Source organism: Rhizobacter koreensis, assembly GCF_013366375.1.
Classification (GTDB): Bacteria; Pseudomonadota; Gammaproteobacteria; order Burkholderiales; family Burkholderiaceae_C; genus Schlegelella_A; species Schlegelella_A koreensis.
This window is the reverse complement of record NZ_JABWMJ010000001.1, coordinates 452,226-681,599: the sequence shown is the minus strand read 5'-3', so window position 1 is coordinate 681,599 and position 229,374 is coordinate 452,226. Positions and strand designations below refer to the sequence as shown.

The window sequence follows — 229,374 nt, the reverse complement described above, 5'->3', positions numbered from 1 at the left end:
GCGACGCTCTTGGCGCCGGGCCGCTCCGGGCGCGGCTCGAACTCGAACACGACCTTGCCTTCCTTGCTGTCGTAGGCGAGGCGCGCCTTGAACTTGCGACGCGTCTTGTTGGAGACGAAGCCTTCGAGCAGGTCGGTGCGGCCGGTGGTCAGCAGCTTCGTCATCTGCTCGCGCGAGACCGGCTGCTGCAGGATGATCTTGCCGCTCTTGAAGTCGCAGGTGACGTGCTGGCCGACCGCATGCTCGCAGACGTAGCTGCCGCCGTGTTCGTACACGTGGCCTTGCGTCTTCGGACACGGCCCGAGGCTCTGCTGGTCGGAGAAGTCGACCGGCTCGCCGTCGCTCGCCTCGCCGGCGTCGGCGCCGAAGTCGAACTCGAGCTTCCAGTTGCTTATCTCGTCGTCGTAGACGAGCTTGATCTCGGCGGTGAACGGCCAGCCCGCCTTGGAGCGGAACCCCTCGAGCGGCCCGAGCTTCTTCTCGGCGAGGAAGCGCTCGACCTCGTGCAGCTCGAACGCCCGCCCGCCGGGGATCTTGCTGATCGAGAAGCCGCAGCCTTCGGGCGTGGGGTGCGCCGACGGCGGCAGCGTGGCGAGCACATGGTCACCGCCGCCCGAACCGGCGCCCGCGGTGCTGAGCTCGCGCGGCGCCTCGGCCGGCGCCGCCGCGCCCGCGCCGGAACCCGGCCGGCCGATGCACGCGAAGCGACGGTAGTTCTCGCGCACCACGCCGCCGCAGTTGGGGCAGGGCGTCTTCAGCGTCGCGTAGTCGCCCGGGATGGTGTCGCGGTCGTACTCCTTGGCCTTCCTCACGATGCGCTCGGCCATCTCGGCGATGTTGCGCATGAACGCCTCGCGCTCGAGGCGGCCCTTTTCCATCTCGGCGAGCTGGTGCTCCCAGTTGCCGGTGAGCTCGGGCTTGGTGAGGTCCTCGACGCCGAGGCCGCGCAGCAGCGTCATGAGCTGGAACGCCTTCGCGCCGGGCACCAGCTCGCGCCCCTCGCGGTGGATGTACTTCTCGTAGATGAGGCCCTCGATGATCGCGGCACGCGTGGCCGGCGTGCCGAGTCCCTTCTCGGCCATCGCCTCGCGCAGCTCGTCGTCGTCGATCAGCTTGCCGGCGCCTTCCATCGCCGAGAGCAAGGTCGCCTCGGTGTAGCGCGCCGGCGGCTTGGTCTTCAGCGCCTTGAGGTCGACGCTCTCGGTACGCGCCATCTCGCCGGGCCGCACCGCGACCAGGTTGGCGTCGTCCTCTTGCGCCTCGCGCCCGTAGACCGCGAGCCAGCCCGGCTTGACCATCACCTTGCCGCTGGTCTGGAAGCGGTACTCCCTCCCGGCCTTGGCGACCGTCGAGACGCGCGTCGTCACCATGAACTCGGCCGACGGGAAGAACACCGCCAGAAAGCGCTTGGCCACCATGTCGTAGAGCTTGGCCTCGATATCCGAGAGGCTCTTGGGCGCCATCAGCGTCGGGATGATCGCGAAATGGTCCGACACTTTCGAGTTGTCGAACACGCGCTTGTTCGGCTTGGCCGGGTTCATGTAGCCCGCCTTCAGCGCGGTGCGCGCATGGGGCGCGAGCGCGCGCAGCGGCCCCGGCATGTCCTCGCCCGCGATCATCTCGACCGTCTGGCGCGCGACCGCGACGTAGTCCTCGGGCAGCGCCTTGCTGTCGGTTCGCGGATACGTGAGCACCTTGTGCTTCTCGTAGAGCGCCTGGGCGAGCGAGAGCGTGGTGCGCGCCGAGAAGCCGAACCGCGAGTTCGCCTCGCGCTGCAGGCTCGTCAGGTCGTAGAGCTGGGGCGGCGCCTGCGTGCTCGGCTTGGCTTCCTCGCTGACGGTGGCCGGCTCGCCCTCCACCGCCTGGGCGATGGCACGCGCGTCGGCCTCGTTCCAGATGCGATCGCTGCGCAGGTCGGCGTCGTCGGGGTTCTTCTTCCACGCAGGATCGAACCACTTGCCTTCGTAGGTGCCGGCATCGACCGCGAAGCTCGCGCGCACCTCCCAGTAGTCGCGCGCGACGTGGCGGCGGATCTGCTCCTCGCGCTCGACCATGATCGCGAGCGTGGGCGTCTGTACGCGGCCGACGGTGGTGAGGAAGAAGCCGCCCTCGCGCGAGTTGAACGCCGTCATCGCGCGCGTGCCGTTGATGCCGACCAGCCAGTCGGCCTCGGAGCGCGAGCGCGCCGCGTCGGCGAGCGGCAGCATCTGCTCGTCGCTGCGCAGCTGCTCGAAGCCCTCGCGGATCGCCTCCGGCGTCATGCTCTGCAGCCAGAGGCGCTTGACCGGCTGCCGGCTCTTGGCGTGCTGCTGGATCAGGCGAAAGATCAGCTCGCCCTCGCGCCCCGCGTCGCAGGCGTTGATGAGCTCGGTGACGTCCTTCCTCTTGACGAGCTTCATGATCGCGTTGAGGCGCGACTTGCTCTTGTCGATCGGGTTCAGCTCGAAGCGAGGCGGGATCACCGGCAGGTTGGCGAAACTCCACTTGCCGCGCTTCACGTCGTATTCGTCGGGCGCCTTGATCTCGAGCAGGTGGCCGACTGCCGACGTCACGAGATACCGCTCGTTCTCGAAGTATTCGTCGTGCTTGTCGAACTTGCCTGCCACCGGCGTGAGTGCGCGCACGATGTCCTGCGCCACCGACGGCTTCTCGGCAATGATCAAAGACTTGGTCATGGGTCTGGGTCGAATCTCCGGCGGCATGTTTCGGCCGCGTCCATACAATGCGGGCTCTCTCGCGCGCACACGTGCACGCGCGCGCACCCCATTTCAATGTACATAAAGACGCCGATGAGCGACGACGGCCCGACGGCTGCCCCCGAAAGCCCCTCCGCGTCGAAGGCCGCCGGCCGGCGCATCCAGGTGAGGCGCTCGGGCATTCACGGCAAGGGGGTGTTCGCGCTGCGGCCGATTCCGCAAGGCGAGCGCATCATCGAATACAAGGGCGAGGTCATCACGTGGAAGGAGGCGCTGCGCCGCCACCCTCACGACCCTTCCGACCCCAACCACACGTTCTACTTCCACATCGACGACAAGCACGTCATCGACGGCAACGTCGACGGCAACGCGTCGAAGTGGATCAACCATGCGTGCGACCCGAACTGCGAGGCCGACCAGGACGGCCAGCGCATCTTCATCCGCGCGCTGCGCGACATCGAGCCGGGCGAGGAACTCAACTTCGACTACGGGCTGGTGCTCGAGGGGCGCCACACCAAGAAGGTGAAGAAGGAATTCGAGTGTCGCTGCGGGTCGCCCGACTGCCGCGGCACCATGCTTGCGCCCAAGCGCTGAGCGCGCACGCCCTGACCCGATGGCGCCCGACTCCGCCTGGCCGGCCAGCGAAGCCCTCGAGCACGAGCTCGACGCACTGCTGCCCGGGATCGAGGTCGAGCGCGTCGTCGAGACCGGCTCGACCAGCACCGACCTTCTCGAGCGCGCACGCATGACGTCGCTGCGCGACGACGCGGGCGCCGGCATCCAGCTGCGCCGCAGCGTCGAGGCCGCCGCGTTCGGCCGGCGCGCGCCCGAGCCGTTCCGGCCGTGCCTGCGCATCGCCGAGCGCCAGACCGCCGGCCGCGGCCGCCATGGGCGCAACTGGCACGCGGCGCCCGGTGCATCGCTCACCTTCTCGCTCGCGCTGTCGCTCGAGCGCGCCGACTGGTCGGGGCTCTCGCTCGCCGTCGGCGTCGCGCTGGCCGACGCGCTCGACCCGCCGGGCGGCGCGCCGCGCGTCGGCCTCAAGTGGCCGAACGACCTCTGGCTCGTCGACGCAAGCGGCGGCCGCAAGCTCGGCGGCGTGCTGATCGAGTCGGTCGCGCGCGGCGCCGAGCGCATCGCCGTCGTCGGCTGCGGCCTCAACGTCGCGGCGCAGGCGGTCGCCGACGCATCGACCGGCGTTGCGAGCTGGAACGAGATCGAGCCCGCCGCGAGTGCCGGCCGTGCGCTGATGCGGGTCGCGCGGCCGCTCGCGGAAGCGCTGCGCCGCTTCGAGCGCGACGGCTTCGCGGCGTTCGCCGCGGGCTTCGCGACGCGCGACGTGCTGCGCGGGCGCGCCGTGCGCAGCGTTGCCGGCGCGCCGCTCGACGGCGTCGCCGAAGGCATCGCGCCGGATGGTGCGCTGCTCGTGCGCGCGCCGGACGGCACGCTGCGCCGCGTCGAGAGCGGCGAGGTCAGCGTGCGGCCGGTCGGCCCGGCAGTCGCATCGATGGACCGGCACTGATGCTGCGCCTGGCCGCCGTCGCGCTGGTCGTTGCCAACGTGGCGTTCTTCGCCTGGTCCGAAGGTGCGCTCGAGGGCATCGTGCCGCTGCGCGCCCAGGGCGACCGCGAGCCGGAGCGGCTGGCGCGCCAGCTGCGCCCCGAGGCCGTGACGGTGCTGCCGGCGGCGGCGGCACTGGCGCCGCGCTGCGTCGACGTCGGGCCGGTCGGACTCGGCGACGCCCCGGCGCTCGAGGGCGCGTTCGCGACGAGCGTGCCCGAGCTCGCGTGGCGCGAAGTGAGCGGCTCCGCCGTCACCCGCACCTATCGCTTCGCGGCGGTCCCGCCAGCGGCGATCGAGCGCCTGCGCACGCTCGGCAGCGGTGCGCCGCTACCGGTGACGGCCTGTCCGCGCGCCGCGGGCGGCTGAAGCCTCCGCCAGCCGGCAGGGCCACACCGAGACTGGCGCGCGCCGACCGCAGCCGGCGCGCTCGCAACTCAGCGCCCGCCGCGCCGCCGCCGCAGCGCCCCGAGCCCCGCAACGCCGAGCCCGAGCAGCCCGAGCGAGCCGGCGCCGAGGCTGCCGCCGCCACCACCACCGCCGCCGTCGTCGGCGCCGTCATCGCCGCCCGGGACGTCGCCGCCCGAACCTTCGCCGACGGTCACCGTAAGGATGTCGGAGGACGACTGGCCCTGATCGTCGGTGGTGGTCAGGCGCACGCTGAAGGTGCCGGGGCCGGTCGGGGTGAGCGAGACCGTCGGGCCGTCGGTCGCGCCGACGAAGCCGCTCACGATGCCGCCGCTGCTGTCGATCTCCCAGCGGTAGCTGACGATCGAGCGCCCGCTCGGCACCACCGAGCCGGCCGCGCTCAGCGTGACCGGCTGGCCGGCAACCGGGCTCTGCGTGGCGAGGCTGACGCGCGCCTGCACGCTCGCCACGCCGCCGACCGCCGCCACCGCCGCGCGCGTGTCGAGCATGCCGGCGCCGCAGGTCGAGGTGGTGCAGTAGCACTGCAGCTGGTCGGTGTTGCCCGGCGCACGGCAGGCGGTCGGCGCCGGCTCGCCCGGGCTGTTCTCCGCGCCGGTGGTCGGGAACGGCCGCGCGGTGCTCTGCAGCGCCGTGCGCACCTGCGCCGGGGTGATGGTGGGGCTCACCGACTTCATGAGGCCGACCGTGCCGGCCACGAGCGGCGCCGAGAAGCTGGTGCCGACCGAATAGCCGAAGGCATCGCTGAACGCCGACCCGGCCGCGCCGGCCACCGGCTGGATCGTCCCCGAGTTGCTCGTCGTCATGATCGGGTACAGGCAAGGCGCCGCGCTTGCCGTGTTGACGCAGTTGCCGCCCGGGGCGGAGATGGCGATCTCGGGCCCGAGGTCCGAAAAGCCCACCTTGGTGCCGACGTGGCGCAGCCCGCCGACGGCGATGATGTTCGGGCAGTTGGCCGGGTCGCTCACGGCTCGGCCGGCGCTGTTGCCGGCGGCCGCCACGACCACCGTGCCGACCGCGTTGATCTCGGCCATCGCCTGCGAGTAGACGGTGCCGCACGAGCCGGCCCCGCCGAGGCTGAGATTGATCACGTGGGCGCGGTTCGGGTTGGCCGGCACGCCCGGCACGTTGAGGCCGGCGGCCCAGCGCATCGCGGCGACGATGTCGGAGTCGAAGCCGCCGCACTTGCCGAGCACGCGCACCGGCAGCACGCGCACGTTGCGGCCGACGCTGGCGATGCCGACGCCGTTGTCGGTGAGCGCGCCGATCAGGCCGGCGGTCTGCGTGCCGTGCCACGAGCTCGGCCCGACGTCGGTGCTGCTGCAGCCGGGGATGCTGTTGGCCTCGGCCTGCGTCACGCCGTCGCCGGGGTCGCTGGCGTCGGCGTCGCGCCCGGGCTGGCCGTCGGCCGCGGTGCGGTCGTCGGCGACCATGTCGTAGCCCGGCAGCAGGTTGCCGCCGTTGGCCACAGTTCGAAAGTCGCTGTGGTCGAAGCGGATGCCGGTGTCGAGCACCGCGACGACGATGTTCGGGTTGCCGGTGGTGAGGTCCCACGCCCCCTCGGCGTTGATCGCCGACGGCGCGGTGTTGGCGGCGGTGCCAGCCGGCCCCGGGGGCTTCAGGTACCACTGGCCGACCAGCGGCCCGCCCGTGGTGCTGCTCGCGTAGGCCCGCGAGGCGTAGAGCGGGTCGTTCGGCACCGAGACGCGGCGCTTCATGCGGTCGGGCACCGCGTACTCGACGTCGGCGTCGGCCGCCAGGCGCGTGGCCAGCTGCTCGGACGTGAGCCCCTCGGCGTGCACGACGGTCGTCTGATCGCTGATGTCGAGCCCTGCGCGCAGCGCGACGCCGACCTTGGTCGAGAGTGCGGCAACTCGATTGGCGCGCACCGCCTCGGGAGAGGCGTTGGTGCCGACCGCCTGGGCGACCTTCTTCAGCAGTGCCGAGTCGGCACGGTACTTGACGATGACGCGCGCGCTGACCGCCGCCGACGAGGCGCCGACGTCCTGCGCGAGCGGGGTGTGCCGCGCCAGCGGCACGAGCAGCGTGCTGCCCAGGACGATCGACGTCAGCAGCGTACGGGGAAAACGCATGGGAACTCCAGGGACGAGCGAGTGCGAAGTATCCGCGTTCGGCGCAAGCGTCGCTCCGCCCGCCGGCCGCGGCAGCCGGCTCGCGCCGCAGCTGCCCCGGGTGGCTCGGGTGGCAAGTTCCGTACCGCGCGGCGCATCGTCGCGGCGCGGGAGGACTCAGTAGCCGAGCTGCTTGTCGACGACGTTGAGCAGCGTCTCGCCGCGCACCCAGCGGCCGAGGTTCTCGAGCAGCAGGCGCTGGTAGCGCTCGAACGAGCGCGGCGTCTGACCCGACGAATGCGCGGTGACGATGACGTTGGGCTCGCGCCAGAGCGGCGAATCGGCCGGCAGCGGCTCGGGCTCCGTCACGTCGAGCCCGGCGCCGGCGATGCGGCCGCTGCGCAGCGCGGCGAGCAGCGCGTCCTGATCGACGGTGCCGCCGCGCCCCACGTTGTAGAAGTACGCGCCCGGCTTGCAGCGCGCGAAGCGCGCGGCGTCGAACAGGCGCCGTGTCGCCTCGGTGAGCGGCAGCGTCACCGCGACGTGGTCGGCGCGCGCCAGGGCGGCATCCAGGCCGTCGGCCCCGTGCAGCTGCTCGTCGACGCCGGCCATCGGCCGGGCGTCGGCCGGCGCGCTGCGGCGCACGCCGATCACGCGCATGCCGAGTGCGGCAGCGCGCGTGGCGAGGGCGCCGCCGATCGCGCCGAGGCCGACGATGGCGAGCGTCTGCTCCGACAGCTCGAACAGCTGATCCGGGTGCGGCGTCTCCCAGCGCGCGGCCTGCTGGGCCCGCATGAGCGCAGGCAGGCCGCGCGCGAACGCCAGCATCAGCGCGAGCACGTGCTCGGCCATGTTGGGCGCGTGATTGCCGCTGCCGTTGGTCAGCACCACCCGGCTCGCGAGCAGGCGCGCGCGGTCGATGGCGTCGATGCCCGCGCCGCGCTGGTGCAGCCACTCGAGGCGCGGCGCGGCATCGAGGATGGCGCCGAAGTCCGGCCCGCCCCAGGCCACCGCCGCGCCGTCGGCCGTGTCGATGCCGGCCGGCATGCCGACGCTCTCGGGCACCAGGAAGTCGACGCCCGGGCGCTCGGCGCGAAAGCGCGCGAGCTGCTCGGGGCTCAAGGGATGCAGGAAGGCGAAGCGGCGCACGTCAGTTCCCGCCCCGCGCGGTGGAACGCACCGGCCGCATCATGGCGTGGGGCTCTGGCAGGTGAAGTTCTCCGCCGCTTCGGTGCTGCCGCTGCCCTTGTAGATCGCGATCTTCGGATACGGACAGAGCGGCCGCGTGCGCGTCCCGGCCGACGTGGTGCGCGACGCGACGATGGTGCTCTGGGGCGTCGTCGCGTCCGGCGCGATGCCGTTCTCGACCCAGCGCGAGAGCGCCGTCATCATCTCGAAGGTGCCGGTGCCGGCGCCGCCCGAGCAGTGGTCGACCCCGGGAATCATGTAGAGGCGGGCGAACTTGTCGACCTCGGCGGCGCCCATGCGGTTGCGGATCGCGTTCCAGTAGTCGACCGTGAGGTACGGGCTGATCAGCGAGTCCGACCAGCCGTGGTACATGAGCAGCTTGCCGCGGCGCGCGAACGGCGTGAGGTCGGTCTCGAACGCGTCGTAGGTCGGGCGCAGCTTGTCGCGCGCGAACTTCGGGTCGGTGTTCCAGTTGAACGTGGCGAAGTCGTACTGCGGGTTCACGAACACCGGATAGCGGAAGTAGTCGGCCCAGCTGCCCTGCGGCGCGGTCGGCGTGGTCGTGCTCGCCGGCCAGAAGCTGCCGGCTTCGACGCCGACCGGGTACGCGTAGGCGACGCGCTCGCCCGACGCGTTGACGTGCCCCTGGTAGGCGTCGCGCAGCGACGCGACCTGCGGCGCGGTGAGGCAGTTCGGCGCGTCGGCGCCGGTGCACTGCAGCTCGGCCGGGTCGAAGCTGCACTTGCGCGGGTCGTCGAGCACGCCGTCGGCCAGGTGGTCGATGCCCGGCTTGCCGTCGCACTTGCCGAGGATCGCCGCCGACACCACGCTGTACTTGGCGCGCGGAATCGCGCCGACGCCGCCGCTGCGGAACTGGGTCTGCGCGGCCCAGAACTGGGTCGCCATGTTGGTGGTCCAGTCGCTGGTGTGCGCGCCGGCGACCACGCCGTCGTAGTCGTCGGGGTAGCGCTGCACCTCCATCATCCCGTGGTGCCCGCTCTGCGAGCAGCCGTTGTAGTAGGCGTACTTCGCGCGCGTGCCGTAGAACGCGGACGTGAGCTCCTTGCCCACCACGGTGACGACGTGCTGGGCGCGGTACGCCCAGTCGACGATCTGCTCGTTCTTGAGCGTGCGGGTCGCCGGGTCGTAGGCCCAGGTCTGGTCGAAGCCGACGCTGACGTGGCCGTTGTCATGGCCCACGCTCGCGTAGTTCATGCGCATGTGCGTGGCGACCTGGCCGTAGCTGATGCTGCCGGCCGACCCGCCCGACGCGGTGCCGGCGAACTTGCCGTTCCACTTCTCCTTGAACGGCAGCCAGAGCTCGAACTTGATGTTTGACGCCGCGTTCGCCTTGGCGGTGCCCGTGACGCGGCAAAACGGCTCGGTGATGGTCGTCGTGGTGGTCGGCACCGTGAACGGCGCCGATGCCGATGCGGCGACCGGCGTCGCCGAGAGACTCTCGACCTGGAAGCTGCTGACGCGCTGCTGCGCGAGCGCGGTGCAGTCGGCGGCGGTGCCGCCGGTCACGGTGCCGTCGTCATCGTCGCCGCCGCCGCACGCCGCGAGCGCGGCGGTGGCGAGCAGCGACAGGAGCAAGGCGTGGCGGCGTGAGCTGGGTGTCATGGCAGATGCGGCAGATGAACGAGGGTCCGCGCGCGATCGCGAGCGGGGCGGCCTTCGAGGTATACAGCAACCTTTCGTGCGGCACGCGCGCCGCGAAGTCGCCGCCGCACCGGGCGTGGCTGGCGAGCGACACGCGGGCCTTCGTTTGGTCAGACCAGCACCACCATAGTGCGCGGGAGCGCGCAGCGCGGTCAGGTCTGCATGCCCCAGCGCCGCACCGTGCGGCTCTCGAGGGTACGGAACACCAGGCCCTCGACGACGAGGCCGATCACGATCACCGCGAACAGGCCGGCGAACACCACCGGGATGTCGAGCATGTTCTTGTTCTCGTAGATGAACCAGCCGAGGCCGCCCGAGCCGGAGGTGGTGCCGAACACCAGCTCGGCGGCGATCAGCGTGCGCCAGGCGAAGGCCCAGCCGATCTTGAGACCGGTGAGGATGCTCGCGAGCGCCGCCGGCACCAGGATCTTCGCGACGTACGCCGGCCCGCGCAGGCCGTAGTTGCGACCCACCATGCGCAGCGTGTTCGAGACGCCCATGAAGCCCGAGTGCGTGTTCAGCGCCACCGGCCACAGCACCGCGTGCACCAGCACGAACACGATGCTCGCGTTGCCGAGGCCGAACCAGATCAGCGCGAGCGGCAGCAGCGCGATCGCGGGCAGCGGGTTGAACATCGCGGTCAGCGTCTCGAGCAGGTCGTTGCCGAGGCGCGAGGCCATCGCGACGACGGTGAGCACCATCGCGAGGGCGAGGCCGATGCCGTAGCCCTGCAGCAGCACCTTGATCGAGACCCAGGCCTTGGCCGGCAGCTCGCCACTCAGCGTGCGGGTGACGAACGCCTTCACCGTCGCACCGAAGGTCGGCAGCAGCAGGTCGTTGTGCAGGACCATCGCGTAGGCCTGCCAGATCGCCGCGAGGATCGCGAGGATGAGCGCCTTGCGCAGCCAGCCGATGTTGTAGAGCCGCTCGAGCACGGTGAGCGGCTGCTCGACGACGCCGAAGTCGCGCTCGTCGATGCGCTCGCGCACGTACTCGGGGCGAGACCGGGGAGCGTCAGCCATGCGCCTCGCCTTCAGCGACTTCGATGGGATCGGCGAACAGCATGCCGTGGATGCGGTCCGAGAGGGTCACGCCGGTCGCCGGGTCGGGCCGGTCGTCGCCGTTGCTGTCGAGCTCGGCCTTGACCTGCCCCGGGTGCGGCGACAGCAGCAGGATGCGGTTGCCGATGCGCACCGCCTCGGGAATCGAGTGGGTGACGAACAGCACCGTGAAGCGCGTGTCTTCCCAGAGCTGCAGCAGCTCGTCCTGCATCTTGCGGCGGGTCAGCGCGTCGAGCGCGGCGAACGGCTCGTCCATCAGCAGGATGTCGGGCTCCATCGCCATGCCGCGCGCGATCGCCGCGCGCTGCTTCATGCCGCCCGAGAGGGTGTGCGGGTAGGCGTCGGCGAACTTGGTCAGACCGACCTTCTCGATGTACGCCATGCCGCGCTCGTCGGCGGGACGACCCGACAGGCGCCCCGACGACTCGAGCGCGAAGACGACGTTCTGGCGCACCGTCTTCCACGGCAGCAGCTGGTCGAACTCCTGGAACACCATCACGCGGTCGGGGCCCGGCTTCGAGACCTTGTGGCCCTTGAGCGCGATGGTTCCCTCGACCGGCGTCATGTAGCCGCCGACCGCCTTCAGCAGCGTCGACTTGCCGCAGCCCGACGGGCCGAGCAGCACGAATCGGTCGGACCGCAGCACGTCGAAGCTGACGCGGTAGGTCGCGGTGACCAGGTGCTCGCGCGTCTTGTACTGCAGCGTCACGCCGTCGACGCGCAGCAGCGGACCCGCCTCGCTCGTTGCCATCGGCTGCGTCCGGCCCGCGCCCGGCTCAGCTGCCCGGGAGGTCATGGATCTCGGGGAAGAAGAGATCCTTCCAGCTGTTCGGGTTGTTCTTCAGCGAGCCGACCTTGTTCATGAACTGGGCGTACGGGAGCAGGCGCTGCGGCGCCAGCGTGTACTCGACCTGCGGGTCGTTCATCATCTTGAGGATCTGGTCGACCGACTCCTTGCCGCCGCCCTCCTTCACGTACATCGCGGCAGCGCGCGGCTTGTCGGCGTTGATCGACGCGGTCGCTTCCTTGAGCGCATCGAGCACGGCCCGGAAGGTCTTCGGGTTGGCCTCGCGGAACTTGTTGGTCGCCCACACCATGAGGAAGGTGTTGGGGCCGCCCATCACGTCGTACGAGTTGAGCACCGTGCGCACGCCGGGGCTCGCGAGCGCGGTGTACTGGAACGGCGGCGAAGTGAAGAGCGACTTGATCTCGCCCGACCCGGAGAGCAGGGTCTGCAGCCCCTCGGGGTGCGGCAGGTTCACCATCAGCGGGTTGAGCTTCTTGTAGTTCTCGATCCCGAATTCCTTGGCCACCGCCATCTGCAGGTAGACCGTCTGCACCGACGAGCCGGCGCCGGCCATCGAGATGCGGTCCTTCTCGGTGAAGTCGCGTACCGTCTTGATGTTCGGGTCGCGCGTGACCAGCAGGTTCGGCATCGACGACAGCGCGCCGACGCCGCGCACATCGAGCGAGCTGCGCGTGCGGTCCCAGAGAATGAGCGCCGGCCCGGTGCCGCCCGACGCGAAGTGCAGCCCGCCGGCGAGCAGCGCGTCGTTCGCCGCGGCGCCCGCCGCGAGGCGCGACCAGGTCACCTTGGTGCTCGCCAGGCCCGCTTTCGCGAGATGCTTCTCGATCAGCTTGTCGACCTGCATCACGGTGAGCGGCAGGTAGCCGATGCCGTACTGCGAGGCGATCTTTACCTCGTCGACCTCGGCGGCACGTGCACCGCCTGCAAGCATGGCAAGGCCCGCGGCCACCGAAGCGAGGAAGGTTCTCTTGTTCATCGGGACTCTCCTTGTGCGAAGTTCATGCGGTCGGCCGCGCCGGTCGCAAGGGTGCCGCGTGACGGACCGTCGCGCATCAGGGCCGCACCCCGTAGCGGGCCTTCGGCCCGACCGTGGTCCGAAGTCGACCCTGCGCGGCGTCGATGAAACGACAGAGATAGGGCCGCGTCTCGCGCGGGTCGACGATCTCCTCGACGCCGAACGCCTCGGCGGTTCGGAACGGCGACGCGCGGCTGCGCAGCTCGGCCTCGATCTCCTGCTCGCGCGCCTTCGGATCGGCCGCGCTCGCGATGTCCTTGCGGAACGCCGCGGCGACGCCGCCCTCGATCGGCAGCGACCCCCACTCGGCGCTCGGCCACGCGATCTTGAGGTCGAGCCCGTTCTTGTCGGTCGCGCCCATGCCGGCCATGCCGTAGCACTTGCGGATCACCACCGTGTAGATCGGCACCGTCGCCTGCAGCCCGACGTAGACGCTGCGCATGCCCTCGCGCAGCGTCGCCGCCGCCTCGGCGTCGCGGCCGACCATGAAGCCCGGCACGTCGACCAGGAAGATCAGCGGGATGTGGAAGGTGTCGCAGAGCTCGACGAAGTGGGTCTGCTTGCGCGCGCCGCGCACGTCGACCGCGCCGCCGTAGATCATGGGGTTGTTGGCGACGATGCCGACCACCTTGCCGTTCATGCGCGCCAGGCACGTGATCACCGCCTTGCCGTAGCTCGGCTGGATCTCGAACACCGAGTCGCGATCGACCACCAGGCGGATCAGCCGCTTCATGTCGTAGGGCTTGCGCCGGCTCTCGGGGACGATGCGCAGCAGCTCGTCCTCGCAGCGGTCGACGGGGTCGCCGCAGGTCACCACCGGCGGCAGCTCCCACACGTTCTGCGGCATGTAGCTGAGGTAGCGCCGGATCAGCCCGAAGCACTCGCGCTCGTCGGCAGCGACGTTGTCGATCGTGCCGGCAGTGTCGACCGCAATGGTCGGACCGCCGAGCTCCTCCTTCGTGACCTTCTGGCCGAGCGACCGCTCGACGACCGGCGGGCCGGCGGCGAACACCTGGCTCGTGTTCCGCACCATCACCGACCAGTGCGAGAGGATCGCGCGCCCGGCCGGTCCGCCGGCGGCGGTGCCGAGCACCGCGCAGACCACCGGCACCTCGCCCATCAGCTGCACCGAGCGTTCGAAACCGTGCACGCCCGGGAACACCGAATGGCCCCGCTTGCTGATCGAGGTGACGCTGCCGCCCGCGCCATCGATCAGGTTGACGAGCGGGATGCGGTACTGGTGCGCCAGGTCTTCGACGAAGCCGCCCTGGCCGCCTTTCTTGCGGTCGCCGCTCCAGCTGGTGCCGCCGCGGACGGTGAAGTCCTCGCCGCCGATCGCGACCGGGCGGCCGTCGATCGATGCCAGGCCCATGACGTACGGCGCCGGCGTGACGCCCGCCAGCTTGTCGCCGTCGTAGCGGCCATGCCCGGTGAGCTTGCCGACCTCCTGGAACGAGCCGCCGTCGACCACGCCCTCGATGCGTTCGCGGATGGTGAGGCGGCCCTGCGCGTGGTGCTTGTCGACCGCCGCAGCGCCGCCGAGGCGCTCGGCCTCGGCACGCCGCAAGCGCAGCTCGGCGATCGCCGCTGCGGCGGCGTCGGGCGCCGCCTCGACGCGCGCACCGGCGAGCTCGGGCGTCGTCACGTCAGCTCTCGAGGACCGCGACCACCTGGCCCTCGCTGACCGCGGCGCCTTCGGCAACGCTCAGCTCGGCCAACGTGCCGGCCTCCTCGGCGAGCACCGGAATCTCCATCTTCATCGACTCGAGGATCATGATGGTGTCGCCCGCTTCGAGGCGGCTGCCGACCTCGGCGACGATCTTCCACACCGATCCGGTCACTTCGGCCTTCGCTTCGATCTTTTCCAACGCGTTCTTCCTCTCGTTCGGGTGGGTGCGCTAGGAGCGCGCGATCACTTCGGGCAGCAGCCCGGTGTGCACGTCGCCTGCGCGGAACTCGGGCGAATCGAGCAGCCGCAGCAGCGCCGGGATGTTGTGCTTGACGCCCTCGATGCGGAACTCGCCGAGCGCCGCCACGAGGCGTTCGATCGCGGCCTCGCGCGTGGGTGCGTGCGCGATCACCTTGGCGAGCATCGGGTCGTAGTGCGGCGTCACCGTGCCGCCTTCGGCATAGCCGGTCTCGACGCGCACGCCGGTCGGCGGCTGGAACACCGCAAGCGGCCCCGGCGACGGCAGGAAGCGCGTCGGGTCCTCGGCATAGACGCGCGCCTGGATCGCGTGGCCCGCGGGCTCGATGTGCGCCGGCAGGATGTCGGCGAGGCGCTCGCCCGCCGCCGCGCGGATCTGCGCCGCGACCAGGTCGATGCCGGTCACCTCTTCGGTCACGCCGTGCTCGACCTGCAGCCGCGTGTTCATCTCGAGGAAGCTGAACGTGCCGTCGGGCGCCATCAGCATCTCGACGGTGCCGATGTTGTCGTAGCCCATGTCCTGCAGCGTGGCGGCGATGCGGTCGGCGAGCGTGTCGACCCCGGCGCGATCGACGTCGGGCGCGGGCGATTCCTCGATCACCTTCTGGTGGCGCCGCTGCACCGAGCAGTCGCGCTCGAACAGGTGTCGCACGCTGCCGTGGCGGTCGCCGAGCACCTGGAACTCGACGTGACGCGGCCGCTCGACGAGACGCTCGAGATACACCTCGGCGTTGGCGAAGCCGCGCTGCGCCATCGAGGTCGCGCGATCGATCGCGGCCGGCAGTTCGGCCGCCGAGCGCGCCGGCAGCATGCCGATGCCGCCGCCGCCGGAGGCCGGCTTGACCAGCACCGGGTAGCCGATCGCCTCGGCCGCCGCGAGCATCGAAGCCGTGTCGCCGCTCAGCACGGTCGAGCCGCGCCCGACCGGCATGCCGTGCGCGGCGGCGAGCTCGCGAGCGCGCGTCTTGTGCCCCATCGCCTCGATCCAGCGCGGCGAGGGGCCGATGAAGCGCACGCCGGCGGCTTCGACGGCGCTTGCGAACGCGGCGTTCTCCGAGAGAAAACCATAGCCCGGGTGCAGCGCGTCGGCGCCGCTCGCGCGCGCGACGCCGAGCAGGGCGGCCACGTCGAGATAGCTCTCGCGCGCCGGCGCGGGCCCGATCCGATACGCCTCGTCGGCGAGCGCCAGGTACGGCGCGTTGGCGTCGGCGTCGGAAAACACGGCGACGGAGCCGATGCCCATCGCGCGCAGCGTGCGCAGCACGCGCGCGGCAACGGCTCCGCGGTTGGCGACGACGACCTTCGTGAACATCGCGCGGCCTAGAAGCTCGTCGGCCAGTTCGCGAGCCGGTGCGCGCCGATGCCGCCGCTGCGGCGCGAGCGGTGCACGTCGAGCATGCGGATCAGGTAGTCGCGCGTGGCGGCGGGCTCGATCACCGACTGCACCGCGTACATCGACGCGGCGTCCCAGATCGTGTTGCCGCGGTTCATCGCCTCGAGCGCCTCGTCGAAGCCGGCATCGCCGGGTTCGAGGCCGTGCACCACCTTCACCGCGAAGCGCGGCTCCATGAAGCTCACCTCGGCGGTGGGCCAGGCGGCGACCTCGTCCGAGTTCTTGCCGCCGCCCATGTTCAGGTAGGCCTGGCCGTAGCTCTTGCGCAGGATGACCGAGATCTTCGGCACCGTCATCAGCTGCAGCGCGTTCATCATGTTCATGATCTTCCCGGGCGCCCGCCGGCGCTCGGCGTCGGCGCCGATCACGAAGCCCGGGGTGTCGACGAACGTGACGACCGGAATGTTGAACGAGTCGCACAGCACCAGGAAGCTGGTGATCTTCTCGCACGCGTCGGTGTCGAGCGCGCCGCCCTTGACGATCGGGTTGTTGGCGACGATGCCGACCGTGCGGCCGTCGAGCCGCGCCAGGCCCGTGACCGCGACCTTGCCGAAACGCGCCTTCAGTTCGAAGAAGCTGCCGGCGTCGACCACCGTGCGCACGATGTGGCGCACGTCGTAGACCTGGGTGCGGCGCTCCGGCAGGTGCCGGACGATGGTCGCCATGTCGGCGCCCGAGCCCTCGGGGACCGGCCGCACCGGCGGCAGTTCGTTGTGGTGGCTCGGCAGGTACGAAAGGAACGTCCGGATCGCGTCGAGCGCCTGCTCGTCGGTGTCGACGACGAGGTCGGCGAAGCCGGTGATCTCGGCGTGCACGCGCCAGCCGCCGAGCGTCTCGGGGTCGACCTCCTCCTTGGTCGCCAGAGAGGTCAGGAGCGCGCTCGACACTGCGAGCACCGCGCCTTTCCTGATTACGCAGAAGTCGGACAGCACGCCGTACCACGACGACGAGCCGTACGAGTAGCCGAGCGTCGCCGACGCCCACGGCGTCTCGCGGGTGCGCTGGTACTGCGTGGCGTCGTTGCCGAGCAGCGCGCCCATGCCGCGCGAACCCATCGTGTCCGGCAGGCGCGCGCCCGACGATTCGCCGAGGAAGACGAGCGGCAGGCCGCGCCGCGTCGCCACCTCCTTCATGTGGCCGATCTTGCGGCCGTTGGTGGTGCTGCTCGACGCCCCCATCACGGTGAAGTCGTTCACCACCAGGCCGACGTCGCGCGCGTCGATGCGCCCGAAGCCGGCGATCTTGCCGTCGGCCGGCGTCTTGTCCTGGTCGGACCAATTGCTCGACGAGGTGCCGAACAGCCCCGACTCGATGAAGCTGCCGGCGTCGCACAGGTAGGCGATGCGCTCGCGGGCGTTGAGGACGCCCTTCTCCTTGCGGCGCGCGAGCTTGGCCGCGCCGCCCATCGCGAGCGCCGCAGCCTCGCGGCGCCGGTACTCGTCGAGTGCGGCGTCGTGGACGCTCGGGGGCGGCGCGGTGTCGGCCGATGTCATGCGGGTTGTTCTCCGGTTTGCCGGTCGTCGCAGGTCACCACGCCGGCGGCGGCGAGCGCGTCGATGCGTTCGTTCGAGAGTCCGAGCACGCCGGCGAGCACGCGCCGGGTGTCCTGGCCGACGCGGTGGCCGGCGTGCCGCACCGCGCCAGGCGTGGCCGAGAGGCGCGGCACCACGGTCGCCATCGCGACGCCGCCGAGCGCGTCGTCGGGCGCCTCGACGATGCTGCGGCGCGCGGCGAAATGCGGGTCGGCGAAGATGTCGGCGATCGTGTAGATGCGCGTCGCCGGCACGCCGGCGGCGGCGAGCACCGACTCGAGGTCCGCGAGGCGCCGCTCCGAGGTCCACTCGCCGATCAGCTCGTCGAGCACCTCGTGGTGTGCCGAGCGCGACACCCCGTCGGCAAAGCGCGGATCGCTCGCGAGCTCGGGCCGGCCCATGGTGCCGACGAGGCGCCGGAACACCGCATCGCCCATCGCCGTGATGTGGATGAAGCTGTCGTCGCCGGTCGGGTAGAGGTTGTTGGGCGTGCTTTCCGGCAGGCGCGAGCCGGTACGCGTGGCGACGTGGCCGAGCTTCTGGTACGCCGGGATCCAGGGCTCCATGAAGCTGAACGCCGACTCGTAGAGCGCCGCGTCGATGTACTGCCCGCGCCCGGTGCGCGCACGGGCGAGCAGCGCGAGCGCCGCGCCGAACGCCGCATAGAGGCCGGTGATGTAGTCGGTCATCGACACCGCGACCCGTGATGGTGGCCGGTCCGGATCGCCGGTGAGGTGGCGCAGCCCGCTCATCGCCTCGCCGACCACGCCGTAGCCGGCGCGCTGGCTGTACGGGCCGTCCTGGCCGAACCCGCTGATGCGCACCATCACGAGTCCGGGGTTGCGCGCCGAGAGGTCGGACCATCCCAGGCCCCACTTCTCGAGCCCACCCGGCTTGAAGTTCTCGACCACGACGTCCGACGCTGCCGTCAGATCGGCGGCGAGGCGCTGCCCTTCGGGCTGGCGCAGGTCGATCGAGACCAGCTGCTTGTTGCGGAAGATGCTCGCCGCATAGAGCGACTTGCCCTCGAAGCGCTTGCCCATCGTGCGCACCGGGTCGCCCTCCGCCGGCTCGATCTTGATGACCTCGGCGCCGAAGTCCGCGAGCAGGCGCCCGCAGAACGGCCCCGCGACCGTGGAGCCCATCTCGAGCACGCGCATGCCGGCGAGCGGGCCCTCGCCGGGCGTCGCGCCGGACGGCTGCCGGATGGTTGCGGCGTCGGGCATCACAGCACGTAAGCCTGGTAGCGCGCCAGGTACTGCTTGGCGCTGCGCATGTTGGCGCGGCGCAGGTTCTCGGCCGCCTCGGCGTCGCCCGCGCGCATCGCGGCGAGCACCGCCTGGTGCTCCTGCAGGCCGACGCTCGCCCGGCCCGGGAGGATCAGCGTGCGGCGGATCAGCACCTGGGTCTTCTCGTAGATGCTGTCGAGCATGCCGGCGAGCACCGGGTTGGCGGCGGCGGTCGTCATGCGGCGCCGGAACAGCTCGTAGCCGGCGATGAACGAGTCGAAGTCGGCGCGCGCGACGTGCTCGACCATCGGCCCGCCGAACAGCTCGACGAGGTCGGCCCACGACTCGGGCGCGGCGTTCTGCGTCGCCAGGCGCGCGCACAGGCCCTCGAGCACCTCGCGGGTGTCGTAGAGGTGGAACACCTGCGCCATGTCGACGCGCGAGACGATCGCGCCGCGGTTCGGGATGCGCTCAATGAGGCCGCGCTGCTCGAGTGCCGAGAAGGCTTCGCGGATGGTCGCGCGCGGGACGCCGAACTCCTCGGCGAGATCCTGCTCGAGCAGCTTCGAGCCCGGCGCGGCGTGCTGCTGGGCGATGCGCTGGCGCAGCGCGTCGACGATCTCCTGGATCCGGTTCGGCGCGGGCGTGCGCTCGCCTGGCGCGCGCACGGCCGTAGCGGGCGACGCGGCTGGCGAGCGGCTCATGCAAAGGCATCCATTGGCGCGATCTTTTGCGCAATCAACTTTGTCGACAACCTTGTAAATACCTAGGCATTGCGCTGCGGAGCGGCCCAGAATGGCCGCACCGCCGTCATGCCGATGCGTCCCTTTCCATGACCCTCGACCTGCCGGTGGCCTTGCAGATCGTCGGCGGCGCGCTGGTCGCCGGCTTTATCCAGGGCATGTCGGGGTTCGCGTTCGCGCTGATCGCGACCTCGCTCTGGGTCTGGACCATCGAGCCGCAGCTCGTGGTGCCGACGGTCATCTTCGGGTCGCTGCTCGGGCAGGCGATCTCGATTCATAGCGTGCGCAAGGACATCCGCGTCGAGCGCGCCGGCCCGTTCGTGATCGGTGGCGTGATCGGCGTGCCGCTCGGCGCCATGCTGCTGCCGCTGCTCGACGTGACGACGTTCCGCTTCGCGGTCGGCAGCGTGCTCGTCGTCTACTGTTCGATCGTGCTGCTCGGCCTGCGCCTGCCGGTGTTCCGCAACCCGGGGCGCCTCGCGGACGGCGCGGTGGGCCTCGGCTCCGGCGTCATGGGTGGCGCGAGCGCGATGTCGGGGCCGCCGCTCATCCTGTGGGTGTCGATGCGCGGCTGGAGCCGTAACGAGCAGCGTGCCACCTACCAGGCGTTCTTCATCACCACGCAGATCGTCACCATCGTGATGTACGTGCTCACCGGGGTGATCAACCGTCACTCGGTGCAGCTGTTCTGGCTGGTCGGGCCGCCGATCGTGCTGGCGTCGTGGGTCGGCTCGCGCTGGTACCGCGGGCTCTCGGACGCCCGCTTCACCCGCATCCTGTTCGTGCTGCTGCTGGCGTCGGGCGCGACCATGATCGGCACGTCGGCCTTGCAGGTGGTGCACGGGCTGGTGACGCGCTGAGGCGGCCGGGTCGCGGCGGCGTGCCGCGCGATTCGCATGCGAACACAGCCCGAGGGCGGCCTCTTGAAACGCCCCGCGTCAGCCGCAGCTTTCGCGTCGCAAGGTTGCTTCGGGTAAAGAACCTTTGCGCCAGCGCCACGCGGCCCCGCGATGTCATACAAAGACGCTCCCGCGCCTCGGCCACGCCCCGGCGCGCCCCTCCAAGGAGCCCGCATGAAAACCATCCTCGCCCTCGCAGCCACGGCGGCCCTCGCCGCCGCGCCGGGCGTCAGCCAGGCTGCGGTCTATGCCGACGTGATCTCGAGCGTGCCGGTCACCGGCGCGGTGTCGGTGCCGCGCGAGTCGTGCAACACGGTCGAGCAGATCGTGGAGCGCCCGTCGTCGGGCGCCGGCGCACTGCTCGGCGCCGTTGCCGGCGGCCTGCTCGGCAACACCATCGGCCACGGCTTCGGCCGCGCCGCCGCCACCGGTGCCGGCGTGGTCGCCGGTGCGGCGATCGGCGACCGCGTCGAAAGCGGCGGCCGCAGCGCCCAGGTGGTGCCGGTGGAACGCTGCCGCACCGTTCGCGCGACCGAGTCGCGCACCGTCGGCTACGACGTCACCTACGAGTACGCCGGCCAGCGCTACACCACCCGCCTGCCGTACGACCCCGGCCCGAGGCTCGCCCTCGACATCCGCCCTGCCGGCGCCGCCCCGCGCGCCGAGCCGGTGCGCCCGGCCGCGCCGCGCGACGACGGCTGGGATCGCATGGGCACGCCGGTGCCGCCGGCCTACAGCGACGTCGACCCCGCCGGCACCGTGCTCTATGACGACGACGAGCCGTACGAGGTGGTCGAGCGTGCGCCGCGGCGCATCGTCTACGCCGCCCCGGCGATCGCGGCCTACCCGGTCTACCCGGCGCCCTACTACGCTGCGCCGGCGCTGAGCGTGCGCATCGGCGGCGGCTGGGACCGCGGCTACCGCCACTACCGCGGGCGCGACCGTCACTGGCGCTGAGCCGCCGCCGGTCAGGCCCAAAACGAAGATCCCGCCGGGCGCGAGCCGCGGCGGGATCTTTTTTCTCGCGGGTAGCGGCGAAGAGGCCGCGGCGGCGACTTACCTGCCGATCACGCGCGCCATCTCGAGCACCTTGTTCGAGTAGCCCCACTCGTTGTCGTACCAGGCGACCACCTTGACGAAGGTGCCGTCGAGGGCAATGCCGGCGTCGGCGTCGAACACCGAGGTGCGCGCCTCGCCGCGGAAGTCGGTCGAGACGACCTTGTCCTCGGTGTAGCCGAGCACGCCCTTCATCGCGCCTTCGGCCTGCGCCTTCATCTCGGCGCAGATCTCGGCATAGGTCGCTTCCCGGTTCAGCTCGACCGTGAGGTCGACCACCGAGACGTCGGACGTCGGCACGCGGAACGACATGCCGGTGAGCTTCTTGTTGAGCGCGGGGATCACGACGCCGACGGCCTTGGCCGCGCCGGTCGACGACGGGATGATGTTCTCGAGGATGCCGCGACCGCCGCGCCAGTCCTTGCTGCTGGGGCCGTCGACGGTCTTCTGCGTCGCGGTGGTGGCGTGCACCGTGGTCATGAGGCCGCGCTTGATGCCCCACTTGTCGTTCAGCACCTTGGCGACCGGCGCCAGGCAATTGGTGGTGCACGACGCGTTCGAGATGATCGCCTCGCCCTTGTAGCTTTCGTGGTTGACGCCGTAGACGAACATCGGCGTGTCGTCCTTCGACGGCGCCGACATGACGACCTTGCGGGCGCCGGCATCGATGTGCTTCTGCGCGGTTTCCTTGGTGAGGAAGAGGCCGGTCGACTCGACCACGACCTCGGCGCCGACCGCGCCCCACTTCAGGTTGGCGGGGTCGCGCTCCTGGGTCAGGCGGATGTTCCTGCCGTTGACGATGAGGGTGTTGCCGTCGACCGCGATCTCGCCCTTGAAGCGGCCGTGCACCGAGTCGTACTGCAGCATGTACGCCAGGTAGTCGGGCTCGAGCAGGTCGTTGATGGCGACGACCTCGACGTCGTCGAAGTTCTGGAGCGCGGCGCGGAACACCATGCGCCCGATGCGGCCGAAGCCGTTGATGCCGATCTTGATGGTCATGACGAAGTGCCTCTGGAGGGTCGAAATGCTGGCTGCGTGAGGTCGCGGATCAGCGCTTGTTCAGCACGGCGCGTACCGTGGCGACGATGTTCTCGGGGGTGAAGCCGAAGTGCCTGAACAGCACCGGCGCGGGCGCCGACTCGCCGAAGGTGTCGATGCCGACCACGGCGGCGGGGCCGTACTTCCACCACAGGTCGCTCGCGCCCATCTCGACGACGACGCGCGGCACGCCGGGCGGCAGCACGCTTTCCTTGTAGCGCGCGTCCTGGCGGTCGAACACCGTGGTCGACGGCATCGAGACCACGCGCGCGGCGATGCGGCCGTTGGACGCCTCGGCGAGCTGCTGCTGCGCGTGCAGCGCGAGCGTCACTTCCGAGCCGGTCGCGACGATCACGACCTGCGCGCGCTTAGGCGTGCCCACTTCGGCCGGCTCGGCGAGCACGTAGGCGCCGCGCCCGATGTCGAGCAGCGAGCCCTTGGGCGCGTACGGCACGTTGTGGCGCGACAGCAGCAGCGCCGTCGGGCGGTCGCGGCTCTCGATCGCCGACGCCCACGCCACCGCGGTCTCGGCGGTGTCGCACGGGCGCCAGACGTCGAGGTTCGGGATCAGCCGCAGCGACGCGGCGTGCTCGATCGACTGGTGCGTCGGGCCGTCCTCGCCGAGGCCGATCGAGTCGTGCGTGAACACGTGGACGACGCGCGCCTTCATCAGCGCCGCCATCCGGATCGCGTTGCGGCTGTAGTCGCTGAAGGTGAGGAAGGTGCCGCCGTACGGGATGAAGCCGCCGTGCAGCGCGACGCCGTTCATGATCGCGGCCATGCCGAACTCGCGCACGCCGTAGTTGATGTGGCGGCCCGGCTTGCCGTTCTCACCGGCCGCGAACGAGCCGTCGTCCGCCACGCGCAGCGGCGGCGTCGACTTGGTGTTGGTGTAGTTCGATCCGGTGAGGTCGGCGCTGCCGCCGAGCAGCTCGGGCAGCGCGGCGGTGAACGCCTCGAGCACGACCTGGCTCGACTTGCGGGTGGCGAGCGTCTCGGCCTTGGCGTGCGCGACCGCGAGCGCCTCGGCGCAGACCTCGTTCCATTCGGCCGGCAGGTCGCCGCGCATGCGCCGCGTGTACTCGGCCGCGAGGTCGGGGTACTCGGCGGCGTAGGCGTCGAAGCGCGCGTTCCAGTCGGCCTCGGCGGCGGCGCCCGCTTCCTTGGCGTCCCACAGCGTGTAGGCGCCCTCGGGGATTTCGAACGGCTCGTGCTGCCAGGCGATGCCGGCGCGGACGAGCGCGATCTCCTCGGCGCCGAGCGCCTCGCCATGCGCCTTGGCGGTGCCGGCGCGATTGGGCGAGCCTTTGCCGATCGTCGTCCTGCAGCAGATGATGGTCGGCCGGTCGGATTGCTTGGCGCGCGCGATCGCAGCGTCGACCGCCTCGACATCGTGGCCGTCGACACCGGCGATCACGTTCCAGCCGTACGCCTCGAAGCGCTTGGGCGTGTCGTCGATGAACCAGGGCGCGACCGGGCCGTCGATCGAGATGCCGTTGTCGTCGTAGAGGCCGATCAGCTTGTCGAGGCGCCACGCGCCGGCGATCGCGCACGCCTCGTGGCTGATGCCTTCCATCAGGCAGCCGTCGCCGAAGAACACGTAGGTGTGGTGGTCGACGACCTCGTGGCCGCCGCGGTTGAACTCGGCGGCGAGCAGCTTCTCGGCGAGCGCCATGCCGACCGCGTTGGCGAGGCCCTGGCCGAGCGGGCCGGTGGTCGTCTCGACGCCCGGCGTGACGTGCACCTCGGGGTGGCCCGGCGTCTTGCTGTGGAGCTGGCGGAAGTTGCGCAGCTCCGCGACCGGCAGGTCGTAGCCGGTGAGGTGCAGCAGCGCGTACTGCAGCATCGAAGCGTGGCCGTTCGACAGCACGAAGCGGTCGCGCTCGCTCCACTGCGGGTTGACCGGGTTGTGGCGCAGGTGCCGGTCCCAGAGCGCCACCGCCATCTCGGCCATGCCCATCGGAGCGCCGGGATGGCCCGAGTTGGCCTGCTGCACCGCGTCCATCGCGAGCACGCGGACCGCGTTGGCCATCAGCACCGGTTCGGCAGCGGCCGGTGCGCGCTCGTCGGCTGCGGTCGACCCCGCGGTCTGCGCTGGCGCGCTCGGGTTGAGGTCGTCGATGGCTGCCATGCCGCTCCGTCAATGCGCGAAAAACCCGACATTTTAGCGACCCGGGGCATCCAGCACCCGTCCTGGGGTCGATCGCGGCGACCGGCGGCCGGAGCGTCGGCGCGGCGTGCCCGGCGGCGCGCCCGACGGTGCGAGCGACCTTGCGGGCGTGCGGTGCGGCGCGCCTCACCCCGCTCGCACTCGCCGCGCCGAGCCGCCCCGGTTCGATAATCGCCGGCGATGCACGGCCTCCATCTCACCGCCGACCTCGCCGGCTGCGCCGGCGCGCCGCTGCTGACCGATCCGGCGCTGCTGCGCCGTGTCTGCACGGATGCCGTCGCGGCGGCCGGCCTGCACGCGGTGGCCGAGCTGTTCCACGCGTTCGCTGCTGCGCCGCAGGCCGGCGCCGCCGGCGTCACCGGCGTCGTGCTGCTGGCAGAGTCGCACCTGGCGGTGCACACCTGGCCCGAGATCGGCGCGGCGACGCTCGACGTCTACGTCTGCAACGTCGGCGTCGACAACTCGGCGCGCGCGCGGGCGCTGCTCGAGGCCCTCATCGCCGCGTTCGCGCCGGATGCGGTCGAGCGCCACGCCATCGAGCGCGGCAGCGTCGGCGCGGCAGCCGATGCCCAGGCGACCGCAGCGGCGCCGGCCCCCGAACTCGCTGGCGCGCTCGGGCGCGTCGACACCACCCGCGCAGCCCCACCGTCGCTGCCCCGCGCCGCATGACGCTGAAGGCGATGATCCTCGCCGCCGGCCGGGGCGAGCGCATGCGACCGCTGACCGACCATGTGCCCAAGCCGCTGCTCGAGGTGCACGGCAGGCCGCTGATCGAGCATCACCTCGTGGCGCTCGCGGCGGCCGGCGTGCGCGACGTCGTCGTCAACACCGCATGGCTCGAACAGCAGATCGTCGATCGGCTCGGCGACGGCCGCCGCTTCGGCCTCGCGTCGATCGCGTACTCGATGGAAGGCCGCGACCACGGCGGCGCGCTCGAGACCGCCGGCGGCATCGCGACCGCCGGGCACCTGCTCGGCGAGGCGTTCTGGCTCGTCTCCGCCGACGTGTACGTGCCCGACTTCGGCTTCGACGCCGGGGCCGCGGCGCGCTTCGTCGCGAGCGACCGCCTCGCCCACCTCTGGCTGGTCCCGAACCCGTCGTTCCACCCGCGCGGCGACTTCGGGATCGACGCCGATGGCTTCGGCATCGCCGACGGCGCGGGGCCCGACGGCGAGCGCTGGACCTACGCCAACCTCGCCCTGATCCGCGGCGAGCTCTGCGCCGGCGTCGCGCCGGGCCAGCACGCCAAGCTCGGCCCGCTGCTCGCCGCGGCGATGCGCGACCGCCGCGTCAGCGTCGAGATCTACCGCGGTCGCTGGCACAACCTCGGCACGCCCGAGCAGCTGGCGGCGCTGAATGCACCGGCCGACGCCCGCTGACGCGCCGGCGCCGCCTCACGCCTTCGGCTTGCCGAGTTCGCGCCAGCTCTTCTCGTGCACGGTGACGCCGTGCTTCTTCGCGGCAGCCAGGATGCGCTTCCAGGCCGCGTCGCGCTCGGCGTCGCTCACGTCCTTGACCTGATCGAAGCGTGCGATCGCGTTGCGCACGTGGCTGGCGTTCTCCAGCGGCTCCTTGCGCTCCTTCGGGAACGCGAAGTCGCCTTCGGGCAAGGCGTCACGCGCCTTTTCATCGAGTCTGCTCATCGAAGCCACCTTGGACGAGGGGACGTCGAACGGCAGCAACCCGCGTACCCGGTCGCCGCCTCGCGCCCGCTACATTCGCCCGATGACGACCGAATACGCCGCGCGCCGCCAACGCATCGCCGCCGCCATGCAGGCGGCCGGCGGCGGCGTCGCCGTGATCGCAACCGCCCCCGAGCGGCCGCGCAACGGCGACTCCGACCACCCCTACCGCCACGACAGCAGCTTTCACTACCTCACGGGCTTCGACGAGCCCGGCGCCTGGCTCGTCGTCGATGCTGCCGGCCGCTCGACGCTGTTCTGCCGGCCGAAGGACCTCGAGCGCGAGATCTGGGACGGCTATCGGCTCGGGCCCGACGCCGCGCCGGCCGCTCTCGGCGTCGACGCCGCGTTCCCGACCGACGCACTCGACGCGCACCTGCCGGACCTGCTCGCCGATCGGCGCGCGGTGTGGGTGCCGGCGAGTCGCACCGACGTGCGCGCCCCGCTCGACGGCTGGCTGGCGACGCTCCGCTCGCGCGAGCGCATGGGCGTCGAGGCCCCGACGACGCTGCACGACCTCGACCCGCTGCTCGCCGAGATGCGGCTCGTCAAGGACGCCGGCGAGATCGCGACGATGCGGCGCGCGGCTGCCATCAGCGCCGGCGCACATGCGCGGGCGATGCGCTTCTGCGCCGCCCGCTTCGCCGCCGACCCGGGCGGCCGGGTGCGCGAGTACGAGATCGAGGCCGAGCTGCTGCACGAGTTCCGCCGCCACGGGGCGCAGGCACCGGCATACCCGTCGATCGTCGCCGCCGGCGCCAACGCCTGCGTGCTGCACTACGCCGCCGCACACGCCGAGCTGACCGCGGGCGAGCTCTGCCTCATCGACGCCGGCTGCGAGCTCGACGGCTACGCCAGCGACATCACGCGCACCTTCCCGGGTGGCGGGCGCTTCAGCGCGGCGCAGCGCGAGCTCTACGACGTCGTGCTCGCCGCGCAGGCCGCCGCGGTCGAGGCGACGCGCCCGGGTGCCCGCCAGCGCGACGCGCACCACGCGGCGGTGCGCGTGCTCGCCCAGGGCATGCTCGACACCGGCCTCCTCGACCGCGGCGCCGTCGGCGACCTCGACGCGGTGACCGAGAGCGCAGCCTATCGGCGCTTCTACATGCACGGCACCGGCCACTGGCTCGGCCGCGACGTCCACGACGTCGGCAATTACGCGGCGATGGACGAGGCGCCCGTCGAGCAGCCCGACGGTCTCGGCGGCCGCGTCACGAAGAAGCCGTCGCGCGTGCTCGAGCCGGGCATGGTGGTGACGATCGAGCCCGGTCTGTACGTGCGGCCGGCGCCCGACGTGCCGGAGCGCTTCTGGAACATCGGCATCCGCATCGAGGACGACGCAGTCGTCACCGCGGACGGCTGCGAGCTGATCACGCGCGGCGTTCCGGTCGAAGCGGACGCCATCGAGGCGCTGATGCGCGAGGCGGCCGACGCTGCCCGCGCGCGCCGGCGCTGACCCGCGCGGCGCACCGATTGCCCCGCCGCCCGCTGATCGTTCCCGCACGCCGTCGATGCCGACCTTCCTGATCTTCGCCGTCTGTGCGTTCGCGAGCGGGTTCGCGCTGCGCCTCACCGACCCGATCGTGCTGCCGATCGCGCATCACTTCGGCGTCGCCGCGACCGCCGCGGCGCTGCTCAACACCGCGTACGCGTTGCCCTATGCACTGGCGCAACCCTTCCTCGGGCCGCTCGGCGATCGCTTCGGCAAGGCGCGCTGCATCCAGGTCTGCGTCGCGGCGCTCGCCGCGATGCTGGCGCTCGGCGCCGTCGCACCCAGCTTTGCGCTGCTGCTCGCCACGCGCGTCGTCGCCGGCATCTGCGCCGGCGGCCTGATTCCCCTCGTGCTCGCAAGCATCGGCGACCGCTACGGCATGCACGAGCGGCAGGTGATGATCGGCCGCATGCTCCTCGCGATCATCTCGGGGCAGATGCTCGGCTCGGTGGTGTCGGGCATCGCCAACGAGGCGTTCGGCTGGCGCAGCCCGCTCTTCGTCGCGGCCGGCGTGGCGGTGGTGGCGGCCGGCTTCGCATGGCTCGCGATTCCGGCGTCGGCGCACCAGCGGCCGGCCGGCCACACCCCGGGCGCGTCGTTCCGCGCGCTCTACGGGCGCGTGTTCGAGAACCCCAAGGCGGTCTGGCTGTACGGCGCGGTGCTGGTCGAGGGACTGCTCTTCTTCGGCCTCTTCCCGTACGTCGGCAGCCTGCTGCTCGAGCACGCCGGCCCGGGCGGCGCCGTGCTGTCGAGCCAGACGGGCTTCGTGCTCGGCGCGTTCGGCATCGGCGGGCTCGCCTACGCGATCGCGGTGCCGCTGCTGATCCGCACCTTCGGCGTCGCCCGCATGTGCCTGATCGGTGCCATCGGCGCCGGGCTCTGCTACGCCGCGCTGGCGTTCCTGCCGCTCTGGTGGCTCGCCGCGCTCGCGATGCTGATCGCGGGCTTCTGCTACTACATGCTGCACAACTCGATGCAGACCGAGGCGACCGAGCTCGCGCCGTCGGCGCGCGGTTCGGCGGTGGCGCTGTTCGCTTGCGGCTTCTTCACCGGGCAGGCGCTGGGGCCCCTGCTGTTCGGTCCGCTGATGCACACGGTCGGCTTCGCGGCGACGCTGATCGGCACCGGCGTCGCGCTCGCGCTGCTCGGCGTGGTGTTCGTGCGCAGCGTCGTCGCCGGGCGCGAGCGCGTCGAGCCGCTCGCGGCCGAGGGCTGACCGGCCCGCCACCGCCTGCGTGACGCTTCGCACGCGCACGGCGCGTGCGCCGACGGCGGCGGCCGGGCTTTTCCCGAGCTCCCGCGGGCGGGCAGGGGCCGCTTCCTATAATCGGCCGCCCTCCAGAGCCCGCCCGCCGTGCCTTCGCCCATCGCCCCGGTCTGCATCTCGGCCTACACGGCCACCACTGCCCTCGGGATCGGCACCGCGGCCATGACGGCGGCGTTCGAGCAGCAGCGCAGCGGTCTCAGGCCCAACGACTTCAGCCATCGCCCGCTCGACACCTGGATCGGCCGCGTCGACGCCGTCGAGGCGAGCCCGCTGCCGAAGGCACTCGCGAGCTGGGAGTGCCGCAACAACCGGCTCGCCTGGCTCGGTCTGCAGGCCGACGGCTTCATCGACGCCGCCCACGCCGCGCGCGAGCGCTGGGGTGCCGGTCGCGTCGCGCTGATCCTCGGCACCTCGACGTCGAGCATCGGCGCCACCGAGGAGGCTTATCGCGAGCTCGACGGCGACGGCTGCTTCCCGGAGGCGCTGCGCAACGCGCGCATCCACTCGCCGCATTCGCTGGCCGACTTCGTGCATGCGGCGCTCGCCCTCGAAGGCCCCTGCGTGACGGTGTCGACCGCGTGCTCGTCGAGCGCCAAGGTGTTCGCGGCGGCCGAGCGGATGCTGCGCCTGGGCCTCGTCGATGCCGCGATCGTCGGCGGCGTCGACACCCTGTGCGGCAGCGTGCTGTTCGGCTTCAACGCGCTGCAGCTGGTCTCGCCCGACCCGTGCCGGCCATTCGACGCCGAGCGGCGCGGCATCAGCATCGGCGAAGGCGCCGGCTACGCGCTGCTCGAGCGCGCCGACGACGTGGATGCGGCCGGGCTCTACCTGCTCGGCTACGGCGAATCGAGCGACGCCCACCACATGTCGACGCCGCATCCCGAGGGCCTTGGCGCCGAGCGCGCGCTCGACGACGCGCTCGCGCGCGCCGGGCTCGAGAGCGGCGCCATCGACTACCTCAACCTGCACGGCACCGCCAGCCTCAAGAACGACGAGGTCGAGGCCGCGCTGGTCGCGCGGCGCTTTCCGGCCAGCACCCACGCCAGTTCGACCAAGGGCTTCGTCGGCCACACGCTGGGCGCCGCCGGCGTGGTCGAGGCGGTCGCCAGCGTGCTCGCGATCGAGACCGGCCTGATGCCGGGCACCGTCAACACGCGCACGCTCGACCCGCTGTGCGGCCCGCAGATCCGGCTCGAACCGGCGCGCGGCGACGTCCGCGTCGCGCTCAGCAACTCGTTCGGCTTCGGCGGCAACAACTGCGTGCTGGTGCTCGGCCGCGGAGACGCTCGATGAGCGCGCCGGGCCGCTCCCCAGCGCTCAGCGCGGAGGTCGCTCCGGTCCACGCGCGCAGGCTCTGCATCGACGGCGTGGCGCTCTGGGCGCCGACGCTGCCGGGCTGGGACGCCGCGCGTGCCGCGTTCCGCGGCGAAGGCGGGCTCGCCGACCCGCCCGCGAAGCGCCCGGCGCCCGAACTGCTGCACGCGGCCGAGCGGCGGCGCGCGCCCGACACGGTGTCGCTGGCACTCGAGGTCGCGACCGCGGCGGTGCGCATGTCGGGCCACCCGGCCGACGCCCTGCCGGCGGTCTTCGTCTCGGCGCACGGCGACCTCGCCGTCAACGACGCGATGTGCACCACGCTCGCGAGCGAGCCGACCCTGATCTCGCCCACCCGCTTCCACAACTCGGTGCACAACGCCGCCGCCGGCTACTGGACCATCGGCACCGGCTGCATGCAGGCGAGCACCGCGCTCACCGCGCACGAGAAGACGTTCGCCGCCGGCCTGCTCGAGGCGGCGACGCAGTGCGCCGCCGACGACGTGCCGGTGCTGCTCGCCGGCTTCGACATCGCGGCGGCCGGCGCGCTGCGCTCGGTGGTGCAGAGCGAGGGCCTGCTTGCGGTCGCCCTGGTGCTCGCGCCGCGGCGCGGCCCCGCGACGATCGCCACGCTCGACTGGTCGCTCGAGCCGGGCGACGCCGCCGACCCGCCGCTCCGTTCGGCGGCCGCCCGGTCGCTCGGCGGCAACGCGATGGCCGGCGCGCTGCCGATGTTCGAGGCGCTCGCCACGCAGTCGGGCGAGACCCTGCGGCTGCCGCTCTCGGCGCGCCTCGCGCTCAGGGCCCAGCTGACCTTCGCCGGATGAGCGGCGCGCCGCCCGCGCACGCCGACGCCGCGACGGGCGCGCCCGACGCCGAGTCGCACGCTGCGCACGAGCCGGCCGACGCCGCGCGTCACGACGTCGTCATCGTCGGTGGCGGCCTTGCCGGTCTGACGCTCGCGCTGCAGCTCAAGCGGCGCTTCGCCGACATCGACATCCTCGTGATCGAGCGGCGCGCGCACCCGGTGCCGGTTGCCGCGCACAAGGTCGGCGAATCGTCGGTCGAGATCGGCGCGCACTACTTCGCGAAGGTGCTCGGGCTCGAGGAGCACCTCAAGACCGCGCAGCTCAAGAAGTTCGGCTTCCGCTTCTTCTTCTCGGAAGGTCGGCGCGACATCGACCAGGTCACCGAGATCGGCGCGAGCCGCTACCTCGCGGTGCCGAGCTACCAGATCGACCGCGGCATCTTCGAGAACTTCCTCGGCGCCGAGTGCGCGCGGCGCGGCATCCGCTTCGTCGACGGCGCGCGGGTGCAGACGATCGACCTCGCGGCCGGCACGTCGGGCGAGCCGCACCGCACGCACTACCTGCGCGGCGGCCGCGAGCACCGCGTCGACTCGCGCTGGCTGGTCGACGCGGGCGGACGCGCAGGCCTCCTCAAGCGCAAGCTCGGTCTCGCGGAAGCCAACGGGCACGCCGCGCACGCGGTCTGGTTCCGCATCCAGGACCGCATCACGCTCGACGACTGGGTCGCCGACCCGATGTGGCGCGCGAGCTGCGAGCCGCCGGCGCGCTGGATGTCGACCAATCACCTGGTCGGCGCCGGCTACTGGGTCTGGCTGATCCCGCTCGCATCCGGCTCGCATTCGGTCGGCATCGTCGCCGACCCGGCGCTGCATCCGCTCGAGTCGATGGACACCTTCGACAAGGCGATGGAGTGGTTCCGCACGTACCAGCCGCGCCTCTACGACGAGCTCGACGGCAAGCGCGACAAGCTGCAGGACTTCGCGTTCTTCCGCCGCTTCTCCTACGGCTGCAAGCAGGTGTTCTCGGCCGACCGCTGGGCACTCACCGGCGAGGCCGGGCTCTTCCTCGACCCGTTCTACTCGCCGGGCAGCGACTTCATCGCGATCGGCAACACCTACATCACCGAGCTGATCGGGCGCGACCGCGCCGGGCAGCACCTGGGCGCGCATGCGCAGCTCTACGACCAGATCTACCACTCGTTCTACGCGAGCACGCTTGCGCTCTACGAAGGCCAGTACCCGATCTTCGGCGACCCCGGCGTGCTGCCGGTGAAGGTGATCTGGGACTACTCCTACTACTGGGGCGTGCTGTCGCAGCTGTTCTTCCACGGGCGCCTCGCCGACCTGGCTGCGCTCGGCGCGCTGCGCGGCGAGCTGATGGCGTGCCAGCAGCTCAACGTCGAAATGCAGCGCTTCCTGCGCGCGTGGTCCGCGGTCAGCGACAAGCGCAACCCGGCGGTCATGCTCGACCAGGCCGCGCTGCCCTGGTTCCGCCGCCTCAATGCGAGCCTCAACGACGAGCTCGACGATGCACAGTTCCGCGCCCGCATCCGCGCGTCGACGGCGCTGCTGCGCGAGCTCGCGGGCGAGATCGTTGACCGGGCGTGCGGCGCGCATCCCGGCCTCGACGCGAGCGCGTTGCGACGTGCGATCGAGGCGGCTGCGGCAGGGGGGCCGGCTTGCAGCGGCTTCGGCGACGGCCCGCTGCTGTTCGAGGTGCCCGACGCAGCACGGAACCGCAGCACGGCGCGAGCCGACTCCGCGGCACCCGATGCCGCCGCGTGCGCGAGCGACGCGGACTCGCTCGGCACCCGACTCGTCGCCTGAGTCGACGGCGCCTCGAGCCGACGCGCGACCTCGGCCGCTTGCCAAACCGTCGAGCGTGCGGCTCGCAGCCCTCGGCTGATGAGCCTGGCGGCGGGCGGGCGAACGTCGCCGCAGCGGCGCGGCGGCGTCGGCGTCAGGCCGGCCAGGCGTCCGCGCCGCCGCCCGTATCCGCCGACCTGCGGATAAACCGCTGTCGCGCGGGCGACCGCCAGTGCTTCAATCCGGGTGGTTGCGCCGGCATCGTCCAGCGGCCGCTGAGGCAGGAGAAAACGTGACCCGCCATCCGACATTTCGCAAGGAGCTGCTCCGGCTCGTCGCCCTGTGCCTGCTGTCGCTGTTCCTGGTGCCTGCGGGAACGCTCTGGTTCGCGCGCTACGCCAGCGCGGAGTTCGACGCGGCGATCGTGCAGGCGATCGAGGAACGCATCGACGGCGATCCCCGCGCGTCGCCCGAGCAGAAGGCAGCCGCGCGCGCGTACTACCGCAGCCATCCGCCGTCGGTGGCCTGCAACGACGCCGACCCGGAGGCCCAGGACTATCGCGAGGCCGTGTGCGCGCGCTACTCGCGGGCGTGGCAGTTCGGCGTCGCCGAACGCGTCGCCTACTGGACCCTGGTCGGCGGCGCGGCGCTGCTGGCCGCCGCGCTGGCGCTCGGTGCGCTCGCGTTCGCGAGCCGCGGGCTTCGCTACGCGAGCTTCGTCGCCGGCTGGCGACTCATGACGCTCGCCAGTGCCGTCGAGGTGGCGGCCCAGAGCGCCATGTGCGTGTGGCTGTCGTTCTGGGTGACGGCCGTGTTCTTCCAGAGCTATTTCGTCAAGCTGATCATCATCGCCGGGCTGTTCGCTGCGGCGGCCGTCTTCTTCGCCGTCTACACGCTGTTCAGGAAGTACCCCGGCGAGCACGCGGTCGAGGGCGAGCTGCTCGGCGAAGCCGATGCGCCGCGGCTCTGGGCGCGCGTTCGCGAGCTCGCGGGACGGCTCGGAACGGCGCCGCCGGACCACATCGTGGCGGGCATCGACGCCAACTTCTTCGTGACCGAGGCACCGGTGACGCTCGGCGAGCGTCGGCTCACCGGGCGCACGCTGTACCTGAGCATTCCGCTGCTTCGCGTGCTCGATTCGACGGAGGCCGAGGCGGTACTGGCGCACGAGCTCGCGCACCTGCAGGGTGGCGACGCGCGCAGCAGCGCCGCACTCGGCCCGATGCTGATCCGCTACGACATCTACACCGCGCAGATGCGCCAGGCCGGTCTCAGCATCGTCGCCCACTACCTGCTGCGCCTGTATCGCGTGATCTTCCAGTTCGCGCTCTCGCGCGACAGCCGCGAGCGCGAGCTGCGTGCCGACCGCAGCGCGGCCGCGGTGGCGACGCCGTCGGCCATCGCACAGTCGCTCGTCAAGATCGCGGCATACGCCAATTACCGGTCGAACGTCGAAGGGCGCCTGTTTGCGCACGACCAGCGCCACACCGGCGAGCTCGGCATCGCCGGTTTCGTGGCGTCGGGGCTGCTCCCGTACGCCGCCTCGGGCGAGTTCCTCGACGCGATGAAGACAGCCAACGTTCCGCACCCGTTCGACAGCCACCCGCCGCTCGGCGAGCGCATGCGCAACGTCGGCAGCCCGATCGACGAGGCGGCGTACGGCGAGGTCGTCAGCCGCCTGCCGCAATCGAGCTGGGCCGACGAGATCGTCGACGCCGCCGCGATCGAGCAGCGCCTCTGGCAGGCCTACGAGGAGCGCTTCTCGCAGAGCCACGAGCGCGCGCTGGCGTATCGCTACGAACCGGCCAACGACGACGAACGCGCGATCGTGCTCAAGTACTTTCCGCCGCTCAGCTTCGCGCTCGCTAAGGGAGCGATCGAGATCAGCCATGCCGGCATCCGCACCGACGCCGAGTTCATCCGCTGGGACTCGGTCAAGGCGCTCGCCTTCGCCAGCGGCAACCTGGGCGGCGACAGGCTCGTCGTCACGCACCCTGAGAAAGGGCTCGTCACCTGGCGACGCACCACGATCAAGCTGCGCGGCCTCGGCAAGCAGAGCGACGCATTCAGGGCGGTGGTCGGCCAGTACTGGCAGCGCCACCAGATCATGCGCGCGCAGCAGGCGGCGGCCGCCGCCGCCGACGCACACCGCAGCGGCGCGCCGGCGTAACGGGCGGCACGGCCGACCCGACAGCGGCCTCAATCGATCGAGACCTTGGCCTCCTTGACGAGGCGCGCGTAGCGCTCGGTGTCGTCCTTGATCTGACGCGCCATCTGCTCGGGCGTGTTGCCGATCGGCTCGGCGCCGATTCCTTCCATGCGCTTCTGGAAGTCGGGCGACCTGATGATCTTGACCATTTCGGTGCCGAGGCGCCCGACCACGTCCTTCGGCGTCGCGGCGGGCGCGAGCACGCCGAACCAGGTGCCGGCGTCGAAGCCCTTGAGGCCGGCCTCGTCGAGCGTGGGCACGTGGGGCAGCGCCGACGAGCGCCGGGCGGTCGTCACCGCGAGCGCGCGCAGCTTGCCGCTCTTGATGTGCGGCAGGACCGGCGTCACGGTGTCGAACGACATCTGGATCTGGCCCCCGAGCAGGTCCGTCGTGAGCGGGCCGCTGCCCTTGTACGGCACGTGCAGCAGCGGCATGCCGGTCAGCGACTCGAACTGCATGCCGATCAGGTGCTGTGCGGTGCCGTTGCCGTTCGAGCCGAACGAGAGCGGTTGCGGCGAGCTCTTGCCGAGCGCGACCAGGCTCTTCACGTCGGTGGTCGGCGTGTTCGCGTTGACGACCAGCACGTTGGGCACCAGTGCGACCGTGGTGATCGGCGCGAAGTCCTTCTGGAAGTCGTACGGCAGCTTCCGATAGACGCTGGTCGCGATGGTGTGGTGCACCGCCCCGACCAGCAGCGTGTAGCCGTCCGGCCGCGACTTGGCGACGTAGTCGGCACCGAGCGTCGAGCCGGCGCCCGGCTTGCTTTCGACGATGACGGTCTGGCCGAGCGCCGGGCCGAGCCTGTCGGCGAGCGCGCGTGCGAGCACGTCGGTGGTGCCGCCCGGCGGGAACGGTACGACCAGGGTCACCGGCTTGCTGGGATAGGTCTGCGCGACGGCAGCCAGCGGCAGCGCGCAGAGCGCCACGGCCGCAGCCAGGGCGGCGGGAAGATGTCGCATCGCTCGTCTCCGGATCGTTGTGGTCGAGGAAGGCTCAGGCGGCGAGCGCCTGCTGGGGCGCGCCGGCGAGGCGCTCGCAGATCGCGCGCGTGACGTCGACGGTGGTCGCCCGACCGCCGAGGTCGCGCGTGTGCAGCGCCGGGTCGGCGGTGACCTGCTCGATGGCGCTCATCAGCTCGCGGGCAGCGGCCGGCTCGCCAATGTGCTCGAGCAGCATCACCACCGACCAGAAGGTGCCGATCGGATTGGCCAGACCTTTGCCCATGATGTCGAACGCCGAGCCGTGAATCGGCTCGAACATCGACGGGTAGCGGCGCTCCGGGTCGATGTTGCCGGTCGGCGCGATGCCGAGGCTTCCGGCGAGCGCGGCCGCGAGGTCGCTCAGGATGTCGGCGTGCAGGTTGGTCGCGACGATGGTGTCGAGCGACGCCGGCCGGTTGACCATGCGCGCCGTCGCGGCGTCGACCAGCTCCTTGTCCCAGCCGACGTCGGGGAACTCGGCGGCGATCTCGCGCGCGATCTCGTCCCACATCACCATCGCGTGGCGCTGCGCGTTGCTCTTGGTCACGACGGTGAGCAGCTTGCGCGGGCGCGAGCGGGCGAGCCGAAACGCGAAGCGCATGATCCGCTCGACGCCGGCGCGGGTCATCATCGAGACGTCGGTCGCGACCTCGATCGGATGGCCCTGGTGCGCGCGGCCGCCGACGCCGGCGTACTCGCCTTCCGAGTTCTCGCGCACGATCACCCAGTCGAGGTCTTCGCGCCCGCAATTGCGCAGCGGCGTCTCGATGCCCGGCAGGATGCGCGTCGGCCGCACGTTGGCGTACTGGTCGAAACCTTGGCAGATCTTCAGGCGCAGACCCCACAGCGTGATGTGGTCGGGAATGTCGGGGTCGCCCGCCGAGCCGAACAGGATCGCGTCCTTGTCGCGCAGCGCGCCGAGGCCGTCCGGCGGCATCATCACGCCGTGGGCTCGGTGGTAGTCGCCGCCCCAGTCGAAGTCCTCGAACTCGAACGCACAGGTGCTGCTGCGCGCGGCGAGCGCCTCCAGCACCTCGCGCCCGGCCGGCACCACTTCCTTGCCGATGCCGTCGCCCGGAATGGTGGCGATGCGGTATGTCTTCACGGTTGCTCCCGATGCGGTCTCGAAGGCCGAGAATGTAGGCAGCGGCGAACCACGTGGCACGCGCCGAAAGTTGATCCGCCTTCAACCTGAAGTTGAGGAACGTTCGTGAGCGCAGGCATCCAGCCCGCCGAGCTCGGCTTCTTCGTGGCAATCGTGCGCAGCGGCAGCCTCAGCGGCGCGGCACGCGAACTCGGCATCAGCACCGCGGCGGTGAGCAAGCGCCTCGCGCAGCTCGAGGCCCGCCTCGGCATCGCCCTCATCCATCGCACCACGCGCGCATGAACCTCACGCCCGAGGGCGAAGTGCTGTACGAGCACGCGCGGCGCATCCTCGGCGACATCGACGACCTCGACCAGCTGCTCAGCAAGTCGAAGGGCACGCCGCGCGGCCTGCTGCGCATCAATGCCACGCTCGGCTTCGGCCGCATCCACGTCGCGCCGGTGGTCGGGCGCTATGCCGCGCTGCACCCCGACGTCGACGTGCAACTGCAGCTCTCGGCGCACCCGCCGCCGGTGAGCGCCGACGCGTTCGACGTGTGCGTGCAGTTCGGCGCGGCGCCGGACAGCCGCGTGATCGCGCGCCGCCTCGCGCCGAACCGGCGCCTGCTGTGCGCGTCGCCGAGATACATCGCGACGCACGGCATGCCGAAGACGCCGGCCGAGCTCGCCGCGCACGACTGCATCGGCATCCGCCAGGGCGACGACGCCTATGGCGTCTGGCGTCTCACCACCGGCCGGGGGGCCAAGGAGCGCACCGAGTCGGTGAAGGTGCGCGGCAACCTCACCACCAACGACGGCGAGATCGCCGTCAGCTGGGCCCTCGAGGGCCGCGGCATCGTCATGCGCGCCGAATGGGACGTGCAGCGCTACCTCGCCAGCGGCCGCCTCGTCGCCGTGCTGCCCCAGTACCGCACCCCCGAAGCCGACATCTACGCCGTCTACGCGCACCGCCACCAGCTGTCGCTGCGCGTGCGCAGCTTCGTCGACTTCCTGTCGGCGGCATTCACGAAATTCGAGGGGGGGGTGCGGTAGGAGCGGGCCCTGCCCGAGCCCGCGAGGGCAGGACTTACCCGGGTGCCCGTGAAGAATTCACGCCCGCGCGAGCCGCTCGCGAACGGCTGCGAAAGCCGCACCTACGATCCGCGACTCTCGGCGCGCGCGTGCGCGCTCGAAGCAGTGCAACACAACAACCCGCAGTCGAGGGCGCAGCGCATGGCGGTTGAAGGTCGGCTCTCGCCGAGTGGCGTGTGGATCGCGGACGACTTCAGGTCCAACCTGATCATCGATCGCTACGACCCGGTGTTCGCCGACATGCGCGCAAGCAAGCTCAAGCACCTGCGCAGCGCGAACAGCGAAGACGCGGTGACCTGGAATGTCTTTCGCTCGCTACGCCAGGTGGCGCCGGAGGTGTGGCTGCCGGAACTCTGGCGGCACGCCTTTCCCGGCACGAGCGCGCCAGAGCCCGGGCGCGCGACGGTCTCGCTCTGGAAGAGCGTCGCGCCGCCGCTCGGGCTCCTGGCGGGCGGCGACGAGGGCGAGTCCGAGATCGACGTCGTGATCGAGGCGCCGACCTGGGTATGGTTCATCGAAGCCAAGCTCGGCAGCGACATCTCGACCGGCACCACCACCCGAAGCGAGCGCGACCAGGTGCTGCGCAACATCGACGTCGGCACGCACTACGCGGGCGTGCGCGACTTCCAGTTCTCGTTGCTCATCCTCTCGGAGCCGCGCTCGCGCAAGGGTGCCGATCGCGTCGACCAGTACAGGACATTCGATATCGTGCGCAGCCTTCTGGCACTCCACCGACCCGACGGCCTGCCGAACCTCCAGCACGTCGGACTGCTGAAGTGGAGCAAGGTCGCGCAGGTGCTGTCGTACGCCGCCACCAACGCCCCACAGGCCGACGAACGCATCCACGCGGAACGCGCGGCGAGCTGGCTGCGACACAAGCTCCCCGAAGCAGACAACCTCCTACCAGACTCGAACCACCATGGATAACCTGGGCTTCACGGTGCTGCGCCAGATTCCGCTGGAACACCTGGCGAACATCGCGAGCGGCCTGTTCACGGTGCACGGTGGCGTGATTCGCGATCAGGGCGGCCGCATCGTTGCGCACCTGGCACTGCCCGCGCTGAGCGGGATCGCGAACACGCTCCCCGGCCTGAACGTCTTGGGCGGCCTGGTGCAGTCGTATCAGCTGCACGAGATCAGCGAGACCGTAAAGGAGGTGCTGGCGATTTCGCTGGCGAACACCGCACTCTCGGGCCTCGGCCTTGCCGTCTCGCTGGCCGGTTTTGCCTACGTGACGCATCGGCTGAACGGCATCGACCAGCGCATCGCCGAGGTCAAGGGCTGGCTAAAGTCGGCCACCGAAGGGCAGCTGAAAGCCGCCGTCGCCGACCTCGGGCATGCAGCGCGGTCCAGCGAGTCGCAGATCCGCCAGCAGCTGATGCTGTCGGCCAAGACCACCTTCACCAGTCTGGCGCACCACTACCGCCACCAGGCGGCCAGCGCCAAGGTGTTGTCCGAGATCGAGATCTGCGAGGACTACAGCGTGACCGCCATGCTCGGCGCGGTGATGTGCGCGAGCGACCTCGGCCTGCACGAGGCCGCGCGCGACGACATGCGCGCATTCCGGGCCGAGTGGGCCGGCATGGCTCGCGCGCAGATCAAGCGCCTGCTCGACCTCCACAACGCGCCGCAGCTGCTCGACGGCCGCTACGCCACCGTGCTGCCCGCTGCCGACCTGATCCGCGTGCTCGACTTCGCCGATGGCGAGGCTCGCGGGCTGCAGCGCATCGATGACCTTCGCAAGGGCTATAGCGGCGCCAAGGCGTTCGCGACCGGTTGGCGCACGATCGGCGACGACACCATCGCCTACGCCAGGAAGCTGCGCGCCCGCGACGACGTGCTGGCGAGCTACGACGAGCACTTTGGTTTGTTGGCCGCGCAGCGGATCGGGGCGTCCGACTTCGCACGGCTGGTCGCCCAGGTGACACAGGGCGGCGCCTTCCGCGTGCTGATGCTCGAACGACCGCGCCTTGCCGCGTAGACACGGCCGAAAACGAGCCGATCGGCCGCCAAATCTGGAGCAACGCTGGCTCGTCGATTGGGCGAAGTGCTGATCACGCCAGCAGAATGTCGCGCATGCGCTTCCCACTGCCATTTGCGGCGATCCGTCTTGCACTTGCCGCAGCGGCTGCCGTCATGACCACGCCCGGGCTCGCCGTTCAGGTCTGCGACCTCGATGGCCAGCACGTGAACCCGGCCAACGGCGCGACCACGCAGGGCAAGAGCGGGCTCATGCGCTGCCGCGAAGGCGAGTCGGGGCCGGTGGTCCGCGAGCAGGAGCTGCAGAACGGTCGCTTCGTGGGCATCGTTCGCTACTACCGCAACGGCGTGCTCGAGCGCGAGCACCGCGTCAACGAGAAGGGCAACCGCGATGGCCTCGCGCGCGAGTGGAACATCGGCGACAGCGGCGCTCCAGGCACGCTGGTGCGCGAGGAGACGCTGCGCAACGGCAGCACCGTGGGTCTGGCGCGCAGCTGGTATCCGACGGGGCCATTGCGCCGCGCGAGCTTCCACGCCGACGACGGCGCCGAGCAGGCGTATGCCGAGTTCACGCGCGAGGGGCAGCTGGCGCAGCTGCGCTGTGCGCCGCGGCCGCTGCTCGCGCCGGCCTTCGACGATCGCGCCGCATGCGGGCATGGGGGACGCTCGTCGACGGTGGTGCTGTACGGGGGCAAGGGCCAAGCGACCGGGCGCGTCGTTTACGAGCGCGGCGAGCGTCAGAGCTTCGAGACACTGTGGGAGAACGGCGCCGTCCGCGAACGGGTCGAGAAGACCACCGACGGCAGCATCGAGCGCCGCTTCGCTGCCGACGGCGTGCTGCGCCACGAGGCGCGCTGGGCAGCATTGCCCGGCGAGCGTGCCGGGCGCGTGAAGACGCTCGAGCAGGAGTACCACGAGTCCGGCAAGCTCGTGCTCGAGCGCCGCTGGCGCGACGGCACCCTCGTGAGCGAGGCGCGCTGGTACCTCAACGGCCAGCCGAAGGAGCGCATCGAGCACGTCGAAGGGCAGCGTCGCGAGCAACGCTTCCACGACGACGGCAGCAAGGCCTTCGAAGGCGCCTGGCTGGCGGGCGACCCGCGGCGGCGTGGCGTGGACCTGCCGACCGGCACGCATCGCCACTTCGACGTCGGCGGTCGGGTGCGCGCCGAGCTCGTCCACGACGAGCGGGGGCGGCTCACGCGCGAGCGCGAGTTCGACGCCAACGGCCAGCTGGTGCGCGACGACGAGGTGTTCGAGGACGGCTCGCGCAAGGCGGTGGGGCGCTGACGCTCCGCGCGCGAACGCCCGAACGGCGCCGCGAGGCCGCCGGTCACCCCGGCGTTGACCCTCTTCTTGCCGCCGCCCGACAATCGCCGGTCGCGCCGACGCGCCGCACCGGCTCACCGAATCGCATGAAGAAACCGCAGCTCAACCGAACCCCCGAGCTCAAGGATCAGACCCGCCTGGCGGCGATCCCGCTGGTGTTCACGCACGACGAATGCGCGCAGATCGTCGCCACCTACACACCGCAGCTGCAGCCGGCTCTGGTCGACACGCTCGACCTCGCGCAATCGGAGGGCATCCGCAAGTCGTCCGCCGTTTTCATCGGTCATACCAAGGACACGAACTGGATCTTCGAGCGCCTGAACAAGGTGATCCGCGACGTCAACAACACCATCTACGGCTTCAGCGTGGGCCAGTTCCGCGAAGGATTCCAGTTCACGCGCTACGAAGTCGGCGAGTACTACGGCCCGCACTTCGACATCGGCCCCGGGCTGCTGGCCGAGCGCAAGCTCAGCCTCACGGTCCAGCTGTCGCCGCCCGACAGCTACGCCGGCGGCGACCTCCTCATCTACCCCGAGTTCGTGGCGCCGCGCGATCAGGGAACCATGACCGTGTTCCCCTCGTTCATGTGCCACGACGTCCGCCCGGTGACGAGCGGCGTCCGCTTCTCGCTGGTGAGCTGGCTCGCCGGCCCCCCGTTCAAGTGAATCGTGGGGCCGCGGGCGACGAACGGCCCTAACGAGAGCGGATTGCAGGAGGCACCAGCCTCATCGAGCGACGGCCGGGAACGCCTGGGGTGCAGCGACCTGCATGTCGCGCCGGGCTCGTTCGGTGGGGCGTCGGCTCACGACCCACAGCGGCCGTCCGGGATCGCCGGAAGCTGCCGGACAACCCGGCCTCACGGCTCCGCGCTTCGCCCCCAGCAAGCGGACAGTCAGGTCCGCCAGGACTCGGCCATCAGCGGTCTTTCGCGACGCACTCGAAACTCGGCATCGAAATGCCGGGGAAGGTCGGCTTCCCGGCGACGAACCTGATGGCCGCTTAGGCTCGTGCCGGTCAACAGCGGCCCGTGGCCACTTCGGCTCAGCCGTCAGTCGGCGTCACAAAGGTCCACGTTGAGCAGTGCTTGAATCGGTAGGCCTGCGCTTCACACAGAACTGCAACGGGGCAGTGGGATTGGGAAAGCGCGCCCTCTACAACTGCGAAGCAGCGCAGACGTAGCTCGCCGCCAGCTTGACGTCCCCGCCCACATAGTGCGGATAGTTCGGGAAGCGGCACATCGGGCGCGACGCCTGCAGCGCAAACGGCGCCGTGGTGGCCTTCCGCGTTTGAGTCAATGCGTCGGCTGGCGGCTGGCCCGCGGTCACCCAGCGATCCAACGGGTCAAGTAGGTCCACCATCGTCGGCACGGCCGAACCGTCGGTGACGCTGGCCGCCGGGCCGCTGTGGTTGGACGCCGGCGAGATGTACAGCCGTGCCGACTGTTCCATCGTCCCCGTGCCTACCTTGGCCGCTACCGCGTTGAAGTAGTTGATGCCGGCCAGCGGACTCTGCGCCAGGTCGCCAATGTTCTCGCGCATGATCAGTTTGCCGCCGCGCGTGAAGAAGGCCGATAGGTTGGGGTCGCTGGCGTCGATGATCTCCGACACCTGCTGGACGCGGGCCTTGTAGTTGTTGGCATCGTAGGTGCGGGCATCGAAGGTCGGATCTCGGGTGATGAAATAGCGCACGAAGTTCGACCCGTACAGCCATTGCTGAGCATCGGTAATGGCATTGACGGCCACGGTGGGCGGCGCGGTGCCAGTAACCCAGCGCGTCATCGTGCTCAACGGCAGGCCGCCGACGCTGGAAACTCCGTTGAGCGTGTCGGGCGAGCTTTCGTTGCCCCACATCCATTGCGGATAGCTGGTGAGCCCGTTCGCAAGCGGGAACGAGTACGTATGCGGGGTGTGCACTGCCGTGACAGTGGCGATTTGCGGGTCCGACAGGCAAGCATCGCTCACGTCGACGCCCCCGGCGCAGCGGATGCCTTGAAGGTTGACGCGCGACGGGCAGGCGAGGTAGTTGTTGACCACGCCATCGGCCAATCCATCGAGGGTATCGCAGTTGTCGGAGACGAACTTCGCGAGCGTCCGCACCTTGCCCGCGTTCAGCCAGCCACCGTTGAACTGCGGCTGTGCATGCGGGATGTAGGAGGCGAACAGCATCGACAGCTGCACGACTGGCACGACGCTCACGATGCCGTCGTAGTCGTTGGGGAAGCGCTGGGCCATCGCCAGGCCTTCTCGGCCGCCTTCTGAGCCGCCGAAGTAGTACGTCTTTGAAGGGCCCTTGCCGTAGAAGACCTGCATCAGCGCGACGGCGACGTCCTTGACCTTCCTGTATGACGCGTAGCCATAGTTGACGAGCATCTCGTCGTTCAGGCCGAACTGGCCGATGGCATTTGCGGCGAAGGCAGACGCTTGGTGGCCCGAGTCGGTGCCCAAGGTCGCATAGCCTCGTGTGAGCGGCAGCGGGTCGTCGGGCGCGGCGTCGCGCAGCGCGGTCGTCGCCGTGACGAGCGTGCCGTTGAAGCCGCCGCCGCCGTATTGCACGACCTTGCCGTTCCAGGTCGTCGGGAGGTTGAGCTGGAAGTTGATCTTCTGCGCTGTCGGATCGACCGGGTCGATGGCGCCCAGCAGCCGGCAGTAGTCGGGCGACGCCGGAGTGGTCGCGGTGTTCGCCGCGACGAACACTGCAGTGTTTACGGTTGCGGTGCCGCTTGGTAGGCCAACGGCGGCCGCGGCCACCGTGCGACCAGCAAGGCCCGGGCATGCGGCCTGCAGTTCCGAAGGGGTGGGGACTGTCTAGACTGCGACTTCGTCATCGTCGTTGCATCCCGCCACAGCGGCCGCCACAGCGAGACAGGCGGCGATGGCCGGCAAGCGGCCGGGCAGGTTGGAAAAGGCAGCCGGCCGCCTCGTGGTTTCTCCGGCCAGGAAGCTTGAGTTCATGAGGTCTCCTTTGATGTCGTCTTCGGTTCAAGTGCTCATGCATGGCCACACGGCCGCCTTTGCTCGTGGTTCTGACTCCGCTGACCTGAAGCGGCGACCGTCAGTATCCGCTGAGTCGGTCGCGCGGCCCGCTCGGTTTGCATCCGCCCACACGCTGCGCGTTCGCAGCCGGAATTCACGCGGCAGTGAGGTGAAGCGCGAGAGCTCGACGACTTGCGGAGGCTGCAGCAGGTGCATGGCGTTGAGCGTCGCGAATCTCCCGGCGGCGCCGTCAGGCGGGGTCGCCGCGCCGTCAGTCGGCCTTGATATTGCCCTTGCGCACCACCTCGGACCACTTCGCATCCTCTTTCTTCAAGTAGTCTGCGAACTGCGCCGGCGTGGAACCGACAGGCTCTGCACCGAGCTCGGTGAAGCGCTTCTTCACCTCTTCGTCGTTGAGCGTGTCGACGACCGCCGCTTGCAGCCTGCGCGTCACGGCATCCGGTGTGCCGGCGGGGACGAACATGCCGTGCCACTCGTACACCTCGTAGCCGGGGATCACCGTCTCGGCAACCGTGGGCATGTCGGGAAGCTTGGGCGAGCGACGCGTCGAGGAGACCGCCAAGCCGCGCAGCTTGCCGGCAGCGATGTGCGGAGAAGAGGCCGCGACCGTGCTGAACATGAAGTCGACCTGGCCGCCCATCACGTCGGTGATCGCCGGTCCTCCGCTCTTGTACGGCACATGGACCATGTCGAGACCCAGTTGCTGGCGAAACAGCTCTGAAGCGAGGCGTTGCACGGTGCCACTGCCGCCCGACGCGAAGTTGACCTTGCCGGGCTCCGCCTTGGCCTTCGCAATCAACTGCTTCACGTCCTTGACCGGCGAGTCCGCCTTCACGATCAGGACATTGGGGATGCGCGCCACCAGCGACAGCGGTTTCAGCGCGTCGGCCGCAAAGGGCATCTTGGCGAACAGGTGCGGGTTGATCGAGTACGGCGTCGTGTCGTACAGCACTGTGTAGCCATCGGGCTGGGCCTTGGCCACGGACCCGGCGCCGATCGTGCCGCTCGCTCCGGCCTTGTTGTCGACGATCACGGTCGTGCCCAGCTTCTCCCCCATCTTCTGCGCCAGCTGGCGGGCCAGTGCATCGGCCGCACCGCCGGGCGCATACGGGACGACGATCGTGATCAGCCGTTCGGGGTAGGCAGCGTTCGCCAGGTTCACTGCAGCAAGCATGATCGCGGCGAGCGCCGCGCGGCGGAACATCGAGGTTTCGAAGAGCTTCATGGTCGTACGGTCGTCAGGTTGAGCAATGAGTCAGAGCGGGTGACCCTGGCGAAGGGCGCCGATCACATCGGTTCGGGATTGCAGCCGAGGCGCTTGAGCGTCGCGTCGATCCAGCTCGTATCGAGCTGGCCGGCAGCAATGTCGGCCATCATCTTCTTCTCGACTTCCATCTTCTTGTGCGTCGCGGCCAGCAGCTGCTGCGCGTCGTCGAAGGGCACGCAGAGCAGCCCGTCGGCGTCGCCGACGATCAGGTCGCCGGGGTGAATCACCATGCCGTCGATCGCGATCGGCACGTTGATTTCGCCCGGGCCGTCCTTGTACGGCCCGCGATGCGTGATGCCTGCGGCATAGAACGGGAAGTCGCCTTGTCCGATCGCCTCGCTGTCTCGCACGGCCCCATTGAGAACCACGCCCGCCACGCCGCTCTTCACCGCCCTGGCCACCATGATCTCGCCCATCAGCGCGTTCGTCAGGTCACCGCCCGCATCCACCACGATCACATCACCCGGTCGGGCCATCGTGAGCGCCTTGTGGATCATCAGGTTGTCACCGGGACGGCACCTCACCGTCAGCGCCGGGCCGGCCAAGGGACCGCCTTTGTGCATGGGGCGCAGGCGGGCGCCGCCAGCCGACATGCGCGCCATGCAGTCGCTGATGTTGGCGACCGGCAGACCACGAAACGCCTCGACGAGCGCATCCGGCACCTGGCGGCGGCGCTGAAGAACCTGGAATCCATTCATGGTGTTCGTCTCCGTTGATTTCGTTTGAAAAGAATGACCCGCTTCAAGACGCCTGAAGTGCCCGCAGCGCCTTGCGACGTCGCTCCTGGAACACGTCCCACACTTCGGGGTTGATCAGGTGGGGCGGGCGTTCTCCGCGCACGAGCTGCAGCACCTGTTGCGCGGCCATCCGGGTCACGTTGCGGCGACCCTCGTGAGACACGCCCGCCGTGTGGTAGGTGGCCACGACGTTGTCCGGGGCAAGCAGCGGATGGTCGAGCGGCGGCGGTTCCTGTTTCCACACGTCGAGACCGGCGCCGGCCAGATGCCCGGAAGTCAGCACTTCTGCCAGCGCGTGCTCGTCGTGGATGCCACCGCGGGCAGTCGTGACGAAGATGGCACCTTTCTTCATGCTTGCGAAGCGCTTCGCATCCAGCAGATTCAGCGTGTCCTTGTTGCGTGGGCAGTGCAGGGAGACGATGTCCGAGGAGCGGAGCAGCGTGTCCAGATCGACGGGCTCGGCACCTCGTCGGCGGATCTCCTCCGGCGCAAGAAGAGGGTCGAAGGCGAGCACGCGCATGCCGAAGGCCTTCGCGAGTTCGGCCGTTCGTGTGCCGGTGAATCCAATGCCAGCGATGCCGAGCACCTTGCCGCCGATGTCCGAGCCCATCAACGCCTCACGCGAGAAGCCGCGCTGCGTGCGCAGCTTGCGGTCGGACTCCGCGATGCGACGGCTGACGGCCAGCATCAGACCGATGGCCATCTCGGCCACGGCGTGCGCGTTGCCGCCGAGCTGGCTGACGACGGCAATGCCGGCGCGCGTGCACGCGTCGACGTCCACCGTGTCGTAGCCGGCGCCGACGGAGGACACCGCCAGCAGGTTCGGGCATCGGTCGATCAGTGCTTGCTGTGCATGGAACCCGACGAGTTCATCCTTGGCGGCCGTGATCTGGTAGATGTGCGCCCGCTGCAGAGCGGCCCATGCCGCTTCGGTGTCGTCCGTCGGGGCGATCTCCAGCGTGACCGAGTCATCGGCCGCCATCGATTCGTCGAAGATCGGATTCATCCAGACGGCGAAGCGGGTGATGTGCAGGCGCGGGGAGGTCATGTTGTCTCGTCGGGTCGTAGCGGAATAAATATGAAAGTTCGACGCGCGAGGCTTCAGTCCACCTTGGCGCCGGATTCCTTGACGACCTTGCCCCAGCGCACCATATCGTCGCGAATGAGCAGGGCGAAGGCTTCGGCGGTGCTGCCCATCACGTCGGCGCCTTGGTCTTCCAGCTTCTTCTTCAGCGCGGGGTCCTGCAGAGCCTTGTTGATGTCGGCGTTGAGCCTGCCGACGATGTCCTTCGGCAGGTTCGCCGGGCCCAGAACGCCGAACCAGGTGACGGCGTCGAAACCCTTGTAGCCCGACTCGTCGACCGTCGGCACCTGCGGCAGGTCGTCCAAGCGCTTGGCGGACGTGGCGGCGAGGGGGCGCATCTTGCCGCTCTTGATGTAGGGCAGCAGCGTGGGAATGGACGATACGTACAGCTGCACCTGCCCGCTCATCACGTCGGTAATGCCCTGCGACGCGCCCTTGTACGGGATGTGCGTGAGCTTGACCTGAGCCGCCTTCTGGAACAGCTCGGTTGCCAGGTGTGCCACGGTGCCGCTGCCGGAACTCGCGTAATTGATGGTGTCAGGCTTGTCTTTCGCAGCCTTCACCACGTCGGCCAGCGTCTTGTACGGCGCCGTGGTGCTGGTCACGATGACCAGCGGCGAGCGCGCGACGAGGCTGACCGGCGTGAAGTCCTTGACGGAGTCGTACGGGAGTTTGGAGTACAGCGATGGATTGATCGCGAGGTTGCTCGTCTGGCCCAGCACCAGCGTGTAGCCGTCGGCCGGAGCCTTGGCCGCGGCGTCGAGGCCGAGGCTGCCGCCCGAGCCCGGCTTGTTGTCGATGATGAAGTTGTAGCCGGAGCCCTGAAGCTTTGCGGCCAGGTCGCGTGCGATCAGGTCCGTGCCGCCGCCTGCCGGAAACGGCACGACCAGCCTGACAGGCTTGCTCGGCCAGTTCTGCGCAGAGACGGACGTCGCAAATGCGGCGAAAGCAATCAGTACCGCGCGGCGAGTCGTTTGCATAGATCTCTCCAGGCTCGAGTTCACGACAACCGGGTCCACTGCCCGTGCTTTGCCACCTCTTTCTCATCGAAACCGAAGCCCAACCCAGGCGACTGGTGCAACACCACGCGGCCTTCCTTGTGCTCGAGCTGGCGATCCAGCAAGCGCCGGAAATTCAGCACCTCGTCGTCCCAGAAGAATTCGACGTACCGGGCATTCGGGGTGGATGCGACCAGCGGCGCATGCACGTCGTGGAACCAGTGCGGGCACATCTGGACGCCGTAGCCGGCCGCCATGGCGGCAATGCGCCTCCACTCGGTAATGCCACCACACACGGCAGCATCTGTTTGCAGGATCGCAGCACCCCCCATGTCCAGGAGCTGCTTGTGATACCAGCGGCCGTAACCGATCTCCGCCGTCGCCACCGGAATCCGCGTCAGCTTCGCCAGGCGGGCGTGGCTTTCGATGTCGTCCGGGCTGAAGGGCTCCTCGATGAAGTACGGGTCGTATTCCTCGAAGCGGCGCAGGTATTGCATGGCCTGAACGGTGTCGATCCAGCCGTTGTTGCAATCGAGCATGAGCTCCACATCCGGACCGATGGCTTCACGAGCGGCCTTGACGCGGGACGCCTCGCCCTGCGGGGACCAGCGACCCGTCTTCATCTTGACGGCCTTGAACCCGAGCTCGAGGTAGCTGGCCATCTCCTCGCCGACGTTCGCCGCGGTCTTCCCGTCGACGTAGTAGCCCCCGCTGGCGTACGCGGGCACCGACTCCAGTTCGACCGCGCCCAGGTACTTGTGCAATGGCAGCCGGCTCGCACGCGCGTTCATGTCCCAGAGCGCGATGTCGAGCGCGCTGAGCGCCCGCATCACCGTGCCCATTCGTCCTTGCAACAGGGCTTCCTGGTACATGTCCCGCCACAGCCCCTCGACCGCAAGCGAGTCTTTGCCGATCAAGACCGGGCCGAGCAACTGTTCGACGGCGACACGAAAGATCTCTCCGGCGGCGTTGCCGACGTAGCAGAAGCCGATTCCCTCAACGCCGTCGCTGCTTCGGAGTTTCACGAGACCGTAGTGACGATCCACCACCGTCCGGTTGGACAGATACGTCACCTTGTTGAGCGGCACTCGCGCGACGCAGACTTCAATGGATTGAATGATGGGCATACGGGTTCCGGAACGTGGGCTGGCGACGGACAGACTTTGCAGCCGCTCGCTCGACTTGAAAACCGCTCTGCGACGGTTTCTAACGACGTAAAATGCGTGTTCATGGACACGCGGCATTTGGAGAACTTCGTCGCTGTGGTCGACGCGGGCTCGATTGCCGAGGCTGCACGGCAGCTCGATCTCGCGCCAACGACGCTGTCTCAGCAGCTGCGTGCGCTCGAGTCCGACCTCGGTGTCCCCCTGATCACCAGGGTAGGCCGCACGGTGAAGCCCACCGTTGCCGGGTCTCGGATCCTGGGGCAAGCCCGAAGTCTGGTGCGCGGCGCTTCGGAGTTGCGTTCGGCTGCCTCCAACGACAGCCTGCCCTCCGGGCCTTTGCGACTCGGAGCGACGCCCACCGCCCTGGCAGGGCTGTTGCCGCCGCTGATGCGCGCGTGGTCGCTGGCGTATCCGGGCATCCGGATCTATGTCGTCCCCGGGACGTCATCCACCCTGCTCGATCGCGTTTTGTCGGGTGACCTCGATGCAGCCCTGCTCGTGCATCCGTTGTTCGACTTGCCCAAGACATGCGCTTGGTGCTCGATCCGGGACGAGCCCTTGATTCTTCTCGCGCCGAGGCGCCTGCGCGTCGATGATCCGCTATTGGCGGCGGCACGGGAGCCCTTCATCCAGTACGACCGGGAGGTCGTCGGCGGCAGGCTTGCAGCCGACTACTTGAAAGGTCGCGGGGTCAGGCCGAAGGTGCAATTCGAGCTGGACGGCATCGAACAGATTTCCGTGTTGGTGTCCGAAGGTTTTGGGGTCGCTGTGCTGCCCGACTGGCCGGGGCGGCCAGACCGGCGTGTCAAGCGGTGGCCCCTGCCGGCGCCTTGCCCGTCGCGCCGGGTAGGCATGGTTTGGTTGAGGTCGTCCCCGCGGCTGCCTCTGGCCCAGGCGCTTTACTCGTTGGTTCGCGCCGAAATGGCTCGTGCACCGGAATCGACCTGAGCAGTACCGGCAGATCGCACTTTCGCCGAAGTTCAACAACTACTCTGAATCAGCCTGCCTGCAGTTCGGGCAGAGCTACGGCGCTCTGCTCTTGGAACGCGCCGCACACTTCCGGGGCCAGCATCCTTGGTGTCGAACAGCGCGGTTGCTGAGGTGTCCCGGTGCTGCCGCGCGCGAATAGCAGAACCTGTTCCACGGGCAACCGCGTCGCATCACACGAAGCAGGGCGAGCAGCCCTCGGCGACTGGCCGTGCGCCTAGCAGTCGCCTGAATGTCTGCTTTTGGCCGAGTCCAGCCGACCCGGACTGCCGGTGGACCTCCCGAAGCTGTCGGTGGAAGGCGTTGAGCGCCCAGACCTTCGTGCGCGATCCGAAGACCGCTGATGGCCGGCTCGAGCCGGTGACCAACGGCAGGTCTGGAGCGGTCCAAGGATGAAGGGCTGCTTGCCGGAAGGCCGTCGAGGCGCGCGGTCGTTAGCTCACGGCCCAAGAGCGACATTCAAGCGGCTAGACGGCCCCTCCCCAAGCGGCCGCTCACGCAGGCGTTGAGATGGGGATGACCTCTCCCGCTGACACCGGCTTCGAGCCTAGAACGCCGGCCGCCAGCGTGCGCGAGCAAGCGCGCCGACCTGAATTCCGCGGGCTGACCTCCGATCAGCCACTCCAGCTCGGAGCCCGGCCGTGGCGGCACGCAAGCTGCCGACGCTTGAAGCACATCGTTGCGGAGCGTCATGCAAGCGTTGGATGGAGCCGCTCGCCGGTGGCGTCTTGGTCGGGATCACCTTGTTGAACGTGGTCCTCACCGTCCTTTACGCGCGTGTCCGTCCTGGGCTCCTCGCGCCGCGCTCGCCTGGGCGGTCTGGCGCTGTTCCGCGTCCTGGCACGCGCAACGAAGCGCAGCGTCCTCGGCTATTGCGGCCCGGCGCAACCCGGCGGTTGGGGCTTGCGAGTACGTGAAGCTGCGCGCAGATCGGGACCGTGAAATCGAGGCGCCCGCTCGCGTTCTGCTTTTCGTTCGAATAGGTCGACCCCGCAGGCTCCAGCGACCGCCCACAGGTCGGCGGCCGGTGAGGCAGGTGCGTCGTCACTGGGTAGCGACGGCGCGACTGCGGGGGTCGGCGCCGCCGCCTCACCTGAGCCCGGCTGCCGCGCGCCAGCCTGCGAGCGGCGACGCGTGCCTTCGACGCTGCGTCGCCGCATAGACCGCGAACGCCGCGGCCATCAGCGCGGCCGTGCGCAGCGACGGGCGCGGGAGCCACTTCATGGCGTCGAGAACGACCGCGGGCGGTGCGTTTCGCTGCGGCGCCGATACCGCGCGGCCCGCTGCAGAGGCCGGCTGCTGCGAAGAACGTCCCGCGAAGTGGTCGATCAAGGCCTTGACGAACGGCACCATGTCCTGCGGCCCGCGGCTGGTGAGCCAGTTCGCGTCGTGGACGACCGGACGATCGAGCCAGGTTGCCCCGGCGTTGACCATGTCGTCGCGTACGCCCGGCCACGACGTCATGGTCCGGCCCTCGGTCAATCCGGCCGACGACAGCAGCCACGGCCCGTGGCACAGCGTCGCGATGGGCTTGCCGCTGGCGTCGAACTCACGGACGAACTGGCGCGCGGCCTCGGACTGGCGCAGCAGGTCAGGGTTGATGAAGCCGCCCGGAATGAGCAACGCGTCGTAGTCGGAGACGCGCGCCTGCGACAAGGTGAGGTCGACACTCACGCGTGCCGCGGGCTCGTGCAGGTTGACGCCGCGAATGCGTCCTGCGCGCAACGACACGATCTCGACCTCGGCACCTTCGGCGCGCAGCGCAGCAACCGGCACCGACAGCTCGACGCGCTCGAACCCGTCGGCCGCGAGCACCGCGACGCGCCGGCCCTTCAGTTGACGATGACTTGTCATGGTCTGACTCCTTGGTGATCCCGGCCTGCCCCATCGCAAGGCCTGGTCTGAGGGAGAGGCGAATGCACGCGGTGCGCTCGTGCCGGACTCGCCTCGAAAGGTCCCGCAACGATCCGGTGTGCCAGCGCCGCCCTGGCGGCTGGCGCGACGCTGCGCGGACTACGTGCGTCGCGAGCGCCTGAAGACGAGCAGGCCCACCACACAGACGCCGGTGATGGCGACGCCCTTGACGAGCCCCGCGCGGTTGTAGCGCCATTGCGCGGCCAGACCCAGTTCCTTGACGAGGTTGGGCACGTGCAGCCGCGCCAGGTCGTCAACGACGTCTTCGACGACGTTGACCCGGTCGGCGAGCAGCAGCATCAACCAGTGCGGCAGCTGCCCTTCGCTGAACCGGTAGGCCTGGTCGCGGATCAGACCGCTCAGCCCCTGCGGCGGGCACGAGGTGCCGAACACCGGCGTCAGCTTGCCGTGCTCGATCGACTTGTGGATCTTGACCTTGGGCACCTGCTGCTCGATCGGCGGGTAGAGCGTCTCGACGCCGATGTCAGGCGCCTTGTCGCGCGGCACGCCGGGCCGGTTCGCCGGATCGAGGTCGGAGCCCCAGCCGTCGATCTCGCCGGCGAGGTCGACCGACCGGCGTTGCTGCGTTGTCAGCGATCGGCCGCCCGGGATCGGTTCGGCCAGGATGTCTTCCGATGAAGAACGAACTCGTTGGTCCATGTCGGGCTCCTCAGTGTGCGGTGGACGGAATCACCATCGGCTTGATGCATTCATCAAGTTTGCTGGCGAAGATGTGATAACCCTCGCTGATGTCCTCGAGCGGGAAGCGATGGGTGATCACGTCCTTGGGATTGATGTGCCCGGCTTCGATGTGCTCGATGCAGCGCGGCAGATTGCGCTTGACGCTCGCCTGGTTGGTGCGGATCGTCAGGCCCTTGTTCATCGCGTCGCCGATCGCGACCAGGTTGAAGGGCGGCCCGTAGGCGCCGATGATCGACACGACACCTCCCTTGCGCACCGAGTCGATGGCCCAATTCAGCGCGTTGGCCGCGCCGGCCTGCAGCTTGAATGGCCGGATGCCAAGGAAGCGATGCAGCGTGTCCCCGCTCGCGTCGCACCCGACCGCGTCGATGGCCGCGTCCCAGCCCAGCCAGTCCGACTCCTTCTTGAGCGTCCAGACGGGGTCGCGGACGTCGCGGAAGTTGAGCGTCTCGCACTGCGCGAACCGCTTCGCGAACTCGAGCCGGTAGTCGTAGTGATCGACGATCATCACTCGCCCCGCACCCATGAACCAGGCGCATTTCGCCGCGAACAGACCGACCGGTCCGGCGCCGAACACGACCACCGAATCGCCGCGCTTGATCTCCGCCATCTCGGCGGCCTGATAGCCGGTGGGGTAGGCGTCCGTGCACAGCGCCGCGTTGTCGTCGTCGATCGTGTCCGGAATCTTCATCGGCCCGGCATCCGCGAACGGCACCCGCACGTATTCGGCCTGTCCGCCGTCGTAACCACCGGTGGTGTGCGAGTACCCGTAAATGCCACCGACCGCGGTTGCATTCGGATTGACGTTGTGGCAGTTGCTGAAGAGCTGCTTCTGGCAGAAGTAGCACTCCCCGCAGAAGATGTTGAACGGCACGATGACACGGTCGCCGACCTTCAGCATGCGGACGTCGGTCCCCACCTCCTCGACGACACCGACGAATTCGTGGCCGAAGGTCTGGCCGACGCGGGTGTCCGGCATCATGCCGTGATAGAGGTGCAAGTCCGAGCCGCAGATGCAGGCGCGGGTGACGCGAACGATCGCATCTCGTGGGTGCTCGATCCCTGGAATCGGCTTGTCGATCACGCGGATCCGGTACGGTCCGCGGTAGGTCATGGCTCGCATGGTGACTCCGGTCATTGACGGGGCGTTGGATTGGCAATGCCGGTGCCGTACGTAGGGGTCCTTAGTTCTCGACCGGATGGTCCGGCCGCAGACGGCCTGCCACGCTCTCCGGCAACCTGTGGCTCCAGATTGGGAGAACGTGATGAGAGCAGTCGTCTACAACGGCCCGCGCGACGTTTCGGTGCAGCAGGTGCCCGATGCGGGGATCGAGCGCGCGACCGACGTGCTGGTCCGCATGACCAGCACCAACATCTGCGGCTCCGACCTGCACATGTACGAGGGTCGGACCGACTTCCCGCAAGGCGGTGTGTTCGGACACGAGAACCTCGGTCAGGTCATCGAAGTCGGCAACGCGGTCGATCGCGTCAAGGTCGGCGACTGGGTGGCGATTCCGTTCAATATCGGCTGCGGCTTCTGCAAGAACTGCGAGCGCGGGTTGACCGCGTTCTGCCTGACCACGGCGGATCGAAGCGTGGTGCCGAACATGGCCGGCGCCGCCTACGGATTTGCCGACATGGGGCCGTATCGGGGCGGCCAGGCCGACCTTCTGCGCGTGCCGTACGGCGACTTCAATTGCCTGAAGCTGCCGCCCGACGCCCAGGAGCGGCAGAACGATTACGTGATGCTGGCCGACATCTTCCCGACCGGCTGGCACGTCACCGAGCTCGCCGGCGTGCGTCCCGGCGAGTCGGTCGTCATCTACGGCGCCGGTCCGGTCGGCCTCATGGCCGCGCACTCGGCGATGATCAAGGGTGCCTGCATGGTCATGGTCGTTGACCGGCATCCCGATCGGCTGCGGCTCGCCGAATCCATCGGTGCCGTGGTCATCGACGATTCCAAGGACTCGCCGGCGGATCAGGTAATGAGTCTCACGAACGGTATCGGCGCCGACCGCGGCTGCGAGTGCGTCGGCTACCAGGCGCATGACCCCGAGGGCCACGAGCACCCCAACATGGTCATGAACGACCTCGTGAAGTCGGTGAAGTTCACCGGCGGGATCGGCGTGGTCGGCGTCTACGTGCCGCAGGATCCGGCGCCCCAGGACCGGCTCTACAAGCAGGGCGAGATCGTTTTCGACTACGGCCTCTTCTGGTTCAAGGGCCAGACGATGGGAACCGGCCAGTGCAACGTGAAGGCGTACAACCGGCAGCTGCGCGACCTGATCTGGACCGGCCGCGCGAAGCCCTCCTTCATCGTCTCGCACGAGCTGCCGCTCGGGGAGGCGCCGAACGCCTACCAGCACTTCGACGCTCGCGACGACGGCTGGACCAAGGTGGTGCTCAAGCCCGCCGCGTGATCCTCGAGCCGGGCACGTGGCCGCGTGCTCGGCTTGCCTGCGCTCTTCCCGGACAGCCCGCACGCGAGGACGCGATGCCGATCTACGACTACGAGTGCCGGGGGTGCGGGCCGTTCATGGCACTGCGGCCGATGGCGCAGTTCCGCGACCTCTGTGCATGCCCGGAGTGCGGCGCCGACGCGGCGCGCATATTGGTCGGCGCACCGGCGATCGCGCGCGGCGGGCCGCATGGCCGCCGCGCCGGCGCGGCCAACGAGCCCGGTGCGACGGACCCGCGGCCTCAGGCGCCGGCGCACCCGGCGGGCTGCGGCTGTTGCGTCCGCCGAATGCCGCTGCCCGGCGCCTTGTCCGGGCGCGGCCGAATCTTCACGTCGAGCGGGCCGTTCCGGCGCGGCGAGCCGTGATGGCTGCAGCGCGACGCTGACGCGATCGAACACGTGCATCGCCCGCAGCGACGCGACCCGTGGCAGCGGGCGCGGCTAAGCCGGCCTGCCGTCCCGAGGGCTGGACTTCGTCAGCGGTGCGATTCCCGCCCCGAGCGCGATCTGCAGCAGATCGGCCAGGTTGTTCGCGTTCAGGCGACTCATGACCTGGGCACGGTGCAGCTCCACCGTGCGTGGGCTGATGCCGAGCTGCTGGCCCATCATCTTGTTGGTTTCGCCGCTGACCAGATGCCGGAGCACCTGGCGCTCGCGTGGTGTCAGCCGTGCCAGGCGAGCGGCGGCAGTCTCGTCGCTGGTCGTCGGCCGCGTCGTGCCGACACATTCGGACATCGCATTGGCGAGCATGGTGCGCAGGGACTCCTCGTCGGTGACATGAAGGTAGTCGGTCGCGCCCGCCTTCATCGCGGCGACGGCCGACGGCACGTCCGCAGCGGCCCCGTCGAGCACGATTGTCGGCAGCGCGATGGAGCGCGCCCTGAGCTCGCGCGGGACGGCGAGACCCTGGAGCCGCGACCCTCGCAGATCGACGAGAACGCACCCGGGCGACAGCACCGCGGCAACGTCGAGGAACGCGGAGGCACTCTCGAAGACCTGGGCGCGATACCCGGAGGCCCGAACCAGCGTCATCAGGCGCCGCGCCTCGGTCGCCCGGGTACTGACCACATAGACCTGCCGAGGGTCCTCCGGGGTGAGGTCCTCCGCGATCCCGCCGATCCGGCTCACCTCGCCCGCGTCGTCGAAAATCGGAAAGCTGGTGTCGCGGAGCCAGCGGATCGTGCCGTCGGCCGGACGGACGATGCGGTAGTTGTACTGCGCGACCTCGCCTGCCTGGACGGCCGCGAGCGCGCGTTCGACCTGCTTTCGGTCGTCGGGATGAACGACCTGCAGCCAACCTGCGAACGTCGTGGGCGCGCTCTTGAATGACGACCCCCAGATCCTCTCGAAGGCGGCACTGCGATAGGTGATGCTGCGCCCGGCCGAGTCGCCGATCCAGATCAGGTTGCTGCTGTGCTGGGCGAAGCTGCGGAACTGCGCCTCGCTGGCTCGGATGGCGGCTTCGGAGCGGCGCTGCGCCGTGACGTCGATGGCCGCACCGATGAAGTTCACAGCGCGGTCATCCTCGAACGTCGTACGGCCGGCAGTGGCGATGTGGCGCATCACGCCGTCGCGCCCCAGCACCCGATATTCGATCTTGTAGCGGCCGTCTCCCGCCGGATCGGCGCACGCAGCGATCGCATCGCGGACGCGGTTCCAATCGTCCGGATGGATTCCCGCCCGGTAGACCTCCATGTCGACCGGCGCGTCGGGCGCGAGGCCCCACATCGCGCGCACGCGTTCGTCCCAGTCGAGCGCGCCGGTGACCGGGTCCCAGGAATACACGCCCAGTCCGACCAGTTCGGTCGCGGCGCGCAGGCGCGCCTCGCTCTGCTTCAGCGCCTCGACGAACGCACGTTTCTTCGTCGTATTGCGCGACACGCCCACGACGAGCGGAATCGAGCCGTCGTCGGCACGCACTGGCCCCCACAGAAAGGCGAAGTAGGCGGCGTAGCCCGTCGGGCTGCGGTAGAAGACCTCGTCCTCGATGGTCACTCCGTCCTTGAAGACGCGGTCGATGTGCGCGTTGAGCCGGTCGGTCAGTTCGCCCGGGTAGCCCAGCTCCGCGAAGTTCCTGCCCAGCAACCCGCCGGCGGGATGGCCGAACAGCGCCAGCATCGCCTCGTTGGCATAGACGAACCTTTTCTGCCGATCGAATGCGTAGACGAAGTCGGGAATGGACGACAGCGTCGCCTCGAGAAACCGCAGCGGACTGGCGAGTTCCCGCAATTCGACGGCGATCCGTTCGCCTGCGCGCTTCGGATCGCTTGATCCACGGACGGCCCCTGGTGCGTCAGGCACCGCGGCACTCCCGCGCGCCGGCACCGCCATCGGATGCCACGTGCCGCAGGCCTGCCCGGCGACCGTGCGCACGTCCCGGCATACCGCACGTGCGTCGCAAGAGGTCGCGCATTTTCCTGGGAGGTCATTGAACAGCAAAGCGGGTGCGGCAAGAACAATGCCTGTTTGCGGCAGGTCATCGAATGCAGATGGCCGGCGCGGCAATCGGGTGCCGCGCTCTCGGCTTCTCGGGGGTTCCAAGTCCGGGGACACCCCCTAGGCATCAACCGGATACGCGCGCCGCATCGATGGGGTCAGCCTTGCGCGTGGCATCGGCACTCCCGATCGCCTCGTGAGGGTGCCGGGTCGTCGGGATCCGGCCGTGATCAGGAAGGGGTCGAGCATGGCAAGCGGCAACGTGGCCGGGCGACGAGGCGAGTCATCGCGCTCCGGCCGCCCTTCCCCCGACGCGTGGGCAAGCCGGTCGATGCGAGGCATCGGCTGGATCCCCATCGCGCTCGGCACCGCCGCGCTCGTGGCCGGGCTGGGAAGCCGCAAGAAGCGCGGCATGGCGCTCGCGCTCACCGCGGCTGCGGGCGTGGCGACGGCAGGAGCCGTGCGCGGCATGCAGCACGACCGCGCAAAAGCGGGCGCAAGCGGACAGCACGGCGCCTCCGGCGGCGAGCCGGAGGTGGCGCGCTCGATCACCATCGGCAAGGGGCCGGACGAGCTTCGCCGCTGCTGGCTCGACCCGACGACGCTGCCGCAGCTGATGGCCGGCTTCGCGACCGTGCGCGAGACCGGCGAGGGCCGCATGCACTGGAAGGTCAGCGGGCCGCTCGCCCCGGCCTTCGAGTGGGACTCCGAAACGGTGGACGACGGCCCCGACGGCAGCATCGGGTGGCGCTCGCTCGCCAGCGCGCCGGTCCCGAACGAAGGCTCGGTCCGCTTCCACCCTGCGCAGGGAGACCGCGGGACCGTCACGACCCTGCACGTCCGCTTCGCTCCGCCCGGTGGCTCGCTCAGCCATGCGGCCGTCAAGCTCCTCGGCACCACGCCGCTCGAGCTGATGGCGGATCGGGCGCTGCGGCGCTTCAAGAGCCTCGTCGAGGCCGGTGAGATCCCGACCACCGAGCGCCAGCCCGCTGCGCGCGCCGACACGCACTGAGGGAGACCAGATCATGCGAGCGCTCTACTGGAACGGCGTCAACGACCTGCGCGTCGGCACGGTGCGTGACCCCGAGATCGTCAACCCCCACGACGCCATCCTGCGCGTCAGCTTGTCGACCACCTGCGGCTCGGACCTCCACTTCATCGACGGCTATATCCCGACGATGAAGGCGGGCGACGTGATCGGCCACGAGTTCATGGGCGTGATCGAGGATGTCGGGTCCCGGGTGACGCGCATCCGGAAGGGCGACCGCGTGGTCGTCCCGTCGTTCATCGTCTGCGGTCAATGCTGGTATTGCCGGCACAACATGTACTCGTTGTGTGACAACACGCACCCCAAGCCCGAACTGCAGGAGCCGCTGCTCGGCGGGTATCACACGGCGGGCATCTACGGCTACACCCACGCGTTCGGCGGCTACGCCGGCGCGCACGCGCAATACGTGCGCATACCGTTCGCAGACAACGACTGCTTCAAGGTTCCCGAGGGAGTGGCCGACGAGACCGCGCTGTTTCTATCCGATGCGGCGCCCACCGGCTACATGGGCGCCGACTTCTGCGACATCCAGCCGGGCGACACCGTCGCCGTCTGGGGCTGCGGCGGGGTCGGCCTGATGGCGCAGCAGAGCGCACGGCTGATGGGGGCCGAGCGGGTGATCGCGATCGACCGGTTCCCCGAGCGACTGCAAATGGCGCGCGAACACGCCGGCTCCGAGACGATCGACTACACGCAGGTTGACAGCGTGTTGGAGACGCTGAAGGAGATGACGGGCGGACGCGGCCCCGACTCCTGCATCGACGCGGTCGGAATGGAGGCGCACGGGACCGGACCGCAATACGCCTATGACCGCGTCAAGCAGGCGCTGCGCCTGGAGACCGACCGCGGCCAGGCGCTGCGCGAGGCCATCATGGCCTGCCGCAAGGGCGGCACGCTGTCGGTGCTCGGCGTCTACGGGCTGATCGACAAGTTCCCGATGGGCGCGATCATGAACAAGGGGATGACGGTGCGCACCGCCCAGCAGCATGGGCAGGCCTACATGGACCGGCTGCTCGCACATGCCCAGAAGGGTGAGCTGAACCCCGCCTACCTTGCCACGCACCGCTTTTCACTCGAGGACGGGCCGCGCGGCTACGAGATGTTCAAGCACAAGACCGACGGCTGCGTCCGCGCGGTGTTCGCACCTTGACGGCGCTCCGTAGCCCCTCTCTCCACTGCCTCACGCATCGAGGATGCCATGCCGATCTACGACTATCAGTGCCTGGCGTGCGGGCCGTTCACGGCGATGCGGTCCATGGCGCAGTTCCGTGATCCATGCGCATGCCCGGGCTGCGGCAACGGGGCGGCGCGGAGGCTCGTCAGTGCGCCGGCCATCGCCGACATGGACCCGACCCGGCGCAGCGCCCTCGCCGCGAACGAGCGTCATGCGAGCAGCCGACGCCCTACGATGGCGGCCCATCCCGCCGGCTGCGGCTGTTGCGTGCGCCGGTGGCCCATGCCGAGCGCACTGTCTTCGAAGGGCGGCCATGTGTTCTCGTCGAGCGGGCCGCTGCGTCGAAGCGGACGCTGAGCGCGGTCCGGACCATAGCGGTGAGCAGGGGCTGCGGCGAGCAGGATCGGACGGTCGACGAGGCGGCCACAGGCGCATTCTGATCGTCGCGACAACACGAACCGAGCAACGGAGAGACCCAAGATGGCCACACAAGTCAGCAAAGCGCTTCTGGTACGCCTCGAAGCACTGCCCGGCAGGGAGGACGACGTCCGCGGCTTCTTGAACCAGGGGCTGTCGATCGTCGAGGGCGAGCCCAAGACCCTCAGGTGGTTCGGGATCCAGTTCGGACCCTCGTCGTTCGGCATCTTCGACGCCTTTCCGGACGAAGACGGGCGCCAGGCGCACCTGTCGGGGGATGTCGCGAAAGCGCTCGGTGAGAACACCGGGGTGCTCTTCGAGAAACCCACGATCGAGCAACTCGATGTCGTCGCGGAAAAGCAGCCCGCGTAGAGCAGGCGGTGCGCGCGCGGCCGCGTGGCTCCGCACGGGGTTGCGCGAAGCGGAAGCTCGCGTGGACGGCATGTCCGCGTCGCCGTCCGGACGCCGGCAGGCCGGGGGCAGACGGTCGGTTGGTTGAGGCGTTGGGGATTGACAAGGCAGAACTTGAAGCGACGGCTTGTCAGAGGAGAAGAAAAGAATGGCGAACGAGACTCTCGACGGCCTGAAGGTCGCGATCCTGGTGACGGACGGCTTCGAGCAGGTCGAGATGACCGAGCCGCGCAAGGCGCTCGACGAGGCAGGCGCCGAGACCCGGATCGTGTCGCCCAAGGATGGCCAGGTGAGGGCCTGGAATCTCACGAATTGGGGCGAGACATTTACGGTCGACATGCCTCTCGACGGCGCGCGCACCGAGGACTTCGACGCGCTCCTCCTTCCGGGCGGCGTCATCAATCCCGACAAGCTCCGGATGCTGCCCCAGGCGGTCGCGTTCGCGAAGGCTTTCTTCGACGCCGGCAAGCCCGTGGCATCGATCTGCCACGGCCCCTGGACTCTCGTCGAGGCGGGTGCCGCACGCGGACGGCGACTGACTTCCTGGCCATCGCTGAAGAGCGACCTCGAGAACGCCGGGGCGGAGTGGGTGGATCGGGAGGTCGTGGTCGATCAGGGCTTGGTCACGAGTCGCAAGCCCGACGACATCCCGGCCTTCAACCGGGAGGTCATCAAGCTATTCGCGACTCCAACCGGGCCATCGCGGCGAGGAGCGGCGGAGTGAGACCAGCAGCAGCAGCCGGCGCTGCGCAGCATGCGCCTTCTGCCGCAGGACCGAACAGCATGCAGCGGCGCCCATTTGGTACGGCGCCGCGCGAGGTTGCAGTGATCGGCCAGGGAACTTGGTACATCGACGACGCGCATCGGCCGACGGCGGTCGCTGCCCTGCGCCGCGGCCTCGATCTCGGCATGACCCACATCGACACCGCCGAGATGTACGGCGACGCCGAGGTCGTGGTCGGCGAAGCCATCACCGGTCGGCGCGACGAGGTTTTCCTGGTTTCCAAGGTTCTCCCCGGCAACGCCTCGCGTGCCGGGACCATGGCGGCGTGCGAGCGCTCGCTCGCGCGCCTGCGGACCGATAGGCTGGACTGCTACCTCCTGCACTGGCCCGGTTCGCACCCGCTCGACGACACGTTCGAGGGCTTCGAGCGACTCCGGCGCGACGGCAAGATCCTGTCGTGGGGCGTGAGCAATTTCGACGTGCCCGAGCTGGAGCTGGCCTGGAGCGCCGGGGGCGAAGGCCGTCTCGCCTGCAATCAGGTCCTCTACCACTTGGAAGAGCGCGCGATCGAGCACGCCGTACTGCCGTGGTGCGAAGCACGCGGCGTCGCGGTGGTCGCCTACAGCCCATTCGGCCATGGCAGCTTCCCGGGCCCGCGTACGCCGGGAGGCCGCGTCCTGGAGGACATCGCGGCAAGGCACGGTGCGACGGCGCGTCAGGTGGCGCTCCAATTTCTGGTACGGAGGCCGTCCTTGTTCGCGATCCCCAAGGCGTCCAGCCCGGAGCACGCCGCCGACAACGCGGGCGCCGGCGCCCTGCGGCTTACGGAAGCCGAACTCGCCCGCATCGACGGAGCGTTCCCGCTGGGCCAGTGGCCGGCCCGGCTTCCCATGCTGTAGCCCATGAGCAGACGTTCTGAAGGAACAATGGATGGCTCGACCTCCTGACTCAAAGACAAAAGGTGCCGAGCGCGGGCTCAGCCGCTTCGAGGGGTTCAGCGACGCGGTCTTCGCCATCGCGCTGACCCTGCTGATCGTGGAGATCAAGGTTCCGGGTTCACCGGAAGGTCCGAAGGGCTATACCGATCTGGCGAATGCCATGGCAGAACAGTGGCGCGAACATCTCGCGCTGGTGCTGTGCTATCTCGTGATCGGGGCCTACTGGCTGCAGCACCACTACTCGGGTCGCATCTATGACAGGAGCGATCACGGGTTCAGCGCCCTCAACCTCGTCTTCCTGTTGGCCATCGTGGTCATGCCGTATCCGATCCGCGTCTGGTGCTTCCACTTCGGCACGGGCTTCGAGGACCCGGCATCGGTGACCCTGGTCGCCGGCCTCGCTCTGACCGCCTGCACCTGGATGTTCAAGTGGTTCTACGGATTGTCGGGGGGCCGGCGAGTGATGGACGAACGGCTCGCGCCCGATTTCCTCACGCAGATGACGCGCCGCTACGGCGCCTCGACGGTGATCCAGATCACCGCGGTTCCGGTCGCCGTCGTCGCGCCGCGCGTGGGTGTCGCCATCGCATTGGCGTGCGTCGCCTTCTTCCTGGTGCCGCAGCCGAGGCCGCGCTACACGCCGGGAAAGGAGCCGAGTGCGGAAGAGACATCCAACGACTAGGTGTTGCGAGGCCTACCCAAAGCCTCCACCTCTTGACGAGGAGTGCTGGCCGCTTAGGTTCGTACACGTGCCACGCCAGGACGACGTAGCTTCGAGCCGGCGTCGCAACCGCACCCAAACTCCCACGAATGCTCGAACGAACCACATTCGTCGTGGACGCTCGTGATTGCCTGGGATGCAATCGAGCCGAGTTGCGCTGCTGAAGGATCCCGAGCAATTCGAGCCCGGACATCCCGAACCGACAGCGCGGCGGGCACGAGCCTTGCGCGACCCCAGGTATGTGTCTAAGCGCGTCCCCTGCGCCCGGGACGGGGTTGACTCCGCGCCACTTCCGAAGCGTTACGACGATTGCGCAGACGTGGGGGTGATGCCTCCAATGGCCGGCGATCGCGTTGGCCGGCGCGGAGATATTTGAAGTTGCGCGATCAGGGTTAAGCCGCGTCTGGCTTGCGCGAGAGCTGACGTTGGCGAAGGTCGGCTCGTGGCCGAAAGGGACGGTAGCGAACGGCAGCTTCAAGGCAGATTGCCAGGTGTCACCTGCCCAGCTCTGTTGCCGTCAGCACGCCCTCACGCTTCTGCACCCAACGCGCTCTTCATCGCTTGCCTCGATCGAGAGGGACGTCTCGCGCTGGCCTCGCTTCAGCGCGGTCAACGCCGTAGGTCTGCCGTGCGGGCCCTGCCTGCTCCCTCCTGAGCCGCATCTGCGTCTCCCCTACGAGCCGCTCAATTGACGCAGCCAGTTCGAGGTTTCGCGGCTCTGGCGAGGCGGCAAGCGCCCGCCCGATCTGCATCCGGGCGCTGAGGGCGTCGGCACGCGTCTGCCGTGCAGAGGCCGCGTTCGTGGCGCCTGCATCATGACGCGATGCGAACACTCGCCGAGCCTCGGTGCTGATCGATCGCGCGTGGTCCGCAAGAAGGGCCGTTTAGGAACCGCGTTCGTCGCTAGGCTGCTGCACGCCCTAGGGGAACACTTCCGTGATCCCGCGGATTGGACCCATGTGGTCGGCAGCAGTGAGCGGCCCTATTCAGCGGTAATCTTTTGCTTCTGGATCAACTGCGACCACCGGTCTGCGTCCTTCCGGATGAGAGCGCCGAACTCCTCTGGCGTGCTGTGGGCGGGAACCATGCCTTGCGTTTCGAACGCCGCACGCACTTCCGGCAGCGCCAGGATTTCCTTCAGCTGTGCATTCAGGCGATCCACGAAGGCCCTCGGCGTTCCTTTGGGCGCCAGCACGCCGTACCACATCTCCACCTCGAGATCGCCCAGCTTGAGCGTCTTCAGTGGCGGCACGTCCATCAGCAGCGGGTGCGGCTTGTCCGAGCTGATGCCGAGGGCGCGCAGGCTGCCTGCCTTCACGTGCTGCAGTGCCACATGGATGGGCAGGAACATCACGTCAATGGTGCCGCCCAGCAGGTCCGTGACGGCGGGGGCCGTACCTCGATACGGCACATGGGTGATGAAGGTTCCGGTCTGGTTCTTCACCAGTTCCATCGCCAGGTGGTGCGGGGTGCCTGCTCCTGGTGAGCCATAGTTCAGAGCGCCCGGCTTCGCCTTGGCGCGGTTGACCAGGTCACGCGCCGACGTGATACCCGACTTCGTGCTCGCTACCAGCAGCAACTGGCCCCAGCTGGTCAGGGTCACGGGATCGAGCTCCTTGACCGGGTCGAATCCCGCGTTGGGGTACAGCGCCCGATTCATCACCATGGTGTTCACGGTGACGAGCAGTGTGGAGCCATCCGGCGCGGCGCGTACGACCTCCTGCGTGCCGATGTTGCCCGAAGCTCCAGCCTTGTTGTCAACCACAACGGGGCGGCCAAGGCGTCGGGACAATTGCGGGCCGATCTGGCGTGCGATGAGATCGATCCCCGTGCCTGGGGTGAACGGCACGACCAGCCGGATAGGACCGTCGGAGCCCTGCGCCCGCGCGCCGGGAAGCGCCCCCGCAGCCGCTATGGCGAGGAGGGCCCGCCGCGAAATCAAAGAAGATGTTTGCATTGTCTGGTCGTGAGATGGTCAGGGAACGCGGCAGGTGTAGCTCGCGGCAGCGTTGACGTCACCCCCGCCGTTGTAGACCGCTTCCGTTGGATACGGGCAGTGCGGCCGCGTGCTGGTGACGCCGGAGACGGTCTTGCCGCCGTTGCCGACCATCTGGAACCGACCGTTCCATTCCCTCGGCAGATATACGGCGAAGTTGACGTTGCCCTTGATGGTGCCGCGCACGTCGCAGTACGCTGGCACCGTGGCGGTCGCTGCAACCTGGAGCGCGCTCGTGAGCTGCAGGTCCCGCATGGAGGACTTCAATGCAGTGGGCAGGTCCGCGCAAGGAACGTTGTGCTGGGCGGCAGCGACGGGCGGAGTCACGGGCGCATCGTCAGCATCGCCGCCTCCGCCGCCGCACGCGGCCAACAGCGATGCGGTGAAGGCGGGGGCCAGCCTTCGGTATGGCCTGAACATGGTTGTCTCCTTGCGTTCTTGATGTACTTGCTGGGGGCTTCGACCGTCAGCCCCTTGCCAGCAAGAGGACTTCTCGCTCCTGCCCGGGGCGGAGCGATGCATCACCGCTTGCCCATGTGACGAACTGGTCCGGCCTTATCAGGATCAGACGGGAGGCATAGCGGGCGGTCTCACGTGGCTGCGTCTCGGTGACGACCCGCAGGGGAAGCGTCAGTTCGGCAGCGGCCTGCTCGAACGCATGCACCGCCTCGGGGGTGGCGCCGAGCGCGAGCAGCGTATAGCCCGTGCCGAGCTCCTCGAAAACGTTTCGGCCGGAGGTCAAGGAGGCGGGCGCGAGGTGATGGCCGGGCCGGGCATCGAACCTGTGAGTGCCGACCGCACTGCACTGTCCGTCGGTGCCAGCGCCGGGCCAGACCACCGGCGAGCCTTCGTAATGCGGCTCGAAGGATTGCACCTCACCCACGGCGCCTGCGGCGCGGGCGCGCCAAGCCTCCTGGAAGGCCTCGCGATCATGCTCGGGGCTGTAGGTGTCCAGGAACACACGATCGGTATCGATGGCCTTGGCGATGAAATCGTGCATCGTCGACGCGAACACAGGGCGCCGCTCCGCTTCATAGGAATCGAGCAGCTTTGCACCACCCCAGCCTTGAAGGGTGGCAGCAAGCTTCCAGCCGAGGTTGCGGGCATCCTCCAGCCCGGAGTTCACGCCATATCCGCCGTACGGCGGGTGGCTATGCGCGGCGTCGCCGGCGATGAAGATGCGTCCCGCCCGGTAGCGGTCCGCCAGCATGAAGCGCAGGTCCCAAAAGCCGATGTGCTCGAACTCGATGTCGAAGCTGGCCCCCACGGCCTCCTGCAGGTAGGCGCGGAAGTCGTAGTTGTCCGCCGTGGTGCCAACCGGAACCGGAGCATGGAAGAACCATGTGCTGCCCAGGTCCACGCGGCCGAGGAATTTCCAGTAGCCTTTCAGTTCAGGATGCAAGACGTTGTAGTAGGACTTGCCTGGAAAGCACTCCAGCAGCGTGTGCAGCTCACGCGAGCGGAACACCAGCAACACCATCAGCCGGTCGTGGTCGGTACGTGTCTGCGGCAGGCCAGCCGCCTCACGCACGCGGGAGCGGCTGCCGTCGCAGCCGACGACGTACTGTGCGCGCAACGTGCTCCGTACGCCGCTGGTGCGGTCCACCACGGTCACGTCAGCACCCTCGGTGTCCTGCACCACGCTGTCGGCGTCGAAGCCGTAGAGCGCCTGCACCGATGGCAGTTCGCTCACTCGCTCGCGCAGCACGGCCTCCGTCGCGTACTGCGGCAGCCTTTCGTTCTCGGTGAAGTAGTAGGGCTGTACCAGGTCGCGCTGCAGCCAGTCGTACGAGTAGGGTCCCAGCAGCGTGCCGTATGCGGTCAGCCCGCCGATGCCGTACTCGCGCGGGATCGTGCGCGCCGCGCGCAGCCGCTGCTCCGCCCCCCAGAAGTGGAAGTGCTCGAGCGTACGCTGCGTGAGGTTCTGTCCCTTGGGGATTGGCTGCGGCTTGACATACCGCTCCACGATCACGCAACGAATCCCGCGTTGTCCCAGCTCGACCGCCAGCCCCATGCCGACGGGTCCGCCGCCGACGATGACCACCTCGACGGCCGAGAGGGAAACTTCAGTTCTTTCGGTACTCATTGCGCAGAATTAGAGTTCGGCCCTTGATTCGAATCAACCAGCAGTTCCTGATGAACTCGTCACGGAGATTGATCAATGTGACCAGCCGCCAGCTGCTGGCGTTCGTGGAGATCACACGCCTGCAGAGCTTCACAAAGGCGGCGGAGCAGATCCCCATGTCCCCGTCTGGCATCAGCATGCTGGTGAAGGAACTCGAGGACCAGGTCGGTGCTCGGCTGTTCGAACGCACGACACGCTCGGTGACGCCCACCGACGCCGGCCGGCGTCTTCAACCGGTGGCGGAGCGCATCCTCTCGGAGCTGCGCAACGTCGGCGACGTGATCGGCGGCACTCAGGACGCCGTGCGCTCGCGCCTGGACGTCGCCGCGACGCCGATGGTGTCGGCCAGCCTGCTACCCGACGTCGTCGGCGCATTCACCCGAAGTCATCCGCAGGTTCGCGTCCACCTTGCGGACGTGGACGTGAGCGTCGTCCGCAGCCGCGTGCTGGAAGGCCAGGCAGACATCGGGCTGGGATTCTTCGTCAAGCCGGCGGTAGGGCTGAACCGGGAGCCGCTGTGCAAGTTCCGCCTCATGCGCGTGAGCCCGCCCGGGCACGGCGTGCTCGGGCTTGGCGCCAGCCAGCCCTGGCGCAGCCTGGCGAGCCTGCCGCTCGTCAGCCTCCCGCCCGACAACCCGATTCAGGCACTTATCGAAAAGCACCTGGCTGGCATCGGCCGTGGGTACGAGGAGCGCCGGGAGCTCAACCTGATCGGCACGATCATGAGCATGGTACGCGCCGGGCACGGTCACGCCGTCTTGCCGTCCTTCGCGCTGCGCGAATGCCTGCGACAGGGACTCTGCATGTCGATGTTGCGCGAGCCTGTGGTGCACCTCGACCTTTTCCTGATTTCGCGCCGCGGAACTCAGCTCATGCCGGCCGCACTCGACTTCGCTGGATACCTGAGGGAGGCGGCGGGAAGATTGGCCGGCTGATGCGGTGCCGATTGCCAAGCGCATTTAGGAACGGTCGGCGACCATGCGCGCCTGGTGGCGAGCCAGTGACCTTCGCGGTCCTGAACGGATTGCTGCGAAGCTGCCGGTCGGATCAGTACCTTGGCGTGGCGCAGCGCCGCCACGCTTCGATCCTCTCCGGAAGCGAGTGTCCGTCGATCCCGTCGATCGCGCGCAGCGATCGCATCGTCGATCGCTGCTAGGCTGCGCGCCTCACCGCGTTTCTTCCAGAGGTGTGCCATGTCCCTCCGTCACGTTGTCTCCGTCGCAGTCGTCGCTTGTGCGTTCGCCGCACCTGGTCACGCGCAGGACGCGGTCAAGGGCCTGCTGGACAAGGCGTCGGACAGCGCCCTCGACAAGCTCTCGAAGCCCGGCGCGTTCTCGGCCGACGCTGCCATCCGCATCGCGATGCCGGGCGTCGGCAAGAACCTCGGTGGCCTGATGAAGCTGACCGACAAGGCCGGCCTCACGAACGACATCTCGGCCAGCCTCAACCGTGCGGCCGAGCAGGCCGCTGCCGAAGCGAAGCCGATCTTCCGCTCCGCGATCGACAAGATGTCGCTGCAGGACCTGGGCCAGATCGCGACCGGCGGCAAGACCGCGGCGACCGAGTACCTGAAGAAGTCGTCGAGCGGCGACATCATCAGGAAGCTCACGCCGCTGGTGCACTCCGCGCTCGAGAAATCGGGCGTCTTCAAGCAGACGCAGACGCTGTCGTCGGTCGGCTACGACGAGAAGAAGATCACCGACTACGTGAGCCAGAAAACGTCGGACGGCATTTTTACGTACATGGGCCGCGAGGAGGAGAAGGCGCGCGGCAATCCGCTCGGGACAGGAAAGGCCATCCTGAAGGGGCTCGGCGGCTGACCAACGCATCTACAAGCGGATGTGTCACCGGAGGGCAAGAGTCACCAACGCGCGCCTTGATCGGCGGCGATCCCTGGCCTTCGCGAGAGCCGCAAACGGTCAGCAGCCCTCCGAATCGCGACTCGTTCCCACCCGAGCACCGCGCGCGTTCGACGGCATGAACGACGAGCCCCGCACACCTGCGGGAGCCCGTCACCCGCGCCGGGTCAGTACGCCAGCCGCACGACGCCGTTGCTCACCCCGTTCACCTTGCCGTCACGCAGGAACTGGATGGTGGCGTCGTACACGTACGCGCGGTTCTTCTCCCACATCGCGTTGTGCGACGAGCACGCCAGATCGACGAGGACCTTGTTCTCGCTGCCGAGGTCCTGGAACAGCTCGCGAACGCGTGCCGGGGGCACCTGCACGTCGTGCTCGCCGGTGATCATCAGATAAGGCACCTTGAACGCCGAGACGGTGACCTGGTTGAAGCCCCAGGTCGGAACGTTCGGCGCGCGCCGCGCGCCTTCACCCCACTTGGCGCCGACCGGATCGGACTCGAGCATCTCGTCGAAGATCTTCGTCGCTGCAGCCGGGTCGTACTGGTTGGGGCAGCCGACCTGGCGGTCCCAGTTGGCGATGAAGTCCTTGCGCGACTGCACCGACATCACGCCGTCGTTGAGCGTGGGCAGCGGATTGGGCTCGGCGGTGGCGCCGGTGCGGCTGTAGGCGGGAGCCAGCACGACGATGCGATTGACCTTCGTCGGCTGCAAGTTCGCGTAGCCGGTGACGCGCGGCCCGCCCTGCGACCAGGCCACGAGCGAGACGCGATCGACGCCGCGCAGGCGCCGCACGTAGTCGACCACCGCGCCGACGTCGTTCCAGTCCGACGTCATGGTGGTGAGCGGCGAGCGGTACGTCGGCTCGCACGGTGCCGGCACGTAGCCCGCCTGCTGTGCCCGCGCGATGTTGCAGGGGTTGCTCATCGGCGCCGGCCGCGTCGAGCCGCCGTAGCCGGTCATGCTGACGGAGAACACGTCGAAGCCGGCGCGCGCCACTTCGCGCATCCAGCTGTAGTCGTCCATCCTGGAGTCGAACGAGACCTCGGCCGGGGTTCCCGATCCGTGAACGAACACGACGGCCGGCGGGGTCGCGGAGCTGTTCTCCGGCCTGATCTCGCGCACGTAGAGCTGGGCAGTCTGTCCCATCATCGAAGGCGCAGTCGAGGTGACCGGAACGCTGTGCTCCGATCTCTGCAAGTCGTCTGAGTCCGATGAGCCCCCGCCGCAGCCGGCGAGGACCGCGGACGAAATGGTGGCGAGCAGTGAAAGTCGACGCATGTTGTCTCCTCGGTTAAGGGCGTCCGTGAATGCACCGGCACAGCATCGACCGCTCTGAGTGGCGCCTGTGTATGCATTGCCGGTCAGCGCGACCATACACCTTGTGCTGCCGGCGTGTCGCACGCGATCGATGACGCGGCGCCGCACCCGATCGACCCCGCCCATTCCCGGCGCCACAAACGAAAAACGCCCGATGCACAGCATCGGGCGTTCAAGACCGGTCGACCCCGGCCGGTCTCAGCCGTCCCGAGCGCTCGCGCGGCTCAGGACGGATGAAAGCGCGATCAGCAGCGCGTGCCTGCCGGAAGCAGACGCGAGATGACCGAGATGTCGCGCACGTCGACCACGCCGTTCTGGTCGAGGTCGGCGCCGGGCAGGAAGCCGGGCTGACCCGCACGGCGGCCCATCGAAGCGGTCGCGGCCGACAGGTCGGCGCACGACAGCGCGGCGTCACCGTTGGCGTCACCGGGCACGTAGGCCGCGGCGTCGTACGCATACAGCTTCACGTTGGTGCCTTCCTGCGGGCCTGCAGCCTGCGCCGCCACGAACCCGCCGGTGGCTGCCTGACGCTGGCTGATCGCGTTGCCCGTGTCACGGTTCGGCGTGTTGCCGTCGGTCACTTCCTTCAGCACGTAATGCTGGTTGGTGGCGCCGCGGCCGGTGTACAGGAACATCTTCAGCGCGCCGGTGTTCTGGTCGATCGGCGTGTTGAACCACACCGCCTGATCCAGCGCACGGTCGGCGATCTGCGTACCCTCCTGGCCGTTGGTCTGCCGCGTGATCAGCGAGTTTTGGCCGTTCACGATCGTGCCGGTGGCTCCGTTGCCGCGGAACAGCGTGTGCGGGTACACGTTGGTGCCGTGGATGAAGCTGATCATCGTGTGGCCTTCCTGGGCGGCGTAAGGACCTGCGGCCGGGCTGCGTTGCTCGTCGAAGACGAACTTGTGGTTGTCCTGTCCGAAGGCCGGCTCGCTCGCGGGAGCGTTCGAGTTGCGCAGCGGCAGCAGCGTGTCGCCACGCAGCACCACCGGCGTACGCGACAGCGACTCGGGCGAGGCACTCGTCGCCGGCTTGCTCCGGTTGGTCAGGGCGTAGCCCACGGTCTCGCCGTTCTGCTGGGTCACCGAATCCGCCGACACGACCATGTAGGTGCGGTTCGGCTCGATCCGCTTGGTCAGGCGCCAGGCCTTCTCCGTGCTCGCGTCCTTGTTGAGACGCAGGCCGAGGGGGTTGACGATCAGGTCGGTTGGCTTGAGGACGAGCGTGCTGCGGCCATGCTTGGGCACCGGCCTGGTTTCGCTCGCACCGGTCGCACGGGCCAGGCCATCGGCGGCGTAGTACGTCTTGTACTGCTTGAGGTTGGTCACGCCGTCGCTGAAACGAACCTCGGCATACGAGAGCGGCGCTTCCAGCGAGTTGCTCGCGTCGAACCACGACACCGACATCTGCCCGAACGACAGCACGTAGGTGGCGGTGTTCTCCACGCCGACGGCCTTGTACGCAGGCGCCGGATCCGGACCGCGCGCGGTGACCGTCACATGGCACGGCTTGCCCGGGATCACCGCGCAATCGGGCGGGTTGAACTTCATGCTCTCGACCGCGAAGCCGGCCGGCAGGCTGACGTTCGCGGCGCTGAAGCTGACGTTCTTCGTCGTGGCCGGCACGTTGATGTCGAACGACGCCGCCGCGTTCTTGCCACCCCAGGTGCGGGCGGTGAACGTCTCGCCGTTGTAGCGGAACGTCGCGGTCACGCCTTCGGGCGGCAGACCGGCGTCGATGAGGTACTGGCCCGGGTTGACCGCCGCCCAGTAGGCCTCCTTGGGCTGGCCGACCGCCGACCACGGGTAGCCGTTGGTGTGATAGCCGGGGTCGGTCATGCCCCACCACGTGACGCGGTGAACCCCACCCTTGAACTCGGGGTGACGGCCGCCAGGACCCATGGCGTACTCGCGCATCAGGTTGAACAGCTTGGCGTACTGGACCCCCTGCACGAGGAAGAGCTCGTTCATCTCGGGGCCGTTCTGGATCCGCTGGCCCTTGTCGAGACCGAGGACGGGGGCCAGATCCAGTTCGGTCAGGTCGACATTCACGCCGGTGGCGAGGTAGGTCCTGATCACGCGCTCGAAGGCGTCGAGGTTGAGCCGCATGTCCCAGTGGCCCTGGGTGCCGATCACGTCGACCAGCGGCCGCGGATTGCCCTTGGCATCCAGCAGGACGCGGCCACGGCCCGCCGCCGACTCGGCCGCGTAGCGCTCGTTGAACTCCTTGACCATCGCGGCGACGGCGCCGGCCTTGGCGTCGCGCTCGTTGTCGTTGAAGTCGTTGTAGTTCAGGATCGCGGTGGTGTTCTGACGCGCGTTGAAGAACGCGTCATACATGTAGTCCCAGCTCTTGCCGCCCTTCGAGTAGGCCTGCGCCCAGCGCGAGGGCCGCTCTTCCGGGCTGTAGCCGGTGCGCAGGGCATTGCGCCAGTCCGCGGGGTTCTCGAAGTTGTCCTTGAACGCCTCGTTGACGACGTCCCAGGCGTAGACCTTTTGCGGCTCCTTGTCGAAGTGACCGGCAACCGTCCGGATGTAGTACTCGAGATTCGCCCGAGCCGTCGCGAAGTCCCACGGCGTTTCCCATCCGCCGTTGGGCGTCAGGACATTGGCCTGCGGCCACCCACTGGACTGGTTGTGCCAGACCAGCGTATGTCCCGTGACCCTGAATCCGCGGGCGTTGGCCGCGCGTATATCGTTGTTGATGCCCGTGGTGAGGTTGGTCAGGAACGAGGGGGCCGTATTGCCGATGCCGCCGCTCCAGAGGGAGTCGGGCTTCATCGCGTTGTCGGGCGTCACATTGTTGAAATGCTTCAGCGTCATCGCCGCGACCGAATTCTCGCCCGGCACGACATTGGCAGCGAAGTTGTTCGCGTTGAGATTGGTGGCGCCGATCATGGAAAAGTCTTTGTAGACATCTTTCATACCCGGCCATTCGGCGGGATTGGTCGGCCGCTCGGCCGCCAGCGCGAAGCTCGCCGCCGCCAATGCGGTCGGCAACGCGACGAAGAGAGGTTTGAATCGATAGTTCTTGAACACTTGTCTCATCCTTTTGTGAATCGGCCGATACGGGGCCCCGGTGCCCCACTCGACCGCGTGCCAGGGTCGACGACTCAGGCGGCCCTGGACTTCATCGACCGCCGGCCGAACGCGGCGAAGAGTCCGAGCGCGACCAGCCCGAGGCTTGCGGGTTCCGGCACGGCCGCGACCAGATCCCGCACATCGGCGGAAATGATCCCGCCCGTGGAATCGAGCAGCAGCACGTCCGAGAGGCTGAAACTCGCACGGCCGCTGCGCGCCACGTTGAACGAGAACGTGGCCAGGTCGCCCGACCCGTTCACGCCGTCGATGAGTCCGAGCAGCGAGCCGAACACGAACGAGATCGAGCCGGCGGCGTTGTCGATGTCGCCCGGGTTGAAGAAGGTCGTGCCGCCGCTCGGGAGGAACGAGCCTTCGCTGCCCGACTGCGCGTTCACCAACGTCGGATCGAAGTTCAACGTGAACTGGTAGGCGTAGAGGTCGACGAGGTCGCGCGCCCGGACCGTGAGGTCGACACGACCCGTCGAGTTGACGGTCGACATCTCGACGACGGGCGCGGCTTGCGCGGGCGACCAGAGCGCGAGCGCGAGTGCGCACGCACCCGCGGCACGAGTGGCGATACGCAATGAATTCAGCATGGCTATTTCCTCCTTCGATGGTTGACTGACGTGAACCTGATGACGGCCGCATGACGCGCGCCGGATTGGCGATGTCGCGAAGGTCGATGCCGGCTCTCGCGACATCTCGCGTCGGACGATGCCGTCACCGACGCTGCCGTGACGGCACGCGGGTCACGACGCTCGACGCGGGAATCGCCACTGACGCTTGTGCAGGTCAGGGCGCCGCAAGTCGATCAGCAGAAGCGTATCGGGACGCGCCTCGCAGCGCGTCGCGGAAACCCCCGACCGCACGCCGCCGATCGCTGTTTTCCGGATAGACGGTCGATCGCTGACCGCATGCTTGTCGCCCTCACGCAAATGGACAGACCAATTCAGCTCGCAGGCTTTGAATTCCGGCCACGACACCCGATCGGAGCGCCGCGCCGGAACGACTCGGTGCGACCCGGACACGATCCTTGCCGCAACGAATCTCTAAGTCGGACTCGCCTTCAATAGAACCAGCGCAACGGCGCCAGCACCGTCTGCGGGAAGAAGATCATCACGAACATGATCCCGAACTGGGCGACCATGAACGGCCACACGCCGCGCGTGACCTCGTCCATCTTCATGCGGCCGACGCCCGCGACCACGCTGAGCACGGTGCCGACCGGCGGGGTGACCAGGCCGATGGCGTTGTTGATGATGAACAGCACGCCGAAGTAGACCGGGTCGATGCCGGCCGCCTTGACCAAGGGCATCAGCACCGGCGTCATGATCAGGATGGTCGGCGTCATGTCCATGGCCGTGCCGACGAGCATCACCAGCACCATGATCGCGACCAGCAGCAGCGTCTGGTTGTCCAGCAACGGACGGAGCATCTCCACCACCTGGGTCGGCAGGTTCGCCACCGTGATCAGCCAGGCCGACACCATCGCTGCGGCGACCAGGAACATCACCACCGCCGTGGTCCGGGCGGCCGCGATGAAGACACCGGAAAGCGCCTTCATCGGCAGTTCCCGGTACACGACGGCGGCGACGAACAGGGCGTAGACGGCGGCCACGACTGCCGCCTCGGTCGGCGTGAACACGCCGGTCCGCAGGCCCGCCAGGATGAACACCGGCAGCATCAGCGCCCAGAGCGCCTCGCGTGCGGCGGTCCAGATCTCGGCGCGCGTCTTGCGGGCAGGCAGCACCAGCACCTCCCTGCGACCCACCCACCACCAGGTCAGCGCGAGAGACAGGCCGATCATGATGCCGGGAACGATGCCCGCGATGAAGAGCTTCGTGATCGAGACGTTCGCGCTGACGCCGAAGATGATGAAGCCGATGCTCGGCGGGATGATCGGACCGATGACACCCGACGCCGCGATCAGGCCGCCCGACACCTCCTTCTTGTGCCCGGCCTTGACCATCATCGGCAGCAGCAGCGCCGTCAGCGCAGCCGCGTCGGCCACGGCCGATCCCGATAGCGCGGCAAGCAGGCATCCGGCAAGGATCACGACGTAGCCCAGCCCGCCCTTGACGTGGCCCACCAGCGCCATCGCGAAGTTGACGATGCGCTGCGACAGCCCGCCCACGTTCATGATCTCGCCGGCCAGCATGAAGAACGGCACGGCAAGCAGCGGGAAGCTGTCGGCGCCGTTGATGAAGTTCTGCGCCAGGATCTGCGCGTCGAACAGGTTCAGGTGCCACATCAGGGCCACGCCGCTGGCCAGCAGTGCGTAGGCGATGGGAATGCCCAGCGCCATCGCGCCGAGCAGGCTGGCGAGGAAGATGAAGACGGTCATGAGCGTGGGCCCTTGGCTGTGCCGCCGGACGGGTTGGCGCCGGCGCCGTCACCCTGTGCGTGGCCGTGTGCGAGTTCGGCCTGCAGGGCCTCGAGCTCGGCCTGCTCTTCGGACTCCTTGATCATCACGAGTTCGCTGTCGCTGACCTGGCCCATCAGCACGCGCACCAGCTGGAACAGCAGCAGGATCCCGGCCAGAACCGAGAAGACCACGCCCGACGCGTAGAAGATGCCCATCGGTGCGCCGGTCACGGGCGCTTCCATGTCCATGTTGATGCGGGCCTGCTGCCAGCTGCCGGCGAGGAACAGCCAGGTGATGTAGAGCATCAGCAGGTGACCGAGCACCAGGCACACCTTCTTGCCGGCCACCGGCAGGCGCGACACCAGCATGTCGGTGCCCAAGTGCGCGCCTTCCTTGAGCGCGACCACCGCGCCCATGAAGCACAGCCAGACGAACAGCCAGCGCGAGACTTCCTCGCTGACCGCGATCCCGGAGTTGAAGACGTACCGCAGCAGGACGTTGCCGAACACCAGCACCACCATCACGGCGAGCGCGAGGCCAATCAGGATGTCGATGAGTCGGCAGAGCCGGTCGATGGCCGCGTTGATCATCGCGTTGCCTCGCAAGCAGGCCGGCGCATCACAGCCGTTCGCCCCGCAGCAGGCCGCGCGCGGCGAGGTTGCCGATGAAGGCACGCAGGCCGAAGCGCCACGGCGGCGCGGTCTCGCAATGCGTCACCCGGTTCTGCAGGCTGCCGAGCCACTGGCTCTGAATGGTGACCACGTCGCCGAGCTTGTGGGTGAAGCCGCCGCCGGGCTGGTCGCGATCGTCCGTCGGCGCGAACAGCGTGCCGAGGAACAGCATGAAGCCGTCGGGGTACTGATGGCAGGCCAGCGTCTGCGCCACCAGATCGACCGGGTCGCGGCTGATGCTGGCCATGGTGTTGATGCCGCGCAGCGTGTAGCCGTCCTCGCCGGTGACCTGCAGGTGCACGGTTTCCTGGCGCAGCTGGTCGAGCCCGAAGCCATCGTCGAACAGGCGGATGAACGGGCCGATCGCGCACGACGCGTTGTTGTCCTTGGCCTTGCCGAGCAGCAGCGCGCTGCGGCCTTCGATGTCGCGCAGGTTGACGTCGTTGCCGAGCGCGGCGCCGACGATGTCGCCACGGCTGTTGACGGCCAGCACCACCTCGGGCTCGGGGTTGTTCCAGTGCGAATCGGCACGGATGCCGATGGCCTCGCCATGCCCCACCGCCGCCAGCACCGGCGCCTTGGTGAAGACCTCGGCGTCGGGCCCGATGCCCACCTCGAGGTACTGCGACCACAGCTTCTTCTGCTGCAGCAGTTCCTTGAGCGCCATCGCCTTCGCTGAGCCGGGCCGGATGTCGGACAGGCCGTCGCCGATCAGCGCGGTGACCTGGCTGCGCAGCCCCTGCGCACGGCTGGCGTCGCCGCCCGCCTGTTCCTCGATCACGCGCTCGATCATGCTGGACGCGAAGGTCACGCCGGCGGCCTTGACCACCTGCAGGTCGCACGGGGCAAGCAGCCAGGGCAGCGCCTCGTCGCGGCCTTCGGCCTTGCTGTTCTCGAGCAGGTCCTCGACGCTGCACAGGCGCTCGCCCCTCAGCGAGCGCACCGCCGCGGCGGGCTGCTCGGTCTCGAGCAGCGTGCTCATGGTCGGGAAGTCCGCGCTCAGGTCGAACACGCCGTCGGAGCGCAAGGCGACCACCGCCGGGCCGCCCGGCGCGCCACCGCGCCAGACCCGCCCGACCAGCGTGCCCGCCAGGCCGTCCTGCGGCAGCACCGGGTGCAGGCCATCGGTGCGGACCGGCATCGTTGTTGCATTCATGCGGCTTCCTGGAACTCGTCAGTGGTTGTGGCGGGGGGTGTGCTCGGCGATGCGCCGGTACTTCAATGCCATGTCGAGCGTGGCGCCGTCGGCCAGCTGGCCGGTATGGCTGCGGTACAGCTCTTCCCACGGCGACCGGCTCTCGGGCACCGGCGGTGCGGGCAGCTCGCGCCGACGGCGCGCGATCTCGTCAGCGGACACGAGCGCATCGCAGCGTCCCGCGTTGAGGTCGATGCGGATCACGTCGCCGTTCTGCAGCCACGCGAGGCCTCCGCCGACGGCGCTTTCGGGCGACACGTTCAGGATGGAGGGGCTGTCCGCGGTGCCCGACTGGCGACCGTCGCCCAGCGTGGGCAGCGCCTGGATGCCGCGCTGGATCAGCGCGTCGGGCGGCTGCATGTTCACCACCTCGGCCGAGCCCGGCCAGCCGATCGGGCCGGCGCCGCGCATCACCAGGATGCAGCCCTCGTCGATGTCGAGCGCCGGGTCGTTGATGCGGGCGTGATAGTCGTCGGCGCCGTCGAACACGACGGCACGCGCCTCGAACACGCCCTCGTGGCACGGTCGGCTGAGGTAGCGCTCGCGAAAGCGCTCCGAGATCACCGACGTCTTCATGATGCCGAAGTCGAACAGGTTCCCCGAGAGCACCAGGAAGCCCGCCTTCTGCATCAGCGGCGCTGCAAACGGCCGGATGACCTCGCGGTCGCTGGTCTCGCGGCCTTCGATGTTCTGCGCAATGGTCTGACCGGTGACGCTGGCGCAGTCGCCGTGCAGGCGACCGGCCTGCTGCAGCTCCCACATCAGTGCCGGCACGCCACCGGCGCGGAAGAAGCGTTCGCCGAGGAACTTGCCGGCCGGCTGCATGTTCAGCAGGAGCGGCAGGTCGTAGGCATGGTCGGTCCAATCCTGCGGGCGCAGGTCGACACCGGCGTGGCGCGCCATCGCCATGATGTGCACCTGCGCGTTGCTCGAGCCGCCGGCGCAGCTGACCACCGAAAGCGCATTGAGAAAGCTCTCGCGGGAGAGGATGCGGGACGGCCGCAGGTCGTCGTATGCCATCGCGACGATGCGGCGACCGGTCTCGTAGGCCATCTGGCCGCGCTCGCGGTACGGCGCCGGGATCGCAGCGCAACCCGGCAGCGACAGCCCGAGCGCCTCGGCCACGGCGTTCATGGTCGACGCGGTGCCCATCGTGTTGCAGTGGCCCGCCGACGGTGCGCTGTTGCAGGCGCGTTGCAGGAACTCGTCTTCGTCGATCTCGCCGGCGGCCAGTAGCCGGCGGCTGCGCCAGATCACGGTGCCCGAGCCGACCAGCTCGCCGTCGTGCCAGCCGTCGAGCATCGGGCCGCCCGACAGCACGATGGCCGGGATGTCGACGGTGGACGCGGCCATGATGCCGGCCGGCGTCGTCTTGTCGCAGCCGGTGGTCAGCACCACCGCGTCGATGGGATAGCCGTAGAGGGTCTCGACGAGGCCCAGGTAGGCCAGGTTGCGGTCCAGCGCCGCGGTGGGGCGCCGGCAGTTCTCGAAGATGGGGTGGACCGGGAACTCCATCGGAATCCCGCCGGCGTCACGAATGCCGTCGCGCACGCGCCGCGCGAGGTCGAGGTGGATGCGGTTGCAGGGCGACAGGTCGCTGCCCGTCTGCGCGATGCCGATGATGGGCCGGCCCGAGCGCAGCTCCTCGGGGGTGAGTCCGTAGTTCATGAAACGCTCGAGATAGAGCGCCGTCATGTCGGAGCGTTGCGGATCGGCGAACCATTCGCGCGAGCGAAAGCGCCGGCCGGCAGGGTTGTCCATTGCCGTCGTCGTGAGAGGAAAGAGGGGAATCGAGCGAGAGACGGCGGCACCGCCTCTCGGGCAGAGCGGATTACTTGCTGGCGGTCCTGGCGCCGCGCACCTTGCCGAGCTCGCTCATCATCTCGGCGGTGGTGTCCTCGCCGAACTCCTTGCTGAACTTGGCGACGACCGGCTGCAGCTTGGCTCGCATCTTGGCCTGCTCGGCGGCCGGCAGCTCGGTGATCTGCATGCCGGCCTTCTTCAGGTCGGCCAGCGCCGTCTCCGAGAACGCGCGGATGGCCTTGCGCTCGAACAGCGTGGCCTCGCGCGCCGCGTCCTGGACGATCTTCTGCTCCTGCGCCGACAGGCCGTCCCAGGTTTTCTTCGACATCAGCAGCACCCAGGCGCTGTACATGTGACGCGACAGCACGAGGTGCTTCTGCACTTCGTAGAACTTGCTGGCCAGGATGGTGGCCGGCGGGTTCTCCTGGCCATCGACCGCGGTCGACTCCATCGCCGAATACAGCTCGGTGAAGGGCATCGGCGTGGCGTTCGCGCCGAGTGCGTTGAAGGTGTCGAGGAACAGCGGGCTCTGGATGACGCGCAGCTTGAGGCCGCTCAGGTCGTCGGCGCGCGCCACCGGGCGGCGCGAGTTGGTGACGTGACGGAAGCCGTTCTCCCAGAAGCCGAGGCCGACGAGACCCTTCTCGGGCAGCCTGGCGAGCAGCTTCTGGCCGAACGAGCCATCGAGCACGGCGTCGGCTTCCTGCTCGTTGTTGAAGGTCAGCGGCAGGTTCAGCACGCCGAACGGCTTGACAAGCGAGACCAGCGTCGAGCTGTCGGGGATGGTCATCTCCAGCGTGCCGCCGCGCAGCGCCGACGTCATGGTGACGTCGTTGCCGAGCGAACCGCCGGCATGGACCTGCGCCGTCATCTTGCCGCCGCTCCTGGCGGAGAGTTGCTCGCCGAAGTACTTCAGCGCCTTGATCTGCGGGTGGTCCTCGGTGAGGCCCGCGCCAATCTTGAACACGTGCTGGTTGACCTGCGCCGAGGCGGGAGCAGCGAGGGCGACGAGCAGTGCAGCAGCAGCCAAGCCAAGCGATCTGAACTTCATGACATCTCCGGAAGTGATGGGACTTCTCGTGGCGTGGCCACCTGCGACGATCCGACCTTGTCGGACCGTTCCTGATTCGCGCCGAAGGCTAGGTGACCGACCCCGTCGGGTCCACTGACTTTTTTGCTAGCATCCATTCCAAATGGTGATGAGTCAGGATGCGCCTGCTGGTAAACCCTTGGTTTTGGCGCAAGTCTCGCGGTTGCGTTTCCGGCACCTGCACTTCCTCGATATCCTGGGAAAAACCCGTAATCTGCGCCTAACTGCCGAGCAAATGCACATGACGCAGCCGGCAGCGACCAAGGTGCTGATGGACATCGAGGACATGCTGGGGTCCCGCCTGTTCGACCGGCTGCCGCGCGGAATGCGTCCGAACGAGCTTGGACTCTTCACATTGCGTTATGCCAGCTCGGCCCTCGACGGGCACCGGAAGTTCGTCGACGAGTTCAGCACGCTCAAGCAGGGCGGCCACGGCCACCTGTCGATCGGCGCGATTTCGGGATCGGCAGCGCACCTGCTGATCGCCGCGGTCGACGAGCTCCAGCGACTGCGTCCGCTGCTCGTGGTGAAGGTGCTCGAGCAGAGCAGCGACCAGCTGATCGTGTGGCTGGCCGAACGCAAGATCGACGTGATGATCGGCCGCTTCACCGCGGAGTCACAGCGCGATCAGTTCAGCTACGAACGGCTCACCGGCGAAGGGCTGCAGATCACGGCGGGGCTGCACCACCCGCTGCGCGGGCGCCACGCGCCCAGCCTGACCGAGCTTTCGAACTGGCCGTGGATCCTCTATCCGACGTCGACCGCGCTGCGCAAGGTGTCGGACGACATCTTCAGCAGCACCGGTCTCGCGCTCACCTCGGGCATCGTCGAGACGCCGTCGTTCCTGTTCGCACTCGAGCTGCTGCAGAGCACCAACATGCTCTCGCTGCAGCCGGCCGCGCTGGTCGACAAGTACGTGCGGCGCGGGCTTCTGACGCGCATCGGCGCCGAGCTCTTCGGAGCGATGCCCGACTTCGGCCTGATCACGCTGCAAGGCGAGCCACCGAGCCCGGCTGCGCAGGCGTTCATCGACGTGATCCGCACCCTCGCAGATCACGAGGCCGAGCCGGCGTAGGCCGGCCGACCGGGGTGCTCTAGACCGCCGCGACGGCGCGCGCGGCGCTCACCGCGCGCGCGGCACGCCTGCCGTGATGCAGCGCCTCCTCGAAGATCGAGTACCCGGCCAGATCGCCGTGCGCGAACTGCACGCGACCGGGCACGGCAGCGAGTGCCGCGAGCGCCGGGCTGCTTCGCACCCCGGGCACCGGGATGCTCATCGCATGCCCGTAGCGCATCAGGCGCACCTGCCGAGCCTTGCGTTGGAGGTCGGGGTGGACCGCCTCCCATTCCGCGAACAGCGCCGCCGCATGCGGCTGCCACGGCTCGGCCAGCAGGCGGCTGCGTGCGGTCGCTCGCTGCGCGGCGTCGCCGTCGCCGAACGCGCGGTAGGCGGTGAGCACGACACGCTCGGCGACCGGGCGCATCGACTGGTGGCCGGCGTCGACGTAGCCGAGCCCCGAGCTGCCGTAGACCACGTTGTCCCAGGACGGCGGCGCGCCGGGCACGTCGTCGAGCGGCGCGTCGAGCGCGACGTTGACGACGAGCCACGGCGCGTACTGCAGCGCTGCCGCGGCAGCGACGAGCGCGGGCGGCGGCTCGACGACGATGCGCCGCGCGACGAACAGCGGCACCGCCGTGACGACGTGCGCCGCGGTCCAGCGTTCGACGCGCGACGCGGCGACGTTCCAGAGGTCGACGTCGACCGCGTGCCGCCCTTCGTCGATGCGCAGGGCCACGCAGCCGGCGTGCAGCCGGGCGCCGAGCGGCGCCGCCATGCGCTCGACGAGCCAGGCGTTGCCTTCGGGCCAGGTGAGCACGCCCTCGCCGGTCTCGCCCCCTTCGCCCGCGCCCGGGTCGCGAAAGCCGTGACGGCTCGCGAAGTAGTGCAGGCCCGCCCACGCCGACACCGTCGCCGCGCCGGCGCCGTAGTCGTCGCGGCAGCAGTAGTCGAGGTACCAGCGCAGCGCCGGCGCGTCGTAGCCGCGGCGGTCGAGCCAGGTCGCGAAGGTGATCGCGTCGAAGCCTTCGAGCTCGGCGTCCCAGCGCGAGCTCGCGGTCGGGATGCGGAAGCGCCCTCCCGCACGCAGCGCGTCGACCTCGCGGCTGAAGCGCGCGTACTGCGCCGTCGTCGACGCCCGCTCGGCGAGCGGCAGCGCCTCGACCGGCGGCAGCAGCCCTTCGACCCACTGGCCGCCGACGTGCAGGCGCTCCTGCGGGCTGTGCACGAGGTGGCGCTCGTCGTAGACGGCCCGCCCTCCGCGCGTGCTGCGCACGCCGAACGCCTCGAGCAGCTCGATCGCCTCGGCGTTGTCCTCGTCGGGCACCGGCAGGTAGTGCGCGCCGAGCGGGCAGCGCAGGCCGTTGATGCTGAGGCCGCGGCTGTTGCCGCCGGCCCCGTCCTCGACGTCGAAGACGTGGACATCGTCGATGCCGGCCTGCGTGAGCGCGCGCGCCGCCGCCAGACCTGCGACGCCGGCACCGACCACGATCACCGCGCAGCGGCGCTGCAGCGCCGGCACGGGGGCAGCGCCCGTGGACGCCGCGGCACCCCGCAAGCGGTGACCACGCTCGTGCGACAGGCCGACCCAGGCGCCATCGAGCGCTCGCGCATCGTCGCCGTGCAGCCAGTCGCAGGCGGCGAGCGGCGCGAGGCCGGCCGCGGCAAGCACATGGCGGCGCGTGACGCCGCCCTCCGGGCGCCCGGCTTGCGCGAGCCCGGGTGGGTTCGCAGCGATGCCGCCGTGGCCTCCGGCATCGCCGCCCAGGCGCGCAGCGCCGCCTGATCGCGTCGGCACGCTCACGGGTGCACCTTCCCCCACTCCTCTTCGTAGGTCCGCACCAGCACCTGGTTCGACAGCCGGTTCACCTCGGCGGGCACGCGTGCCATGTCGAGCGGAAAGTCGAACAGCGCGGGCAGCCCCTTGACGTCGAGAAAGCGCAGACCATTCGGCAGCGCCTGCGCCATCCGGAACGGCCGCCGTCCGGCCACGACGAAGCCCCACTCGCCGAAGCTCGGCACGTGCGCGTGGTATGGGGTCGCGGTGAGGCCCGCCGATTCGACGCTGGCGACCACGGTCCAGAAGCTGCGTCGCGCGATCAGCGGCGACGTGGTCTGCACCGCGGCGAAGCCTCCGGCCGCAAGGTGACGGTCGACGAGCGCATAGAACGTCGACGTGTAGAGCTTGCCGATGGAGAAGTTGGTCGGATCGGGAAAGTCGATCACGATCACGTCGAACACGTCGGGGTTGCGCTCGAGCCAGCCGAACGCGTCGTCGTTGACGGTGCGCACCTTCGGCGAGCGCAGCGCGTCGGCGTTGAGCGTGCGCAGCAACGGCAGCTCGCCGAACAGCCGCGTCATGTGCGGATCGAGCTCGACCAGCGTCACCTGCTCGACGCTCGGCCAGCGCAGGATCTCGCGCACCGCCATGCCGTCGCCGCCGCCGAGCACGAGCACGCGCCTGGGCGCGCCGTGCGCCGCCATCGCGGGGTGCACCAGCGCCTCGTGGTAGCGGTACTCGTCGGTCGAGCTGAACTGCAGGTTGCCGTTGAGGAAGAGACGCACGCCGTGGCTGCTCGAGGTGACGACGATGCGCTGCCAGCGGCTCGACTCGCTCACCACCACGCGGTCCGCGTAGAGCCGGTCCTCGGCCCAGGTCGTCACGCGGTCGGCGGCGACGAGCGCGGCGCCGAGCAGTCCGACCGCGACCGCGCATGCGAGCGCATGCGCCGCCACGCCACGGATGCGCGCGCGGAACAGCCAGAGCGCCCAGATCGCGACGGCCGCGTTGAGCAGCCCGAACAACGCGCCGGTGCGGATGAGCCCGAGCTGCGGCACCAGCAGCAGCGGGAACGCGATCGACACCGCGAGCGCACCGAGGTAGTCGAAGGTCAGCACCTGCGAGACCAGCGTGCGCAGGCCCGCGCCGGCGCCGCCGTGCGCGCTCGCCTCGCGCTTGAGGATGCGCAGCACCAGCGGGATCTCGAGCCCGACCAGCACGCCGACCGCGAGCACGAGGCCGTAGAGCGCCACGCGGAACGACGGCGACGCCACCGAGTGCAGGCCGAACAGCGCCGCCGGCATCAGCCCGCCGACGACGCCCACAAGCAACTCGATGCGCAGGAAGTGCGCGACGAGCTGGCGCTCGAAGAAGCGCGACAGGTAGGAGCCCACGCCCATCGCGAACAGGTACGTGCCGATGACGGTCGAGAACTGAAGCACCGAGTCGCCGAGCAGGTAGCTCGCGACCGTGCCGGCGACCAGTTCGTAGACCAGGCCGCAGGCGGCGACGATGAACACCGACGCGAGCAGCGCGACCTCGGCCGGGTCGACCGGCCGCGCGTCGCCACCGCGCGGCAGGCGGGCGGCCCGCTCGGATGTCTCCGGCGATGGCGCCGGCAACGCGCTCACCGCGCGAGCACGCCGCTAGCCGTGCACCGCGGCCGCGACGATCAGGCCGATCGCGATGCACATCGCGCCGACCACGATGGCGAGCGCGACGTTCTGCTTGCCGACGATCTCGTGCCACAGGTCGTACGGCGTCAGCTTGTCGACGACGATGAAGCAGACCCAGAAGATCAGCACGCCGATCAGCGCGAACATGAACGAGCCGATCACGGCCGCCGGCCTCAGCCACTCGATTTCCATTTCGTTCCTCCTCGTCAACGGGGCTCCGGCCCCGGGTCGTCACTTGTGACCGCCGCCGGTCGAGAAGCCGCCAAACGACCCGCCGCCCGTGCGGAAGCCCGAGCCGCTCCGATTGTTGGCGACGCAGCTCCGGTATTGCGCCGACTCGGGCCCGTAACTGCGCCGCATCGGCTCGCAGTCGTCGCGCGTCGCGCAGCGCACCAGCATCAGCAGCACGATCACGACGATCGCCCAGAACACGATCTTGCCGAGCAGCGAATGGCGGAACGCGCCCGGCAGCGCGTCGCGCTCGAGTGCCTTCAGGGTCTCGGCGCGCAGCTTGAACGCGGTGACGATCTGCGCGGCCGGCAGCGTCTCGCCGGCCGACCAGACGACCTCGCGGTCCTCGGCGGGCAAGGTCGCGCCGCCCGGCGAGGCGGCCGGCCGCGCAGCGTTCGAGACCGTCGCCTCGCGGTTCAGTCGCTTGCGGAGCGCGCTGCCGGTGCCGACGTAGTCGGTGTTGTCGGTCCGCTGGTCGCGCTCGACGCGCCAATAGAACTCGCCGAGCACGTAGGTCACCTGCCCCACGTAGTCGTAGAGCTTGCGATACAGCACCCCGTCGAGCTCGACGCGGTCGCCGCGGCGGCGCGGCACGCCGGTGATCGGCGCGGTCCAGCTCCAGCCGTCCTCGGCATCGACGAGAAACGCGAAGCCCTCGTTGCGGTGGTAGAGCAGGTACTCGCGCCAGAACGACTGGCCTTCGCCGTCATCGTCGTCGTCATCGGCGCTGCCGGCGGAACCGGCGACCTCGCAGCGCTCGACGTAGCCGACCACCTGCCACGGCAGCGGGCGCGCGGGCTTGCCCGCGATCGGCAACGCGAGCGTGCCGATGCTGCCGAGCGGGATCTGCGGCTCGCGCGTGCCGGTCGCCTGGCGGTAGTGCGCGAGGTCGCCACCGGTTCCCGCCGAGAGGTCGATCACCGAGCGGCATTGCCGGCACACGATCGAGCGCGTGGTGTCGAGGCGGATCTCGAGCGGCGCGCCGCAGTTCGGGCACTCGATGGCTCGGCCGGCAAGCGTGCGCTCGGCCCGCTCGGCAAGGCCCTGCAGCGCCAGCTCGCCCAGTGCGACCGATCGCCCGACCGACCACGTCGGCGCGGCGGCGTCGGCGTAGGCGAGCGTGCCGACCTCGTCGCGCGGGCTGCGCAGGTCGGCGACGACGAACGCAGTCGCGAGGTTGGGCACCTCCGGCAGCTCGCCCTCGGCGCCCTGCACGCGCGCCACCACCACCGACGCGACGCGCCACGACTCGCGGTTGACGACGAGCGCGAGCTCGGGGCGCAGCGACTCGGGCCGCGGCGCCGCTTCCTCGAGCGGGACCTCGAAGCCGAACACGTAGCGGCCGTTGTCTTCCGCAAGCCAGCCCGACTTCGGGGTGCCGTCGGCGCCCGCATCGAACAGCGCGTGCCACTCGTTCCAGGTGCCGTCGAGCGTGCGGTACTGCAGCCGGCCGACCAGCGTGAACGGCGCACCCTGGAAGCGCCCGGCGGCGCCGACCTGCAGCGGCGAGTGATCGTCGAACAGCTCGGCGCGCTCGCCGACCTTGCGCAGCGTGTCGCCGTCTCGCAGGACGTGGCTGCCGCAGTAGCCGCAGACGGCGAACGCCGACGCGGCCGAGCGGAACTCGACCGGCGCGCCGCAGTTCGGGCACGCCGCGCGATACGCGCGCTGCGGCGACGCGTCGGTGCTCAGCGCGCGCTCCGCGAAGCCGGTGCGCCGCGGGTACGCGGCGGGCCGGGACGGACGCGCGTCATCGGAACGCGGGGGGCACGCGCGGCCGGAACGGTCAGACCAGCTTCTTCAGCAGCTCGGCCTTCTTGGCATCGAACTCCTCGGTGGTGAGGATGCCCTTCTGCTTGAGGTCCGCGAGGCGCTCGATCGTCGCCATCACCTCGTCCGGCCGGATGCCTGCGGGCGCCGGCGCGTCCGCCGCTGCGGCGGCCGCCGGCGCCCCCGGCGCGTTGGCCGCCAGGCCCTGGCTGAGCTGGTTCGCCATCACCTGGCCGAGCGCGACGCCGGCGCCGAGCCCGACCGCGCTGTCGACCACGCCGCCACCGCCGCCGTCGGCGGCACCGGCGGCGAGCGCCGGGATCGACTGCGCGGTCTGGTACTGCATGAAGCGCGCGGTGTCGCCGACCATCTGCATGCCGATGCGCTGGTCGAGAATCTTCTGCAGCTCGGGCGGCAGCGACACGTTCTGCATCGTCACCATCTCGAGCTTGAGACCGATCTGCTCGAACGCCGGCGCGGTCGCCGCCTGCAGCGCCTTCGCGAACTCGACCTGGTTGGCGGCGAGGTCGAGGAACGGCACGCCGCTCGACGCGACCGCGTCCGAGATGTGCTGCAGCATGAGCCCGCGCAGCTGGCCGTCGAGGTCGGCGACGGTGTAGCGCTCGCGCGTGCCCGAGATCTCGGTGTGGAAGCGCCCGGGGTCGGCGACGCGATAGCTGTAGTTGCCGAACGCGCGCAGCCGCACCGCGCCGAAGTCCTTGTCGCGGATCGTCACCGGCTGGCTGGTGCCCCAGCGCTGGTCGACCTGCTGGCGCGTGCTGAAGAAGTAGACGTCGCTCTTGAACGGGCTCTGGAAGAACTTGTCCCAGTTCTGCAGGTAGGTGAGGATCGGCAGCGTGCGCGTGTTCAGCACGTAGCGACCGGGGCCGAACACGTCGGCGACCTTGCCCTCGTTGACGAACATCGCCATCTGCGACTCGCGCACGGTGAGCGAGCCGCCGTTCTGGATCTCGCGGTCTTCCATCGGGAACCGCCACGCCAGCACGCCGTCCGAGTCCTCGGTCCACTCGATGACGTCGATGAACTGCTTCTTGATGAAATCCATCATCGCCATGGCGTTCTCCCGCGTGAAGCCGACCCGGACCGGTCGCGGCAAATAATAAGGCCGGCCCTGCCGCGCCTGCCCAGCCGAGAACGCCGTTCGAATGAACCCTTCCACACCGACGCCCGATGAACCGGCTGCGAGCGCTGCCGCCGACGCCGGCGCCGCGGAACGCGAGCCGGCCGCCGCGGCCGGTGCCGCTCGCACGGCCGGGTCGCTGCGCATCGCGGTGATCGGGGCCGGGCCGGTCGGCCTCGCGCTCGCGCTGCACGCCGCCGGGACGCTGCCGCACGCCGAGGTCACGCTGTTCGACGCGCGACCGCTCGACCGCGACGTCGCGGGCGACCCGCGCACCCTCGCGCTGTCGCTCGGCAGCGTGCAGCTGCTGCAGCGGCTCGGCGCGTGGGCCGGCGAAACGGCGCAGCCGATCCTGCAGGTGCACGTGTCGCAGCAGGCACCGTCGCTCGCGACGTGGCTGCCCGGACGCCTTGCCGCCGAGCCCGAGCTCACGATCGGCGCGCTCGACGAGGCGGTGCCGATGCTCGGCGCGGTGCTGAGCTACGGCGCGCTCGTCGCACCGCTGCAGCGCGCGTGGCTCGAGCGCGCCGCCGCCGACCCGCGGCGGCTCGTCACGCGTTTCGGCACGCCGGTCGCCGCGATCAAGAACGTCGCCGGCGGCGCGGTCGAGGTCGACGCCGGCATCGCCGACCGCTTCGACCTCGCGGTGGTCGCCGAGGGCGGCGTGTTCCAGGCCGAGCGCGCACCGAGCGTCGTCGTCGGCGACAGAAAGCCTGCCCTGCGCCGCGACTACCGTCAGGTCGCGTGGGTCGGCCAGGCGACGTTCGACGGCGCGACGCCGATCGGCGGCACCGCGTACGAGCGCTTCACGCGCCACGGCCCGGCCGCGCTGCTGCCGCTCAAGGACGGCCGCGCCGGGCTCGTGTGGTGCGTGCCGGCCGACGACGATCCGGTGCAGGACCTCGGCGACGCGCAGCGCGCGGTGGTGCTGAACACCATCTTCCACCCGCGCACGCCGCGGATCGCGAGCCTTTCGCCGCTGAAGCGCTTTCCGCTCGGCCTCTCGGCCGAACGCACGCTGGTCGACGGCCGCACCGTGCGCATCGGCAACGCGGCGCAGACCCTGCATCCGGTCGCCGGCCAGGGTCTCAACCTCGGCCTGCGCGATGCGTTCGTGCTGGTGCGCGGGCTCGCCGACCGGTCCGACGGCGACGTCGGCGCGGTGCTCGCGCGCCTCGAGTGGCAGCGCGCCCCCGACCGCTGGGCCATGATCGCGACGACCGACTTCCTGGCGCGCACCTTCACCTGGCAGCTGCCCGGCGCGGCCACCGCGCGCGGCCTCGGCATCGCGGCGCTCGACGCGGTCAAGCCGCTGAAGTCGGCGCTCGCACGGCAGATGATGTTCGGGTCGCGCTGAGCGCGACTCGACGGCTCAGCGGCTGACGATCACGTCGAAGCCGCCGAAGATCATCCGCTTGCCGTCGAACGGCATCGACTCGGTGCCCATCTGCATGCGCGGATCGGCCATCGAGTTCTTCATGCCTTCGTCGCGCGCCGCGCGCGAAGGCCAGGTGATCCACGAGAACACCACCGCCTCGTCGTCCCTGCACTGCACCGCCAGCGGGAACGACGTCACCTTGCCCGGCGGCACGTCGTCGCCCCAGCACTCGACGACGTTCAGGGCGCCATGCGCCATGAACACGTCGGCCGCGGTCTCGGCCATCTGGCGATAGGCCTCTCGATTGGCGATCGGCACGGCAATGACGAATCCGTCGACGTACGGCATGGCGGGTCTCCAGCGGGGTTCGAATCGCGACGACTGCAACGGGTGCGCGGCCGCCGCGGCGTCGGCGCCGTCGTTCCGGCTGAGTTGGCCGGCTGGCGCGCCCGCGACCTTAACGGAGCCGCGGAGCCTCGCCGCCGGGTGCCCGCGTCGGCGTCATGGACGTCAGCGGGGGGTGTGCCGTCTGCGATCGAGGCAGCTGCCGCCGGGTGCGCGACGGTCAGCCAGCGACCGCAGGAGCGGGCGCTGCGTTGTGGGCGCCTGTCCGACGCCGTGAAACGCGAGCGGCGCCCCCGCGTCGGGTCCGACCTTTCAACGCCGGCGCGCCGCCACGAGGAACCGAACCAGCGCCACCGCCGGAAACAGCGCCGCGACGGTCGCGGCCGCGTGCCAGCCGCCGTTCTCGTACACCACGCTCGCCAGCACGGCGCCGATCGACCCGCCGACGAAGATGCTCGTCATGTAGAGCGCGTTGATGCGGCTGCGGCTCGCCGGGTCGAGCGCGTAGATCTCGCGCTGGCCGACGACCATGTTGATCTGCACGCAGAAGTCGAGCACGACCGCGATCACCAGCAGGCCCGCGAAGCCCCAGCCTGGCACGAACCCCGCGGCGTAGCAGGCGAGGCCCGCGCCGAGCGCGCCGAGCGTCGCGCCGCGCACGTGGCCGGCGTCGGCGAGGCGTCCGCCGATGGGCGCGGCGATCGCGCCGATGGCGCCGACCAGCGCGAAGCCCGCGATCTGCAACTGCGTGAAGCCGTGGCTGCGCATCAGCTCGAGCGGCGCGGCGGTCCAGAACAGCGTGAACGACGCGAACATGCAGCCCTGCGCGAACGCGCGCTCGCGCAGCACCGGCTGGCTGCGCAGCAGGCTGCCGAGCGAGCGCAGCAGCGCCCCGTAGCTCGCGCGATGCGCCGGCTCGTGGGTGGGCATGGTCCAGGCCATCACGCCGACGATGGCGAGCGCGACGACAGCGGCGCTGCCGAACACCGCACGCCAGCCGAACGCGTCGGCGACCGCGCTCGAGAGCGGCCGTGCCAGCATGATGCCGGCGAGCAGGCCGCCCATGATGCTGCCGACGATGCGGCCGCGCGACGCCTCCGGCGCCAGGTTGGCGGCGAGCGGGATCATCATCTGCACCGAGACCGAGCCGATGCCGACGAGCAGCGCGCACGCCAGGAACACCGGCGGCCGGGCGGCCACGCTGATCGCCGCGAGCGCGGCCACGCAGACCGCGGTGGTCGCGATCATCAGGCGCCGGTTCTCGAGCCGGTCGCCGAGCGGCACCAGGAAGAAGAGGCCGAGCGCGTAGCCGATCTGGGTGAGCGAGACGATCAGCCCCGCGGCGTGCGGCGCGAGGCCGATGTCGGCGGCGATCAGCGCGACGATCGGCTGCGCGTAGTAGAGGTTGGCGACGATCGCGCCGCAGCAGAACGCGAACAGCGCGACGAGGCCGCGCGTCAGCGTCGGCCCGCCGGCGGTCGCCGCCGCAGCGGCGGCCTCACGCACCCGGCGCCGCCGGAATGGTCAGACCACGCTCGACGGCGGGCCGCGCGACGAAGCTCGCGAGCACGCGGGCGACGTTGCCGAACGCATCGAAGCCGACCAGCTCGCCGGCACCGTAGAAGCCGACCAGGTTGCGCACCCACGGGAAGGTCGCGATGTCGGCGATGGTGTACTCGTCGCCCATGATCCAGGCACGGCCTTCCAGATGGCGGTCGAGCACGCCGAGCAGGCGCTTGCTTTCCGCCACGTAGCGGTCGCGCGGCCGCTTGTCTTCGTAGTCCTTGCCGGCGAACTTGTGGAAGAAGCCGAGCTGCCCGAACATCGGTCCGATGCCGCCCATCTGGAACATCAGCCACTGGATGGTCTGGTAGCGCAGCGCCGGGTCGGCCGGCATGAAGCGGCCCGTCTTGTCGGCCAGGTAGATCAGGATCGCGCCCGACTCGAACAGCGCGAGCGGCTTGCCGCCCGGGCCGTCGGGGTCGACGATCGCGGGGATCTTGTTGTTCGGGCTGATCGACAGGAACTCCGGCGTCATCTGGTCGTTGGTGTCGAACGCGACGCGGTGCGGCTCGTACGGCAAGCCGGTCTCCTCGAGCATGATCGACGCCTTGACGCCGTTCGGCGTCGGCAGCGAATAGAGCTGCAGGCGCTCCGGATGTCGCGCCGGCCACTTGCGCGTGACGGGCAGGTCGGAGAGATCGGGCATCGCGGGTCCTCGCGGGTCTGAAGAAGTCCGGCGTTATAGCGTCGTGGCGCGAGGCGTGCCGCCTCGCGCGCGCAGTGGCGGCGCAGGCCGCACGGCCTCGTCGGCGCGGCGCTGCAGGCACGACGGCGTCATGGCAGGCTCAATACGGCGGTGCCTTGCGCGCCTTCTGCTCGCGCGCCGCCTCGGTCCACCACGCCAGGTCGTCGGCAAAGCGCGGGAACGCGCGGTCGAGGGCCGCGCCGCCGGCGCCGATCGGCCGGGCGTCGGCGTCCAGCGACTGCGAGATGGTGCCGACCGCAAGCGTGCTCGACACCACGACCATGCCCATCTCCGAGAGGATCGAGTGCCAGGCCGTGCCCGAGCGCACACCGGAGAAGCGGCCCGCGGAGTAGCTCGCGATCGCCGCCGGCCGCCAGAAGAATTCCTCGAGGAAGTGGTCGGTCAGGTTCTTCAGGCCCGGCTGCGGGCCCCAGTTGTATTCGCCGGTCACGAAGACGAACGCATCGGCGCCGCGGATCTTCTGCGCCAGCGTCTCCAACGCGGCAGGCGCTTCGCCGGACGGGTATTCCTTGTACATGCGGTCGAGCATCGGCAGGCCGATCGCCTTGGCATCGATCAGCTCGACGTCGGCACCGCGGGCGGCAAGGCCCGCGACCAGATAGTCGGCCAGGCGGATGCCCGCCCGGTCGGACCGGTACGAGCCGTAGAAGACGAGGATGCGGTCGGCCATCGGGAACTCCTTTGCGTGGGGGTGGCCCCGATCATCCGCCGTCGGCACCTCCGTCATCGAGATGACGACGCCGCGCGGCTCGCCTCCTACCTTCCACGTCCTCACGCGCGCCGAGCGGTTCGGCGCGCGGACTACGGAGGACGACATGGATTTTCTTTCTCGGATGGGGCGGCGCTGGCTGCCGATCGGCCTGGCGGTCGTGACGGCGGCGCTGGTCGCGTGCGGCGGCAATGGCGACGACGATGACGACAACGGCGGCGATCAGCCCAACCCCACGCAGCCGCGTACGCTGAGCGGCGTCGCCGCGACCGGGGCCGCGTTCACCGACGCCGTGGTTCGCGTGCACGCGGCCGACGGCAGCGTCGCCGGCACCAGTGCGCCAGTCGGCCGCGACGGCACCTGGCAGGTCACGCTCGCAGAGGGCGCGAAGGCGCCGTTCGTGATCATCGCGACGCGGCAGAGCGCGGTCGGCGAGACCGAGTCGCTGGTGAGCCTCGTCGATGCCGCGCCGCCCGGCACCACGCATGTCAACGTGACGCCGGTGACGACGCTCGTCGCCGCGCGCGTCAGCCCGTCGGGTCAGCCGACCAGGCTGCCCGACGAGGTGAAGGCCGGCAGCGCGACCGTCGACGGCAGCACGCTCGCCGCCAAGACCGGCGAGATCAAGGAACTGCTCGCGCCGGTGCTCGCGGCCACCAACACCACGTCGATCGACCCGTTCAGGACGCCGTTCACGATCGGCAGCGCGGGCTACGACCAGCTGATCGACGCACTGCTCGTGACCATCACGCCGACGGGTGCGGCGTCGGCCAACATCGACATCAGCATGAAGGCGAGCGGCGATGCACCGGCACCGCGCATCACGTTCAGCAGCGAGCAGTCGCTGGCGACGATCAAGGCCAACAACTCGGCCGTGATCAACACGCCGATCCCGACGCCCAGCCTGCCGCCGGTCGGCATCGCGACGCTGATCGAAGACCTCACCACACGAATGAACGCGTGCTACGCGTTGCCGACGGCCACGCGCGTCAGCGGCACGACTGCGGCGTCGGTCAGCGCGCCGGCGTGCCGCACGCTGTTCGTCGGCGACGATCCCACCACCTATCGCGGCAACGGCGGCGCCGTCTCGTCGAGCGGTTCGTTCTCCTCGCTTTTCCCCGACAACACGACCAACCTGAGATTCGATCAGGGCAGCTACGAGTTCACGCGCGGCAACGGCGACATCGTGGTCGGCCTGCGCTCGGTCACCAGCGACGGCGCCCAGGTCTTCGACACCTTCGTCGTGCGCAACGAGAACGGCAAGCTGAAGCTGATCGGCAACCAGTACCAGTACAACGGCGCGGTCAACGCGTTCCATCAATACCGCACGTTCCCGACCCTGAACCAGTCGGCGTTCAACTACTACAGCAGCGGCTACACGATGACCATCACGAACACGACGACATCGAACGGAGTGCCGATCTTCGATCGCGTGGTGGTCGACGCGCCGAACGGCGAAACGCTCACGCTCAGGCCGAGCGCCGGCAGCAGCTTCCTGACGCTGGTGCGCGCCGACGGTTCGCTGAGCGGCACCTCGGTGGTGCGGATCGCGTCGAGCTACGAGAACGCCGGCACCGCCGGCTCGCCCGCCACACGCGACACCGCCGTCTATTTCTCGCCGCAGCAGCTGACCGACCCTGAGATTGCCGTCATCCCTCAACAGGCGGTGTGGACCTTCCGCTACTACCTCGCCTCCAACCCGACCGTCGAGGCCGCGCGCCAGACCTATCGGACGCGCGCCCGCGCGCTGACCATCGCGGAACTGAAAGCGACGCCGCTGCCGCGCTTCACGAGCGCCACCCTCAACGCGCTGACGAGCGGGGCCAACGCCGACGGCTCGGTGCCGATGCCCACCAGCCAGGCCTATCCGGTGAGCTGGGAGGTGCCCACCGGTGCGCTCGCACCGACCCAGGTCCAGCTGTTCGGGGTTCGCGTGATCGGGACGGCACAACAATCGTTCAACGACGCGGTCAGCGTGGCGTCGACGGCGCGCAGCGTGGCGGTCACGTGCAGCCCGGCGACCGCTGCCGATCAGCATTGCAACGGCTCGAACTTCGCCGCGAACGACTACCTGACCGGCGTGCAGATGTCGGTCAACGACCGCACCGGGCGCGTGTTCAACGTGCACGCGAACGCGTACCGGCTGCCCTGAGCGAACCGGCCGCATGTGAAGAGAGAGGGCACCAGCCCTCTTTCTTTTTTGTGCGACCGCCATCCGGCCGCCCGGCTGCACGCCGCACCGTTCGTCGCGCGCTCCGATCGACACGCCACGCCGAGCCCTGGCCCCCCATCGGAGGGACCTCTCGCTGCTCTACGATCTCGCCCCGCCGCGACGTCCGCGCGCACGCCTTGTCGAGGAGGAGTCCCATGCCAAACAACCATCGTTCGACCGGAGCCCTCGCGGCCCTCGTCGCCGCCGCGTTCGCCGCGGGCTGCCAGACCATGCCGGGCAACAGCTCGGCGGAAGCCGCGCCAGCGCCGGCACCTGCGCCGGCCGCTGCCGCACCCGCACCGGCGCCCGCATCGGGCAGGGCCGCCGCGGCGCCCGCCCCCGCGACGAACCCGCGCAGCGCGGCGGCGTCGAGCCGCAACGCGCCGGCACCGGCGCCGGCGCCCGCCCCTGCGCCGGCCGCCAACGCCAAGGTCGGACCGGGCATGAACGCGGCCGGCGAAGTGGTCGACCCCAAGCTCGTGGAGGCGGGCTACGGCCAGAAGGTCAAGGGCATCAACGACTACGAGGGCGAGATCACCGGCAAGCCCGCGCGCAACAGCAAGTTCACGCGCCTGCAGATCGGCATGACCGCCAAGCAGGTGATGGACATCGTCGGCCCGCCGACCGACCAGGGTGCCTACATCACCGGCAAGGCGTTCATCCCGTTCTTCTACGGGTCGGACCGCTATCGCCACGAGCTCGCCTACAAGGGCCAGGGCCGTCTGATCTTCGCCGGCTCGGCAGGCTTCGACACGTCGGCCCACCTGATCTGGATCATCCACTCGGCCAACGACTCGGGCTACCGCTAGAGCCTGATCGCGTGCGAAGCAAGATCGCTTCGCACGCCGGCACTGCCATGCCGGGGCTGCCGTCGAGCCTGTCGGGCTGCCGTCGAACTACTCGGGCTTGACGCCGGCCGCCTTCACGACCACCTTGTAGCGCTCGGCGTCGGCCTTGATGCGCTGCATGAACGCCGCCGGCGTCATGCCGGCGGTCAGCGAGCCGAGCTCGGCGTAGCGCTTGCGCACCTCGGGCTGCTCGAGCGTCTTCAGCACCTCGGCGTTGAGCTTGTCGACGATCGCCTGCGGCGTGCCCTTCGGCGCGAAGAGGCCCACCCAGATCGAGACGTCGACGTCCTTGATGCCGCCTTCGGCGGGCGTCGGCCAGTCGGGACCGGCGGCGGTGCGCTTGGCAGTGGTCACGCCGATCACCTTGGCGCGACCGGCCTGCAGGTGCGGCGCGGCGCCGGGGATCGCCATCACGCCGAGCGAGACCTCGCCGGCCGCGACCGCCACCGCGGCCGGCGCGCCGCCCTTGTACGGCACGTGCAGCATCTTGATGCCGGCCGCCTGCGCGAGCCATTCGCCGGCAAGGTGATTGATGCTGCCGTTGCCGGGCGACGAGAACGTCACCGCGCCTTCGGGCTTGCTCTTCGCGTAGGCGACGAGCTCGCGGAAGTTGTTGTACGGCTCCTTGATGTTGGCCAGGTACAGCATCGGCGCGTCGCTCACCATGGTGATCGGCACGAAGTCGCGCTCGAGCTCGTACGGCACGTTCGGAAAGAGCGCCGGGTTGACCGCGAACTCGCCGGTGTGCGCCATCAGCAGCGTGTAGCCGTCGGCCGGCGACTTGGCCGCCGCCTGGGTCGCGATGAAGCCGGCGCCGCCCGGCCGGTTCTCGACCGTGATGTTCCAGCCGAGCCGCTCGGTGAGCTTCTGGGTGAGGATGCGCGTCGTCGTGTCGACCGCGCCGCCGGGCGCGAACGGCACCAGCACCCGGATCGGCCGCGACGGGTAGTCCTGTGCCTGCGCGTGCACCGCCGAGGCAGCGAGCAGCAGCGTGGCGGCAAGGAGTTTCGTGGGCGCTTTCATCGGGGCTCCTGGTCGGTGAGGGTTGGGGAATGGCCCGATCGATTCTCGACGGCGCGTGCGTCGGGCCGCCTCCGCACAAGCCCGATGGCACTAGCCGCCGAGCGCGACCATCTGGATCTCGATGAGGTAGTCGTGATGCAGGCACGGCACCGGCACCACCGCACGCGCGGGCTTGTGGCCGCCGAAGACCTCGGCATAGATGGCGTTGAACTGCGGCCAGTGCTCGATGCCCACGATGTAGGCGGTGACCTGCACGACGTCCTCGAGTCGGCGGCTGCTTGCTTCGAGCAGCCGCCGGCAGTGGCCGAGCGTCGCGCGCACCTGACGCTCGAAGCTGTCGGTCTCGCCGGCGGCGGGCGGGCCGGGCAGCATGCCCGAGACGAAGACAAAGCCGTTCGCCTCGATGGCTTGCGAGTAGTGGCCGCCGGGCGCCGGTGCGTCGGGGGTCGAGATGATGCGCATCGCGTGTTCCTCGTCGAGGCTCCGCCAGGAGCGGGGGACTGATCGATCGCTCGCAGCGCGCGTAGCGGCGCGCGCGGCTCAGGCTGGCGCGGCGGCGCGCATGCGCTCGGCCGCGAGCCGCACCGCCTGCACGATCTCGGGGTAGGCGCCGCAGCGGCAGAGATTCCCGGACAGGTAACTGCGGATCTCGGCCTCGCTGGGGTCGGGGTTGCGGTCGAGCAGCTGACGGCTCATCAGGATGAAGCCCGACGTGCAGAAGCCGCACTGGAACGCGCCGCAGTCGATGAACGCCTGCTGCACCGGGTCGAGCACGCCCTCCTTCTCGAGACTCTCGATCGTGCTCACCTCGGCGCCGTCGGCGTGAATGGCCGGGTAGATGCAGCCGGTGACGGCGTCGCCGTCGACGTTGATCGTGCAGCAGCCGCACAGGCCCTGGCCGCAGCTCTCGCGCGCGCCGTAGAGGCCGAAGCGCGTGCGCAGCACCTCGAGCAGCGTCTCGTAGCCCTCGACGCGCGCGTCGACGCGCTCGCCGTTGAGGACGAAGCGGATCGGGATCGTGGTGTCGCTCATGTCGTGGTGGTCGGTTGATCGTGTGTCGTTGCGACAGTCCGGGGTTCAGGCATCGGCCAGCGCGTCGCCTCGTGCCGCCGCGATCGCGCGGTACACCGCCTCCGGCTTGAGCGGCAGGGCGGTCAGGCGCACGCCGACGGCGTCCTCGATCGCCGCCGCGATGGCCGGCGAAACGCCGAAGGTGCCGCTCTCGCCGACGCCCTTGGCGCCGAACGGCCCGTTGCGCTGCACGTTGTCGGCGATCGCGCAGCCGATGCGTTCGGGGATGTCGTGGATGCCCGGGATCTTGTACTCGGCGAACGAGGCGTTGCGCAGCTGGCCGAGCTCGTCGAACTCCATCTCCTCGAACAGCGTCATGCCGAGCTGCTGGATGGCCGCGCTCGAGATCTGCGTCTCGACGATCTTCGGGTTGATCGGCGTGCCGCAATCGACCACGTTCTCGAAGCGCACGATCTCGATGTGACCGGTCTCGGTGTCGACCTCGACCTCGACGCCCGCCGCGCCGATCATCCAGTTCGGCGTGATGTCGGGCGACTGCCCGGTGTCGTGATCGGGCGAGACGTACGGCGGCACGAAGCTGCCGGTGCCGACGATGTTGCCGGCCGGCATGCCGTACTTCCTGCGCAGCAGCTCGCCGGCGCCGGCCGCGCCACGGTCAGGCACGCCGAGTTCGGTGGCCATGGCCGAGAGCTTCGCGAGCACGTCCTCGGCCGCGAGGCGCACCGCGTGCGCCATGTGGAAGGTCGAGCGCGAGCCGAGCGTCGCCATGTCGTACGGCGTGCTGTCGGTGTCGGGGTGGACCACGCGCACGCGCTCGGCGCGGATGCCGAGCACCTCGGCGGCGACCATCGCCATCGCGGTGTCGGAGCCCTGCCCCATGTCGACCGTGCTCATCGAGAGGATCGCGCTGCCGTCGCCCTGCAGGCTGAGCGTGGCGACCGACGTGGTCGGCGCGACCAGCGCCTTGAAGCCGATCGCGATGCCGCGGCCGCGCCGCCGCTCCGGCGTGCCGTGGTCGAACGGCTGATTCCACTGCATGCGCTCGGCGGTGAGCTCGAGCACGCGATGCAGCGCGGCGTCGTGCATCGGCGTGCCCGTCGCGTGCGGGCGTCCCTCGCGCAGCAGGTTGCGGCGCCGGAACTCCACGGGGTCGAGGCCGAGCCGGCGCGCGATGATGTCGGCCTGGCACTCGTAGCCCCACACCACCTGGGTGATGCCGAAGCCGCGGAACGCGCCGGCCGGCGGCAGGTTGGTGTAGACCTGGTACGAGTCGATGCTGACGTTCTCGATGTCGTACGGCCCCGATGCGGTGAAGCCCGACTTCTGCGTGACGCGCGGCCCGATGTCGGCATATGCGCCGCCGTTCCACCACACCTCGCAGCGCCGTCCGGTGATGATGCCGTCGGCGTTCACCGCGCTCTGGATGCGGAACGTGGTGCCGTGCTTGGTGATGGTGAAGAACTGCTCCTCCATCGTGAGCGCCACGCGCACGGGCCGGCGCGCGAGCAGCGCGAGCGCCGTCGCCAGCGCCTCCAGCTTGATGTAGAGCTTGGCGCCGAAGCCGCCGCCGAGCAGGCGCGTCTTCACCTGCACCTGGTTCTCGCGCCAGCCCAGCAGGCGCGCGATCTCGATGCGCACGAACGACGGGCTCTGCGACGCGGTGTGGATCACGATGTGCTCGTCGCCGGGGTCGACCACCGTGACCATCGGCTCGAGCGGGACGTGCATCACCTGCCCGGTGCGGAAGGTATCGTCGAACACGTGCGCGGCCTCGGCGAACGCCTTGTCGACGTCGCCGCGCCGCACCTTGAAGTCGAGCGCGACGTTGGTGCCGCTCCGCCCCTGCAGGTGCTTGAGATCGGGGAAGGTACCGGCGGGCTTGAGCTCGTCGTGCACGAAGACGTCGGAGCTCGCGGCCTCGACCTCGTCGAACACCGCCGGCAGCACGTCGTAGTCGATGCGGATCAGGTGCGTCGCCGCCTCGGCCACGTGCAGGTCGGACGCCAGCACCACCGCGACCGGCTCGCCGACGTGGCGCACCTTGTCGATGGCGAGGATCGGCTGGTCGTGGAACGCCGGGCCGTAGAAAGGCTTGGCGATGACGCGCTTCACGTCGGCGGCGGTGACCACCGAGTGCACGCCGGGCAGCGCCGCGGCCTCGCTGACGTCGATCGAGCGGATGCGCGCGTGCGCCACGGTGCTGCGCGCGATCTTGGCGTGCAGCATCCGCGGGAGCACCACGTTGTGCGTGTAGTCGGCGCGGCCGGTCACCTTGGCGCGCGACTCGAGGCGCTCCATGCGGCGGCCGACCTGCGGCCCGTGCGCCGCCATCGGTTCGGGCTCGGGCGCGTCGTTCCTCGTGAGCGGGGCGAACGGCGAGTCCTCGAGCGTCTCGCGGTCGAACGCCGACGCGTCGAGCGGCGGTGCGGTGTTGGTCATGCGACGCGTCCTGCGTGGGCGAGCGCGTTGCGCACGGCACGGCCGAGCGTCACGCGCAGCAGGTGGCACTTGTACGGCGCCGAGCCGTGCGGGTCGCCGACGATGTCGATCTCGGCGGCGGCGGCCTCGCCGGCGCGGCGCAGGGTCGCGTCGTCGGCGCTGGCGCCGGCGAGCAGCGCCTCGGCGGCCACGAGCCGCGTCGGCCGGTCGGTCGCGGCCCCGATGTAGATGCTTGCGCTGCGGATCGTCCCGGCCGCCGCGTCGGCGTCGAGGGCGACCGCGAGGCCGAGCGCCGGCCAGTCGTGTGCCGCGCGGGTGGTGACCTTCATGTAGCTCGCCGGGCCGCGCTGCGGTGGCACCGTCACCTCGCAGATCAACTCGTCGCGGGCGAGCACGGTCTCGAAGTAGCCGGTGCAGAGGTCGGCGACCGCGACCGTGCGCCTCCCGTTTGGTCCGACCACCGTGACACTCGCCCCGAGCGCCGACAGCACCGGCGGCAGGTCGAGGTGCGGGTCGGCGTGCGCGAGGTTGCCGCCGATCGTCGCGACGCTGCGCACCCGCACGTTGGAAAGCGTGCGCAGGGTGCGCGCGAGCACCGGCCAGCCGCGCCGGACCTCGGGGTGATGCTCGAGTGCGGCGAGGCGCGTGCGTCCGCCGATCACCAGCGCGCCGGCGGCGTCGACACGGATCTCCGACCAGCGCGGCTCGATGCGCTGCAGGCTGACGAGCCGCGTCGGGGCGAGCACGCCGGCCTTCATCATCAGCATGATCGCGGTGCCGCCGCCGACCGGGCGGATCCCGGGATCGTCGGGGTCGAGCAGCGCGACCGCTTCGTCGAGGGTGTCGGGGACCAGGAACTCGAAAGGCACCATGCGTCGTTCGCCTTCAGGCGGCCATCTGCAGCAGCCGGCGCAACTCGCCGACGACGACGTCGGGCGTCTCGAGCGGCGTGAGGTGGCGCGCGCCCGGAATGACGGTGAGCTGCGCGCCCGCGATGCCGTCGCGCAGCGCCTCGGCCATCGCGACCGGCGCCGCATAGTCCTGCTCGCCGACGATCACCGCGGTCGGCACGCGGATGCCGGCGAGACTCGCACGGCCGTCGAACCGGCCGAGCATGTTGCACGTGGCGTCGAATGCCTCGACGTCGTTCAGCACGAAGGTCTCGACGCAGCGCGCGACGACTTCAGGGTGCGCCGACTGGAACTCGTCGCTGAACCACCGGGTGCGCTGGAAGTCGATCATCGACGCGAGGCCCTGGCTGCGTGCACGCTCGCCGCGCGCGGCCCAGTCCTTCGGCGCCTCCGGTCCGTACCACGCGGTGGTGTCGACGAGGCCGAGCCCTTGCGTGCGCTCCGGGTAGTCGGCCGCGAACTGCAGGGCAAGGCAGCCGCCCATGGACGCACCGGCGACCACCGCTGCGGGCCAGCCGAGCGCGTCGAGCACGTCGGCGAGGTCGGCCGCCATGCGCTCGGCCGTGTACGGGCCGAGCGGCTTGTCCGAGGCGCCGTGACCGCGCGCGTCGATCGCGACGATGGCGGCCTCGGCCGTCAGGCGCTCGACGACCGGCGCCCAGAAGGCGTGGTCCATCGCCAAGGAATGGATCAGCGCCAGGCGCGGCTGCCCGGACGCGCCCTCGTGGACGTCGACGGCGATCCGGATGCCGTCGCTCGCGCGGATGTGTTGCATCGATGAGGTCCTGTGAATGTCGTCGGGCGCGGCCGCTGCGGCGAGATGGTGTGCGCGGCCGGCCCGGCGGGCAAACGAATAATATGGGCCGCTCCCATGAAGACGCTTCATGAGGAACCCGTGACCCGCCACCGATCGACACCCGCGAGACCGGACCGCCATGCCGCTCCCCACCCCCGCCGACGCCGCACAGTTCGCCCCGAGCGGGCGCCTGCGTGCCGCCATCAACTACGGCAACCCGGTGCTCGCGCAGCGCGGCCCCGACGGGTCGCAGCGCGGCGTGTCGGTGGCGCTCGCGACCGCGCTCGCCGAGCGGCTCGAGGTGCCGCTCGACTTCGTGTTCTTCGACGCCGCCGGCAAGGTGGTCGACGCCGTGGCGCGCGACGCCTGGGACATCGCCTTCCTTGCGATCGACCCGTTGCGGGCCGAGCAGATCGCGTTCACCGCACCGTACGTGATCATCGAAGGCACCTACCTCGTCCGCGACGACGCCCCGTTCCGGGAGGTCGACGACCTCGACCGCAGCGGCGTGCGCATCGCGGTCGGGCTCGGCGCCGCGTACGACCTCTTCCTGTCGCGCGCGCTCAAGAACGCCGAGCTGGTGCGTGCCGCCACCTCCGAAGCGTCGATCGACACGTTCGCCGAGCAGCGCCTCGACGCCGCCGCCGGGGTGCGTCAGCCGCTCGAGCAGTACGCGCGCGAGCACCCCGGCTTTCGTGTGCTGCCGGGGCGCTTCACGGCGATCCGCCAGGCGATGGCACTGCCGCGCTCGCGTGCCGCGGCCCTGCCGCAGCTCGAGGGCTACATCGAGTCAATGAAGGCGAGCGGCTTCGTCGCCGACGCCCTGCGCGCGAGCGGGCAGATGGACGCGCAGGTCGCGCCGCCGGGCGCGGGTTGAACCCGACGGGCCGGCTGCACCGAGTGGTCTGACCGTTTGCACGCATCGCCTGCGTCACTGCCGTGGGCGTGGGTCAGGCCGATGCGAGCGCGGCCGTGTCGGTCAACCTTTCCTGGCCGCCGCTCGGCCCCGCCGTGATGCGAGGGTCGAGCCGAACAGCTCGGCGCGCGCGGCACGCGTGATGGCCAGCACGCAGGGATGCGTGATGCGCCGCTCGATCGAGATCGCGTAGAACTGCTCCTCGACGCCGTCGATCACGCCGACGGCGTCGACCTGCAGCCGCGCCTGGATCTCGCCGGCGAGCACGTCGGGGCCCAGGTAGAAGCCCACACCTTCGCGGCCGAACTCCTGGGCCAGCGCGCTGTCGTCGAACTCGCCGACGATGCTCGGCCTGAGGCCGCGCGCCTTGAACCAGCCGTGCAGGCGCCGGCCGACGGCGGAATCCTCGCCCGGCATCAGGAGCGGCGCGCCGTTCAGGCACTCCGGAAAGGGGCCGCCCCACGCAGCCCGCAATGCCGGCGCCGCGTAGACCCCGATGCGCGAGCGCCCCAGGGCATGGCTGAACGCCTTGACGCTCACGGTCGGCGGCAGCGGTGAATCGGAGATGACGAGATCGAGCGTGTGCACGGCGAGCTCGGCCAGCAGACGCTCGAGCCGCCACTCACGACACACGATGCGCACCGGCGGCTCGACCGAAAGCGCCGGTTCGACCAGGTGATAGGCGATCGACTTCGGCACCGCATCCGCCACGCCGACGCGGAACTCGAGCAGGCGCGCCGTGAGCGCGCTCTGGCGTACCGCGGCCTCGAGCTCGGAGCCGAGCGAGAAGATCTGCCGCGCGTAGTCGAGCGCGAGCTCGCCGGTCTCGGTGAGCTGGAGCCGCCGACCGACCTTCTCGAACAGCGGCCCGCCGAGCCGCTCGGCGAGCAGCTGGATCTGCGCGCTGACCGTCTGCGGCGTCAGGTTGAGCTGGCGGCTCGCCGCGGCAACGCTGCCGCTCTCGGCCACCTGCATGAAGTAGTGGAGGTGCTTGTAGTTCACGTGAGCCTCAGATTTATCCGAACCACGTCGCCGGACTAATCGAATTTACCCACGGTCCGCATGGCCCTAGATTGGCCCGGTCTGCAACACCCCGAGGGCTTGCCATGGACATCCGGTTCCACATTGACGCCAGCCGTGGCGCGGCCGCGCTCGCCGAGCACGCACGGCGGCGCCTGCATCTTCGGCTCCTGCACCGCAGCGACCGCGTCGCCTACATCGCCGTCAAGGTGGGCGACACGCGCAGCCGGCGCGGTCACCGCGACACCTACTGCGCGATGCGGGTCGAGCTGAACGGCGTCCCGCCGGCCCGCGTGGTCGACGTCGGCACCGACGCCTACGGCACGATCGATCGCGCCGTCGATCGCGTCGGCCGCCTCGTCGAGACGCAGCTGACGACCGGGGCCGGCGACGGCGCAGGTCCAGGCGACGCCTGACGTCCACCAGGACCGCCCGACGCTCGCCACGGGCCTGCGGCTCGCGAGCCGGCGATTCACGACGCTTTCGAACCCACGGAGACCGCCAGCATGAACCAGGGGAACTTCCGGACCTACCCGCGCAACAGCCCACCGGCGGCGGCCCGCATCGTCGCTGCGGCGCTGCTCGCCAACGGCGACATCAAGGCGGTCGAGTGGCGGCGCCTGACGCAGCTCGACGCCGTCGCACGCCTCGGCCTGCAAGGGCTGCAATGGGACGCGGTGCTCGACGATCTTTGCGAGGACCTGATGAACGGCAAGACCGATACGGGCGACGCCCTCATCGAGCACGCGACCCTGGCGGCGTGGCTCGGCGAGGTCGACGACACCGCTCTGCAGACGCTCGTGCTCGAGCTCTGCGTCGGCGTGATCGAGGCCGACGGCGACGTGCATCCGCGCGAGTCGCTCGTCCTGCGCACGGCGCTCGACCACTGGGTGCTGGCGCCGGTCGATCAGGCGCGGGTCGAGTTGCTCGTCTACGGCCTCGACTTCCAGGTCGTGCCGCGCGGCTCGGCGTCAAGGGTGACGTAGCCCGCGGCGCAGCGGGGCGGCAGCGGCATCACGCGCGACCGCCCCGGCGTCAGGGAGCGGCGGCGCGAGTGCCGCCGGTAAGATCCGCCGCTGGGTGGGACGCCGCATCGGGCGTTTCCAGGTTCTTGCGATGGTCGGGCCGCCTCGCTGCTCCGTCACGAGTCAGGAGGCCCGATGTCCGACCCCACGGTCCAGTGGATGGCGGCGGCGATCTTTGCCGTCGCGCTGCTGCATACCTTCGCCGCCAAGCAGTTCGAGCGACTGTCGCACCGTTACCCGCGTCACGCGGGCGTCTTCCATCTGCTGGGCGAGGTCGAGGTCGTTTTCGGCTTCTGGGCCATCGTGCTGGTGCTCGGCCTCGCGCTCGTGGTCGGCGCCGCGCCTGCGCTCGAATATGCGGAGTCGCGCAACTACACCGAGCCGCTGTTCGTCTTCGTCGTGATGGTGATCGCCGCCTCGCGGCCGGTGCTGCGGACGGTGACGAGGGTCGTCGATGCTGCCGCCCGCCTGCTGCCGCTGCCGACCCCTGTCGCGACCGCCTGGCTGGGCCTGGCCGGCGTGCCGCTGCTGGGCTCGCTGGTCACCGAGCCCGCCGCGATGACGATCGCCGCCTTGCTGCTCGCACCGCGCCTCTTCCGGACCGAGGTGCCGGAGCGCATGAAGTATTTGGGACTCGGCGTGCTGTTCGTGAACGTCTCGATCGGCGGCACGCTCACGTCGTATGCAGCGCCGCCGGTGCTGATGGTGGCCGCCACCTGGCAATGGGACAGCGCGTACATGTTCGCCACGTTCGGCTGGAAGGCGGCACTCGCGGTGGTGGCGAACGCGAGCATCGCGACCTTCCTGCTGCGCCGGCACCTCCTGGTCGCACCGGCTGCAGCCGACACCGCGACGGTGCCGCCGGTCCCGCTGTCGCTCACCTTGGTGCACCTCGGGCTGCTGGTTCTCGTGGTGCTGTTCGCACACCACCCGGTGGCATTCCTCGGCATCTTCCTGCTGTTCCTCGGCATCACGCAGGCCTACGCGCGCCACCAGGACCCGCTCGTCGTGAGAGAGGCCTTGCTGGTGGCGTTCTTCCTCGCCGGCCTCGTGGTGCTCGGCGGGCTGCAGCAATGGTGGCTGCAGCCGATCGTGTCGCGCCTCGCGCCGCTGGCGCTGTTCTTCAGCGCCCTCGGCCTCACCGCGATCACCGACAACGCGGCGCTGACGTACCTCGGCTCGCTGATCGCCGGGATCTCCGACGAATCGAAATACATGCTCGTGGCCGGCGCGGTCGCGGGTGGCGGTCTGACCATCATCGCGAACGCACCCAACCCGGCCGGCGTCGCCTTGCTCAAGCGCGGCTTCACGGACGAGACGATCAGCATCGGCGGGCTGTTGCTCGGCGCCCTCGCTCCGACCGCGATCGCCGCGGCGGCGTTGCTCGTGCTGTGACGCCGGCCGCGCCCGGCCTGATGAAGCGCGGCATGCGGTCATTCGGTTTGCCACCCTTGCCTGCTCGATCAGCACGCCCCGACCCCAGCGTCGTCGAACGCGCCTACTCCTGTGCTGCCGCGGCCCGGGCACCGGGAGCGCCGGGAGCGCCGGGAGCGCCGGGAGCAGGTAAGCGCGCCGTACGGCCGATCGGTTGCCGCTCCCGCAGGGGGGGCTACACCGGAACGCGCACGCCCGTCACGCGTAGAGCTCGAACACGCGGCGCGACAGGGCCGACTTGAGGATCTCCTCGGGACCCTCGGTGATCATCATGCTGCGCTGGTCGCGCCAGAACTTCTCGATCGGCAGCTCGCGCGTGAGACCGGCGCCGCCGTGGATCTGCATGCAGTGGTCGGCGCATTCGAAGGAAAGCCGATCTCCCCGCATCTTCACGATGTAGGCGTCGTACCGGACGTCTTCGCCCTGGTCGTACCGCCACGCCGTGCGATAGACCATCAGGCGCAGCATCTGCAGCTCGATGTAGGAATCGACCAGCATCCACTGGATCGACTGGCGTTCGGCGAGCGGCTTGCCGAACGTGACGCGCTGCTTCGCGTAGCGCGCGCCGAGCTCGATGCAGCGTTCCATCACGCCGAGCGCGCGCGCGCCGTGGCGGATGCGGCCGTGGTTGATCCACGCCTGACCGACCTTGAAGCCGTCGCCCTCGGCACCGATCCGCTTCCAGGCCGGTACGCGCACGTTGTCGAAGGCGACGTCGCACGGCTCGTCGTCCATCATCGTCTTTTCCTTGCGGAGGATGCGCACGCCGGGCGTGTCCATGTCGACGAGAAAGGCCGAGATGCCGCCGTGCGCGCCGCGCGACGCATCGGTCCTCGCGATCACCTGGGCGAAGCTCGCCGTATCGGCCGAGGTGATGAAGCGCTTGCTGCCGTTGATCACGTAGTGGTCGCCGTCACGTACCGCGCTGGTCCGCATGGCGGCCGGGTCGCCGCCGGCCTCGGCCTCGGTCTGCGCGAAGCAGTCGGTCTTCTCGCCGCGCACGACGGGCAACAGGTACTCGGCACGCTGGCGCTCGTCGAGCAGGTACAGCGTCGGGCTCACCTCGGGCCCGAAGATCTGCCACTTGCGCGTCGGCAGCGCAGTGGTCCGACCCATCTGCTCCCAGACCACCGCACGAGCCAGCATGCCGAGGCCCTGCCCGCCGAGTTCGACCGGCGTCGCGAAATGCCACAGCCCCATGGCGCGCGTCATCTCGCCAAGGCGTTTGCGCAGCTCGGGGCGCAGGTCGGCGCCCTGCTGCGCGCCGGTCTCGATCGGGATCAGCTCGCGATCGACGAACTTGCGCAGTTCGCCCTGCAGCATGTGCAGCTCGTCGGGCAGTTCGAAGTCCATGCGGCGAACCTCAGCGCGCCGCGTCGGCGAGATAGCTGCGGAAGAACGCGAGCGTCTCCGGCGGCACCTTGCCGAGCGACTGCACGATCGTGTCGCCGCGCGCACCGATGATCATGCGCGGCTTGGTGGTCACGATCTTCTCGTATGCCGCAATGAACTCAGGGTCGCGCGAGAGCCGCTCGAAGGCGCGGCGCATCTCTTCTACCGCTGCGGGCGGGGCATTCGGCGGCATGAAGACGGTGCGATACATGCTGTCCATGATCTGCGTGAGGAGCTGCAGCGCCTCCCACTTCTGCCCCGAAGGGACGGTGCCCTTCACCTCCCGATGCACCTCGGAGAAGCTCATCACGTCCGGCAGGTCCGCACTGCGCCCGCTCTTGCTGTCCGAGCCGTCGTAGTCGTACTGGAACAGCGGGATCACAATTCCCTTGTCGGCCATGTTCGGCTTGATCGTCGAGTACCAGCTCGGCAGCGAGTTGTTGGTCGCGTTGATCTCGCCGCGCATCAACGCGATCTCGATGTCCTTGAGGCCTCGATACCCCGGGATCGACTCGTACTTGACTCCGAGCAGGTCGAATGCGAGGCGCTGGCGCACCGTCGCGTGGTTCGTGGGCGAGAGGAACCCCGAGCGCACCAGCGTCGCCTTGGCGATGTCGGCCGGGCGCTTGAGTCCCGGTGGCGTGTCGCTGCGCGCGTACACCAGCGAAACGCCCTGGAAGCCCGCGATGAACTTGAGGTCGTTGTACTTGACGTGCAGGATCGGGTTCGCGATGAGCTGGTCGATCGGGTCCCAGGTGAAGAAGCTAATGCTGTAGCGCTCGGGCGCCTTCGCCTCGCCCAGTGCGTTGACCCCGATCGCGCCGCCGGCGCCGCCGACGTTCTTCACGACGATCGAGCGCACCCCCTGCAGATGCTTCGGCAGGTACTGCGCAACCAAGCGCGCCTCGATGTCGGTCGGCCCGCCCGCGCTGTAGTTCACGATCATCGACACGTCCCGATCGGCGAACTCCTGTGCTGCCGCACCGACCGCGGTGCCACCAAGCAATACGGCGAGGATGCCGCGCAGCCAGAGGGTCTTCGTCATGGGTCGTCTCCTTGTTGCTTGCTGCCAGGGATAGTGCGGCCGGCGGCGCCGCGGTCAGCCGAGCTTGAACGGGTCTCGCGGTCGGCCGCTCAGCTCGACGTAGACCGACTTGGTTTCGGTGTACTCGCGGATGCTGTCGATGCCGTTCTCGCGGCCGATGCCGCTTTCCTTGTAGCCGCCGAACGGCGTCGCGTAGCTCACGACGCGGTAAGCGTTGATCCACACCGTGCCGGCTCGCAGCTTGTGGGCGACCCGGTGCGCGCGGTGCACGTTCTGCGTCCACACGGCGGCCGCCAAGCCGAAGCGGGTGTCGTTGGCGATCGTGACTGCCTCGGCCTCGTCCCGGAACGGAATCACGCTGAGGATCGGACCGAACACTTCCTCGCGCGCGATCCGCATATCGTTGGTGACGCCGCTCAGCACCGTCGGCTGCACGAAGAGGCCGCCGAGCGTCGGATCCTGCCGGCCGCCATAGGCAATGCGCGCACCGTCCTGCACGGCGACCTCGAGGTACTCGAGCACCTTGTTCATCTGCGGCTGGTTCGACACCGGCCCCATCTCGGTGTCGTCTGCCATCGGATCGCCGAGGCGTATGGCCTTGGAGCGCTCGACGATCTTCTCGAGCAACGCGTCGTGCGCGCTCTCCTCGACGAGCAGCCGGGAGCCCGCCATGCAGGTCTGGCCCGTGGCACCGAAGATGCCGGCGATTGCTCCGTTCGCGGCAACGTCGAGGTCGGCGTCGGCGAACACGATGTTGGGCGACTTGCCCCCGAGTTCGAGCGAGACCCGCGTCAGGTTGCGGGCCGCCGAAGCGGCGATCACCTTGCCGGTCTCGGTAGCGCCGGTGAACGCGACCTTGTCGACGCCGGGGTGCTTCACGAGCGCGGCGCCGAGCGCACCCTGCCCTGTCACGACGTTGAAGACGCCGTCCGGAAAGCCCGCTTCCTTCACGCGCCTGGCGAACTCGAGCGTCGACACCGACGTGTGCTCGGACGGCTTGACCACGAACGTGCAGCCAGCGGCGAGCCCGGGCGCGAGCTTGAACGTCAGCAGCAGCACCGGCGAGTTCCATGGGGTGATCGCGGCGATCACGCCGAGCGGCTCGCGTCGCGTGTAAATGAAGAAGTTCGGGCGGTCGGACGGCACCGTGTCGCCCTGCAGCTTGTCGGCGAGCCCGGCGAAGTAGTAGTAGTACTCCGGCAGGTACTGCCACTGGCCGAGCATCTCGCGATAGAGCTTGCCGTTATCGGTCGACTCGATGCGGGCGAGTTCGGCGGCGTCGCGCCTGATGATGTCGCCGAGCCGCCGCAGCAGCGCGCCGCGCTGCGACTGCGTCATCTCGGCCCACGGCCCGCCGTCGAACGCGGCGCGGGCGGCGGCGACGGCGCGGTCGACGTCGGCCTCCTCGCCGTCGGGGACCAGCGCCCAGGGCCTCCCGGTGTACGGGTTGAGGCTTTCCATCGAGCGCGCGCACGGCACATCGCGGCCGCCGATGAAGAGGCCGTACTCGTGCAGGCGGCCGGTATCGCGAGGGGTGCTGTCGTTCATGTCGATCGGTGTCGTGTGCGGGCTGGGCGGGCGGCCGGGTCAGCCGGTGGATGGCGCGTGCGCACCGACTTCGGCGAGCACCTCGGCGGTGTGCTCGCCCAGCACGGGCGGCGCCGATGTCGGCTGGTCGCTGCGCGTGCCATCCCGGAACAGCGGACGACGGATGCTGGTGACCGGCCCCATCTGCGGGTGTTCGAGCACCACGAAGCTGTCCAGATGCCGCACCTGCGGGTCGTCGAACACCTCTGTCACGTCGTAGATCGGGGCGACTGGTACGTCGAGCGAAGAGAGGCGCGCGACCCAGTCGCCGCGCGTGCGCCGCGCGAACACAGGTGCTGTCTCCGCGCGCAGCGCCTCGTAGTTGGCGATGCGGTCGAGGCGGGTCGCGAAGCGTGGGTCGTCCGTGAGCTCCGGGCGCTCGACAGCGGCCACGAAGCCGTCCCAGAACTTGGACTGCGACGACAGGTGCACCGCGACGTTGCGACCGTCGCTGCAGACGAACGCGTACGACTGCGAGGTGTGCACGCGCAGCGACGGGTCCGACACGAGGTCCATCTGCGTGTAGTACGCGAACGGGTCGGGCATGAACGCGAGCGTCGCCGCGAGCATGTTGACGTCGACGCGAGGCGCTGCGCCGGTGCGTTCGCGTTCGAGCAGCGCCGCGAGGATGCCCTGGCAGGCGTACTGGCCGGTCACGTTGTCGGCAATGGTCGGACCGGTAAGGCGCGGGTCTGCCGCATCGACGAAGAGGCTTGTCATGCCGCTGAGCGCCTGCGCGATCGCGTCGTACGCGGGGCGGCTGGCATACGGGCCGTCGCCGCCGAACCCGGTGATGCTGCAGCGCACCAGGCGCGGGTTGACGGCAAGCAGCGCGGCGTCGTCCCAGCCGAGCCGCTGCATCACACCGGGGCGAAAATTATCGAGCAGCACGTCGCTCTCGCGCACCAGCCGCTCGAAAGCGGCGCGGCCGGCAGCGGCCCGCAGATCGAGCGCCACGCTGCGCTTGTTGCGGTTGTAGGCGCAGAAGTGCGGGCTGTAGGTGCCGCCGCGAAAGCTGCGGAACGGATCGCCGCCATCGGGGTTCTCGACCTTCACCACGTCGGCTCCCCAGTCGGCCAGCATCATGCCGGCCAGCGGGGCGGTGATCATGGTGCTCAGCTCGAGCACCCGGATGCCGCTGAGCGGCCCCGACGGGGGCCCAGCGGGCGCGGCGGCCGCTGCGCTCATCCTTACTTGCTGTCGTGAGTGATGAGCGTGCCGAGCGGGAACGGCCCATGCGCCGGCTTGTACGACTTCTTGTCGATGAAGTGCGAGAGGCCCGTCTTGTACGACTGTTCCGGGTCGTCGACGCGGATGGCGGTGTTCTTGGCCAGCAGATAGTCGTAAGCCTGATCGAACGTCATCGTGCGCACGTGGCGCATCGCCTGCTTGGTGGCGCGCAGCACCGCCGGGCTTTTCTTCATCAGCTTCTGGCACAGCTCGTCGACGTGCTTCTCGAGCTGATCCGGCGGCACCGCGTGATTGATGATGCCGATGCGAACCGCTTCCTGGGCGCTGAAGGCATCGCCGATGCACGCGTGGTAGAGCGCGTGGCGATAGAGCGTCGCGTCGGCGACGACCTTGCCGACCAGAGCGCCCGGGAGGATTCCCCAGTTCACCTCGGCAAGCGAGAACTGCGCGGTGTCGGCGGCGACCGCGAAGTCGGTCGCGAGCAGCTGCATGAACGCGCCGCCGACGCAATAGCCCTCGACCACGGCGATGGTCGGCTTGTCGTAGCCGTAGAGGCGCTCCCAGCGCCAGCGGTTGGCGGTCTGCGCCATGCGCTTGGCCTGCAGCGGGTTGTTCTCCATGCCGCGGAAGAACTCCTTCAGGTCCTGACCGGCCGAGAAGTTGCCGCCGGAGCCCCGGATGATGACGATGCGCGTATCCGGATCTTCCTCGAGCTCGACCAGCGTGCGGTCCATCGCCTCATGCAGCTCCGGGCTCATGGCGTTCTTCTTCTCGGGCCGGTTGAACCAGATTGTGCTGACGCCGTTGTACTTCTCGACCTTGATCACGGGCTGCTTTCTCGTCTCGCTCATCGTCTCTCCAGGTGCGTGTGGGGTGGGTGGCGGAACTGTCGCGGCGATCACCGCTTCCAGCCAATGAATTCGTCGCATGCACCGATGAGGAGGGTTGATGCGGGCGCGGCGGCGCCACGTAAAGCCGCAGAATCCCGGGCGACCTCCACATCACCCGCCGACGCGCATCCGCCTTCCCCGTTTCCATGGCTACCCATCTCCCCTCGTTGAGCGCGCTGCGCGCGTTCGAGGCGACCTCGCGGCATCTCAGCTTCACTCGCGCCGCGACCGAGCTCAACCTCACGCAGACCGCGATCAGCCACCGCATCAAGGAGCTCGAGAACACGCTGGCGGTGCAGCTGTTCATCCGCCGACAACGCGGCATCGCCCTAACCGACGACGGCCGCGCCTATCTCGAGGCGATCCGGCCCGCGCTGTCGCAGATCGCCGCAGCGACCGACAGCGTCGCCTCGACGCGCGAGAACCGGCTCAAGGTGGCATGCCTCAGCGCGTTCGCGCTGCGGTGCCTGATCCCGGCGCTCGTCGACTTCCGGCGCCGTCATCCCGACATCGGCATCCGCATCGCGCCGATCGCGGCAGTCGAGCGCGTCAACCTGCACGACGTCGATCTCGCGATCTGGTACGGGCCCGACGAGCGGCCGGAGCTCGACCTTCGACGCTTCGGCGCCGAGGAGATCTTCCCGGTCTGCACGCCGCAGCTGCTGAAGGGCGCACCGCCACTCGTGAACCCCGATGACCTGACCCATTACCCGGTGATCCGAACGGTCTCACCGATCATCGTCGACGAGTGGCCGGTGTGGCTACGCGATGCCGGCGCAAAGCCGGCGAGCTTCGCCGACGAGGTGTTCTGCGAAGGGCTCTACTTCTCGATGGGCGCGACGCTCGCGGGCCTTGGCGTCGGCCTCGGCCGAACGTCACTGGTGGCCGCCGATCTAGCGTCGGGGCGCCTGGTCGAGCCGTTCCGCGTGCGCTCCCCGGCGGAGTCGTCGTACTACGTCGTGTGCCGGCCCGAGAAGTCGCCGCTGCCGAAGGTCGCGGCGTTCCGTGCTTGGTTGCTCGAGCGCTTCAGCGCGTCGATCCAGGCACCCGCGCCCGCCTGAAGGGCGTCGCCGCCGTATCCGGCGGCGGTGCGCGGGAGGCGCTACCGTCGACCCCTGCGGTTTCATTCGAGAGCCTGAAATGCTGATCGTCTGCGCGCACTGCCTCAAGACCAACCGGGTTCCCGACGAGCGGACCACCCAGGATCCGATCTGCGGGCATTGCCGGAACGAGCTGCTCGGCGCCGTCCCCGTCGCGCTCGACGACGCGAGCTTCGACGCCGTCGCGGCGAAGACCGAGCTGCCGATCGTGGTCGACTTCTGGGCCGACTGGTGCGGGCCGTGCCACGCGATGGCGCCGCAGTTCGCGGCCGCCGCCGCGCAGCTGAAGGGTCGCGCTCTGTTCGCCAAAGTCGACAGCGACCGCAGTCCGCTCACATCGGCGCGCTTCGGCATCCGCAGCATCCCGACGCTCGTGCTGATGCGCGGCGGGCGCGAGGTGCGGCGCCAGGCCGGCGCGGTGCAGGCAGCGCAGATCGTGAACTGGGTGTCGCGCGACGCATGAGCGGCGCTCATCCGGGCATGAGCACATCTCGTTGGCACCCGGCGAGTGCTTGTCTCACATTCGACTTCCTGCCGGCTCGTCCGGACCGATGGAGTTCGACGTGTTCTACGAGCCCGACAAGCGCAACCACGGGTTGCCGCACACGCCCTACAAGAGCTGCATGGTGCCGCGGCCGATCGGCTGGATCTCGACGCGTTCGCGCAGCGGCAAGGTCAACTTGGCGCCCTACAGCCAGTTCAACAACCTGGGATACGAGCCCGGCTACCTGATGTTCTCGGGAGGCGGCCAGTTCCCCGACGGTGGACGCAAGGACTCGGTGATCAACGCCGAAGAGAGCGGCGAGTTCGTCTACAACATGGCGCCTTACGCGCTTCGCGAGGCGGTCCACCTCACCTCCCAGATCACCGATCCGGAGGTCGACGAGATGAAGGCCGCAGGGCTCACGCCGGCACCGGCGCGTCTCGTGAAGGCACCGCTGGTCGCCGAGTGCCCGATCAGCATCGAGTGCGTCTACTACACGACTCTGATACTGCCCGGCCATGACTGGAGTTCGACCCATCACGTGGTCGTCGGCCGCGTCGTCGGCGTCCACATCAAGGACGAGTTCATCGGCCCCGACGGCAAGATCGACATCCTGAAGATCCGCCCGCTCGCGCGCCTGGGCTACACCGACTACACGTCGGTCGAGAGCGTGTTCTCGCTGGACCTGCGCGAGGACCGGCGCGACTACCTCACGTGGGGGCTGTCCGGTGGACGCTGACGAGACCCGTGCCGCGGTTCGCGCTCGCGGCTGCGGAAACGCCATGCCGCCGACTCATCCGCCGCGCCGCCGCTTCGGCGCGAGCATCGCGAGCTTGCTCGCCGCGGGCGCGTTGCCGCCGAGCCTGCTCGCGCAGACCCGCGAGGCAGGCACTTATCCCAGCCGGCCGGTCAAAGTGGTACTGCCGTTCGCACCGGGATCGGTGACCGACCTCATCACGCGAATCCTCGCCGACCGACTCTCGCAACGTCTCGGCCAGCCGTTCGTGGTCGACAACAAGGCGGGTGGCAACGGGACGATCGGCGCCGGCGCGGTCGCTCATGCGGCGCCCGACGGCTACACCATCCTGTTCACGACGAACACCACGCACTCGATCATCGAGGCACTGCTGAAGCAGGTCCCGTACGACCCCCAGAAGGACTTCACCCCGATCGCACGCTTGGCCGGCATCCCGTCGCTGGTTGTCGCGAACCCCGCGCTGCCGATCGCATCCATCGAGCAATTCGTCGCCTACGCAAAGGCGAACCCCGGCAAACTGCGCTACGGCTTCGGCAACTCCAGCGGGCAGATCGGCGGGGCGACGCTCGAGCGCGAACTCGGCATCCGCATGGTCGCGGTGCCGTACAAGGGCAACCCGCAGGCGGCGCAGGATGTGATGGCCGGCCACCTGGAAGCGATGATCGCCGACGTCGCGACCGCGCAGCCGTTCGTCAAGGCCGGGCGCCTGCGCGCACTCGCGGTGCTGACCGACAAGCGCCTCACGCTGATGCCCGACGTGCCGACGCTCGCCGAGACCGTATCGCCCGGGTTCGACGTGATCGCGTGGTTCGGCGCATTCGGCCCCGCACACATGCCGACCCAGGCGCTCGACGTGCTCGCGCGCGAGCTGAACCTCGCAGTGCAGGACCCCGGCATCGATGCGCAGCTGCGCGGAAACGGCATCGCGCCGGGCTTCGTCGGCCCGGCTGCGTTCGGGCCGCTTCTGCATCGCGAACGCGCGCGCTGGATGGCGCTCGCCAGGAGCGCCGGCATCGAGCCTCAGTAGCGCGGTGCTGGCCCCTCGACGCCGCGTTCCGTGCCGCACCGTGTCCGCACGATCGCCTGCGCGAGCGCTCGCCCTCGCCGTTCAGCCGGCCTGGGCCATGGTACCGAGGTAGAGCTCGGACAGCTCGCGTTCGGCGCCCCGCAGGCGGCGGGGATTCACGTCCATGCGCGGCTGGCGACGCTAGAACGACGCCAGCGGATTGCGGGGAGCACGGGCGCAAGCACTGCAGGCCCCTCGCCGGCCACGTGCCGTGCCGTGTCGGGCGCGCACACCCCCCGCAGACCTCCGCACCGCGTTGGCACGGGCGCCTCGCCGATACTGGCGCGATGTCGGCGCTCGTGTTCTGGAAGCTCGCCGCGATCTTCCTGATCGCGTCCCTCGGTTGGATCGTCGGCAAGCTGCGCTGGCTCGGCGACGGCGACCCCGCGCGGACGCTCTCGAACGCGGCGTTCTACATCTTCGTGCCGGCGCTGCTCTTTCGAACGACGTCGCGGATCGACTTCGCACAGCTCGACCCGGCGCTGGTGCTCGCGTTCTTCCTCCCGGTGCTCGGACTGATGCTCGGCGTCTACGTCGCCGAGCGCCACCGCAACCGCGGGGGTCGGCTCGCGGTCGCCGCGCCGAGCGTGCGCGCGATCTCGGCGGTGTTCGGCAACACGGTGCAGGTCGGCATCCCGATCGCCGCCGCACTGTTCGGGGAAGCGGGCCTCGCCATCCACGTGACCATCGTCAGCCTGCACGCGCTCACGCTGCTGACGGTGCTCACCTTCCTCGTCGAGGTCGACCTCGCGCGCGAGCGCCATCGCGAGGGCACCGGTGCACGTCGTCTCTGGCGAACGCTTGCGACGACCATGCGCAACACCATCATCCACCCGGTGGTGCTGCCGGTGCTCGCAGGCCTCGCATGGAACGCGTCGGGGCTCGCGCTGCCGCCGGTCGCCGACGAGACGCTGGCCACGCTCGGCTCGGCGGTGGTGCCGCTCTGCCTGGTGCTGATCGGCATGTCGCTCGCGTACTACGGGCTCGAGGGCACGGCGCGGGCGGCGATCGGCCTCGCGCTGCTCAAGCTGCTGATGCTGCCGGCGCTGGTGCTGGCGGTCGCGCGCTGGGGCTTCGGCCTCACCGGGATGCCGCTGGCGGTGATCGTGGTCATGGCGGCGCTGCCGGTGGGCAGCAACGCGCTGATCTTCTCGCAGCGCTACGAGACGCTGCAGGCCGAGGCGAGCGCGACCATCGTGTTCTCGACGCTCGCGTTCGTCGCGACCGGGTCGCTCTGGCTCGCGCTGCTGGCGGCGCTCGACTGAGGCGGGCTCAGGCCGGGGCCGCTGCGGCCTCGACCGTCCGCCCGCGCATCACGACATGGAAGAGCGGCGTCGCGAGCAGCGTGCTGACGATCGCCATCAGCACCAGGATCGAGAACAGGCCGGGGAGGATCACCCCGGCCGCCAGGCCGATGTTGATGATGATCAGCTCCATCAGACCGCGCGCGTTCATCAGGGCGCCGATCGCGAGCGCGTCGCGGTTGTCCTCGCCACTGATGCGCGCGGCGGCCCAGCACGCGAGGCCCTTGCCGCAGAACGAGGCCGCGAGGATGGCGACGGTCGCCAGCACGATGCCCGGGTCGAGCAGCAGGCCGAGCCGCGTGTTGAGTCCGGAGTAGGTGAAGAACATCGGCAGCAGGAAGATCACCACGAACGGCTGCAGCTGCTCGCGCAGCTTCTTCGTGAGCGCCCCGCGCGGCAGCGCGACGCCGAGGATGAAGCCGCCGAAGACGGCGTGGATGCCGATCGCGTCCATCGCGAAGGCGCTGAGGCAGAACAGCACCAGCAGCGTCGCCGTCAGCGTCGACGGCAGCGGCAGGTCGTTGCGCAGGTCGCTGCCGAGCCGGCGCAGCAGCTTCGAACCGACCAGCACCATGAACAGCGCGAACGCCACCCCGCCCGCGATCGCGAGCCAGGCGCCGCCCCACGACCCGCCGAAGCTCGCCAGCACGATGGCGAGGATGCACCACGCCGCCGCGTCGTCGAACGCGCCGGCGGTGAGCGCGAGCGTGCCGAGCGAGGTGCCCGCGAGGCCCCGCTCGTGGATGATCCGGGCGAGCATCGGGAACGCGGTGATCGCGATCGCGGCGCCGAGGAACAGCGAGGCTTCCATCACCTTCACTTTCTCGGCGAACAGGTTCGGCACCGTCACGAGCCACGGCGCCAGCGCGAACGCCAGCACGAACGGCACCAGGATGCCCGCGAGCGACACCGAGAAGGCGCTGCGGGCGCGCGCCCTGAAGTGGTCGGCGCGGAACTCGGTACCGACGAGGAACATGTACAGCCCGACGCCGAGCTGCGCGGCGACGTAAAGCGTTCCCATCGTCGCCTTCGGAAACAGCAGCGCCTGCAGGTCCGGCAGCACGAGGCCGAAGATCGACGGGCCGAGCGCCACGCCGGCGATCATCTCGCCCACCACCTGCGGCTGACCGATGCGCTGGGCGAGCCGGCCGACGAGCTGGCACACCGCGACGATGACGGCGGCCTGGATGAAGAAGTGGACCGAGAGCTGGGAGATGGCCATGGGAGGGCGCGTCGGGCCGCGGGTCGCGGCGGCGCGATTATCGGCAGCCCCGCCGACCGCCGGCTTCAGTGCGCCTCGGAAGGTGGGCGCCCGCGCAGTCCTCACCGGGAATGCGAGGGGTGGGCGCCTCGTGCGGCGGTGCCACGCAACCCTATGATGCGTCTCGCCCGACCCGGGGCGCCAACCATCCGCAGGGGATCCCGATGAATCGATCCGCTCACGTGCTGAAGACGTTCGCCGTCGCCGCGCTGCTCGCCGGCACCGGCTCGGCGTTCGCCGCCAAGACCCTCGTCTACTGCTCCGAGGGCAGCCCCGAGGGCTTCAACCCGCAGTACTACACCACGGGCACGACCTTCGACGCCGTGTCGGTGCCGATGTTCAACCGGCTCGTCGAGTTCGAGATCGGCACCACCAAGGTCGTGCCCGCGCTCGCCGAGAGCTGGACCGCGTCGCCCGACGGCCTGACCTACACCTTCAAGCTGCGCAAGGGCGTCAAGTTCCACAGCAGCGCGAGGTTCAAGCCGAGCCGCGACTTCAACGCCGACGACGTGCTGTTCTCGTTCAACCGGATGGCCGACCCGAACCATCCGTTGGCCAAGACGCTGCCCGGCGCGACGTACGCGTACTTCGACGACATGGACATGAAGAACATCGTCGACCGCGTCGAGAAGGTCGACCCGCTGACGGTGCGCTTCGTCCTCAAGAAGCCCGAGGCGCCCTTCATCGCGAACATGGCGATGGACTTCGCGTCGATCCTCTCGGCCGAGTACGCCGACAAGATGAAGGCGGCCGGCACGCCCGAGGTCATCGACCGCGAGCCGGTCGGCACCGGCCCGTTCCAGTTCGTCTCGTACCAGAAGGACGCGGTGATCCGCTACAAGGCATTCGACCAGCACTGGGGCGGCCGCCCGAAGATCGACAACCTGGTGTTCGCGATCACCACCGACGCGTCGGTGCGCTACGCCAAGCTGAAGGCCGGCGAGTGCCACGTGATGGCGTTCCCGAAGCCGGCCGACGTCGCGCTGATGAAGAACGACCCGAACATCGACCTGGTCCAGCAGAACGGCCTCAACGTCGGCTACATCGCGTTCAACGTCGAGAAGAAGCCGTTCGACAACAAGATGGTGCGCCAGGCGCTCAACATGGCCGTCAACAAGAAGGCCATCCTCGACGCGGTGTTCCAGGGCGCCGGCCAGGTCGCCAAGAACCCGATCCCGCCGACGCTCTGGTCGTACAACGACAAGGTGCAGGACTACCCCTACGACCCCGCGAAGGCCAAGGAGCTGCTGGCCAAGGCCGGCTACCCCAACGGCGCCGAGGTCGAGCTCTGGTACCTGCCGGTCACGCGCCCGTACAACCCCGACGGCAAGCGCATGGCCGAGCTGATCCAGGCCGACTGGGAGAAGGTCGGCATCAAGGCCAAGCTCGTCACCTACGAATGGGGCGAGTACAGAAAGCGCAGCAAGACCGGCGAGCAGCACGCCATGATGTTCGGCTGGTCGGGCGACAACGGCGACCCCGACAACTTCTTCGTCCCGCTGCTCGGCTGCTCGGCCGTCAAGGGCGGCGGCAACGTCGCGCGCTGGTGCAACCAGAGCTTCGAGGACCTGGTGCAGAAGGCGAAGACAACGCCTCAGCAGGCCGATCGCGCCGCCCTCTACATGAAGGCTCAGGAGATCGCCAAGGAAGACGCGCCGTGGATCACGATCGCCCACTCGGTTCGCTTCGATCCGGTCCGCAAGGAAGTGATCGGCTACAAGATGGACGCGACCGCGCACCACTACTTCAACAAGGTGGATCTGCGGCAGAAGTGAACGAGTACGGGCCCGTGGGCGCGGCCGGCACCCGGGCCCGTACGCATGGCGGCGGGCCCGCCCGCCCGCCGCCCGCTCGCCAGGCGCAACGCCAGCTGCGGCGGATCGCAGCGGGCACGCCCTGACACGGCATCCACCGCCTGATGCTCGCCTTCCTCCTCAAGCGTCTCGCCCTCGTGGTGCCGACCTTCCTCGGCATCACGCTGCTGGTGTTCTCGCTGATCCGCCTGATCCCGGGCGATCCCGTCGAGGCGCTGTCGGGCGAGCGCGGGATGACGCCCGAGCGCTACCAGCGTCTGCTGCACGAGTTCGGGCTCGACCGGCCGCTGCCGGTGCAGTACCTCGACTACGTCTGGCGCGCGCTGCACGGTGACCTGGGCGTCTCGATGATCTCGCACGAGCCGGTGTTCGCCGAGTTCATGGCGCGCTTTCCGGCCACGATCGAACTCTCGCTCTGCGCAATGCTGCTGGCGGTCGTGATCGGCCTGCCCGCGGGGATGCTGGCCGCCGTCAAGCGCAACACGATCTGGGACTACTCGGTGATGGGCGCGTCGCTCACCGGCTACTCGATGCCGATCTTCTGGTGGGGCCTGCTGCTCATCCTCACGTTCTCGGTCGGGCTCGGCTGGACGCCGGTGTCGGGGCGCATCGCCATCCAGTACGACATCGCGCCGGTCACCGGCTTCATGCTGGTCGACTCGCTGCTCGCCGACGACGCCGGCGCGTTCCGCAGCGCGCTCTCGCACCTGGTGCTGCCGACCATCGCGCTCGGCACCATTCCGCTCGCGGTGATCGCGCGCATGACACGCTCGAGCATGCTCGAGGTGCTGCGCGAGGACTACATCCGCACCGCCCGCGCCAAGGGGGCTTCGAGCTGGCGCGTGATCGCGGTGCATGCGCTGCGCAACGCGCTGGTGCCGGTGGTCACGACGATCGGCCTGCAGGTCGGAACGCTGCTCGCCGGCGCGATCCTCACCGAGACGATCTTCTCGTGGCCGGGCATCGGCAAGTGGCTGGTCGAGGCGATCCACCGGCGCGACTACGCGGCGGTGCAGGGCGGCATCCTGCTGTCGGCGAGCGTGATCATCGGCGTCAACCTGCTGGTCGACACCCTGTACGGCGTGATCAACCCGCGGATCCGTCACGCATGAGCGCGAACGGCACGCCCGCGGAGCGGCGGCCGGGCGCGGCTGACGCCGCAGCGTCACCGCGAGACGGGGACGCTCCCGCGGCTTCTCCGCTCGGCCTGCCGATGGCCGACGCGGCCCTCGCGCTGCCCGCCGGCGGCATCGGCAGCGCCGCGCTCGGCGCCGGCGCCACCGTGAGCACGCTGCCGACCAGCGCCGCGGCCGCGCACGACCCCGCCGGCGCGCCGACGAGCCCTGCCCGCGCGCTGTGGCGCGACTTCCGGCGCAACCGCGGCGCGCTCGTCGGCCTCGGCGTGGTGATCGCCCTGCTGGTCGTGGCACTGCTCGCCGACCTGATCGCGCCGTACTCGCCGAGCGAGCAGTACCGCGATGCGACGCTGCGCGCGCCCTCGCTGCAGGCGGTCGGCGGCCACGTCTTCGTGCTCGGCACCGACCCGGTCGGGCGCGACATCCTGTCGCGGCTGATCCACGGAACGCGGCTCTCGCTGCTGATCGGCCTGGTCGCCGTCGGGCTCTCGCTCGGCGGCGGCATCGTGCTCGGGCTCGTCGCCGGGTTCTTTCGCGGCTGGCTCGAGTTCGCGGTCATGCGGCTGATGGACATCATGCTGGCGCTGCCGAGCCTGCTGCTCGCGGTGGCGGTGGTCGCGGTGCTCGGGCCCGGGCTCGCCAACGCGATGTTCGCGATCGCGATCGTCATGCTGCCGCACTTCGTGCGGCTCACCCGCGCGGCGGTGATCGGCGAGCTCGCCAGGGACTACGTCGCCGCGTCGCGCATCGCCGGCGCCGGCACGCCGCGCCTCATGTTCGACACCGTGCTTCCGAACTGCGCCGCGCCGCTCATCGTGCAGGCCACGCTCGGCGTCTCGACCGCAATCCTCGACGCCGCGGCACTCGGCTTTCTCGGCCTCGGCGCGCAGCCGCCGACGCCCGAGTGGGGCTCGATGCTGGCGAGCGCGCTCGAGTTCATCCAGAGCGCGTGGTGGGTGGTGACGCTCCCGGGCCTCGCGATCCTGATCACCGTGCTCGCGTTCAACCTGATGGGCGACGGCCTGCGCGACGCGCTCGACCCGCGCCTCAAGCGATGAGCGACGTGCCTGCCTCGGCGTCGCCGGCGCTCTCGCGCCGGGCGTTCGGCGTCGACCTCGGCCCTCCGCGCACGCCGACGCCGCTGCTCGAGGTGCGCGGCCTTCACGTCGCGTTCGGCAGCCCGGCGGCGCTGCCGGCCGTCGACGGCGTCGACCTCTCGATCGATGCCGGCGAGGTGGTCGGCGTGGTTGGCGAGTCGGGCTCCGGGAAGAGCGTGAGCGCGCTCGCGGTGATGGGGCTGGTCGACGACCCCGGCCGAGTCGCTGCCGAGCGCCTGGCGTTCGACGGCCGCGACCTGCTCGGCCTCGCGCCGACGGCGCGCCGGGCCCTGCTCGGGCGCGACCTCGCCATGATCTTTCAGGATCCGCAGGGCAGCCTCAACCCGGCGTTCACCGTCGAGTACCAGCTCGTCGAGGCGCTGCGCCTGCACGAAGGCGGCAGCCGGCGCGCGCTGCGCACGCGCGCACTCGAGCTGCTGCGCGCGGTCGAGATTCCGGATGCCGAGCGGCGTCTCGCGGCCTATCCGCACCAGCTCTCCGGCGGCATGGCGCAGCGCGTGATGCTCGCCATGGCGATCGCCTGCGACCCGCGTCTGCTGATCGCCGACGAGCCGACCACCGCGCTCGACGTCACGATCCAGGCCCAGATGCTCGCCCTGCTCAAGCGCCTGCAGCGCGAGCGCGGCATGGCGCTGCTGCTGATCACGCACGACCTCGGCGTGATCGCCGAAGTGGCGCAGCGCGTCGTCGTGATGTACGCAGGGCAGGTGGTCGAGACCGCACCGGTCGACGCCCTTTTCGCGAGGCCGCACCACCCGTACACGGCGGCGCTGCTCGCCGCGCTCCCCGAGCGCAACGCCGGCAGGCGCCGCCTGCGCACGCTGGGCGGCGTCGTGCCGGCGCCGCACGAGCGGCCGGCCGGCTGCCTGCTCGCGCCGCGCTGCGCCTACGTGCGGCCGCGCTGTGTCGCCGAACGTCCGGCGCTGTTCGAGGTCGAGGACGGGCGCGCGGCGCGCTGCTTCTTTCCGCTGCACACGCCCCATGCGGTGCCGCCGTCGCGCCCCGAGGCGTTCGACGGCCACGATGCGGGTGACCCTGCCGCGCCGGCATCCCGCAGCGATGCACCGGCCGCCGAGGCGGCGCCATGAGCGCGAGCGTCCTCGAGGCCGACGCCCTCGCCAAGCACTACCCCGTCGCGCAGGGCTTCCTCAGGGCCGCCGCGCAGCTGCGCGCGCTCGACGGCGTGTCGTTCCGACTGTCGGCCGGCCGCACGCTCGCGGTGGTCGGCGAGTCGGGCTGCGGCAAGAGCACGCTGGCGCGCCAGGTCACGATGATCGAGACGCCGAGCGCCGGCCGGCTGCTGGTCGACGGCGCCGACGTCACGGCGGCCGACGCAACGCGCCGGCGCGCCCTGCGCCGCGACGTGCAGATGGTGTTCCAGAACCCGTTCGCGAGCCTCAACCCGCGAAAGACGATCGGCCAGGCGCTCGAGGAGCCGCTCGCCATCAACACGCGGCTCGGCCGCGGCGAGCGTGCCGAACGCGCGCGCACGATGCTGGCGCGGGTCGGCCTCGCGCCCGAGCACGCGGCACGCTATCCGCACATGTTCTCGGGCGGCCAGCGCCAGCGCGTGGCGATCGCCCGCGCGCTGATGCTGGCCCCGAAGGTGGTGGTCGCCGACGAGCCGGTGTCGGCGCTCGACGTCTCGATCCAGGCCCAGGTGCTGAACCTGCTGATGGACCTGCAGCAGGAGACCGGCGTGGCCTACCTCTTCATCTCGCACAACCTCGCGGTGGTCGAGCTGATCGCCGACGAGGTGCTCGTGATGTATCTCGGCAAGGTGGTCGAGCGCGCGCCCGCGGCGCGGCTCTTCGCCGCGCCGCGCCACCCGTACACGCGCGCCCTGCTCGCGAGCACGCCGCGCATCGACGGGCGTGCGCGCCCCGACCGCACGCCGCTCGCGGGCGAGCTGCCGTCGCCGCTCGCGCCGCCGTCGGGCTGCGTGTTCCGCACCCGCTGCCCGCACGCGCGGCCACGTTGCGCCGAGGTCGTTCCGGCGCTCGAGAGCGTCGGCGGCGATCAGTGGGTCGCCTGCATCCGCAAGGACGAGATCGGCTGAGGCGGGCGGCGCGGGTTGCCGCCGCGCCCACGAGGTGCCGGGCGCCGCATCGCAGCCGCCTTGGCTCGATCGGCGCGCGTGCATGATGTCCGCCCGCCAAACGGCGCTCCGCCAAGGCCTCGGCCTTCCGCCTTCAGCGGCAGACCCGATACGGGGCGCGGTCGAGGTGCAGGTGGTCGCGGTGCGCGGCGTTGTAGTTCGGGCTCAGCACCACGTTCCAGAAGTCGCACGCGCCGGCGTGCACGTCGTGCAGGAAGGCGGATGCCGGGCCGCTGCCGGCCCAGTCGCGCGCGACCGTGATGCGGCGTCCGTCGGCGAGCGTGAAGCCGGCGACGTCGAGCGCATTGGCGCCGGCGTGCTCGCTGCGTCGTCCGCTCACGCCGCCGCGCACGTTGCGGCACGCGTAGCTGCCGTAATGGTCGACGCGGACCACCGGCTGGCCGAAGTGCTGCCGGGCGAGCGGCTGCAGGCGGTGGTGTTCCCAGAGGGCGAGCGATACGGCCGCCGGACAGGTCAGCACGAACGGCGTGCCGACGCGCGCCGGCAGGCCGCTCACCCGCACCGCGTCGCGCCAGCCGCAATTGCCGTCCTCGCTGCGGTCGGGCTCGCTCGCGAAGCGCAGCGCCGAGGTGTCGAGCGCGGCGCGGCAGGCAACCGGGTCGTCCGCGAGACGGCGCAGCTTGAAGCGCGTGACCAGGGTCGTCGGGTCGGCGACGGCGAGCGGCGCCCAGGGGTTCCACTCCGGGGGAATGCGCAGGGCGCCCGACTGCAGCGCGAGGCCGATCGCGGTGCCGACCACGACCAGCAGCGCCAGGCCGACGTGGCGGCGCGGCTCGGGCGCGGAGGCCTTGTTCGGTGGTGAGGTCACGCGCTGCCCGTCATGCCGGCGCGATCGTCCCACAGCGGCCGGACCGCGCGCATCGGACGACGCCGACAGGCGGCACGGCGACCCCGTGGGATGTGCCGCCCGGCCTGCCGCGCGGCGCCGACGGCCGGGGGTTCGCTCGGCACTGACGGCAAGACCCTGCCGGCGGTGCTTTGCGACAATCGCGCGATGACGCCCGCCGACCTCGAATCCACGATCGCCCACATGGGCGCCGCCGCGCGCGCCGCGAGCGCGGCGATGGCCAAGGCATCCCCGGCCCCCAAGGACGGCGCGCTGCGCGCGCTCGCGCAGTGGCTGCGCAGCGAAGGCGCCGCGCTCGCGGCGGCCAACGCCGAGGACATCGCCGCGGCGCAGAAGGCGGGCCTGGCGGGCCCGATGGTCGACCGCCTCAAGCTCACGCCCGACGCCATCGAGACGGTCGCCGCCGGCTGCGAGCAGATCGCGGCGATGCCCGACCCGATCGGCGAGATCACCGAGCTGCGCCAGCGCCCGAGCGGCATCCGGGTCGGCCGCATGCGCGTGCCGCTCGGCGTGTTCGGCATGATCTACGAGAGCCGCCCGAACGTGACCATCGAGGCGGCGTCGCTCGCGATCAAGAGCGGCAACGCCTGCATCCTGCGCGGCGGCTCGGAGGCGATCCGCTCCAACCGCGCGCTCTGGCGCCTGGTCCAGCAGGCCCTGGTCGACGCGGGCCTCCCGCCCGACGCGGTGCAGCTGGTGCAGACCACCGACCGCGCCGCCGTCGGCCACCTGATTGCGTCGCCCGATGCGGTCGACGTGATCATTCCGCGCGGCGGCAAGAGCCTGATCGAGCGCATCTCGCGCGAGGCCAAGGTGCCGGTCATCAAGCACCTCGACGGCAACTGCCACGTCTACGTCGACGCCGGCGCCGACCTCGAGATGGCGCTCAAGCTGGTCGACAACGCCAAGACGCAGAAGTACAGCCCCTGCAACGCGGCCGAGTCGCTGCTCGTCCACGCGGCCGTCGCGCCGGCGTTCCTGCCGCGCATCGGCGCGGTGTTCGCCGCCAAGCGCGTCGAGATGCGCGTCGAGCCAGCCTGCAAGCCGCTGCTGCGCGGCATCAAGGGCGCCGAGGTGGTCGACGCCACCGAGGACGACTGGAGCCAGGAGTACCTGGCGCCCATCATCAGCATCAGGATCGTCGACGGCCTCGACACCGCGATCGCGCACATCAACCGCTACGGCTCGCACCACACCGACGCCATCGTCACCAACAACCACGTCCATGCGATGCGCTTCCTGCGCGAGGTCGACTCCGCGAGCGTGATGGTGAACGCGTCGACCCGGTTCGCCGACGGCTTCGAGTATGGCCTCGGCGCCGAGATCGGCATCTCGACCGACAAGCTGCACGCCCGCGGCCCGGTCGGCCTCGAGGGGCTGACCTCGCTGAAGTGGGTCGTGCTCGGCGAGGGCGAAACGCGCGGCTGAACCGCGCCGCGGCGGCGCGACCCGGCGCTGACGGCGTGGGAGGGCATGCGCGCCGTGACGACGGCGCAACGCCCGCCGCCACGGCAAGCGCAACAACGTCACGCCAGCGCGGCTCCGCGCGCCCGCACACGCGCCGGCCGGCGTGCCCGCCTCGACAATCGCGGCCTTTCCCCCATCCATCGCGCCCGCGCGCGGTGCAGCCATGACCGATCCGCGCCGCGCGCTCGTTCTGTTCTCCGGCGGCCAGGACTCGACGGTCTGCCTCGCCTGGGCGCTCGAGCGCTTCGCCTACGTCGAAACCATCGGCTTCGACCACAGCAAGAGCCACGACCACGAACTCGAGTGCCGCATGCATGCCCGCATGCAGCTGCACCTGAACTTCCCGCGCTGGAGCCATCGCCTCGGCGACGACCACCTGCTCGACCTCACGCTGCTGAACCAGATCGGCGAGACGCGGCCGACCGACGAGCGCGCGCTCGCGATGAGCTCCGGCGGGCTCTCCAACAGCTACGTGCCGGGTCGCAACCTGCTGTTCCTGACCTTCGCCGGGACGGTGGCCGAGCGGCGCGGCCTCAGCGTGCTGGTCGGCGGCATGTGCGAGACCGACGACTCGCAGTACCCCGACTGCCGCGACAACTCGCTGAAGGCGCTGCAGGTCGCGATCAGCCTCGGCATGGACACGCCGATGACGATCGAGACGCCGCTCCTGCGCGCCGACAAGGCCGAGGTGTGGGCGATGACCGAGCGCCTCGGCGGCGAGCCGCTGCTCGAGCTCGTGATCGAGCACACCCACTCGTGCTTCATGGGCGACCGCAGCCGGCGCCACCCGTGGGGCTACGGCTGCGGCCTCTGCCCGGCGTGCGACCAGCGCGCGCGCGGCTACGAGGCCTGGCTCGACAGCTGAGTGGCCGGCGAAGCGATCGGCGGATGGGCGCTGGCGGCGGTGCTGCTGTTCTGGGGCGTCGGCGCGTACAACCGGCTGGTCCGCCTGCGCGCCGAGATCGTGCGTCGCTTCGGCGCGGTCGACGCGCGCTGGCGCGAACGCCACGCGCTGCTGCTGCAGCTCGCCGACGCGCTCGCGGCGCTGCTGGCGAGCGCGCAGCCGCGCGTCGAGGTGCTGCGCACCGCCTGCGCGCAGGGCGAGGCGGCGCGCCTGCACGCGTCGCGTCACCCCGGCGCGCCGGGGGCGATCGCGAGCCTCGGGCTCGCCGACGAGATCCTCGCCGAGGCGCGTGCGCGGCTGCCGCTGCCGGCACGCGCCGGCACCGATCTGCCGACTCTCGACGCGCAGCTCGGGCAGGCCGATACGGCTTTCGCGTTCGCGCGCAGCGAGTTCAACGCGGCAGTGGCGGCGTACAACGTGGCGGTTGCCGAACAGCCGACGATCTGGCTCGCGCGCCTCGTCGGCTTCCGCCCGGCGGGCCTGCTGTGAGCCGCCGCGCGATCGCACGTGGCCTTGCCGCGGCGCCGCAAAGCACACCATGAACGACATCGATTCGCTCGGCGACCCGGGCGACACCCGGAGCGACGCCCACGAGCGTCTCGGCCGCGTCCACGGCCCGGGCGAGCTGCAGGCGGCCCTGCTGGCGCTGCTCCTGCCGCCGAACAGCCAGCGCGCCCGGCGTGCCTGGCGTGCCGAGGTCGGGCCGCTGCCCAGCCTCGACGAACTGCGTGCCGACGTCGAAGGTCTTTCGGGCGCAGCCCGGCTGCCGTGGTTCGACGTCTTCCTGGCTCGCATGAAGCTGCACGCGCCCGAGGCGCGCCAGCAGCTGCTCGCGGCGACGCGACGCGTCGTTGCGGCACGCGGCGCCACCGCGCCGATCGACCAGCTGCACTACCTGCTGATGCGCAAGCACCTCGGACGGCCCAAGCCGCTGGTGGCGCGCCCGGAAGCGGTCAGCGACACCGGCAGCTGGCTCGAGTCGGACGTGCGCTCGGTCGCCGTCTACACCGGCTACCTGGCGCGCATGGTGCCCGGCACCGAGGCCGACGCCGGCGCGGCCTGGTACCGCGAAGTGCTGCTGACGTGGGAGCCGGTCGAGACCCAGCCGCCGTTCGAGCGCATCCGCTCCGATGCCATGCTGCAGGCGCTCGGCGCGCTGCAGACGCTGTCGTGGATGCAGCGCCCGACGATCGTGCGAAGCTGGGTCGCGGCGGCGCTGCAGGTCGGCGCGAAGGAGCGCCTCGCGCGCGGCGCTGCCGACGCACTGCGCCTGAGCTGCGCGCTCATCGACGCGCCGTTGCCGCCCGAACTGGCGCGCCACTACGTCACGCTCGCGCCCGACGCCTGACCGGCGGGAACGCCCGGGGGCGGCCCGCATGGCCCCGTGCTGCCGGAGGCCCTAGCATCCGGCAGCCCCACTCTTCCGCTTGCGCCCGCCATGACCCAGCCCGGCCCCGTGATCAAGGCGATTGCCGACCTCGACCCGCTGCACGCGATCGAGCCGGTGGCCACCGGCCCGGCCGGCAGCGGCGAGGAGCCGACGCGCATCCACCTGCACATGCCGGTAGACGTGCGCAGCCTCTCGCTCGCCGTGATCGCGGTGCTCGCGGCGATCGTGTTCCTGCAGTGGGCGCGCGCGGTGTTCATCCCGCTGCTGCTGAGCGTGATCTTCAGCTACGCGCTCTCGCCCGTGGTCGAGCGGCTCTACCGCTGGCACGTGCCGCGCGCGATCAGCGCGACTCTGCTGCTGCTGGCGATCGTCGGCGGCATCACCGCCGCGGGCTCGGCGCTGCGCGACGACGCCACCGCATTGATCGAGTCGCTGCCGGATGTCGCGGTCAAACTCCGGCAGTCGATCCAGAGCCCGCAGAAGACGACGTCGAGCAACACCATGGACAAGGTCCAGCAGGCTGCCGCCGAGCTCGAGAAGGCCGCCGAGGCAAGCGCGGCGGCGAATGCGCCGCGCGGCGTCACGCGGGTCGTCGTCGAGCGGCCCAAGCTGAACATCAAGGACTACCTCTGGACCGGCACGATCGGCCTCGTCACCCTGGCCGGGCAGGCCGTCATCGTGTTCTTCCTCACCCTGTTCCTGCTCGCCTCGGGCGACACCTTCCGGCGCAAGATGGTCAAGCTCACGGGGCCGCGCCTCAGCCAGAAGAAGATCACCGTGCAGGCGCTCGACGAGATCACGGCGCAGATTCAGCGCTACCTGCTGGTCCAGCTCGCCACCAGCATCGTGGTCGGGGTCGCGACCGGCATCGGCTTCTACTGGCTCGGGCTCCAGCACGCGGCGGTGTGGGGGATCGTCGCCGCCGTCACGAACCTCATCCCCTATCTCGGCGCGGTCGTCGTCGGGCTGGCGTCGATGCTGGTCGCGTTCATCCAGTTTGGCTCGATCGACATGGCGCTCGCGATCGGCGCCACCTCGTTCGGCGTCCACACCGTCGTCGGCAACGTCCTCACGCCGTGGTGGACCGGTCGCGCCAGCCGCATGAGCCCGCTCGTCGTCTTCGTCGGGGTTCTCGCGTTCGGCTGGCTCTGGGGCATCTGGGGCCTGCTGCTCGGCGTGCCGATCCTGATGGTGGTCAAGTCGGTCTGCGACCGTGTCGAGGAGCTCAAGCCGATCGGCGAGATGATGGGCGCCTGAGGCGGCGGCCCCGCGCCGCACCCCGGCCGCCGCGGCTTGCCGGAAAGCGGCATGGCCGAGCCGGTGCGGTCGCAGGCGCCGCGACACGCCGCTCGTCGAGCGTCCGCGGCATCGGCGCGGCGCGCCGCGCCCGTCCGCGCTCAGCCGCTCGGCGACGCGTTGCCGCGCACGAGCTTCAGCACCATCGCCGCGAGCACGGCGACGCCGACCAGCAGCACGCCCCACAGCAGCCATGGCCGCCAGCGCGCGCGTTCGGCGGCGGCGTCGGCGGCGCGTGCCACCTCCGTCACTTCGCTCCACTCGCCCAGACGGGCCCGGCCGAAGCGGGCGCGCTCTTCGGCCGCGTTCGGCACCAGGGTCGCGAGCGGCAGCGCGCCGGGACCGGCGTCGGTCGAGCCGGCGAGCAGGCGATAGGGCGCGGCGCCTTCGGCCACGAACACCAGGTGCGCGAGCCGGGCGCGGGCGACGAGGCGCGTTGCGGCCGGAGTCAGCGCGGCGGCGCGCTCGTCGGGAACGATGCGCACGAAGCGAACGCTCGCGCCGACCGGCAGTGCCGGTGCGACGCTCGCGGCACCGTTGCGCTCGAGGCGATAGAACACACCCTGCGCGAGGTCGCGCCACGCCGCGTCGACGCGCTCGCGGCCCTGCACGCGGACCGGCGCGACGCGCGTGCCGCTCGCCAGCCGCAGATTGACGTCGACCAGCGGCAGCGGCGCGCCGAGGTCGAACTGCAGCGCGCGCGCCGCCGCGGGATCGCGTTCGCCGGACGGCGCGGCGATCGGCTCGACGACGAGCTCGGTGGCGTCGCTCGCGCGCGGGTCGCCGGGCGCACGCACCAGCGCCTCGGCGCCGCCCAGCCGGGGTGCCCCTGCAGGGTCCGACCAGACCAGCCGTACGAAGCGCGCGCTGCCGCCGGGCAGCTCGACGAGCGGCTGGGTCAGCGCGCCGCCGGCCGACGCCAACGCCATCAGCTGGCCGCCGCCCGCCGGCGCCCAGGTGCGCAGGTCGCGACTGGTCTCGATGCTGTACGGCGCCGCGAACTCGTCCGCGCCCGGCCAGGTGACGCGCAGGGCGTGCGGAGGCGCCTCGCCAGCCGGCGCCCCGCGCTCGGCCGGATCGCCGAGGTCGAACAGCCAGCCGCCCGGCGCGCTGGCGGCCGACGCACCGCCGGCAGCGCTGGTGGCAGCGTGCCGGGTGACGCGGACACGGTCGCCGTCGACGCTGACGTCGATCGGCGCGTCCCAGGTGCCGGCGGCCGAGCGGCGTGCCGGCAGCGGATAGAGCGTGATCGGCCGGCGGCGCTCGGCCTCGTGCGGCGCCGGCGTCGGCAGCAGCGCGAACGGCACCCGCTCGCCGCGCGTGTCGACGATGCGGAGGTCGCGCAGGTCGGGCTGGCGGCTGCGCGCGTAGGCCGACGGCGGCAGTTCGAGCTCGACGAACGGCGCCGGCGCGGTCACCTCGAGCGGTGCGCTGAAGCGAAAGCCCGCGCTGTCGTCCACGCCGGACGGCGCGGCAGGCCCGGCAAGCACGAGCGCGACGATCGCCGCGAAGCGCCGCCCGCCGGCGAGTCGTTCAGCGCGCCGCATCGGCGGCCCCTTTCGAGGGCAGCGGCGCCACGTACCCGATCACCAGCATCAGCACGCCGACGCCGATGAACGAGACGATGCGCATCACGGTGCCGGAGCCGGAGAGATCGACGATCAGCAGCTTGAGCACCACGACGCCGAGCAGCGCCGCGCCGGCCACCCAAGCCGGCCGCAACGCGCGCCGCGCCGCGGTCCACATGAGGGCGAGCGCAGTCGCCGCCCAGAGCAGCGTGAGCCCGGTCTGCACCGCGAGCGAGTCGACCCAGGCGTCGAGCCGGTACGGCACCCCGCCGACGTGGTGGAAGGTGCGCAGCAGCATCGCGTTGAGCCAGACGAACGTGGCGACGCCGACCAGCAGCACGGTCACGCGCAGCGCGCGGGCGGCCGGCAGACCGCTGGCGGCGCTGCGCAGCCAGAGCGCGATCGCCGCCAGCGCGATGCCGACGCCGATGTCGAGCGGGTTGAGTAGCGGCACGTACGGCAGCGGCGGCGCGCTGCCGTCCGACGCGACGTTGCCGACGAGGCTCCAGAGCAGCAGCGCGCCGGCGATCACGCCGGCCGCCGAGCGCGCGTAGGCGACCGGCTCGGCGCGCACCGGCCAAAGGCGGGCGGCGCCGGGCCGCGGCAACCAGAGCAGCAGCGCCGCCGGCACGACGAACCAGCCGAGCCACGGCCACGCGCTCGCCAGGTCGGCGTCGAGCGCGGCGCTCCAGGCGCGTCCCTGCAGCGCGCCGAAGCCGGCGAGCGCGACGGCGCCCGCCGCGTGCACCGCACGCCGGACCACCTGCGGCCAGGCCGGCACCACCAAGCGGAGCAGGCCGAGGTGGGCGAGCGCCGCAAGCGGCCAGGCCCACCAGCCGCCGCGCGCGAGCGGGCTCTCGACGACGACGGTTCCGACGGCGAGCGCGAGCAGCATCAGCGGCGCGTGCGCGAGCGTCGGCCAGCCGATCAGCGGCCAGGCGAGGCGCACGCGCAGCGCGGTGTAGAGCAGCGCGACCGCGCTCGCGCTCGCGAGCAGTGCGGCGAGCCGCAAACGAGCCGGCACCAGATCGGCGATCTGGGTCAGCGCGGTCGCGACCAGCCACAGCGTCGCGAGGCCGATCAGCAGCGGCTCGGCGCTCGCCTCGCCGTGGCGGCTCGCCACGCGGTCGGCGAAGCGCCGCACGAAATGCGCGGCCGCAAGGCACGCCGCGGCGGCGAGCAGGCCATTGAAGAGGTAGGCGTTGAGGACGCGCTCGGCAGCGCCGTACCGATCGTGCCCATGCAGCATCGCAAGACCCGAGATCAGCAGCAGCACGTAGCCGAAGACGCGCGGCAGCACGCGACGCTGGCGCAGGCCGAGCCAGACCAGCGCCGCGCCTTCGAGCGACCAGGCGCCCGCGGTGCTGCGCGCGTCGAGCGCGAACGGAATCACGAGCGTGAGGAACACGGTGCCGATCGCGAGGCTCGCGTCGAACGTGAGGCCCAGGCGCGGATGGCGACGCATCCAGCTCGCCAGGCCCACGTAGACCGCCGCCAACACCAGCGCCGAGATCGCCGCGCCGTACTCCATGTGGCGCACCAGCCCGACCTGCAGCGCGAACACGATGGTCGGCAGGCCGAACAGAAGGCTGCCGTTGACCCAGGCGTCGCTGCGCGGGGCTGCAGCGACGCCTTCAGCCTCGGCCGTCACCGCGCCCACCAGGCGCCGCGCCGGCATCAGCAGGATCGCGAGGAAGAGGACGAAGAAGGCGATCAGGAACGCCTGGCTGCTCGCATAGCGCGCCGGGTCGTAGGCGAGGACACCCCAGGCCGTCGCGACGACGAAGGTGCCGACGAAGCCGACCACGTTGAGCACGCGCCAGGTGCGATACCAGGCCACCGCGGCGATGCCGAGGTCGAGCACGAGGTAGTAGCTGAAGAGGGCGACGTGGTTGCCGCTGCCCGTGGAGACCAGGAGCGGTGCCGCGAAGCCGCCGATCGCGCCGATCACCGCGAGCGAGCGAGCGTCCTGCAGCACGGCAAGGGCTGCGGCGAGCACCGCCACCGCGACCATGAGCGCGAACACCGGCGCGACCGCGAGCACCGCGTAGAACTTGAAGGCGACGAAGAGGGTGAGGTACAGCACCGCGATGGCGCCGCCCTGCAGCACGTGCGCGTACGCAGGTCGGCGCGCGCGCAGGCGCCAGCCGACGACGAGCAGCGCGACCGCCACGCCGCCGATCAGCGCGAGCCGCAGCTCGATCGGCACCCGCACGTTCTCGCTCGCGTACTTGGCAAGAAAGGCGAGCCCGATGAAGAGGATCGCGACGCCGGCCTTGACGATGGTGTTGCCGCCGAACAGCCAGTCCCTGACCGGTGCGAGCCAGTCGCGGCGCGGAGCGGTGCGGATCGGCGCCGCCGGGCCCGCTTCGGGGGCCGCGGCGCCGGCTGCCAACGCCGGCGACGCCGGCAGCGCGGCCGCGGCGTCGGCCGGACCATTCGCGTCGGACGTGCCGTCGCGCAGCGCGGATGCAGCCTCGGCACGCGGCATCGCCGCGGGTGTTGCCGGCGCGAGCGTCGGAGCCGCGTTGCCGAACTCCGTGGGCATCGCCGCCGGAGCAGCCGTCGCGAGGGGCGCGCCGTCGCCCGGCGCTGGCTCGACCGCGTCCGCCAGGCCCGCCGGTGCCGCCGCGCGAGTCGCGGCGAACGCCCGCAGCTCGGCCTCGATCGTCGCCAGCGCCTGGCGCAGCGCGAGCAGTTCGCGCTGCTGGCTGCGCGAGCGGACGCCGAGCCAGGCCAGCGCGGCGCCGACCCACATCCCGAAGAACTCGCCGGTGAATCCACCGATCACCGCACCGACGATGACCGCAACGATGATCGCCACGTCGGCTCCGGGAGTTGAGGTGCGCGCACTCTAGCAGCGGAAATCGCGCGCAAGAACGCTGGCCGCGCCCCCTTGGCGGGCGATGGACCGGCTGTCGTGCGGCGCTCTCCGACCGCCCGCGCCGCTCCAGCCAGCGCCCGTGGCTTGAGGCCCCGGCGACGGTTCGCACGCTCCGGCGTGTTCGCCGCAGCCGTCACCCGCAGAGGCACGCCGCGGGAGGGCAGGCTCGCGGCGCCCGCGACCTCAGCCGGCTGCGAAGAGCGCTGCCGGGAAGCGGTGCGTCAGCGCAGGCAGCTGCTCGCGCACCGATGCAATGCGGGCCGGGTCGAGCTCGGCGACGGCGACGCCCTCGCCCTCGGGAACCTCGGCGAGCAGCTCGCCCCACGGGTCGTAGATCAGGCTGTGGCCATAGGTGCGGCGGCCGTTCTCGTGCAGGCCGCCCTGGGCCGGCGCGATCACGTAGCACTGGTTCTCGATCGCCCGCGCGCGCAGCAGGGTGTGCCAGTGGGCCGCGCCGGTGGTGTGGGTGAACGCCGCCGGCACCGTGATGAGGTCGCACGGCGGCTGCATCAGCGAGCGGTAGAGCTCCGGGAATCGCAGGTCGTAGCAGACGCTGAGGCCGACGCGCAGCCCGTCGGCATCGAACGCGATCGGCTGGCCGCCGGCGCACAGCACGCGGCCCTCGTCGTAGCGCTCGCGACCGTTGTCGAAGCGGAACAGGTGCATCTTGTCGTAGCGCGCGGCGAGCTGGCCGTCGGGCGCGTAGACGCAGCTCGCGTTCAGCACCCGCTCCGGGTCGGCGCTGCGGATCGGCAGCGTGCCGCCGATCAGCCAGATGGCGTGCTCGCGCGCGGCCGTCGCCAGCATGCGCTGGATCGGGCCGTCGCCCGGCTCTTCGGCGATCTCGACCTTGACGCCGTCGCTGCGCGCGATCAGGCAGAAGTACTCGGGCAGCGCGACGAGCCTGGCGCCGGCGCGGGCGGCTTCGGCGATCAGCCGGCCCGCGGCCTCGAGGTTGCGGTCGACGTCGGGGGTCGACACCATCTGGACGGCTGCGATCTTCATCGGCTTTTCTCGTTGGTCGGTGGGCAGGCGGTCAGCGGGCGACCGGATCGGCGGTCGAGGGCGGCTCGGGGCCGGCGTTGGCCCCGGCGATCTCGGGGCGGCGGCGCTCGACCCGCTCGACCTTCGGATCGTCCCACGAACCGCTGATGTGGAACTCGCGGGTGCCGGCGGCGATGAGCGGCTTCCTGAGCAGCAGCTGCGCGAGGAAGGTCCCGAGGCCGATCGCGGGGTTGATGATCGCGTAGGCGAGCGACGCGGTCCCGGCATTGATCTCGGGCACCACGACCACGCGCAGGTCCTGTGTCTCGCGCTCGAGATCGGCACTGCCTTCCATCAGCACCGCGGCGGCGGCGCCGCGCATGCGCAGGTTGTTGGTGGTCGCCTGGCCGTCGCCGATGCGTACGTCGCCGACCACGCTGTCGAACGCGAAGCCGTCCTGGAACAGGTCGCGGAAGTCGAGCGTCAGGCGCCGCGGCAGCGACTGCAGGCTGAGCACGCCGAGCAGCCGCGCCGCCCCCGGGCTCGCCTTCAGAAACTGGCCCGAGTCGATCGCGACGTTGATCTGTCCCTGCATGCCCTTGAGGTCGGGCGAAAGCGGCGAACCGGCCCAGGCGACGTCGCCGGCGAGCTGGCCCTTGCCGCCGCGGATCGCGCCCGGCATGCCGAAGCGCGCGAGCAGCGCGCCGCTGTCGCCGATTGCCAGCTTGAAGCCGAGCGCCACCCGGCGCGGCGCGCCGGCCTCGCCGGCGGCCCAGGTGCCGCTGGCGACGAACTGCGCCTCGGGCATCGTCAGGTTGAACTTCGAGAGCTGCCAGTCGCGGCCGGCCGCGCGGCCACCTGCGCCGACGCGATTGGCCGCCTCGATCTCGAGGCGACCGAGCGAGCGCCCGCGCAGCTCGAAGGCGTCGACGACCACATCGAGTGCCGGCAGGCTCGTCGCCGCGGCCGCCGGCTTGGCGTCGACCAGCGTCTCGACCGCGGCGACGTCGTCCTTGGGCAGGCTGAGCCGGGCGAGCCGGGCGTGGATGCGGCCGGCGCCCTCGACCCGGCGCGGCGTGCGGTACTCGATGCTGCCGGCGAGCTGGTCGGCGACCACGTTGGCGTGCCAGACGCCGCCGCGCTCGGCGAGCATCGCGCCGAGCCGGGTGACGCGGCGCCCGCTGCTCTTCAGCTCGCCGGTGCGGATCACGACGTCGTCGGGCTGGTAGCTGGCCGACGGCTCGGGCGCGACGCCGAGGTCGCGCGCGGCGCCGCGCGGCCGCGGCTCGGCCGGCGCGCTCGATGCCGCGGGATCGGCGACGATCCGGTCGAGCACGCGCTCCCAGGCGTCCACGTCGACCTGGCGCAGCTCGATCAGCGCGCTGTTCGCACCGGCCGCGACGCCGGCGAGCGCCGGTGCCGGCGGCGCGCCCGACGAGAGGCCGTCGGTCACGCGCAGGTCGCCGCGCAGGATGCGCGGCTCGTCGCCGCTCGCTTCGCGGAGGTAACGCGCGCGCAGCACGCTGCCGGCGTCGATCTGCAGCGTCTCGAGCGGCGTGCGGCCGGCCGCCAGCGAATCGGCCTCGAGCGCGGTCTGATAGCGGAACGGCAGCGGCGTCGCGGCCGCCTTGCCGAGTGGGTACGGCAGGTCGACCGCCAGCCCGGCGAGGTTGCTCGTGAGGGTGAACTGCGGCATGCCTTTCACGAACGAGAGGCTCGCGCGGTACGCCGCCTGCCCGCTGATGTAGGCGCCGAGCCGCGCGACCAGGCCCAGCTCGCCGGCGCGCCGCAGCGCATCGGCGCTGAACGTGCCCTGGCCGTTGAAGCGCTGGGTGTCGGGGCCCGCCGAGCCGCCGTCGAACGTCACCTCGCCGCCGAGCATGCGCGCGCTCGCGCCGATCACGCTGAAGCCCTTGTGCGTGAAGTCGACCCGGCCCCTGGCGCTGCCCAGCAACGGTGTGCCGGGCGTGATCCGCACGTCGTTGCCGGCGAGCGCAAGACTGCCCTTGACACTGCTCTCGGCGCTCTCGTCGAGCGGAATCGCGAGCGCGAGCTTCATCTCGGCGTTGCCGGTCGCGCTGGCGTTGGCAAGCGCGTGGCCGGTCCAGCCGCCGACCGGGCTGGCGCGCAGGAACTGCAGCATCTCGGCGAGCGCGCCGCGTCCGCTGCCGTCGATGCTGACCACCGCGTGCTCGCCGACGTTGGGGATCGCCGCACGCACGCCGGTCCAATCGACGCCGCCGAGGCGTCCCCGCACGTTGCGCACCTCGAGCGAGGTCCGGTCGACGACCAGCTCGCCGCTCGCCTGCGTGAGCGCCGGCCAGGGGTCGGGCGCGCGTCCCCCGCCGGCCGTGCGCGCGCCGGGCGCGTAGGCGAGGGTCACCCCGTCGAGCTGGGCCGCGACGTGGAACTCGCCGGTTCCGGGCTGGCCGGGGCGGCCGGCCCGGAACGGGAACTCCGCGAGGTCGCCATCGACGCGGAACGTCGCGCGCGTGATCCGCCCGCCGCGCACCGCGCGCTCGACGTAGTCGCGGGTCTCGGCCGGCAGGCCGAGCGGCAGGTAGCGTGCGGTGCGCAGGGCCGCCGCATCGGTGAGCGTGCCGTCGAGCTCGAGGCGCCCGGGGTAGGGTCGCTCGGACCCGGCGGGCGGGGCCGGCGCGGGTGTCGACGCCCGTACGCCGGCCGCACGGGCGAGCGCCTTGCGCACCACGCCGGCAGGCGGCGCAGCGGCGCCCGAGCCGCTGCGCCAGGTCGCGTTCAGCTCGCCGGTGACGTCGGCGTTGGCGAAGCGCGCATCCTTCATCTGAACCATCACCGCGGGCGGCGCGCCGTCCCCGGCCGGCGCCAGGGTCCAGGCGAGCTGGCTGTCGAAGCGCGCGAGGCGCAGCGTGGGGTCGGCGAACACGCCCGGCAACTCGAGGGTGCCGTCGACGATGCTGACGCGCGCCTGCCCGCCGGCTTCGGTCGCGCGCAGCTGCAGCGCCGCGTTGCTGAGGCCCGGCCGGCCGATCGCCTCGGGGTCGGCGGCCGGATGCGCGGCGAGCGAGAGGCCCGCGAGGCGCCCGCTGACCGTGTAGCGGCGCGGCGCGTCGAGCGGGCCCTGCCAGGTCGCGTCGACGCCGCTGACGAGGCCCTGCGGGCGCAGCTCGGCGAGCAGCTTCCTCAGCGCGGCGCCCATCGGCACGCGCTCGGCGATCGCCGCCATGCCGCCGATGTCGAGCCGGTCGGCATGGATCTCGCCGCCCTCGACCTCGCCGTCGGGGCGCTGGCGCCACGCCAGCTTCAAGTCGCCCGGCGGCCAGCGGATGCCGTCGCCGGTGACGAAGCCGAGCCGGCGCACCTCGACCGCGGTGCGGTCGCCGCTGCGCTCGATGCCGAGCCGGCCCTCGAGGTTCTCGAACGCGAGCGGCTCGACGTCACGCGCCAGGCGCAGCTCGACCGCGCGCAAGGCGACGTCGGCAGTGAGCGCACGCGCCTCGCCCTGCTCGACCGTGAGCCAGGCGCGCAGGGCGCCGTTGCCTTCGCTCAGGTCGAACGGCAGTTGCACGTGGCGCCGCAGCTCGCGCACGTCGGCCCGCGGCAGCGCCAGGTGCGCGGTGCCGCTCCACCGGCGCCAGTCGCCGCTGCGCGCAAGCAGCGGCGCGACGAAGCGGCCCTGCAGCGTGAAACGGTCGCCCCACTCGACCGGCGGGGTGGCGTCGATGCGTGCGTCATGGCGACGAAAGCCGTTGCGGACGACGATCTGCACGTCGCTGAGCGCGAGCGGTGGCGCGCCGCGCAGCTCGTCGACCCAGCGCAGCGTGCCGCCGCGGATCACGAACTCGCGCTGACGGAAGAACCAGTCGAGCGTGCCGTCGTCGCCGCCACCCGCGTCGTCGCCGCCGAGCGCGAGGCCGGCGACTGCGATGCGACCGTCGGGAAGGCGCCGCACGTCGAGCTCGGCGCCATCGACCAGCAGCTGCTCGAGGCGCAGCTCGAGGCTCAGCAGCGAGCGCGGCGAGAGCGTCGCCAGGACGCTCGGCAGGCGCAGCGCCACGCGCCGCTCGGCGTCAAGGAGTTCCACGTTGCCGACCGCGACGCTCGGCATCCAGCCGCTCGAACGGACGCTGATCGAGCCGATGCGCACCGGCACGCCGAGCGCCCGGCTGGCGCGCTGCTCCAGCTCGGGACGCCACTCGTCGATGTGCGGCAGAATCAGCCAGTGCAGCGCCAGCCAGGCCAGCGCCAGCAGGCCGATCAGCGCAGCCCCCAACCCGGCACCGAAGCGGGCCAGCCGGCGCAGCGGCGCCGCCCACCCGGTCGCCGCCCGCCGGCTCGGCGGCCGATCGTCAGTCACCGGCGGGTTCGAAGTCATGGAGGTCACGGTGCGCCATCCGGCAAGGCGTCAGGGTTGCAGCGGACAGACAGGCCACCACGTCCTGGCGTGCAATCGCAACGGACTCGGCTACGGCCACGGCGTCGGATCAATCTAGCACACGGCTCTCCCGCGCGATGGGTACCCCGCCTGGCCTCGTCACCACCTCGCGCAGTGCATTTCCGCTGCCGCCGGCACGTCCGAGCGCGGCGCGCGCCGACCACAGCCGCTTCGTCCAGCGCATCCGCCGCCGCTACGCCGCCGAGCTCGCGCTGCTGCCGCCCGGAGTCCCGGACCGCGTCGCGATCGCCGCGCTGATCGAGCGCCTCGAGGCGGGCGGCCGCGGCCTGCCGAGCGCGCTGCGCGTCACCCGCCAGCTCGTCCTCGAACGCCTCGCGGTGCTCGACGTCGAGCAGCACGCCCCGCTCGACGACGTGACGCTCTGCATGACCGAGCTCGCCGAGGTGACGCTCGAGCGCGCACTCGAGGCGGCACGCGCCGAGCAGGACGCGCGCTACGGCGTGCCGCGCAGCGATGCCGGCGCGCCGATCGACTTCTGGATCGTCGGCATGGGCAAGCTCGGCGCGCGCGAGCTCAACGTGTCGTCGGACATCGACCTCGTCTATCTCTATGAGGAGAGCGGCACCACCGACGGCGGCAGCGACCCCGCCGGCCCGATCAGCGCGCACGAGTATTTCTCGCAGGTCGCACGCAGCCTCTACGCGTTGATCGGCGAGACCACCGAGGACGGCTTCGTGTTCCGGGTCGACCTCGCGCTGCGACCGAACGGCAACTCGGGCCCTCCGGTGACCAGCCTCGCGATGCTCGAGGACTACCTGCAGGCCCACGGTCGCGAGTGGGAACGCTTCGCCTGGCTCAAGAGCCGCGTCATCGCGCCGCGCGCCAGCGTCGAGAGCGGGCGCGCGCAGCCGCTGCGCGGGCTGGTCACGTCGTTCGTCTACCGGCGCTACCTGGACTACGGCGTGTTCGAGGGCCTGCGCCAGCTCCATGCGAAGGTGCGCGACGAGGCGCAGCGACGTGCCGCGGGCCGCCCCGAGCGCGCCAACGACGTGAAGCTCTCGCGCGGTGGCATCCGCGAGATCGAGTTCATCGTGCAGCTGCTGCTGGTCGTGCGCGGCGGGCAGTTCCCGGAGATCCGCACCCGCTCGACGATGAAGGCGCTGGCCAAGCTGGCGGCCGGCGGCCTGATGAGCGACGCCACCGCGGCGCGTCTCGCCGACGCGTATTTGCTGCTGCGCCGCATCGAGCACCGCATCCAGTACCTCGACGACCAGCAGACGCATCGCCTGCCCACCGAGGACGGCGACCTCGACTGGATCGCGGCGAGCCTCGGCTTCGCCAGCAGCAACAGCACCGGCGAGATGCTCGACGTGCTCGGTGCTGCGCGGGAAGCGGTCGCCGCCGAGTTCGACGCGCTGCTGGGCGAAGGTCGCTCCATCTCGAACGGCAAGACCTGCCGCACCTGCGTCGCGCCGCCGCCGCCGATCGAGTCGGAAGACTTCCTCGAGACGCTGCCGCCGATCCTCGCGGCCCGCGTGCAGCCGCTCTGCCGCAGCCCGAAGGTGCAGCTGCTGCGCGACGAGAGCAAGCTGCGCCTCGCGCGTCTCGTCATGCGCGCCGGCGACGCGCTCGCCGCCGAGCGCTGCACGACGGACGCCGCACTCCATTTCATCGACTGGCTCGAGCCGCTGCTGCGGCGCGAGAGCTACCTCGCGCTGCTGGCCGAGCGGCCCGAGGTGCAGAGCCGGCTGCTGCGCCTGCTGGGTCTGGCGCGCTGGCCGATGCGCTACATCATGCTGCACCCGGGCGTGATCGACGAGCTGGCCGACGAGCGCCTGCTGCACAGCCGCTTCGAGGCCGCCGCCTACACCGCCGACCTGCGCGCGCGGCACGCCGCCTGGCAGCGCGCCGGCACCGTCGACGAGGAACTGCTGCTCGACACGCTGCGGCGCGCGCACCACGCCGAGGTGTTCCGCACCCTGGTGCGCGACGTCGAAGGCCACATCACCGTCGAGCAGGTCGCCGACGATCTCTCGGCGCTCGCCGACGCGACGCTTGCGTGCGCCCTGCAGTGGGCCTGGCGGCACCTGCGCCAGGCGCACCGTGACGAGCCGCAGCTCGCGGTGCTCGCCTACGGCAAGCTCGGCGGCAAGGAGCTCGGCTACGGCAGCGACCTCGACCTCGTGTTCGTCTACGACGATCCCGACACCGACCCCGAGAAGGCCGCCGAGGTCTACGGCGCGCTGGTCCGCAAGCTGATCCAGTGGCTGACGTTGCGCACCAGCTCGGGCGGTCTGTTCGACATCGACACCGCCCTCCGCCCGAACGGCAACTCGGGCCTGCTGGTGTCGTCGATGGACTCGTTCGAGCGCTACCAGGCCGGGCGCGGCAGCAACACCGCGTGGACCTGGGAGCACCAGGCGCTGACGCGGGCGCGCTGGTGCGCCGGTCACATGGAGCTCGCGCCGCGCTTCGACGAGGTGCGGCGTCAGGTGCTCACCGCACCTCGCGACCCGGTCGCGCTGCGCAACGAGGTCGCGGCGATGCGCGAGAAGGTGCAGCGCTCGCACCCGGTGCGGCGCGGCACCTTCGATCTGAAATACAGCCCCGGCGCGATGATCGACGTCGAGTTCGCGGTGCAGTGCCTGGTGCTCGCCGAGAGCGCCGCGCACCCGGAACTGCTCGACGACGTCGGCAACATCGCGCTGCTGCAGCGTGCCGAGGCCGCCGGGCTGCTGCCCGCAGGCGTCGGCAACGCCGCCGCCGACGCTTATCGCGAGCTGCGCCGCGCGCAGCACCGGGCGCGCCTCGACGAGAAATCGACGCAGGTGGATCCGGCGGGCTTCACCGCGCCGCGCGACGCCGTGCTCGCGCTCTGGGACGCGGTGTTCCGCCCGGCGCAGCCTTGACGCGCGCCGAGGGGGCGTGGGCGGGCCTCGCGGCGCTGCTCGGCATCGCCGCGCTCGCCGTCGGCTGGTGGGGCGACCCGTCGCAGCTGGGCCAGGCGCTGGGCGCCGGGCCCGCCAGCGGCGCCGCCAGCTTCGGCATCCGCGCGCTCGACTGGCAGCCGGGCCTCGCCGCCGCGGAGCCGTGGCGCGCGTGGACTGCCGCGTCGGTGCACTTCAGCCTGCGCCACCTCGTCGTCAACGTCGGCGGCGCCGCGCTGGTCGCGCTGCTCGGGGTGATCGGCGCGGTGCCGCGGCGCATGGTGGTCGCGTGGTTCGTCGCCTGGCCGCTCACCCACGTCGGGCTGCTGCTGCGCCCGGAACTTGCACACTACGGCGGGCTCTCGGGGGTGCTGCACGCCGGCGTCGCGGTCGCAGCGTTCCAGCTCGTCGTCGCGGAGCGCGGCGTGCGACGCGCCATCGGCGCGGCGATCCTCGCCGGCGTGGTGCTCAAGGTCCTGAACGAGGCGCCCTGGGGCGCGACGCTGCGCCGGCCGGCGGGCTGGGACATCGCGGTCGCGCCGCTCGCGCATGCGACCGGGCTGGTGTCGGGCGTGCTCTGCGCGGCGCTTGCGCAGGCATGGGCGCGCGTCGGTCGTCGTCGGGCGCGGGGGCCAGGAGGCCTCGACTAGCATCGCCCGCATGCCCGCCGACCCGCCGAACCGCAAGCCGCATCTCGACACTCTCGCCAGCACGCTGCTGGTGCTCTGCTGCTTCCTTTGGGGTCTCAACCAGGTCGCCGCCAAATGGGCGCTGCCGGAGATCCCCGCGCTCTGGCAGGCCGCGGCCCGCTCGGTCGGCGGAGCGCTGCTGGTGTGGCTGTGGGCGCGCGTCCGGGGCATCGCGCTGTTCGAGCAGGACCGCACGTTGGCCGGCGGGCTGCTCGCCGGCACCCTGTTCGCCGCCGAGTTCGCCTGCATCTTCCTGGGCCTGCAATACACCAGCGCGTCGCGGATGATCGTCTTCATCTACGCCGCCCCGTTCGTGGTGGCTCTCGGCATGCCGCTGGTCGCGCGCGCCGAACGCCTGACGCCGCTGCAGTTCGGCGGCCTGGTCGTCGCCTTCGCCGGGATCGCCGCCGCCTTCGCCGAGGGCTTCACGCGACCGGCGGTCGCGCCCGACCAGTGGATCGGCGACGCGCTCGGCCTGCTCGGCGGGGCGCTTTGGGGGGCCACGACGCTTGCGGTGCGCGGCTCGGCGCTGACGCACGCGTCGGCCGAGAAGACGCTGCTCTACCAGCTCGCGGTCTCGGGTGTGCTGCTCGGCGCCGGCGCGGTCGCGACCGCGGGGCCGCTGCCGCTGCAGCTGTCGGCGTTGGCCTGGACCTCGCTGGCGTTCCAGGTGGTCGTGGTCACGTTCGCGAGCTACCTGCTGTGGTTCTGGCTGATGCGCCATTACCCGGCGACCCGGCTCGCGTCGTTCACGATGCTGACGCCGATGTTCGGGCTCGTGCTGGGCGTCCTGCTGCTCGGCGAACCGCTCACCGGCCGGCTGGTGCTCGGCCTCGCGACCGTCGCCGCCGGGATTTACCTCGTGAACCGGCGCTGACGCCGGCGCGGCTCAGCCGCGGATGCGCGCGACCAGCGCCGTGGTCGAGTAGCCCTCGACGAAGCCGAGCGCGCGCGCGTCACCCCCCCAGCTGCGCACCGCGCGCGTCTCGGCAAGCGTCTCGATGTCGTAGTCGCCGCCCTTGACGTACCAGTCGGCGCGCACCTCGCTCAGCAGCGCGACCGGCGTCGGCTCGTCGAACAGCGTCACCAGGCTCACGCTCTCGAGGGCGGCGAGCACCACCGCACGGTCCACCTCGCCGTTGAGCGGGCGGTCGGGCGCCTTGCCGAGACGGCGCGCCGACACGTCGCTGTTGAGCCCGATCACCAGGCTCGCGCCCAGGCTGCGTGCCTCGGCGAGATAGCTCACGTGGCCGCGATGCAGGATGTCGAACACCCCGTTCGTGAAAACGACCGGGCGCGGCAGGCGCTCGACGCGCGCCGCGGCGTCCGCGCGCGGGCAGAGCTTGTCGAGGAAGCCCGGGCTCACGGCGAGCGGCGTCCTCGCAACCGACAGCGTCAGGCGGTCGCCGGCAGGCCTTCCGGCGGCGCCGACGTCGCGGCAGCCGTGAGCCGGCCGGTGATCTCCTTGCGATAGCGGTTGAGCTCCTGCACGCTGGCGAAGCTGCGTCCGAACAGCAGGCCCAGGTTGTGCAGGATGCGATCGACCACCTTGTTCTCCCAGGTCGTGTCGAACGCGATCTGGGAGTCGAGCCACTGCTCGAGCCATTCCGGGTCCGGCAGGCGGCTCTGCACCGTGTCGCGCGGGAACAGGCTGCTGTTCACGTGCAGGTTGGTCGGGTGCAGCGCCTGCGCGGTGCGACGCGCGCTCGCCATCAGCACGCCGACCTTGGCGAACGCGGCCCGTGCCTCGTCGCCCGAGGTCTGCAGCGCGCGCTTCATGTAGCGCAGGTAGGCGCCGCCGTGGCGTGCCTCGTCGCGCGCCAGCGTCTCGTAGATGGCCTTGATGACCGGCTCGGCGTGCCACTCGGCAGCGCGCCGGTACCAGTGGTTGAGACGGATCTCGCCACAAAAATGCAGCATCAGCGTCTCGAGCGGGGGCGCCGGGTCGAACTCGAAGCGCACCTCGTGGAGTTCGGCCTCGGTCGGCACCAGGTCGGGCCGGAAGCGCCGCAGGTATTCCATCAGCACGAGCGAGTGCTTCTGCTCCTCGAAGAACCAGACGCTGATGAAGGCGCTGAAGTCGCTGTCGTTGCGGTTGTCGCGCAGGAACATCTCGGTGGCCGGCAATGCCGCCCACTCGGTGATGGCGTTCATCTTGATGGTCTGCGCCTGCTCCTCGCTGAGTCGGCTCGCGTCGAACTGATCCCATGGAATGTCGCGGTCCATGTTCCAGCGCACGGCTTCGAGCTGCTTGAAAAGGTCGGGATAGATCATCGGGCTGGGGTTCCTGGGACGCGGCAGTGTAGTGGCGGCGCGCAAGGGGGGTCTGTCAGCCGGCATGCCGTCTGCGGCGGGCATGCAGCGGAGGAAACCCCAAGATTCGGCCGCCGATCGGTCAAACCGCGCGGCGGAGCCGAATGGACGTCGCGGCGGCTCGGGGCAGGCGGAACGGCAGCGCCCGAAGCGAGCGCGCCAAGGCGCGCGCCTTGATCGATGCGTCGCACCGCGAGCCCTGACGCGGGCTGTGAGCGTTCGATCGAGACGAGGAGCGGCTGCGCAGCTGCGCATCGGTACCAGGTCTGACCTCGCTCCAACGGCGCCGGTCGACGGCGCCAGCCACTTTTTTCGGCGCGTGCGGAACTCGGACGGAACTCGCACCGCGGCGCGGCGTCATAGAGGTTCGATCGCGGCGCCGACGGCTCCCGGTCGGAACGGTTTCGTTGCGGAGCCGGCCGAACACCGGCTGAAATCTCCGGGGGGCATTCTCCTCCTCCCTCCTCCCTCCTCCTTCCTCCGGAGGCGCTCCGCGACGTCTTGTCTTCGGCACCGGCGGCTCACCGCGAGCCGCCGCGTGTTCCCGGCGGCCGGACCCCCTGGTGGGTTCGACCGGCCGGGACGTTGCGCTCGCTCAGCGCAGCCAGCCCTTGCGCCGGAAGTAGATGAACGGCGCCGCCACCGACATCAGCATCAGACCCAGCGCGAACGGGTAGCCGAGCGCCCAGTCGAGCTCGGGCATGAAGCGGAAGTTCATCCCGTAGATGCTCGCGATCAGCGTCGGCGGGAGCAGCGCGACGCTGGCCACCGAAAAGATCTTGATGATGTTGTTCTGGTTGATGTTGATGAAGCCGACCGTCGCGTTCATCAGGAAGTTCACCTTGTCGAACAGGAAGGTGCTGTGGCTGTCGAGCGAGTCCATGTCGCGCAGGATCTGGCGCGCCTCGTCGAACTGCTCGGCATTGAGCATGCGGCTACGCATCATGAAGCTGAGCGCGCGACGCGTGTCCATGACGTTGCGGCGGATGCGGCCGTTCAGGTCTTCCTCGCGCGCGATCGCCGACAGCGCCTCGCCGGCGACCTGGTCGTTGACCTTCTCCTTCAGCACGCGGGCGCTCACCGCCTCGAGGCTGTCGTAGATGCCCTCGAGCGCGTCGGCCGAGTACTCGGCGTCGGCATCGTAAAGCTTGAGCAGCACGTCCTTGGCGTCCTCGATGAGCGCCGGGATGCGGCGCGCGCGCAGGCGCAGGAGGCGGAACACCGGCAGGTCTTCCTCGTGCACCGAGAACAGCACGTTGTGGTGCAGGATGAACGCGACCCGCACGTTGCGCGGCTTGTCGCCGTCGTCGATGAGGAAGTCCGAGCGGATGTGCAGCTCGCCGTTGTCCTCTTCGTAGAAGCGGGCGGACTCCTCCAGGTCGTCGTCCACCGCGTCGGTCGGGATCGTCACGCCGAAGTGGTGCGCGATCCAGCCCTTCTCCTCGGCGGTCGGCGCGTCGAGGTCGACCCACACCGGCGTCACGCGCGACAGTGCGTCGAGGCTTTCGATCTCTTCCTGAAACAGCCGGCCGTTGGCCAGCGTGAACACGTTCAGCATGCGCTCTCCGAGGCCATGCCGCAGGCCAGGGTGCCTGCGAGCGCCGGGGTGTCAGGGCAGGGGGACCGCCACACCCCGGGGCCGCGCCCGGATCAACCGCGACGCGCGCCGGACCTGGAGTGGACGGTCACCGAGGGGGTGGCTTGTCCAACGATCGAATCCGATTATTCGAGGCGCGGATTATTGCATCGGCACACGGCCGGGCGTGCTCTGCCGGCGGGGCAAGCCCCCGATCGGACAACCCGCCGCGTCGGCGTAGGCATTCGCCGGCGGTGCCAAGCCGTGCCTTGTCACCCGGAACGAACCTGTGCACACTGACTCGGACCCCCTGGCGCGCGGGCAGTTGCCGCCGCCGGCGCCGCTCCCGCGGCGCTCGTGTCCACCCTGGAAGAAGGACTTCTCATGAACCTGACGATCAGCGGTCACCACCTCGATGTCACCCCGGCCCTGCGCGAATACGTGCTCACCAAGATGGAACGGGTCACACGCCACTTCGATCAGGTCGTCGACATCAACGTGATCCTGTCGGTCGAGAAGCTCAGCGAGAAGGACCGGCGCCAGAAAGCCGAGGTCACGCTTCACGTGAAGGGCAAGGACATCTTCGTCGAGCACTCCAGCGAAGATCTCTACGCATCGATCGACCAGCTGATCGACAAGCTCGATCGCCAGGTCGTGCGCCACAAGAGCAAGGTGCAAGACCATCATCACGAGTCGGTCAAACGCACCGACGCGATGCTGAGCTGACGGGCCGCCGCCGCAGGAGCTGCGCGCTCCGCGGCCGGCCGTTCGGTGACGTTCGCCGCAGGGGGCGCGGCGCCGTTCGGCGTCTCGCCTTCCCGACCACGGGCACGGCCGGGCGCGGAACTCCATAATCCGCGGACCGTTACTCAGCCGCCGGCCGCCGCGGGCCATCCGTCCGTCGCGCGCGGCTATCGCGATGAATCGTATTGCCGCCATCCTGCCGACGACCAACGTGGTCGTCGACGCCGACGCCACGAGCAAGAAGCGGGCGTTCGAACTCGCCGGGCTGCTGTTCGAGAACCACCACGCGATCGCCCGCGCGACCGTCACCGACAACCTGTTCGCCCGCGAACGGCTCGGCTCGACCGGCCTTGGTCACGGAGTCGCGATCCCGCACGGCCGCATCAAGGGCCTCAAGAACCCGCTCGCGGCGGTGCTGCGTGTGCAGCGCGCCATCGCCTTCGACGCGCCGGACGATGAGCCGGTCAGCCTGATGATCTTCCTGCTGGTGCCGGAAGCGGCCACCCAGCGCCACCTCGAGATCCTGTCCGAGATCGCCGAGATGCTGTCGGACCGCGAGCTGCGCGAGCGCCTCAAGGTCGATGGCGACGCGGAGGCGGTGCACCGACTCATCGCCAATTGGGAACCGCTGCGCTCGGTCGCCTGAGCGGCCGGCCCGCCGTGCGCGCGGCCTTGCTGCACGGGGCGTCGTGAAGCCGACCGCCATCAGCGCCGAGGCGCTGTTCGAGGAACACCGCCAGTCGCTGCGCTGGGAGTGGATCGCCGGCCACGCCCACCCGGAGCGCCATTTCGACGACGCCGTCGTGAGCGAGGCGCAGTCGTCGGCCGACCTGGTCGGCTACCTCAACTACATCCACCCGAACCGGATCCAGATCGTCGGTCGCCGAGAAGTCGCCTACCTCCGCTCGGCGCCCGAGCTGATGGAAAGCCGGATCGCCCGCATCATCACGCTCGACCCGCCGGTGCTGATCGTCGCCGACGCACAGACGCCGACCGATCGGCTGGTGCAGATGTGCGACCGCGCCGACATCCCGCTGTTCGTCACCGACGAGTCGGCGGGACACGTGATCGACGTGGTGCGCGGCTACCTGTCGCAGCACTTCGCCGAGCGCACCACCCGCCACGGCGTGTTCATGGACATCCTCGGGCTGGGCGTGCTGCTGACCGGCGAATCGGGGCTCGGCAAGAGCGAGCTCGGGCTCGAGCTGATCTCGCGCGGTCACGGCCTCGTCGCCGACGACGCGGTCGACGTCTACCGGGTGTCGCAGACCGCGCTCGAGGGGCGCTGCCCGGAACTGCTGCTCAACCTGCTCGAGGTGCGCGGCATCGGCCTCTTGGACATCAAGGCCATCTTCGGCGAGACCGCTGTGCGCCGGAAGATGCGTCTCAAGCTGATCGTGCACCTGGTTCGCAAGGACACCATGGACCGCGAGTTCGAGCGCCTGCCGTACGAGCCGCTGAGCGAAGACATCCTCGGCGTCCCGGTGCGAAAGACGGTCATCGCGGTCGATGCGGGACGCAACCTGGCGGTGCTGGTCGAGGCGGCGGTGCGCAACACCATCCTGCAGCTGCGCGGCATCGACACTTATCGCGAGTTCGTCGACCGGCACAACAAGGCGATCGCCAAGCGCGACTAGCAAGCGCGGGGCGGTGCGGCGGCCGCCGCGTGCGGGAGGGCGCCACGGCGGCGCCGGGGACTCAGGTCTTGACCCGATGCGGGCAGTTCTTCTTCGTGCAGACCGCGTACAGCGCGAGCGCGTGGTCCTGCAGCTCGAAGCCGCGCGCCTGCGCGATGCTGCGCTGACGGCGTTCGATCTCGTTGTCGAAGAACTCCTCGACCCGCCCGCAATCGACGCACACGAGGTGGTCGTGGTGCTGGCCCTGGTTGAGCTCGAACACCGCCTTGCCGCTCTCGAAGTGGTGGCGCGACAGGATGCCGGCCTGCTCGAACTGCATCAGCACGCGGTAGACGGTGGCCAGTCCGACGTCGGCGTGCTCGGCAAGGAGGACGCGGAACACGTCCTCGGCGCTCATGTGGCGCTCGGCGGTTTTCTGGAAGACCTCGAGCACCTTGATCCGGGGCAGCGTGGCCTTGAGCCCGCTGTTCTTCAGTTCGTCGGCGTGGGTCATGTGGCGGGGCGACCCCGGAGGGCCGCCGCATGGGCGGGGCGACCGCGAGAGGCCGCCGCTAGAATCGTTCGATCATATCGAGGTTGGCGCCGCTGCTGCACGTGCCCGCGACAACACCCATGCCCTCCCGCCCCGTTCCCTTCTTCCGCGGCGTCGCGGCCGCCGCGATGCTTGCCCTGCTCGCGCTCGGCGGGTGCCAGTCGCTGCAGTCGAGCGACAACTTCCTCGGCGTCATCACCCCGTACCGCCTCGAGGTGGTGCAAGGCAACGTGATCACGCGCGAGATGGCCCAGGCCGTCAAGCCCGGCATGACGCGCGCCGAGGTGCGCGACGTGCTCGGCTCGCCGCTGCTCACCGACGTGTTCCACGCCAACCGCTGGGACTACGTGTTCACCATCCGCCGCCAGGGTGCCGAGCCGCAGCTGCGCCGCGTGGTCGCGCTGTTCGAGAACGACCGTCTCGCCAGCATCGACAGCGGCGGCGAGCTGCCCGCCGAGCGCGAGTTCGTCGCCTCGATCGACACCTTCAAGACCGCCCGCAACGCGCCCCCGCTCGAGCTCACCGAGGCGCAGCTGAAGGCACTGCCGCCGCCCGCCGCGGCGCCGAGCGCCTCCGCCCCGGCTTCCGCGCCGGCGCGCAGCTACCCCCCGCTCGAGTCGCGCCCATGAGCGGCACGGCGCCGCCCGCTCCCGAACATCCCAGGCCGCTCCGCGTCGCGGTCGCCGGCGCGTCGGGCCGGATGGGCCGGATGCTGATCGAGGCGATCGTCGCGAGCCCCGACCTCCGGCTCACCGGCGCGCTCGACATCGCCGGGCCCAGCGTCGGCCAGCGCGCCACGGCCTTTCTTGGCGACGTGCCGGGGCCGACGATCACCGACGACATCCGCGCCGGCCTCCAGAGCGCCGACACGCTGATCGACTTCACGCGCCCGGCCGGCACGCTTGCCCACTTGGGCGTCTGCCGCGAGCTCGGCGTCAAGGCGGTGATCGGCACCACCGGCTTCGACGAAGCGGAAAAGGCGCAGATCGCCGAGTTTGCCCGCGACGTCGCGATCGTCATGGCGCCCAACATGAGCGTCGGCGTGAACGTGGTGCTCAAGCTCCTCGCAATGGCCGCCAAGGCGCTCGGCGACGGCTACGACGTCGAGGTCATCGAGGCACACCACCGTCACAAGATCGACGCTCCCAGCGGCACCGCGCTCAAGATGGGCGAGGTGGTCGCCGCCGCGCTCGGCCGCGACCTGAAGGAGTGCGCGGTGTACGCGCGCGACGGCTACAGCGCGCCCGACCGCGGCGAGCGCGCCCGCTCGACGATCGGCTTCTCGTCGATTCGCGGCGGCGACATCGTCGGCGACCACACCGTGCTGTTCGCCGGCGACGGCGAGCGCATCGAGATCACCCACAAGTCGAGCAGCCGCGCCACCTACGCGCAGGGGAGCCTGCGCGCGGTGCGCTTCCTCGCCGGCCGAGCGAACGGGCTCTTCGGCATGGACGACGTGCTCGGCATCGCGGCGGCCGAGGTCTCCGCGTGAGCGGTCTCGGCAACTTCTGGGCGCAAGGCGACGCGATCACGCGCAGCGTGGCGGTGCTCCTGCTGCTGATGTCGGTGAGCGCCTGGGTCGTCATCTTCTGGAAGGGTTGGCTGCTGCGCCGGGTCAGCCGCGACCTGCAGCGGGCGGTGCCGGCGTTCTGGGCCGCGCCGTCGATGGACGCCGGCCGCGAGCGCCTGGCCGCCTTCGACCGCGAGACCGTGCTGACGCCGCTGCTCGCCGCGGCACTGGCGACCCCCGCCGGCGGCACCCTCGAGGCGCAGGGCCACACCGACTCGCAGCTCACGCGGCGCTTGCGCGACGCGCTGCACGGCGTGCTGGGCCAGTTGCAGTTCGGTCAGGTGCTGCTCGCGTCGATCGGCAGCACCGCGCCCTTCATCGGCCTGTTCGGCACGGTCTGGGGCATCTACCACGCGCTGGTCAGCATCTCGAGCGCGGGCGCGATCACGATCGAGCGCGTCTCGGGCCCGGTCGGCGAGGCGCTGGTGATGACCGCCGCCGGTCTCGCGGTCGCGATCCCCGCGGTGCTCGCCTACAACGTGTTCAACAAGTGGGTGGCCGCGAGCGAAGCCGAGCTCGAGGGGTTCGCGCACGACCTGCGCGAGATGATCATCGACGGCGGCGCGGCCGCCTGAACGCCGTCAGCCGATGGCCTTCGGTCGCCTCGAACGCACCCGCGCGGCGTCGCCGATGAGCGACATCAACATGACGCCGCTGATCGACGTCATGCTGGTGCTGCTGGTGATCTTCATGATCACGGCGCCGTTGATGACGTCGAGCCTCAAGCTCGACCTGCCCAAGACCGATGCCGCGCAGCCGAGCGACACGCCGCAGTTCATCTCGGTCGCGCTCGATGCAACCGGCCAGTATTTCTTCGGCGACGAGAAGGTCGACGAGGCGACGTTCGCCGCGCGCGTCGGCGACGCCGCGCGCCGCAACCCGCAGACCGAGGTGCAGCTGCGCGCCGACCGCGGCGTGCCCTACGGCCGCGTCGCCGAGCTGATCGGGCTGGTGCAGAAGGCGGGTCTCACGCGCATCGGCTTCGTCGCCGAGCCGGTCGCGCCGGCGCGCTGAGGCGCCGACGCCTCAGTCGACGCGCTCGGCCCCGCTCAGAAGCGCGCAGAAGCGCGCGCTGTCGACATTGCCGCCCGACAGCGTCACGCCGACGCGCTGACCCCGAAACGCCGCGGCGTTCGTCATCAGCGCGGCGAGCGCGCACGCACCCGACGGCTCGAGGACGATCTTGAGGCGCTCGAACGCGAAGCGCATCGCCTCGACCACTGCCGGGTCACTTGCCGTCAGCACGTCGGTGACGAGCTCGCGGATCACCGCGAACGGCCAGCGGCCGACCGACTGCGACTGCTGGCCGTCGCAGATCGTGCGCGGAACGTCGATGCGGACGATCTCGCCGCGCCGCAGCGACTGCTGCATGTCGTTGCCGCGTTCGGGCTCGGCGCCGTACAGGCGGATCGACGGCACCAGATGGCGGGCAGCAACCGCACAGCCCGAAAGGAACCCGCCGCCGCCGGCGCAGACGATCATGGCGTCGAGTGCGCCGACCTCCTCGATCAGCTCGAGCGCGACGGTGCCCTGCCCGGCCATCACGGGCAGGTGGTCGTACGGCGGGATCTCGACCGCGCCACGCTCGGCGGCGAGCGCCTCGGCGAGTGCCGCGCGATCGTCGCGGTAGCGGTCGTAGACGATCACCTCGGCGCCGTAGCCGCGCGTCGCCGCCAGCTTCAGCGGCGGGGCGTCGCTCGGCATCAGGATCGTCGCCGGGCAGCCGTGCAGGCGCGCGGCGAGCGCGACCGCCTGCGCGTGGTTGCCCGACGAGAACGCGACGACGCCGCGGGCGCGCTGGGCGTCGCTCAGCACGTTCACGGCGTTGTAGCCGCCGCGGAACTTGAACGCGCCCATGCGCTGGAAGTTCTCGGCCTTGAGGTAGACCTCGGCGCCGACGAGTGCGTCGAGCGTGCGCGAATGCAGCACCGGGGTGCGATGGGCGACGCCGCGCAGGCGCGCCGCGGCGGCCGTGACGTCGGCGAAGGTGAGCGGGAGCGCGGCGCCGTCAGCCATCACGCGAACCCGCATCGCCACCGGAACCCGACGGCGGCGTCGGCGCGAGCGGGCCCGAACACCCGCCGCCGTCCAGTCCGGCGGGCGGCAGGTCGGACCCGCCGGCGCTGCCGCGGGTGCCCTGCAGCTCGAGCTCGGCGTCGCGCCGAAACGCCGCCTTCAGCGCATCCCAGCCCGGGTGGCCCAGGCGCTCGAGCGTCTCGAGGTTGGCCTCGACCACGGCGTCGGTGTCGAGGCCGCTGTCGATGGCGCGCTCGATGCTCGCCTCGCGCAGCAGCTGCAGCAGCGGGTACGGCGAGCGGTTGCTCGCGTTGGTGACGTCGTCCTCGTCGGTGTCGGCGAAGCGGTAGTCGGGGTGGAAGCTCGCGACCTGCAGCTCGCCGGTGAGGTCGAGTTCGTCGAGCGCGGCGTCGGCGATGTCGAGGAAGTCGTTGTAGTCGTCGAAGTCGTTCAGCACGTGCGGGTGGATCAGCAGCGTGGTTTCGAGCGACGACGGGTCGGCGTCCGCGATGCGATGAATCTCGGCGACCAGGTCGTCGAGCAGCGCGTCGATGTCGCGCGCGTCGCTGACGACGTAGCGCACGAGCCCGCGCGCATCCGCTGCGCCAGCGAAGGGGCACAGGCCCAGCCCGATCACCGCGCGGCGCACCCAGGCGCGAGTTTCGGCTTCGACGCGCGCCGGGTCGACGTCGGCTGCAGGGTTCATGGTGCTGCGGGCGGCAGGTCGTCGCGCGCCGGGGGTGGAGGTCGGCCGAGACTACATCGCTTCGGCGCGCCGCAGCAGCGTCGCAAAACGCGGCAGCCCGCCCGGCGTGAGGTCGCGGTAGCGGTAGGTGACGACGCTGCCGAGCGGCGGCGGGTCGCGGCGCAGGGCGTCGCCGAGGCCGCTGCCGACGCGGAAGGTGCGGCCGTCGGGTGCCCGCACGACGAGCGCGCCGACCTCGCCGGCGAGGCGCCCGCGCCCGCCGCGATGGCCGACGACCACCGCCTCGGCGTCGAGGTAGGGCTTGAGCTTGGAGAGCGCGTCGCTGCGCCCGCGAACGTACGGTGCTGCGGCGTCGTGCAGCATCAGGCCCTCGCCGCCGGCTGCGACCGTGGCGTCGAGCAGGCGCTGCAAGGCGCCCGGATCGGCGACGCGCCGCTGCGCCACCGCTTCGACGTGCGCCAGGCGCGTGGCGGCGACGAGGGTGGCGATGCGGGCGGCGCGCTCGGCGAACGTTCCAGCGCCGTTCGGCAGCTCGAAGACGAGGTAACGCACGCTGCGCCACCCGGCATCGTCGGGGGTGTGCCGGCGCACGACGGCCGACAGGCGGTCGAAGCGGCGCCGCCCCATCCACAGCTCGCCGTCGAGCGGCTCGGCCGGCAGGCCCGCGGTGAACCAGGCCGGCGCCGCAAGGGGCCGGCCGCTGCGATGGCGCAACCCGGTGCCGTCCCACAGCGCGCGCACGCCGTCGTACTTCTCGCTCACCAGGCAGCGTGCGGGATCGCGCCGCGGGTCCCACACGTTCGCGAGGACGAGGTCGGCAGCGGTGGCGGGCGGTGCAGCCGCCGAAGCGGCCTTCGGCACCTGGAGGGCGATGCCGGCGAACAGCCAGCGTCGGCGGTCGAGCAGGGTTTCGGAACGCATCACGCCTCTCGCGGCACCAAGGATGCGCCATGGTCGTCGGGCTGCCCGCGCCACGCGACCTCCGCTCGGGTGCCGCACCCGTCGGGGGGCCCGCGGCGCGCGCGTCACCCCGGCCGAAGGGGACCCCCTTTCTATAATCGCAACCCTTCTCCAGCGAGTGCGCGATCGATGAACCCCGACTTCAACCCGAGTGACATCGAGCGCAGCGCGCAGGCCGCCTGGAGCGCGGCGGACGCCTACCGCGTGACCGAGGACGAGGCCAAGCCCAAGTTCTACGCGTGCTCGATGCTGCCGTACCCGAGCGGACGGCTGCACATGGGCCACGTGCGCAACTACACCATTAACGACATGCTCGCGCGCCAGCTGCGCATGCAGGGCATGAACGTGCTGATGCCGATGGGGTGGGACGCCTTCGGCCTGCCGGCCGAGAACGCGGCGATCGCGAACAAGGTCCCGCCCGCGAAGTGGACCTACGACAACATCGCCGCCATGAAGGCGCAGATGCAGGCGATGGGTCTGGCCATCGACTGGAGCCGCGAGGTCGCGACCTGCGCGCCCGAGTACTACAAGTGGAACCAGTGGTTCTTCCTGAAGATGCTCGAGGCCGGCATTGCCGAGCGCCGCACCCAGATCGTCAACTGGGATCCGGTCGACCAGACCGTGCTCGCCAACGAACAGGTGGTCGAGGGCCGCGGCTGGCGCTCGGGCGCGATCGTCGAAAAGCGCGAGATCCCCGGTTACTACCTCGCGATCACGCGCTACGCCGATGAGCTGCTCGGCGACCTCGCCAAGCTGCCCGGCTGGCCCGAGCGCGTGAAGGTGATGCAGGAGAACTGGATCGGCAAGAGCGAGGGCGTGCGCTTCGCGTTCCCCTACGACCTCAACGATCCGCTCAACGCCGCGCACCGCGCCACCAAAGGCAGCAGCCTGCCGGCGCAAGGCCGCCTCTACGTCTTCACGACACGCGCCGACACGATCATGGGCGTCACCTTCTGCGCGGTGGCGCCGGAGCATCCGCTGGCCCAGCACGCGGCGCTCGCCAACCCCGAGGTCGCCGCGTTCATCGAGGAATGCCGCGCCGGCGCGACCAACGAGGCCGCGCTCGCGACGCAGGAGAAGAAGGGCGTCGCGACCGGCCTCTACGTCGAGCACCCCTTGAGCCACGAGAAGATCCCGGTCTGGGTCGGCAACTACGTGCTCATGAGCTACGGCGACGGCGCGGTGATGGGCGTACCGGCGCACGACGAGCGCGACTTCGCGTTCGCCAAGCGCTACGGCATCGACCTGCTGCAGGTGATCCACGTCGACGGGGAGCACTTCTCGTACGACCACTGGCAGGACTGGTACGCCGACAAGGAGCGTGCCGTCACGATCAACTCCGACGTCTACAGCGGGCTCAGCCACCGCCTCGCGGTCGACGCGATCGCCGCCGCGCTCGAGCACAAGGGCCTCGGCGGCAAGACCACCACCTGGCGCCTGCGCGACTGGGGCATCAGCCGACAGCGCTACTGGGGCACGCCGATCCCGATCATCCACTGCGAGACGTGCGGCACCGTGCCGATTCCGGAGAAGGACCTGCCGGTGGTCCTGCCGGAGGACCTGATCCCCGACGGCTCCGGCAACCCTCTCGCCAGGCACGCCGCGTTCGTGAACGTCGCCTGCCCGCGCTGCGCCCGCCCGGCGCGGCGCGAGACCGACACGATGGACACCTTCGTCGACAGCTCGTGGTACTTCATGCGCTACTGCGACGCCTCGAACGACGCCGCCATGGTCGGTGGCGGCACCGCCTACTGGATGCCGATGGACCAGTACATCGGCGGCATCGAGCACGCGATCCTGCACCTGCTGTACGCGCGCTTCTGGACCAAGGCGATGCGCGACACCGGGCTCGTCGACTTCGACGAGCCGTTCACGCGCCTGCTGACGCAGGGCATGGTGCTCAACCACGTGTTCTCGCGCCCGACGCCACAGGGCGGCATCGAGTACTTCCCGCCCGACGAGGTGACGCCGACGCACGATGCGAACGGCCAGATCACCGGCGGCACCTGGCGCGACGGCAGCCGGGTCGAGTACGGCGGCGTCGTCAAGATGGGCAAGACCGAGCGCAACGGCGTCGACCCGCAGACGCTGATCGAGCGCTACGGCGCCGACACCGCGCGCCTGTTCGTCATGTTCGCCGCGCCCCCCGAGCAGACGCTCGAGTGGAACGACGCCGGCGTCGAAGGCGCCAACCGGTTCCTGCGCCGGGTCTGGAAGTTCGCCGCCAAGTCGGTGCACGGCACGCGCGCCGCGCCGGCACCGGTGCGCTGGACCAGCGCCGCCAAGACGCTGCGCTTCGAGGTGCACGGCGCGCTGCGCCAGGTGAGCTACGACTACGAGCGGATGCAATACAACACCGTCGTGTCGGGGGCGATGAAGCTGCTCAACGCGCTCGAGACGCACGCCGCGGCGGCCGACGCCGACGGCGCGGCGCTGCGCGAGGGCTTCGGCATCCTGCTGCGCGTGCTCTATCCGGTGTGCCCGCACACCACCTGGGTGCTGTGGCGCGAGCTCGGCTACGAGATCGAGCTCGGCGGGCTGCTCGACGCAGCGTGGCCCGAGGTCGACGAGCAGGCGCTGCACCAGGACGAGATCGAGCTCGTGCTGCAGGTCAACGGCAAGCTGCGCGGCGCGATCCGCGTCCCGGCCAATACCAGCAAGCACGCGATCGAGGCGGCCGCGCTCGCGAGCCCCGAATTCGCGCGCTTCGCCGAAGGCCGCCACGCCAAGCGCGTGGTGGTGGTGCCCGGCCGGCTCGTCAACATCGTCCTATGACGGCTCGCCGCGCGCTGCTCGGTGCGGCGCTCGCCGCGGCGGGCCTCGCGGCTGCGGGCTGCGGGTTCCAGCTCAAGCGCCCGCCCGAGCTGCGCTTTCGCACCATCCAGCTCACCGGCTTTCCGGTGCGCTCGCCGCTGGCTGCCGAGCTGAAGGCCGCCATCGATGCGACGCCGACCACCCAGGTCGTCGAAAGCGCCGGGCAGGCGCAAGTGGTGCTGCACGCGCTCGCCGACGAGCGCGAGCGCAGCGTCATCGCGACCAGCGCCGCGGCGCAGGTGCGCGAGATCCAGCTGCGCGCGCGGCTGCGCTTTCGCCTGTCGACCCCCGACGGCCGCGAGCTCATCCCCGACGCCGAGATCGTGCTGCGGCGCGACATGAGCTATGTCGAGGCGGCGGCGCTGGCCAAGGAGCGCGAGGAAGAGCTGCTCTTTCGTGCCATGCAGACCGACATCGTCTCGCAGGTGCTGCGCCGCCTCGCGGCGGTGTCGGCGCCCTAGGGCCTGCCGGGATGCAGGTCGGCGCGGCGCAGCTCGCCGGTCACCTCGGGCGCGGCTTGCGTGCGCTCTACACCGTGTGGGGCGACGAGGCGCTGCTCGCGCAGGAGGCGTGCGACGAGGTCCGCGCGGCCGCGCGAGCCGCCGGCTGCACCGAGCGGCAGGTCCACGTCGTTGCCGGCGCCCACTTCGACTGGAGCTCGCTGCTCGGCGCCGCGCAGGCGCGCAGCCTCTTCGCCGATCGGCAGCTCATCGAGATCCGCATTCCGTCGGGCAAGCCCGGCAAGGACGGCTCGGAGGCGCTGCAGCGCTACGCCGCCAACGTGCAGGCCGCCGCCGGCGAGCTCGAGGTCGTCACGCTGATCCAGCTGCCGCGCCTCGACCGCTCGCAGCAGGGCTCGGCGTGGTTCGGCGCGCTCGACGCCGCCGGCGTCACGGTGCCGATCCAGACGATCGAGCGGCCGGCGCTGCCGACCTGGATCGCGCAGCGCCTCGCGGCACAAGGCCAGCGCGTACCCGCCGGCGCCGACGGGCAGCGCGCGCTCGCCTTCTTTGCCGACCGCGTCGAAGGCAATCTGCTCGCCGCGCACCAGGAGGTGCAGAAGCTCGGCCTGCTCTACCCGCCGGGCGAGCTCGGCTTCGACGAGATCGAGGCCGCGGTGCTGAACGTCGCGCGCTACGACGTCTTCAAGCTCGGCGAGGCGGTGCTCGCCGGCCAGGTGGCGCGCGCGCTTCGCATGCTCGACGGCCTCGAGGCCGAAGGCGAGGCGGCGGTGCTGGTGCACTGGACGCTCGCGGAGGACATCCGCGGCCTCAAGCGCGTGCGCGATGCGCTCGATGCGGGCAAGCCGCTGCCGCTCGCCCTGCGCGAAGTGCGCGTCTGGGGTGCCAAGGAGCGCCTCTTCGAACGCGCGATCGGCCTGCTCGGCAACGAGGCGCTCGGCCCCCTGCTCGCGGCGGCACACGTCTGCGACGGCATCGTCAAGGGCCTCAAGCATCCGGATTGGCCCGACGACCCGTGGCAGGCGCTGCGCCGGCTGGTGCTCATGCTCGCCGAGCGCCTGGTGCCGCAGGCGCCGCGCGCGACGACGCGGCTGGCGCTGCGCGCCTGACGGTCGGGCGCCGCTGCCGGCTGCTCGGTGGGCCCCGGCGCCCCGCTGCGGAAGGGAGGTGGCGAAGACCGCAGGCGCTCGCGCCTACGCCGCGGTCGCAGCCGCGACGAGCCGATCCAGCACCACCCGAACCGTCTCGCCGCGAATCGCCGTGCGATCGCCGGACAGCTGCAGCAGCTCGGCGACCGGCGCTTCGCCACGTCCCGCCCACGCGATCCACACCGTGCCGACCGGCTTGCCGGGCGTCGCGCCGCCCGGCCCTGCGATGCCGGTCACCGCGGCGGCGAGCGTCGCGTGGGAACGCGCGAGCGCGCCGGCAGCCATCGCACCCGCCACTTCGGCGCTGACCGCGCCGTGCGCCGCGATCAGTTCCGGCGCCACGCCGAGCGATTCGCTCTTGGCGGCGTTCGAGTAGGTGACGAAGCCGCGCTCGAACCATGCGCTCGAGCCGGCGACCGCGGTGCACGCGGCGGCCACAAGGCCGCCGGTGCACGACTCGGCGGTGGCGAGCATCGCGCCGCGCGCGACGAGGGCGCGGCCGAGCGCCACGACGATGGCGTCGACGTCGTTCACCAGAAGCGCCACACGGCAACCAGCAGCACGGTGCAGCCGGCCGCCACCAGGTCGTCGAACAGGATGCCGAAGCCCTGGGCCCAGCCGATGGTGCTGCCGCGCGCCTTGAACAGCCGGTCGGCCCAGGCGACCGGGCCCGGCTTGACGGCGTCGAAGATGCGGAACAGGACGAACACGACGAACTGCGTCGGCAGGCTCGCCGGCGTGACCAGCCACAGCACGATCCAGAACGCGACGACCTCGTCCCAGACGATCGAGCCCGGATCGGCGACGCCGAGGTGGCGCGCCGCGACCGTGCAGGCCCACCAGCCAACCGCCAGCGAGGCGACGACGAGGGCGGCCCACTGCAGGTCGGACAGGTACGGCTGCAGCACGACGAAGACCAGCCATGCCCACAGCGTGCCGGCGGTCCCGGGCGCCACCGGCGAGAGTCCGCTGCCGAAGCCGAGCGCGATCGCGTGCGCCGGATGGCCGAAGGTGAAGCGCGCATCGGGTCGACGTGGGCGCGGCAACGGCGCGGGGTTCGGCGCCGGTTCGGCAGGAGCGCGGCTGAGCAGCGGCATGGAGGTCGTGCGGGGACGGTTCGACAGATTCTCGGCGCGCGCCGCTCACGCGGTCGTGAAATGGTCGAACGAACGCAGGCCGGCGGCGACCTCGTGGCCATCGCCGTCGAGCACGCGCAAGCCGGGCGCGGCGTCGACGCGGCCGATGCGTGCGACCGGCGTTGCCGCAGCGGCCGCCGCTTCGGTCACGCGGTCGGCCGCGCGCGGTGGCGCACTGAACGCCAGTTCGTAGTCGTCGCCGCCCGCGAGCACGCACGCGCGCTGCACCTCGGGCGGCTGCGCACGCAGGATCGCGCTGCGCGGCAGCGCGTCGAGCTCGAGCGTCGCGCCGACGCCGGATGCGGCGAGCACGTGGCCAAGATCGCCGACGAGGCCGTCCGAGAGGTCGATCGCGCTCGTCGCGATGCCGCGCAGCGCCAGGCCGAGCGCCACCCGCGGCATCGGCCGCTCGAGCGCACGCCGGGTCGTCTCGAAGTCGCTTCCGTCGAGCGCACGGGTGCCGCGCAACACCTCGAGCGCGAGGCGCGCATCGCCGAGCGACGATCCGCTCACCCACACGTCGTCGCCGGGGCGCGCACCGGAGCGCAGCAGCGCCCGGCCCGGCGGTACCTCGCCGAACACGGTGATGCAGATGGCGAGCGGCCCGCGCGTGGTGTCGCCGCCGACGAGCTCGCAGTCGTGGGCGTCGGCGAGTGCGAAAAGGCCGCGCGCGAAGCCCTCGAGGAAGCCTGCATCGACCTGCGGCAGCGCGAGCGCGAGCGTGAAGCCGAGCGGCGCCGCGCCGCAGGCGGCAAGGTCGCTCAGGTTCACCGCGAGCGCCTTGTGGCCGAGCCGCTCGGGCGCGACCGTCGAGACGAAGTGGCGGCCTTCGAGCAGCAGGTCGCTCGACACCGCCAGCTGCATGCCGGGCGCCGGCGCGAGCAGCGCGCAGTCGTCGCCGACCCCCAGCGCGGCGCGCCGCGTCGGGCGCGTGAAGAAGCGCCGGATCAACTCGAACTCGCCCATGGTCGGCGGGATTATCCGGGGGCGGGTCGGGCACTCAGCCTGCTGCGGAGCGACTTCTACAATGAATCGGCTCACCTCGGCTCCGGCCGAGCCGCCGACGACGATCTCTCGAGAACCACATGCCGAACGCCGAACCCCGCGACGAGACCCAGGTCGAGCACAAGATCGCCGAGCTCCGGCGTGCCGCGCTGTACTACCACGAGCATCCGACGCCCGGAAAGGTCGCCATCTCGGCGACCAAGCAGCTCACCAACCAGCGCGACCTCGCGCTCGCCTACTCGCCGGGCGTGGCCGCCCCGTGCGAGGAGATCGTCGCCGACCCGGCCAACGCGTTCCGCTACACGTCGCGCGGCAACCTGGTCGGCGTCGTCACCAACGGCACCGCGGTGCTCGGCCTCGGCGACATCGGCCCGCTTGCCGCCAAGCCGGTGATGGAAGGCAAGGGCGTCCTCTTCAAGAAGTTCGCCGGCATCGACGTGTTCGACATCGAGGTCAACGAGAAGAACCTCGACAAGCTGATCGACCTGATCGCCGCGCTCGAGCCGACCTTCGGCGGGATCAACCTGGAGGACATCAAGGCGCCGGACTGCTTCTACGTCGAGCGCGCCCTGCGCAAGCGCATGAAGATCCCGGTCTTCCACGACGACCAGCACGGCACCGCGATCGTGGTCGGCGCAGGCGTCCTCAACGCGCTCAAGGTCTCGGGCAAGGACATCCGCAACGTCAAGCTGGTGACCTCGGGCGCGGGCGCCGCCGCGCTGGCTTGCCTCGGCCTCCTGGTCAAGCTCGGGCTGCCGCGCGAGAACATCTGGGTGACCGACCTCGCCGGCGTGGTCTACGAGGGCCGTACCGAGCTGATGGACGAGGACAAGCAGTTCTTCGCCCAGAAGACCGAGCACCGCACGCTGGCCGACGTGATCGCCGGGGCCGACATCTTCCTCGGCCTTTCGGCCGCGGGCGTGCTGAAGCAGCACATGGTCAAGACCATGGCGCCCAACCCCATGATCTTCGCGCTCGCCAACCCGACGCCCGAGATCCTTCCGGAAGAGGTGATGGAGGTGCGCGCCGACGCGCTGATCGCGACCGGCCGCACCGACTACCCGAACCAGATCAACAACGTCCTCTGCTTCCCGTACATCTTTCGCGGCGCGCTCGACTGCGGCGCGACGACGATCAGCGTCGAGATGGAGATCGCCGCGGTGCACGCGATCGCCGAGCTCGCGCAGGCCGAGCAGAGCGAGGTCGTGGCCGCCGCCTACGCCGGTGCGGCGCTCAGCTTCGGTCCCGACTACCTGATCCCGAAGCCGTTCGACCCGCGCCTCATGATGCGGATCGCGCCGGCGGTCGCCAAGGCGGCCGCCGACTCGGGCGTCGCGTCGCGGCCGATCGAGGACTTCGACGCCTACCGGGCGCGCCTGCAGGCGTTCGTCTACGCGTCGGGCAGCACGATGCGGCCGATCTTCGCGATGGCCAAGGTCGCCGAGCACAAGCGCGTCGCCTACGCCGAGGGCGAGGAGGAGCGCGTGCTGCGTGCGGTGCAGGTGATCGTCGACGAGAAGCTGGCGCGGCCGACGCTGATCGGGCGCCCCGAAGTGATCGCGCAGCGGATCCAGAAGTTCGGCCTGCGCCTCGCGGCCGGCACCGACTACGACCTCGTCAACACCGAGAACGATCACCGCTTCCGCGACTACTGGCAGACCTACCACCGCATGACCGCGCGCAAGGGCGTGACGGCGCAACTCGCCAAGATCGAGATGCGGCGCCGCCTCACGCTGATCGGCTCGATGCTGCTCAAGACCGGCGAGGTCGACGGCCTGCTCTGCGGGACGTGGGGCACGACCGCGATGCACCTGCACTACATCGACCAGGTGATCGGTTTGCGCGAAGGCGCCAAGACGTACGCGTGCATGAACGGCCTGATCCTGCCGAACCGCCAGGTGATGCTGGTCGACACGCACGTCAACTACGACCCGACCGCCGCGCAGATCGCCGAGATCACCGTGATGGCGGCCGAGGAGATGAAGCGCTTCGGCCTCGAGCCCAAGGCGGCGCTGCTCTCGCACAGCAACTACGGCTCGAGCAACCAGCCGTCGGCGCTGAAGATGCGCGAGGCGCTCGGCATCCTGCGCGAGGAGGCGCCCTGGCTGCAGGTCGACGGCGAGATGCACGGCGACACCGCGCTCAGCGGTCCGTATCGCCAGCAGCTGATGCCCGACACCGGCTTCGAAGGCGAGGCCAACCTGCTGGTGTTGCCGAACATCGACGCGGCCAACATCTCGTACAACCTGCTCAAGACCGCCGCAGGCGGCGGCATCGCGATCGGCCCGGTGCTGCTCGGTGCAGCGCTGCCGGTGCACATCCTGACGCCCTCGGCGACGGTGCGGCGCATCGTCAACATGACGGCGCTCACGGTGGCCGACGCCAACGCGGTGCGCTGACGCGTTCCGGCAGGCGCCCGCACGACGTCTGCTTCATCCTCCCGGCACGGCCGGCCGCACGGCCGGACCCGAGGCCTCTGACACCCTCCTCGGATGCGCCTTCGACTGCCCGACCTGCTCGCGACCCGCAAGGGCCGCCTCGCGGCGTTCTTCCTGCTCTACGTCACCGAGGGATTGCCGCTCGGCTTCACCGCGATCGCGCTCGCCGCGCAGATGCGGCGCGGCGGCATGGGCCCCGCGGCGATCGGCGTCTTCGTCGCGTCGCTCTATCTGCCCTGGGCGTTCAAGTGGGTCGCGGGGCCGTTCGTCGACGTGTTCTCGTCCGACCGCTGGGGGCGCCGGCGTGCCTGGATCCTGGCGACGCAGCTCGGCATGGTCGCGACGCTGGTCGCCGCGATGCCGATCGACTACGTCGGCCGGATCGGCCTCTTCACCGCGATCGTCCTGCTCCACAACGTGCTCTGCGCGGTGCAGGACGTCGCGATCGACGCGCTCGCGGTGCGCGTGCTGCCGCCGGCAGAGCGCGGCGCGGCCAACGGCTTCATGTACGCCGGCGCGTCGGTCGGCCAGGCGATCGGCGGCGCCGGCGTGCTGTTGCTGTCGGCGTGGATGCCGTTCCAGGCGACTTACCTGGTGGTCGCGGGTGCGATCCTGCTGATCACGCTGTTCGTCGTGCTGCCGCTCAAGGAGCCGCCCCTGGTGCCCGCCGAGGCGGCGCCAGCGGGCCTCGTCTCGGTGCGGCGCCGCCTCGGCGCCTTCGTCGGCGACGCCTGGCGCGCGTTCACCGGCTCGCGCGCCGCGGCGGTCGGCGTCGTCGTCGCCCTGCTGCCGGCGGGCGCGTACGCGCTCAGCCTCGCGCTGCAGTCGAACCTGGCGGTCGAGCTCGGCTTCAGCAACAGCGAGCTTGCGCACCTCACGCTCGCGTCGACGGTCGCATTCGGACTCGCCTGCGTGGTCGGCGGATGGCTTTCCGACCGCTTCGGACGGCGCCGCATGCTCGCCCTCTTCATCGTGCTCACGGTGCTGCCGACGCTCTGGCTCGCCTGGACGTTGTGGCGCGCCGGCTGGGTCGTCCCGCTCGACCTGCACATCGCCAACCGGCCGCAGCCGAGCGGCAAGCTGCTGCTGACGTTCTGGACCGTGACGGTCGTCTACAACGTGTTCCAGGGCCTCTACTACGGCGTGCGCAGCGCGCTCTACATGGACATCACGACGCCGCGCGTCGCGGCGACCCAATTCACCGCCTACATGGCGATGCTGAACCTCGTCATCTCGTACACCGCGTGGTGGCAGGGCCATGCGGTGGTGCGCTGGGGCTACCCGGTGACCCTGGCGCTCGACGCTGCGGTGGGGCTGCTGTGCCTGTTCCTTCTGCCGCTGATGAAGCCGCCGGCGGCGGCCGAGCCTGCCGTTGCGGCCGGACGGCCTTCGGATGCGACCTTCGCTCCCGAGACGCCGATGCCCCACGGCGACGAGCCGCTGGCGGCGCCGACCGGCGCGGCCTTCGCGGGCGCGGCGCCGCAGACAAGCGGCACGTTGGCGCCGGTCGATGCACCCGCACGGATCGACCAACCCGACGCCGAGACGTCACACGCGGACGCCGAAGCGGCCCGGGCGCCCGAGAGCGCGGGGCCGGCCGGAGCTGCAGCGGGCGACCCCGCAGCGTCGCCCGGCCGAGCCGGGCCGGTGCAGCCGGCTGCGGCGGAGCCCTCCGCGCCGACGGTGCCGGCGGCGGGCCTTTCCAGGCCACCGCCGCCCACGCCATGACCCCGCGCATCCACCTCCCGCTCGCGCTCGCCGCCGGTGCCGAGATCGAGCTGCCCGAGGCGGCGTCGCGTCACGTGCAGGTGCTGCGCATGCAGCCAGGCGACGCCGTGCGCGTGTTCGACGGCGCGGGCGGCGAGTGGGACGCGACCGTGCGGCGCATCGGGCGGCGCCAGGTCGACGTGCAGATCGGCCCGCCGCTCGCCGGCCGCGGCCCGGAGCTGGCGCGTCGGGTGACGCTCGCGATCGGCGTGCCGGCCAACGAGCGCATGGACGCGCTGGTCGAGAAGGCGACCGAGCTCGGCGTCGCCGCGATCCAGCCGCTGCTCTGCGAGCGCTCGGTGCTGCGCCTCAAGGGCGAACGCGCCGAGGCACGCCGAGAGCGCTGGGCGGCGATCGCCGCCGCGGCGAGCGAGCAGTGCGGGCGCCGTGTCGTTCCGCGCGTCGAGGTGCAGTGCCCGCTGGCGGACTGGCTCGAACGCCTCGACGACCCCGCCGCGACGAGCCCCACGGCGACCCCGGACACCCCGGCTGCCGCCACGCCGATCGCGAGCGAGCCGGCACGGGGCGGCGGCCGCTGGCTGCTCGGCTTCGGCCCCGACGCGCTGGCGCCGCCGGCGCGCCTCGCGAGTCTCGCGGCGGACGCCGCGCTCGTGGTGCTGAGCGGGCCCGAAGGCGGGCTCAGCGCGGCCGAGGAGCGCCTCGCCGGCGCGCGCGGCTTCGCCCGCGTGGGCCTCGGCGCCCGCGTGCTGCGCGCCGACACCGCGCCGCTCGCGGTGCTGGCCTGGATCGGAATCGACGCGCTGGCGGGCGGCGCCGGCTGAGCGGCGTCGGGCGCGCGGGAGCCGGCGCCGCCGCCGGCGCGGTTCACTCCGCGTCGCGCAGCAACGCGATGAGGTCGACGTGGCCGCGCGCGACCGCTTCGTCGAAAGCGGTGCGGCCCGCATCGTCGGCGAGCGCCTTGTCGGCGCCGTGCACCAGCAGCGCGCGCACGATCGCGAAGCGGCCGGCGCGCGCCGCTTCCATCAGCGCGGTGCGTCCGCCGGTGCCACGTGCATTGGGGTCGGCGCCCGCGTCGAGCAGCGCCAGCAGCGCCGGCATGTCGCCGTTCGCCGCCGCCTGCACGATCGGCACCGCCGGCGCGGCGCTGGCGCCCGTGAGCGGCGCACCGACCGCGACCGCCACGGCGGCACCGGCCAGGAGCTTCTTCAGGATCTGCAGGGGATCGGTGTCGGCCATGAAATGGTTGCGAATCAACGGAGTCGGTGAGAACGAGCGGACGGTTCACCGAAGCACTGGCGACCGGCAGTGTGCCGCCGCATCGTCGAGCGGCTGCCCGTCGCCCCGAGGTCACCCCAGCAAGGTTCGGGCCGGACGAGGCTTACGCGATGGCGGAGCGCCGCGCGAGCGGGGAATCGAGGCGGGGTAGCTGCGCAGGCGCGTGAGAAAGTCACGCTTGGCACAAGCTTTGCTGCCGTTCCCGCCCATCACTGCTGCCCAAGGCCCCATGCACCTTTCTCATCTGGTCCCCGCCGCGCCCGCACCGCGCCTCGCCCGTTTCACCGTCAGCGTCATCGCCGTGGCCGTACTCGCGGCCTGCGGCGGTGGCGGCAGCGACGACGACGACCGCGTCACGCTCAAGCCGAACCGCGCGCCGTTCCCGCTGGTCGAGGCGACGATCGAGAGCTTCCACACCGCGATGCAAAGCGGCGACGTCTCGTGTCGCGACATCGTGCAGGGCTACCTCGACCGCATCGCCGCGTATGACAACGAGCCGTCGGCGGCGTTTCCGAACAGCCCCGCGCTGCGCAGCGTGATCACCACCAGCCCGACCGCGCTCGCGCAGGCCGACGCGATGGACGCCGAGTTCTTCGGCAAGGGCCGCATGGTCGGGCCGATGCACTGCGTGCCGGTGCTCGCCAAGGACAACTACGACACCGCCGACATGAAGACGACCGGCGGGTCGCTCGCGCTCGCCAACAACCAGCCGCCCGACGACGCGTACACGATCCGGCGCCTGCGCGAGGCCGGCGCGATCATCATCGGCAAGGCCAACATGGACGAGTTCGCGTTCGGCTTCACCGGCAGCTCGGCGCTCGGCGGCAAGACCAGGAACGCGTACATCGCGGTCAACAGCGCGGGCGGCTCGTCGTCGGGCACCGGCACCGCGATCGCCGCCAACCTCGCGATGGTGGGCCTCGGCACCGACACCGGCGGCTCGATCCGCGTGCCGGCCGCCGTCGAGGGCCTCTACGGCCTGAGGCCCTCGCTGCGCCTCGTCAGCCAGGACGGCATCCTGCCGCTCGCACACGGCCAGGACACCGGCGGCCCGCTCTGCCGCGCGGTGCGCGACTGCGCGCTCACGATGGACGCGCTGGTCGGCTTCGACCCGTCGCCGTTCAGCGGCCAGCGCATCGCCAAGGCGTGGGATTCGCCGCTGGTCCCGTCGGCCGCCGCGTACGCGACCATGGTGTCGCTGCCGACCACCTACACGGCGTCGCTGCGCACCGACGGACTCGTGGGCGCGCGCATCGGCGTGGTCCGCTCGATGTTCCCGAACCGGACCACGGCGAACGCCGCGTTCCTGGACGCGCTGAACGGCGCGCTCGACCAGATGCGGGCGGCCGGCGCGATCGTCGAGGACACCGACATCGCCAACCGCGCGACGGTGCTCACGAGCTACGCGAGCCTCTCGACGTACCAGTTCCGCGACGACCTCACGGCGTACCTGACGTCGTGGAGCTCGGCGGTCGACAACCACCTGCGCAGCACCGAAGCGGTGGGCGACGCCCTCGCGACGCTCGAGCCGACGCGGGTCGCCAACTTCCGCACCTACATCACGGCCGGCACCAACAAGGAGTCGAATCCGACGTACCAGAACAACCTGACGCCGCGCGACGAGTACGTCATTCCGCGCGTCACGGCGGCGCTCAACAACGTCGACTTCGCGACCGGCGCGACACGCGGCGCGGCCTACGACGTGCTGGTCTATCCGGTGCTGCAGGGCTTCAACAGCCTGAGCGTCAACTCGGGCAGCAACAACCGCCTGAGCCCGTTCACGGGCTTCCCGGCGATGGCGATCCCGGTCGGCTTCATCAAGGCGACCGCGACCTCGCCGTCGGTCGAGCCGGTCGGGCTCGAGATGATCGCGCGCGAGTTCTCCGAGCCCACGCTGTTCCGTCTGGCCGCCGGCTGGGAGCGCACGACGATGCCCCGCGTGACGAGTCCGCTCGCGCCGGAACTGGCTCGCCCCGCGGCACCGGCGGCGTCGGCGTCACGCTGAGCACCGCACGGGCGCGGCGGCGCCGGTAACTCGCCGGCGGCCCTCCGAGGCATGTCGAGCGCGGCACCGGCGCCGCGGCGCCGGCGGATCGGCCATGAGCAGCTTGCCGCCGCCGGCCTCACCCGGCGGCCAGCCGATCCATGCAGCGCCGGTGATGCCCGTTCACGCTGTTGGCGAACCACTCGTTGGTGAGCGGGCGGCTGATCTTGGCGCCCTCGAGCTGGATGCGCGGCACCTGGGCGCGCGGCAGCGGCCTTCCTTCGGCCTCTTCGGCGAGCTCGAACACGCGCCGGTAGAGCCGCGTCTCGGCGAAGTCGGCGCGCCGGCCGCGCTCGAGCGCCGCCTCGATGTCGCGCTCGCCGAGGCCGAGCCGGCCCGCCATCGAACGCACCGCGAGCAGCGTGCTGCCGGCGCCCCTGGCGCTGCTATCGCGCGCGAGCAAGGCGCCGTCGGCGACCAGCGGAATGCCCGACGCGCTGCTCGCCGCTCGCTGGAACGCCGCGTTGCGGCTCGCGTACTGGCCCGCGTTGTAGTCGGCGAATCGATAGAGCAGGCGGTCGTACGGGGCGTCGTAGGCGAGCAGGTGGGCGATGCCGAAATAGACGCTGCCGCGCCGCGTGAACAGCTCTTCGGCAATGCCCCTGGGCGCCGGATACGGGTACGGCTTGCTCGACGCGAGCGCCTCGGCGAATTCGACGTTGACCTGCATCGGCCCGCGCGTGCGGATCGGGTTCCAGTCGGCGAACAGGCGGCGCCCCATCGGCACCGCGCCGATCAGGTCCTGGAAGATGTCGCTCAGCTCCTTCTCGGTCTTAGCGGCCTCGATGCGCTCGAGGAAGCTCTGGCCGTTGCCGGACGGCAGGCGCAGCGCGGTGCGCACGACGAGCGCCGGCACGCCAATGCGATCGGCACGGCGCTCGATCTCGCGCAGCGTGAGCCCGCCGAGGCCGGGCACCACCGGGTTCACGCGAAAGCCGGACTCCTGCTGGATCACCGCCATCACGGCGCACACGCTCTCCGGGCCCGGCGCGACGTCGTGGGCGACGAAGCCGGCGTAGATGTCGGCGACCCAGCCGGGGCGGTCGCTCACGTTCGCCGGCAGCGCCGCATCGATCAGCTCGCGGGCTTCGCCGGCGGTCATCGCGCGCGGCGCCGGTCGCGGCGGCTCGGTCGCGCAGCCGGCGAGCAGCGCGCCGACGAGCGCGAGCACGCCGGCGCAGCGTCCGGCACGGGCCGCGGCAGCGCGGCGAAGGGCAGAGGTGGGCATGGTGGATGGGCTCGGCACGCGCCGATCATGCGGCAAACGCGGCGCCGGCTCCGATGCCCGCGGCGCAGGGCACCCGCTCGCGCCGTCGCGTGCAGCGTGACGAATTCACGTCGTGTAGTAACCTGCCGCGCGCTGGATGCATCGGCGTCGCGACGGCTTTTCGGGCGCGGTCACGAAGGCGTCACGCAGCGTTCCTATCGTCCTAAGGCGCGCCGGGTCGAGGCGCCATTCACCCATTGCCGAGGAGACCTCATGCCAGTCCTTTCCCGATCCCGCTCGTTCCGCGTCCGCGTGCTGCAGATGGCGATCCCGGCCGCCCTCGCGCTGCTGAGCGCCACCGCCTCGGCCGACGCGGTCAAGCAGCTGAACGGGCTCGCCCCGCTGGTGCTGGCGCATCGCGGCACCACCGGCTACCTGCCCGAGCACACGCTCGGCGGCTACGAGCTGGCGGTCAAGATGGGCGCCGACTACATCGAGCCCGACCTGCAGCTCACCAAGGACGGCGTGCTCGTCGCGATGCACGACGACACGCTGACCCGCACGACCAACGTGCAGCAGCTGTTCCCCGGCCGCAGCAACTACGCGGTCTCGGAGTTCACGCTTGCGGAAGTCAAGTCGCTCACCGTCAAGCCCGTCGGCACGGCGTCGACCTCGTACCCCGGCTTCACGCCGGTGTCGGCCGACCCGTTCAAGATCCCGACGTTCCAGGAAGTGATCGACCTCGCGAAATCGCAGAGCGCGCTGGTCGGCCGCGAGGTCGGCATCTATCCGGAAGCCAAGCAGGCCGACCCGGTGATGGAAGACAAGATCCTGCAGACGCTGATCGCCAACGGCTACACCGGCGCCGACAAGGTGTTCATCCAGTCGTTCTCGATCGACACGATCAAGAGCATCGCCGACAAGCAGAAGGCGCTCGGGCTCGACTTCGACCTCGTGGTGCTGAGCTCGTCGTCGAACGCGCTGGTCACGTATGGCCTGGCCAACATCGCGCAGTTCGCCGACGGCGTGGGCGTCTCGATCACCGGCGCGGGCATCGGCGAGGCCTTCATCGACCTCGCGCACGCGGCCGGCCTGCTGGTCCACGGCTACACCTTCAACCGCCAGGGCACCCTCGCCGACCCCGAGTACCAGCGCTTCTTCAACTGGGGCATGGACGGGGTGTTCTCGAACTACACCGATCTCGCGGTTGCCGCGCGCAACGCGTTCCTCGCCGCGCAGGTGCCGGAACCCGGCACGCTCGCGCTGCTCGCGCTCGGCCTCGGCGCCGCCGGCGCGGCGACGCGGCGTCGTTCCGCCAGCGTGCGGCCCGCAGCCGCCTGCTGAGGCAGCGATCCGCCGGTGCTTGCGCGTGAGCCGCGACGGACCTCGGCAACGGCGTGCGCGCGAGCGCGCGCTTCGACGCACCCTCCGTCGAAGCGCGTTCCGGCTTTCACGCGCGGAGCGTGCTTGCCGGAGCTCCGCGTGACGGTGCACGCCGACGTGGAGCCCCCGTGCAGCGCGCCGCCGGCGCGTTGGGCCGCCTGCGGCGCCCGAGCCGCCATCGGCCGGCGCGCCGCCCTCGCCCGCTGCCTTGCCGTCGTCGCTCTCGCCGGCGCCGAGCCCACCGCGTTCGCGAGCGGATCGAACGACTGGTCGGCGCTACGGCGCTCCGGCGCCATCGCGCTGATGCGACACGCCGAGGCGCCCGGCATCGGCGACCCGGCCGGCTGGCGTCTCGACGATTGCGCGACCCAGCGCAACCTCAGCGAGAACGGACGCGCCGACGCGCGCGCGATGGGCGAGCGCCTGCGTGCCGAGCGCATCGACGTGCGGCGCGTCCTCAGCTCGCCATGGTGCCGCTGTCGCGACACCGCCGAGCTGCTCCGCGTCGGCCGGGTCGATATCGAGCCGACCTTCGGCAATGCCTACGTGATGAGCGAGCGGCGCGGCGCGCTCACCGAGGGCGGCCGCGCCGTCCTTCGCGCGTGGCGTGGCCCCGGCGTGCTGCTCGTGGTGACGCACGGCGAGAACATCGCGGCGCTCACCGGACACAGCCCCGCGTCGGGCGAGATCGTCGTGGTCGAGGCGAGCGCCGACGCGCTGCGGGCGATCGCGACGCTGACGGTGCCGGCGCGCCGCTGAATCGGGCGGCGCACCGCGCCGACGCCGGCGAACCGGCCTCGGGCTCCTTCACGGGAGCGTCGCGTCGCGCAGCCCCCGCGCCGTCGCTATCGGCTCACGGCTGGAACAGCGGAACGCCGCCCACGCTGCCGCCCGTCAGCACGATGGTGTAGGCCGGCTTGACGCGGTCGCTGTCGCCGCTCATCGAGCGCTCGGCGCGCACCAGGCCGACGCCCGGCGCCCACCATGCATCTTCGGTCTGCGTGACCGACGGCAGGTCGCGCCGGCGGTCCGACGGCTGCACGGTGAGCGTGATCACGTTGCGGAAGTGGGCGACGTCGGCGAGGGTCGCGCGCGGCAGCGTCATCGACTCGAAGCCGACCAGCACCTGCGTGATCTCGAGCCGGAAGCTGTCGACCAGGCGGTCGCCGTCCACGTCCTCGCCCCAGCTGCCCTGGCGCACCAGGCGGCGCGTCGACCCGACGGGATAGAACGGCTCGGCGTACTCGAGCAGGTTGCCGATCTGGTCGACCACCGCGGGTGGGAACTGGTCGGCGAGCGGACGCACCGCGAGCAGCCCCTGCGGCGTGCGCCGGTAGGTGGTGGTGGTGATGCCCGCGACCGAGCTCTCGGTGACCGCGATGTCGCTGGCGCCGGCGGCGGCGACGCTGCGCGTCAGCGTCTGTCCCGTGACGCCGGCGGTCTGCAGCTCGTACACCCAGCGGTCGCCGGGCGCGGCCGGGAAGTAGTTGCGGGCGCGCAGGTCGAGGCGCGCGCCGCTCGGATTGGTGTCCTCCGACAGGGCCGGCAGCGGTTCGCGCGGCCCGTCGTCGCCGCCACCGCCGCCGCACGCCGCCAACAGGGCAGCGGCCACGGCGACCGCCCAGCTCCGGATTCCGATCATGTTGAGTTCTCCCGACGCGTGACACACACGCGCTGAGCGGGCATTCGGCAGGCCCAGCCACCCGGGAACTCCCTTCGGGGCTGGTCGCCGACTGGCGGGGGCAACCGACGCGGCCGGTGACGATCGAGGCGGCGGGTGGCCGCGCGGCCCGAACCGCGATGTCGCGCTCAGCCGGCGCGCGGAGCGGGCAGCGGCTCGTCGCTAGGGTCCGCTGCACTGCGCCGCGCAGACCCGGCCACCAGATCGAACCGGAACAGGCGGCACTCGATCGGACCGTTCCACATCGGGGTGCGCCGCGACTCCTTGAGGCGCATCGCGCCGGGCAGCCGGGGATCGGGGCTCAGCACGTAGGCCGTCCAGCCGGCCGGGTGCGCGGTGTAGGCCCGCTTCCAGTGCGCGGCCAGGCGCTCGAAGAAGTCGCCCGGCGTCGCGCGGTCCTCGGCCGACGGCCGAGCGGCCTTGCCGGCGACGTCGATGCGCTCGCCGTACGGCGGGTTGACCATCAGCGTGCCGGGCAGCGCGGGGTCGAGCGACGGCGCCGGACGCTCGAGCGCGTCGCCGCCGTGGAAGGTGATCGCATCCAGGACGCCGGCGCGCTCGGCGTTGCGGCGTGCGAAGTCGACCATCCGGAACGAGACGTCGCTCGCGAAGATCGGCACCGCCGATGCATGGATGCGCGACCGGGCGTGGCTCTTCAGGCGCTGCCACTCGGCGCGCTGCTCGGGCGTCGCGAACGGCAGCAGGCGCTCGAACGCGAATCGCCGCTGCAGCCCGGGCGCGATGCCGCAGGCGATCTGCGCAGCCTCGATGGCGATGGTGCCGGAGCCGCAGCACGGGTCGTGGAGCGCGCCGCCGGCTTCGGGCGTGCCGCGCCAGCCGGCGGCGGCGAGCATCGCCGCGGCGAGCGTCTCCTTGAGCGGCGCGTCGCCCTTGTCCTCGCGCCAGCCGCGCTTGAACAGCGGCTCGCCCGAAGTGTCGACGTAGAGCGCGGCGTGGGTCTCGCCGAGGTGCAGCACGAGCGGCAGGTCGGGGTGGCGCAGCTCGACGCTCGGGCGCTCGCCGGTCGCCTCGCGCAGCTGGTCGCAGACCGCGTCCTTGACAATCAGCGCCGCGAAGTTGAGGCTGCGCAGCGGGCTGCGATGGGCGGTCGTGTCGACGCGCAGGGTGTGTGCCGGCGTGATCCAGTCGCCCCAGTCGACGCCGCGCGCCAGCGCGTAGAGGTCGCGCTCGTCACGGTACGGACCTTCGGCGACCTGCACCAGCACGCGCTGCGCGATGCGGCTCTGGAGGTTGAGCACCATCACGTCGCGCGCGGTGCCGTCGAGCATCACACCGCCACGCTCGATCCCGACGACGGCGTCGGGCAGGGCACGCCGCGCCTCGTCGGCGAGAAACGGCTCGACGCCGGCGGCGCAGCGCAGGAACAGGGGCAGCGGCATGGAAGGTTCGGGCGGCGGCGCAGGATGCGCGGCCGCCGACGCTACATCGTCTTGCGCAGCTGCGTCGGCGCGATCTTGAGCGCCTCGCGGTACTTGGCGACCGTCCGGCGCGCGACGTGGATGCCCTGCTCCTCGAGCATCGCCGAGATCTGGCTGTCCGAGAGCGGCTTGGCGGGGCTTTCCGAACCGACGATCTGGCGGATCAGCGCGCGCACCGCGGTGCTCGACGCGTTGCCGCCGGCGTCGGTGTTGAGCGACGACCCGAAGAAGTACTTCAGCTCGAAGGTGCCGAACGGCGTCGCCATGTACTTGGCGGTGGTCACGCGCGAGATCGTCGACTCGTGCAGGCCGAGCTCGTCGGCGATCTCGCGCAGCACGAGCGGCTTCATCGCGATCGCACCGTGCGTGAAGAAGCTCTTCTGCCGCTCGACGATCGCCTGCGACACGCGCTGGATGGTGTCGAAGCGCTGCAGGATGTTCTTGACGAACCAGCGCGCTTCCTGGAGATGCGTGTTGAGCCCCGCGGCCGCGCCGTTGAGGTTGCCGCGCTGCTTGCGGATGGCGTTCGCGTAGAGGTCGTTGATGCGCAGCTTGGGCATCACGTCGGGGTTGAGCACGACCTTCCAGCCACGCCCCGACTTCTGCACGATGACGTCGGGGACGATGACGTTGGCCTCGGCGCGCGCGAACGGCCGGCCGGGCTTCGGCTCGAGGCCGACGATCATCGCCTGCGCCTCGCGCAGCTGCTCCTCGTCCGCGCCGGTGACCGCCATCAGCCGCTTGAGGTCGCGCTTGGCGAGCAGCGGCAGGTGGTTCTTGCAGATGATGATCGCGATCATCTGCGCCTCGCTGCGCGGCAACGCGCGCAGCTGCAGCGTGAGGCACTCGCCGAGGTCGCGCGCGCCGACGCCGGTCGGCTCCATGCTCTGCAGCCAGCGCAGGCCGCAGCGCAGCTGGGCCAGCACCTCCTCGTACTCGGCGTTGCCGGCTCCCTCGGACTCGCTGGCGTGCCCGGTCAGCTTGGCGGCGATCTCCTCGATGGAGTCGGCCAGGTAGCCGTCGTCGTCGAGCGAGTCGATCAGCACCATCACCGCGGCGGCGTCGGCCGGGCCGAGCCGCATGCTCGACAGCTGCGCGCGCAGGTGGTCGCACAGGCTCGGCAGCGGCGAGTCGCGGTCGACGTCGTCGAACTCGTCGGCGTCGTTGTTGCGCGTCTTGCCTGGCGTCTCGTGGATGCCGTCGAAGTCCTCGCGTTCGGTGCCGTTCTCCCAGTCGTCGCGCTCGGGCGTGCCGAACTCGGCAGCATCGAGCGGAACGCCCTCGTCGCCACCCTCGCCGGTCGCATCGCTGCCGGCATCGGCAGCGGCGCTGGCGCGCTCGGCTTCGGCCGGTCCCGGGCGATCGTTGAGCGCCTCGAACACCGGCGCCGCCTCTTCCTCGGCCTCGAGGAACGGGTTCTGCTCGAGCATCTGCTCGACTTCTTGGTGCAGCTCGAGCGTCGACAGCTGCAGCAGCCGGATCGACTGCTGCAGCTGCGGCGTCAGCGCCAGATGCTGCGACTGGCGGACCTGGAGCGAGTGCTTCATAGGGCCCCCACGCGTCCTTCGGTCGCTGCCCCGCGAGGGGTCGCGGCCGCGCTCGGGAGCGGCCCGGCGCCCGGCCAGGCCGGCGAAAGTGAACGAAGCGACGTCATGGTCACATGCGGAAGTGCTCGCCGAGGTAGACCTTGCGGACGTCGGCGTTGTCGACGATCTCGGCCGGCGTGCCTTCGGCGAGCACCCGGCCCTCGCTGATGATGTAGGCGCGATCGCAGATGCCGAGCGTCTCGCGCACGTTGTGATCGGTGATCAGCACGCCGATGCCGCGGCTCTTGAGGAAGCCGATGATCCGCTGGATCTCGATCACGGCGATCGGGTCGATGCCGGCGAACGGCTCGTCGAGCAGGATGAAGCGGGGATGGCTCGCCAGCGCACGCGCGATCTCGACGCGGCGCCGCTCGCCGCCCGAGAGCGCGAGCGCCGGCGAGGTGCGCAGCTTCTGGATGCTGAGGTCGTCGAGCAGACGGTCGAGCTCGGCGTCGATGTCGGCCTTGGGAAGGCGGCGGCCGTCGGCGCCGACCTGCAGCTCGAGCACCGCGCGGATGTTCTCCTCGACGTTGAGCTTGCGAAAGATCGACGGCTCCTGCGGCAGGTACGAGAGCCCCATGCGCGAGCGCTGGTGGATCGGCAGTCGCTCGACCCGCTGGCCGTCGATCGAGATCGCGCCGGCGTCGGCGCGGACCAGCCCGACGATCATGTAGAAGCTCGTCGTCTTGCCGGCGCCGTTCGGCCCCAGCAGACCCACCACCTCGCCGCGCTCGACCGCCACGCGCACGTCGTGCACCACCTGGCGCGCGCCGTACGACTTGTTGAGGCCGATCGCCTCGAGGCCGCCGTGCGGGTGCGCCGCCGCAGCCGCGGCTCCCGCGCTGCCCCCCAGCGGCTCGCCCGCGCGGTTCACCGCGGCGTCCCCAAAGTCGGCGTCGAGCGCAGCGGCGGCGCGGACGCGGCGGCCGATGCGGCTGCGGCCGCCATGTCGGCGGCAGCGGCGCTGCCTTCGCGCGGCGCCAGCACCGCGCGGATGCGGCCGCTCGGATTCGCCGCGGTGGGTGTCGCGCCGCCGGTGACGTTGAACACCTCGGTCGTGCTGTCGTAGGTAACCAGGTTGCCGGTGATCTCGTCGGCGACCGTCGCGCCGCGCAGCCGTCGGACCGACGCGTTGGTAACGAAGCGGACCACGTCGGAGCGGCCGTCGTACTCGAGGCGCTGCGCCTCGCCCTCGATCCACTCGTCACCGACGTCGCGCTTCTGGCGGAACGTCGCAGGCTTGCCGGCCGAGCCGAACGCCACCGCGTTGTGATAGCCGCCCGGCGTCTCGCGCACCTCGATGCGATCGGCCCGGATCGTCATCGTGCCCTTGGTCACGACGACGTTGCCGTTGAAGACGACGAACTGGTTCAGCAGGTCGATCTTGCCCGGCAGGTCGGCTTCGACAGTGATCGGCTTGGCTCGATCGGCCTTGACCGCCTGCGCCGGCGTGGCGAGAACCGCGGCGAACGCGACGCTCCCGACCGCGAGAAAGCGGGCAATGCGGCGCCGGGAGGAGGTGTGGGTGTGATTCAGCATGGCGGCATGGAACTTGCATGCCATTCTAGCCAGCTCCGTACGCCGTGCGGCGTACCGGCTGTCGCGAATCACCAATCCGGAGGATCAACCGATCGGTGCTTGCCGCGCTGGCGAAGCTGGGCTCGCTCGACGAAGACCCAGTCTACGGCGGGTATGCGGGGGGTCGCACGCCAGATCGCCGGCGGCTGCGTGATGGACTGCGCAGCGGCACCGGCTCCGACTCTCGACGCGACCGGCGGCATTGCTCGGCCCGGTCGCTCCGCGCCGGTGCGGCGCGGACCTCGCCGATCAGCCGCGCCGCACCTGCGCGATCAGCGCGTCGGCGACCTGCAGCATCTTGTCGTTGCCGCCCGCCATGGTGCCGTTGATGAAGTAGCGGCCGTGCACGCCGAGCGCCGGCACGGCGTCGATCTTGTAGCCCTCGGCGATCTGGCGCGCCTGGCGCGACTTGGTCTGCACCGCGAACGAGTTGTACGCCGCCATGAACTTCGTCGCGTCGACACCGTTCTTGGCCATGAAGGTCTGGATCTCTTCGGACGTGCGCAGCTTCGTGCGGTCGTTGTGGATGGCCGCGAACACCTTGCGGTGCATGGTGTCGACGAGACCGAGGCTCTCGAGCGCGTAGTAGAGCTTCTGCTGCGCGGTGAACGGCTCCTCGCGGAACCACACCGGCACGCGGCGGAAGTTCACGTCGGCAGGGAGCTTCCTGGCCCAGGCGTCGAGCGCCGGCTCGAAGGCGTTGCAGTGCGGGCACTCGTACCAGAAGAAATCGACGACGTCGACCTTGCCCTGGCCCGACGGCGGAAGCGGCTGGGCGAGGCGCACGTAGTTGACACCCTCGACCGGCCAGCCAGCCTGCTGGGCGGCGGCGCCCACGCCCAGGGTGGCGAGGCCGCTGCCGGCAAGGCAGCTCGAGAATGCGCGTCGATTGAGTTTCATGGGCGATGGAGTCCGGAAGTTGAAGGGGGAAGAGTCGGTCGGCGGCGCCGAGTTCCGCGCGCCGGTCGCACGCGGCTAGCGCTGCACGCGGACCAGCGACGCGTCGACGCCGGCGCCGCTGAGGCGCTCCTTCGCCGCGTCGGCGTCGTCGCGCGTCTCGAACGGGCCGACCCGCACCCGATAGATCGTCTGCCCGTTCTGCTCGCGCTCGGTCAGGCGGCTGTCGATACCGGCGAGCGCGAGGCGCGCCCGCTGCTGCTCGGCATCTTCGGTGCGCGAATACGCGCCCGCCTGCACGAAGTACCTGAACGGATCAGGCCCGCCGGCGGTGGACAGCGGCGCCGACGCGCGCGCGGCCGCGGCGGTCGCCCGATCCGGCGTGGCGCGCTCGGCAGCCGACGCGGCGCGCGCGCTGCGCGTCGGCGCGCTTGCAGTCACGCTGACCGGCGGCGCGGCGACGACCTCGGGCGGCGCCGATGCGGGCAGCTCGGCGGCGGTCGGCGGTGCTGCGACGTTGGCCGACGGGCGCGCCGGGTTGCGGCCCGCGAGACCCGAGTTCGGGTCCCAGCTGCGGTTGCGCTCGGCCTCGGCAGCGTCCTGGTCGGGGCTGCGCTGCGGCACCTTGTTCACGAACGGGTTCGGTGCCTTGGTCACGTACAAGGCGACGGCGAGCGCCGCCGCCAGACCGATCAGGAGCCCGACGATCAGGCCGATGGCGAAACCGCCACGTTGGAACTTCATGCAGCTTGTCTCTCTTCGGAAGGCACCTCGCGCGCCATGCGGTCGGGTGCACCGACGCCGAGCAGCGCGAGGCTGTTGCGGATGATCTGCGCGGTCGCCTCGAGCAACGCCAATCGCGCCCGCGTGAGCGCCGGGTCATCGACCAGAAAGCGCTCGGCCGCGTAATAGCTGTGGAACAGCGCCGCGACATCGCGCAGGTAGAACGTGATCTCGTGCGGCGCGAGGCTCGCCGCCGCGCCCGCGACGAGGAGCGGGAAGTCGCCGAGCTTGCGCATCAGCGCCGCCTCGCTCGGCGCCTCCAGGAGGGCGAGGTCGGCCTGTGCGAGGTTCGTGACATCGCCGCCCTGCTCGGCGTACTGGCGCATCACCGAGCAGATGCGCGCGTGCGCGTACTGCACGTAGAAGACCGGGTTCTCGTCGTTCTGCTTGAGCGCGAGGTCGACGTCGAACGTGAACTCGGTGTCGGCCTTGCGGCTCAGCAGGAAGAAGCGCACCGCGTCACGGCTGGTCCAATCGATCAGGTCGCGCAGCGTCACGTAGCTGCCCGCGCGCTTGGAGATCTTGACCTCCTCGCCGCCCCTCATGACGGTGACCATCTTGTGCAGCACGTAAGCCGGGTAGCCGGCGGGAATGCCCTCGCCGGCGGCCTGCAGCCCGGCGCGCACGCGCGCGATCGTCCCGTGGTGGTCGCCGCCCTGCACGTTGATCGCGGTGGCGAAGCCCCGCTCGAACTTGTTCAGGTGGTACGCGACGTCCGGCACGAAGTAGGTGTAGGTGCCGTCGGACTTGCGCATCACGCGGTCCTTGTCGTCGCCGTAGTCGGTGCTGCGCAGCCAGAGCGCGCCGTCCGCCTCGTACGTCTTGCCGGCCGCCACGAGCCGCTGCACCGCCCGTTCGACGCGGCCGTCGGCATAGAGGCTCGACTCGAGAAAGTAGTTGTCGAAGCGGACCCCGAACGCCTGCAGGTCGAGGTCCTGTTCGTGGCGCAGATAGGCCACCGCGAAGTTGCGGATGCCGTCGATGTCGTCGACGTCGCCGCTCGCGGTGAAGCTGCGGTCGTCGGCATTCACCGTCTTCTTCGCCAGGAAGTCGGCCGCGATGTCGGCGATGTAGTCGCCGTTGTACGCCGAGCCCTCGGCCTCCCAGGCCGCGTCACCCGGCTTGTGGCCGAGCGCGCGCAGACGCACGCTCTTGGCGAGGGTCGCGATCTGCACGCCGGCGTCGTTGTAATAGAACTCGCGCGTCACCTCGGCACCCTGCGACGCGAGCAGGTTGCAGATCGCGTCGCCGAGCGCGGCCTGGCGCGCGTGACCCACGTGCAGCGGTCCGGTCGGATTCGCCGACACGAACTCGACCAGCACGCGCTCGCCATTCGCCGGCTTCCTGCCGTAGGCAGCGCCTCGGGCGAGCACGTCGGCGACCACCGCCTGGCGTGCCGCCGGGCGCAGTTGCAGGTTGATGAAGCCGGGGCCGGCGATCGACATCGACTCGACCCAGCGCTCGACCGCGGGCTGCGCCTGGAGCGCGGCCATCAAGGCGGCCGCGACCTCGCGCGGCGGGCGGCGCAGCGGCCTGGCGAGCGCCATGGCGGCAGTGCACGCGAGATCGCCATGCGCGGCGAGCTTGGGCGACTCGAAGCCCGGGGTGAAGTCGGCGGTCGGCGCGACCTCGCGCACCGCCGCGGCCAACGCGGCGAGCAGATCGTCTCGGGCTTGCATCATCGAACGATTTTATTCGGCGCCGCCCGCGCGCCCGATTGCCGCCGGTTTCGACCCCAGAGAGCGGCCGCGCCGGCAAAGCGCGATTCGGTCACGCGATCGTGATGTGCCGATCGAGGTCGCGCAGGCAGAATCGGCCGGCTCCACCAGGTCCGCCATGTCCGCCGTCCCCCTGCCCCCTACGACCGCACCGACCACTCCGGCGGCGCCGCCGCTGCCCGCGCAGATCGGCAAGTACCGCGTCCTCGGCCGGCTCGGCGAAGGCGCGACCAGCGAGGTCTATCTCGGCTTCGACGACTTCCAGGGGCGCCAGGTCGCGATCAAGCGGGTGCGGGCCGCCGCCGCCGGCGGCGACCCGATGGATGGCCACTACTCCGAGCGCTTCTTTGCTGCAGAAGCCGCGCTCGTGGGGCGGCTGCAGCACCCGAACGTGGTGCAGATCCTCGACGCGGTGCCCGACCCGGTCGCGCCGTATCTGGTGATGGAGTACGTCGCCGGCAGCACGCTGCGGCCGTATTGCCGCGCCGACCAGCTGCTGCCGCTCGAGCTCGTGGTGGAAATCGGCTTCAAGTGCGCCATGGCGCTCGGCTACGTGTATCGGCAGGGCCTGATCCACCGCGACGTGAAGCCGGCCAACCTGCTGGCGGTGCTGACCAACGGCGTCGTCACCGACGTCAAGATCAGCGACTTCGGCAGCGTGCTGAATCTCGGGTCGGACGTGACCCAGGTGCACCGCGTCGGCTCGCTGGCCTACATGTCGCCCGAGCAGCTCGACGGCAGCACGCTCGACAGCCGCGCCGACATGTACTCGCTCGGCGCGGTGCTCTATCACCTGATCGCCGGGCGGCCCCTCTTCGACGCGCAGACGCAGTCGGCGATGATGCATCAGATCTACCACGCCGATCCGGCGCCACTGGTCGACCTGCGCGCCGGCGTCAGTGCCGGACTCGACGCCGTGATCCAGCGTGCGCTCGCGAAGAACCCGGACGAGCGATATGCCGACTGGGGCGAATTCGCGCAGGCGCTGTCGGGCCTCGTCACCACGCAGCAGGTGCCGCGCGGCCGCATCCAGGACGTGCTCGACTCCGAGCGCTTCACGCTGCTGCGCACGCTCGAGTTCTTCCAGAGCTTCGGCGACGTCGAGCTGTGGGAGGTGGTGCACCGCGCGCGCTGGCAGCGCTTCAACTTCGGTCACGCGCTCTACCGCAAGGGGCAGGAAGGCAACAGCTTCCACATCATCGCGCAGGGCGAGGTCGAGGTCTTTCGCGACGGCAACCGCGTCGCCAAGCTCGGCTCGGGCACCTCGGTGGGCGAGATGGCCTATCTCGCGCCGAGCGACGAGCTCAAGCGCCACAGTACCGACGTCATCGTGACGAAGCCGGCAACGACGATCTCGTTCACCCCGGACTCGCTGATGCAGGTCAGCGCGAACTGCCGCCACCTGTTCCACGACTCGTTCATTCGGGTGCTCGTGCGGCGCCTGCACGCGGCGCACGAAGCCATCGCCCACCCGCGTCGCATCCTCTGACGCGGGGCAGGCGCAGCGCAGCGAGGGCCAGACGCGGCGTCACCCACGCCGGGGGGTTCACACCTCGGAGCGGATTGTTCGCGGCCGGTGCCCGAGGCTCAATCTCGAGCGGCAATCACGCCGTGCCCGAGGAACCCCCGATGAAAGCGCTCACCACTCTCGTCGTCGCCTGCTCGCTCGCCCTGGCCGCTGCCGGCGCGCCGGCAGCGCCCGCGAAGACCGCCGCCGATGGCGCGCCACCGGCCGCCAAGCCCGTCGACGGCGCCGCGAGGCCCACGCAGCAGAACAAGATGAAGACCTGCAACGCCGACGCCAAGGGCAAGAAGGGCGACGAGCGCAAGGCGTTCATGAAGGAGTGCCTCAGCCGGTAGACACCGAACGCCCAGCGGCGCGCCGCGCAAGAAAAAGGGCACGCCACGCGTGCCCTTTTGCAATGCGACCGAAGCGGCCGCGCTGCGTCAGCCGATCACTGCGGCGCCTTGATGGTGCAGTTGGAGTCCTCGAACGGACCGCCGACCTTGACCCAGCCCGCGGCGGGCGCGTCCGGGTTGCACATGGTCTTGCCGGTGGCGTTGTTCTTCCACAGGTAATAGATGCTGGGCTGCGCGAACGCCACGCCTGCGAGCATGAGGCCGATGGCGGCGATGCTTGACTTGAGCTTCATGTCCTGACTCCTGATGAGGGCCGCGCTGCACCGGTCGTGGCGGTGCGCAGCGCGGCAGCCGGTTAGCGGAAGGTAAGCGAGTTGCCGATGATCACCAGCAGATTCTTGGTCTGCTGGACGATCGCGGTGCGGTACGCCTCGAAACGCGCATCGGTGATCGCATTGTCGTTGCGTGTGCCGCCGCCGGTCGCGGTGGTGCCCCCGAAGAAGTTCGTCATCACCGGCACGTGGATGTGGCCGGCCGGGATGTCGAGCGCGAACACGTCGCGCAGCACCGTGTTGCGGTATGCGCTCTCGTTCGACAGGTAGTCACCGCCACCACCCTGACGTGCGCACGAGGTGGCGGGAGGCGGCGCCACGGTGGCGAGATCCGGCATCGAGTTCATCACGCCGTTCGACGGCACGCTCACGGTCGCCGGCTGGGTGCAGTCCGGGAAGTACGTGTAGTTGGTGTGCCAGGTGACGTCGAAGCCTTCGGTGCCCTGGCTGGTCGCTCCCGGCGGACGGATCACGCCCGAGCGCGAGCTGCCCGTGACCATGGCCGGCACCGGCAGCGTGCCGTTGCTGAACTGCGGCGGGAAGTCCTTCATCCACGGGTTGGCCGACTGGTAGCCGAGCCAGCGCACCGGCGGATAGACGTCGCAGCCCGAGTTCGGCAGCGTGATCGGATCGACTCCGGCAGTGCCGGAGATCGTGCCGATCGGCAGCACCGTGCTCGGCAGGCGCTCGTTGCCGGCCGGGCAATAGATCTTGCCGTCGTTGCCGGCCGAGGGCCCGTGAAAGCGCCCGTTGAACGCCTCGATGTTGAAGACGTTCGCGCTGCCCTGGCTGATCGTGATCGAGGCGTCGACGCGCTTCGGACCCGGCCGGAAGTACGGCCCGATCGTGTCTTCCTGCATGCCGAGGTTGAAGGGGTCGTAGCTCACCGGGAGGATGTAGCTCTCGACGTGCAGGATGCTGCCGTCGCTGAGCGTGAACTCGCGGCCGTCCATCTCGAGCGCGGTCGCGCCCGACGGGTTGCCGTTGCGCAGCCCGGTGTTCGGCGTCCCCGGCACGCCGAGCGTGAACGTGTCGAAGCCGCTCATGATCATGCGGCGGTACTTGGCGCCGCCCGGCGCGTTGCCCTCGGGCAGGTTGATGTCGAGCTGGCCGCGCGAATGCCGCTCGAGCTGCCACTGCAGCTCTTCCTTCTGCACGTCGGTGAGCGCGAACGACGGCTTCCACTGACGCAGTGCCTTGGTCATCTGCACGCGGGCCCAGTAGAGCATGCGGTCGTCGCTGCGCGGGTATGTGCTGCCGGCCGGCTGGGCGCGGCGGCCCTGCACGCGATCGACGGCCGCGCGCCAGAGCTCGGTGCCTTTCGACTTGACCATCGCGAGCGCCTGGTCATAGCTGGTGACCTCGGTCCGACCATTCGCGCCGCACAGTGCGGTGGCGAACGCCGGGCCGAAGGTGTCGAAGCCGGTGGCCTGCAGGATGCGGGTGGCGATCGGCGTGGTGTCGTTGGTGGTGACGTTGGCGCCGGTGTTCGGCAGCGGCGTGTCGAGGCGGCGTTCCTCGTACGCCAGCGTCACGCTCGTGTCGACCGAACAGGCGACGGTGGGCGCGGGGGGGGGCGGTGCCGGCGCGTCGTCGTCATCGTCGCCGCCGCCTCCGCACGACGCGAGGAACACCGCGGCTGCGAGCACGCTCAGGTGAGCGATCCTCGCTTCTCTCGTTCTCGACATGTCTCTTCCTTTCTGTGAGGGTCCGTTGGACAGAACAAGCCGCTGACGCTGGGCGATGCTCATCGAGGCGGCGGGAAACGCATGGGTCGCTCAGTTCATCACGCGCGACGGCAGCCAGGTCACGAGGCCCGGGAAGGCGTAGATCAGGCCGACCGCGAGCACGAGCAGAAGGAACATCGGGAATGCGACGCGGGCGATCCACGGCAACTCCTTGCCGGTCATGCCCTGCAGCACGAACAGGTTGAAGCCCACCGGCGGCGTGATCTGCGCCATCTCGACGACGATGACCAGAAAGATGCCGAACCAGATCGGGTCGATCTTCGCGGCGTTGACGATCGGCATCACGACACCCATCGTCAGCACGATCATCGAGATGCCGTCGAGAAAGCAGCCGAGCACGATGTAGAAGATCATCAGTGCGAACAGCAGCATCAGCGGCGAGAGGTGCAGGCTTCCGATCCACTCGGCGAGCTGGCGCGGCAGGCCCATGTAGCCCATCGCGAGCGTGAGGAACGCGGCGCCGGCGAGGATGAGCGCGATCATGCAGAAGAGCCGCGTCGCCCCCATCAGCGACTCGTAGAAGGTCCTCGCGTTCAGGGACCCCTGCGCCGCCGAGAGGATCAGCGAGCCGGCGACGCCGACCGCGGCCGCTTCGGTGGCCGTCGCGATGCCGGTGTAGATCGAGCCGAGCACGCCGATGATCAGCAGCACGACCGGGATCAGGCTTCCGGACGCTCGCACCTTGTCCATGAAGCCGCCGACGTTCTCGGCCGGCGGAACCTTGCCCGGGTTCAGCATGGCCCAGCCGATCACGTAGGTCATCATCAGCCCGGCGACCAGGAGACCGGGGAACACGCCGGCCGCGAACAGGCGCGCGATCGACACGTCGGCCGAGACGCCGTAGACGATCATGATCAGCGACGGCGGGATCATCAGCCCGAGCGTGCCGGCACCGGCGAGCGAGCCGATCACGATGCCGTCGGGATAGCCGCGCGAGCGCAGCTCCGGCAGCGTCATCTTGCCGACCGTCGCGCACGTGGCCGCGCTCGACCCCGACACCGCGGCGAAGATCGTGCAGCCGAGGATGTTGGTATGCAGCAGCCGGCCTGGGATGCGCTGCATCCACGGGGCGAGGCCGCGGAACATGTCTTCCGAAAGCCGCGTGCGGAACAGGATCTCGCCCATCCACACGAAGAGCGGCAGCGCCGTGAGGGTCCACGACGACGACGAGCCCCAGATCGTGAGCGCCATCGCGTCGCCGGCCGGACGCGCGCTGAACAGCGTCATGCCGATCCAGGCGACGCCGGCGAGCGCGAGGCCGATCCAGACGCCGCTCGCGAGGATCGCGAACAGCGCCGCGACGAGGAAGACGGTGAGGAGGACGTCGTTCACGGGGCGGGCCTCACTCGCTGCGCAGCGGCTCTTCGGAAGCCGCCTCGGTGCGCCGCCCGGTGAGGGCGAGGATCAGTTCGTCGAGCAGCGCGATCGACAGCACCACCGCGCCGACCGCCATCACCAGCTGCGGGATCCAGAGCGGCGTCGCGTCGTTGCCGGTCGAGATGTCGTGGAAGGCGAGCGAGTTGGACACGAGCCGCACGCTGTAGTACGTGAACAGCGCACTCACCAACGCACCCAGCAGCAGCGCGAACGTGTCGAGATGACGCCGGCCGCGCGGCTTGAGGGCGTTGAGCACCAGCGTGACGCGGATGTGCTCGCCGCGCTTGAAGGTGTGCGCCAGCGAGAGGAAGCCCGCACCGGCCATCGCATAGCCGGCGTACATGTCAAGGCCGCGAAACGGCAGCGTGATGTAGCGGTCGAGGATGTTCGCAAGCACCAGCACGAGCGTGGCGACCATGCAGAGGGCGGCCAGAAGCGCCGCGCCCGTGTAGATGCCGTCGAGCACCCGCCTCATGTCACCGCTTGCGGTAGGCGTCGATGATCGCCTGACCGTCGGCGCCCGCCTTCTGCAGCCACTCCTGCAGCATCGTGTCGCCGACCTTTCGCATGTCGGCCGAGAGCGGCGCCGACGGCGTGACGATGGTCATGCCATTCTTGCGCAGGCCCTCGATGTACTCGTGGTCCTTGGCCTCGGAAAGCTTCCAGCCGCGATCCTCGGCGGCGGCCGCCGCGCGCATCAGCGCGTCCTGCGCGGGCTTGTCGAGCGCGTCGAGCGCCTTCTTGCTGACGATGACCGCGTTCTTGGGCAGCCACGCATTGGTGGTGTGGTAGTACTTGACCTGCTCGTATGCCTTGCTGTCGAAGCCGGTCGCGCTCGACGTCATGAACGCGTCGACGACCCCGGTGGCGAGCGCCTGCGAGAGCTCGGCGGCCTGCACCGTGACCGGCTGCGCGCCGACGAGCTCGGCGATTCGGGACGTCGCCGGGCTGTACGCGCGCCACTTGAGCCCCTTCAGGTCGGCGGCGCTGTTGATCTGCTTCTTGGCGTAGATGCCCTGCGGCTGCCACGCCACCGTGTAGAGCAGCACCATGCCCTGCTCGGCGAGCTTCTTGACGAGCACCGGCTTTTGCGCCTCGTAGAGGCGGCGCGACTCGGCATAGCTCGTCGCGAGGAACGGAATGCCGTCGACGCCGAACGGCTGCCATTCGTTCTGGAAGTTGCCGAGCAGGATTTCGCCGGCCTGCGCCTGCCCGCCCTGCACCGCGCGCTTGATCTCGGGCGCCTTGAACAACGACGCGTTCGGATGCAGCGTGATCTTGAGCTGGCCGTTGGTGGCCTTGTCGACGTCGGCGACGAACTGCGCGAGGTTCTCGGTGTGGAAGTTGGAAGCGGGGTAGCCGGTCGGCAGGTCCCACTTCGTCTGTGCATGGGCCGCGACGGACAAGGCGGCGAGCGCCAATGCTGCAAACGACTTCTTGAACATCAAGGTCTCCGATGAGGGGCTGGCCCCGGGTGGTTGTGACGGCGCGCGATGCACGCTCCAGGTGCGGGACGGCCGGCGAACGCAACGGTAAGCGACGTTCGTGCCATGCCGACGTTTTATCGCCTTTTTGGCGACTTTGTGTACTAGCATTTACCAACGATGTGACTCGAGGCCACAGTTCGCATGCCAAGACACGACACCCGAAGGCGGACCGACCCTGCCGACTCCGGCAATCCCGAACCGCCGCGGCAGCGCATCGTGTCGTCGGCGCACCTCGTCTCGCCGCACAGCGAACAGCTGAGCGAGTTCGAGTTCGGGATGATCGTCTCGAACAACGCCTTTTCGCGCTGGGTCGTGCACTGCATGTCGGCCGCGGGGCTGCGCGAGCTGACGCCGCTCGACGTGCTGGTGCTGCACCACGTGAACCACCGCGGGCGCGGCAAGAAGCTCTCCGAGGTGTCGTTCGTGATGAACATCGAGGACGCCCACCTCATCAACTACTCGCTCAAGAAGCTGCTCGCGCTCGGCGTCGTCACCTCCAGCCGCAACGGCAAGGAAGTGACCTACACGACGTCGGACGAGGGACGCGAGTACGTGCGACGCTACCGAGAGATCCGCGAGAACTGCCTGGTCGCCGCCCTCAAGGCCGACGAGGCGCTGAACCGCCAGATCGGCGACCTCGCGGTGCTGCTGCGCGTGATGTCGGGCGTCTACGACCAGGCTGCCCGCGCCGCGGCGTCCCTCTGAAACCGAACCGTCACCATGCAGACACCCCACACCACCGCAGCTCGCTGGCAGTTCTGGATCGACCGCGGCGGCACCTTCACCGACGTCGTCGCGCGGCGCCCGGATGGTTCGATCGTCACGACCAAGTTGCTCTCGGAAAGTCCCGACCATTACCCGGACGCGGCGGTCGAGGGCATCCGTCGCCTGCTCGGCCTCGGCCGGGACGCCCCGATCCGTGCCGATCAGGTCGAGTGCGTGAAGATGGGCACCACGGTGGCGACCAATGCACTGCTCGAGCGCAAGGGCGACCGCACCGTCCTGGTGACGACGCGCGGCTTTCGCGACGCGCTGCGCATCGCGTACCAGAACCGGCCGCGCCTGTTCGACCGCCACATCGTGCTGCCCGAGCTGCTGTACGAGCGCGTGATCGAGGCCGACGAGCGCATGGGCGCGCACGGCGAGGTGCTGCAAGCGCTCGACGAGGCGGCCCTGCGCAGCAAACTTCAGGACGCCTATGCGGCCGGCATCCGTGCCTGCGCGATCGTCTTCATGCACGCCTACCGCTACGCCGCGCACGAGGAAGCGGCGGCTCGCATCGCGCGCGAGGTCGGCTTCACGCAGACGTCGACCTCGTCGGAAACGAGCGCGCTGATGAAGTTCGTGTCGCGCGGCGACACCACGGTCGTCGACGCCTACCTGTCGCCAATCCTGCGCCGCTACGTCGACCAGGTCGCGAGCCAGATGCCGGGCGTCGAGCTGCTGTTCATGCAGTCGTCGGGAGGCTTGACCGACGCGCACCGCTTCCAGGGCAAGGACGCGATCCTCTCGGGCCCGGCGGGCGGCATCGTCGGCATGGTGCGCACGGCGCTCGCAGCAGGCGAGCGGCGCGTCATCGGCTTCGACATGGGCGGCACCTCGACCGACGTGTCGCATTACGCCGGCGAATTCGAGCGCGCCTTCGAGACGCAGGTCGCGGGCGTGCGCATCCGCGCCCCGATGATGAGCATCCACACGGTCGCCGCCGGCGGCGGCTCGATGCTCACGTTCGACGGCGCGCGACTGCGCGTGGGCCCCGAATCGGCGGGTGCCAACCCGGGGCCCGCGTGCTACCGGCGCGGCGGGCCGCTCGCCGCGACCGACGCCAACGTGCTGCTCGGCAAGATCCAGCCCGACTACTTCCCGAAGGTGTTCGGGCCGCGCGGCGACCAGGCGCTCGACCGCGACGTGGTGGTCGAGCGCTTTGCCGAGCTCGCGCGCCAGGTCACCGAGCGCACCGGGGTCGAGACCACGCCCGAAAAGCTGGCCGAAGGCTTCCTGCAGATCGCGGTCGCGAGCATGGCCAACGCGGTCAAGAAGATCTCGGTGGCGCGCGGCTACGACGTCACCCAGTACGCGCTGCAATGCTTCGGCGGCGCCGGCGGGCAGCACGCCTGCCTGGTCGCCGACGCGCTCGGCATGACCAAGGTGTTCGTGCACCCGCTCGCCGGCGTGCTGTCGGCCTACGGCATGGGCCTGGCGGACCGCACCGCGATGCGCGAGGCGGCGATCGAGCTGCCGCTCGACGTCGCCGGGCTCGCCGCCGCCGAGGAAGCGCTCGCGGCGATTTCGAGGCAGGCGACGGACGACCTCGACGTGCCGGCCGGCGACGCCCATGGCCTGCGCGTGCTCGGCTCGATGCACATCCGCTACGAAGGCACCGATACCGCGCTGGTGGTGCCAATGGGCTCGCTCGCCGAGCTCGAGGCCGCCTTCGTCGCCGCCTACCGCAAGCGCTTCTCGTTCCTGATGCCCGACAAGCGCCTCATCATCGAGGCAGTGTCGGTCGAGGCGATCGCCGGCGGCCACCCGGTCGAGCCGGCACCGGCCGAGGCTCACGAGCATCGGCCCGAGCCCACCGCGACGGTGCGCGTCTACATGGAAGGCGCCTGGCGCGACGCCGGCCTCTATCTGCGCGAGAACCTGGCGCGTGGCGCGCGCATCGCCGGCCCCGCGATCCTCGCCGAGCGCAACGCCACCACGGTGCTCGAGCCCGGCTGGGCCGCCGAGCTCTCCGCCGACGACAACCTGCTGCTGACGCGGGTCGAGGCGCGCCGCGCGCGCCATGCGATCGGCACCGCCGCCGACCCGGTGATGCTCGAGGTGTTCAACAACCTCTTCATGAACATCGCCGAGCAGATGGGCCTGCGCCTGCAGAACACCGCCTACTCGGTGACGATCAAGGAGCGCCTCGACTTCTCCTGCGCGGTGTTCGACGGCCACGGCGACCTCATCGCCAACGCGCCGCACATCCCGGTGCACCTCGGCTCGATGAGCGAGTCGATCAAGACGGTGATCGCGAGCAACCCCGACATGCGGCGCGGCGACGTCTTCATGCTGAACGACCCGTACCACGGCGGCACCCACCTGCCCGACGTGACGGTGGTGACGCCGGTGTTCCCGGAAGATCCGGCCGACGGCGACACGCCGCTGTTCTACGTCGCCTCGCGCGGCCACCACGCCGACGTCGGCGGCACCACGCCGGGATCGATCCCGCCGTTCTCGACGCGCATCGAGGACGAGGGCGTGCTGCTCGACAACGTCAAGCTCGTCGACGCCGGCGAGGTGCGCGAGCGCGAGGTGCTGGCGCTGCTCGGCGCCGGGCCGCACCCCGCGCGCAACCCGGCGCAGAACATGGCCGACTTTCGGGCCCAGGTCGCAGCCAACGAGAAGGGCGCGCAGGAGCTGCACGCGATGGTGCGCCAGTTCGGCCTGGAGACGGTGCGCGCCTACATGCGCCACGTGCAGGACAACGCCGAGGAAAGCGTGCGCGTCGCGATCACGCGGCTCGACCCGGGCCTCGAACGCGGCGGCCGTTTCACCGTGCCGCTCGACAACGGTGCGGCGATCGAGGTCGCGGTGCGCATCGACCGCGCGAAGCGCTCGGCGGTCGTCGACTTCACCGGCACCTCGCCGCAGCTGCCGAACAACTTCAATGCGCCGCGTGCGGTGACGATGGCGGCGGTGCTGTACGTGTTCCGAACGCTGGTCGAAGACGACATCCCGCTCAACGCCGGGTGCCTCAAGCCGATCGAGGTGATCGTCCCCGAGGGCTCGATGCTGAGCCCTCGGCATCCGGCGGCGGTGGTCGCCGGCAACGTCGAGACGTCGATGTGCATCACCAACGCGATCTACGGCGCGCTCGGCGTGCTCGCCGGCAGCCAGCCGACGATGAACAACTTCACCTTCGGCAATGCCGAGCACCAGTACTACGAGACCATCTCGGGCGGCTCGGGCGCCGGGCCGGTGGTCGGCAGCTCGGGCGAGGGCTTCGACGGCACCAGCGTCGTGCAGACGCACATGACGAACTCGCGCCTCACCGACCCGGAGGTGCTCGAGTTCCGCTTCCCGGTGCTGCTCGAGCGCTACGAGATCCGCGCTGGCTCGGGCGGGCGCGGGCGCTGGAACGGCGGCAACGGCGGCACCCGCGTGATCCGCTTCCTCGAAACGATGACCGCGTCGATCGTCTCGAACGGTCGCGTCCATCCGGCGTTCGGTCTCGCGGGCGGGCTGCCCGGCGAGCCGGGGCGCAACTCGGTGCGGCGCGCCGACGGCACGGTCGAGACGCTCGCCCACATCGGCCTCGCGGAAATGGCCGCCGGCGATGCGTTCATCGTCGAGACGCCGGGGGGCGGCGGGTACCGGGCGCCGGTCGACGCGGCTTGAAGGACGGCGCGGCGGGCACCCGGCCGTCGCGCGATGTTTCGAAGCGCGTGCTGCGAAACGCTGCACGCGCAGCATCGCAGAGGGCGCTATCGCGCGCCGTTGGTCCGCGCTCTCGCCAGGGTGGCGACGCCGCAGCGGGCCGCGGCGCGACCGATCAGAGCCGCGCCGGATTGCTCCAGTAGCCCGGCCGGCCGTAGGTCTCCTTCAGGAAGTCGATCCACAGCCGCGTGCGCAGCGGCAGATGGCGCGCGTGCGCGAACACCGCGTAGATGCCGTTCGGTGCCGCCGCGAAGTCGTTCAGCACGCTGACGAGCTGACCGCTCGCGAGCTCGGCCTCGACCTCCCAGGTCGAACGCCAGGCGATGCCAAGGCCGGCGACGCACCAGTCGTGCAGCACCTGGCCGTCGCTGCAGTCGAGGCGGCCCGACGGCCGGAGGTGGGTCACGCTGCCGTCGATCTCGAACGCCCAGCCGCGGCTCTGGCTCGCGTCGGAGCTGAGCGTGAGGCACTCGTGGCGCATCAGCTCGTCGGGGTGTTTCGGAATGCCGGCGCGCTTGAGGTACGCCGGCGTCGCGACGCAGAGGCGCCGGTTGTCGGCGAGCCGCACGCTGACGAGGCTGCTGTCCGGCAGGTCGCCGACGCGTACGGCGCAGTCGTAGCCCTCGTTGACGATGTCGACGACGCGGTCGCCGAGGTTGAGCGAGACCCGCACGTCGGGGTGGCTCGCGATGAAGCGCGGCACCAGCGGCGCGACGTGGCGGCGACCAAAACCCGCCGGCGCGGTGATGCGCAGGGCGCCGCTCGCCTTCACGCCGCCCGCCGACACGCTGGCCTCCGCGTTTCGCAGATCGGCGAGGAAGCGCTGGCAGTCCTCGAGGAACGAGCTGCCTTCGTGGGTGAGCGAGATGCGCCGCGTCGTCCGCACCAGCAGCTTGACGCCGAGGCGCGCTTCGAGCGCGTCGATGCGGCGCCCGATCACGGCCGGAGCGACGCCCTCGGCGCGCGCGGCGGCGGTGAGGCTGCCGCGGGTGGCGACCGAAACGAACGACTCGATCTGTTTGAGCTTGGCCATTCGTGCGGTTGCCGTGCAGTCCGGCAAGACTACCCGCCGCCGACGCACGATTCAATGCGGGACCGCCCGTCATTGCACGAGCAATCCGGCCCAATGGCGAGCGATCGACGATGAAGGGGACGCCAGGCGGGCCCGATGGCGCGAGCGGCTCGCCGGGCACTGCGGGCTGCCGGGCCGGCGTCGCGAGCCTCGATCCCGTCGCGCGTGCGCCGGGCCCCGCCGCACGCGCGCTCGCACTCGACGCTGTCCTGGCGACGAGCCGCGGCTCGCCATTGAGCGCCGCCACGTCAAGACTGACGGGCGGACCCCGGTTGCAATGGCCACCGGCACATCGACTAGATTTCGCGGTCGGCGCACCGCGTGAACGGCGATCGGCGCGTCCGCCCACCGGCCGCCGCGCGCGTCCTGCCGACACGGCCACCGGTTCGAAAGAGCCGCGCCGCCCCTTCCTCCAGACGGACCCTGCCATGACCCAAGCCTCGACGACCTCGTCGCTCGCCCTGCCCGCCGGCGTGCAGATCAACGCGCCGATCCTGCCCGGCTTCGAACGCATCCTCACCCAACCCGCGCTCGCGCTGGTCGCCAAGCTGCACCGCGCGTTCGAGCCGCGCCGTCAGCAGCTGCTCGCCGCCCGCGTCGAGCGCGCGCGCCGCATCGACGCCGGCGAGCGCCCCGACTTCCTTGCCGAGACCAAGCACATCCGCGACGGCGCCTGGACGATCGCGCCGATTCCGAAGGCGCTCGAGCGGCGCCGCGTCGAGATCACCGGACCGGTCGACGCCAAGATGGTCATCAACGCGTTCAACTCGGGCGCGGACAGCTACATGACCGACTTCGAGGACAGCAACTCGCCGGTCTGGACCAACCAGATCCAGGGCCAGATCAACCTCGCCGCGGCGATCCGCCGCACCCTGACGCTCGAGCAGGAGACGCCGGCGGGGGTCAAGACCTACAAGCTCAACGAGCAGATCGCGACGCTGCAGGTGCGCCCGCGCGGCTGGCACCTCGACGAGAAGCACGTGACGATCGACGGCCAGCGCGTGCATGGCGGCATCTTCGACTTCGCGCTCTTCATGTTCCACAACGCGAAGGAGCTGCTCGCGCGCGCCGCCGGCCCGTACTTCTATCTGCCGAAGATGGAAAGCCACCTCGAGGCGCGGCTCTGGAACGACGTCTTCGTGATGACGCAGGACGAGCTCGGCCTGCCGCAGGGCACGATCAAGGCGACGGTGCTGATCGAGACCATCCTCGCCGCGTTCGAGATGGACGAGATCCTCTACGAGCTGCGCGAGCACTCGGCCGGCCTCAACGCCGGCCGCTGGGACTACATCTTCAGCTGCATCAAGAAGTTCAAGCTCGACCGCGACTTCTGCCTCGCCGACCGCGCCAAGGTCACGATGACCGCGCCGTTCATGCGTGCCTACGCGCTGCTGCTGCTCAAGACCTGCCACAAGCGCCGCGCGCCGGCGATCGGCGGCATGAGCGCGCTGATCCCGATCAAGAACGACCCGGTGAAGAACGAGACCGCGATGGCCGGCATCGTCGCCGACAAGCGGCGCGACGCGACCGATGGCTACGACGGCGGCTGGGTCGCGCACCCGGGGCTCGTCGAGGCGTCGATGAAGGAGTTCGTCGCGGTGCTCGGCGACCGCCCGAACCAGATCGACAAGCAGAAGCCGGAGGTGAACGTCACCGCCGCCGACCTGCTGAACTTTCAGCCCGAGGCGCCGATCACGGAAGGCGGGCTGCGCATGAACATCAACGTCGGCATCCACTACCTGGGCGCGTGGCTCGCCGGCAACGGCTGCGTGCCGATCCACAACCTGATGGAAGACGCGGCGACCGCCGAGATCAGCCGTAGCCAGGTCTGGCAGTGGATCCGCTCGCCCAAGGGCGTGCTCGACGACGGCCGCAAGGTGACGGCCGAGCTGGTGCGCGAGCTGGTGCCGCAGGAGCTCGACAAGATCAAGGCCGGCGGCTTCGCCGGCAAGTTCGATCAGGCGGCGCAGATCTTCACGCAGATGAGCACGCAGGAGCGCTTCGAGGAGTTCCTGACGCTGCCGCTCTACGAGGAGATCTGATGTCCCGCGGCCCAGAGCCGTCCGATGCAGCGATGAACCGGCCGATCGAGGAACTGCCCGCGGCCTGCGACGTGCTCGTGGTGGGTGCCGGACCGGCCGGCAGCGCCGCCGCGCTCACGCTGGCGCGCGCCGGCCTCGACACCGTGCTGGTCGACGCGCAGGCGTTCCCGCGCGACAAGGTCTGCGGCGATGGGCTGATCCCCGACGCCCGCAACGCGATGGAGAAGCTCGGCGTGTGGGACGAGGTCGCGCGCCTTGCGCAGAGCGTGCCGAGCCTCGCCTGCGTGGGCCCGCGCGGCGGCCGCGTCAGCGTGCCGGGGCGCCTGGCGGTGCTGCCGCGGCGCCAGCTGGACGACGTGCTGTGTCGCGCGGCGGCCGCTGGCGGCGCGCGCATGCACGCGCCGGTCCGCTTCGTCGGCACGCTCGAAAGCGACGAGGGCGGCGTGCCGCGCATCGTCGGGGCGCGGCTGCAGGCCGGTGCGACGGTGCGCGAGGTGAGCGCGCGCTGGGTCGTGCTCGCGACCGGCGCGGTGCCGCAGGCGCTGATCGCCGCGGGCGTCTGCGAGCGCCGCACCCCGAGCGCCATCGCGCTGCGCGGCTACGTGAGGAACCCCGCCCTCGCCGGGCGCCTGAAGGAGCTCGAGGTGCTCTGGCACCCGCGTCTCAAGCCGGGCTACGGCTGGATCTTTCCGTGCCCGGACGGCGTCTTCAACGTCGGCGTCGGCGTTGCGCACAGCCACGCCAAGGGGCACGACGCGGGTCGCTCGATGGAGTCGGTGAACCTGCGCGACAAGTTCAAGGCGTTCGCCGAGGTCTATCCGAACGCACGTGCGCTGGTCGACGACGGCGAGTGGGTCGGCGAGCTCAAGGGCGCACCGCTGCGCTGCTCGCTCGAAGGCGCGCGCTTCTCGCGCCCCGGGCTCATCGTGACGGGCGAGGCCGCCGGCAGCACCTATGCGTTCACCGGCGAGGGCATCGGCAAGGCGCTCGAGACCGGCATCCTCGCCGGCGAGGCGATCGTCGCCGGCACCCGCGAGGCCACTCCCGAGGCGGCGGTGCGCGCCGGCTACGAGACGCGCCTCGCGGCGCTGCGTCCGCGCTTCGCGGTCTACGAGAAGGCCAACACCGTCAATGCCCACCCGTGGCTCGTCGATCTCCTCGCGTGGAGCGCGAACCGCAGCCCGCGCCGCCTCAAGCGGATGAGCGGCGTGCTCGAGGAGACGCATGTTCCCGGCGACCTGCTGAGCCTGCGCAGCTGGGGACGGCTGCTGTTCGAGCGCGGCTGAGGCGCGTGACGCGACGCGTCCGCGAATCGGAGCGCGGATGGCGAGCAGGCCCGGCGGACGGCATTCGACGCGGGCTGACGCAGCAAGGGCGCCGCCGGGCGCTCAGCGCGGCTGCTCGATCAGCTCACGCACGAAGCGCGCCGGGATCGCGTAGCTGATCCCGGTCGGGTTGCTGAGGGCCGATTCCTTGGTGCTGCGCACCAGCACCATGTTGACGACGCCGACGACCTCGCCGCTGTCGGCGTCGAGCACCGGGCCTCCGCTGTTGCCCGGGTAGGCCGTGGCGTCGAGCTGATAGAGCTCGAACGCGCCGTCGCGCAGCGCGCGAACCGAGCGCTCGTTGAGCTGGCGGGCGTTGGCGGGCGGCAAGGCGATCGCGGTGATCGACGAGATGATCCCGCGGTGCGTGACCGGCGCGAGGCCGAGCACGCTGCCGATCGGAAAGCCCATCAGCGCGATCGAGGCGCCCTCGTGGATGTTCTTGGGCTCGGCCAGGCGCAGCGCCGCGAGCGGGCTGCCCTCGAAGCGCAGCAGGGCAAGGTCGTGGGTACGGTCGATCCTGACCACGCTCGCGGTGCGGACCTCGCCGCTGCCGACGCGCGGCGCGACCACCGCGAGCGTCTTGCGACGGTTGCCCGAGTCGGCGCCGTCGTCGGGCAGCACGTGCGCGTTGGTGACCAGCAGGTTGCCGTCGCCGACCACGAACCCCGATCCGCGGAAGGTGAAACGCGGGTTGTCAAGGGCGTCGTGGGTCCCCACCGCGAGCACCGACGGCTTGGCCGCCACGATGGTCTCGACGAGGCCGGCGTGGGCCGCGCCGGCGGCCGTCAGCAGCGTCGCGAGCAGCGCTGCGCGCCGCGTGAGGTGAAGGGGCATGACAGGTTCCCGGCGGTTCGGCCGCCGGCGATGCGCCACGGCGGCGCCGAGTGTAGGCCCGCGCCCCGCGAGATCCGATCCGGCCCCTGCCGACGCCGCAGCCGCCGCTTTCCCGACAGCGCCGGCGCATGCGCTCGGGTTAGGCTCGGCGCATGTGCCAGCTGCTCGGGATGAACGCCAACACGCCGACCGACGTGATGTTCAGCTTCACCGGCTTCGCGACGCGCGCCGAGGAGCACAAGGACGGCTTCGGGATCGCCTTCTTCGAAGGCTGCGGCGTGCGCCTGCTGGTCGACGCGCAGAGCGCGCGCGCCTCGCCGGTGGCCGACATGGTGCGGCGCTATCCGATCAAGAGCCGCCACATCATCGCCCACATCCGCAAGGCGACGCAGGGAGCCGTCGCGCTCGAGAACACGCACCCGTTCACGCGAGAACTGTGGGGGCGCTACTGGGTGTTCGCGCACAACGGCGACCTCAAGGGCTTCGCGCCGCGCCTGCACGGCGCGTTCCGCCCCGTCGGCTCGACGGACAGCGAGCGCGCGTTCTGCTGGCTGATGCAGGAGCTCGCCAAGGCGCACGCCAGCGTGCCGCCGATCGACGAGCTCACCGCGACCCTGCGCGAGCTGGTGCCGCCGATCGCCGCGCACGGCACCTTCAACTTCATGCTCAGCAACGGCCAGGCGCTGTGGGCGCACTGCTCGACGCACCTGCATCACATCGTGCGCCAGCACCCGTTCGCGCACGCCTCGCTGCAGGACGAGGACGTGACCGTCGACTTCGCCGAGCTGGCCTCGCCTCGCGACCGCGTCGCCGTCGTCGTGACCGAGCCGCTGACCCGCGACGAGACCTGGACCCCGTTCGCCCCTGGCGAGCTCAAGGTGTTCGTCGACGGCGCGCCGCTCGACGGACCGCCGCCACCCTGACGTAGACGCCCATGAGCCTGCCGCCGAGCCCGCGCTTCGACACCTTCTACAGGCACGCCGACCTGATGCGGCTGCTCGCCGACTACGCCGCAGCGTACCCGGCGCTGGTCGCGATCGAGACGATCGGGCGCAGCCACGAGGGTCGCGACATCGCCGTCGCGATCGTCACGCGCCATGCGACCGGGAGCCACCTCGACAAGCCCGCGTTCTGGGCCGACGGCAACATCCACGCCGCCGAGCTGACCGCGAGCACGGCCGTGCTGTACTACCTGCACCAGCTCGTCACCGGCTACGGCAGCGACCCGCAGATCACGCATCTGCTCGACACCCGCACGATCTACCTCTGCCCGCGCCTCAACCCCGACGGCGCCGAGCTCGCGCTTGCCGACCGACCGCGCCACATCCGCTCGTCGACGCGGCGCTACCCGTTCGACGAGGCGCCGGTCGACGGCCTCACCACCGAGGACGTCGACGGCGACGGACGCATCCTCTCGATGCGCATCCGCGACCCGCACGGCACCTACAAGAAGCACCCGGCCGACGCGCGCCTCATGATCGCGCGCGAGCCGGGCGAGTTCGGCGGCGAGTACTACCGCATCGTCCCGGAGGGGCTGATCGAGAACTACGACGGCGTCACGTTCAAGGTCAACGCCGATCCGGAGGGGCTCGACCTCAACCGCAACTTTCCGGCGTTCTGGCGCCAGGAGTTCGAGCAGCCCGGCGCCGGCGAATACCCGACCAGCGAGCCCGAGGTCAAGGCGATGGTCGACTTCGTCGTGAAGCACCCGAACATCGGCGCCGCGATCAGCTATCACACGCACAGCGGGGTGATCCTGCGGCCGATGGGCACCGAGAGCGACGACGACATGATCCCGGAGGACCTGTGGTCGATCAAGCGCTTCAGCGAGATCGGCGCGCGGCTCACCGGCTACCCGGCGATCAGCATCTGGCACGAGTTCAAGTACCACCCGAAGGAGATCATCACCGGGACCCAGGACTGGATCTACGAGCACCTGGGCGCGCTGTTCTGGGTGGTCGAGATCTGGGCCCCGAACCGCGAGGCCGGCATCACCGACTACAAGTACGTCGACTGGTACCGCGAGCACTCGCCCGACGACGACCTGAAGCTCATCCGCTGGAGCGACGCGCACTGCGGCGGCCAGGCGCACGTCGACTGGAAATGGTTCGACCATCCGCAGCTGGGCCCGGTCGAGATCGGCGGCTGGGACAAGATGAACTTCTGGCGCAACCCGCCGCCGGCGCTGCGCGAGCGCGAGGCGGCGCGCTTTCCCGCGTGGATGACGCAGATCGCGCTCTCGCTGCCGCGCCTCGAGCTGCTGCGGGTCGACGCCGACCGGCTCGGCGCCGACACCTGGCGCGTCCGCATCGCGGTCGCCAACAGCGGCTGGCTGCCGGCCTACGTGACGCGCCGCGCGCTCGCCCGCAAGACGGTGCGCGGCGTCGTCTTCGAGATCGACTGGGGCGATGGCGCCGGCGTGGCGCTGGTCGGCGGCACGCGGCGTGTCGAGGGTCCGCAGCTCGAGGGCCATGCGCCCAAGGCGTCGCTCAACGCCTTCATGCCGAGCCGCGACGTCACCGGCGACCGCGCCCTCGCCGAGTGGGTGGTGCGCGCACCCGCCGGGACTCGCCTGGCGCTGAGCGCGCGCGCCGACCGCGCCGGCAGGGTCGCCGCCGAGGTGACGCTCGGCGAGAACGTGGACGCTGCCTAGAAGCGGATCCGCATTCCGGCCGCGAGGCCGTGACCGGTCGAAAGCCCCGTGAGCCGCTCGTTCAGGTAGGCCGCGTAGAGGTCGGTGCTCTTCGACAGGTTGTAGTCGTACGCGACCGACGCACTGCGGTCGGTCGAGCGCGCACCGGCGGCACGCGTCTTCGCATGGCCGAACGCGGCGAGCACCGAGCCGCGGCCGAGCGGCACCGAAGCGCCGACCTGCAGCAGGCGGGTCCGCACGTCGGTGTCGGCCTCGGTGCGCACCTGCCCGCCCTGCGCATAGAGGCGCACGACCTGCAGCTCCCAGGTCGCGCCGATCTGCCAGGCGTCCTGACGATCGAAGCCGGGCGGCAGCGGCAGCGGGCTGTTGCGCACGCGCTGGACGGCGCCGCTCAGCACCACCGGACCCATGATGTAGAAGGCGCTCGCACCGACGTTGCTGCCGGTGCTGCCCGGTGAACCCTCGGCGGCGTTGTAGGCGAGGTTGACCTTGAGGTCCTTGTCGGTGGCGTTGTTGGTGTACGAGAGCGAGTTGCTCCAGCTGCGATCGTCGAGCAGCGCGCGCCCGTAGTACTGGCGCACGCTCGGCGAGAACCCGGGCGACTCGCCGAACGGGTTGAAGCTGGTCGTCGCCATGAAGAACGGCGTGGTGTTGCGGCCGAGCAGCGTCGTGCCGAAGGCGCCCTGCAGGCCGACGAACGAGTCGCGGCTCCAGAAGCCGTCGCCCGGGTAACGCCCGGCACTGCCCTGGTCGACGCGCACGAACGACTCGAGCTGGTAACGCGCGCGCAGGCCGCCGCCGAGGTCGTCGGAGCCGCGGATGCCGATGAAGCTCTCGGTCATGTTGCCGCTGTCGAGCCGGTACGCGGTGCGGCCGCCGGCCGGACGCTGGCGCGCCACCGACACGTCGAGCAGGCCGTAGATCGACGGCGCGGTCTGAGCCTCGGCCGCCGTCGCGGCGGTCAGGGCGAACAGCGCCAGGGCGGCGCCGCGGGTCGATCGGATCATGTGCAATGCCTCTCCAGGAAACGGTCGCGCCGATTGTGGCGGCAAGCCTCGGCACGGGCGCGCCGGCCGCACGGGCGGCGTCGGCGTCGCGCCACACGGGGCATCTTCAGGCGACGTCCGCCTCGCCACGGCGCGTCATCCAGCGCAGCAGGGTGCGACGCAGCATCGACGGGTCGAGCGGCTTGGTCAGGAAGTCGTTCATGCCGGCAGCGAGCGCCTGCTCGCGTTCGCCGACCAGCGCCGCAGCGGTGAGGGCGATGATCGGCAGCTCGTCGGCCGGGTGCGCGCGGCGCAGCTCGAGGGCGGCGTCGTGGCCGCTCAGCACCGGCATCTGCACGTCCATCAGCACCGCGTCGAACGGGCGGCCTTCGGCGACCGCCGCCTCGACCGCGCCGATCGCCATGCGGCCATCGAACGCCTGCCCGACCTCGATGCCCCAGCGCTCGAGCGTCGCCGTCGCGATCATCATGTTGACCACGTTGTCCTCGACCAGCAGGACGCGGCGCCCGGCGAGCACCTCGTCGCCGGCCGGCTCGGCGGCGTCGACGGGGTCGGCGCTCGGCGGCGCCTCGGCCAGCGGCAGGTCGGCCCAGAAGGTGCTGCCGCGTCCCGGTGCACTCTCCATCCCGACGCGGCCGCCCATCAGCTCGGCGAGCTCGCGGCAGATCGAAAGGCCGAGGCCCGTACCGCCGTAGCGCCGGGTGGTCGAGGAGTCGCCCTGCGAAAACGGCTGCCACAGGTGGCGACGCGTCTCGGCATCGATGCCGCCCCCGGTGTCGGCGACCGCCAGCCGGATCTGGCCCGCCGCCGCCGGACGCGCCTCGATGCGCACCGTGCCGGCGTCGGTGAACTTGATCGCGTTGGTGATGAAGTTGCCGAGGATCTGGCGCACCCGCACCGGATCGCCCGCGACGCGCGCCGGCAGCGCATCGTCGACGACGAGCTCGAGCGCGAGCTCCTTCACGTCGGCCAGCGATCGGTACGACCGTTTCACGTTGACGAGCGTCTCGCGCAGGTCGAAGGCGACGTGCTCGAGCGTGATCTTGCCGGCCTCGATCTTCGACAGGTCGAGGATGTCCGAAAGGATGCCTTCGAGCCCGCGCGCGCTCTCGAGGATCTGCTCGAGATAGCGGCGCCGCTCGGCGTCGTCGACCGGATCCTGCAGCGCCATCCGCGCGAGGCCGAGCAGGCCGTTGAGCGGCGTGCGGATCTCGTGACTGGTGTTGGCGAGGAAGGCGCTCTTGGCACGGTTGGCCGCCTCGGCGGCGTCGCGCGCGGCGGCGAGCGCGGCGTCGATGCGACGCCGCTCGGTCACGTCGTCGGCGATCCAGATGGTCCCGCCGTCGACCGGATGCTGCGGATCGACCATCTGGGCGAGCAGGCGGCACCAGAACACGCTGCCGTCGCGGCGCCGCATCTCGCGCTCGGTCTCGAACGAGCGCCCGGCAGCGAGCTGGGTTTCGGCGATGCGGCCGACGTCGGCTTCGGGCTCGGCGTCGGGCCAGACCGCCGAGCGCGGCTGGCCCGCGAGCTGGCCGATCGGCCAGCCGAAGGTGCGCTCGAAGCGCGGGTTGGCCTGCACGAAGCGGCCGCCGCGCGTGAACGCGATGCCGATCGAGGCACGCTCGAGGATCGCCGCATGCTCGAGCCGCGTCTGCTCGGCCTGGGTGACGTCGCGCGCGTTGGCGACGATGTAGGCGCGCCGATCCATCTCGAAGCGCGCGGCAGACAGGCGCATCGACACCAGCGCTCCCGAGCGCGTACGCACCGTCGTCGGCATGTCGGTGGCGACGCCGGCGCTGGCGAGTGCCGCCACCAGCCGCTCGCGGTCGGCGCCGTCGTGCCAGACGCCGAGTTCGGTGGCGGTGCGCCCCACCGCCTCGGCGGCCGGGTAGCCGGTGATGCGCTCGAACGCCGTGTTGACCAGCGCATAGCGCCCGGTCGCGGCCTCCGACACCGTGATGCAGTCGGGGCTGGTCGCGAACAGGTGGCGCAGCATCGCCTCGGAGCGTCGCAGCGCGGCCTGAGCGGCCAGCCGGGCCGTGATGTCGAACAGGATCAGCAGGGTCGCCGGGCCATCGGCGGCGTCGACCCGCACCGAGGTCGCCTGCACGCTGATCGGGCGGCCGTCGCGGCCGAGCGCCGCGAAGTCGCTGACCGGCACGCTCTCGCCGGCCGGCTGCCCCTCGAGACGGCGCACCTGCTCGATGCACCGGGCGCGCGATTCACCCGGCGCGTAGAGCTCCGCGACGTCGACGTCGACCATGGCGGCGGCGTCGGCGAAGCCGAACAGGCGCGCCGCCGCCGGGTTGGCGTCGAAGATGCGGCCGCTCCGATGCAGCAGCAGCGGCGAGGGCGAGCGCTCGAACAGCTCGCGGTAGCGCGTCTCGCTGGCGACGAGACCGCGCCGCGCCCGCATCTCGTCGGTAACGTCGCGGGCGACGCCCCAGTGACCGAGGAAGGTGCCCTTGGCGTCGAAGCGCGGCTCGCCGCTGATGCTGTGGACGTGGCTGCGGCCGTGGCGGTCGCGGCGCCGCATCAGCATGCCGGAGAACGGGCGCCGCCCTTCCAGGTCGGCACGATGCTCGTCGAGCCGCTCCGGGTCGACCATCACGCCCGGCATCTCCCACGGGCGCAGGCCGAGTTGCACCGGGCCGACCGGCACCGGGCGCTGCTCGCCGGCCGGGGAGACGAACGTGAAGCGGGCATCGGCGTCGAGCTCCCAGTGCCAGTCGACCGCCATCCGCAGCAGGCCGCGGAAGTGGCGCTCGCGCTGATCGACGGTCTCGGTGTAGCGCGCGACCACGCGTGCCAGCAGCGAGCCGCCGACCAGCGCGCATGCGATCACGATCCATTGCAGGCCGAGCAGCAAGGCGAGCTGGGCCGGGCTCTCGCCGCCGCCGGTCCGGGCGGTGTCGAGGCCGGCGAGCAGCGCGGTCGCACCGAGCGCGAGCGCAGCCATGCCGAAGCCGGTGCGCCAGCCGAGGATCGCGGTGACCAGGCAGACGACGAGCGGGCAGGCTCCGAGCGACGGACTGCGCAGCGGGTCGCCGAGCACCGCGCCGACCCCGACGGCAAGCGCGATGGCCGCCAGCGCCACCCCGGCCAGCGCGCCGTGCAGCGGAAAGCCGGGCCGCGCGCTGCGCTGCCAGCACGGGGCGCAACCGGCGCTGAACACCACGAGAGCGATCAGCAGCGCCGTATAGCCGGCGCTCTCGTCACGCTCGACCAGCGTTGCGAACACCGCCGCGCACGCCACCCCCGCCCAGGCGCCGGTGCCGAAGCACGCTCGCCCGATGATGTGCAGCGGTGCGTCGGCGCGGCCGGGCTGCGCCATCGGCGCGGGTGCGTCGCTCATGCGTGGCTCATGCGTCGCTCAGGTGCCGCGGCAGCGGCAGGCGCGGCCCGGCCCCACGGTCACGCGAGGCCGGCGTGCGGCGACGGCGCCGCCGCGGCGGCCAGTTCCGCGCGGGTCGCCTCGGCAACGCGTCGCGCCCCGACCGCGAAGTCGGCCTCGGCGCTCGCGTAGAGCACGGCGCGCGACGAGCTGACGACGATCGGCGCCCGGGTGCCGGATGCATCGCCGCGCCAGCCGGCGCGCACGGTCGCCGCGGCGTCACCGCCCTGCGCGCCGATGCCGGGCACCAGCAACGGCAGCGTCGGCGCGAGCTCGCGCACCCGCGCCAGCTCGGCCGGGAAGGTGGCGCCGACGACGAGGCCGAGCTGGCCGTTGCGGTTCCACGCCTGCTCGGCGGTCGCGGCGATGTGCTCGTAGAGGCGTGCACCCGAGCCGAGCGTCTGCGCCTGCAGGTCGCTGCCGCCGGCGTTCGAGGTGCGGCAGAGCAGGAACAGGCCCTTGTCCGCGTACGCGAGGTACGGCTCGATCGAGTCGAGGCCGAGGAACGGGGAGAGCGTCAGCGCGTCGGCACGGTAGCGCTCGAACGCCTCGCGCGCGTACTGCTCGGCGGTCGCACCGATGTCGCCCCGCTTGGCGTCGAGGATCACCGGCACCCCCGGCGCCCTGGCGTGGATGTGGTCGATGAGCGCCTCGAGCTGGTCCTCGGCGCGCTCGGCGGCGAAGTAGGCGATCTGCGGCTTGAACGCGCAGACGAGGTCGTGCGTGGCATCGACGACGGCGGCGCAGAAATCGAAGATGCGGCCGCGGTCGCCGCGCCAGTCGGCCGGGAAGCGCGCCGGGTCGGGGTCGAGGCCGATGCAGAGCATCGAGCGATGCGCGCGCTCGCTCGCGGCGAGCATCTCGGTGAACCTCATGCGGCGTTCGGCGTGTCGCCGCGTGCGGCGGCGCGCGCCAGCTCGGCGGCGCAGCCCACGTAGCCGCGCGGCGTGAGCTCGCGCAGGCGGGCGCGCTCGGCCTCGGGGATCGCGAGGCCCTCGACGAACGCGTGCAGCGACTCGCGGGTGATCGCGCGGCCGCGCGTGAGCGCCTTCAGCTGCTCGTAGGCATCGGCCACGCGGTAGCGTCGCATCACCGTCTGGATCGGCTCGGCGAGCACCTCCCACGCGGCGTCGAGGTCGGCGTCGATCGCATCGCGGTTGACCTGCAGCTTGGCGGTGCCGCGGGCCAGCGACTCGTAGCCGAGCAGCGTGTGGCCGAGCGCGACGCCCATGTTGCGCAGCACCGTGCTGTCGGTGAGGTCGCGCTGGAAGCGCGAGATCGGCAGCTTGCCGCTCATGTGCGAGAGCAGGGCATTGGCGATCCCGAAGTTGCCTTCGGCGTTCTCGAAGTCGATCGGGTTGACCTTGTGCGGCATCGTGCTCGACCCGACCTCGCCCGCGACCGTCTTCTGCCCGAAATAGCCGAGGCTGACGTAGCCCCAGACGTCGCGCGACCAGTCGATGAGGATGGTGTTGGCGCGCGCGAACGCGTCGAACAGCTCCGCAATGCCGTCGTGCGGTTCGATCTGGATCGTGTACGGGTTGAACGCGAGCCCGAGGCGCTCCTCCACCACGCGGCGCGCGAACGCCGGCCAGTCGAGCTCGGGGTACGCCGCGAGGTGCGCGTTGTAGTTGCCGACCGCGCCGTTCATCTTGGCCGGCAGGCGCACCGCGGCGATCGCCTGACGGGCGTTGCGCAGGCGCGCGACCACGTTGGCGATCTCCTTGCCGAGCGTGGTCGGGCTCGCGGTCTGGCCGTGAGTGCGCGCCAGCATCGGCACGTCGGCGTTGGCATCGGCGAGCGCGGCGAGCGCGCCGACCACGCCGTCGAGAACCGGCAGCAGCACCTCGTCGCGCGCGGCCCGCAGCATCAGCGCGTGACTGGTGTTGTTGATGTCCTCGCTGGTGCACGCGAAGTGGATGAACGCGAGCGAGCCGGCGAGCTCGGGCTGGTCCCTGAAGCGCTCCCCGAGCCAGTACTCGACCGCCTTGACGTCGTGGTTGGTGGTGCGCTCGATCGCCTTGATCGCGGCCGCGTCCGTCTCGGAGAAGCCGCTGACGAGCGCGCGCAGGGCGTCGACCGCCGCGGCCGGCAGCGGCGCGAACTCGGCCAGGCCGGCCTCGGACAGCGCGATGAACCACTCGACCTCGACCTGCACCCGGCGGTGAATCAGGCCGAACTCGGACAGCAGCGGGCGCAGCGGGTCGACCTTGGCGGCGTAGCGCCCGTCGAGTGGCGAAAGGGCGAGCAGGGGCGATGCGTTCATCGAAAAGCGGGAATTCGGCCGCTGCCGTGAGGCCCGGAGGGCGGCAGTCCGCGCCATTATCGGCGGTGCGTTCAACGGGGGTTTCCCGCGGCTTCGCGGCGCCGTTGCAGCCGCGCCGCAGCCCCGGAAGACGCCCGCGGCGCAGGCGTTTCGCTGCGGAGGCGCCACCTAGAATGAATCATTCCCCCACCCGCTCCTGCATGAAACTCATCGGTTCCCCGACCAGCCCTTACGTCCGCAAGGTCCGCATCGTGCTGGCCGAGAAGAAGCTGGACTACCGGTTCGAGGTGGAGGACGTCTGGAGCAGCGACGCCATCCTCGCGTCGAACCCGCTCGGCAAGGTGCCCTGCCTGGTGATGGAAGGCGGCGAGGCGGTGTTCGACTCGCGGGTGATCGTCGAATACCTCGACACGCGCTCGCCGGTGAGCCGGCTGATCCCGGAATCGAACCGCGAGCGCACCGAGGTGCGCACCTGGGAAGCGCTCGCCGACGGCGTGCTCGACGCCTCGATCCTGGCGCGCCTCGAGGCCACCTGGCCGGGCCGCACGCCCGAGCAGCGCTGCCAAGCCTGGATCGACCGCCAGATGGTGCGCATCCGCTCGTCGCTCGAAGCGATGGCCACCGGGCTCGGCGACAAGCCGTTCTGCACCGGCATCCACCTGTCGCTCGCCGACATCGCGGTCGGCTGTGCGCTCGGCTATCTCGACTTCCGCTTTCCCGAGATCAACTGGCGCAACAACCACGCCAATCTCGCGCGGCTGGCCGAGAAGCTCAACGTGCGGCAGAGCTTCATCGACACCGCGCCGCCGCGCGGCTGACGCCCGCCTCGGCCAGCGAGGCTCAGGCCGGCGGCGGGCACGGCACCCGCCGCGGGCGACCGCGCCATTGGGCGAAGCCGAACGCAGCGAACAGGATCAGCAACGCGAGCCACTTGAGTGCGCTCACCAGCGCCAGCGCGACGCCGACCGTCGGACGCTCGCTCGCGAGGTACCAGGCCGTCAGCAGGTTCTCGACGACGTCGGCAAGCGGTGCCGTCAGCAGCGAAAGCCACGTGAAGCGACGCAGCCGGCGGTGCGCCGCCGCGTCGTCGGGGCGCCAGTCACGCAACCTGCGCACCGTCTGCAGGGCGACGATGCAGAGCAGGTGCGTGTAGACGACGATCAGGCCCAAGTCGAGCCAGAGCGACGCGGAGAGCTTCTGCGCGTAACCCTCGATCACGCTCGGCGCCGCGCCGAGCGGCCAGAGCTGGAAGCACGGCAGCTGCAGCGCGGGCCGGCACGGCGAGCCGGCGACATCGGGCGTCTGCGCACTGATGAGCGCCGCGAGCACGAGATAGGCCGCGAACGGCAGCAGGAAGCGGGCACTGCGCCACATCGGCAGCCACGCCTCGGGCGCGCCTTGACGCTCGCGCGCGACCAGCGACGGGTGCTTGCATGCGTCGGCGGGCGGCGCCCGGCGCTGCAGCCCGGCCAGCGCCCACCACGCGCCGGTGAAGCCGACGAACGCCTGGTCGTGCGCGCACGCGCGCGGGTCGGGCCGGCGCGGCGGTTGTGCGTCGGGCGGCGCGAGGCGCAGGCCGAGCGCGGCGGCCTCCTCCAGCATCCACTCGAGCGCGATGTCCGAGAGGCCGGCCTCGCGGTACGAGCCGCCGACGTCGCTGTGCGCGCCGGCGAACCAGACCTGCTTCAGCGAGGGCCGGAACTCGGTACCGCCGCCCGGCCGCTCGACCGTTTCGGGCGCGTCGCGATTGCGGCCGCCGTAGAGACGCGGCTCGTAGCTGTGCCGGTACTCGCCGTCGGCGACGGCGTGGCGGATGTGGTCGAAGCGCTTGTCGGCGGTCGATTGGTCGCTGCTGATCGCGCGCCGGCGCAGCCCGCCGACCGTCGCGACGGTGTCCCAGACGCCGATCAGGTAGACGCGCGCCTCGCGCCCCGCCGGGTCGGTGAAGTGCGCGCGGATGTCGTCGGCGCGCTGCGTCCGGGGCGTGCCGCGCTGCGAGAAGTAGATGCGCAGCAGCGTCGGCACCATCACGTCGCCGGCCGGGCGCACCACGCCGAACAGGTTGACCATGCCGCTCACCGCGCGCGCGGTGAACGCGCCCCGCGAGAAGCCGAACAGGAAGATGCGGTCGCCCGGCCGGTAATTGGCGATCAGGAACCCGTAGGCGCTCGCGATGTTCTCGTAGACGCCACCACCCAGCGCGAGCCCGATCCAGAGCCGGATCTGGAACCAGAGCTGGTCGAGCCAGCTCACCGCCGGGAAGTCGGACGCGGTGCCGACCCCGGGGTCGTAGTAGAGCAGTTGGCGCTCGTCCTTGACGCAGGCGCGCGCGAGCTTGACGACGTTGGTGTCGCGTTCGTTGCCCCACACGTTGCCGGTGCCATCGCAGCAGACGACGAGATTGCGGCCGGCGCCGCCGCCGGTGGCGTCGCGCGTCGCCTGAACGGCGGCGGCTTCGGCCACGTGTGGCGTCGGCGGCGGCGTGCCGTCGGTCGATCGGGCGGCGGAAAGGTCGGCGGCGGGCGATTCCATGGAGCTCCTGATCGACGCTCACGGCGCGGCCTCGACCGTCGAGCCGCTGCCGCGAACGGATCGATTGTCGAGCCCCTGTGAGCGCGCCGTCGGCTCGACATCGCGGCCGACGGCTCGTCCGCCACCCGCACCACGGTGAGCCTTCCGGTGCCGGCGGCGCGCTTGCGCTCGCCGGTGCAGGGCCCCGACGAACCCGTCGATCGCCGCACGGCGCCGGCGCCGAGCCGTGCGCCATGCGCGCTATGCCGCGACCGCGAAGCTCTCCGCCTGCGCCATCGGCCAGTAGGTGCGGAACACCTGGTGCGGCATCTCGCCGGCAAGCAGTTCGCCGGGCCTGACGAAGGGCAGCAGGTTCGCGAGCAGCTTGACGCCCTGCTCCGAGTGGCGCCGCACGATGTGGGCGGCGGTGATCGCCGAAGGATCGGGCAGGCCCGCCGCCTGCACCAGTTCCTTCAGCGCCATGAGCGTGTTCTGGTGGTAGTGGTAGACGCGGTCGCTCTTCGTCGGGACGTCGAGCGCGCGCTGACGCACCGGGTCCTGCGTGGTCACGCCGGTGGGGCAGTTGCCCGTGTGACAGGTCTGCGCCTGGATGCAGCCGAGCGCGAACATGAAGCCACGCCCCGAATTGCACCAGTCGGCGCCGAGCGCCAGCATGCGCGCGATGTCGAACGCGCTCACCACCTTGCCGGCGCAGCCCAGCCTGATGCGGCTGCGGAGGTTGAGGCCTACCAGCGTGTTGTGGACCAGCAGCAGACCTTCCTGCAGCGGCGCGCCGACGTGGTCGGTGAACTCGAGCGGCGCCGCGCCAGTGCCGCCCTCGGCGCCGTCGACGACGATGAAGTCGGGCGTGATGCCGGTCTGCTGCATCGCCTTGGCGATCGCGAACCACTCCCACGGGTGGCCGATGCAGAGCTTGAAACCGGTCGGCTTGCCGCCCGACAGGTCGCGCAGGCGGTCGATGAAACGCATCATCTCGATCGGCGTGGTGAACGCGCTGTGCGAGGACGGCGAGACGCAGTCGACCCACGGCGGCACGCCGCGCGCCTCGGCGATCTCGATCGTCACCTTGGGGCCCGGCAGCACGCCGCCGTGGCCCGGCTTGGCACCCTGCGAGAGCTTGAGCTCGATCATCTTCACCTGCGGGTCGGCGGCGTTCTTCGCGAAGCGCTCCTCGCTGAACGAGCCGTCCTCGTGGTTGCAGCCGAAGTAGCCCGAGCCGATCTCCCAGATGAGGTCGCCGCCGTGCACGCGGTGGTGGCGGCTGATCGAGCCCTCGCCGGTGTCGTGCGCGAAATTGCCGCGCTTGGCACCGGCGTTGAGGGCGAGGATGGCGTTGGCTGACAAGGCGCCGAAGCTCATCGCCGAGATGTTGAAGATGCTCGCCTCGTACGGCTGCGCGCGGCCTTCGCCAATCAGCACGCGAAAGTCGTGCGTCGGCAGCACGCTCGGCTGCAGCGAGTGGTTGATCCACTCGTAGCCGATCTCGCCGACGTGCATCTGGGTGCCGAACGGGCGCTTGTCGGAGTCGCCCTTGGCGCGCTGGTAGACGAGCGAGCGCTGCTGACGCGAGAACGGCGCCGCCTCGTTGTCGCCCTCGATGAAGTACTGGCGCATCTCGGGGCGGATGAATTCGAGGAGGAAGCGCAGGTGCCCGATCACCGGGTAGTTGCGCAGCACGGAGTGGCGCGTCTGCACGCGGTCGCGCAGCCCGAGCAGCACCAGCGCGAGCAAGGCGACGGCAATCCAGGGTCTCCAGCCCCAGCGCCATGCGGCGTACGCGGCGAACACGAACGCGACCGCGCACGCGATCCAAGCCGTGTAGCGGACCGGGAAGTGATCGTCGAGTCGTTTGATCCAGGCGAACATCGGACACCTCGCAATTGCCGGCCGATGGTAGACGCCGCACCGGCACCGAAAACCCGATGAAGCGTCGGCCCGTGGGCCTGTTCGGGCGATCGCATCCTGCGGACCGCAGCCGGAGACGCGTCGCTATACTCCGCGCGCAGCGCCGATTTGTCCGACTTGCGGGCGCTCTACAAATGCCGCTAAAGAGGCGCCGACCCGGTGGCCGCTTCGTCGGTCGAGCGCCTTATATGTCCGACCTCGGTTTCGTTTCCCCGCAATCCCTGCACTTCGCCGAGCCGCTCGCGCTGCGCAGCGGCCAGCAGCTCGCGGACTACACGATCGTCTACGAAACCTACGGCACGCTGAATGCCGAGCGCAGCAACGCGGTGCTGGTCTGTCATGCGCTCAACGCGTCGCACCACGTCGCCGGACGCTACGAGAACCAGGCGCGCAGCGAGGGCTGGTGGAACAACCTGGTCGGGCCCGGCAAGCCGCTCGACACCGACCGCTTCTTCGTCATCGGCATCAGCAACCCCGGGTCGTGCTTCGGCTCCACCGGGCCGATGCACCCGAACCCGGCGTCCGCGAGCGGGCGCCCGTATGGCGCCGACTTTCCGGTGATGACGGTCGAGGATTGGGTCGACGCGCAGGCGCGCGTGATCGACCGCCTCGGCATCGACACGCTCGCCGGCGTGCTCGGCGGCAGCCTCGGCGGCATGCAGGCGCTGGCCTGGGCGCTGCGCCACCCGACCCGGCTGCGCCAATGCATCGCGGTGGCCACGGCGCCCAACCTCTCGGCGCAGAACATCGCCTTCAACGAGGTCGCGCGGCGCGCCATCGTCACCGACCCCGACTTCCACGGCGGCCACTTCTACGAGCACGGCGTGGTGCCGCGGCGGGGCCTGACGGTCGCGCGGATGATCGGCCACATCACGTACCTCTCGGACGACGCGATGGAGGCCAAGTTCGGGCGCGACCTGCACGCCGCCGCGCTCGGCTACACCACGCGCGACACCGAGTTCCAGATCGAGAGCTACCTGCGCCACCAGGGGGACAAGTTCAGCGAGTACTTCGACGCCAACAGCTACCTGCTGATCACGCGTGCGCTCGACTACTTCGATCCGGCGCGCGAGCACGGCGGCGACCTCACCGCGACGTTCGCGGCGGCGCGCTGCCGCTTCCAGCTGGTCAGCTTCTCGACCGACTGGCGCTTCGCGCCGGCACGCTCGCGCGAGATCGTCAAGGCGCTGGTCGACAACCAGCTCGACGTCAGCTACGCGGAAATCGACGCGCCGCACGGCCACGACGCCTTCCTGCTCGAGGACCCGCGCTACCACGGCGTGCTGCGCGCCTCGTTCGACAACCTGGCGCGCGAAGTCGGCGCGACGGGAGCGGCGCCGTGAGCGATCCGCAAGCGACGAGCCCGCGCGCGCAGGCACGGCGATCGCTGCGCCAGCGCGGCGCGCTCGGGCCCATCGATGCGCCGCAGGCGGCGCCCGCCGACCGCTCGGCCGACTGGCGCGTGATCGCCGAGCTGGTGCCGGCCGGCTCGCGCGTGCTCGACCTCGGCTGCGGCGACGGCGCCCTGCTCGAGCACCTGCGCCGCGAGCGCGGCTGCACCGGCTACGGCATCGAGATCGACGACGCCAACGTGCTGGCGTGCAGCCGGCGCGGTGTCAACGTGATCCAGCTCAACCTCGAGGAGGGCCTTGCGCTCTTCGAGGACCAGAGCTTCGACGTCGTGCTGCAGCTCGACACCCTGCAGCACCTGCGCAACACCGAGCGCATGCTGCGCGAGACCGCGCGGGTCGGGCGCCTCGGCATCGTGAGCTTTCCCAACTTCGCGCATTGGCCGAACCGGCTGCACGTGGCCGGCGGGCGCATGCCGGTGACGCGCGTGCTGCCGTACCAGTGGTACGACACGCCCAACATTCGCGTCGGCACGTATGCCGACTTCGCGGTGCTGGCGCGCAAGAACGGCCTGACCATTCTCGATTCGTTCGGCATCCAGAAGGGCCGCGTCGTGCGCCACGCACCCAACCTGCTCGCGAGCGTCGCGGTGTTCAAGTTCGAGCGGCGCGCCGGTACCGGCGGTCCTGAACGCTGATCGACACGGGACGCGCGACCCGGAACCGCGCTGGCGGGCGGACTCGTTCGAGCCTGGCCGCCCCGGCGTTCGCGTCGGCCCGAAGTCACGGGCGACGGTGCCGCGCCAGATCCGGTTCCTCGCCAGCCGAGTCACGCCGCCCCGGCTGGGCGATGCGCTTAACCAAGGCGGGTGCGTGCCCGGCGCGACCCAGCGAGAACCCTGCGCCGCCCACGTCGCCGACCATGCGGCTCTAGATCAAGCGTGCTATTATCTAGCACGCTATGAAAACGCACGCTGCAGACGCGCCGGTGTCGAACCCCGCTGCCGCCCCCTCGGGCGGCGTCGGCATGCAGCTCTCCTTCGCGCTCTATTCGGCCGCCAACCGGATGGCGCGCGCGCACAAGCCGTTCCTCGAACCGCTCGGGCTCACGTTCCCGCAGTACCTGGTGCTGCTCGAGCTGTTCTCGGCGGCACCGCGCAGCGTCGGCGAACTCGGCACCAAGCTCGGCATGGACACCGGCACCATCACGCCGTTGCTGAAGCGGCTCGAAGCCGCCGGCGCGGTGACGCGGCGCCGCGATCCCGCCGACGAACGCCGCGTGCTGGTGAGTCTCACCGCGGCCGGCGAGGCGCTGCGCATCCCCGTGCTCGGCGTGGTCGACCAGGTCAAGGGTGCCTGCCCGGTCGACGAGGAACGGCTGGTCGCGCTCCGCGACACCCTCGCCGGCCTCGCGCCGCGCGAAGACTAGAAGAAAGCACCCTCGATGAGGTTCGAGCAGTGGCCGCTGCGGCCGCCGGCGGAGCGTGGCGTGGCGCGCCAGCGCCGACGGTTGGCGGCGCCCGTTGGGGCGTCCGTCGCGCGAAGCGGCTCGACTATGCTCGCGGGCTGCCCGCAGGGCAGCGCCCGGGCAGCGCGGCGCACCCATGCACGCGCGGCCCCGTCTGCGAGCACCCGACCACGCCGTCAGCCGCGCATCGGCGCGGCATGGCCCGACCCTTGCTCGCGCCGATTTTTTCGGCGGCGAGCCGGCGCCGCGCCGGCTCGCCGCCCCTGCGGCGCCGCGCGTTCCGCTCTGCCGGCCCAGCGGCCGGCTCGAGCTCTCTGGAATTCCCGCTGCCATGACGACAAGAAGGAACCCGATGTCAGGCTCCAAACCCAGCGCCCGTGATCCGCGGCGCACCCCTGTGCTGCGCCCCTCGCTGTGGGCGCTGCCGCTGCTGGTGATGCTCGCCGCGTGCGGCCCGAAGAACGGCGCCGCGCCCGGAGCGCCCGGCGCGCCCGGCGGCGCCGCGCCCCCGCCGCCCGAGGTCGGCGTCGTGGTCGTCAAGCCCGAGCCGATCGGCCTCACCACCGAGCTGCCGGGCCGCCTCGAGGCGTCGCGCGTCGCCGAGGTGCGCGCGCGCGCCGCCGGCATCGTGCTCAAGCGTCTGTTCACCGAAGGTAGCGACGTGCGCGCCGGCCAGCCGCTGTTCCAGATCGACCCGGCGACCTACCAGGCCAACGTGGCGAGCGCGCAGGCGACGCTGGCGCGCGCGCAGGCGAGCCTGACCCAGGCGACCGCGCAGGCCGAGCGCTACCGCCCGCTGGTCGAGGCCAACGCGATCAGCCGCCAGGAGTACGTGAACGCGGTCGCGGCGCAGAAGGCCGCCGAGGCCGACGTCGCCGCGGCGCGTGCGGCGCTGCGCACCGGCCAGATCAGCCTCGGCTACGCGTCGGTGACGGCGCCGATCGCCGGCCGCATCGGCCGCGCCCTCGTCACCGAAGGGGCGCTGGTCGGCCAGGGCGAGCCGACGCCGCTCGCCGTGATCCAGCAGATCAACCCGATGTACGTGAACTTCACGCAGTCGACGTCGGACGTGCTGCGCCTGCGACGCGCGGTCGAGAGCGGCGAATTCCGGCGCGCCGGCGACGCCGGCGCGGCGCGCGTGCAGATCGTGCTCGAGGACGGCACGGTGTATTCGCAAGCTGGCAAGCTGCTGTTCCAGGACCTCACGGTCGACCCGACGTCGGGCCAGATCACGCTGCGCGCCGAGGTGCCGAACCCGCAGCGCGTGCTGCTGCCCGGCATGTACGTGCGAGTGCGCCTCGAGCAGGCTCAGACCCCGTCGGGGATCGTCCTGCCGCAGCAGGCGGTCACGCGCGGCACCACCGGCGACACCGTCATGGTGGTCGGCGCCGACGGCATGGTCGCGCCGCGCCCGGTGAAGATCGGCTCGGCGCAGGGCAACCGCTGGATCGTGCTCGAAGGCCTCAAGCCGGGCGAGCAGGTGATGGTCGACGGCTTCCAGAAGCTGCGCCCGAACACGCCGGTCAAGCCGGTGTCGTGGCAACCACCGGCGAGCGCGGCCGCCAGCGGCGCCGCGGTGCCCGCAGGCAGCGGCCCGGGCGTTGGTGGCGCCGGTGGCGCTCGCGGTGCCGGCTCCGGCGGCGCCGGCGGTGCAGGTGCAGCCGGCAGCGGTGGTACCGACGCGGCCGGCGCTGCGGGCGCCGGCACGACCGGCGGCCAGGCCGGCCCGGCGGGCGTCAATGCCGGCGGCACCGGCTCGGGCGGAACGCAGGGCGCCGGGAGCGGCGCGCCGCAGGGCGGACAGCCCGGCGGCGCCGCGGCGGTCGGCGGCGGTGCGCCGCAGGCGGGCAGCGGTGGCACCGGCAGCGGCGCCGGCGGCGCGGGGGGCGGGACCGGTGGCACGAGTGGCGCGGCGGGCGGCACCGGCGGTGCCGGCGCCGGCAGCCGATAGGACGCATCGATGGCCCAGTTCTTCATCGATCGTCCCATCTTCGCGTGGGTGATCTCGCTCTTCATCCTGGTGCTCGGCGGCGTCGCGATCAAGCAGCTGCCGATCGCCCAGTACCCGTCGGTCGCGCCGCCCTCCATCGTGCTGACGGCGACCTACCCCGGCGCGTCGGCGCAGGTGCTCGAGGACAGCGTGGTCAGCGTCATCGAGCAGGAGATGAACGGCTCGCCGGGTCTCGCGTACATCGAGTCGCTCAGCCAGGCCAACGGCGTCGGCCAGATCACGCTGACCTTCGAGACGGGCACCAACGCCGACCTCGCGCAGGTCGACGTGCAGAACCGGCTCTCGCGTGCCGCGCCGCGCCTTCCGGCTGCGGTCACGCAGCAGGGCGTGCGCGTCGACAAGGCGCGCTCGAACTTCCTGCTGTTCACGATCCTGTCGTCGGACAACCCGGCGTACGACCCGGTCGGGCTCGGCGACTACGCGTCGCGCAACGTGCTGCCCGAAATCCAGCGCCTGCCCGGCGTCGGCCAGGCGCAGCTGTTCGGCACCGAACGCTCGATGCGGATCTGGCTCGATCCGGCCAAGCTGGTGGGCTTCAACCTTTCGGCGAGCGACGTCACCACGGCGATACGCGCGCAGAACGCGCAGGTCTCGTCGGGCACGATCGGTGACCTGCCGATCGTCGGCGAGCAGGCGATCAGCGCCACGGTGGTGGTGCAGGGTCAGCTGACCACGGTCGAGCAGTTCGCCAACATCATCCTGCGCGCCAATCCCGACGGCTCGACGGTGCGCCTGCGCGACGTGGCCCGGGTCGAGCTCGGCGGCCAGAACTACTCGACGTCGGCGCGCCTCAACGGCAAGCCGTCGACCGGCATTGGCGTGCAGCTCTCGCCTACCGGCAACGCGCTCGCGACCGCGGAGCGGGTGCGCACCCGCATGACCGAGCTCGCGCGCTACTTCCCGCCGGGCGTGAAGTGGGACATCCCGTACGACAGCTCGCGCTTTGTGAAGATCTCGATCAGCCAGGTCGTCGAGACGCTGGTCGAGGCGGTGGTGCTGGTGTTCCTGGTTATGTACCTGTTCCTGCAGAACTTCCGGTACACGCTGATCCCCACCGTCGTGGTGCCGATCGCCCTGCTCGGGTCGTTCGGGATCATGTTCGCGTTCGGCTTCTCGATCAACGTGCTGACGATGTTCGCGATGGTGCTGGCGGTCGGCATCCTGGTCGACGACGCCATCGTCGTGATCGAGAACGTCGAGCGGATCATGTCCGAGGAGGGCCTGTCGCCACGCGACGCGACCAAGAAGGCGATGGGGCAGATCAGCGCGGCGCTGGTCGGCATCACCGTCACGCTGGTCTCGGTGTTCCTGCCGATGGCGTTCTTCGCCGGCTCGGTCGGCAACATCTATCGCCAGTTCTCGCTGGTGATGGTGAGCTCGATGCTGTTCTCGATCTTCCTCGCGAACTCGCTGACGCCGGCGCTCTGCGCGCACTTCCTCAAGCCGGTCGAGGCCGGCCACCATCACGAGAAGCGCGGCTTCTTCGGCTGGTTCAACCGCGGCTTCAGCGCGACCACGCACCGCTACGAGAGCGGCGTCGCCAAGATGCTGCGCCACGTCTGGCGCTGGTTCGCAGTGTTCGGCCTGATCGTCGCAATCGTGGTGCTGATGTTCATGCGCATGCCGCAGTCGTTCCTGCCCAACGAGGACCAGGGCTACATCATCGCGAACGTCCAGCTGCCGCCGGGCGCCACGCAGAACCGCACGCTGCAGGTGATGCAGCAGGTCGAAGGCTTCATGCTCAAGCAGCCCGAAGTCGACAAGATGGTCAGCGTGCTCGGCTTCAGCTTCTTCGGCAGCGGCCAGAACGCGGCGCTCGCGTTCGTGACGCTCAAGCCGTGGGAAGAGCGCTCCGGCGTCGAGCATTCGGCACAGGGCATCGCCGGCCGCGCGATGGGTGCGCTTTCGGGCATCCGCGACGCCTTCGTCATCGCGCTCAGCCCGCCGGCGATTCCGGAGCTCGGCACCGCGACCGGCTTCACGTTCCGCCTGCAGGACCGCGGCGGCAACGGCCACGACGCGCTGCTCGGCGCGCGCAATCAGCTGCTCGGCATGGCCGCGCAGAGCAAGGTGCTCGCCGGCGTGCGGCCCGAGGGCCTGGAGGACGCGCCGCAGCTGCAGATCGACATCGACCGCAACCGTGCGGCCGCGCTCGGCGTCGGCTTCGAGGCGATCAACGCGGTGCTCTCGACGTCGCTCGGCTCGACCTACGTCAACGACTTCCCGAACGCCGGCCGGCTGCAGCGCGTGGTGGTGCAGGCCGACGCCCCGGATCGCATGCAGCCCGAAGACCTGATGCGTCTCAACGTCATCAACAACCAGGGCAAGGTGGTCCCGCTCGGCGCGATCGCGACGACGCGCTGGGTCACCGGCCCGATGCAGACCGTGCGCTTCAACGGCTACCCGACGATGCGGATCGCCGGCGACGCCGGACCGGGCTACAGCACCGGGGACGCGATGCTCGAGATGGAGCGCCTCGCGCAGCAGCTGCCGGCCGGCTTCGGCTTCGAATGGACCGGGCAGTCGCGCGAGGAGCGCCTCGCCGGCGCGCAGTCGACGATCCTGATCGCGTTCTCGCTGCTCGCGGTGTTCCTGTGCCTCTCGGCGCTCTACGAAAGCTGGTCGATCCCGTTCGCGGTGCTGCTCGCGGTGCCGCTGGGCGTGCTCGGGGCGGTGCTCGGCGCCAGCATGCGCGGGATGCCGAACGACGTGTTCTTCAAGGTCGGCCTGATCACGGTAATCGGCCTCTCGGCCAAGAACGCGATCCTGATCATCGAGTTCGCGAAGGACCTGCACGCCAGCGGCATGAGCCTCGTCGATGCGACGCTGCGTGCGGTGCACCTGCGCTTCCGGCCGATCCTGATGACGTCGATCGCGTTCATCCTCGGCGTGCTGCCGCTGGTGGTGTCGTCGGGCGCCGGCTCGGCGAGCCAGCGCGCGATCGGCACCGGCGTGATGGGCGGGATGATCACCGCGACCGTGCTGGCGGTGATCTTCGTTCCGATCTTCTTCGTCGCGGTGCGCACGCTGTTCAAGGGCCGCAAGCCCCTGCCGGCGCCGCCGGGCGGCGACCCGGCCGTCGCGCCGGCGACTTCCCACGAGGTTCCGCGATGACGCGCCGCCTTTCGAACCCGGGCGCCGGCCGGCGCGGCATGCGCGTCGCGCTGCTCGCCGCTGCGCTCGCCCTGGCCGGCTGTACCAGCCTGATCCCGCGCTACGAGCGCCCGGAGCCGCCGGTCGCCGCCACCTACACGGCCGACCTGCTGCCGGGCGGTGCGGGCACCACCGCCGCCGCCGACATCCCGTGGCAGACCTTCTTCGGCGACGCGCGCCTGCGCACGCTGATCCAGGTCGCGCTCGACAACAACCGCGACCTGCGGGCGTCGGCTCTCGCGATCGAACGCGCGCGTGCGCTCTACAACGTGCAGCGCGCGAGCGGGTTCCCGACGGTGGGCGTCGGCGTCGGCGGCCAGCTGCAGCCGAACCCCAAGGAACTCGGCGGCGGCACCAGCCAGCTCTACACCGCCGGCCTCGCGGTGCCGTCGTGGGAGATCGACTTCTTCGGCCGCATCCGCAGCCTCAGCGAGGCCGCGCTCGCGCAGTTCCTCGCCACCGAGGAGGCGCGCCGCGCGGCGCAGATCAGCCTGATCGCGGCGGTCGCCAACACCTATTTCGCCGCGCTCGCCGACGACGAGCTGCTCGCGGTGACCGAGCAGACGCTCGCCACGCGCGAGGAGACGCTGCGCCTCACGCGCCTGCGCTTCGACGTCGGCGCGTCGTCGGAGTTCGAGCTGCGCCAGGCCGAGTCGCTGCTCGAGAGCGCGCGCGCGACGCTGGCCCAGCAGGTGCGTCAGCGCGCGCTCGACGAGAACGCGCTGGTGCTGCTGCTCGGCCAGCCGGTGCCGGCCGACCTGCCCCCGGGCCTGCGCCTCGCCGATCAGCAGCTCGTCACCGACCTGCCCGCCGGGTTGCCGTCGGAGCTGCTGACGCGGCGCCCCGACATCCGCCAGGCCGAGCAGCTGCTGCTCTCGGCCAACGCCAACATCGGCGCGGCACGCGCGGCGTTCTTCCCGAGCATCTCGCTCACCGGGAGCGTCGGCGTCGCGAGCACCCGGCTCGGTTCGCTGTTCACCAACGGCACCTTCGCCTGGAGCGTCGCGCCGCAGATGCTGCTGCCGATCTTCGACGCCGGGCGCAATCGCGCGAACCTCGCGGTCGCCGAGGCCGACCGCGACCTCGCGCTGGCGCGCTACGAGCGCTCGATCCAGACCGCGTTCCGCGAGGTCTCGGATGCCCTCGCCGGCCGCGCGACGCTGACCGAGCAGGTGCGCGCGCTGAACGCGCAGTCGAACGCCGAAGCCGTGCGCTTCCGCCTCGCGGACCTGCGCTACCGCTCGGGCGCGTCGAGCTTCCTCGACGTGCTCGACGCGCAGCGCGCGCTGTTCCAGGTGCAGCAGGCGGCGCTGCAGGTGCGCGCCGCGCAGGTGCAGAACCTCGTCACGCTCTACCAGGTGCTCGGCGGTGGTTGGACCGATCCCGCGAGTGCGCCGCCCGCCGACGCCGCAGCGGGTTCGGCGGGCGGCACGCCCGCCGCCGCTCCGACCAGCGCCACCGCCACGCCGAAACCGGTGCCGATGCCCGGCGCGTTGCCGCCCGGCACCGAGACCCGGCTGCCGTCGAACCCGGTGCCGCCCGCACCCGCGCGCTGAGCACCCGCCGGCGGCGGGCACGCCTCGAGTCGAGTCGCGGCTTGCCGGGCGCGACCTGCACCGACCGCTCGTACAAGGCGAGGGCGACCTTCGTGGACCGCCCCGCGACCCCGTGGCATGCTCCCGCGCACCTGAAAACACGGGAGGACGAGATGGTTCGGAAGTCGCGGGCGCAGCCCGAAGCAGGCACGACGGCACGCGGCGCGGAGTTGCTGGCAACGCGCGCGGAGGGCGTCAATCGCCGCTCGAGGTGCTGGCGGACAGCGGCTGCGCTGCCGCTGGTCGCGGCGCTCGCGGCCTGCGGTGGCGGCAGCGATGAGCGAAGCGCGAGCGCGGCGCCGGCCGCCATGCCCAGCGCCCGCGCACTCGCGGCCACGCCCGCGGCCGCGGCGTCCGCGACCGTCGTCAAGCTCACGCGCGTCAGCGAGACCCGCGTCGATCGCACGCGCTACGACTACGTGTTCCAGGTGACGGTGCAGAACGGCAGCGTCGCGCAGTCGGGCATCACCGCGAACCTCACCGGTGCCGGCGCCGGCACCGGCATCGTCGACGGCCGCGTCGCGGTCGGCAGCCTAGGCGCCAACGAGAGCGCGACGCCGGCCGACACGATCACGCTGCGCGTCGATCGCTCGCTGCCGTTCGACCTGGCGGGGCTGCAGTGGGCGGTGGCCGGCACGCCGGTGCAGGTGGTCACCTTTGACCCCGCCCTGTGCACCGCGCAGGCCGGCGCACCCGGCACGCAGACCGTCGGCCTCGTCGGCACCAACGTGATGGTCGCGTCGGCGGACGTGAATGCATCCGCCGCAGGGTGCCGCGTGCTCGCGCGCGGCGGCTCGGCGGTCGACGCCGCGATCGCCGTGCAGGCGGTGCTCGGAGTGGTCGAACCATTCGCCTCCGGCCTTGCCGGCGGCAGCGTGATCACGCTGTACGACGCCGCGACCAAGAAGGTGAGGACATTCGACGGGCTTGCCAGCGCGCCGGCCAACATCGGTGCGTCGACCACCACGTCGATCTACCAGATGGCGGTCGCGTCCGACCTGCAGTGCCGGAGCGGCCAGTCGATCGGCGGCAGCATCTCGGCGCAGCAGGGCAACACCAACATCTCGGGCCGCGCGACCGGCGTGCCGGGTACGCTCAAGGTGCTCGACCTCGCGCACCAGGCGTACGGGAAGAAGCCGTGGGGCCAGCTCTGGGACGAGGCGATCGGCCTCGCGACCAACGGCTTTCCGATGACGCGCTACATGTACAGCACGCTGTACAGCGACGGCACCCAGTTCGACGACGAGACCGGCGAGCCGCTCGACGCCGGCGGCGTCAAGGCGTGGTGGAACACCGCGCGCGACCGTTGGGGCGCCGTGCGCTGCCAGTACAAGGACATCAAGGCGCGCTACTGCGACCCGAGCGACGCCACCGGCACGCGCCCGCTCGCGGTCGGCACGCTGATCAGGAACCTGCCCCTCGCCGACACCATGACCAAGGTGCGCGACGGTGGCGCGGCCGCGTTCTACGACCCGAACGGGCCGATCGCGGCGTCGATCCTGCGCCGCTTTCAGGAAGACAAGACACGACCCGACGGCAGCAACAACTGCACGTCGATCCTGCCGGCGACCTACAACGCCGACGGCACGACGTCGGCGGCGATCATCCCGGCGCGCATCCCCAGCCTGATGGCGGCGAGCGATTTCGCCAACTACCGCGCGGTCGAGCGGAAGCCGCTCACCGGCCAGCACTTCGGTACGACCATTTACACGCAGCCGGCGCCGCTGTTCGGCGGCGTCGTCACGCTGTACTCGCTCGGCCTGCTGGAACGCCTGGGCGTCGCGAACCAGGCCTGGGCCACCCCCGGCTTCTACTACCTCGCCCTCGAGGCGAGCCGGCTGGCCAATGCCGACCGCCGCAACATCGTCGGCGACCCGGCGTATTCGAACGTCAACGCACGCGTCGCCGCGCTGCTGAGCCCGCCGTATCTCGACGCGCGTGCCGCGCTGGTCAACGGACGGGCGCTCGGCACCGTGTCGGCCGGCGGCACCGCGCAGGGCATTCCGGCGTTCGCGGCCACCGACCCGGCAACGTTCGACCCGCTGGCGAGCCGCAGCGCGCCCGCGGCCGCGACGCGCTTCGCGAGCCGCGTCACGCCTCGCAGCGCGACCCCGCTCCACGACGGTGACTGGAACACCACCAGCAGCCTCGCGATCATCGACGGCTACGGCAACGCGCTCGCGATGACGACGACGATCAACACGCACTGGGGCGCGCACATCGAGGCCGCCGGCATGATGCTGAACAACGCGATGTCGAACTTCTCCGCCAGCACCCCGGGCATCGACGTCAACGGCTACGCCGCGAACAAGCGCCCGCGCAGCTCGATCGCGCCGTCGATCGCCCTCGACGCGAGCGGCCGTGTGCGGCTGGTCTGGGGCTCGGCCGGCGGCGGCCCGATCCCCGACTACATCGTCAAGACCTTCCTCGGCAACATGGTCTACGGCATGGACATCCAGGCCGCGATCAACGCCGACAACTGGACCGGCCAGAGCCTCGGCAGCTCGGTCGCACAGGTCGAGAGCGGCAAGCCGATCGTCGGCCTGATCCCGGGCATGCGCTCGACCTACGGCTACACGACGACCACGCTCGGCGAGACCGGCCTCACCAGCGGCCTGGCAGGCATCGCGGTCGACTACGACGTCAACGGCCTGCCGGTGTACCGCGGCGCGGCCGACTACCGCCGCGCGGGCGGGGCGAACGGGTATTGACGTGCAGGCGAGTGGACCGCGAGCGGGCCGCGACGCGCTCGCGGTTGCACGCGCACCTTCAGGGCTCGCTGCGGCGGCGCGATGCTATCGAGCGGCCGGGCCCGCGTACACGACGCGCTCGTCGACGGCATAGACGAAGCATTCGCCGACCAGCGACTGCCTGCACTCGCGCAGCGCACGCTCGGTCGGAGTGAGCTCGCCAGCGCCGCTCGCCGTCCTCGACGAGCCGCTCTTCGTGATGACGAAGGCGCGCGGCACCGGTTGCTTCAGGAACAAGCTGTAGCGGCGCCGCATCTCTTCGGTGCTGAAGGGCAGCTGGTCGAGGTCGTTCAGCCGAACGTCGGACGCTGCACCCGCGTCCGGGCGCGCCTCTGCCGCGACCGCCGCACGCCCCGGGGTCGGCAATGGCGCGCGCTCGGCCGCGGCAGTGGTCACCGGCAGGCCCGCGTGCTGTTCCGTCCGCGTGCGTGGCGCACCGGCATCGCTCGTGGACGACTGCGGCGACGAGCCGGGATCACGCTGCTGCGGCTTGGCCCGTGGCTCGGCCCCCGGCGCAGGCACGTCATCTCGCTTGCAAGGGTTGTGCGTGGGATGGTTCGAATGCGCGGCGTCGGCCGGATGCGACGTCCGGCGCCAGGGAATCGGCGTGCAAGGGATTGCGGGGCTCGAGGGTGCAGCCACATTGCCTGTCGCGGGTTCGCGGGCGGCCGTCGCGACCTCCCCGCGAGCCGGCTCGCGGCGCTCCAGCTGCTCGCGCTCGGCTCGCGCATGGCGCTCCGGCAGCTCGAGCAGCCATGCCGCCGGGATCGCGAAGTTGAGGTTCTGCGCGTCGCCGACCAAGCCGAGCGTTGTTAGACCCACCAGACGTCCCGCATCGTCGAACAAGCCGCCGCCGCTCGAGCCGCTGGATATCGACGCGCTCGTCTGCACCAAAAGAAGGTGCCCCGACGCGTTCCTGCGAAGCGACGAGATCAGGCCTGCGCTCAGCGTGAGATCGAGCTTCCGCGGGTTGCCGATGGCGTAGACGTCCTGTCCCACGCGCAGCGTCCCGGAATCGGCCAAGCTCACCGGCGCCGCTGCCAGCCCGGATGCCTTGAGCTGGCACAGATCGCGCTGCACGTCCCACAGGTCCAACGTCGCATCGAGCGTGGTCTCACCGTGCCGGACGGACACGCGACGGGCCTTGGCGAGCACATGGCAGTTCGTGGCCAACCGTTCGCGACCCACGACCACGGCGCTGCCTTGTCCGAGGGGCAGACCATCGGCGTCATAGGTCATGACCTTCCAGACCGCGGCGGAGACTTTCGCGTACACGTCGGCGGCAGTCGAGGCGAGCGCGGTTGGAGCAACGCTCAGCGTGAAGAGCGCGACGCCGAGCAGCGGCGCGAGGCGCGAGGCGTGGTGCCGGTTCATCGCCCGGTGAGCCCCTGCAGGTCTTGCGCCGTCGCGCCGGGGCGCAATACCGCCTCGCGCTCCAGCCGCTCCGCGTCTGGACTCGACGAGCGCCTGGCGCGCAGCTCGGCGGTGGGCGTGCAGGACGCGGCACCTCCGTTTCGCCACAGTGCGGTTGCCTCGGGCTTGATGTCGTCGGCATCGGATGCGTCGAGGACGCGCGCGACGCAGCGCTCGCGGGTGGCGCTGCCGGCGAGCAGGTAGGTTTTTCCCGGCAGCGGATCGAACGTCCATCGGACCCGGCAGATCGCGCGGTCCGGCTTCATGGCGGCGAACTCGATCGTGGTCGGCCGATCCGCTTGCAGCGTCATCGCCGGCAGTGCTTGATCACCCTCGGCGATCCCCACGCGGCGCGGCTCACGGCAACCCTCGGCATCGGCATACAGGAAGACGCCATAACGTTCCCCGGCGGGCAGCGAGCTGCGGGTCAGGAGGCGCGCGGTGGGCCCGTCCACCGGCGCCACGTAAGCCGGGATCGAAGTCGACTGCGGCGTCGCACACCCGATCAGCAGCGCGCTGCCCAGCATGCTGGTCGTGCCACATGCGGCGCGTTGCGCGACCCGGAAACGCTTCGATCGTGGCATTTGGCAGTCTCTCCAGATGCCCACGCACGCGAGCTCGCGAACGAGTCTAGCGGCGACGCTGCCTCAGCGATCCGTTTGGACGATGCCCGCGCGCGATATCGCACGAATCGCAGTCATGGAGATGCGGCGAGACATCACGCCAGCACGACCTCGCTCACGGGGCACTAGACCACGCGAGTTCGGCACCCAGGCAGAAAACCTACACTTGCCAACCCATCTCGCAGGAGTCGCCATGAACGCACGCGATCCGCTGCTGCCGGTGCAGCCCGACGAAGCCGCGACGATCGGCTCGTTCGTCGAACAGGTCTGGGACGCCGAGCTCGTGCCGGCGCTCACCGACTACATCGGCATCCCTGCCAAGAGCCCGATGTTCGACGCGGCCTGGCAGCAGAACGGCTACATCGAGCGCGTGATCACCGATGCCGCGCGCTGGGTCGAGAGCCGCCGCATCGCGGGCCTCAAGCTCGAGGTGATCCGGCTCGAAGGCCGCACCCCGGTCATCTTCTTCGACGTGCCCGCCACCCGCGCAGGCTCGACCGACACGATCTGTCTCTACGGCCACCTCGACAAGCAGCCCGAGTTCAACGGCTGGCGCAGCGACCTCGGGCCGTGGACGCCGAAGTACCTCGACGGCCTGCTCTACGGTCGCGGCGGCGCCGACGACGGCTACGCGGTCTATGCCGCGATCACCGCGATCGAAGCGCTCGATCGCCAGGGCATCGCGCGGCCACGCTGCGTCGGCCTCATCGAAACCTGCGAGGAGAGCGGCTCGTACGACCTGCCGGCGTACCTCGACGCCCTGCGGCCGCGCCTCGGCAACGTCGGGCTCGTCGTCTGCCTTGACAGCGGCGCCGGCAACTACGACCAGCTCTGGCTCACGACCAGCCTGCGCGGCATGGTGAGCGGCGTACTCAAGGTCGAGGTGCTGACCGAAGGCGTGCACTCGGGCGACGCGAGCGGCCTGGTGCCGTCGAGCTTTCGCATCCTGCGCCAGGTGCTCGACCGCCTCGAGGACTCGAGGACCGGGCGCCTGCTGCCCGAGGGCTTCCACTGCGAGATTCCGGCCGACCGCATCGAGCAGGCGCGCGCGGCGGCGCAGATCCTCGGCGACGAGGTCTGGAAGCGCTATCCATGGGCGTGCGGCGCCGATGGTCAGACCGTGCTGCCGACCACCACCGACCCCGTGGAGGGCCTGATCAACCGCACCTGGCGCCCGACGCTCAGCGTGACCGGCGTCGACGGCTTCCCGGCCATGAAGGATGCGGGCAACGTGCTGCGCCCCTACACCGCATTCAAGCTGAGCCTGCGCCTGCCGCCGCTCGTCGACGGCAACCAGGCCGCGGCGGCGCTGAAGACGCTGCTCGAGGACAACGCGCCGTACCAGGCGAAGGTCACGTTCAACGCCGACGGCCGCGTCGGCGCAGCGGGCGCGACCGGCTGGAACGCCCCCAGCCTCGCGCCATGGCTGGAAGACGCGCTGGATGCGGCGTCGAACGCGCACTTCGGCGCGCCCTGCGGCTACATCGGCCAGGGCGGCACGATCCCGTTGATGAGCATGCTGCAGCAGGGCTTCCCGGCCGCGCAGATGATGGTCTGCGGCGTGCTCGGGCCC

The 229,374-nt window shown here is 70.7% G+C and carries 189 protein-coding genes, 2 pseudogenes and 1 riboswitch (2 of these 192 running past the window's edge); of the genes and pseudogenes, 89 read left to right on the top strand and 102 right to left on the bottom strand.

Annotation, left to right across the window (positions count from 1 at the left end):
* On the bottom strand, positions 1–2,675 hold the 5' portion of the coding sequence (locus HQN59_RS02935) for a DNA topoisomerase III (RefSeq protein WP_176065850.1). 190 nt of this gene lie to the left of the window's left edge; only the first 2,675 of its 2,865 coding nucleotides appear in the window; the start codon lies at positions 2,673–2,675; its stop codon lies beyond the left edge, outside the window.
* 114 nt (positions 2,676–2,789) lie between these two features.
* On the opposite strand from HQN59_RS02935, the gene HQN59_RS02930 reads away from it, so the two are divergent.
* From HQN59_RS02930 to HQN59_RS02920, 3 genes are read left to right on the top strand one after another with little or no spacing between them, the layout of a single operon-like run.
* Positions 2,790–3,290 (top strand): SET domain-containing protein, encoded by a 501-nt coding sequence (locus tag HQN59_RS02930; RefSeq protein ID WP_176065849.1) that lies wholly within the window; start codon positions 2,790–2,792, stop codon positions 3,288–3,290.
* Between the two features lie 19 nt (positions 3,291–3,309).
* Positions 3,310–4,218 (top strand): biotin--[acetyl-CoA-carboxylase] ligase, encoded by a 909-nt coding sequence (locus HQN59_RS02925; protein ID WP_176065847.1) that lies wholly within the window; start codon positions 3,310–3,312, stop codon positions 4,216–4,218.
* Positions 4,218–4,625 (top strand): hypothetical protein, encoded by a 408-nt coding sequence (locus HQN59_RS02920; protein WP_176065846.1) that lies wholly within the window; start codon positions 4,218–4,220, stop codon positions 4,623–4,625. The genes HQN59_RS02925 and HQN59_RS02920 overlap by 1 nt, the downstream gene beginning before the upstream one ends.
* A 68-nt stretch (positions 4,626–4,693) precedes the next feature.
* Here HQN59_RS02920 and HQN59_RS02915 read toward each other — a convergent pair whose 3' ends face one another.
* The 12 genes from HQN59_RS02915 to HQN59_RS02860 all read right to left on the bottom strand — a co-directional run bounded on the left by HQN59_RS02915 (position 4,694) and on the right by HQN59_RS02860 (position 19,273).
* Positions 4,694–6,775: a S8 family serine peptidase gene (locus tag HQN59_RS02915; RefSeq protein ID WP_176065845.1), complete on the bottom strand. Its 2,082-nt coding sequence runs from the start codon at positions 6,773–6,775 to the stop codon at positions 4,694–4,696.
* A 156-nt stretch (positions 6,776–6,931) separates the two neighbouring features.
* The gene (locus tag HQN59_RS02910) at positions 6,932–7,903 is read right to left on the bottom strand and encodes an NAD(P)-dependent oxidoreductase (RefSeq protein WP_176065843.1); all 972 of its coding nucleotides are present in this window, start codon (positions 7,901–7,903) and stop codon (positions 6,932–6,934) included.
* Between the two features lie 39 nt (positions 7,904–7,942).
* On the bottom strand, positions 7,943–9,565 hold the full coding sequence (locus HQN59_RS02905; RefSeq protein ID WP_176065841.1) for a tannase/feruloyl esterase family alpha/beta hydrolase: 1,623 nt from the start codon (positions 9,563–9,565) through the stop codon (positions 7,943–7,945).
* 191 nt (positions 9,566–9,756) lie between these two features.
* Positions 9,757–10,626 carry an ABC transporter permease gene (locus tag HQN59_RS02900; protein WP_176065839.1) on the bottom strand — a complete coding sequence of 290 codons (870 nt, stop codon included), beginning with the start codon at positions 10,624–10,626 and terminating at the stop codon, positions 9,757–9,759.
* Positions 10,619–11,416 carry an ABC transporter ATP-binding protein gene (locus HQN59_RS02895; protein WP_176065837.1) on the bottom strand — a complete coding sequence of 266 codons (798 nt, stop codon included), beginning with the start codon at positions 11,414–11,416 and terminating at the stop codon, positions 10,619–10,621. The genes HQN59_RS02900 and HQN59_RS02895 overlap by 8 nt, the downstream gene beginning before the upstream one ends.
* A 25-nt stretch (positions 11,417–11,441) precedes the next feature.
* On the bottom strand, positions 11,442–12,449 hold the full coding sequence (locus HQN59_RS02890; RefSeq protein ID WP_176065835.1) for an ABC transporter substrate-binding protein: 1,008 nt from the start codon (positions 12,447–12,449) through the stop codon (positions 11,442–11,444).
* Positions 12,450–12,525: 76 nt separating this feature from the next.
* Positions 12,526–14,133, bottom strand: a complete 1,608-nt coding sequence (locus tag HQN59_RS02885; RefSeq protein ID WP_342451099.1) for an acyl-CoA carboxylase subunit beta — start codon at positions 14,131–14,133, stop codon at positions 12,526–12,528.
* 1 nt (position 14,134) lies between these two features.
* The gene (locus HQN59_RS02880) at positions 14,135–14,356 is read right to left on the bottom strand and encodes a biotin/lipoyl-binding carrier protein (RefSeq protein WP_217703806.1); all 222 of its coding nucleotides are present in this window, start codon (positions 14,354–14,356) and stop codon (positions 14,135–14,137) included.
* Between the two features lie 30 nt (positions 14,357–14,386).
* A complete protein-coding gene (locus HQN59_RS02875) occupies positions 14,387–15,727 on the bottom strand; it encodes an acetyl-CoA carboxylase biotin carboxylase subunit (protein ID WP_176065833.1) in 1,341 nt (446 codons plus the stop codon).
* Positions 15,728–15,735: 8 nt separating this feature from the next.
* Positions 15,736–17,301, bottom strand: a complete 1,566-nt coding sequence (locus tag HQN59_RS02870) for an acyl-CoA carboxylase subunit beta (RefSeq protein WP_176065831.1) — start codon at positions 17,299–17,301, stop codon at positions 15,736–15,738.
* Complete coding sequence (locus tag HQN59_RS02865) at positions 17,298–18,566, bottom strand: CaiB/BaiF CoA transferase family protein (protein WP_176065830.1); 1,269 nt, start codon at positions 18,564–18,566, stop codon at positions 17,298–17,300. The genes HQN59_RS02870 and HQN59_RS02865 overlap by 4 nt, the downstream gene beginning before the upstream one ends.
* A complete protein-coding gene (locus HQN59_RS02860; protein WP_176065828.1) occupies positions 18,566–19,273 on the bottom strand; it encodes a GntR family transcriptional regulator in 708 nt (235 codons plus the stop codon). Before HQN59_RS02860 ends, HQN59_RS02865 begins: the two co-directional genes overlap by 1 nt.
* A 128-nt stretch (positions 19,274–19,401) precedes the next feature.
* On the opposite strand from HQN59_RS02860, the gene HQN59_RS02855 reads away from it, so the two are divergent.
* Both HQN59_RS02855 and HQN59_RS02850 read left to right on the top strand, forming a co-directional pair.
* The gene (locus HQN59_RS02855; RefSeq protein ID WP_176065826.1) at positions 19,402–20,172 is read left to right on the top strand and encodes a sulfite exporter TauE/SafE family protein; all 771 of its coding nucleotides are present in this window, start codon (positions 19,402–19,404) and stop codon (positions 20,170–20,172) included.
* A gap of 213 nt (positions 20,173–20,385) precedes the next feature.
* Positions 20,386–21,168, top strand: coding sequence for a glycine zipper 2TM domain-containing protein (locus tag HQN59_RS02850; RefSeq protein ID WP_176065823.1), 783 nt, complete (start codon positions 20,386–20,388; stop codon positions 21,166–21,168).
* Between the two features lie 99 nt (positions 21,169–21,267).
* On the opposite strand, the gene gap is transcribed toward HQN59_RS02850, so the two are convergent.
* Both gap and tkt read right to left on the bottom strand, forming a co-directional pair.
* Positions 21,268–22,266 carry a type I glyceraldehyde-3-phosphate dehydrogenase gene (gene gap / locus HQN59_RS02845; protein ID WP_176065821.1) on the bottom strand — a complete coding sequence of 333 codons (999 nt, stop codon included), beginning with the start codon at positions 22,264–22,266 and terminating at the stop codon, positions 21,268–21,270.
* A gap of 49 nt (positions 22,267–22,315) precedes the next feature.
* Entirely contained in the window at positions 22,316–24,337 is a 2,022-nt protein-coding gene (tkt, locus tag HQN59_RS02840) for a transketolase (protein ID WP_176066294.1), read from the bottom strand.
* Between the two features lie 318 nt (positions 24,338–24,655).
* Between tkt and speD the strand changes: the two genes are divergently transcribed.
* The gene (gene speD / locus HQN59_RS02835; protein WP_176065819.1) at positions 24,656–25,144 is read left to right on the top strand and encodes an adenosylmethionine decarboxylase; all 489 of its coding nucleotides are present in this window, start codon (positions 24,656–24,658) and stop codon (positions 25,142–25,144) included.
* Complete coding sequence (gene murU, locus HQN59_RS02830; RefSeq protein WP_176065817.1) at positions 25,141–25,854, top strand: N-acetylmuramate alpha-1-phosphate uridylyltransferase MurU; 714 nt, start codon at positions 25,141–25,143, stop codon at positions 25,852–25,854. The genes speD and murU overlap by 4 nt, the downstream gene beginning before the upstream one ends.
* A 15-nt stretch (positions 25,855–25,869) precedes the next feature.
* Here murU and HQN59_RS02825 read toward each other — a convergent pair whose 3' ends face one another.
* Positions 25,870–26,118 (bottom strand): DUF6582 domain-containing protein, encoded by a 249-nt coding sequence (locus HQN59_RS02825; RefSeq protein ID WP_176065815.1) that lies wholly within the window; start codon positions 26,116–26,118, stop codon positions 25,870–25,872.
* 82 nt (positions 26,119–26,200) lie between these two features.
* Here HQN59_RS02825 and HQN59_RS02820 point away from each other — a divergent pair, with 82 nt between their 5' ends.
* From HQN59_RS02820 to HQN59_RS02795, 6 genes are all read left to right on the top strand, one after another.
* A complete protein-coding gene (locus HQN59_RS02820) occupies positions 26,201–27,613 on the top strand; it encodes an aminopeptidase P N-terminal domain-containing protein (protein ID WP_176065813.1) in 1,413 nt (470 codons plus the stop codon).
* 55 nt (positions 27,614–27,668) lie between these two features.
* Positions 27,669–28,865 (top strand): MFS transporter, encoded by a 1,197-nt coding sequence (locus HQN59_RS02815; RefSeq protein ID WP_176065811.1) that lies wholly within the window; start codon positions 27,669–27,671, stop codon positions 28,863–28,865.
* Between the two features lie 138 nt (positions 28,866–29,003).
* On the top strand, positions 29,004–30,209 hold the full coding sequence (locus HQN59_RS02810; protein WP_176065809.1) for a beta-ketoacyl-ACP synthase: 1,206 nt from the start codon (positions 29,004–29,006) through the stop codon (positions 30,207–30,209).
* A complete protein-coding gene (locus HQN59_RS02805; protein WP_176065806.1) occupies positions 30,206–31,057 on the top strand; it encodes a beta-ketoacyl synthase chain length factor in 852 nt (283 codons plus the stop codon). The genes HQN59_RS02810 and HQN59_RS02805 overlap by 4 nt, the downstream gene beginning before the upstream one ends.
* Positions 31,054–32,865 (top strand): NAD(P)/FAD-dependent oxidoreductase, encoded by a 1,812-nt coding sequence (locus HQN59_RS02800; RefSeq protein WP_176065804.1) that lies wholly within the window; start codon positions 31,054–31,056, stop codon positions 32,863–32,865. Before HQN59_RS02805 ends, HQN59_RS02800 begins: the two co-directional genes overlap by 4 nt.
* Positions 32,866–33,136: 271 nt before the next feature.
* Positions 33,137–35,014: a M48 family metallopeptidase gene (locus tag HQN59_RS02795; RefSeq protein ID WP_342451098.1), complete on the top strand. Its 1,878-nt coding sequence runs from the start codon at positions 33,137–33,139 to the stop codon at positions 35,012–35,014.
* A 29-nt stretch (positions 35,015–35,043) separates the two neighbouring features.
* Here the strand turns inward: HQN59_RS02795 and HQN59_RS02790 are convergent, their stop codons facing one another.
* Both HQN59_RS02790 and HQN59_RS02785 read right to left on the bottom strand, forming a co-directional pair.
* Positions 35,044–36,012 (bottom strand): Bug family tripartite tricarboxylate transporter substrate binding protein, encoded by a 969-nt coding sequence (locus HQN59_RS02790; RefSeq protein ID WP_176065802.1) that lies wholly within the window; start codon positions 36,010–36,012, stop codon positions 35,044–35,046.
* A 34-nt stretch (positions 36,013–36,046) separates the two neighbouring features.
* Positions 36,047–37,138, bottom strand: coding sequence for a tartrate dehydrogenase (locus HQN59_RS02785; protein ID WP_176065800.1), 1,092 nt, complete (start codon positions 37,136–37,138; stop codon positions 36,047–36,049).
* 105 nt (positions 37,139–37,243) lie between these two features.
* Between HQN59_RS02785 and HQN59_RS02780 the strand changes: the two are divergent.
* The 5 genes and pseudogenes from HQN59_RS02780 to HQN59_RS02760 all read left to right on the top strand — a co-directional run bounded on the left by HQN59_RS02780 (position 37,244) and on the right by HQN59_RS02760 (position 42,179).
* Positions 37,244–38,169 (top strand): annotated as a pseudogene (locus HQN59_RS02780) (LysR family transcriptional regulator).
* 48 nt (positions 38,170–38,217) lie between these two features.
* Positions 38,218–39,135 (top strand): hypothetical protein, encoded by a 918-nt coding sequence (locus HQN59_RS02775; protein WP_176065798.1) that lies wholly within the window; start codon positions 38,218–38,220, stop codon positions 39,133–39,135.
* Positions 39,128–40,189 carry a hypothetical protein gene (locus HQN59_RS02770; protein ID WP_176065796.1) on the top strand — a complete coding sequence of 354 codons (1,062 nt, stop codon included), beginning with the start codon at positions 39,128–39,130 and terminating at the stop codon, positions 40,187–40,189. Before HQN59_RS02775 ends, HQN59_RS02770 begins: the two co-directional genes overlap by 8 nt.
* A gap of 95 nt (positions 40,190–40,284) precedes the next feature.
* Positions 40,285–41,475 (top strand): toxin-antitoxin system YwqK family antitoxin, encoded by a 1,191-nt coding sequence (locus tag HQN59_RS02765; RefSeq protein ID WP_176065794.1) that lies wholly within the window; start codon positions 40,285–40,287, stop codon positions 41,473–41,475.
* A 125-nt stretch (positions 41,476–41,600) separates the two neighbouring features.
* Complete coding sequence (locus HQN59_RS02760) at positions 41,601–42,179, top strand: 2OG-Fe(II) oxygenase (RefSeq protein ID WP_176065792.1); 579 nt, start codon at positions 41,601–41,603, stop codon at positions 42,177–42,179.
* Between the two features lie 486 nt (positions 42,180–42,665).
* Here HQN59_RS02760 and HQN59_RS02755 read toward each other — a convergent pair whose 3' ends face one another.
* From HQN59_RS02755 to HQN59_RS02725, 7 genes are all read right to left on the bottom strand, one after another.
* Complete coding sequence (locus tag HQN59_RS02755; RefSeq protein WP_176065790.1) at positions 42,666–44,207, bottom strand: tannase/feruloyl esterase family alpha/beta hydrolase; 1,542 nt, start codon at positions 44,205–44,207, stop codon at positions 42,666–42,668.
* Between the two features lie 111 nt (positions 44,208–44,318).
* Positions 44,319–44,465 (bottom strand): hypothetical protein, encoded by a 147-nt coding sequence (locus HQN59_RS02750; protein ID WP_176065789.1) that lies wholly within the window; start codon positions 44,463–44,465, stop codon positions 44,319–44,321.
* Positions 44,466–44,757: 292 nt separating this feature from the next.
* The gene (locus tag HQN59_RS02745) at positions 44,758–45,732 is read right to left on the bottom strand and encodes a tripartite tricarboxylate transporter substrate binding protein (protein ID WP_176065787.1); all 975 of its coding nucleotides are present in this window, start codon (positions 45,730–45,732) and stop codon (positions 44,758–44,760) included.
* Positions 45,733–45,794: 62 nt separating this feature from the next.
* Positions 45,795–46,472, bottom strand: a complete 678-nt coding sequence (locus HQN59_RS02740; protein ID WP_176065785.1) for an RraA family protein — start codon at positions 46,470–46,472, stop codon at positions 45,795–45,797.
* Between the two features lie 43 nt (positions 46,473–46,515).
* Positions 46,516–47,559 (bottom strand): hydroxyacid dehydrogenase, encoded by a 1,044-nt coding sequence (locus HQN59_RS02735; protein ID WP_176065783.1) that lies wholly within the window; start codon positions 47,557–47,559, stop codon positions 46,516–46,518.
* A 53-nt stretch (positions 47,560–47,612) separates the two neighbouring features.
* Entirely contained in the window at positions 47,613–48,575 is a 963-nt protein-coding gene (locus tag HQN59_RS02730; protein ID WP_176066290.1) for a Bug family tripartite tricarboxylate transporter substrate binding protein, read from the bottom strand.
* Positions 48,576–48,595: 20 nt separating this feature from the next.
* On the bottom strand, positions 48,596–49,720 hold the full coding sequence (locus HQN59_RS02725) for a mandelate racemase/muconate lactonizing enzyme family protein (RefSeq protein WP_176065781.1): 1,125 nt from the start codon (positions 49,718–49,720) through the stop codon (positions 48,596–48,598).
* A gap of 102 nt (positions 49,721–49,822) precedes the next feature.
* On the opposite strand from HQN59_RS02725, the gene HQN59_RS02720 reads away from it, so the two are divergent.
* Positions 49,823–50,707: a LysR family transcriptional regulator gene (locus HQN59_RS02720; protein ID WP_176065779.1), complete on the top strand. Its 885-nt coding sequence runs from the start codon at positions 49,823–49,825 to the stop codon at positions 50,705–50,707.
* Between the two features lie 1,128 nt (positions 50,708–51,835).
* Here the strand turns inward: HQN59_RS02720 and HQN59_RS02715 are convergent.
* From HQN59_RS02715 to HQN59_RS02705, 3 genes are all read right to left on the bottom strand, one after another.
* The gene (locus tag HQN59_RS02715) at positions 51,836–52,600 is read right to left on the bottom strand and encodes a type 1 glutamine amidotransferase domain-containing protein (protein ID WP_176065777.1); all 765 of its coding nucleotides are present in this window, start codon (positions 52,598–52,600) and stop codon (positions 51,836–51,838) included.
* 159 nt (positions 52,601–52,759) lie between these two features.
* Complete coding sequence (locus HQN59_RS02710; protein WP_217703805.1) at positions 52,760–53,320, bottom strand: hypothetical protein; 561 nt, start codon at positions 53,318–53,320, stop codon at positions 52,760–52,762.
* A gap of 10 nt (positions 53,321–53,330) precedes the next feature.
* Positions 53,331–54,485, bottom strand: a complete 1,155-nt coding sequence (locus HQN59_RS02705; protein ID WP_176065775.1) for a zinc-dependent alcohol dehydrogenase — start codon at positions 54,483–54,485, stop codon at positions 53,331–53,333.
* A gap of 142 nt (positions 54,486–54,627) precedes the next feature.
* Here HQN59_RS02705 and HQN59_RS02700 point away from each other — a divergent pair, with 142 nt between their 5' ends.
* Complete coding sequence (locus HQN59_RS02700) at positions 54,628–55,782, top strand: glutathione-independent formaldehyde dehydrogenase (RefSeq protein WP_176065773.1); 1,155 nt, start codon at positions 54,628–54,630, stop codon at positions 55,780–55,782.
* Positions 55,783–55,856: 74 nt separating this feature from the next.
* Complete coding sequence (locus HQN59_RS02695; RefSeq protein ID WP_176065771.1) at positions 55,857–56,186, top strand: FmdB family zinc ribbon protein; 330 nt, start codon at positions 55,857–55,859, stop codon at positions 56,184–56,186.
* Positions 56,187–56,261: 75 nt separating this feature from the next.
* Here the strand turns inward: HQN59_RS02695 and HQN59_RS02690 are convergent, their stop codons facing one another.
* On the bottom strand, positions 56,262–58,193 hold the full coding sequence (locus HQN59_RS02690) for a PAS domain-containing protein (protein WP_176065769.1): 1,932 nt from the start codon (positions 58,191–58,193) through the stop codon (positions 56,262–56,264).
* A 394-nt stretch (positions 58,194–58,587) separates the two neighbouring features.
* On the opposite strand from HQN59_RS02690, the gene HQN59_RS02685 reads away from it, so the two are divergent.
* The 7 genes from HQN59_RS02685 (at position 58,588) to HQN59_RS02655 (ending at position 63,650) form a co-directional block, all read left to right on the top strand.
* Positions 58,588–59,268 carry an SRPBCC family protein gene (locus HQN59_RS02685; RefSeq protein WP_176065767.1) on the top strand — a complete coding sequence of 227 codons (681 nt, stop codon included), beginning with the start codon at positions 58,588–58,590 and terminating at the stop codon, positions 59,266–59,268.
* 13 nt (positions 59,269–59,281) lie between these two features.
* Positions 59,282–60,454, top strand: a complete 1,173-nt coding sequence (locus HQN59_RS02680; protein ID WP_176065765.1) for a zinc-dependent alcohol dehydrogenase — start codon at positions 59,282–59,284, stop codon at positions 60,452–60,454.
* A 48-nt stretch (positions 60,455–60,502) separates the two neighbouring features.
* Positions 60,503–60,835, top strand: coding sequence for an FmdB family zinc ribbon protein (locus tag HQN59_RS26975; RefSeq protein ID WP_176065763.1), 333 nt, complete (start codon positions 60,503–60,505; stop codon positions 60,833–60,835).
* Positions 60,836–60,958: 123 nt separating this feature from the next.
* The gene (locus HQN59_RS02670) at positions 60,959–61,267 is read left to right on the top strand and encodes a putative quinol monooxygenase (protein ID WP_176065761.1); all 309 of its coding nucleotides are present in this window, start codon (positions 60,959–60,961) and stop codon (positions 61,265–61,267) included.
* Positions 61,268–61,454: 187 nt separating this feature from the next.
* Positions 61,455–62,030: a type 1 glutamine amidotransferase domain-containing protein gene (locus HQN59_RS02665; protein ID WP_176066286.1), complete on the top strand. Its 576-nt coding sequence runs from the start codon at positions 61,455–61,457 to the stop codon at positions 62,028–62,030.
* 59 nt (positions 62,031–62,089) lie between these two features.
* A complete protein-coding gene (locus tag HQN59_RS02660; protein ID WP_176065759.1) occupies positions 62,090–62,929 on the top strand; it encodes an aldo/keto reductase in 840 nt (279 codons plus the stop codon).
* A 31-nt stretch (positions 62,930–62,960) separates the two neighbouring features.
* Entirely contained in the window at positions 62,961–63,650 is a 690-nt protein-coding gene (locus HQN59_RS02655) for a TMEM175 family protein (RefSeq protein WP_176065757.1), read from the top strand.
* 1,021 nt (positions 63,651–64,671) lie between these two features.
* Here the strand turns inward: HQN59_RS02655 and HQN59_RS02650 are convergent.
* From HQN59_RS02650 to HQN59_RS02640, 3 genes are all read right to left on the bottom strand, one after another.
* A complete protein-coding gene (locus HQN59_RS02650; protein ID WP_176065755.1) occupies positions 64,672–65,646 on the bottom strand; it encodes a tripartite tricarboxylate transporter substrate binding protein in 975 nt (324 codons plus the stop codon).
* A gap of 18 nt (positions 65,647–65,664) precedes the next feature.
* A complete protein-coding gene (locus HQN59_RS02645; RefSeq protein ID WP_176064843.1) occupies positions 65,665–65,940 on the bottom strand; it encodes a hypothetical protein in 276 nt (91 codons plus the stop codon).
* A gap of 211 nt (positions 65,941–66,151) precedes the next feature.
* Complete coding sequence (locus HQN59_RS02640; RefSeq protein ID WP_176065753.1) at positions 66,152–67,771, bottom strand: FAD-dependent monooxygenase; 1,620 nt, start codon at positions 67,769–67,771, stop codon at positions 66,152–66,154.
* A gap of 23 nt (positions 67,772–67,794) precedes the next feature.
* Here HQN59_RS02640 and HQN59_RS02635 point away from each other — a divergent pair, with 23 nt between their 5' ends.
* Both HQN59_RS02635 and HQN59_RS02630 read left to right on the top strand, forming a co-directional pair.
* A complete protein-coding gene (locus HQN59_RS02635; RefSeq protein ID WP_246294636.1) occupies positions 67,795–68,745 on the top strand; it encodes a LysR family transcriptional regulator in 951 nt (316 codons plus the stop codon).
* 258 nt (positions 68,746–69,003) lie between these two features.
* Positions 69,004–69,630, top strand: a complete 627-nt coding sequence (locus HQN59_RS02630; RefSeq protein ID WP_176065751.1) for a DUF4197 domain-containing protein — start codon at positions 69,004–69,006, stop codon at positions 69,628–69,630.
* 206 nt (positions 69,631–69,836) lie between these two features.
* Here the strand turns inward: HQN59_RS02630 and HQN59_RS02625 are convergent, their stop codons facing one another.
* The 8 genes from HQN59_RS02625 to HQN59_RS02590 form a co-directional block, all read right to left on the bottom strand.
* Positions 69,837–70,817, bottom strand: a complete 981-nt coding sequence (locus HQN59_RS02625; RefSeq protein WP_176065749.1) for an alpha/beta hydrolase — start codon at positions 70,815–70,817, stop codon at positions 69,837–69,839.
* Positions 70,818–71,233: 416 nt separating this feature from the next.
* The gene (locus tag HQN59_RS02620) at positions 71,234–74,035 is read right to left on the bottom strand and encodes an endo-1,4-beta-xylanase (protein WP_176065747.1); all 2,802 of its coding nucleotides are present in this window, start codon (positions 74,033–74,035) and stop codon (positions 71,234–71,236) included.
* A 65-nt stretch (positions 74,036–74,100) separates the two neighbouring features.
* Positions 74,101–74,664: a cohesin domain-containing protein gene (locus HQN59_RS02615; RefSeq protein ID WP_176065744.1), complete on the bottom strand. Its 564-nt coding sequence runs from the start codon at positions 74,662–74,664 to the stop codon at positions 74,101–74,103.
* A gap of 470 nt (positions 74,665–75,134) precedes the next feature.
* Positions 75,135–76,412 (bottom strand): TRAP transporter large permease subunit, encoded by a 1,278-nt coding sequence (locus HQN59_RS02610; protein WP_176065743.1) that lies wholly within the window; start codon positions 76,410–76,412, stop codon positions 75,135–75,137.
* Positions 76,409–77,023 (bottom strand): TRAP transporter small permease, encoded by a 615-nt coding sequence (locus HQN59_RS02605; RefSeq protein WP_176065741.1) that lies wholly within the window; start codon positions 77,021–77,023, stop codon positions 76,409–76,411. Before HQN59_RS02605 ends, HQN59_RS02610 begins: the two co-directional genes overlap by 4 nt.
* Positions 77,024–77,051: 28 nt before the next feature.
* Positions 77,052–78,260, bottom strand: a complete 1,209-nt coding sequence (locus HQN59_RS02600; RefSeq protein ID WP_246294635.1) for a fumarylacetoacetate hydrolase family protein — start codon at positions 78,258–78,260, stop codon at positions 77,052–77,054.
* Positions 78,261–78,278: 18 nt separating this feature from the next.
* Entirely contained in the window at positions 78,279–80,060 is a 1,782-nt protein-coding gene (locus tag HQN59_RS02595; RefSeq protein WP_176065739.1) for an IlvD/Edd family dehydratase, read from the bottom strand.
* 70 nt (positions 80,061–80,130) lie between these two features.
* Positions 80,131–81,153: a TRAP transporter substrate-binding protein gene (locus HQN59_RS02590; protein WP_176065738.1), complete on the bottom strand. Its 1,023-nt coding sequence runs from the start codon at positions 81,151–81,153 to the stop codon at positions 80,131–80,133.
* A 148-nt stretch (positions 81,154–81,301) separates the two neighbouring features.
* Here HQN59_RS02590 and HQN59_RS02585 point away from each other — a divergent pair, with 148 nt between their 5' ends.
* A complete protein-coding gene (locus HQN59_RS02585; RefSeq protein ID WP_176066280.1) occupies positions 81,302–82,267 on the top strand; it encodes a LysR family transcriptional regulator in 966 nt (321 codons plus the stop codon).
* A gap of 19 nt (positions 82,268–82,286) precedes the next feature.
* Here HQN59_RS02585 and HQN59_RS02580 read toward each other — a convergent pair whose 3' ends face one another.
* The 5 genes from HQN59_RS02580 to HQN59_RS02560 form a co-directional block, all read right to left on the bottom strand.
* Positions 82,287–84,053, bottom strand: coding sequence for an FAD-dependent oxidoreductase (locus HQN59_RS02580; protein WP_342451097.1), 1,767 nt, complete (start codon positions 84,051–84,053; stop codon positions 82,287–82,289).
* Positions 84,050–85,609 carry a polyamine aminopropyltransferase gene (locus HQN59_RS02575; RefSeq protein WP_176066277.1) on the bottom strand — a complete coding sequence of 520 codons (1,560 nt, stop codon included), beginning with the start codon at positions 85,607–85,609 and terminating at the stop codon, positions 84,050–84,052. Before HQN59_RS02575 ends, HQN59_RS02580 begins: the two co-directional genes overlap by 4 nt.
* Before the next feature lie 66 nt (positions 85,610–85,675).
* Positions 85,676–85,897 (bottom strand): DUF350 domain-containing protein, encoded by a 222-nt coding sequence (locus HQN59_RS02570; protein ID WP_176065736.1) that lies wholly within the window; start codon positions 85,895–85,897, stop codon positions 85,676–85,678.
* A 39-nt stretch (positions 85,898–85,936) separates the two neighbouring features.
* Positions 85,937–87,439, bottom strand: a complete 1,503-nt coding sequence (locus HQN59_RS02565; protein ID WP_425342683.1) for a DUF4178 domain-containing protein — start codon at positions 87,437–87,439, stop codon at positions 85,937–85,939.
* A 283-nt stretch (positions 87,440–87,722) separates the two neighbouring features.
* Positions 87,723–88,781 carry an SPFH domain-containing protein gene (locus HQN59_RS02560; RefSeq protein WP_176065734.1) on the bottom strand — a complete coding sequence of 353 codons (1,059 nt, stop codon included), beginning with the start codon at positions 88,779–88,781 and terminating at the stop codon, positions 87,723–87,725.
* A gap of 91 nt (positions 88,782–88,872) precedes the next feature.
* Here HQN59_RS02560 and HQN59_RS02555 point away from each other — a divergent pair, with 91 nt between their 5' ends.
* Positions 88,873–90,204 carry an FAD-dependent monooxygenase gene (locus HQN59_RS02555; protein ID WP_176065732.1) on the top strand — a complete coding sequence of 444 codons (1,332 nt, stop codon included), beginning with the start codon at positions 88,873–88,875 and terminating at the stop codon, positions 90,202–90,204.
* Positions 90,205–90,219: 15 nt separating this feature from the next.
* Here the strand turns inward: HQN59_RS02555 and HQN59_RS02550 are convergent, their stop codons facing one another.
* From HQN59_RS02550 to HQN59_RS02535, 4 genes are all read right to left on the bottom strand, one after another.
* Positions 90,220–90,573 carry a DUF1428 domain-containing protein gene (locus HQN59_RS02550; protein WP_176065731.1) on the bottom strand — a complete coding sequence of 118 codons (354 nt, stop codon included), beginning with the start codon at positions 90,571–90,573 and terminating at the stop codon, positions 90,220–90,222.
* Between the two features lie 309 nt (positions 90,574–90,882).
* The gene (locus tag HQN59_RS02545; RefSeq protein ID WP_176065729.1) at positions 90,883–92,076 is read right to left on the bottom strand and encodes an MFS transporter; all 1,194 of its coding nucleotides are present in this window, start codon (positions 92,074–92,076) and stop codon (positions 90,883–90,885) included.
* Entirely contained in the window at positions 92,069–92,779 is a 711-nt protein-coding gene (locus HQN59_RS02540; RefSeq protein ID WP_176065727.1) for a glutathione S-transferase N-terminal domain-containing protein, read from the bottom strand. The genes HQN59_RS02545 and HQN59_RS02540 overlap by 8 nt, the downstream gene beginning before the upstream one ends.
* Positions 92,780–92,918: 139 nt before the next feature.
* Complete coding sequence (locus tag HQN59_RS02535) at positions 92,919–93,509, bottom strand: NADPH-dependent FMN reductase (RefSeq protein WP_176065725.1); 591 nt, start codon at positions 93,507–93,509, stop codon at positions 92,919–92,921.
* A gap of 145 nt (positions 93,510–93,654) precedes the next feature.
* Here HQN59_RS02535 and HQN59_RS02530 point away from each other — a divergent pair, with 145 nt between their 5' ends.
* Together HQN59_RS02530 and HQN59_RS25775 are read left to right on the top strand one after the other, a co-directional pair.
* Positions 93,655–95,700 (top strand): hypothetical protein, encoded by a 2,046-nt coding sequence (locus HQN59_RS02530; protein ID WP_176065723.1) that lies wholly within the window; start codon positions 93,655–93,657, stop codon positions 95,698–95,700.
* A gap of 215 nt (positions 95,701–95,915) precedes the next feature.
* Positions 95,916–96,569, top strand: a complete 654-nt coding sequence (locus HQN59_RS25775) for a hypothetical protein (protein ID WP_217703804.1) — start codon at positions 95,916–95,918, stop codon at positions 96,567–96,569.
* Between the two features lie 87 nt (positions 96,570–96,656).
* Here HQN59_RS25775 and HQN59_RS02520 read toward each other — a convergent pair whose 3' ends face one another.
* The 6 genes from HQN59_RS02520 to HQN59_RS02495 form a co-directional block, all read right to left on the bottom strand.
* On the bottom strand, positions 96,657–97,631 hold the full coding sequence (locus tag HQN59_RS02520) for a Bug family tripartite tricarboxylate transporter substrate binding protein (RefSeq protein ID WP_176065721.1): 975 nt from the start codon (positions 97,629–97,631) through the stop codon (positions 96,657–96,659).
* Positions 97,632–97,721: 90 nt separating this feature from the next.
* A complete protein-coding gene (locus HQN59_RS02515; protein ID WP_176065719.1) occupies positions 97,722–98,093 on the bottom strand; it encodes a RidA family protein in 372 nt (123 codons plus the stop codon).
* Positions 98,094–98,171: 78 nt separating this feature from the next.
* Positions 98,172–98,663 (bottom strand): (2Fe-2S)-binding protein, encoded by a 492-nt coding sequence (locus HQN59_RS02510; protein ID WP_176065717.1) that lies wholly within the window; start codon positions 98,661–98,663, stop codon positions 98,172–98,174.
* 45 nt (positions 98,664–98,708) lie between these two features.
* Positions 98,709–101,102, bottom strand: coding sequence for a xanthine dehydrogenase family protein molybdopterin-binding subunit (locus HQN59_RS02505; protein WP_246294634.1), 2,394 nt, complete (start codon positions 101,100–101,102; stop codon positions 98,709–98,711).
* Positions 101,099–101,974, bottom strand: coding sequence for an FAD binding domain-containing protein (locus HQN59_RS02500; RefSeq protein ID WP_176065715.1), 876 nt, complete (start codon positions 101,972–101,974; stop codon positions 101,099–101,101). Before HQN59_RS02500 ends, HQN59_RS02505 begins: the two co-directional genes overlap by 4 nt.
* Before the next feature lie 13 nt (positions 101,975–101,987).
* Positions 101,988–102,788 carry an alpha/beta fold hydrolase gene (locus HQN59_RS02495; protein WP_176065713.1) on the bottom strand — a complete coding sequence of 267 codons (801 nt, stop codon included), beginning with the start codon at positions 102,786–102,788 and terminating at the stop codon, positions 101,988–101,990.
* Between the two features lie 160 nt (positions 102,789–102,948).
* Here HQN59_RS02495 and HQN59_RS02490 point away from each other — a divergent pair, with 160 nt between their 5' ends.
* Positions 102,949–103,686: an ABC transporter substrate-binding protein gene (locus HQN59_RS02490; protein ID WP_176065712.1), complete on the top strand. Its 738-nt coding sequence runs from the start codon at positions 102,949–102,951 to the stop codon at positions 103,684–103,686.
* Between the two features lie 102 nt (positions 103,687–103,788).
* Here the strand turns inward: HQN59_RS02490 and nhaR are convergent, their stop codons facing one another.
* On the bottom strand, positions 103,789–104,727 hold the full coding sequence (nhaR, locus tag HQN59_RS02485) for a transcriptional activator NhaR (protein WP_176065710.1): 939 nt from the start codon (positions 104,725–104,727) through the stop codon (positions 103,789–103,791).
* 104 nt (positions 104,728–104,831) lie between these two features.
* On the opposite strand from nhaR, the gene HQN59_RS02480 reads away from it, so the two are divergent.
* The 3 genes from HQN59_RS02480 to HQN59_RS02470 all read left to right on the top strand — a co-directional run bounded on the left by HQN59_RS02480 (position 104,832) and on the right by HQN59_RS02470 (position 107,165).
* Positions 104,832–105,161: a hypothetical protein gene (locus HQN59_RS02480; protein WP_176065708.1), complete on the top strand. Its 330-nt coding sequence runs from the start codon at positions 104,832–104,834 to the stop codon at positions 105,159–105,161.
* Between the two features lie 90 nt (positions 105,162–105,251).
* Positions 105,252–105,731, top strand: coding sequence for a TerB family tellurite resistance protein (locus HQN59_RS02475; protein WP_176065706.1), 480 nt, complete (start codon positions 105,252–105,254; stop codon positions 105,729–105,731).
* A 174-nt stretch (positions 105,732–105,905) separates the two neighbouring features.
* Positions 105,906–107,165 carry a putative Na+/H+ antiporter gene (locus HQN59_RS02470; protein ID WP_176065704.1) on the top strand — a complete coding sequence of 420 codons (1,260 nt, stop codon included), beginning with the start codon at positions 105,906–105,908 and terminating at the stop codon, positions 107,163–107,165.
* A 237-nt stretch (positions 107,166–107,402) separates the two neighbouring features.
* On the opposite strand, the gene HQN59_RS02465 is transcribed toward HQN59_RS02470, so the two are convergent.
* From HQN59_RS02465 to HQN59_RS02445, 5 genes are all read right to left on the bottom strand, one after another.
* Positions 107,403–108,557, bottom strand: coding sequence for an acyl-CoA dehydrogenase family protein (locus tag HQN59_RS02465; RefSeq protein WP_176065702.1), 1,155 nt, complete (start codon positions 108,555–108,557; stop codon positions 107,403–107,405).
* A 10-nt stretch (positions 108,558–108,567) separates the two neighbouring features.
* Positions 108,568–109,641: a hypothetical protein gene (locus HQN59_RS02460; RefSeq protein ID WP_176065700.1), complete on the bottom strand. Its 1,074-nt coding sequence runs from the start codon at positions 109,639–109,641 to the stop codon at positions 108,568–108,570.
* A gap of 54 nt (positions 109,642–109,695) precedes the next feature.
* A complete protein-coding gene (locus HQN59_RS02455) occupies positions 109,696–111,156 on the bottom strand; it encodes an aldehyde dehydrogenase (RefSeq protein WP_425342682.1) in 1,461 nt (486 codons plus the stop codon).
* Between the two features lie 72 nt (positions 111,157–111,228).
* Positions 111,229–112,416: a CaiB/BaiF CoA transferase family protein gene (locus HQN59_RS02450; protein WP_176065696.1), complete on the bottom strand. Its 1,188-nt coding sequence runs from the start codon at positions 112,414–112,416 to the stop codon at positions 111,229–111,231.
* Positions 112,417–112,418: 2 nt separating this feature from the next.
* Positions 112,419–113,270 (bottom strand): p-hydroxycinnamoyl CoA hydratase/lyase, encoded by an 852-nt coding sequence (locus HQN59_RS02445; protein ID WP_176065694.1) that lies wholly within the window; start codon positions 113,268–113,270, stop codon positions 112,419–112,421.
* A gap of 185 nt (positions 113,271–113,455) precedes the next feature.
* Here HQN59_RS02445 and gcvA point away from each other — a divergent pair, with 185 nt between their 5' ends.
* From gcvA to HQN59_RS02420, 5 genes are all read left to right on the top strand, one after another.
* A complete protein-coding gene (gene gcvA, locus HQN59_RS02440) occupies positions 113,456–114,370 on the top strand; it encodes a transcriptional regulator GcvA (RefSeq protein ID WP_176065692.1) in 915 nt (304 codons plus the stop codon).
* 79 nt (positions 114,371–114,449) lie between these two features.
* Positions 114,450–114,872: a thioredoxin TrxC gene (gene trxC, locus HQN59_RS02435; RefSeq protein WP_176065690.1), complete on the top strand. Its 423-nt coding sequence runs from the start codon at positions 114,450–114,452 to the stop codon at positions 114,870–114,872.
* Between the two features lie 49 nt (positions 114,873–114,921).
* A complete protein-coding gene (locus HQN59_RS02430) occupies positions 114,922–115,632 on the top strand; it encodes a flavin reductase family protein (protein WP_217703803.1) in 711 nt (236 codons plus the stop codon).
* Between the two features lie 43 nt (positions 115,633–115,675).
* Positions 115,676–116,677 (top strand): Bug family tripartite tricarboxylate transporter substrate binding protein, encoded by a 1,002-nt coding sequence (locus HQN59_RS02425; RefSeq protein ID WP_176065688.1) that lies wholly within the window; start codon positions 115,676–115,678, stop codon positions 116,675–116,677.
* Between the two features lie 326 nt (positions 116,678–117,003).
* Entirely contained in the window at positions 117,004–117,981 is a 978-nt protein-coding gene (locus HQN59_RS02420) for an AEC family transporter (RefSeq protein ID WP_176065686.1), read from the top strand.
* Positions 117,982–117,988: 7 nt separating this feature from the next.
* On the opposite strand, the gene HQN59_RS02415 is transcribed toward HQN59_RS02420, so the two are convergent.
* The gene (locus HQN59_RS02415; protein WP_176065684.1) at positions 117,989–119,242 is read right to left on the bottom strand and encodes a cation:proton antiporter; all 1,254 of its coding nucleotides are present in this window, start codon (positions 119,240–119,242) and stop codon (positions 117,989–117,991) included.
* A 197-nt stretch (positions 119,243–119,439) separates the two neighbouring features.
* On the opposite strand from HQN59_RS02415, the gene HQN59_RS02410 reads away from it, so the two are divergent.
* From HQN59_RS02410 to HQN59_RS02390, 5 genes are all read left to right on the top strand, one after another.
* A complete protein-coding gene (locus tag HQN59_RS02410; protein ID WP_342451109.1) occupies positions 119,440–121,056 on the top strand; it encodes an ABC transporter substrate-binding protein in 1,617 nt (538 codons plus the stop codon).
* Positions 121,057–121,199: 143 nt separating this feature from the next.
* Entirely contained in the window at positions 121,200–122,207 is a 1,008-nt protein-coding gene (locus HQN59_RS02405) for an ABC transporter permease subunit (protein ID WP_176065680.1), read from the top strand.
* 101 nt (positions 122,208–122,308) lie between these two features.
* Positions 122,309–123,289, top strand: coding sequence for an ABC transporter permease subunit (locus tag HQN59_RS02400; RefSeq protein ID WP_176065678.1), 981 nt, complete (start codon positions 122,309–122,311; stop codon positions 123,287–123,289).
* A complete protein-coding gene (locus tag HQN59_RS02395; RefSeq protein WP_176065676.1) occupies positions 123,286–124,437 on the top strand; it encodes an ABC transporter ATP-binding protein in 1,152 nt (383 codons plus the stop codon). Before HQN59_RS02400 ends, HQN59_RS02395 begins: the two co-directional genes overlap by 4 nt.
* Positions 124,434–125,408: a dipeptide ABC transporter ATP-binding protein gene (locus HQN59_RS02390; protein ID WP_176065674.1), complete on the top strand. Its 975-nt coding sequence runs from the start codon at positions 124,434–124,436 to the stop codon at positions 125,406–125,408. The genes HQN59_RS02395 and HQN59_RS02390 overlap by 4 nt, the downstream gene beginning before the upstream one ends.
* Positions 125,409–125,541: 133 nt before the next feature.
* Here HQN59_RS02390 and HQN59_RS02385 read toward each other — a convergent pair whose 3' ends face one another.
* Positions 125,542–126,276, bottom strand: coding sequence for an extensin-like domain-containing protein (locus tag HQN59_RS02385; protein WP_342451096.1), 735 nt, complete (start codon positions 126,274–126,276; stop codon positions 125,542–125,544).
* A 186-nt stretch (positions 126,277–126,462) separates the two neighbouring features.
* Between HQN59_RS02385 and HQN59_RS02380 the strand changes: the two genes are divergently transcribed.
* The 5 genes from HQN59_RS02380 (at position 126,463) to HQN59_RS02360 (ending at position 131,333) form a co-directional block, all read left to right on the top strand.
* A complete protein-coding gene (locus tag HQN59_RS02380; protein WP_176065673.1) occupies positions 126,463–127,743 on the top strand; it encodes a glutamate-5-semialdehyde dehydrogenase in 1,281 nt (426 codons plus the stop codon).
* 202 nt (positions 127,744–127,945) lie between these two features.
* The gene (queC, locus tag HQN59_RS02375; RefSeq protein ID WP_176065671.1) at positions 127,946–128,647 is read left to right on the top strand and encodes a 7-cyano-7-deazaguanine synthase QueC; all 702 of its coding nucleotides are present in this window, start codon (positions 127,946–127,948) and stop codon (positions 128,645–128,647) included.
* Positions 128,648–129,175 carry a LemA family protein gene (locus HQN59_RS26735; RefSeq protein WP_176065669.1) on the top strand — a complete coding sequence of 176 codons (528 nt, stop codon included), beginning with the start codon at positions 128,648–128,650 and terminating at the stop codon, positions 129,173–129,175.
* Between the two features lie 49 nt (positions 129,176–129,224).
* Complete coding sequence (locus HQN59_RS02365) at positions 129,225–130,034, top strand: hypothetical protein (RefSeq protein ID WP_176065667.1); 810 nt, start codon at positions 129,225–129,227, stop codon at positions 130,032–130,034.
* Between the two features lie 90 nt (positions 130,035–130,124).
* A complete protein-coding gene (locus tag HQN59_RS02360) occupies positions 130,125–131,333 on the top strand; it encodes an AI-2E family transporter (protein ID WP_176065665.1) in 1,209 nt (402 codons plus the stop codon).
* 140 nt (positions 131,334–131,473) lie between these two features.
* On the opposite strand, the gene HQN59_RS02355 is transcribed toward HQN59_RS02360, so the two are convergent.
* The 4 genes from HQN59_RS02355 to HQN59_RS02340 form a co-directional block, all read right to left on the bottom strand.
* A complete protein-coding gene (locus HQN59_RS02355; protein ID WP_176065664.1) occupies positions 131,474–132,919 on the bottom strand; it encodes a DUF3999 family protein in 1,446 nt (481 codons plus the stop codon).
* Complete coding sequence (locus tag HQN59_RS02350; RefSeq protein ID WP_176065662.1) at positions 132,906–135,764, bottom strand: DUF2339 domain-containing protein; 2,859 nt, start codon at positions 135,762–135,764, stop codon at positions 132,906–132,908. Before HQN59_RS02350 ends, HQN59_RS02355 begins: the two co-directional genes overlap by 14 nt.
* Before the next feature lie 243 nt (positions 135,765–136,007).
* Complete coding sequence (locus tag HQN59_RS02345) at positions 136,008–136,829, bottom strand: carbon-nitrogen hydrolase family protein (RefSeq protein ID WP_176065660.1); 822 nt, start codon at positions 136,827–136,829, stop codon at positions 136,008–136,010.
* Positions 136,830–136,860: 31 nt separating this feature from the next.
* Positions 136,861–141,144, bottom strand: coding sequence for a YhdP family protein (locus tag HQN59_RS02340; RefSeq protein WP_176065658.1), 4,284 nt, complete (start codon positions 141,142–141,144; stop codon positions 136,861–136,863).
* A gap of 155 nt (positions 141,145–141,299) precedes the next feature.
* Between HQN59_RS02340 and glnE the strand changes: the two genes are divergently transcribed.
* From glnE to HQN59_RS02325, 3 genes are read left to right on the top strand one after another with little or no spacing between them, the layout of a single operon-like run.
* Entirely contained in the window at positions 141,300–144,092 is a 2,793-nt protein-coding gene (glnE, locus tag HQN59_RS02335) for a bifunctional [glutamate--ammonia ligase]-adenylyl-L-tyrosine phosphorylase/[glutamate--ammonia-ligase] adenylyltransferase (protein ID WP_176065656.1), read from the top strand.
* Positions 144,089–144,760, top strand: coding sequence for a rhombosortase (rrtA, locus tag HQN59_RS02330; protein WP_176065654.1), 672 nt, complete (start codon positions 144,089–144,091; stop codon positions 144,758–144,760). Before glnE ends, rrtA begins: the two co-directional genes overlap by 4 nt.
* Positions 144,761–144,770: 10 nt before the next feature.
* Entirely contained in the window at positions 144,771–145,676 is a 906-nt protein-coding gene (locus HQN59_RS02325; RefSeq protein WP_176065652.1) for a DMT family transporter, read from the top strand.
* Positions 145,677–145,688: 12 nt separating this feature from the next.
* Here HQN59_RS02325 and HQN59_RS02320 read toward each other — a convergent pair whose 3' ends face one another.
* The 3 genes from HQN59_RS02320 to corA form a co-directional block, all read right to left on the bottom strand.
* The gene (locus tag HQN59_RS02320; RefSeq protein WP_176065650.1) at positions 145,689–146,165 is read right to left on the bottom strand and encodes an adenylyltransferase/cytidyltransferase family protein; all 477 of its coding nucleotides are present in this window, start codon (positions 146,163–146,165) and stop codon (positions 145,689–145,691) included.
* A 29-nt stretch (positions 146,166–146,194) separates the two neighbouring features.
* Positions 146,195–147,073 (bottom strand): ferritin family protein, encoded by an 879-nt coding sequence (locus tag HQN59_RS02315; protein ID WP_176065648.1) that lies wholly within the window; start codon positions 147,071–147,073, stop codon positions 146,195–146,197.
* A gap of 634 nt (positions 147,074–147,707) precedes the next feature.
* The gene (corA, locus tag HQN59_RS02310; protein WP_176065646.1) at positions 147,708–148,670 is read right to left on the bottom strand and encodes a magnesium/cobalt transporter CorA; all 963 of its coding nucleotides are present in this window, start codon (positions 148,668–148,670) and stop codon (positions 147,708–147,710) included.
* Between the two features lie 402 nt (positions 148,671–149,072).
* Here corA and hpf point away from each other — a divergent pair, with 402 nt between their 5' ends.
* The 3 genes from hpf to hprK all read left to right on the top strand — a co-directional run bounded on the left by hpf (position 149,073) and on the right by hprK (position 151,069).
* Complete coding sequence (hpf, locus tag HQN59_RS02305) at positions 149,073–149,414, top strand: ribosome hibernation-promoting factor, HPF/YfiA family (RefSeq protein WP_176065644.1); 342 nt, start codon at positions 149,073–149,075, stop codon at positions 149,412–149,414.
* Between the two features lie 193 nt (positions 149,415–149,607).
* Positions 149,608–150,078, top strand: a complete 471-nt coding sequence (locus HQN59_RS02300) for a PTS sugar transporter subunit IIA (RefSeq protein WP_176065642.1) — start codon at positions 149,608–149,610, stop codon at positions 150,076–150,078.
* A 43-nt stretch (positions 150,079–150,121) separates the two neighbouring features.
* On the top strand, positions 150,122–151,069 hold the full coding sequence (gene hprK / locus HQN59_RS02295; protein WP_176065640.1) for an HPr(Ser) kinase/phosphatase: 948 nt from the start codon (positions 150,122–150,124) through the stop codon (positions 151,067–151,069).
* A 61-nt stretch (positions 151,070–151,130) separates the two neighbouring features.
* Here hprK and fur read toward each other — a convergent pair whose 3' ends face one another.
* Positions 151,131–151,562, bottom strand: coding sequence for a ferric iron uptake transcriptional regulator (gene fur / locus HQN59_RS02290; protein WP_176065638.1), 432 nt, complete (start codon positions 151,560–151,562; stop codon positions 151,131–151,133).
* Positions 151,563–151,681: 119 nt separating this feature from the next.
* Here fur and HQN59_RS02285 point away from each other — a divergent pair, with 119 nt between their 5' ends.
* The 4 genes from HQN59_RS02285 to HQN59_RS02270 are packed head-to-tail and all read left to right on the top strand — an operon-like array spanning position 151,682 to position 154,185.
* The gene (locus tag HQN59_RS02285) at positions 151,682–152,230 is read left to right on the top strand and encodes an outer membrane protein assembly factor BamE (RefSeq protein ID WP_176065636.1); all 549 of its coding nucleotides are present in this window, start codon (positions 151,682–151,684) and stop codon (positions 152,228–152,230) included.
* Positions 152,227–153,093: a 4-hydroxy-tetrahydrodipicolinate reductase gene (dapB, locus tag HQN59_RS02280; RefSeq protein ID WP_176065634.1), complete on the top strand. Its 867-nt coding sequence runs from the start codon at positions 152,227–152,229 to the stop codon at positions 153,091–153,093. The genes HQN59_RS02285 and dapB overlap by 4 nt, the downstream gene beginning before the upstream one ends.
* Positions 153,090–153,746: a MotA/TolQ/ExbB proton channel family protein gene (locus HQN59_RS02275; protein ID WP_342451095.1), complete on the top strand. Its 657-nt coding sequence runs from the start codon at positions 153,090–153,092 to the stop codon at positions 153,744–153,746. Before dapB ends, HQN59_RS02275 begins: the two co-directional genes overlap by 4 nt.
* 13 nt (positions 153,747–153,759) lie before the next feature.
* Positions 153,760–154,185 (top strand): ExbD/TolR family protein, encoded by a 426-nt coding sequence (locus HQN59_RS02270; protein ID WP_176065632.1) that lies wholly within the window; start codon positions 153,760–153,762, stop codon positions 154,183–154,185.
* Positions 154,186–154,197: 12 nt separating this feature from the next.
* Here the strand turns inward: HQN59_RS02270 and HQN59_RS02265 are convergent, their stop codons facing one another.
* The 3 genes from HQN59_RS02265 to HQN59_RS02255 are packed head-to-tail and all read right to left on the bottom strand — an operon-like array spanning position 154,198 to position 156,814.
* The gene (locus HQN59_RS02265) at positions 154,198–155,187 is read right to left on the bottom strand and encodes a threo-3-hydroxy-L-aspartate ammonia-lyase (RefSeq protein ID WP_176065631.1); all 990 of its coding nucleotides are present in this window, start codon (positions 155,185–155,187) and stop codon (positions 154,198–154,200) included.
* Positions 155,180–155,893 carry a DUF1415 family protein gene (locus tag HQN59_RS02260; protein WP_176065629.1) on the bottom strand — a complete coding sequence of 238 codons (714 nt, stop codon included), beginning with the start codon at positions 155,891–155,893 and terminating at the stop codon, positions 155,180–155,182. The genes HQN59_RS02265 and HQN59_RS02260 overlap by 8 nt, the downstream gene beginning before the upstream one ends.
* A 51-nt stretch (positions 155,894–155,944) precedes the next feature.
* Complete coding sequence (locus HQN59_RS02255; RefSeq protein WP_176065627.1) at positions 155,945–156,814, bottom strand: DNA ligase; 870 nt, start codon at positions 156,812–156,814, stop codon at positions 155,945–155,947.
* A gap of 168 nt (positions 156,815–156,982) precedes the next feature.
* On the opposite strand from HQN59_RS02255, the gene leuS reads away from it, so the two are divergent.
* From leuS to holA, 3 genes are read left to right on the top strand one after another with little or no spacing between them, the layout of a single operon-like run.
* Positions 156,983–159,628 carry a leucine--tRNA ligase gene (leuS, locus tag HQN59_RS02250; RefSeq protein WP_176065625.1) on the top strand — a complete coding sequence of 882 codons (2,646 nt, stop codon included), beginning with the start codon at positions 156,983–156,985 and terminating at the stop codon, positions 159,626–159,628.
* Positions 159,625–160,128 carry an LPS-assembly lipoprotein LptE gene (locus HQN59_RS02245; protein ID WP_176065623.1) on the top strand — a complete coding sequence of 168 codons (504 nt, stop codon included), beginning with the start codon at positions 159,625–159,627 and terminating at the stop codon, positions 160,126–160,128. The genes leuS and HQN59_RS02245 overlap by 4 nt, the downstream gene beginning before the upstream one ends.
* Positions 160,129–160,139: 11 nt before the next feature.
* The gene (holA, locus tag HQN59_RS02240) at positions 160,140–161,237 is read left to right on the top strand and encodes a DNA polymerase III subunit delta (protein WP_176065621.1); all 1,098 of its coding nucleotides are present in this window, start codon (positions 160,140–160,142) and stop codon (positions 161,235–161,237) included.
* A gap of 84 nt (positions 161,238–161,321) precedes the next feature.
* Here holA and HQN59_RS25925 read toward each other — a convergent pair whose 3' ends face one another.
* Genes HQN59_RS25925 through thiL form a run of 3 tightly spaced genes read right to left on the bottom strand, consistent with a single transcriptional unit; the run spans position 161,322 to position 163,378 of the window.
* On the bottom strand, positions 161,322–161,810 hold the full coding sequence (locus tag HQN59_RS25925; RefSeq protein ID WP_342451094.1) for a CinA family protein: 489 nt from the start codon (positions 161,808–161,810) through the stop codon (positions 161,322–161,324).
* Complete coding sequence (locus HQN59_RS25920; RefSeq protein WP_246294632.1) at positions 161,807–162,373, bottom strand: phosphatidylglycerophosphatase A family protein; 567 nt, start codon at positions 162,371–162,373, stop codon at positions 161,807–161,809. Before HQN59_RS25920 ends, HQN59_RS25925 begins: the two co-directional genes overlap by 4 nt.
* A 45-nt stretch (positions 162,374–162,418) precedes the next feature.
* Entirely contained in the window at positions 162,419–163,378 is a 960-nt protein-coding gene (gene thiL / locus HQN59_RS02230) for a thiamine-phosphate kinase (RefSeq protein ID WP_176065619.1), read from the bottom strand.
* Between the two features lie 119 nt (positions 163,379–163,497).
* Between thiL and HQN59_RS02225 the strand changes: the two genes are divergently transcribed.
* The 3 genes from HQN59_RS02225 (at position 163,498) to HQN59_RS02215 (ending at position 168,404) form a co-directional block, all read left to right on the top strand.
* Positions 163,498–165,816 (top strand): NADP-dependent malic enzyme, encoded by a 2,319-nt coding sequence (locus tag HQN59_RS02225; RefSeq protein ID WP_176065617.1) that lies wholly within the window; start codon positions 163,498–163,500, stop codon positions 165,814–165,816.
* A 93-nt stretch (positions 165,817–165,909) separates the two neighbouring features.
* Positions 165,910–167,583, top strand: a complete 1,674-nt coding sequence (locus HQN59_RS02220; protein WP_176065615.1) for an MFS transporter — start codon at positions 165,910–165,912, stop codon at positions 167,581–167,583.
* Positions 167,580–168,404 (top strand): 16S rRNA (uracil(1498)-N(3))-methyltransferase, encoded by an 825-nt coding sequence (locus tag HQN59_RS02215; protein ID WP_176065613.1) that lies wholly within the window; start codon positions 167,580–167,582, stop codon positions 168,402–168,404. Before HQN59_RS02220 ends, HQN59_RS02215 begins: the two co-directional genes overlap by 4 nt.
* 43 nt (positions 168,405–168,447) lie before the next feature.
* Here HQN59_RS02215 and HQN59_RS02210 read toward each other — a convergent pair whose 3' ends face one another.
* Positions 168,448–168,819, bottom strand: a complete 372-nt coding sequence (locus HQN59_RS02210; protein WP_176065611.1) for an ankyrin repeat domain-containing protein — start codon at positions 168,817–168,819, stop codon at positions 168,448–168,450.
* Positions 168,820–169,087: 268 nt separating this feature from the next.
* On the opposite strand from HQN59_RS02210, the gene HQN59_RS02205 reads away from it, so the two are divergent.
* A complete protein-coding gene (locus HQN59_RS02205; protein ID WP_176065609.1) occupies positions 169,088–170,863 on the top strand; it encodes an amidase in 1,776 nt (591 codons plus the stop codon).
* Between the two features lie 118 nt (positions 170,864–170,981).
* Here HQN59_RS02205 and HQN59_RS02200 read toward each other — a convergent pair whose 3' ends face one another.
* On the bottom strand, positions 170,982–172,130 hold the full coding sequence (locus HQN59_RS02200) for a DUF1615 domain-containing protein (RefSeq protein ID WP_176065607.1): 1,149 nt from the start codon (positions 172,128–172,130) through the stop codon (positions 170,982–170,984).
* A gap of 252 nt (positions 172,131–172,382) precedes the next feature.
* Between HQN59_RS02200 and HQN59_RS02195 the strand changes: the two genes are divergently transcribed.
* Entirely contained in the window at positions 172,383–173,453 is a 1,071-nt protein-coding gene (locus HQN59_RS02195) for a glycerophosphodiester phosphodiesterase family protein (RefSeq protein WP_176065605.1), read from the top strand.
* Between the two features lie 123 nt (positions 173,454–173,576).
* Positions 173,577–174,251, top strand: a complete 675-nt coding sequence (locus HQN59_RS25915) for a histidine phosphatase family protein (protein ID WP_246294631.1) — start codon at positions 173,577–173,579, stop codon at positions 174,249–174,251.
* Positions 174,252–174,345: 94 nt separating this feature from the next.
* On the opposite strand, the gene HQN59_RS02185 is transcribed toward HQN59_RS25915, so the two are convergent.
* The 8 genes from HQN59_RS02185 to argS form a co-directional block, all read right to left on the bottom strand.
* Entirely contained in the window at positions 174,346–175,134 is a 789-nt protein-coding gene (locus tag HQN59_RS02185) for a hypothetical protein (protein WP_176065603.1), read from the bottom strand.
* 167 nt (positions 175,135–175,301) lie between these two features.
* A complete protein-coding gene (locus tag HQN59_RS02180) occupies positions 175,302–176,573 on the bottom strand; it encodes a THUMP domain-containing class I SAM-dependent RNA methyltransferase (protein ID WP_176065601.1) in 1,272 nt (423 codons plus the stop codon).
* A gap of 41 nt (positions 176,574–176,614) precedes the next feature.
* Positions 176,615–178,159, bottom strand: coding sequence for an RNA polymerase factor sigma-54 (locus tag HQN59_RS02175; RefSeq protein ID WP_176065599.1), 1,545 nt, complete (start codon positions 178,157–178,159; stop codon positions 176,615–176,617).
* Between the two features lie 109 nt (positions 178,160–178,268).
* A complete protein-coding gene (gene lptB / locus HQN59_RS02170) occupies positions 178,269–179,051 on the bottom strand; it encodes an LPS export ABC transporter ATP-binding protein (RefSeq protein ID WP_176066259.1) in 783 nt (260 codons plus the stop codon).
* 17 nt (positions 179,052–179,068) lie between these two features.
* Positions 179,069–179,737, bottom strand: coding sequence for a lipopolysaccharide transport periplasmic protein LptA (gene lptA, locus HQN59_RS02165; RefSeq protein ID WP_176065597.1), 669 nt, complete (start codon positions 179,735–179,737; stop codon positions 179,069–179,071).
* A gap of 288 nt (positions 179,738–180,025) precedes the next feature.
* The gene (locus HQN59_RS02160; RefSeq protein WP_176065595.1) at positions 180,026–180,676 is read right to left on the bottom strand and encodes a thiol:disulfide interchange protein DsbA/DsbL; all 651 of its coding nucleotides are present in this window, start codon (positions 180,674–180,676) and stop codon (positions 180,026–180,028) included.
* Positions 180,677–180,751: 75 nt separating this feature from the next.
* The gene (locus HQN59_RS02155; protein WP_176065593.1) at positions 180,752–181,417 is read right to left on the bottom strand and encodes an SPOR domain-containing protein; all 666 of its coding nucleotides are present in this window, start codon (positions 181,415–181,417) and stop codon (positions 180,752–180,754) included.
* A complete protein-coding gene (argS, locus tag HQN59_RS02150; RefSeq protein ID WP_176065591.1) occupies positions 181,414–183,138 on the bottom strand; it encodes an arginine--tRNA ligase in 1,725 nt (574 codons plus the stop codon). The genes HQN59_RS02155 and argS overlap by 4 nt, the downstream gene beginning before the upstream one ends.
* 154 nt (positions 183,139–183,292) lie before the next feature.
* Here argS and HQN59_RS02145 point away from each other — a divergent pair, with 154 nt between their 5' ends.
* Both HQN59_RS02145 and HQN59_RS02140 read left to right on the top strand, forming a co-directional pair.
* The gene (locus tag HQN59_RS02145; RefSeq protein ID WP_176065589.1) at positions 183,293–184,663 is read left to right on the top strand and encodes a serine/threonine-protein kinase; all 1,371 of its coding nucleotides are present in this window, start codon (positions 183,293–183,295) and stop codon (positions 184,661–184,663) included.
* Positions 184,664–184,803: 140 nt separating this feature from the next.
* Positions 184,804–185,034, top strand: coding sequence for a PsiF family protein (locus HQN59_RS02140; protein WP_176065586.1), 231 nt, complete (start codon positions 184,804–184,806; stop codon positions 185,032–185,034).
* A 95-nt stretch (positions 185,035–185,129) separates the two neighbouring features.
* On the opposite strand, the gene HQN59_RS02135 is transcribed toward HQN59_RS02140, so the two are convergent.
* The 5 genes from HQN59_RS02135 to HQN59_RS02115 all read right to left on the bottom strand — a co-directional run bounded on the left by HQN59_RS02135 (position 185,130) and on the right by HQN59_RS02115 (position 189,936).
* A complete protein-coding gene (locus HQN59_RS02135) occupies positions 185,130–185,327 on the bottom strand; it encodes a hypothetical protein (protein ID WP_176065584.1) in 198 nt (65 codons plus the stop codon).
* 62 nt (positions 185,328–185,389) lie between these two features.
* Complete coding sequence (locus HQN59_RS02130; protein WP_246294630.1) at positions 185,390–187,054, bottom strand: hypothetical protein; 1,665 nt, start codon at positions 187,052–187,054, stop codon at positions 185,390–185,392.
* A 90-nt stretch (positions 187,055–187,144) separates the two neighbouring features.
* Complete coding sequence (locus HQN59_RS02125) at positions 187,145–188,446, bottom strand: TRAP transporter large permease subunit (protein ID WP_176065582.1); 1,302 nt, start codon at positions 188,444–188,446, stop codon at positions 187,145–187,147.
* Between the two features lie 10 nt (positions 188,447–188,456).
* On the bottom strand, positions 188,457–188,966 hold the full coding sequence (locus HQN59_RS02120; RefSeq protein ID WP_176065580.1) for a TRAP transporter small permease: 510 nt from the start codon (positions 188,964–188,966) through the stop codon (positions 188,457–188,459).
* A 1-nt stretch (position 188,967) separates the two neighbouring features.
* Positions 188,968–189,936: a TRAP transporter substrate-binding protein gene (locus HQN59_RS02115; RefSeq protein WP_176065579.1), complete on the bottom strand. Its 969-nt coding sequence runs from the start codon at positions 189,934–189,936 to the stop codon at positions 188,968–188,970.
* Between the two features lie 183 nt (positions 189,937–190,119).
* On the opposite strand from HQN59_RS02115, the gene HQN59_RS02110 reads away from it, so the two are divergent.
* Together HQN59_RS02110 and HQN59_RS02105 are read left to right on the top strand one after the other, a co-directional pair.
* On the top strand, positions 190,120–190,683 hold the full coding sequence (locus tag HQN59_RS02110) for a winged helix DNA-binding protein (protein WP_176065577.1): 564 nt from the start codon (positions 190,120–190,122) through the stop codon (positions 190,681–190,683).
* A 15-nt stretch (positions 190,684–190,698) separates the two neighbouring features.
* Positions 190,699–194,364, top strand: a complete 3,666-nt coding sequence (locus HQN59_RS02105; protein ID WP_176065574.1) for a hydantoinase B/oxoprolinase family protein — start codon at positions 190,699–190,701, stop codon at positions 194,362–194,364.
* Positions 194,365–194,518: 154 nt separating this feature from the next.
* Here the strand turns inward: HQN59_RS02105 and HQN59_RS02100 are convergent, their stop codons facing one another.
* Positions 194,519–195,436, bottom strand: a complete 918-nt coding sequence (locus tag HQN59_RS02100; RefSeq protein ID WP_176065573.1) for a LysR family transcriptional regulator — start codon at positions 195,434–195,436, stop codon at positions 194,519–194,521.
* 467 nt (positions 195,437–195,903) lie between these two features.
* On the opposite strand from HQN59_RS02100, the gene aceB reads away from it, so the two are divergent.
* Entirely contained in the window at positions 195,904–197,517 is a 1,614-nt protein-coding gene (gene aceB, locus HQN59_RS02095) for a malate synthase A (protein ID WP_176065571.1), read from the top strand.
* A complete protein-coding gene (locus HQN59_RS02090; RefSeq protein ID WP_246294629.1) occupies positions 197,517–198,803 on the top strand; it encodes an NAD(P)/FAD-dependent oxidoreductase in 1,287 nt (428 codons plus the stop codon). The genes aceB and HQN59_RS02090 overlap by 1 nt, the downstream gene beginning before the upstream one ends.
* Positions 198,804–198,905: 102 nt before the next feature.
* Here the strand turns inward: HQN59_RS02090 and HQN59_RS02085 are convergent, their stop codons facing one another.
* Entirely contained in the window at positions 198,906–199,679 is a 774-nt protein-coding gene (locus HQN59_RS02085; RefSeq protein ID WP_176065569.1) for a S1 family peptidase, read from the bottom strand.
* Between the two features lie 152 nt (positions 199,680–199,831).
* Here HQN59_RS02085 and HQN59_RS02080 point away from each other — a divergent pair, with 152 nt between their 5' ends.
* Both HQN59_RS02080 and HQN59_RS02075 read left to right on the top strand, forming a co-directional pair.
* Positions 199,832–200,602 (top strand): class II glutamine amidotransferase, encoded by a 771-nt coding sequence (locus HQN59_RS02080; RefSeq protein ID WP_176065567.1) that lies wholly within the window; start codon positions 199,832–199,834, stop codon positions 200,600–200,602.
* An 11-nt stretch (positions 200,603–200,613) separates the two neighbouring features.
* Positions 200,614–202,332 carry a M14 family metallopeptidase gene (locus tag HQN59_RS02075; RefSeq protein WP_176065565.1) on the top strand — a complete coding sequence of 573 codons (1,719 nt, stop codon included), beginning with the start codon at positions 200,614–200,616 and terminating at the stop codon, positions 202,330–202,332.
* On the opposite strand, the gene HQN59_RS02070 is transcribed toward HQN59_RS02075, so the two are convergent.
* The 4 genes from HQN59_RS02070 to purB form a co-directional block, all read right to left on the bottom strand.
* Entirely contained in the window at positions 202,329–203,339 is a 1,011-nt protein-coding gene (locus tag HQN59_RS02070) for a porin (protein ID WP_176065563.1), read from the bottom strand. The two genes, HQN59_RS02075 and HQN59_RS02070, sit on opposite strands and share 4 nt — an antisense overlap.
* A 106-nt stretch (positions 203,340–203,445) precedes the next feature.
* Positions 203,446–206,697 carry a PAS domain-containing hybrid sensor histidine kinase/response regulator gene (locus tag HQN59_RS02065; protein ID WP_176065561.1) on the bottom strand — a complete coding sequence of 1,084 codons (3,252 nt, stop codon included), beginning with the start codon at positions 206,695–206,697 and terminating at the stop codon, positions 203,446–203,448.
* 59 nt (positions 206,698–206,756) lie between these two features.
* Positions 206,757–207,611 (bottom strand): orotidine-5'-phosphate decarboxylase, encoded by an 855-nt coding sequence (gene pyrF / locus HQN59_RS02060; RefSeq protein ID WP_176065559.1) that lies wholly within the window; start codon positions 207,609–207,611, stop codon positions 206,757–206,759.
* Positions 207,608–209,002 carry an adenylosuccinate lyase gene (gene purB / locus HQN59_RS02055; protein ID WP_176065557.1) on the bottom strand — a complete coding sequence of 465 codons (1,395 nt, stop codon included), beginning with the start codon at positions 209,000–209,002 and terminating at the stop codon, positions 207,608–207,610. Before purB ends, pyrF begins: the two co-directional genes overlap by 4 nt.
* Before the next feature lie 200 nt (positions 209,003–209,202).
* Here purB and HQN59_RS02050 point away from each other — a divergent pair, with 200 nt between their 5' ends.
* Positions 209,203–209,820, top strand: a complete 618-nt coding sequence (locus tag HQN59_RS02050; RefSeq protein ID WP_176065555.1) for a glutathione S-transferase family protein — start codon at positions 209,203–209,205, stop codon at positions 209,818–209,820.
* Positions 209,821–209,842: 22 nt separating this feature from the next.
* Here HQN59_RS02050 and HQN59_RS02045 read toward each other — a convergent pair whose 3' ends face one another.
* Both HQN59_RS02045 and HQN59_RS02040 read right to left on the bottom strand, forming a co-directional pair.
* Positions 209,843–211,534 carry a DUF2235 domain-containing protein gene (locus HQN59_RS02045; RefSeq protein ID WP_176065553.1) on the bottom strand — a complete coding sequence of 564 codons (1,692 nt, stop codon included), beginning with the start codon at positions 211,532–211,534 and terminating at the stop codon, positions 209,843–209,845.
* Positions 211,535–211,774: 240 nt separating this feature from the next.
* Positions 211,775–213,400, bottom strand: coding sequence for an FMN-binding glutamate synthase family protein (locus tag HQN59_RS02040; protein ID WP_176065551.1), 1,626 nt, complete (start codon positions 213,398–213,400; stop codon positions 211,775–211,777).
* Positions 213,401–213,529: 129 nt separating this feature from the next.
* Positions 213,530–213,604, top strand: a riboswitch (SAM riboswitch).
* A 23-nt stretch (positions 213,605–213,627) separates the two neighbouring features.
* Between HQN59_RS02040 and metX the strand changes: the two genes are divergently transcribed.
* The 7 genes and pseudogenes from metX (at position 213,628) to HQN59_RS02005 (ending at position 225,726) form a co-directional block, all read left to right on the top strand.
* Positions 213,628–214,782: a homoserine O-succinyltransferase MetX gene (gene metX / locus HQN59_RS02035; protein ID WP_176065549.1), complete on the top strand. Its 1,155-nt coding sequence runs from the start codon at positions 213,628–213,630 to the stop codon at positions 214,780–214,782.
* 71 nt (positions 214,783–214,853) lie between these two features.
* Positions 214,854–215,486, top strand: a complete 633-nt coding sequence (gene metW / locus HQN59_RS02030; protein WP_425342681.1) for a methionine biosynthesis protein MetW — start codon at positions 214,854–214,856, stop codon at positions 215,484–215,486.
* Between the two features lie 263 nt (positions 215,487–215,749).
* Positions 215,750–216,217 (top strand): MarR family winged helix-turn-helix transcriptional regulator, encoded by a 468-nt coding sequence (locus tag HQN59_RS02025; RefSeq protein ID WP_176065547.1) that lies wholly within the window; start codon positions 215,750–215,752, stop codon positions 216,215–216,217.
* Between the two features lie 391 nt (positions 216,218–216,608).
* A pseudogene (locus tag HQN59_RS02020) lies at positions 216,609–217,910 on the top strand (efflux RND transporter periplasmic adaptor subunit); the annotation flags it as partial.
* A gap of 306 nt (positions 217,911–218,216) precedes the next feature.
* On the top strand, positions 218,217–221,381 hold the full coding sequence (locus HQN59_RS02015; protein WP_176065544.1) for an efflux RND transporter permease subunit: 3,165 nt from the start codon (positions 218,217–218,219) through the stop codon (positions 221,379–221,381).
* Positions 221,378–222,976, top strand: a complete 1,599-nt coding sequence (locus HQN59_RS02010) for an efflux transporter outer membrane subunit (protein WP_280926622.1) — start codon at positions 221,378–221,380, stop codon at positions 222,974–222,976. The genes HQN59_RS02015 and HQN59_RS02010 overlap by 4 nt, the downstream gene beginning before the upstream one ends.
* A gap of 347 nt (positions 222,977–223,323) precedes the next feature.
* Positions 223,324–225,726 carry a gamma-glutamyltransferase family protein gene (locus tag HQN59_RS02005; protein WP_176065542.1) on the top strand — a complete coding sequence of 801 codons (2,403 nt, stop codon included), beginning with the start codon at positions 223,324–223,326 and terminating at the stop codon, positions 225,724–225,726.
* Positions 225,727–225,810: 84 nt separating this feature from the next.
* On the opposite strand, the gene HQN59_RS02000 is transcribed toward HQN59_RS02005, so the two are convergent.
* A complete protein-coding gene (locus HQN59_RS02000) occupies positions 225,811–227,139 on the bottom strand; it encodes a S1C family serine protease (protein WP_176065540.1) in 1,329 nt (442 codons plus the stop codon).
* Complete coding sequence (locus tag HQN59_RS01995; RefSeq protein WP_176065538.1) at positions 227,136–227,762, bottom strand: hypothetical protein; 627 nt, start codon at positions 227,760–227,762, stop codon at positions 227,136–227,138. The genes HQN59_RS02000 and HQN59_RS01995 overlap by 4 nt, the downstream gene beginning before the upstream one ends.
* Positions 227,763–227,994: 232 nt before the next feature.
* Between HQN59_RS01995 and HQN59_RS01990 the strand changes: the two genes are divergently transcribed.
* A protein-coding gene (locus HQN59_RS01990) for a M20 family metallopeptidase (protein WP_176065536.1) crosses the window boundary here: on the top strand, positions 227,995–229,374 show its 5' portion. 96 nt of this gene lie beyond the right edge of the window; only the first 1,380 of its 1,476 coding nucleotides appear in the window; its start codon is at positions 227,995–227,997; its stop codon lies off the right edge, out of view.

Excerpts from the sequence above, each read along its gene's own strand:
- HQN59_RS02930 (WP_176065849.1), top strand. The coding sequence starts at position 2,790 with ATGAGCGACGACGGCCCGACGGCTGCCCCCGAAAGCCCCTCCGCGTCG.
- HQN59_RS02925 (WP_176065847.1), top strand. The coding sequence starts at position 3,310 with ATGGCGCCCGACTCCGCCTGGCCGGCCAGCGAAGCCCTCGAGCACGAG.
- HQN59_RS02920 (WP_176065846.1), top strand. The coding sequence starts at position 4,218 with ATGCTGCGCCTGGCCGCCGTCGCGCTGGTCGTTGCCAACGTGGCGTTC.
- HQN59_RS02915 (WP_176065845.1), bottom strand. The coding sequence starts at position 6,775 with ATGCGTTTTCCCCGTACGCTGCTGACGTCGATCGTCCTGGGCAGCACG.
- HQN59_RS02905 (WP_176065841.1), bottom strand. The coding sequence starts at position 9,565 with ATGACACCCAGCTCACGCCGCCACGCCTTGCTCCTGTCGCTGCTCGCC.
- HQN59_RS02900 (WP_176065839.1), bottom strand. The coding sequence starts at position 10,626 with ATGGCTGACGCTCCCCGGTCTCGCCCCGAGTACGTGCGCGAGCGCATC.
- HQN59_RS02895 (WP_176065837.1), bottom strand. The coding sequence starts at position 11,416 with ATGGCAACGAGCGAGGCGGGTCCGCTGCTGCGCGTCGACGGCGTGACG.
- HQN59_RS02890 (WP_176065835.1), bottom strand. The coding sequence starts at position 12,449 with ATGAACAAGAGAACCTTCCTCGCTTCGGTGGCCGCGGGCCTTGCCATG.
- HQN59_RS02875 (WP_176065833.1), bottom strand. The coding sequence starts at position 15,727 with ATGTTCACGAAGGTCGTCGTCGCCAACCGCGGAGCCGTTGCCGCGCGC.
- HQN59_RS02870 (WP_176065831.1), bottom strand. The coding sequence starts at position 17,301 with ATGACATCGGCCGACACCGCGCCGCCCCCGAGCGTCCACGACGCCGCA.
- HQN59_RS02865 (WP_176065830.1), bottom strand. The coding sequence starts at position 18,566 with ATGCCCGACGCCGCAACCATCCGGCAGCCGTCCGGCGCGACGCCCGGC.
- HQN59_RS02860 (WP_176065828.1), bottom strand. The coding sequence starts at position 19,273 with ATGAGCCGCTCGCCAGCCGCGTCGCCCGCTACGGCCGTGCGCGCGCCA.
- HQN59_RS02855 (WP_176065826.1), top strand. The coding sequence starts at position 19,402 with ATGACCCTCGACCTGCCGGTGGCCTTGCAGATCGTCGGCGGCGCGCTG.
- HQN59_RS02850 (WP_176065823.1), top strand. The coding sequence starts at position 20,386 with ATGAAAACCATCCTCGCCCTCGCAGCCACGGCGGCCCTCGCCGCCGCG.
- gap (WP_176065821.1), bottom strand. The coding sequence starts at position 22,266 with ATGACCATCAAGATCGGCATCAACGGCTTCGGCCGCATCGGGCGCATG.
- tkt (WP_176066294.1), bottom strand. The coding sequence starts at position 24,337 with ATGGCCAACGCGGTCCGCGTGCTCGCGATGGACGCGGTGCAGCAGGCC.
- speD (WP_176065819.1), top strand. The coding sequence starts at position 24,656 with ATGCACGGCCTCCATCTCACCGCCGACCTCGCCGGCTGCGCCGGCGCG.
- murU (WP_176065817.1), top strand. The coding sequence starts at position 25,141 with ATGACGCTGAAGGCGATGATCCTCGCCGCCGGCCGGGGCGAGCGCATG.
- HQN59_RS02825 (WP_176065815.1), bottom strand. The coding sequence starts at position 26,118 with ATGAGCAGACTCGATGAAAAGGCGCGTGACGCCTTGCCCGAAGGCGAC.
- HQN59_RS02820 (WP_176065813.1), top strand. The coding sequence starts at position 26,201 with ATGACGACCGAATACGCCGCGCGCCGCCAACGCATCGCCGCCGCCATG.
- HQN59_RS02815 (WP_176065811.1), top strand. The coding sequence starts at position 27,669 with ATGCCGACCTTCCTGATCTTCGCCGTCTGTGCGTTCGCGAGCGGGTTC.
- HQN59_RS02805 (WP_176065806.1), top strand. The coding sequence starts at position 30,206 with ATGAGCGCGCCGGGCCGCTCCCCAGCGCTCAGCGCGGAGGTCGCTCCG.
- HQN59_RS02800 (WP_176065804.1), top strand. The coding sequence starts at position 31,054 with ATGAGCGGCGCGCCGCCCGCGCACGCCGACGCCGCGACGGGCGCGCCC.
- HQN59_RS02790 (WP_176065802.1), bottom strand. The coding sequence starts at position 36,012 with ATGCGACATCTTCCCGCCGCCCTGGCTGCGGCCGTGGCGCTCTGCGCG.
- HQN59_RS02770 (WP_176065796.1), top strand. The coding sequence starts at position 39,128 with ATGGATAACCTGGGCTTCACGGTGCTGCGCCAGATTCCGCTGGAACAC.
- HQN59_RS02765 (WP_176065794.1), top strand. The coding sequence starts at position 40,285 with ATGCGCTTCCCACTGCCATTTGCGGCGATCCGTCTTGCACTTGCCGCA.
- HQN59_RS02760 (WP_176065792.1), top strand. The coding sequence starts at position 41,601 with ATGAAGAAACCGCAGCTCAACCGAACCCCCGAGCTCAAGGATCAGACC.
- HQN59_RS02750 (WP_176065789.1), bottom strand. The coding sequence starts at position 44,465 with ATGAACTCAAGCTTCCTGGCCGGAGAAACCACGAGGCGGCCGGCTGCC.
- HQN59_RS02745 (WP_176065787.1), bottom strand. The coding sequence starts at position 45,732 with ATGAAGCTCTTCGAAACCTCGATGTTCCGCCGCGCGGCGCTCGCCGCG.
- HQN59_RS02740 (WP_176065785.1), bottom strand. The coding sequence starts at position 46,472 with ATGAATGGATTCCAGGTTCTTCAGCGCCGCCGCCAGGTGCCGGATGCG.
- HQN59_RS02735 (WP_176065783.1), bottom strand. The coding sequence starts at position 47,559 with ATGACCTCCCCGCGCCTGCACATCACCCGCTTCGCCGTCTGGATGAAT.
- HQN59_RS02730 (WP_176066290.1), bottom strand. The coding sequence starts at position 48,575 with ATGCAAACGACTCGCCGCGCGGTACTGATTGCTTTCGCCGCATTTGCG.
- HQN59_RS02725 (WP_176065781.1), bottom strand. The coding sequence starts at position 49,720 with ATGCCCATCATTCAATCCATTGAAGTCTGCGTCGCGCGAGTGCCGCTC.
- HQN59_RS02720 (WP_176065779.1), top strand. The coding sequence starts at position 49,823 with ATGGACACGCGGCATTTGGAGAACTTCGTCGCTGTGGTCGACGCGGGC.
- HQN59_RS02715 (WP_176065777.1), bottom strand. The coding sequence starts at position 52,600 with ATGACAAGTCATCGTCAACTGAAGGGCCGGCGCGTCGCGGTGCTCGCG.
- HQN59_RS02710 (WP_217703805.1), bottom strand. The coding sequence starts at position 53,320 with ATGGACCAACGAGTTCGTTCTTCATCGGAAGACATCCTGGCCGAACCG.
- HQN59_RS02705 (WP_176065775.1), bottom strand. The coding sequence starts at position 54,485 with ATGCGAGCCATGACCTACCGCGGACCGTACCGGATCCGCGTGATCGAC.
- HQN59_RS02700 (WP_176065773.1), top strand. The coding sequence starts at position 54,628 with ATGAGAGCAGTCGTCTACAACGGCCCGCGCGACGTTTCGGTGCAGCAG.
- HQN59_RS02695 (WP_176065771.1), top strand. The coding sequence starts at position 55,857 with ATGCCGATCTACGACTACGAGTGCCGGGGGTGCGGGCCGTTCATGGCA.
- HQN59_RS02685 (WP_176065767.1), top strand. The coding sequence starts at position 58,588 with ATGCGAGGCATCGGCTGGATCCCCATCGCGCTCGGCACCGCCGCGCTC.
- HQN59_RS02680 (WP_176065765.1), top strand. The coding sequence starts at position 59,282 with ATGCGAGCGCTCTACTGGAACGGCGTCAACGACCTGCGCGTCGGCACG.
- HQN59_RS26975 (WP_176065763.1), top strand. The coding sequence starts at position 60,503 with ATGCCGATCTACGACTATCAGTGCCTGGCGTGCGGGCCGTTCACGGCG.
- HQN59_RS02670 (WP_176065761.1), top strand. The coding sequence starts at position 60,959 with ATGGCCACACAAGTCAGCAAAGCGCTTCTGGTACGCCTCGAAGCACTG.
- HQN59_RS02665 (WP_176066286.1), top strand. The coding sequence starts at position 61,455 with ATGGCGAACGAGACTCTCGACGGCCTGAAGGTCGCGATCCTGGTGACG.
- HQN59_RS02660 (WP_176065759.1), top strand. The coding sequence starts at position 62,090 with ATGCAGCGGCGCCCATTTGGTACGGCGCCGCGCGAGGTTGCAGTGATC.
- HQN59_RS02655 (WP_176065757.1), top strand. The coding sequence starts at position 62,961 with ATGGCTCGACCTCCTGACTCAAAGACAAAAGGTGCCGAGCGCGGGCTC.
- HQN59_RS02650 (WP_176065755.1), bottom strand. The coding sequence starts at position 65,646 with ATGCAAACATCTTCTTTGATTTCGCGGCGGGCCCTCCTCGCCATAGCG.
- HQN59_RS02645 (WP_176064843.1), bottom strand. The coding sequence starts at position 65,940 with ATGCGGGACCTGCAGCTCACGAGCGCGCTCCAGGTTGCAGCGACCGCC.
- HQN59_RS02640 (WP_176065753.1), bottom strand. The coding sequence starts at position 67,771 with ATGAGTACCGAAAGAACTGAAGTTTCCCTCTCGGCCGTCGAGGTGGTC.
- HQN59_RS02630 (WP_176065751.1), top strand. The coding sequence starts at position 69,004 with ATGTCCCTCCGTCACGTTGTCTCCGTCGCAGTCGTCGCTTGTGCGTTC.
- HQN59_RS02625 (WP_176065749.1), bottom strand. The coding sequence starts at position 70,817 with ATGGGACAGACTGCCCAGCTCTACGTGCGCGAGATCAGGCCGGAGAAC.
- HQN59_RS02620 (WP_176065747.1), bottom strand. The coding sequence starts at position 74,035 with ATGAGACAAGTGTTCAAGAACTATCGATTCAAACCTCTCTTCGTCGCG.
- HQN59_RS02615 (WP_176065744.1), bottom strand. The coding sequence starts at position 74,664 with ATGCTGAATTCATTGCGTATCGCCACTCGTGCCGCGGGTGCGTGCGCA.
- HQN59_RS02610 (WP_176065743.1), bottom strand. The coding sequence starts at position 76,412 with ATGACCGTCTTCATCTTCCTCGCCAGCCTGCTCGGCGCGATGGCGCTG.
- HQN59_RS02605 (WP_176065741.1), bottom strand. The coding sequence starts at position 77,023 with ATGATCAACGCGGCCATCGACCGGCTCTGCCGACTCATCGACATCCTG.
- HQN59_RS02600 (WP_246294635.1), bottom strand. The coding sequence starts at position 78,260 with ATGAATGCAACAACGATGCCGGTCCGCACCGATGGCCTGCACCCGGTG.
- HQN59_RS02595 (WP_176065739.1), bottom strand. The coding sequence starts at position 80,060 with ATGGACAACCCTGCCGGCCGGCGCTTTCGCTCGCGCGAATGGTTCGCC.
- HQN59_RS02590 (WP_176065738.1), bottom strand. The coding sequence starts at position 81,153 with ATGAAGTTCAGATCGCTTGGCTTGGCTGCTGCTGCACTGCTCGTCGCC.
- HQN59_RS02585 (WP_176066280.1), top strand. The coding sequence starts at position 81,302 with ATGAGTCAGGATGCGCCTGCTGGTAAACCCTTGGTTTTGGCGCAAGTC.
- HQN59_RS02570 (WP_176065736.1), bottom strand. The coding sequence starts at position 85,897 with ATGGAAATCGAGTGGCTGAGGCCGGCGGCCGTGATCGGCTCGTTCATG.
- HQN59_RS02560 (WP_176065734.1), bottom strand. The coding sequence starts at position 88,781 with ATGGCGATGATGGATTTCATCAAGAAGCAGTTCATCGACGTCATCGAG.
- HQN59_RS02555 (WP_176065732.1), top strand. The coding sequence starts at position 88,873 with ATGAACCCTTCCACACCGACGCCCGATGAACCGGCTGCGAGCGCTGCC.
- HQN59_RS02550 (WP_176065731.1), bottom strand. The coding sequence starts at position 90,573 with ATGCCGTACGTCGACGGATTCGTCATTGCCGTGCCGATCGCCAATCGA.
- HQN59_RS02540 (WP_176065727.1), bottom strand. The coding sequence starts at position 92,779 with ATGCCCGATCTCTCCGACCTGCCCGTCACGCGCAAGTGGCCGGCGCGA.
- HQN59_RS02535 (WP_176065725.1), bottom strand. The coding sequence starts at position 93,509 with ATGGCCGACCGCATCCTCGTCTTCTACGGCTCGTACCGGTCCGACCGG.
- HQN59_RS02530 (WP_176065723.1), top strand. The coding sequence starts at position 93,655 with ATGGATTTTCTTTCTCGGATGGGGCGGCGCTGGCTGCCGATCGGCCTG.
- HQN59_RS25775 (WP_217703804.1), top strand. The coding sequence starts at position 95,916 with ATGCCAAACAACCATCGTTCGACCGGAGCCCTCGCGGCCCTCGTCGCC.
- HQN59_RS02520 (WP_176065721.1), bottom strand. The coding sequence starts at position 97,631 with ATGAAAGCGCCCACGAAACTCCTTGCCGCCACGCTGCTGCTCGCTGCC.
- HQN59_RS02515 (WP_176065719.1), bottom strand. The coding sequence starts at position 98,093 with ATGCGCATCATCTCGACCCCCGACGCACCGGCGCCCGGCGGCCACTAC.
- HQN59_RS02510 (WP_176065717.1), bottom strand. The coding sequence starts at position 98,663 with ATGAGCGACACCACGATCCCGATCCGCTTCGTCCTCAACGGCGAGCGC.
- HQN59_RS02505 (WP_246294634.1), bottom strand. The coding sequence starts at position 101,102 with ATGACCAACACCGCACCGCCGCTCGACGCGTCGGCGTTCGACCGCGAG.
- HQN59_RS02500 (WP_176065715.1), bottom strand. The coding sequence starts at position 101,974 with ATGGTGCCTTTCGAGTTCCTGGTCCCCGACACCCTCGACGAAGCGGTC.
- HQN59_RS02495 (WP_176065713.1), bottom strand. The coding sequence starts at position 102,788 with ATGCAACACATCCGCGCGAGCGACGGCATCCGGATCGCCGTCGACGTC.
- HQN59_RS02490 (WP_176065712.1), top strand. The coding sequence starts at position 102,949 with ATGCCGCTCCCCACCCCCGCCGACGCCGCACAGTTCGCCCCGAGCGGG.
- HQN59_RS02480 (WP_176065708.1), top strand. The coding sequence starts at position 104,832 with ATGGACATCCGGTTCCACATTGACGCCAGCCGTGGCGCGGCCGCGCTC.
- HQN59_RS02475 (WP_176065706.1), top strand. The coding sequence starts at position 105,252 with ATGAACCAGGGGAACTTCCGGACCTACCCGCGCAACAGCCCACCGGCG.
- HQN59_RS02470 (WP_176065704.1), top strand. The coding sequence starts at position 105,906 with ATGTCCGACCCCACGGTCCAGTGGATGGCGGCGGCGATCTTTGCCGTC.
- HQN59_RS02465 (WP_176065702.1), bottom strand. The coding sequence starts at position 108,557 with ATGGACTTCGAACTGCCCGACGAGCTGCACATGCTGCAGGGCGAACTG.
- HQN59_RS02460 (WP_176065700.1), bottom strand. The coding sequence starts at position 109,641 with ATGACGAAGACCCTCTGGCTGCGCGGCATCCTCGCCGTATTGCTTGGT.
- HQN59_RS02450 (WP_176065696.1), bottom strand. The coding sequence starts at position 112,416 with ATGAGCGCAGCGGCCGCCGCGCCCGCTGGGCCCCCGTCGGGGCCGCTC.
- HQN59_RS02445 (WP_176065694.1), bottom strand. The coding sequence starts at position 113,270 with ATGAGCGAGACGAGAAAGCAGCCCGTGATCAAGGTCGAGAAGTACAAC.
- gcvA (WP_176065692.1), top strand. The coding sequence starts at position 113,456 with ATGGCTACCCATCTCCCCTCGTTGAGCGCGCTGCGCGCGTTCGAGGCG.
- trxC (WP_176065690.1), top strand. The coding sequence starts at position 114,450 with ATGCTGATCGTCTGCGCGCACTGCCTCAAGACCAACCGGGTTCCCGAC.
- HQN59_RS02425 (WP_176065688.1), top strand. The coding sequence starts at position 115,676 with ATGCCGCCGACTCATCCGCCGCGCCGCCGCTTCGGCGCGAGCATCGCG.
- HQN59_RS02420 (WP_176065686.1), top strand. The coding sequence starts at position 117,004 with ATGTCGGCGCTCGTGTTCTGGAAGCTCGCCGCGATCTTCCTGATCGCG.
- HQN59_RS02415 (WP_176065684.1), bottom strand. The coding sequence starts at position 119,242 with ATGGCCATCTCCCAGCTCTCGGTCCACTTCTTCATCCAGGCCGCCGTC.
- HQN59_RS02405 (WP_176065680.1), top strand. The coding sequence starts at position 121,200 with ATGCTCGCCTTCCTCCTCAAGCGTCTCGCCCTCGTGGTGCCGACCTTC.
- HQN59_RS02400 (WP_176065678.1), top strand. The coding sequence starts at position 122,309 with ATGGCCGACGCGGCCCTCGCGCTGCCCGCCGGCGGCATCGGCAGCGCC.
- HQN59_RS02395 (WP_176065676.1), top strand. The coding sequence starts at position 123,286 with ATGAGCGACGTGCCTGCCTCGGCGTCGCCGGCGCTCTCGCGCCGGGCG.
- HQN59_RS02390 (WP_176065674.1), top strand. The coding sequence starts at position 124,434 with ATGAGCGCGAGCGTCCTCGAGGCCGACGCCCTCGCCAAGCACTACCCC.
- HQN59_RS02380 (WP_176065673.1), top strand. The coding sequence starts at position 126,463 with ATGACGCCCGCCGACCTCGAATCCACGATCGCCCACATGGGCGCCGCC.
- queC (WP_176065671.1), top strand. The coding sequence starts at position 127,946 with ATGACCGATCCGCGCCGCGCGCTCGTTCTGTTCTCCGGCGGCCAGGAC.
- HQN59_RS02365 (WP_176065667.1), top strand. The coding sequence starts at position 129,225 with ATGAACGACATCGATTCGCTCGGCGACCCGGGCGACACCCGGAGCGAC.
- HQN59_RS02360 (WP_176065665.1), top strand. The coding sequence starts at position 130,125 with ATGACCCAGCCCGGCCCCGTGATCAAGGCGATTGCCGACCTCGACCCG.
- HQN59_RS02355 (WP_176065664.1), bottom strand. The coding sequence starts at position 132,919 with ATGCGGCGCGCTGAACGACTCGCCGGCGGGCGGCGCTTCGCGGCGATC.
- HQN59_RS02345 (WP_176065660.1), bottom strand. The coding sequence starts at position 136,829 with ATGAAGATCGCAGCCGTCCAGATGGTGTCGACCCCCGACGTCGACCGC.
- glnE (WP_176065656.1), top strand. The coding sequence starts at position 141,300 with ATGGGTACCCCGCCTGGCCTCGTCACCACCTCGCGCAGTGCATTTCCG.
- HQN59_RS02325 (WP_176065652.1), top strand. The coding sequence starts at position 144,771 with ATGCCCGCCGACCCGCCGAACCGCAAGCCGCATCTCGACACTCTCGCC.
- HQN59_RS02315 (WP_176065648.1), bottom strand. The coding sequence starts at position 147,073 with ATGATCTATCCCGACCTTTTCAAGCAGCTCGAAGCCGTGCGCTGGAAC.
- corA (WP_176065646.1), bottom strand. The coding sequence starts at position 148,670 with ATGCTGAACGTGTTCACGCTGGCCAACGGCCGGCTGTTTCAGGAAGAG.
- hpf (WP_176065644.1), top strand. The coding sequence starts at position 149,073 with ATGAACCTGACGATCAGCGGTCACCACCTCGATGTCACCCCGGCCCTG.
- HQN59_RS02300 (WP_176065642.1), top strand. The coding sequence starts at position 149,608 with ATGAATCGTATTGCCGCCATCCTGCCGACGACCAACGTGGTCGTCGAC.
- fur (WP_176065638.1), bottom strand. The coding sequence starts at position 151,562 with ATGACCCACGCCGACGAACTGAAGAACAGCGGGCTCAAGGCCACGCTG.
- HQN59_RS02285 (WP_176065636.1), top strand. The coding sequence starts at position 151,682 with ATGCCCTCCCGCCCCGTTCCCTTCTTCCGCGGCGTCGCGGCCGCCGCG.
- dapB (WP_176065634.1), top strand. The coding sequence starts at position 152,227 with ATGAGCGGCACGGCGCCGCCCGCTCCCGAACATCCCAGGCCGCTCCGC.
- HQN59_RS02270 (WP_176065632.1), top strand. The coding sequence starts at position 153,760 with ATGGCCTTCGGTCGCCTCGAACGCACCCGCGCGGCGTCGCCGATGAGC.
- HQN59_RS02265 (WP_176065631.1), bottom strand. The coding sequence starts at position 155,187 with ATGGCTGACGGCGCCGCGCTCCCGCTCACCTTCGCCGACGTCACGGCC.
- HQN59_RS02260 (WP_176065629.1), bottom strand. The coding sequence starts at position 155,893 with ATGAACCCTGCAGCCGACGTCGACCCGGCGCGCGTCGAAGCCGAAACT.
- HQN59_RS02255 (WP_176065627.1), bottom strand. The coding sequence starts at position 156,814 with ATGCGTTCCGAAACCCTGCTCGACCGCCGACGCTGGCTGTTCGCCGGC.
- leuS (WP_176065625.1), top strand. The coding sequence starts at position 156,983 with ATGAACCCCGACTTCAACCCGAGTGACATCGAGCGCAGCGCGCAGGCC.
- HQN59_RS02245 (WP_176065623.1), top strand. The coding sequence starts at position 159,625 with ATGACGGCTCGCCGCGCGCTGCTCGGTGCGGCGCTCGCCGCGGCGGGC.
- holA (WP_176065621.1), top strand. The coding sequence starts at position 160,140 with ATGCAGGTCGGCGCGGCGCAGCTCGCCGGTCACCTCGGGCGCGGCTTG.
- HQN59_RS25920 (WP_246294632.1), bottom strand. The coding sequence starts at position 162,373 with ATGCCGCTGCTCAGCCGCGCTCCTGCCGAACCGGCGCCGAACCCCGCG.
- thiL (WP_176065619.1), bottom strand. The coding sequence starts at position 163,378 with ATGGGCGAGTTCGAGTTGATCCGGCGCTTCTTCACGCGCCCGACGCGG.
- HQN59_RS02225 (WP_176065617.1), top strand. The coding sequence starts at position 163,498 with ATGCCGAACGCCGAACCCCGCGACGAGACCCAGGTCGAGCACAAGATC.
- HQN59_RS02220 (WP_176065615.1), top strand. The coding sequence starts at position 165,910 with ATGCGCCTTCGACTGCCCGACCTGCTCGCGACCCGCAAGGGCCGCCTC.
- HQN59_RS02215 (WP_176065613.1), top strand. The coding sequence starts at position 167,580 with ATGACCCCGCGCATCCACCTCCCGCTCGCGCTCGCCGCCGGTGCCGAG.
- HQN59_RS02210 (WP_176065611.1), bottom strand. The coding sequence starts at position 168,819 with ATGGCCGACACCGATCCCCTGCAGATCCTGAAGAAGCTCCTGGCCGGT.
- HQN59_RS02205 (WP_176065609.1), top strand. The coding sequence starts at position 169,088 with ATGCACCTTTCTCATCTGGTCCCCGCCGCGCCCGCACCGCGCCTCGCC.
- HQN59_RS02200 (WP_176065607.1), bottom strand. The coding sequence starts at position 172,130 with ATGCCCACCTCTGCCCTTCGCCGCGCTGCCGCGGCCCGTGCCGGACGC.
- HQN59_RS02195 (WP_176065605.1), top strand. The coding sequence starts at position 172,383 with ATGCCAGTCCTTTCCCGATCCCGCTCGTTCCGCGTCCGCGTGCTGCAG.
- HQN59_RS02185 (WP_176065603.1), bottom strand. The coding sequence starts at position 175,134 with ATGATCGGAATCCGGAGCTGGGCGGTCGCCGTGGCCGCTGCCCTGTTG.
- HQN59_RS02180 (WP_176065601.1), bottom strand. The coding sequence starts at position 176,573 with ATGCCGCTGCCCCTGTTCCTGCGCTGCGCCGCCGGCGTCGAGCCGTTT.
- HQN59_RS02175 (WP_176065599.1), bottom strand. The coding sequence starts at position 178,159 with ATGAAGCACTCGCTCCAGGTCCGCCAGTCGCAGCATCTGGCGCTGACG.
- lptA (WP_176065597.1), bottom strand. The coding sequence starts at position 179,737 with ATGCTGAATCACACCCACACCTCCTCCCGGCGCCGCATTGCCCGCTTT.
- HQN59_RS02160 (WP_176065595.1), bottom strand. The coding sequence starts at position 180,676 with ATGAAACTCAATCGACGCGCATTCTCGAGCTGCCTTGCCGGCAGCGGC.
- HQN59_RS02155 (WP_176065593.1), bottom strand. The coding sequence starts at position 181,417 with ATGAAGTTCCAACGTGGCGGTTTCGCCATCGGCCTGATCGTCGGGCTC.
- argS (WP_176065591.1), bottom strand. The coding sequence starts at position 183,138 with ATGATGCAAGCCCGAGACGATCTGCTCGCCGCGTTGGCCGCGGCGGTG.
- HQN59_RS02145 (WP_176065589.1), top strand. The coding sequence starts at position 183,293 with ATGTCCGCCGTCCCCCTGCCCCCTACGACCGCACCGACCACTCCGGCG.
- HQN59_RS02140 (WP_176065586.1), top strand. The coding sequence starts at position 184,804 with ATGAAAGCGCTCACCACTCTCGTCGTCGCCTGCTCGCTCGCCCTGGCC.
- HQN59_RS02135 (WP_176065584.1), bottom strand. The coding sequence starts at position 185,327 with ATGAAGCTCAAGTCAAGCATCGCCGCCATCGGCCTCATGCTCGCAGGC.
- HQN59_RS02130 (WP_246294630.1), bottom strand. The coding sequence starts at position 187,054 with ATGTCGAGAACGAGAGAAGCGAGGATCGCTCACCTGAGCGTGCTCGCA.
- HQN59_RS02120 (WP_176065580.1), bottom strand. The coding sequence starts at position 188,966 with ATGAGGCGGGTGCTCGACGGCATCTACACGGGCGCGGCGCTTCTGGCC.
- HQN59_RS02115 (WP_176065579.1), bottom strand. The coding sequence starts at position 189,936 with ATGTTCAAGAAGTCGTTTGCAGCATTGGCGCTCGCCGCCTTGTCCGTC.
- HQN59_RS02110 (WP_176065577.1), top strand. The coding sequence starts at position 190,120 with ATGCCAAGACACGACACCCGAAGGCGGACCGACCCTGCCGACTCCGGC.
- HQN59_RS02105 (WP_176065574.1), top strand. The coding sequence starts at position 190,699 with ATGCAGACACCCCACACCACCGCAGCTCGCTGGCAGTTCTGGATCGAC.
- HQN59_RS02100 (WP_176065573.1), bottom strand. The coding sequence starts at position 195,436 with ATGGCCAAGCTCAAACAGATCGAGTCGTTCGTTTCGGTCGCCACCCGC.
- aceB (WP_176065571.1), top strand. The coding sequence starts at position 195,904 with ATGACCCAAGCCTCGACGACCTCGTCGCTCGCCCTGCCCGCCGGCGTG.
- HQN59_RS02090 (WP_246294629.1), top strand. The coding sequence starts at position 197,517 with ATGTCCCGCGGCCCAGAGCCGTCCGATGCAGCGATGAACCGGCCGATC.
- HQN59_RS02085 (WP_176065569.1), bottom strand. The coding sequence starts at position 199,679 with ATGCCCCTTCACCTCACGCGGCGCGCAGCGCTGCTCGCGACGCTGCTG.
- HQN59_RS02080 (WP_176065567.1), top strand. The coding sequence starts at position 199,832 with ATGTGCCAGCTGCTCGGGATGAACGCCAACACGCCGACCGACGTGATG.
- HQN59_RS02075 (WP_176065565.1), top strand. The coding sequence starts at position 200,614 with ATGAGCCTGCCGCCGAGCCCGCGCTTCGACACCTTCTACAGGCACGCC.
- HQN59_RS02070 (WP_176065563.1), bottom strand. The coding sequence starts at position 203,339 with ATGATCCGATCGACCCGCGGCGCCGCCCTGGCGCTGTTCGCCCTGACC.
- HQN59_RS02065 (WP_176065561.1), bottom strand. The coding sequence starts at position 206,697 with ATGAGCGACGCACCCGCGCCGATGGCGCAGCCCGGCCGCGCCGACGCA.
- pyrF (WP_176065559.1), bottom strand. The coding sequence starts at position 207,611 with ATGAGGTTCACCGAGATGCTCGCCGCGAGCGAGCGCGCGCATCGCTCG.
- purB (WP_176065557.1), bottom strand. The coding sequence starts at position 209,002 with ATGAACGCATCGCCCCTGCTCGCCCTTTCGCCACTCGACGGGCGCTAC.
- HQN59_RS02050 (WP_176065555.1), top strand. The coding sequence starts at position 209,203 with ATGAAACTCATCGGTTCCCCGACCAGCCCTTACGTCCGCAAGGTCCGC.
- HQN59_RS02045 (WP_176065553.1), bottom strand. The coding sequence starts at position 211,534 with ATGGAATCGCCCGCCGCCGACCTTTCCGCCGCCCGATCGACCGACGGC.
- HQN59_RS02040 (WP_176065551.1), bottom strand. The coding sequence starts at position 213,400 with ATGTTCGCCTGGATCAAACGACTCGACGATCACTTCCCGGTCCGCTAC.
- metX (WP_176065549.1), top strand. The coding sequence starts at position 213,628 with ATGTCCGACCTCGGTTTCGTTTCCCCGCAATCCCTGCACTTCGCCGAG.
- HQN59_RS02025 (WP_176065547.1), top strand. The coding sequence starts at position 215,750 with ATGAAAACGCACGCTGCAGACGCGCCGGTGTCGAACCCCGCTGCCGCC.
- HQN59_RS02015 (WP_176065544.1), top strand. The coding sequence starts at position 218,217 with ATGGCCCAGTTCTTCATCGATCGTCCCATCTTCGCGTGGGTGATCTCG.
- HQN59_RS02010 (WP_280926622.1), top strand. The coding sequence starts at position 221,378 with ATGACGCGCCGCCTTTCGAACCCGGGCGCCGGCCGGCGCGGCATGCGC.
- HQN59_RS02005 (WP_176065542.1), top strand. The coding sequence starts at position 223,324 with ATGCCCAGCGCCCGCGCACTCGCGGCCACGCCCGCGGCCGCGGCGTCC.
- HQN59_RS02000 (WP_176065540.1), bottom strand. The coding sequence starts at position 227,139 with ATGAACCGGCACCACGCCTCGCGCCTCGCGCCGCTGCTCGGCGTCGCG.
- HQN59_RS01995 (WP_176065538.1), bottom strand. The coding sequence starts at position 227,762 with ATGCCACGATCGAAGCGTTTCCGGGTCGCGCAACGCGCCGCATGTGGC.